This window comes from Acidobacterium capsulatum ATCC 51196 (assembly GCF_000022565.1).
Lineage (GTDB): Bacteria > Acidobacteriota > Terriglobia > Terriglobales > Acidobacteriaceae > Acidobacterium > Acidobacterium capsulatum.
In genome coordinates, this window is record NC_012483.1 from 2,016,694 (window position 1) to 2,247,379 (window position 230,686).

Below are 230,686 nucleotides of genomic sequence, written 5' to 3' on the forward strand. Positions count from 1 at the left end.
CGGCCTGAGGTCATCGTCATCTCCGGCCATGCCAACATCGCCACGGCCGTGAAGGCAACCAAGCTCGGCGCATTCGACTTTCTTGAGAAGCCGCTGCTGCTGGAGCGCACGCTCATCGTGGTGAAAAACGCGATGGAAGCCAAGCGCCTGCAGAGCGACAACCTGGAGTTCCGCCGCCAGCTCGCGCTCGAGCAGCACGTCTCCGGCGAAAGCGTCGCGGCCAAGGCGCTGCGGCAGCAGATCGCGCTCATGGCGCCCACCAACGGCCGCGTGCTCATCTATGGCGAGTCGGGCGCGGGCAAAGAGGTCATCGCGCGCGCCATTCACGCTGGCAGCCTGCGCCGCGAGCGCGTCTTTGTCGAGCTGAACTGCGCCGCCATCCCAGAGGACTTCATCGAGGCCGAGCTCTTCGGCTACCGCAACGCCGCCGTCGCCGGCGGCCCCAACGAGAAGCGCGGCACCTTTGAGCGCGCCAGCGGCGGCACGCTCTTTCTAGACGAAGTGGGCGACATGAGCCTCAAGACGCAGGCCAAGGTGCTGCGCGTGCTCGATGAGCAGAGCTTTGTGCCCATCGGCGCCACGCAGCCGCTGCAGGTGGACGTGCGCGTCATCGCCGCCACCAACAAGAACCTGGAAGACGAGATCGCCAAGGGCAACTTTCGCGAAGACCTCTTCTACCGGCTCAACGTGATTCCCTTCTTCGTGCCGCCGCTGCGCGACCGCCGCGAAGACATCCCCGTGCTGGTGTCGGAGTTTCTGCTGGGCTTTGGCCGCGAGTACGGCCGCACGCATGTCGAGATCAGCCGCGACGCCGTGGACGCGCTCATGCAATACCACTGGCCCGGCAACGTGCGCGAGCTGCGCAACATGGTCGAGCGCGTGCTCATCCTCAACCCGCAGGTGCGCCGCATTGAGAAGAAACACCTGCCCGTGCTCGCCCAGCGCACCGCCCACAAGCAGGAGGACTTCCAAAGCCTGCAACACGCCCGCGAAGCCTACGAGCGCGACTACATCCTGCGCAAAATTGAGGAGTGCAAAGGCAACATCAGCCGCGCCGCCGAGGTGCTCGGCCTGGAGCGGTCGCACCTCTACCGCAAGATGAAGACCCTGGGGATTGGGGTGCGGGAATGAATGAATCTCCATTGGGCTGAAATTACGCTTCCCTCCGCCAAGTGACTGCGCGGGATCTATTGTTCTGCGTCTCTGAAACATATAACCAAGCTCAGAGTACGTTTAAACTACGGCCATGTTTGAAACAGCCACATATGATGATCCGCTGGTGCTCGATCCTGCAATTCGAGCACGCTGGGCATTTCTCGAAACTAGTTCTGCCTCAGCAGTTCTTCGTTCTGTCTGTCCGGCAGAGTGGGCGGATATCGTTTCTTTCCTGGGTTCATTTCGCCTCGATCCGTCCCGCTGGCTGGTTGCAGGCGGAAATCGTGGCGACATCGCAAAGCAGATAGACGGTATGTTCAGTGAACGAGGCTGGCGTGAAATCCGGGTCGACCTCTCCACTAAGGCAATCCTGAAGAACAAATCAGAGGAGACGGTAGAGGAACTGCCTGCGGTGTATCAGGAAGGATATCTTGTTGACAACTTCAAGGGGCGAGTCGCGCTCGATGTTGAGTGGAATGCCAAGGATGGAAACCTAGACAGAGACCTGTCCGCCTATCGTGCGTGGCATGAGGCTGGTGTAATTTCCGCCGCAGTGCTTATCACTCAGGACAGGATCAAACTCAAAGAGCTTGCTGAACGGATATGGGGGGACTATCAGCAAACCCTTCCAGAAGATCAAAGGAATAGAAGACTACCCATTGACCTGGCAACATCCACAACAACTAACCTGGAAAAAGCTGCACTGCGCGTCCGTCGGGGAGTCATGGGTACATGCCCTCTTCTAATCGTCGCCGCAATACCCGCAACTTGGAACCAGCAGCCGTTTACGACAGGCTAGTCTCCAGCCACAGGAACTTCTGCGCGCGAGTGGTTAGCATAAGTTTTCCAGGTAGGCTCGTAGGAGTCGTCGGCTTGGTTTCCCCAAGATACCCATTTTTTGCGATCACCTCGGGCAAACAGCTCAAGGAAAGGTCCCGGGCTACAAGCCTCGATGATGTCGTATTGCTCGTCTGGCTTCCGGGAATGCTCTCTCTTGCGACTGCTCAAATAGTTCACTTGCGTACGTCCCGGTTGCAGCGTGCGCGCATTCTTTCCACGCACTCCGAATAAGATCAATTCAGTAACATTCCTGAAATAAAAGCCGACACCACGACCGTCTGACCCGCCATCTTTGCGGATCTTGTGCCATACCAGATTGCTTTTGTACTGGAATCCCCATGCCCGCATCACTTCCAGACCTTCAGGGAGCAAGGCGTTAGGTACCCAAAGATACAGATGCGCGGTATCCGCCGAAACTGGCGCAACAGGAAGTTCTTTTATCTCGTCGAGCGTCATCGTTCCGTAACGGCTGAGGCGCTTGTGTTCCGGCGCAACTTTGCCCGTCCGGTTCTGGAATTGCCACGGTGGGTCTGCAAGAATCGTCCCGAAGCGCCGTCCGGCCGCCGTGTTCAGCAAATCCTCGCCAGCCGGCGAAAACTGATAGATCGGAAGCACCTTGCTGCTCCTATTCATGACTCGCGCCCGCAAATAGTGGCCATTGTTCCGCAACGTATTTTTCTGCTGCGTCCCTAATCACCCAAGCGACGGTGACCTTCTTCTGTTTCGCAATGATCTCAAGTGACGAATACACCTGCACAGGCAGGGTTACCGAGGTTCGCGTAGAAGGCTCGTTGTTGAGTTTGCGCGCCACCATTCCCTTTCCAGTATACTGCACCACGTTACACCACATAGGTGCCAGCGCGAAGTGGAAATCGCAGCAATTTCTCTCTTGCAATTAGTGTGGGGAAATTCGACACGAATCGCGCGATTTACTGAGATTCCTCTAATCAGTAATTCGTTGCGGAGACGCATCCCTCCTAGGTTGGCTCCCATCTTGAATTCTGGGTAGCGCCACCAGACCAAGGTGCACATCCGAAGCCGCTTCAGAATGATGGGCGGTCGTCGACCGCTTCGGTCTGCACTTTCAATTTTGCTAAAGCATCGGCCCGCTGGACCCAGCCCCTCGTCCCGCCGACTGCCGGGAATTTGACCCATTTTCGCTACCATGGAAACAGGGGAATTTCCCGCTTCTCGCCCTTTCGGAGTGCCGGGCCGGACTGGTCCGCTGACTGGCTTGCGGGCCGGATTCGGGCAGCGGCGAAGTCTCTCTTACCCCGAAATTCTCGCCTCGAAAATGTGAATTTCAATTCACATTTTATTTCCCGCAAATTTACCCGCAACCATCGAAGAATCAACCAGATAGGTCATTTTCCACCCATCCGCCCTCTTGCACTCTGAAAAAATATCGGCAAAATGTGATTCCAGATTCACATTTTCACGCGAAACGCACTAACCCACTGAAAAATAAAGGCTTGCCAGGAGCCAACAGCGCCCTCCCAGCCCATTTTCCAGAAATAATGTGAATTCACATTCACATTTTCCCCGAAGGGCCGAAACCCACGTCTCAGAATCGAGACGTGGGGCACCTGTGATGTTTCAAGAGGTTGTCCATTCGAAATTTCGCGGAGAAGCTGTTTGTGGCGAACAAGCAGAGTCTTCGGAGAGATCGAATGGACATTCACCAGAATGCTCGTCTAACGCCTTACAGTCGAGAGCAGTTGGCGAGAAAAGTTATTTGTACCGGGTGCACGTTGAAGCTGGCCGCGGCCAGCTTCAACGTGAGCGCAAAGACGGCCGGCAAATGGGTGCGCCGGTATCGCGCCGAGGGTTCGGATGGCTTGCGGGACCGCAGCTCGCGTCCGCATCGCAGCCCGCGGCGCTTGCCGGAGGCGTTGCGGCTGAGTGTGATTGAGCTACGGCGGGGTTACATGCCGGGGTATCAGATCGCCCGGCGCAGCGCTGTGAGCGTGTCTTCGGTGAGCCGTATTTTGCGGCGCGCGCGGCTGAGCCGATGGCGCGATCTGAACCCGCCTCCGCCGGTGGTTCGCTATGAGCATGCCGCTCCAGGCGACTTGCTGCATCTGGACATCAAAGGCATGACGCGCTTCGGCGAGGTCTCGCTGCGCGGCGACGGCAGGCTGCGGGGCAAGAAGGAACACCCGGGCTTTTTGGCTCTGCATGTGGCCGTCGACGATCACTCGCGCATGGTCTTCGCCCAGATGCTGGCCGATCAGAAGGCGGAAACCACGATCGGTTTTCTGCACGCGGCGGTTGAGTTTTTCGCCAGCCATGGTATCGGCATCCGCGCGCTGCTGACCGACAACGGCAGCAGCTACCGCTCTCGCCAGTTCCGTCAGGCTTGCCAGCAGATGGCCATCAAACACAGCCGCACTCGGCCCTATACCCCCAGAACCAACGGCAAGGCCGAGCGCTTCATCCAGACAGCCATGCGCGAATGGGCTTACGCCAAACACTGGACCGACTCCAGCCAGAGAGATCAACACTTGCAGTCCTGGATCCACTACTACAACCACGAAAGACCTCATGGTAGCCTCAACTACAAACCGCCAAGCAGCCGATCCCAAGAAGGAACAACCTCTTGACCTTCTACAGCCACCCAAAATGCTTCGCTGACCCGCTGACTTGCTAACTCGCCGACCCGCTGACCCGCTGACCCGCTGACCGGCTGACCCGCTGACTCGCTGACGCCCCCCCTGGCTACTCTTCCTCGCCGCGCTGCTTGCGTTCGCGGTTGGCTTTGGCGGAGAGCTCTTCGAGCTGGCGGCGCCAGTCGAGCGACTCGATGAAGGGCTCGGACTCGCGCCAGCGATCCTTCACCTTGACGTGCAGTTCGAGGTAGACGCGCGTGCCGAGCAGCGACTCGATCTCCTTGCGGGCGCTGGCGCCGATTTCTTTGAGCTTCGAGCCGCCTTTGCCGATCAGGATCGCCTTCTGTCCCGGGCGCTCGCAGTAGATGGCCGCGGCAATGCGCGTGAGCGGATTGGTTTGCGAAACCGGCTCCTCATACTGCTCGATGATGACGGCCGAGGCGTAGGGCACCTCTTCGCCGGTCTCCATCAGGATGCGCTCGCGGATCAGCTCGGCGACCAGGAAGCGCTCCGGCTGGTCAGTGAACTGGCCCTCGGGGAAGTAGCGCTGGCCCTCAGGCAGGTAATCGACCAGCTTGGCCAGCAGCTCATCGAGACTGTTGCGCTTGCGGGCGGAGATGGGAAAGACCTCGGCAAAGTTGTGCAGGCGGCTCAGCTCGGCGATGAGCGGCGCGAGCGTTTCGCGGTCAACGAGATCGATCTTGTTGATGACGAGGAAGACCGGGCAGTCGAGCTTGCGGATGAGCTCAAAGACAAAGGCGTCTTCATTGCTCTCCAGCAGATCGCGCTGGGTCTTCGTCTCGCCCTCGGCGGCCGCGGCCTCGGCGAGCGCCACGCGGCGCGAGGCGTCGACCATCCAGATGACGATGTCGCGGGTCTCGAGCGCGGCATGCACCTCTTGCAGCATGCGGCGATCGAGCGTGTTGCCGGGCTTGTGCACGCCGGGCGTATCCACAAAGACGATCTGCGCGGCGGGGCGCTTGCCGGCCTTGGTGTTCTGGGCCGGCACCTCGACGATGCCGTGGATGCGGTTGCGCGTGGTCTGCGGCTTGCTGGTGACAATGGCCACCTTTTCGCCGGCGAGCGCGTTGAGCAGGGTAGACTTGCCGGCGTTGGGGCGGCCGACGATGGAGACGAATCCAGAGCGCATTTTCATTCCTGTGTGTCCTCGGGCAGGCGCGCGATGCGCATGCGCTCGATGCGGCGGTCAGTGGAGGCGAGAATCTCAAAGCGCATGCCGAGCTGCTCGACGACCTCGCCGGCCATGGGGATGCGCCCGGCCAGCTCGCTGACAAGCCCGGCGACGGTGGTGGCATCCATATCCTGCGGAATCTCGACCTCTTCATGCAGCAATTCTTCGAGCGTGGAAATTTCAAGCGTGCCCGGCACGATGAGCGAGCCCGAAGGCTCGCGAACCACCTGGGCGAGGTCGTGATCCTCATGCTCGTCGGTGATGGAGCCGACGATTTCTTCGAGCAGATCTTCAATGGTGACCAGGCCGGCGACGCCGCCGTACTCATCAATCACCAGGCGCATATGCTGCTTTTCCATCTGCATTTCGCGCAGCAGCGCATTCACTTTTTTTGACTCGGGCACAAAGCTGGCCGGCCGCTGCAGGCTGGCCACGGTGCGGGTGCGGGCGTCCTCATCGGTGATCTGCAGCAGGTCGTGCGCAAAAATAATGCCGGTGATGTGATCGACCGAGCCTTCGTAGACGGGCACGCGCGAATAGGGGTTCTCCCGCAGCATCTCGGTAAACTGCTCCAGGGTGAGGCTGCCGGGAACGGCGAAGAGCTGCGGCCGCGGAGTCATGACCTCGCGCACCACCTTGTCGCCAAATTCCACGGCCGAGCGGATGAGCTCGCGATCACTCTCCTCCAGAATGCCCTCTTCTTCACCGGCCTCGATGAGGGCTTCGACGGCTTCGGACTCGTCCTCAGCGCGGGCCTCGGTGTGCGGCTCAGCGAGGGCGGCAATCGAGAGGAAAAACTGCAGCAGCAGCGCGACCGGCACCACGATGTAAAACAGAACCGCGAGCAGCCAGCGCAGGCGCGCGAGCCACTGGCCGCGCGTGCGGTTAAAAAACAGAAACGGCAAAAGCTGGTTGCAGACCAGAATCACCAGCACGACCGAGAGCGCGGCCTGCGCCAGCATGGCCACGGCGCGGTCTGGCTCGGCGGTGGCGTGAATGGCCACCGGAAAGGTAAGCAGCATGAGCAGCGCGGCAAACGAAAGCTGCTCCAGCAGCACGGCGCTCAGTTGCAGCAAGGGGCGGTTGAGGCCGAGGCGCGGCTCGATGTGCTGCTCCCACGCATCAATATTTTCCTGGTATTCGCGGGCCAGAAAGCGGCCCATCTCCATATAAAGGCGCTCGATGTAAGAGGCGAGCGTATAGACCACCAGCAGAGCGCAGATGGCGAGCAGGCTCATCGCGACCTCTTCGCGGGCCGCGCCGGTAATCGCCGGCTGGAGGACTTTTTCGCAGGCATCTTCTTAGCCGGTTTGGATGCGGCTTTCTTCGCAGGCCGCGCTGGTGCCTGACTTGCGGAGGCGAGACGTTTTGGGTCGGCGGCCTGCGTGCGCTCAATCAGCGCGGACTTGAGTCCGAGCTTGATGCGCAGGCGCTGCTCGAGGCGCGCCATTTCGCCGTTGTCTGTCTCGTGATCGTAGCCGGCCAGATGCAGCGTGCCATGCAGCAGCAGCACTTTCAACTCTTCAATGAGAGTGTGGCGATGCTCCGCGGCCTGGCGATCGGCTGTCTCTACAGAAATGGCGAGGTCACCCGCAATGGGCGCAGGAATGGGTCCGTCAGGGCCGTCGAGCGGCGCGGCCGGAAACGAGAGCACGTCCGTGGGCTTATTTTTGCCACGGAATTCGCGGTTCCAGCGGCGAATCTGCTTGTCGCCGGTGAGCAGCACGGAGACGTCGCCGCGCAGTTTGACGGCGCGGATAGCCTGCTCCAGAAAAAGTTCGAGCTGCGGCACCCGCAGGCGGCGGGCGTAGGCGGGGCGTATGTCGGGGTCGGTCAGAATCATCTTGACGAGCGGAAAAACCTGGGGAGGAAGCGGTGGCTTCCTCCCTTTCATGGTATCGCATGTGGTTCCAGCTTCGTGTTTATTGGGGCTTGGGCGCGGACTTGGCCTTGGCCGCATCTTCATCAAGCGAGAGCGGCAGTTCCTGCTGGTTGCGACCGAAGCTGTCGTAGGCGCGGATGATGCGCTGCACGAGGTGATGGCGCACGACGTCACCGTCTTCAAAGTGAACGAAGCCGATGCCATCGACGCCCTGCAGAACGCTCATGGCCTCGATGAGTCCGGAGCGGCGCGGGTTAGGCAGATCAATCTGCGTAATGTCGCCGGTGATAACGGCCTTGGCGTTGTTGCCGAGGCGCGTCAGGAACATCTTCATCTGCTCGCTGGTGGTGTTCTGCGCTTCGTCCATGATGATGAAGGCGTCGTTAAGGGTGCGGCCGCGCATGAAGGCGAGGGGCGCAATCTCGATGATGTTGCGCTCCAGCATTTTGTCGACGCGCTCGGGTTCGAGCAGGTCATAGAGCGCGTCATAGAGCGGGCGCAGGTAGGGGTCTACCTTCTCTTGCAGGCTGCCGGGCAAAAAGCCGAGGCGCTCGCCGGCTTCGACCGCGGGGCGCACGAGAATGATGCGGCTCACTTTTTTTGCCAGCAGCGCCGAGGCGGCCATGGCGACGGCGAGATAGGTTTTGCCGGTGCCGGCGGGGCCGATGCCAAAGACCATGTCAGACTGCTCAATGGACTCGACGTAGCGGCGCTGGTTGAGCGAGCGGGGCTGCACCATGCGCTTGGCTCCGGCCGAGCGCTGCTTGCCCGCATCGACCAGGCTGCGCAGGGTGATGGAAGGGTCAGCGGTGACGAGGCGCAGCATGCCGTTGAGTTCGCCGTTGTGCAGGTTGACGCCGGCGCGGCGCAACGCTTCAAAGTCGGCAAAGATGCGCTCGACGCGCTCCACGCTTTCTTCAGGCCCTTGAACGACGAGCCCGTCTGACTGGAAGTCGATGCGCACATGGAGAACATCTTCCATGAGCCGGAGGTTTTCATCGCGGGTCCCGAATAGGGGCTCAAGGTTCGGCGTGATTTCCAGCGCTTTTTTCATCAAGCGGTGAGATGACCTCCCAGGTCAAAGGGTATGCACCCGGCCTGCGTTGTTTGTGGTTGGGGTGGGGCGGCATGGCGCTGGGTTCTGCAGCCGCGCGCCCGGTAAAGGCGCATCGGCGGAACCGCAGGGACCGGATTGGCATGGAATACCAATGCAAATGCCGTCGTTGGGCACAGAGTAGCCCGGTTGCGGTGCAAGGTCAATGGAGGAGAGATAAAAATTTGTTGCAAGGGTGAAGACCCGGCCATATTGAGGAAAGTGATGCGTTCGCGAAGCTATTCGACGCGCAGGACTTCCATGGGTTCTACGCGCGCGGCGCGGTGCGTAGGGATGGCGGCAGCCAAAAGAGCGATGGCCAGCAGCACGATGGCCACGGCCGCGTACGTGAGCGGATCGAGCGGCTTCACGCCGTAGAGAAACGAGCGGATTGCATGCCCGGCGATCCATGCTCCAGCCGCGCCGGGGACAATGCCAAAGAGCACCATGCGACTGGCCTGCGCGAGGATCATCCGCGACACTCTGGCGCGCGAGGAGCCGAGCGCCATGCGAATGCCGATTTCGCGGCGGCGCGCTGTCACGGCATAGGCAAGCATGCCGTAGATGCCGATGGCGGAGAGCAGAAGAGCTATGACTCCAAAGCTGGAGACCAGACGCAGCGCGAGACGCTGTTGGCCGAGCGAAGCAGCGATGTCCTGCTCCATGGGATGCAATTCCATTTCAACTTCGTCGGGAGCGGCTTGCTTCAATGCAGCGCGAACTTCCTTATCAAGCACGGCCTGCGGCAGATTGGAGCGGATCACAAATTCATCCACCAAAGCGAAGGTGCTCAGAAAACCAGCGTCTTGGTGAAGTTGACGGTAATCGAGATAGACGATGGGTTGAAGCTTTGCAGCCAGGTTGCCGCCCTGCATTTCATTCTGCACCTCGCCTACTATCGTGAACCCTCCGTGAGACTTACCGGCCGCATCCTTGGGCGCATCGAAGACCATGCCGACGGGATCTTTGCCGTGCAGATAATTATGTACAAAGGTCTCATTGACGAGAGCGACCTTGTCGGGGCTGGAATCGTCGCTGGGGGTGAACCCGCGCCCTCTCAGAACGGCGATACGGCTGGTGGGAAGAAAGCCGGAACTCGTCAGGACATACAGCGCGTTATTGTCTGCTGTTGACGGGAAACCGGCGATTGGAGTGGGTGAGGTCATCCACATGCTGTAGCTGGAAAACGGGACGGAGCTTTCGAGCGCCGCAGACTGCACCCCAGGGAGAGCACTGAGCCGTGCTAACACCTGAGTATCCTTCTCAGCTAGATTTGCCGGTGGGATATGTGAACTTTGCGGCATCAGTACGAGAGCGGTGACGTGATGTGGATCAAACCCCAGCTTGACCCCCTGCAATGCCTGAAATGTACGCACAAAGAGTCCTGTAACCACCAACAGCACACAGGTGAGCGCGACCTGCAGCAAAACGAGTAAGTGTGCTGCGCTGATACGTACTGTGACGCGAGGAGTGACAGAGCCGATCACGGCGTGCCGCCTCACCCGAACGAGGGGAATCAGCGAAGCCAGGATGCCAACGGCGATGGCTAGCAGCGCGAGGATCAAGAACACATCTGGATGCATCGCAACCTGATCGAAGTGAGCGTACCGCTTCTGGTAAGCCGTCCGAATCATTCCCGTGGCACCCCAGGCAAGGGCACCACCCAGAAGCGCCCCAAACAAAGAGAGTACAAGGCTCTCCACAACCAGTTGCTGGAAAAGCCGGCCGAGGCTTGCGCCAAGAGCCGAGCGCATGTGCATCTCTACCATTCGGCGCATCGCGTGCGCCATTTGCAGGTTGGCCGCATTGGCGCACGCGATCAACAGCAGAATGCCGACTCCGACCAGAAGAACAAGCAACGGCTTTTGCAGGTTCCCGGTCACGAATTGACCATAGGGCACGATGGTGAGCGTGCCTGAATTGATGTCGTTATCTGCAGGTACGCGCTTGAGGATACTGTTCGCCTCAGCCAGCGCCTGAGCACGTGAGACGCCAGGCTTCAACCGCGCCATCCCAGAGGCGGTAAAACTAAGGATGCCACTGCTCTTCTGATTCAGATTAATCAGGCTGTACACAGCGGGGGCGCTGATGCCCTGCGGAAAATCGAAGCCAGGTGGAAGGACGCCAATGATGGTCTGCAGTTTATTCGACATTCGGATAGAAGTGCCGACTACATGAGGCTTGCCGTGCAGTCGCTCGCGCCAGAAGGAGTTAGTGACTACGACGAAGGGCCGTTGCACGTCAGAGCCACGGAGCAGACGGCCGCGAAGCGCATGCACGCCAAGCATGTCAAAGAAGCCGGGTGTGACGGCAACCGTCATGGATGGGCGCATCATTTCATCAGGGCCACTCACTGGATGGAGCTCCGTGTAGTAGCCAGCAACCGACTGGAATAGATGAGCCTTTTTCTCCAGAGCCTCGATCTGCGGGTAGCTGAGGGTAAACCTGACTCCGTGCTGGTGATTTACTCCAGACATCACCACCAGTTGCTCTGGATGCGGGAAACCCACGGGTTGCAGCAGCACAGAATCGACAACTGCGAGGATGGTTGCGGTGGCTCCGAGTCCGAGGGCGAGCGTGAGGACGACTGTGAGCGTGTAGCCGGGAGATTTTTTGAGCGTGCGCAGGGCGTAGCGCAGGTCTTGCAATAGGTATTCGAGCCAGAGTAAGCCCCATGCTTCGCTGGAGCGATCAAGGACGAGCGGCACATTGCCGAATTTCTTCTGCGCCGCGATGCGAGCCTCTTCCGGCGGCATGCCGGCCTCGATGTTCTCTTCGATCTCGAGCGCAATGTGCTCGGCGATCTCGTCGTGCAGGCTGGTTCTGCGCCGGTTCCAGAAGAACATCGCGAGGCTCCTGAAGAGTTATTTGCCGGGTTCCGGCAAGGGTTTGAGAATGCGCGCCATCGCCTCAGAGAAGCGCTGCCACTTTGAGGTTTCCGCATGCAGCGCGCGTCGGCCCTGCGGGGTGAGGCGGTAGAAGCGGGCCTTGCGATTGTTCTCTGAGACTCCGTCTTCGGCGGCAATCAGCTTGAGCTTGAGCAGGCGCTGCAGCGCGGGGTAGAGCGAGCCGTGACCGACGCGCAGCACTTCTTCTGACTGCCGCTCAATGGAGCGCGCGATGGCGTGGCCATGCGCCCGGCCGAAGGCGAGCGTCTGCAGGATGAGCAGATCGAGCGTGCCCTGCAGGAGTTCGAGCGAAGGATCTTTATCTCTGGTCGTCATTCGACCTAAAGGTAGGCGCTCTCAGGTCGAATGTCAAGGGGAGAATTCCTATGACGGCGACAGGGTTTGGCTGAGAGGGACGAGGGAGATGGGGAAGGTTTCTAGCTTCGGCGCGCGACGATCTGCCGGGCGGCGTTGTGGACGACTCCTGCCTCGATGCGGCCTTCGGCGATGGCGGTCAGTTCCTGCTCCAACGATGCCAACTCGACCGGATCGAAATTCTGGATGGCGAAGCTGTTCTTTCCCCACGTTCGCAGGTTGGGAGCGTGCAACGACGCCATGCGGCAGGCTGGTTTCTCAAGAACGCGGCACTCGCTGTGAAGTATCTGCCAAGGAGTATCCGCCAGCGCGGCTTCGAGCATTGTGCCGACATTCAACTCCTGGCCGAAATGGCGTTGCATCTGTCCCACCATTTCGTAATAACGCGCAAGAGCAGGGTGCCCGGACTGCATGGATTCGGTCTCGTGCAGCACCAGCAAGGCTCCGGGCGCGGCGATTGTCTGCGCCCAGAGTTTGCAGGCTTCGTGCGGTGATGCCAGATGCGTCAGCAGAAAGCGGCAGAAGAGGAGGTCCGCGTTCTGTGCAGGAAAAGGGGCAACGAGCACGTCGTGCTGCAGGAATCGCAGATCCGGATGATGGCTGCGCGCCTCCATTACGTAACGCTCGGAAGACTCGAGTCCGATCGTTCGCGCCGGACGGAGCACGTCGGCGATCAGGCGTGTTGTCCAACCGGGACCGCAGCCGAAATCGATTGCCAGGGAGAAGCTCTGGCTGCCCGCGAACGAATGCGCGCGACCCAGCAGCTCACGTGTCTCTGCCTCGTATATTTCGGCCAGCCGCCTCAGGCGCAGGCTAGCCTCGTCGCTGTCGCCGAAGGTGTAGCTCACATCAGCACTATATCGCCTGGAGATCCGCAAGCAGTGACTCTTTGTAAATGGACTGGTGGAGAGAGTGGATTCCACGACTTCAACACAAAAAGCAAGCGAACGTGCTGGTGGCTCTCTCTTTCTGCATCCCACTGAAGGGATTTGGTTGTACGCCGGATCTGAAAAATTTTGCGCGTTCAGGAGGACTTATCGCATTGCTGCCTCATTTCACTCTGCCGACATCTGCTGAGATTTACCTTTTTGCCGGGCATCTGATCCGCATGCTGGTGATTCTGCTCGCCGCATGGATCGTGACGAGCCTGATTCACAAGTGGTTTCCGCATGTGCGCCGGCGCATGGTCGCCCACATGCTCACGCAGCGCGGCGGCTCAGACATTGAACTGGAAAAGCGCGCGACGACGATCAGCGCCATCATTCGCAAGGCATTGGCCGGGGTGATTTGGGTGCTGGCGATCATCATGGCGCTCAAGGAAGCGGGCTTTGACATCGGGCCGATTCTGGCGGGCGCTGGCATTCTGGGTTTGGCCGTGGGCTTTGGCGCGCAGAACCTGGTGCATGACATTATCTCGGGCATGTTTCTGCTGCTGGAGAACCAGATTCGCGTGAACGATGTGGCCATTTTGAATGGCACCGGCGGGCTGGTGGAGGCGATTCATCTGCGTACGACGGTGCTGCGCGGACAGGATGGCACGGTACACATCTTCCGCAATGGCTCGATCAACACGCTGTCGAACATGACCCATGGCTACTCCTACTATGTGTTTGACCTGGGCGTGGCCTACAAGGAAGACACCGATCACGTGATCGAGGTACTGAAGGGCATTGCCGATGAGCTGATGGAAGAGGAGAAGTTCAAGGCGATCATTCTGGAGCCGCTGGATGTGATTGGCGTGGACTCGTTTGGCGACTCGGCGGTGATGATCAAGGCGCGCTTCAAGACGGCGCCGATTCAGCAGTGGACGGTGGGCCGCGAGATGAACCGCCGCATCAAGAAGAAGTTTGATGAGGTGGGCATCGAGATTCCCTTCCCGCATACGAGCATCTACTTTGGCGAGGCAAGCAAGCCCTTCAAGCTGGAGATGCAGGGACCGGATCGCGAGCAGTTGAAGCAACTCATTCGCGAGATACAGGAAGAGACGAAGAACGCGGCGGCGCTGGAAGGTGGCGCAGAGGCGAAGGCATAGGCGTTCGCGAAAATGACTGGAAGCAGAGGGCCCCGGCCGCGAGAATGCGAGCCGGGGCCTTCTTTTTGCTTATGCCGAGCGGCGGCGGCGTCCGCTGAGCAGGTAGATGGCGGCGCGCAGCTCGAGCAGCGGGTCGGCGGAGGGTTCGATGCCGTCGAGGCGCGGAATGGGATCGAAGATGATCTGCTTCTGCTGCGCGAGGGAGTCGGGCAGAACGGCGGTCAACTCCAGCATGCCGAGGTCGAGGACTTCGCGGCTCTCGGGCCAGTGCAGGGTGGCGTCATCGACGGCGTCGCCGGGCTCGGCCAACTGCACGCGCAGGTGAAAGCGGATGGGCTGGCTGGCGACGCGCTGGGCCAGTTCGTCATAGTGATAGTTTTCACCGATGGCGGCGACTTGCTCGGGGGTGAGGTATTCATTGCCTTGCCCGGGCGTGATGATGTAGCGGCCGTAGCGGGTATGACCCTCGGCGTTGGTGAAGGCAAATGCGGTGACGGCGTAATAGGTTTCGCGGGCAAGGCTCGCGGGGAATGGCTTGGGAGCCTGAACGAAGGCCAGCGCGGCCGGGTGCGTGCCGAGGAACTGCTCGATGGGCTTGGGTGAAGGCACATCGGGTCCGCTGGCGGCGGCGGCGCGGAGAAAGTCGAGGAATTCGTAACCGTCGCGGGTGGGAAATCCATTCGTGGAATGGCTGACGATGTCGGTGTGGACGTGCTCGGCCAGGTGGAAGCGGATGGCGAGGCCGCGCGGGTTGGCGTCGCCAACGTTGTCCGGAATCTGCGGCAGCCCGGTGGAGTTGGAAAAGCGCACGGTGACGGGCGTGGAGTCCCGCTGGATATGAGCGGCGCGGGTGAGCGAGCGCGCCCGCGCCGAAGGCGTGAAGCTGCCTGTGAGCATGAGGCCCTTGGCGTGCGCGGCGCGAAAGCCGGGATGCAGGCCGAAGAGCTGGTCAAACATCTGGAGCAGATCGTTGGCGAGGGCGACGACTTTTTCGTCGTTGGGCAGCGGCATGGGGGATCTCCTCGGAGTGGTTCGGGATAGTGAGGAGACTAAGGTAACAGAGCGAGGCAGTGGATTGTGTGAAGGGACTGGCTGCCCAGCGGCCTGGTGGAAATAAGCAAGTCTCCCATGTGCCGCAGGCCGAACAGGCTCCGGCAAGTTCGCGAGGCATTAAATTTGCTGAATTGCGCGCACGATCTCGTGAATCAAAAAGCCTGGCAAGTTTGGCCGCTTAATCCAATTATGGTTTCTGCTTCGCACAAACATTCCGGGTCTCGGGATAATGCTCACCGAGGAGCGCGCTCCTCCAGACACTCCTGGCGTCATTGGATTCGCGTGCATGAGGCGCGGCTCTTTCTGGTGGCTCTGCTGCTGCTGACCCTGCTGAGCCCGTTAGCTGACCTGTGGAAGTATGGACGCCTGCTGCTGGGACCGCCGGTAGTACTCATTGTGCTAACCACGGTTCATTATGGCCAGGCGAGCCGGCGAACCTTCTGGATTGCCCTGGTCGCGGCGATGGGGTGGCTGGTCACGTTGCCGGGGGTGGGACCATTTCCGGCAAATCCGTGGTGGTCAAGTCTGCTGATGATTGTGCTGAGCCTTCTAATGCTTGCCATGATGGGGCGTCAGTTCATTGGGGCGCGGTCTGTCAATGTCGAGACCATGTTTGCGGCGCTGTCAGGATATCTGCTACTTGCGACGCTCTGGTCGCAGATCTATGCGCTGATCGCCGCAGTGCGGCCAGAAGCCTTTCATTTCGGAGGCTCTGGGCCGCCAAAGCTCTACTCGCTGATGTACTTCAGCCTGCAGACGCTCACCTCTCTAGGACTAGGCGATGTTCTGCCGGTGGACCCATTTGCCCGCATGCTGACGGTAGTGGAAACGGTACTCGGCCAGTTCTACCTGGCAGCGGTGATCGGACGCCTGGCTTCGCTGGCCAGACCCGAAGAGGAATCGACCGAGTAAGCGAGACCCGGTGAGAGGAGTCAGTCTGGGCCGGGGCCTCGCTCTGTTTCCATTGACCGGAAGGGCGGTTTGGGCTTAGACTTAGGGTTTGCAGGGGATGTGGCTGTATTGCGCCGTTTGCCTGCATCCCATTTCAGCAAAGATTGAAGGATTTTTAGACCATGGCGAACCATGTTTCTTCGCTCAAGCGCGCCCGTCAGACCGTACGCAAGACCGCAGTGAACCGTGCCAACAAGAGCCGCGTGCGTGGCTCGCTGCGCTCGCTGCGTGAGGCGATTCAGAAGGGCGACGTGAAGGCCGCTCAGGAGCAGTACAAGGCAACGGCTTCGGCGCTCGACAAGAGCGTGCAGAAGGGCATTCTGCATGCCAACACTGCCTCCCGCTACAAGAGCCGCCTGAATGCCCGCGTCAAGGCGCTGGCCACCCAAGCTGCCTAAAGCTTTCCGGCTCTCAGTCAAAAACTCCCGCCTTTGGGCGGGAGTTTTTGCGTTTTGGAGATCTGCCGCGAAAGCTCACAGAGCGCGGGGAAACTACCCCACTCAAACCAACGGCGGGTTTGAATGGGGCACCGCAGCGTGCGTTCTTGCTTTCGGAAAATCCTCTTTCATGGAAAGCATGCTTGACATTGCTCGTATTGTGCGGCAAAGTGGAAAGCATGCTTTACATCCGCGCAGATTGCGGAAAAGCAGAAGGAGGATTTTTATGTGTTGGCATGCGATTTCAGGGAATTCGGAAGCGCAGAAGTTGCGCCGGACGGCGGCGGTTTACTTTGCATTGTCCAGCTCAGTGAGCGGGACGGCGGTGGCGCTTGGGACGGGCACGCATCACTCGTTCTGGTTTGGAGCAGTGCTGGGTTTTGACATTGTGATGGTTTTGGCCGGGATCGTTTTTCTGAACAGGGCCGCGAAGATCGGGCGGGAGCAGCCGTAAGCGAGATGCGGCGGGGGCTGGCGAAGAGCTACCGCGAAGACGCAAAGAACGCCAAGGAAGCAGCTCGCGAAGATCCATTTCACCCAGACTTTGGACTGCGATGGGCACGTAGGCTTTGAGCGGGAGTGCTAGGCTGGGTGCCATGACGCGTTCGTTTTGCTGTGCCACTTTGCTGGCCTTTGCGATAGGTGGTGCTTTTGCCAGGGCGCAGAGCCCGGCTGTGGCCTGGGTGGGCTGTCCTGGAACGGAAGTGGGATGCCAGGTGCAGGCATGGCGGGCCATGTGGCCTCCGGACCAGCCGGTGGAGGTGCTGCTGGCCAACCACGCCGGCTGGGTAGGGCTGAACTTTATCACCATGACGCAGGAGCGGGTGCATGCGCGGCTGCGCACGGTGATTCCGACCATGGTGCCGGCGCTGGTGCAGGTGTTTCCACTGGCGCATGCCAGCCAGTCGCTGACGAACCGCCGGCCCACGCTGTATGTGCGCGTGAATGAGGGCTACACGGGCTACTACACTCCGCTGTCGGCGCACCTGGTGCGGCTGAAGGTGGACAAGAGCGAGCGCCGGATGCGGGTGACCTCGGGGGCAGATGTGGTGGTGATGCATGCGCGGTTTCCGGGCGCGGTGGCGGTGACGCGGCAGCGGCTGGATGGCGATGCGTTCTGGATAAGGCCGAAGAAGCCGCTGGAGCCGGGGGAGTATCTGGTGGTGTTTGGCTCGGCGGGCGGTAGCGGATTTGAGTTTGCGGTGAAGTGAGGGATGAGAATCCACCGCTTTGGCTCTCTGTCCCTTAAGGTCTGAAGCCCATCCTTGTTTCGACTTTGCGGCACGGCTAAAGCCGTGCCCTGATACAGAATCCCTGCGGAAGGATCAAGCGAGCGACTGCGGCGTTCGGTGTTTTTCCCGGGTCCGAACGGACGGACCCGGGGTATCCGGAGGGTGAGTGAAGCGCCTGGTGGATTGCCGCTCTAGTTGATTTCGAAGACGTCTTCGGCTTTGGCGGCCTGGACTTTGGCGTTTTCGGCCAGGGCGCGGGCGATGGCGTAGAAGGGCTTCGCCTGCGGAGAGTCTGGCCCGGCGAGAGCGATGGGCTGGCCCTGGTCGCCGCCCTCGCGGATGGCGGGCACCAGCTCGACTGAGCCGAGGAATGGAACGCCGAAGTCCCTGGCGGTGCGCTCGGCGCCGCCCTTGGAAAAGATGTCGATGATCTCCTGGCAGTGCGGGCAGGTGAAGTGGCTCATGTTCTCGACGACGCCGAGGATGGGCGCTTTGACCTCACGGAACATCTCGATGGCCTTGCGCGCGTCCTGCAGAGCCACGTCACTGGGCGTGGAGACGACGGCGGCGCCGGTGAGCGGCACGGTCTGCACGAGCGAGATGACTACGTCGCCGGTGCCCGGAGGCAGATCGACGATGAGGAAGTCGAGCTGGCCCCACTCCACCTGCTGCAGAAACTGGCGAATGATCTGGTGGAGCATGGGACCGCGCATGACGAGCGGCTTGTCGCCGGGCGAGAGAAAGCCAACCGAGATGACCTTGATGCCGTGCGCGGTGTTGGGCTCGATGCGGTTGTTGGGCAGCACCTTGGGCTGGTCAGTGGAGCCAAGCATGAGGGGCACGTTGGGGCCGTAGATATCCGCGTCAATGAGGCCCACCTGATAGCCGAGCTTGGCGAGGGCGAGAGCGGTGTTGACGGCGACGGTGGTCTTGCCGACTCCGCCCTTGCCGGAACCGATGGCGACAATGTGCGCGACGCCGGGCAGTGGCATGGGCGGCTGAGGAGTGTGTGCGTGAGCCATATTTATGAAATCCTTTCGTGGTTGCGAGGGGTTGGCCTCGATTTGCATTCCCTCAGCGGCTAAAGCCGCGCAACTTTCTGCGGGTTCTTTCGTATGGGCTAAAGCCCATACCCTTCAGGGAAGCTGACGACTGCGATGGTGCAGCCGGTGGTGACTTATTTGCTGCCGGGGCGCACGGTGCCCATCATGGGCGAATCAGAGGGGCGCGATTCGCGGCGGCGCTGCAGCTCCTGCTGGCGCAGCTCGCGGCGGCGGCCGGCGTCTTCATGGCGGCGCTTCTCTTCTTCACTCTCAGGCTCGAGCCGGGGCACGGGCACGCGGCGGCCTTGCGAGTCTACCGCTACAAAGGTGAGATAGGCCGAAGCCACATGGCGATGCATGCCGGCAATGGTGTTCTCGACCCAGATCTTCACGCCGACTTCCATGGAGGTGTTGAAAGCGCGGTTGACCGAGGACTTGAGGATGAGCAGGTCCCCGACATGCACGGGCGCGATGAAGTCGATGTGGTCCATCGAAGCGGTGACCACGTGCGTGCGCGAGTGGCGATAGGCGGCCATGGCGCCGACGAGATCAATGAAGTGCATGAGGCGGCCGCCGAGCAGGTTGCCGAGGGTGTTGGTGTCATTGGGCAGAATCAGCTCGGTCATTTCCGATTGCGATTCGGCGATGGTGCGCACGGGCAAAGAGTGTCCGGAGAATCCCATGGGTCTGGCTCTTTCTTATTGGTCAGTTGTGAAGCTGGCAATCCAGCGGTTGAACCGAAAAAAGCTCCACTTACCAGTGTGGAGAAAGGCGGACATTTGAGCAAATGGCAGGACACACCCGGGGAAGACGTTTACCATACGAAAAAAGCAAGCGCCGCCAGCAGGCCGCGGCGCATCTTTTGAGTGTGAGGCTCCTGAACGATGGACAAGATCGCAATGCTGACTGAAATTTTGACGCAGGACCCCAAAAACGCCTTTGCGCGCTATGGGCTGGCCATGGAGTATGCCGGCCAGGGGGATGCGGCGACGGCATTGACGGAGTTTGACCGGCTGCTCATGGACCATCCGGATTACACGGCTGGCTATTTTATGGCCGCGCAGACATTGGCGAAGAGTGAAGACAATGCTCGCGCCATCGTGTATCTGCGGCGCGGACTGGAATCTGCCCGGCGCACCGGCAACCAGCATGCCCACAGCGAGATGCAGGCCATGCTGGATGAACTGGAAGCGATGAGCCTTTAGCAGCAGCCTCGCAATGCCTGTGCATGCGCTCAGAAATCGCGCTGGAACAGAGCCTGGGGAATTTTCGTACCACCAACGACAGCACAGCACCACGCGCGAAGGACGCGCATAATAACGAAACCATGAAGATTCCTCTGTTTCCGCTGGACGTGGTGCTCTTTCCGGGCGCGCCGCTGCCGCTGCACATTTTTGAGGAACGATATCGCGAGATGTTCCGGCGATGCATGGCGGAGCAGATTGATTTTGGTGTGGTGCGCGCGCAGGAGGACGGTCTGGCCGTGGTGGGCTGCACGGCGTCGATTGGCCGCGTGATGCACCGCTATGAAGACGGCCGGTTTGATGTGATGTGCCAGGGCGAGCGGCGCTTTGAGATTGAGCTGCTCGACGACACGCACGCTTATCTGCAGGCAGAGGTGGACTTTTTGCCGGATGATGGTCCAGAGGCAACGCGCGCCGAGCGCGAACAATGCGCGGCGCTGCACTTTGAGGCGATTGAGCTGGCACGGCTCGAACTGCCCATGCCGCATCTTGATCTCGATAAGCCGATTGCTTTTTCGTTAGCGGCTGCACTGCCGGCGGATCTGGACTTTAAGCAGCAGTTGTTGGATATGCGCTCGGATGCCAGCCGCACACGCAAGTTGCAGGAGTTTTATGAGGTGCTGCTGCCGCAGTTGCGCACCAGCTCGCCGATTCGGAAGGTTCAGGGCAACGGGCGCGTGATGTAAGCACTACCAGCGGCAGATTGGATTTGGCGGCATGAAGTTGTCCGCAATTCCCGGCTACCGGCATGAGACTGCATCCTTCCTCATGGCTCACACATCTTTTCTGAGTGCAGTAGGGTAAGAAAATAAGGAGTTTTGAGGATGACCTCACGCCATCTGCCCCAGACCCTGGGGGAGCTTCGCTCAAGCAAAACATACTCGGAAGCACGTCTGGGAGCACGCTCAGTGAAAGACGAGCTGCGCGAAAACCTGATTGCACGGCTGCGCGCCAAGGAGACGATCTTCCCGGGCATTGTGGGCTATGAGGACACGGTGGTTCCGCAAATTGTGAATGCGGTGCTGTCGCGGCAGAACTTCATCCTGTTGGGACTGCGCGGGCAGGCCAAGAGCCGCATGCTGCGTGCGCTGACCGCGCTGCTGGATGAGCAGATGCCCTATGTAGCCGGATGCGAGATTCGCGACAACCCCTATCGCCCGCTGTGCAGCCGCTGCCGTGCACTGATTGCAGAGAAGGAAGAGGCGACCCCGATTGCATGGCTGCATCGCGATGAGCGCTACATTGAAAAGCTGGCGACACCCGATGTGACGGTGGCCGACCTGATTGGCGATCTGGACCCGATCAAGGCGGCGCGCGGAGGGCATGACCTGTCGAGCGATCTGGCGATGCACTACGGACTGCTGCCCCGCGCCAATCGCGGAATTTTTGCGGTGAATGAATTGCCGGACCTGGCAGGCAAGATTCAGGTGGCGCTCTTTAACATCATGCAGGAAGGCGATGTGCAGATTAAGGGCTTTCCGGTGAGGCTGGAACTGGATGTGGCGCTGGTCTTCAGCGCGAATCCTGAGGACTACACGGCGCGCGGCAAGATTGTGACGCCACTCAAGGACCGCATCGGGTCGGAGATTCGGACGCATTATCCGGAATCGCTCGAAGAGGGCATCTCGATCACGGCGCAGGAAGCATGGACCGAGCGCGGCCTGGGCCAGGTGGAAGTGCCGCAGTATCTGCGCGAGATTGTGGAGCAGATCGCCTTCAGCGCGCGCGAAGAAAAGAAAGTGGACAAGCGCAGCGGCGTGAGCCAGCGCTTGCCCATTTCCACCATGGAACTGGTGCTCTCAAACGCCGAACGCCGCGCGCTGACGCATGGCGAAGAACGCATTGTGCCGCGCGTGGGTGATGTGTATGCTGCGCTGCCCGGCATTACCGGCAAGGTGGAGCTGGAGTACGAAGGCGAGTTGAAGGGCGCCGATGCCGTGGTAAAGGAGATTGTGCGCACTGCCATTGGCAAGACCTTTGACCGCTACTTTGCCGACGTGAACACGCAGCAGATCGAGCAGTGGTTTAACCTGGGCGGCACCATCAAGATCAGCGATGGACAGGGGGCACAGGCCACGCATGAAGAGTTGAAGCAGATTCAGGGACTGACGGAGAAGCTGTCACCGCTCGGCATCAAAGCCTCGACCGATGCCGAGCATTATGTGGGCGCGGCCGAATTTCTGCTGGAAGGCATGTGCGCGCACCGCCGCCTGAGCCGCAATGAGGAACGCGGATTTGGGCTGCAGCGCAAAGAGAAAAATCGCGCGGAGCGGCAGGAGCAGGCCAGCGACGAGCAGGAGTATGAAGCGTGGCAGCAGCGGCGCAACCGCCGCGGCAGCTTTAACTAGAGCCGGTTTGGGTGACGAGTGAAACGCGTCCGCTATACGAAGTTTCAGGGCGAATGGATCAGCGACTCCAGCATGGAGAACCTGCTCAATGCCTTGTCCGATTACTTTCTTGACTCGGGGTTTCGCGACCCGCTGAGCCAGTTTCAGGATCTGGACCGCACGATGGCCGACCTGGAAGAGGCGCTGCAGCGCGTGCTCGAGTCTGGCGAGTTGTTTGATGAGGAATTGCAGCAGCAGTTTGACCGCATGCAGGAAGAGGGACGCACCGAGGAGTTTATTCAGCAGATCATTCAGCAGATGGAGCAGGACAATTTCATCTCAGTGGATCGCATGGAGGACCCCTCACAGCCAGCGCAAACACCCGGCAGCGCGACAGGCGAAGGCGAGATTGAAGCCCACTTTGAGGTGACGGACAAGAGCCTCGACTTTCTGGGCTACAAGACGCTGCGCGATCTGCTTGGCTCATTGGGCAAGTCAAATCTTGGCCGGCATGACACGCAGCATCTGGCGACGGGCATTGAGGCCAGCGGAGGCTCGCGGCCCTATGAGTTTGGCGATGTGCTCAATATAGACAGCACGGCCACGCTGACTTCGGCGATTGCACGTGAAGGACTGACGGTTCCACTGAATATTGAGTACAGCGATCTGCATGTGCATCAGTGTGACTTTCAGAGCAGTTGCGCCACGGTAGTCATGCTGGACTGCTCGCACTCGATGATTTTGTATGGCGAGGATCGCTTTACGCCGGCCAAGCGTGTGGCAATGGCGTTGTCGCACCTGATTCGCACACAATATCCGGGAGATTCGCTTTCGCTGGTGCTGTTTCACGATTCGGCGGAGGAGATGCCGGTCTCGCAACTGGCGCGCGTACAGGTCGGCCCCTATTACACCAACACACGCGAAGGTCTGCGCGTGGCACAGCGAATTTTGCGCAGCCAGCGCAAAGACATGAAGCAGATTGTGATGATCACCGATGGCAAGCCATCGGCACTGACGCTGCCCGACGGACGCATTTACAAGAATGCGTTTGGACTGGACCCGCTGGTGATCAGCGAGACGCTCGAAGAGGTGTCGCGCTGCAAGCGGCAGAACATCATGATCAACACTTTCATGCTGGCGTCAGATTACGGGCTGATGCAGTTTGTGCAGAAGGTGACGGCGATGTGCCGTGGCAAGGCCTACTTCACGACGCCTGACCGTCTGGGCGAGTATCTGCTGCTGGACTATATGCAGCGGCGCACGAAGACGATTCACTGATTCACTAACAACCGACTTTGCGTCGCAGAATGGGCGTGGACCATCCGGCAATGGGCTGCGCCTTGGGAACAGGCAGCGGCTGGCACTGCGGGCACCAGTAAGTAGAGCGCGCGGCGCTGCCCTGCTTGCGCATGAGGATGGTCGCTCCGCAGCGGCGGCAGGCCTGGCCGCGGCGTCCGTAGACCCAGAGACGCGCGCCCGCGTCGGAGACGTTGCGCGTGCGGCGAGCACCGGTGTAGGTGATGACGCCGCCGCTGGCGGCATCGCTGACGTTGATGTTCATCAGGCGCTCGGCGGCGGCGAGGAGCGCGGCGACCTGATCGGGGCTTAACTCATGCACGCGGGCAAAGGGGCTGAGTCCGCAAACAAAGCAGACCTCAGACTTGAAGACGTTGCCCAACCCGGCGATGACCTGCTGGTTGAGCAGCACGTTGGCGATTTCTTCCTGAGGGTGAGCAGCGATGCGGGCGGCTGCATCGCCGGCGGAGAAATCTGCTCGCAAGGGATCGGGGCCGAGGCGAGGAATAGCGCTGTTGCGAGCCAGAGTGCGGGATGTGTAGAAACGTGCCACCGGGACGTCAAAGGCGATCGCCTCGTAGGTCTCATTGGCGAGAAGCACGCGCATGTGGCTACGGCCACGCCGCCAGCGCTCACCGCGGCGGTAAATATGCCAACTGCCGCTCATGAGCATGTGCGTCACTAGAATCAGATCGCCTGAGAAATGAATGAGCAGCCATTTGCCGCGTGACTCCACTTGCTCAATGGTGCGACCAGTGACGGGCGTGTTGTCATGCACGGCGGCGAGCTGCGCAAATTCTGTCACAAATCCAGTTACGATTGTGCCGGCGAGTGCCTTATGCAAGGTGCGGGCCGAACGGAAGATGGTATCGCCCTCGGGCATGGCTACTGCACCTCAGCGGACGGCGGAATGACAGGCAGCACGCGTCGCATGTGAAAACCAAGCGGCGCGGGAGAAAAGCCGGCGTCGGATAGGAAGCGCGCCAAGGGATGCTGCTGCACGGGGACCCCATTGATAGTGGAGATGAGCAGGCCGCCGTGGCGGCGGGCCTCTTCGTCACGTAACTGCTGCTGCACCTGAGAGGCGAGAAATTGCGCGAGATCGCGCGCGACGTGAGTGCGATCTGGCTCTTGCGCAGGCAAAAACACCTGCACATTGGGATTGCTGCGGCGCAGGTAAGCAATGAGTTCGCCATTGCGCAGAATGACCGATGCGCCTAAGGTGCGAGTAAGCGTCCGAGGCGAAGAGTCGCTTCCCTGCTCCTCTGGAGCAGGCTGCGGCCAGCGTAGCACGCTACCGTAGAGATTGGCGGGATCTGTCGCCGCGATGGATACGATTTCGGCGCTTTCAGGTTCAGGCGCATTGCGCAGCGAGCGCAGGAGATCCACGGCGGCAGGCAATGCGAATTGCGCAGCCCCAAGGCCCGCAACGAAGTAGCCGCGACGGATGCGTCCGCTCTCTTCAAGCGCCTTGAGCACGTCATAGATTGCGGAAAATCCACCTGGGAGGTTTTCCTGCGCGACGGATTCGCGGGTCAGCACGCCGTAGCGGTGGAGCAACTGATGCGCGATGGCGTGACTCCACTCGGTTTGTTGCGCGGATGTGGTGCGTTCGGCCATGGGTACGAGCGACCAGCGCCCTTGCGCCGTGGGAGGAACGGTGCGGCGTGAGCGAAAGGACGGCACGTTGTGCTGGCGCTTTGCAGAGCGACTCGTGGAGGATTTCGTGACGTAGGCGCGCAGCGCATGCAGTGCGTCGTTGGTGACGAGGCCACGCCAGACAAGATTCCAGAGAGCATCCAGAGTTTCGCCGGGGAAGCCGCCCCCGACTGCCTCGTGGAGTTGCGCGAAGAATATGGCTCCGCCACTGGCGAGCTGATCGAGAATCAACTGCTCCCGAGCAGCGGTAGGAGAAGCGGCATCGATGGTGACGGCACGCGTGGGCAGGAGCTGCGGCATGCGGTCAGCGAGATAGAGCGCGATGCGCCCATCGTGCTCGCCGAGCGAGTCGAGACCGCACCAGGTGACTTCACCCGCGGCGATGAGCGTGTCGAGATCGGCGGGCGCGTAGCGGGCGAGGCGCGCGGGCAGGATGGAGCTTTCGAGCAGCGAAGCCGGGATGGGTGCGCCCTGCAGGCTCTCGATGGTGTCGAGCAGTGCGTCGAGGCCACGGCGGCGCTGCAGAATGCCCTGCCAATGCGTCTCAAGGCGCGCGAGCATCTGCTGCTCGACCGGCTCGATTTCTTTACGTAACCGTGACAGTGCCTTTCTGCGGATCAGGCGCAGTACTTCAGCATCGCACCACTCGCGATGCAAGCCTCCGGGGCGGAAGCCGCCTTCGAGAACGCGGCCTTCGAGCGCCAGGGTGCGCAGCACGGATTCGACGGCGCGGGCATCGAGGCCGAAGCGCTGGGCTGCTTCTGCCAGAGTGAAGGGGCCATGGGTGCGTGCGAAGCGGCGGATGAGTTCCAGCACAGGTTTTTCGACTGTAGCGAGCAAAGCTTTCGCAATGCCTGGCGGCAGCGGAATGCCAAGCGCATCGCGATAGCGGGCCGCGTCCTCCACGGCGATGAGGCGACGCTCGCTGGCGATTTTTACCTCAAGAATGCGGCGCGCTTTGAGCAGGCGGTCGAGCACTGCGAGCAGATCGGGCGTGGCAAGACGGCGGGCCAGCTCTTCGCGGGAGAGATCGCCAAGACGCAGCAGCAGATCATGGATGCCATCAGCGGAGCGCGCGCGGTGGCCCTCTTCGAGACACTGCAACTGCTCCTCGACTTGCTGAATGGCATCAGCATCGAGCAGCTCGCGCAGGTCAGAGTCGCCGAGCAGCTCACGGAGTTGATCCTGATCAATGGAGAGCGCCTGGGCGCGACGCTCAGCGAGCGGTGCGTCGCCATCGTAAATATAGTTGGCCACGTAACTGAAGAGCAGCGACGAGGCAAAGGGAGAGGGTGTACGCGTATCTACAACATGCACGCGTACGTCGCGCTTCTGGATGGCACGCAGCGTCTCAAGGAACGATGGCATGTCGAAAACGTCACGCATGCACTCGCGGTAGGCCTCAAGCAGCATGGGGAAGGCCGGATATTTTGAGGCCACCGAGAGCAGGTCATAGGCGCGCTTGCGCTGCTGCCACAGCGGCGCGCGGCCCTGGGCGCGGCGGCGCGGCAAGAGGAGTGCGCGCGCTGCAGACTCACGGAATTTTGCTGCGAAAAGCGCGGTGGAACCGAGCTGGCGCAGCACGAGATCGGCAGCTTCGGCTGGCTCCAGCAGGAGCAGATCTGCATCGGGCGGCGTATCGGTGTCTGGGAAGCGCAGCACGAATCCATCGTCACCCCACATGGTTTCGACATCGGGCCCTCCGGCCGCGCGGATGCGCCCGGCGACGGCCATGGCCCACGGCGCGTGCACGCTGCTGCCGAAGGGCGTGAGCACGCAGACGCGCCAGTCGCCGAGTTCGTCGCGGGTTCGCTCAATGACGAGGTTGCGGTCATCTGGAACCGTGACGGTTGCGATTTCCTGATCGGCGAGAAAGCGGAGCAGATTTTCAGCAGCGAGAGTATCAAGATCATGCTCGCGCACGAGGCGGCTGATGGCCGCGTTGCGGGGCAGAGCGCGCAGCTCGCGAATCAGTGCGCCGATGCGGCGGCCAAACTCCAGCGGACGGCCTGCGGCGTCGCCATGCCAGAAGGGCATTTTGCCCGGCTCGCCGGGCGCGGGGGAGACGAGCACACGATCGGGCAAAATCTCTTCGATGCGCCAAGTGGACGCGCCGAGCAGGAAAGTATCGCCGGTGCGACTCTCAAAAACCATCTCCTCATCGAGCTCGCCTACGCGAACCGGCTTGTCGCTGCGCGCAAGAAAGACTCCGTAGAGGCCACGGTCAGGGATGGTGCCCCCGTTGAGGATGGCGAGACTCTTGGCACCTTCGCGCGGGGTGAGAATGTTGCTGACGCGGTCCCAGGTGATGCGCGGGCGCAGCTCAGAGAATTCGTCAGAGGGATAGCGGCCTGCGAGCAGATCGAGTACGCCCTCAAACGCAGTGCGCGAGAGCGAAGCAAAGGGCGCGGCACGGCGCAGCAGCGTGAAGATGTCTTCCACCGCGATGTGGGGCTCAAACGGCGGCTGGCCTTTGGCGCGGGGACGGGCAGCGGCGGGCGGATGCGCCACCGTGGCGACGATTTGCTGCGCAAGCACATCGAGCGGATTACGCAGATAGCGGGTCGATTCCACCAGACGCTCATGCATGGCGCGCGTAACCGCGGCGCAGGCGATAAGGTCTGCGCGGTACTTGGGAAAGATGATGCCGTCACTCGGCAGCCCCACAGAGTGGCCAGCGCGGCCGATGCGCTGCATGCCGCTGGCAACGGAGGGCGGCGCTTCGATCTGGATAACCAGATCGATGGCGCCCATGTCGATGCCGAGTTCGAGCGACGAGGTGGCGACAAGCGCGCGCAGGCGGCCTGCTTTGAGTGCATCCTCAATCTCGGCGCGCTGCGCGGCGGCCAGCGAGCCGTGATGGGCGCGGGCCAGCGGCTCACCGGCAATCTCATTGAGCGCGGCGGCCAGGCGCTCGGCGAGACGGCGGCTGTTGACGAAGAGCAGCGTGGACTGGCGCTCGCGAATGATTTCGACGAGGCGCGGATGGATGGCGCTCCAGATAGAGGTACGCTTAGGGCCCTGCGAAGCCGCGCCGCTGGGCAACTCCTCGGGCTGGCCGAGGCGGGCCATGTCTTCGACGGGCACCTCGACGCGCAGGTTGAGCTGCTTGGGCTCGTTCGCCTGCACGATCGTAACGGGGCGAAAGAGGTGCGGGCGCTCGTCGTTGGTGGTCCACTCATGCGCGGGGGCCGTTTCGTCGGCAGCGGTGGATGGTTGCGATTCTGCTCCGGCAAGGAAATGCGCGACCTCTTCGAGCGGGCGCTGCGTGGCCGAAAGACCGATGCGCTGCAACGGCTTTTGCGTAATGGCTTCGAGGCGTTCGAGGCTGAGCGCCAGGTGAGCGCCGCGCTTGGTGGGCACGAGCGCGTGGATTTCATCGAGGATGACCGTTTCAACGGTGCGCAGCGATGCGGCGGCCTCGGAGGTGAGCAGCAGATAGAGCGACTCGGGCGTGGTGATGAGAATTTCAGCAGGATGGCGGCGGAAGCGGCTGCGCTCGCGCTGGGCGGTATCTCCAGTGCGGATGGCAATCTCAGGCATATGCACGGGCACGTTGCGGCGCGCGGCCGTGGCGGCGATGCCGGCGAGCGGCGACTGCAGGTTGCGCTCCACATCGACGGCGAGTGACTTGAGCGGACTGATGTAGAGGATGCGGCAACCCTCTTCCATGGGCGGCGCGTGCAGCATGAGGCGGTCCAGGCACCAGAGAAATGCGGTGAGCGTTTTGCCGGTGCCTGTGGGTGCGAAGATGAGCGTGCTTTCTCCCCGGGCAATGGCGGGCCAGCCCATGCGTTGCGGCGCGGTGGGGTGGTCAAAGACGGCGCGAAACCACTCGGCGGTGACTGGATGAAAGAGGGCGAGCGGGTCCTGCGCCGCGTCTGCAGCGGATGACGTGGAGCGGGATTTGCGCGGGGCAGCCACTTCTTTTGAGGATAGCTCCGGGACGGTTGTGCTCTTTGAGGAGATGCAAATTTGCGAGAAAGGATTTGGCGGGATCGGCGCATTTGGCCATGGTTTTGGGATTCGAAGGTTTACCGCAAAGACGCCAAGAGCACAGAGACCACCACTCGACTACGGCCAGCACTGGTTGGATAGGAGAACGCAATCATTAGTTGTATGTTGTATAGCGTTGCGCCAGCATGCGCGAAGGGATAGCCTCAGAATGCGATGAGAAGTCCTGAAGAAACACTGCCGTTGCTGCGCACGCTGGCGGAAGAAGCTGCGAAGCTGGCCTATGCGCCTTACTCCAGGTTTCAGGTAGGCGCGGCGCTGCTTCTCGATGATGGGCGCACGGTGACGGGTTGTAATGTGGAGAACCTGTCTTACGGCTTGACGAGCTGCGCGGAGCGGAATGCGGTCTTTCGCGCGATCAGCGAGCGCGGGCCGGCCGCGAAGATTGTCGCCATTGCGGTTACAAATATGCGCGGTACCATGTGCGCTCCGTGTGGGGCTTGCCGGCAGGTGCTGCATGAGTTCGCGGCGGAGGACGCCGTGATTACCTACAGCATGGACGAGGGGTGGGCAACGCGGCGGTTCCGCGAGTTGCTGCCGGATGCCTTTGTGATGACCGGCAAGGCCTAGAGACGCTTATGCACACCGTTGATCTGATTCGCAAAAAGCGTGACGGCGAGAGGCTGACCGCAGAAGAGATTTGCTGGCTGGTCGAGGGCGCGGCGCGGCAGTCGATTCCGGAAGAACAGCTTGCGGCGTGGCTGATGGCGGCGTGGTTGCGAGGGCTGGCTCTTGAAGAACTGGAAGCGCTGACGCTCGCGATGCGGGATTCCGGCGTGGTGCTGAACCACTCCGCGCTGGGGCGCGTGACGGTGGACAAGCATTCCACCGGAGGGGTGGGCGACAAGACGTCGTTTCTCGTGGCTCCGATTGTCGCGGCGGCGGGACTGGCTGACGCGATGATCAGTGGGCGCGCACTGGGGCATACGGGCGGCACGCTGGACAAGCTAGAGTCGATTCCGGGCTACCGCACGCGGTTGAGTCCGAACGAGATGCACGGCGTGCTGGCGCGCTGCGGCTGCTCGATTGTGGGACAGACGGAGGACCTGGCCCCGGCGGACCGCACGCTGTATGCGCTGCGCGACCGCACGGCGACGGTGGAAAGCCCTTACCTGATTTGCGCGTCGATCATGAGCAAAAAGCTTGCCGCCGGACTCGATGCCCTGGTGCTCGATGTGAAGACGGGCTCGGGCGCGTTTTTGCGGGATGAAACGCAAGCGGCCTTCCTGGCGGCGCTGATGGTGGCGACCGGCGAACGAGCGGGCACGCGCACGGCAGCCGTGTTGACGGACATGAGCCAGCCGCTGGGACGATTTGCGGGCAACTGGGTAGAGATTTGGGAATCCGTGGAACTGCTGCGCGGCGGCCGCCACGCCATGAGCGAAGACCTGCGCGAGGTTTCGCTGGTGCTGGCCGGGTGGATGCTGCACCTGGGCGGAAAGACCCCGAGCCCGGAAGCGGGCCATGCGCTGGCGGGCGAGAAGCTGGAAGATGGATCGGCGTGGAGGGCCTTCCGAGACATGGTGGCGGCGCAGGGCGGCGATGTGAAGGTGCTGGAGGAGCCGGAGAAGTTTCACAGGCCCGCATTCCGGCGCACGCTGCGGGCGGCGCGGAGCGGCTATCTGACAGCCATGGACTGCACGCAGGCCGGGTGGGCCGTGCAGCGGCTGGGCGCGGGACGGGAGCGGGCGGGCGAGCCGGTAGAGGCGCATGCGGGCCTGGAGATGCACGCGAAGCTGGGGATGCGCGTGGAGGCCGGGGAGCCGCTCTGCACTTTGTTTGCGCAGGAGGAGGCGCGCTTTGAAGAGCCGGAGCGGTTGCTAGCCGAGGCCATCACGATTGCAGAGCATGCCGCGAAGACGCCGCGACTGGTGAAGGAAATCATCACAGATGCGAACAAAAACAAATTTCTGGAATTCGCGAGGGAACGGTAGGATTAGATTTCCCGGAGCGTGAATGGCTGAAATGCAGATCCCTCGACTTCGCCGCGCATCGGCTCCGCTCAAGATGACAAGCTCTGGAGAATTGTGGGGATGGAGCACAAATCCACGTCCGGCGGGAAGCGATGCCCCAAAATAGTGGGAGAAACTTCGGGCGGCGTTGGCGCGCGAAGCATCGCCGGGATTCTTCGCTTCGCTCAGAATGACGCCCGAGGGGTTGAGGGCTTTGCGGGACTGGGCTTTGTGGATGGGAAGGTGCAGGTCCTCGGCTCGCTTCGCTCGGTCGGGATGACAATTTCAGAGATTGCGCTTCGCAGGCTGCGGTGCGGGCTATACGAGTTTCAGGAGTAAGAGTTTGGGTCGATTCACTGGCATTCTAGGTTTGCTCACCATGCTGCTGCTGGCATGGATTTTCTCTACCAACCGGAAGGCGATTCGCTGGCGCACGGTGGCCTGGGGGCTGGGCCTGCAGTGGATTTTTGCTTTTCTGGTACTCCGGGTGGCTTGGGGACAAGACGTGCTGGCGGCCGCCGGTAGCGCAGTGAATCACATGCTGGACTATGCCTTTGCCGGCTCCTCGTTTGTGTTTGGCGACCTGGGCAAGCAGCACTCGTCGATGGGTTCATTCTTTGCCTTTCAAGTGCTGCCCGCCATCATCTTTATCTCGGCCTTGTTTGCGGTGCTGTACCACATTGGCGTGATGCAGATCATTATCCGAGTCTTTGCGCGGGTGATGCAGTGGACGATGAAGATCTCGGGCGCGGAGAGCCTGAATGTGGCGGCAAGCATCTTCATGGGGCAGACTGAGGCTCCGCTGACGATACGGCCCTTTCTTACCGGGCTGACCAACTCTGAATTGATGACCATCATGACCAGCGGCATGGCGCATGTCTCGGGCGGCATCATGGCTGCGTACATTGTTTACGGCATCTCGGCGCAGCATCTGCTGGAAGCAGTGATCATGACTGCGCCGGGCACCATTCTGATTGCCAAAATGCTTGTGCCGGAGACGGAAAAGCCAGCCACCGAAGGCGTGGTGCACATGCCGAAACAGGAAGAGCACAAGGAAGAAAACCTGCTTGGGGCAATTGCGCGCGGCACCATTGACGGCGGCCGGCTGGCCATCAATGTGGGCATCATGCTGATCTCGTTCATCGCACTGATTGCGCTGGTGAATGGCGTCATGGGCGACGCAAGCGGATGGCTGGGCGCGCACCATATTCCCTTTCCGTCGAGCCTGAATGCGATTCTGGGCTTCTTCTTCGCGCCGATTGCATGGCTGATCGGCATTCCGTGGAAGGACGCTCATGTGGTGGGCAACCTGCTCGGAACGCGCATGGTGATCAATGAGTTGGTCGCTTATTCGTATCTCGGCGCGCAGAAGGCGATGATTGCTCCACGCTCGTTTACGATTGCGACGTTTGCGCTTTGCGGCTTCGCGAATTTAAGCTCCATTGGCATGCAGATTGGCGGCATTGGCGCGTTGGCCCCGAGCCGCCGCAATGACCTGGCGCGGCTGGGATTGCGCGCTATGCTGGCCGGCACCATGGCCAACCTGGTGTCAGCCTCAATTGTCAGCATTCTGTTGAAGTAAGAAGGAGAGTCCGGATGAGCAGCCTGTCGATTTTCTCTGAAACGATTGAAGCAACCGCGTGTATTCGCAAGCGCAGTCCGCTGCAACCCAAGGTCGCCGTTGTGCTTGGTTCGGGGCTGGGCGCTTTTGCCGGTTCGCTGACAAATTCAAAGTGCATGCGCTTTTCTGAGGCGCCGCACTTCCCTGTTTCGAATGTGCAAGGGCATAGCGGGCGCATTCATATTGGCCAGTGCGGGGATACACCGGTGCTGGTGATGCAGGGCCGCGTGCATGCGTATGAGGGCTACAAGCCATCGCAGGTAGCTTTTCCGGTGCGTGTGATGAAGCAGCTCGGCATCGAGCAGGTGATTGTGACCAACGCGGCGGGCGGCATTCGCGAGGGGCTGCAGCCGGGCGAGCTGGTTCTGATTGAGGATCACATCAATCTGACGGGCTACAACCCGCTGTGCGGCGTGAATGAGGAACGCTTCGGGCCGCGCTTTTTTGACATGACCAACGCGTACTCGCCGCGCCTGCGCAAGCTGGCGCACTCCGTGGCGGAGCAGCATGGCCACTCCCTCAAAGAGGGCGTCTACATTGGGGTACTGGGACCGAGCTTTGAGACGCCGGCCGAGATTCGCGCCTTTCGCTCGATGGGCGCTGACCTGGTAGGTATGTCCACGGTGCAGGAAGTGATAGCCGCACGGCACATGGGCCTGGAGGTGCTGGGGATCTCCTGCGTGACCAATCTTGCCGCAGGCCTGCAGAACGAGGAGCTGACGCACGAAGAGGTGCTGGAGACCGGCAAGCGCACCGAGGCGCAGTTGACGCAACTGCTGCAGGGCGTGATTCCTCAGATGGCCGGACTCGGCCGGGAAGACGCAGCGTGAAGCCTGCCCTGATTCTGGGGGTGGGAGGCTGTTCGGGCTCGGGCAAGACCACACTGGCACGGGAGCTGGCACGCGAGCTGAAGGGCGTGCCCTTCCTGCTGGACCACTATTACCGCGACCTCAGCCACCTGAGCTATGAGGAGCGGTGCGTGCAGAACTTTGACCATCCTGACGCCATCGAGACCTGCCTGCTGATCGAGCAACTGGAGCAACTGGCAGCCAGCCACACGATTGCGCAGCCGCGCTACGACTTTGCCACGCACACCCGGCGCGCCGGCGTCGAGGAGCGCATGGAGCCGGCAGCCTGCATTGTGGTGGACGGCATCTTTGCGCTGTATTATCCGGGGCTGCGGCGGCTTTATGATCTGAGCGTGTATGTGGATGCTCCGGACGCGGTGTGCTACGAGCGACGTCTGGCGCGCGACATTCGCGAGCGCGGGCGCACGCCGGAGTCGGTGGCCGGGCACTATGCCGCAACAGTGCGCCCCATGGCGGAACGCTACGTGCGACCCTCGTCGCAGTATGCCGATCTGATTGTGCAGGGCACCGAATCCCTGGACTGGTCAGTAGAGCGCGTGATGGCCGAGATTGGTGAGCGGGGACTGGTGTGAGCCAGTTGTCAGTTCCCAGTTGTCAGTGATCAGTCCCCAGTTTTCAGTTGCCAGTTGCCAGTGGTCAGTGATGATCGGGATCGATGCAGATTTCTGCATCATTGAGCCGAAGGCACACGGTTCATTCAGCAACATCTTTTCTTGCTTCCATCACGCGGCAGAGGGGATCGCGCCTGTGCTTCCGCCGGAGAAACAACCGATTGCTGAAGCTGACCACCAGGCACTGAGGATGAAGGCTGAAAACTGAAAACTGGGGACTGAAAACTGCTTTTAGATTCCCACCGGAAAGGGCTTGGGCGAGGACTCGTCGAGGTTGGTTCCGCCGCGCCGCCAGCGTTCAAACCGGCCCTGGAAGATCGAGAGCAGCCCGGTGTACCAGTAGCCGACTACGAAGATGAGCAGGAACGGGACGGTGAAGTAGCTCTGGTTAACGATGGCGTACCAGATGCACCACATGAACCATGCGCCGATGGCCAGCTCCAGCAGGGGCAGAATGCCGAGGCGCTTGCGGTATTTGGTGGCCTTGCTGCGTTCCCCCTTCGCCTGCACGCGGTATTTGGGCGTGCGCTTGAACGAACTCTTGATGCCGAGCAGCGCCTCGATGACCGCCTTGGAGTTGGTCAGAGTAAGGCCGATGCCAAGCGCCATGAGAAAAGGCAAATAGCAAAGCGTTCTGAACCAGCGATGCGGATACAGAATCTGCTGCGAAACCATGTAGAACGAGGCGATGGAGAAGGTAGACGCCGCAAAGAGCGGAAAGTCGATGAAGAGCATCTGAAACCATCCTTGATGGAACTGGATGATCTCAGTGGGCAGCAGCAGAATCGAGAGCACGATCATCAGCGGATAGCTGATGTTGGCCGTGAGGTGGTACCAGGCTTCGAGCTTCTCATGCCAGGAAAGGTCGGCGCGCAGCACCTGCGGCATGATCTTTTTTGAGGTCTGAATGAGGCCCTTGGCCCATCGCGCTTGTTGCGTTTTGAAAGCCGTCATCTCAATGGGCAGCTCGGCCGGGCACTCGACATCCTGAAGATACTTGAACTTCCAGCCGACGAGCTGCGCGCGGTAGCTGAGGTCTGTGTCTTCGGTGAGGGTGTCATGCTGCCAGCCACCGGCATCGGTGATGGCGGTGCGGCGCCACATGCCGGCTGTGCCATTGAAGTTGAAGAAGACGCCGGCGCGGGAGCGAGCGCCATGCTCGAGCACGAAATGGCCATCAAGCAGAATAGCCTCGACCTGCGTGAGAAAGCTGTAGTCGCGATTCAGGTGCGTCCAGCGAGTCTGCACCATGCCGATGGCTGGATCGCTGAAATGGTGGATGACCTTCATCAGCCAATCGGGCGAGGGAACAAAGTCAGCGTCAAAGATGGCGACGAATTCGCCTTTTGCGACCTTCAGGCCCTCATCGAGCGCGCCGGCCTTGTAGCCTTGCCGGTTGGTGCGGTGCAGGTAGACGATGGGCTGGCCTTGCTCCTGATACTTCTTGACCAGCGCGGCGGCCACGGCCTGCGTTTCGTCGGTCGAGTCGTCGAGGACCTGAATCTCCAGCCGGTCTCTCGGATAATCCATCGCGCAAATGGCCTCGATGAGGCGGTCAATCACAAACTGCTCATTGAAGATGGGTAACTGCACCGTGACACGAGGCAGTTCGGGAAACTCTTTGGGCGGCTCTTTGGTGGCGCGCTTGCGGAAGCGGTAATACTCCCACACCATGATGTAGCGATGCACCCCATAGAACGACAGGATGATCATCACGAGGAAGTAGGGCGTGAGCATCGCCGCATCAAAGAGGTTCCAGTGGTAGAGGTGCTGGAAGGTATTGTCGGCGTAATGGGTGTGCCAATAATGGGACAGCTTGTGCATGTTCAGGTCCGCAAGCGCCGAGAGCGCGTTGGCGGGTAGAGGTATCAGCGTGTCCATGACCGGCATGTCATGGTTATTGTACGGGTTAGAACCGCGGAAACAATACGGCGGGGTTATATGCCGGAGAACCCCCTTTCGGCGCAGGCCAAAAATAGCCCGGCAGGAAGAGAAACGAGGAGAAATCTCATGGCAAGACTGGCAGCTCTGGCATCGGGACGAGGCATTCCGGAGTTTCCGGCATTGGCGCTGACGGCGCTGCGCATCACGACGGGCGCGGCGCTGTTTCTGCACCACGGATGGGAGAAGCGGCCAACGCAGTGGGGCGTGTTCATGGCGCACTTCCCTAACCTGTTTCACCTGGGCTCGCCGCTCAGCTTTCTGATTGCGTTCTTCTCTGACTTTGTATGCTCGCTGCTGATTGTGCTGGGCCTCGGCACACGCTGGGCGGCGCTTTTCTGCTTCTGCAATCTCTGGGTGGCGTGGGAGTTTGTACACCACTTCGCGTTTCTGGGCCGCGGGCCCGAAGCCGATCATGGCGAGCTGATTGTGCTGTATCTCGGCGCGCTGGCCGCGATTGCGCTGGCGGGGCCGGGGCGCTTCAGCATCGACGGTGCGCGCGGGAATGGCTGAGCGGCGCGGCAATTTTTGACGCGCTGAAGGATTGTGCGAGATTCCTCATGACTGGATAAAACCGGCCTTGCGGCGGCATGGGCAGCGAGCCGTCTGGCGTATTTCAATGCCATTGAGGGATCTATGGCAAACAACTACGTAATTCTGGGCGCGTATGGCGGCATTGGCAGTGCGCTGACGCGGCGGCTGGCCGACGCGGGGCACCGGCTCTTTTTGGTGGGCCGCGATCAGGCCAGGCTGCAGCCGCTGGCTGCTGAGGTGGGCGCGGTGGGTTTTGCCCGCGCCGATGCCACCGCATCCGCCGAAGTGGAGAGCACCATTGCCGACGGAGCAGCGCAACTAGGCACCCTGGATGGCATCGCCAACTGCTTCGGCTCGCTGCTGCTCAAGCCGGCTCACCTGACCACAGATGAAGAGCTGGAAGCGACGCTGGCCATCAGCCTGAAGAGTGCTTTTGCCACCGTGCGGGCGGCGGCGCGCACTATGAAGCAGGGTGGCAGCGTGGTGCTGCTCTCGAGCGCGGCGGCGCGGCTGGGCATCGCCAGCCATGAGGCGATTGCCGCAGCCAAGGCCGGGGTGCAGGGATTGGCGCTGTCAGCGGCGGCCACCTATGCCAGCCGGAACCTGCGTGTCAACTGCGTCGCTCCCGGACTGACGAAGACTCCCCTGACTGAGCGCATTACAGGCAATGAAATGGCCGCCAAAGGCTCGCTCGCGATGCATGCGCTGGGGCGCTTTGGCGAGGCCAGCGAAGTGGCGTCGGCGATTGCCTGGTTGCTCGATCCAGAGCAGAGCTGGGTCACCGGGCAGGTGATCGGCGTCGATGGCGGACTCGCCACGGTGCGGACGAGGGGTTAGGGCGCTTCCGCTCCCGGGTCCGAACGGACGGACCCGGGGCGCCCGGCAAAGAAAAACCCCATGCAAGCCAGATTCCCGATCTGCATGGGGCATGTTTCCGTGGTCTTTTACGGCCTTATTTCTTGTCTTTTTTGTCGTAGTGATCGTGCCACTCGGGCACCGGCTCAGCGCTCTTGACCCACGCGGCGACGATCAGGTTGCGCAGCTCATCGGCGCCCGCCGCCAGCCGCTCGGCGGTAAACTTCCGCGATTCAGCCGTGCCCTTGCCCTCAAAGCCGTGCTCATTCCAGAGCTGATAGACCTCATCCACGTCGGCATGGGTGGTGTTGAGGTAGTCCCAGTACTGCGTCCACTCATCGCCGATGGGCTCGACCGGCTTCATGTATTGCCGCACTTCGGCATTGGTCATGTTGTCATGCACAAACTCGCTCTCAAACTGCGAGTGGATGTGATGGCTGGTGGTGTAGTGGTTGGGATTGGGGCCGACCCAGCCGTTGTATTCAATGGTGGTGTGCAGGGGCTGCGAGCCGTCGGCAACGTAATGACCGAGCCATCCGGCATAGAAAATGATGGCCTGCTGAACGGGCATGGTGTCTTTGCCCGCGGCCTTGAGCTGGCGATAGTCGCGCATGGCCGACTTCAGACGCTCCCAGACCTCTTCAGAGATATAGGGCTGAAAGCCGATGTGCGTGGGCTGCATCTCCCGGGCCTGATCAGGATGCGCCTCGATATAGGCGTAGAGCTTGGCGATGTACTGGTAGCGCTCGCGCGGCAGCGGTGCAATGCGATCGGCCAGCTCCATATCGATGTAGTGATCGGGAGCCTGCATGGCGTCGAGTTCCGGCTCGGCGGGTGAGCGCCAGCGATCCGGCTCGGGGCCAAGATAGGTGATCTCGTCCACGGCGGCCGGGGAGCGCAGAAAGGCCGGAATGCTGGGCGGCAGCGAGGTTACGGCCAGGTGGTTGATCATCTTATGGCCATCCTTGCCCCAGGCGTAGCAGGCGGGCACGGTCAGAACGGGCAGGAGGCATAAAGCAGCCAGGGAACGAAGCAAAGCAGAACGGTGGAGAGTCATAGGCGGCAAGTATAACTCCCGAAGATTGCAGGAAATGCAACAAAGGCGGGGCTTTCGGCGCAGCCCATGGGCAAAAAATTCATATTCCAAAAGAGGGAATTCCCCCCGTCCATTGATATTCTGGAGATGCTATGCCTACGAAACAGGAACTCCTCAACAACCCCATCCAGCACATCGACATCAAGCAGCACAATGTTGTCGCGCTCGTCGATGCGATGCAGCAGATGGCCTATAGCTCCCGTGACCTCGCCCGGGCGGCTTCGATTTATGAGCGCATGCTGCGCGACCAGGAATGCGGCGTGATTCTGTGCCTCGCCGGGTCGCTGATCAGCGCCGGACTCAAGCAGATCTTCATCGACCTGATCCGCAATCACATGGTGGACGCCATTGTCTCGACCGGCGCCAATATTGTGGACCAGGACTTCTTTGAAGCCCTCGGCTTCAAGCACTGGATTGCCGATGACCTGCTCAAGCAGGGCACCGAAGACGCCACGCTGCGCGAACTGATGATCGATCGGATCTATGACACGCTGATCGACGAAGAAGAACTGCGCATCTGCGACGAGACGACCGAGAAGATTGCCAACTCGCTCGATCCTCGCCCCCACAGCTCGCGCGAGTTCATCAAGGCGATGGGCGCTTACCTCGAAAAGGAAGGCAAGATTCCGGCCAAGGGCGGCGTGGACTCGATGGTCTATGCGGCGTACCAGAATGATGTGCCGATCTTCGTGCCGGCCTTCAGCGACTGCTCCGCCGGCTTTGGCCTGGTGGCGCACCAGCATGCCCGGCAGGACAAGCCCAAAGTCTCGATTGACTCGGCCAAGGACTTCTACGAGCTCACCCAACTCAAGATCGCTAACCCGACGACCGGCCTGCTGATGATTGGCGGCGGCGTACCGAAGAACTTCGCGCAGGATATCGTGGTGGCTGCCGACGTGCTCGGCATGGACGCCCCGATGCACAAGTATGCGGTGCAGATCACCGTGGCCGATGTGCGCGACGGCGCGCTCTCGTCGAGCACGCTCAAGGAAGCCAGCTCCTGGGGCAAGGTGGATACCACCTACGAGCAGATGGTCTACAGCGAAGCGACCATGGCCCTGCCGCTGGTGACCGGTTACGCCTACCACAAGCAGGCTCATGCTGCCCGCCAGGGGCGCCGCTGGGCTCGCCTGCTGGAGCCGGTTACCGCGTAAGCCAGATTGACTCAACCATTCAAAGAGGGGAGCCGCCATAGGCGGCTCCCCTCTTTGCTTTTGCAGAGCCAGACCATTCCGCAAGGGTGAATCGAATACCACAAAAGTGGTATTCGGTAACATTACCTAAGTTCTGGACGATTCTATTACTCGAGGCGTAGGATGCTGGTTGTTCGTTAACTCCGCAGCACAAAATTACGAGACGAACAGGATTCTTACGACATGCTTTTCTGGATCGTTCTGCTTGGTGCTCTCTACGTCGCCGCATTGATCGTTTTCTGGTCGCTTTGCCGCATGTCCGCCACCCGCCCGCGCCCCTGGACCTTGAGCCAGGAAGAGGACGAGCAGTTGGTGGCCTCTCTTCATTCCGTGCGGTCAGATGCACAGGTGGCCGTCCTTTCGATGGATGCTGGCCGGATTATGGGCGTCTGAACAGACCAGGCGGTTTCCTGCGTTTGCTTGCAGCGCGGATGTTTTCGTTAAACCGCCCCGGCCCTTGCCGATTTTCATCAATTTCCGGGTGGAAGCTCCTTTGAGTTGCCTATACTTGCCATGAGCTTTGCGCAGGCCGCGCTCCCTTCACGGCCTGGACCGCAAGGCCTCCGGGGCCCGTGATCCGATCGAAGAACACACCTTTGCTTTCGCTGGCTTTTCTGGCGGCGCTGATCTTTTCAGGATCGGGCCTTCTCCTTTTTGCGCGTACCGAGCACACGGCGATGCTGCAGAACCCCGGCTTGTTCTGGTTCATCGCATTGTGGATTCTGGCGCAGGTCCTGTTCATTTTGGTGAGCATCTTCAGCCTGCGGGCGGCAATGCGCCTGGCTCTGACCGAGCAGGAGCTGAGCGAGTCAGTGCAACTGCAGCGCTCCATTCTGGATTCGGCCGGAGCCATGATTCTGGCGGCGGATATTCGCGGACGCATCATCATCTTTAATCCGGCAGCGGAGCGCATGCTGGGATACCGGGCCGACGAAGTAGTCGGCCGCCTGCGGCCGGATGAGCTTTTTCCTGACGGCGAAATGGAGCGGATTGGCAGGCAGTTGACCGGCGCCATACAGCGGGCGCAGATGCTGCCGGGCGATGCTCCCGAGCCGGTACGCTCATTTCTGCAGTATGTGAGCAGCTTTCCGTCAACGCGCGTGCGCGGCTTTGAGATGAGCTACCGGCGCAAGGATGGGTCGGTTTTTCCGGCAACAGTTTATCTTTCGGCCATTCGTTCGCGAGAAGGCTCCATCACCGGGCTGGTGAGCGTGAGCACCGATCTGAGCGCAACCAAGCGGGCCGAGCAGGCGCTGCGCGAAAGTGAAGAGCGCTATCGCGACCTGTTTGAAAACTCCGCGGAGATGATTGCCACGCTCAGCCCGCGAGGGCGGTATCTCTATGTGAATCCTGCCTGGCAATCGCACTTTGGCATGACAGCCGACCAATTCGAGTCGCTGATGAGCTTTGAATCGGCATTTTCCCTGGAGGTGCAAGCTGAGGCAGCGGTGCTCTTCCGGCAGGCGCTGCTGGGCATGAAGGTAGAGGCGGCGCCCCTGCGCCTGCACACTCGCGATGGCGGCACGGTGGAAGTGGAAGCCAGCATGAGCTGCCGCCGGGAGAGTGGCAGCCCCGTCTCCGTGCGCTGCATTTTCCGTGATGTAACTGAGCGCAACCGGCGGGAGCGCCGCCTGCGCATGCAGTTGCAGGTGAGCCAGATTATCGGCGAGTCCAGCACGGCCCAGATGGCCGTGCCCCAGATTCTCGCAGCGCTCTGTTCCACGCTGGGCAGCGACGTGAGCAACTTCTGGGTGATCGACGAGGCCGCCAATTGGCTGAAGCTGCAGAGCAGTTGGGCTCCGCAGGGCCGCGCCAGCGAAGAGTTCCGGGCCGAGAGCGCGTCGCGGCGCTTTCACCGTGGCGAGGGCTTGCCGGGCATGGTGTGGGCGCGGGGAGAACCTCACTGGGTGAGCGATCTGCGAACCGATCCTCATTTTGTGCGCGGTCACTCGGCACGGCTGAACGGATTGATGAGCGGCTGGGCCGTGCCTATACGCGTGGGCAACCAGGTGATTGCGGTGATGGAGTTTTTCTCGCGTCACCGCATGCGCGAAGACGCCGAGATCACGGCAACGGTAGAGACCATTTGCGCCTCCATCGGGCAGTTCCTGGCGCGCTCCTCGCAGGAGTCGCGCGTCGTGGCGCTGAACCAGCAGAAGGAGTTCATCCTCAATTCGGTGGCCGATGCGATTTTTGGCGTCACCCCGGATGGAATGATCGACTTTGTGAACCCAGCCGCCTCGCGGCTGCTCGGCATTGAAACGCCGGTACTGATTGGCAAGCGGGCTCACGCGGTGCTGCATGGCGCGCTGGGCAGCGAAATTTGCGGCGAAGACTGCCGTACACGGCTGGCGCTGCAGACGCTCACGCCCACCATGGGGCAGGACATTTATTTGCAGCGCGACGGGCGCAGGCTGCCGGTTGAGTTTTCAGTGATGCCCATGCTGGAAGAAAATGCTGTCGTGGGTAGCGTGCTGAGCTTCCGCGACAACAGCCAGCGCTATGCGCTGGACCGCATGAAGGATGAATTCGTCTCGACGGTGAGCCATGAGCTGCGCACGCCGCTGACCTCGATTCGCGGTTCGCTGGGCCTGCTCTCAGCCGGACTGCTGGGCGAACTGAACGAGAAGGCCAGCAACCTGCTGCGCATCGCGGTGACGAACTCGGACCGGCTGATCCGGCTGATTAACGACATTCTCGACCTCGAACGCATGCAATCGGGCCGCGCCACGCTCAACCTGCGCAGACTGTCGATTCGTGAACTGGCGCAGCAGGCAATGGAGTCGATGCAGCCGCTGGCGGAAAACTCAGGCGTGACGCTGACGCTCGAGGCCGAGCAGGATGTATGGGTGGATGGCGACCCGGATCGCCTGCAGCAGGTGGTGACGAATCTGCTCAGCAACGCAATCAAATTTTCTCCGCCGCAGGCGCAGGTGCGGCTGCGCATTCATCGCCAGCCGGGGCACGCGCAGTTGTCAGTGGTGGATGAGGGACGCGGCATTCCAGCCGACAAGCTGGAGAGCATCTTTGACCGCTTTCAGCAGGTGGATGCCTCGGACTCCCGGCAGAAGGGCGGCACCGGCCTTGGGCTTGCCATCTGCCGCACCATTGTCGAGCAGCATGGAGGGCGTATCTGGGCCGAACAGAATGAACTGCACGGAGCCACATTGCATGTCCTGTTGCCCGTGACTCATGAAATGAAACCGACAGCCGGCTCTGCCAACGGATCAAGGAATGCAGAGCTGCCTGCAACACCCTCAGAGTCGCCTGCCGAAATCTGAATCACAAACGAAGAGAAACACCTGGAAGCATGAAGAAACGCAAAATCCTGATCATTGACGACGAAGAAGATATCCGCACCGTCACCGCACTCACTTTGGAAACTGTGGCCGAGTGGGATGTTGTGATAGCCACCAACGGAAAAGAAGGCATCCAACGAGCCAGACAGGAACATCCCGACGCGATCCTGCTGGATGTGATGATGCCGGAGATGGACGGGCCTACCACCTTTCGCAACCTGCAGGCCATTGCAGAGACCCGGCAGATTCCGGTTCTGCTGCTGACGGCCAAGGTCCAGGCGGTGGATCAGCAGCGGTTTGCCGACCTGGGCGTGGCCGGGGTGCTCTTCAAGCCGTTTGATCCCCTGACGCTGGCCAATCAGATCGCCGGAGTACTGGGGTGGATGGATTAAAACGGAGTAACGATGGCTCTCGATGACGAGAAACTGGCCACAATCCAAAGCAAGCTCGATGCCATCTGGAAGGCCAGCAAGCCAGCACTGTTGGAGCGGCTGGCGACGCTGGAAGCCAGTTGCGAAGCGTTGCGAGTAAATCCCGAAAGCCAGGATGCGCGCCATGCGGCCCACGACGCCGCACATAAACTGGCGGGCGTACTCGGCACCTTTGGCCTCGTTCGCGGGAGCCAGATTGCCTCGGAGCTGGAATGCATCGTGACCGGGCAAGACAATGAGCCGCTGCCTGCGATGCAACCACTGCTGGCGGAACTGCGGGAGATGATCGTGGCGAAGCAGTGATCGCGAGAAACGAGAACGCCCTCACGAAGTGGAATTTACAGGCTAGAAGATATGTTCCGGATCTTCAGCCGTGTGCCTGTGCGAGATACTGGCCGAGGTGCTGGCCTTTTCGCCGCCCTCTGCCTCGGCCTCGGCACGCACTTTAGCGACGGAGAGCCAGTTGTCGATCTTTGCCCGCTCGTCATAGAACGGCGGCAGCGGCATGCAGAGATAATCGCCCAGCGGGAAAGCATAGCCTTCGTAGAGCTTTCGCATCTTCTTAAGGCGCTTCTCGGTGTCGCCATCACGGCAGACGCGCACGCCTGAGGCACAGAGCAGATCGTGAATCTGCTGAAAGGTCTCAGCGGGAAGCCGGTCGGGAATCTGCTGCTGCGGATCAATGGAAAAAATCTGCGAGAGGTCAATCAGCGCATGGCGCGCCATGGTGAAGGTAAGCTGCGCCTGCCGCGCAGGCTGCTCCTGCACTCCGGCAATCAGCAGCGCGCAGGTGTCAAGCACCGCCACCAGCGCCGCCAGCCAGCTTTGCTTGGAGTGCTGTGAACGGAAGTAGCAGAGCAGTGGGTAAGAGATATGGCTCTCCAGCAACTCGGCAGACCAGCGCTCCCATTGCTCCAGCAATTGCAGTAGCGCCTCTTCGCCACCCTCAAAGGCATGGCGGCGAAGCAGCTCCACCGCTGTGGGCGGCGAGCCAGCGCGCGCATCCAGCATGGAGATATTCACTTCGCGCCGCGAAAACGCGCCATAAAGCACCGGGAAGTAGCCGATGACCAGCGCGACAAAGCCGAGGCCGACACCCGCCTCCAAAACGACGAAAGTACGCGCAAACCAAGAGAGTGGAATAACGTCGCCCAGCCCAAGTGTGAATAGCGTCGTGCCGCTCACGTAGAAGTCGGAATAGCCAGGCAGCATGAGTGGATCGTGAAAGGGCGAGCCGACGGCGTAGAAGAGCAGTCCAAAGCCGAAGACCAGCGTAACCGCCCAAACACCGATGAGCCCCACCAAAGAGAGCGGCCCGTAGATGCTGAGCGCTGTCTCACGCTTGCGCGGGTCGCGGATGCGCATGGCAAAGACCTTCCACGGCTGCCAGGTGAGCACGTAGAAAACGCGCGTGAGCCGGAAGGCTCCGCTGGGGCGGCGCGGCAAAATGACCGTCTGAAACGCGTCAAGAAGCGCGTAGAAGAGGCAAAGCACGCCGAGGATGAGACTGAATGTGCGCATGATCGTTCCCTGTGCGTAATGCAAGCTAACCAGTCTGCGGCGAGCGCGTCAACAGCCGGTCTACACTGGATTCAGGATGCAGGGCCTGGGTCGCATTTTGATCGGAATGGGATTGCTGCTGCTCGTCGCCGGCGGTGTGGCCATGCTGCTGGGCAAAACAGGCCTTCCGCTCGGTCGTCTGCCGGGCGACATTCGCTATGAGGGCAAGCACTTCAGCTTCTACTTCCCGCTGGCGACCTGCGTGCTGCTGAGCGTACTGGTTTCGGTAGTCCTTTACCTGTTGTCACACTGGAGACGCTAGAATCTGTCTCTGCATGGCGGCTGGGATTAAACTCAATAATTGGTGAGCAGCTCTTCCTCACAACGCGCGCGGCAGCATCCAGAACGCGATTCAGACAATGAATCGCAGATGGGCCTTTTCTTTGAGGCACCCGTTGCTCACGAAGACACACCTCGCATCTGGAAGATCGGTGAGCTGGTCACCGAGGCTCGCGCGCAGATTGAGCGCCGCTTTGCGGAACTGCGTGTCGAAGGTGAGATTTCAAATCTTCGCGCCGCACCTTCTGGCCACCTTTACTTCACGCTGAAAGATGGTGAAGCCCAACTGCCCGCGGTGTTCTTCCGGCGACAGGCATCGCTGTTGCGCTTTCGCCCGCAGGATGGCATGCAGGTACTGCTGCGTGGACGGCTCACCATCTATGAGCAGCGCGGCCAGATGCAAATGGTGGGCGAAACCATGGAGCCGCTAGGCGCGGGTTCGTTGCAAGTCGCTTTTGAACAACTCAAAGCAAAACTGAAAGCGCGCGGCCTCTTTGACGCCGAACGCAAACGGCCGATACCAGCCTATCCGCGCTGTGTAGGCATCGTCACCTCGCCAACGGGCGCGGTAATTCGCGATTTCTTGAACATTGTGCAGCGGCGTCATGCGGCGCTGCAGGTGCTGCTTTATCCCGCAACGGTGCAGGGCGAGGGTGCGGCGGCCGAAGTGGCTGCGGGCATCTCCTATTTCAACCGCACGCGTGAGGTAGACGCTATTGTGGTTGCGCGCGGGGGGGGATCGCTCGAAGATCTCGCGCCCTTCAATACCGAGCCGCTGGCTGAGGCCATCGCCGCATCGGAACTGCCGGTGGTTTCTGCGGTCGGCCATGAAACCGACTTTACGATTGCCGACTTTGTCGCCGATCTGCGCGCGCCCACTCCCTCAGCCGCAGCCGAATTGATCACTGCGGCACAGCATCGCGTAGAAGAAGACCTGTCAGCGCTTTCGCAACGGCTGGAGCGCGCGATGCGCTTTCGCGTGATGCAGGCCCGGCATGGCCTTGACCGCGTGCGTGTCGAGCAAATGACCGTGCGCATGATGGACGCGCTGCATCGCCGCCAGCAAAAAATTGATGAACTGAGCGCAAGCGGGGAGCTTGCCATGCGCGGCCGCCTGCAACAGAGCCGCGAACGGCTGGGACTGGCCCAGCACGCATTGGCACGGCAGGATGTCGTACATCGCCTGCATCCGATGCGCGAACGGCTGGATCGCCAACGCAGTGCGCTCGAACGCGCGGCCCGGCACTACCTGAGCCATCGCCGCGAACGCCTGCATGGGATAGAAGGAAAGCTGCGCGCGCTCTCGCCCATGGGCGTGCTGGAGCGCGGCTATGCACTCGTATTTGACTGCCAGGGACGCCTGGTAAAAAGCGTGGATTCACTGAAACCTGATGAGGAGATGACGACGCGGTTGGCCGATGGAAACGTGACCAGCACCGTGCGCCGCCTGAACAAAGCATGAGAAAACTATTTGGAACCGACGGTATTCGCGCTGTGGCCGGAGAGAGCCCGCTCGATGCCGCAACTATTTTTGCCGTGGGCCTCGCGCTGGCTCACCAGATTACGCGGAACGGCAGCCCCAGACGCGTACTGCTGGGCATGGACACGCGCGAGTCGAGCCCCTGGATTGCGGGCGTGCTCACGGCTGGCCTGCGCGAAGGCGGCATTGCGGTGGAAAATGCCGGAGCGATCACCACGCCAGCCGTCGCGCACCTCGCCAGAAAGCACGGATTTGCAGCCGGAGTGGTGATCTCGGCTTCCCATAATCCCTGGCAGGACAACGGCATCAAAATATTCGGCGATGATGGTTACAAATTGCCGGACACGGTCGAACTAGCCATGGAAGAGGAGATCTTCCGGCGGCTGGAATTGCAAAAGTATCCTGATCCGGCGCAATGCCCCGCTCCTGAGGTGAAGTCAGGCTATCGCGGCGAATACGAAGCATTTTTGCGTGAGGCGGTACCGGGCCTCTCACTTCAAGGACTGCATGTGGTGCTCGATTGCGCGAATGGCGCGGCTTCAGCGATTGCTCCCGAACTGTTTGCCGGGCTCGGTGGCAAGGTGGATTTGACGCATGCTCGCCCCGATGGACGCAACATCAATGCCGAGTGCGGCGCACTGCACCCCAAGGTCGTCGCGGCGGAAACCAAAGCAGCAGGGGCGGATATTGGCGTTACATTTGACGGCGACGCGGACCGCGTACTCTTTGCCGATGCGCATGGAAATGTTGTGAACGGCGATGCCATCCTGCTGTTGGCGGCGCGCGATCTCAAGGCCAGAAAGCAATTGCCGGGAGATGTTGTGGTGGCCACCACCATGTCAAACATGGGTCTTGAGGCAGCGCTGAAACGCAACGGCATTCGCATGGAGCGCGCGCCGGTGGGCGACAAATATGTGCTGGAACGCATGCGCTCCGAGAAAGCCGCGCTCGGCGGCGAGCAGTCCGGGCACATTCTCTTCCCTGCCCTCGCCACTACGGGAGACGGATTGCTCACGGCCCTGCTGGTGCTTGAGATGGTGCAGCGTTCAGGCAAACCGCTGCACGAACTGGTCGCCGACCTGAAGGTCTTTCCGCAGGTCATCGTCAATGTGAAGGTGCGCGAGAAAAAGCCGCTCGAAGAAATTGCTGCCGTAGCTGAGACGATTCGCGAGGCCGAGTCAGATCTGGATGGCCGCGGACGTGTGGTGGTGCGCTACTCCGGTACGGAAGCGCTGGCCCGCGTCATGATCGAAGCTGAAAGCGAAGCGCTGATGCAAAAGCATGCCGAGAGCATTGCGGGCGCAATTCGCGAGGCGATCGGCATATAGACGCCGCTCTGATCGACCGCTGCACAATTTCCCAGGTCCGAACCGGCGGACCTGGGCACCCCAATCCAAGTTGCCCCGACATACCGGCTACTTCAGATCGCGCCAGTTTTCGCCGATGCCGATGTCGGCTACGATGGGCACCTTCAGCTCAACGACGTGCTCCATCTCGTGCCGTACGAGATCTTCCACCACTTCTACTTCTGCTTCCGGCACATCGAAGAGCAATTCGTCATGCACCTGCAGCGTCATCAGCGTTTGCAGGTTTTTCTTCTTGATGCGGGCATCGATGCGAATCATGGCCAGCTTGATCAGGTCTGCCGCAGTGCCCTGCAACGGAGTATTGACGGCGGTACGCTCGGCAAAGCCACGCTGATTGGCATTGCGGCTCTGAATATCCGGGATGGGCCGCACACGCCCAAAGAGGGTGCGGACGCGCTGCTCGCGGCGCGTCTGCTCAAGCACGCGGTCAATGTAAGCACGCACGCCCTGGTAGCGCGCGAAGTACGTATCGATATACTGGCGCGCTTCATGTTGATCAATGCCAAGCTGCTGCGCAAGCCCGAAGGGCGAGATGCCATAGACGATGCCGAAATTCACGGCCTTGGCGCGATTGCGCGTCTCCTTGTCCATGGCCTCTGGTGCAACGCCAAAGACTTCCGATGCGGTAAGCGTGTGAATGTCCTGGCCGGTGCTGTAGGCATTGAGCAGCAGTGGATCCTCAGAAAAGTGCGCCATCAATCGCAGTTCGATTTGAGAATAGTCCGCAGAGAGCAGCTTGCGCCCCGGCGCGGCAATGAAGGCCGCGCGAATCTCACGGCCGAGCGCCGTGCGCACCGGAATGTTCTGCAGATTTGGATTCGTGGAGGAAAGCCGCCCGGTCGCGGTGCCCACCTGATGAAAGGTGGTATGCACGCGGCCCTGGCTGTCGGCCAGCAGCGGCAATGAGTCCACATAGTTGGACTTGAGCTTGGCGAGCTGGCGAAACTCCAGCACGAGACGCGGCACATCGTTGTGCGCGGCCAGCTCTTCGAGCACATCCTGGGCGGTCGAGATGACTTTGCCTTTGCCGTACTTGAGTGGGCGAGGCAGATTCATCTTGTTGAACAGCACGTCGCCGAGCTGTTTGGGCGAGTTGATGTTGAATCGATGCCCGGCCTGCTCATAAATCTGCTGGCTGACGCGATGCATGTCGGCCGCGAGCCGGTCTCCCAGCGCCCGCAGCATCTCTGAGTCGATGCGAACGCCGTGCTGCTCCATCGCCAGCAGCACCGGGGCCAGCGGCAGATCAATCTGCTCATAGACCTTCAGCGTGTCTTCGCGCTCCACCTCTTCGCGCAAGGTGGGCGCCAGCGTGAAGATGGCGTGCGCGGCCTCGGGTAGCTCGTTTTCCCCTGTCTCGCGCAGGGCATGGTTACGAAAACGCGCTGTCACATCAGAGAGGCGATGCGTGGTGTGCGTGGGGTTGAGCAGGTAGGAGTAAAGCATCACATCATCGACGGCTCCCCGCAGTGCAATGTCCTGCGTGGAAAGCGCGCGCAGTGTGGACTTGAGATCGTGAACACGCTTGGGAATCGTTGCGTCTTCCAGCAATGGCCGCAGGGTGGAGAGCGGCAGCACGAGCGCGGTTCCTGCCTCGACCGCAACACCCAATTGCCACTCTGCCGGGGCTACGGGAGTTGACTCAGGCGTCTCGACGGCGGACTGCTCAAACATGTCGAGCATTGATAAATTCTGCGCGACGGGCGTAGCATCTGCCTCCTCGACACTCTCAGCATCTGCTTCGCTGAGCTGCGCGGCTTGCGTCTCCTGCACGGGCAATGCAAAGGCAAATCCCTTCTGGAGCGCGGTCAGAAGAAATGTTTTCACCTGCTCCGGCGATGGATGCGTAAGGTACTCCACCGCTTCTGCTTCTTCGGCGGGCGCGAGTTCCTTGAGCAGCGATGTGAATTCAAGCTCGGTGAAAAGCGTGCGGCATGCGGCGGCATCGGGCGGCTGCGTGCGCATGGCATCGAGATCGAGAGGCAACGGCACCGCGCAGTCAATGGTGACCAGCTCTTTGCTCAGCAGAATGTTGTCGCGATTATTCTCAAGCGACTCGCGATACGTTTTGCGCTTCACCTCAGCGGCACGATCAAGCGCAGCTTCCACGCTGCCAAATTGCTGGATCAGGTCCACCGAGCCCTTCTCGCCAATGCCCGGGGCGCCCGGCACATTGTCAATAGCGTCTCCGCGCAGCGCCATTACATCAATGACGCGCTCGGGCGGTACGCCCAGAGTTTCGATGACCTTCTCCCGATCAAGCACCAGATTGTCTTTTGCCGGATTGAGGATCTTTACCTGCTCGTTGACCAGCTGCATCATGTCCTTGTCGTTGGAGACGACAAAGACCGGATGCCCTTGCGCAGCGGCCTCCCGTGCGAGCGTGCCAATCACATCGTCAGCCTCAAAGCCCTCGGCCTGCAGAATGGGGATGCGAAAGGCCTCCAGCGCACGGCGGATGTAAGGCAACTGCTGCGCAAGGTCTGCAGGCATTTCTTCGCGATTGGCTTTGTAGCCGGCGTATTCCACCTCGTCAAATTTCTGCGTCTTCGCATTCCACTTGCGAATGGTGGCCATGGCCTTGGCGCGCTCATCGCGAAAGACCGGCGCGCTCACGTCAAAGACTGCCGCAAAAAACTCTGGTGCGAAGTCGCGGCGCAGCTTGTTGATCATGTTCACAAAAACGTAGGTGGCCGCGGTGGGCACACCCGCGCGCGTGGACATAGGGCGCTGCCGCTGCATGGCGTGGTAAGCGCGAAAGATGAACGACATGGAGTCGAGCAGAAAGACGGGGGGCTTGCCGGATTGAGACGCAGTGGACACGGCTTGAGTCTAATGCAAATGAAGATTTTTCTCCCGCGTCAGCACGTGCCCCCCAGGGCGCTGAGTACAAAAGACTCATGCCAGAAACATGCAGTCTCCGTAGGAAAAAAAGCGGTAACGCTGCTCCACCGCGTGCCGGTAGGCAGCCAACACAGCCTCACGCCCCGCAAAGGCACTCACCAGCATCAGCAGAGTGGACTGCGGCAGGTGAAAGTTGGTGAGCAGCCCCTGCACGATACGGAATTTGTAACCGGGAGAGATAAAAATCTCCGTCTCACCCGCATGCGGCACGAGCGGCTTTCCATCAGCAACAGTGGCGCAGTGCTCCAACGTGCGCACGGTGGTGGTGCCCACGGCGATGACGCGGCGATTCTCATGCAATGCGGCATTCACAGCCGCGGCTGTCTCGGGCGAGAGCGTGTAGCGCTCGCGATGCAGGCGGATATCTTCCACCTTGTCGACGCGCACGGGCTGAAAGGTTCCCAGACCCACGTGCAGCGTGATGTAGGCGGTCTGCACGCCCAGCTCCTGCAGTTTTGCCAGCATCTGCGGGGTGAAGTGCAAGCCCGCTGTGGGCGCGGCCACGGAGCCCGGCTGCTGGTTGTAGACCGTCTGGTAGCGCTCGCGATCTTCCGGCCGGTCTTCGCGATGAATGTAAGGCGGCAGCGGAATGTGCCCCACGCGCTCGAGCACGTGGAAGAAGTCGGGGATGGGAGTGAAGCGCAGCGTGCGTTCGCCAAACTCGCCATGCGCGATGATCTCAGCCTGCAGGCCCTCATTGCCAAAATGAATGCTCTCGCCCACGGGCACCTTACGGCCCGGGCGCACCAGCGCGCGCCACTCCCACTCCGAGATTTGCTCGGTGAGCATCACCTCGACCTGGCCTGTGGCTTCGTGGCCGGGCTGCGTGCGCAAGCCGGCGCGGCGGCCAAAGAGGCGCGCGGGAATCACGCGCGTATTGTTGAGCACCAGCAGGTCGCCGGGCCGCAAAAATCCTGGCAGATCAGCAAACATGCGATCCTGCCATGCTCCGGTGGAGCGGTCGAGCGCGAGCATGCGCGAGGCCGCGCGGTCGGCCAGAGGCTCCTGCGCAATCAAATCTTCGGGCAGATGGAAGTCGAATTCAGAGACGAGCACGGTATTAATTTTAGCGAGGCGGACGTTGGCGCGCCCGTCCGGCAGAGGTTGCCTGCAGGTGCTCCTCCGCGCCGAGGCGGGCGCGCTCAAGCGCGTCATTCAACTGGCGGCGGTATTCTTCCAGCGCCGCAGTATCGGCTTCGGGCGGCACACCGGGGATGGATCGTGCCCAGCTCACCACCACGCGCGAGAAAGGCTTCGGCACAAAGAACCGGTCCCAGGAGCGCATGGTCCAGGCCTTCTCAGGCAGCAGATAAAAACTGCCGATGGGCGCGCCGGTCATCTGCGCCAGTTTTACCGGGCCGCTTTTGGTCTGGTAGATCGGACCACGGGGTCCATCGGCGGTGAAGACAACGGGCTGGCCTTTTGTGAGCACTGAGCCGAGCGCCAGCAGGCCTGCGGCTCCGCCTCGCGAGCTGGAGCCGCGCACGCTCTGGTAACCGAGATGACCCAGCGTGCGCGCAATCAACTCGCCGTCAAAGCTGCGACTGATCAAAATAGAGCAGCGGAATTTGCGGAAGTACCAGGCGCACAAGAGCGTGCACTGGTGCCAGAAGCAGAAGATGCCGCTCGCGGGCGGCGTGGCCGGGGTAGCTCCCTCTTCGGCGATGACCTCGAAGCGCAGCGTGACGCCCACCAGCGCGATGAGCAGCGCGGTGAGGCGCGGCACGATGGCGATGGCGATGCGCTGGCTAAAAGAAAAGCGGGTGTGGGTCACCCGCTTATTGTAGCGATCAGAGTCGACGATGTTGCCCGGTAAATCCTGCTAGCTATACCGCAGCCAGCGCAGAATCTCAGGAATGTTGGGCCGCTTGCCATACATGAGAATGCCGATGCGGTAGATGCGCGCCGCCAGCCACACCATGGCCCAGATGGAGGCCAGCATCAGCGCAATGGAAAGCGCCAGTTGCCACACCGGCGGCATCTGGGAACAGATGCGCAGGTACATGATGATAGGCGTGAAGGGCGGAATGAGCGACATGACGACCGAGAGCGGAGCGTTCGGGTTGGTGATCACGTACGACATCATGAAAACCGCAATCACCAGAGGCGCGATGATGATGAAGGCAAACTGCTGCACCTCCTGCGATGAGTTGGCCGTGGAACCGAGCGCCGCGCTGAGCGCCGAGTAGAAGAAGAATCCGAGCAGAAAAAAGACAAGGAAAAAGATCAGCTCCGTTGCGTTGATGCCCAGCGAGCTAAGCCCATGCATGCCGATCTGTGCCGCCAGCCCCGAACCACTGACGGCAATGGTCAAAAAGACCCATATCGCCACTTGCGTGAGCGCGGCAGCGCCCACTCCGAGCAGCTTGCCCATCATCAGACTGTCAGCGGGCGCGCTGGAGAGCAGCACCTCGATGATGCGCGTACCCTTTTCTTCGGTGACCGAGCGCGCCACGTCCGTGCCGTAAAACAGAACGGACACGTAGAGCACCATCACCAGCGCATAAATGCCGAAGTAGCTGCGCGTGGCATCCGTCTTGACCGCCACGCCATGTTTGACCTGCAGCATGGAGATATCAATCGGCTTAACAAGGTCTCGCGCTTCGTTTGCCGCCATCCCCTTCTGCACGAGTTGTTCGCGCACGGCTGCGCGGCCCAGCGCGCTCTCAAGCCGCGCCTCGGCCAGCACGTCTGACGAGCTGCGCGTGTAGTAGGTTGCGGTTGGTTTGGTCGCTCCCGAAGGGAGTGTCAGCCACAGCACGCCGTCCACCTGGTTGCTGCTGATCTCGGCCGTGAGCCGCGCGCGATCTGCTTCCGTAGCAGGCGCAACCACCTGGATGGAGGCGGGCGGATGCTCGCCATTCTTCAACTGGTCTTGCATGGTGGCGGCCAGCGCCGGGCTGTTGGACGCGATGACGATGTGGTTGAGCCCGGTCGCCTTCTTTGAGAGGAGAGCGATAGCGCCAATCATCACCAGCAGCCCGAGCGGCACCAGAATGGTGGTGATGCGGAAGACCTTGCTGCGCACCCGCTCGATGTACTCCCGTTTGGCAATCAACAGAATGCTATGCATCGACGCGGCCTCCCACGGTCTGAATAAAGATCTCTTCGAGCGATGGCTCGACCAGCTCAAATTTGTAGATGGTGGCGTTCGCGGCGGCAAGATGCAGCAGTTCCTGCGCGCTGGCGCCGTGCTTCAGTTCTATCTCGACCGAGCCGGGATAGCTTTTGGCCTTTGCAATGCCTTCGTAGCGCAGAAACGCATCGCTGCCCTCGTAGTGCAGCAGCACGCGGTTGCGCTCATAGCGCGACTTTACCTCGCGCATCGTGCCGGCCAGCACGGCCTCCCCGTTGTTCACCAGGCAGATGGAGTCGCACATCTTCTCCACCTGATCCATGCGGTGCGTGGAGAAGAGCACGGCCTTGCCCTGCTTCTTCAGGTCGATGAGCGTGTCCTGCAGCAGCGTGGCATTCACGGGGTCGAGGCCCGAGAAGGGCTCGTCCATGATGATCAGTTCGGGATCGTGCAGAAGCGTCGCGATGAACTGGATTTTCTGCTGCATGCCCTTTGACAACTCCTCGGTCTTTTTGTCGGCCGAGCTAAGGATGTCGAGCCGGTCGCACCATGACTTCGCACGCTGCGAGGCGGTCGCCGCCGAAAGCCCATGCAACTGCCCCAGAAAAAGGAGCTGATCCATGACCTTCATCTTTTTGTAGAGGCCACGCTCCTCTGGCAGATAGCCCACGCGCTTGAGGCTGTCGCGCGTGAAGAGGCTGCCAAAGAGATTCACCTGGCCTGTATCCGGCATGGTGATGCCGACCATCATGCGAATGCTGGAGGTTTTTCCGGCGCCGTTCGGCCCCAGCAGGCCAAACATGCTTCCAGGCTCAATCGCAAACGACAGATCGCGCACGGCGACCTTGGTGTCATAGGACTTGGAAATGCGGTCTAATGCAACAACTGGCGGCATAGGCTGCGGATTTTCTCCTTCCCGAATTTCGCGCACAGTGTATCAGGGTTGTACTCAGGGACTGGCCGTCCAGGCGGACGCGCCTTCGGCGCAATCACCGGGACGAAGGCATGCTGCGCAGCAAGGCTCACCCCTTGCACTCAGGCCCGTGCAGGAGATGAGCCGACTGCTCCTCTGGAGGGTGACCGCGATGCAGTGACGGTCACCGCGAGATACGCAGACGGCTTCGCCGCGGTTCCCTACGCCGTACGATTTCCCATCACGCGCAAGATGCCGTCGCTCTACAAAAACCATGCGCCGAAGGCGCGTCCGCCTGGACGGCCAGTCCCTGATAGCATCCACTTGTGCTGTCGCTTGATACCGAAGTCCAGTTTGTGAAAGGAGTAGGCCCGCGCATTGCCGCCGCGCTGGCCGAGAAGGGCATTCGCACGGTCGATGACCTGCTGCTGCACCTGCCCTTTCGCTATGAAGACCGGCTGCACCCGCGCGCGCTCATGGATCTGGTTCCGGGCGAGATGGCGAGCGTGATCGCCGAGGTGCGCGGCACTATTCTGCTGCGCACGCGCAACATGCCCATCTTTGAAATGACCGTCGGCCAGGGCACCACGGCCATGAAGTGCATCTGGTTCCATGGCACTTATCTGAAAGACCGCTTCCAGGCCGGGCAGACCGTCGCGCTCTTCGGCAAGGTGGAGCCCTCGCGATCGACGAAAAACTTCAAGATGATTCAGCCGCAGGTCGAGGTGCTGCGCGAGGGCAAAGACCAGGAAGACGAGATGCTCGAAGTGGGCCGCATCACGCCCGTCTACGAGTCGCTGGGCGGCAGCCAGCTCTCTACGCGCTGGATTCGCCGCGTCCTCTTCCACCTGCTGCGCGAGATTGAGGGCAATGTGCCTGAGACACTGCCGCGCTCGCTGCTCTTGCGTCTCGGGCTGCCCTCGCGCGAAGAGGCGCTCAAGCTTGTGCATTTTCCGGCAGCCGGAACGGCCGTGAGCACGCTGCAGGGCTGGGCCACGCCGGCACACAAGCGGCTGATCTTTGAGGAGCTTTTCTATCTGGAACTGGGCCTCGAACTCAAGCGGCGCAAGTTCCATGAGCGGCAGGGCCTTCCCTTTCGCGCCGATGACAAGGTGCGCGCGGCGCTGCGGGCCATTCTGCCGTTTCATCCCACGGCGGCGCAGAAGCGCGCGCTCGGCGAGATTGTGGCGGACATGCGCCAGCCGCGCCCTATGCGCCGCCTGCTGCAGGGCGATGTGGGCTCGGGCAAAACCATTGTGGCTGTTCAGGCGATGGTGATCGCGATGGAGAACGGCTACCAGGCCGCGCTGATGGCTCCCACCGAGATTCTGGCCACGCAGCATTACCTGGCCGCGCGGCGGCTGCTCGAGAAGTCGAAGCGCCCCTACCGCATTGTGCTGCTGACCGGCTCTCTGGATGAAGGCGTGAAGCGCGCCAACCGGGGCAAAATCTATCGCGGGGAGGCTGATCTGGTGATCGGCACCCATGCGCTGATTGAAGAGAAGGTGGAGTTCGCCAACCTGGGCCTGATCGTCGTGGATGAGCAGCACCGCTTCGGCGTACTGCAGCGCTTCCGGCTCATGAAGAAGCCCAACCAGGCCGAGCCAGACGTGCTGGCCATGACGGCGACTCCGATTCCGCGCACGCTGGCGCTCTCGCTTTATGGTGATCTCGACCTCAGCGTGATCGATGAACTGCCGCCGGGGCGCACGCCGATCGTGACCCGGCGCATCCCCGAGGAAAAGGCCGACGAGGTGTGGCAGTTTGTGCGCGCGCAGGTGGCCGAGGGGCGGCAGGCGTATGTGGTGTATCCGGTGATTGAGGGATCGAAGGACGACCAGCCGGAGCTGGACTTTGCCGCGGCCGAAGAGGACGAAGAAACGACAGCTCCCTCGACTTCGCTGCGCTCCGCTCGGGATGACAAGTCGCGGGGGAATACGCAACGGCAAGCCAGCGTGAAAACAGCGGCAAAGTCCGCGCCCAAAGCTGCAAAACCTGCCGCGAAATCTGCTTCGCGGGCAAAAAAGCCGTCGCTGTTCCCGAAGACTCCGCTGCGTTCAGCCACCGAGATGTATGACTCGCTGCGCACGGGCGCGCTGGCCGGGCTGCGGCTGGGCCTGCTGCATGGCCGCCTCAGCGCCGACGACAAAGACGTCACGATGAAGCGCTTCCAGCAGGGCGAGATCGACGTGCTCATCTCGACCACGGTGATTGAGGTAGGCGTGGACGTGCCGAACGCCTCCGTCATGGTGGTGGAGCACGCCGAGCGCTTCGGCCTGGCCCAGTTGCACCAGTTACGCGGACGCGTCGGCCGTGGCGCGGCTAAATCCTATTGCCTGCTGGTTGAGAGCGGCCGCGTTTCGCCGCAGGGCGAGCAGCGCCTGGCCGCCATGGAGCACACGCAGGATGGCTTTGAGCTGGCCGAGATGGACCTGCAACTGCGCGGCCCGGGGGAGTTTTTTGGCACGCGCCAGGCCGGGCTGCCTGATTTTCGCGTAGCCAACCTGCTGCGCGACCGCGAACTGCTCGAAGCCGCCAAGGCCGAGGCCGCCCAGTTTGTGAAGACGCCCGAGGGCACCGAACAGGAGCGGGCACTGGTACGCCGCCGCCTGCAGGACACCTGGCAGCGGCGGTACGGACTGAGCGAAGCCTAGGACTGGCCGTCCAGGCACACGCGCCTGCGGCGCAATTCCCCGCTCCCCTTGCCGGATTGCCCCACAGTTGCACCCTGAGAAGTGCAAATTTCTGCATCGTTCCGGCTCGTTCGCGTATCCGTCATAAAAGTGAGGTAAATTTCGCACGCAAGGCCCGTCCGGGCGGCGATTTGTGATACGTTCCAACTTGTGCGTCCATCTGCGGGCGCGCCTCGAGCATCTCCTCCGGAGGGATTAGAAATTGGGTAAAAACATGGTTCCGAAGCGCCTCTTTTTCACCAAGGGCGTCGGAAAGCACAAGGAACGTCTTACTTCCTTTGAGTTGGCACTTCGCGATGCGGGCATCGCCGCACAGAATCTGGTGCGCGTTTCGTCCATTTTTCCGCCGCAGGCGAAGCTGATCACCCGCAAAGAGGGCCTGACGTACCTTTCCCCCGGCGAAGTGGTCTTTGCCGTGGTGGCGGAGAACTCGACGCGTGAACCCCACCGCCTGGTTGCCTCCAGCATCGGCGTGGCCATCCCGACCGACCGCAACACCTACGGCTACCTGAGCGAGCACCACAGCTTTGGCGAGACCGAGGAGCAGGCCGGCGAGTACGCTGAAGAGCTGGCCGCCGAAATGCTGGCCACCACGCTCGACGTGGACTTTGACCCGGATAAGAGCTGGGACGAAAAGAAGGAAATCTACCGCATCTCCAACAAGATTGTGCGCACGGCCAACGTGACGCAGTCGGCAATCGGCGACAAGCGCGGTTTGTGGACGACGACCATCGCTGCCGCAATTCTGATCTTCGAGTAACGGACCCGCAGTGGCAAAAGGCGCGGGCACAATGCTCGCGCCTTTTGCTTTGATCACTCCAGCCACCCCACACCCGCTCGCCGGGTGCATGCATCCGGGCACCCTCTGGCTGGAGACAAGGAGTGGCGATGAAAAACCAGAACTTTCGCGTAGGGCTGATTCAAATGAGCTGCGGCCCTGATCCTGAAGCCAACCTGCAGAAGGCTGTCGAGCGCGTGCGCGAGGCCGCCCGGCTGGGCGCCGAGGTGATCTGCCTGCCCGAGCTCTTCCGCGCGCAGTACTTCTGCCAGCGTGAAGACATTGCCCTTTTTGACGAGGCCGAACCCATCCCCGGCCCCAGCACGGCGGCCATCGGCGAGGTAGCGCGCGAGGCCAGGGTCACGGTGATTGCGTCGCTCTTTGAGCGCCGCGCCCCGGGCCTCTATCACAATACGGCGGCCTACATTCAGCCCGACGGCTCGCTCGGTGGCATCTACCGCAAGATGCACATTCCTGACGATCCGCTTTATTACGAAAAGTTCTACTTCACGCCGGGCGACCTGGGCTACAAGGCTTATGACACACAGGTGGGCCGCGTGGGCACGCTCGTCTGCTGGGACCAGTGGTACCCCGAGGGCGCGCGCATCACCGCGCTTCAGGGCGCGAATGTGCTCTTCTACCCCACGGCGATTGGCTGGCATCCGGCAGAGAAGGACGAATTTGGCGTGGCGCAGTATGAGGCGTGGCAAACCATTCAGCGCGCGCATGCCATTGCCAATGGCGTATTTGTGGCCGCCGTCAATCGCGTAGGCCATGAGCATGGCGATGTGCGCGGCAACCGCGTCGAGGGCGCGGGGCTGGAGTTCTGGGGTGGCTCGTTCCTGGCCGACCCCTTCGGGCGCATCGTGGCCAAGGCCGCGCATGACAAGGAAGAGATTCTGATCGGCGAAATTGACCTGAAGCTGCTCGAAGAGACGCGCCGCAACTGGCCCTTTCTGCGCGACCGCCGCATCGACTCCTATGAGCCGATCGTGCATCGCTTTCTGGATGGAGGCAAGTAATGGCAGAAGCTGTCGAGCAGGCCACCACGCCGCAACGCCTCATGAGCGGCACGCCACGCGAGCAGGACTATCGCATGCCGGCCGAGTGGGAGCGCCACGCCGCCACCTGGATCGCCTGGCCCCGCAACCCCAATGACTGGCCGGGCAAATTTCAGCCCATTCCGTGGGTGTATGCCGACATTGTGCGCCATCTCTCCCGCGTGGAGATCGTTCACATCCTCGTGCATGACGCCGAGGCCGAGCGCCGGGCCTCCGGCATTCTGAAGCGCGCCGGAGCTAACCTGACCAACGTGCGGCTGCACCGCTGGCCCACCAATCGCGTGTGGACGCGTGACTCCGGACCGATCTTCGTCAAGAAAACCGGCAAGGCATCCGGAAAATCCCAGGCCAAGGCGCAGGAGAAGGAATCAAGCCTCGCGGTGACCAACTGGAAATTCAATGCCTGGGCGAAGTATCCGGACTGGCAGCTCGATGACCAGATTCCGGTGCGCGTCGCCAACCTGCTCGGCCTCCCCTGCTGGTCGCCGGCCATCAAGACCGGCGCGGGGATGCACGAGCTGGTGCTCGAGGGCGGCTCCATTGACGGGAACGGCGCGGGCATTCTGCTCACCACCGAGGAGTGCCTGCTCAGCGAAGTGCAGCAACGCAATCCCGGCGTGAGCAAATCGCAGTTGGAGAAGGCTTTTCACGACTATCTCGGCATTGAGCAGGTCGTCTGGCTGCATCGCGGCACCGCCGGCGATGACACGCACGGCCACGTGGACGACATCACGCGCTTTGTGAATACCAACACCATCGTGACGGCCGTGGAGCAAAACCTGAACGATGAAAATCACCTGCCGCTGGCTGAAAATCTTGACCGGCTGCGCGCCGCCCGCAATCTCGAGGGCAAGCCCTTTCAGATCGTCACCCTGCCCATGCCCTCACCCGTGGTCTTTGAGGGCCAGCGGCTGCCGGCCAGCTACGCGAACTTTTACATTGCCAACGGGCTGGTGCTGGTGCCAACCTTTAATGACCCCAATGACCGCAAGGCCCTCAACATTCTGGCCGAGGTCTTCCCGGAGCACAGCGTGACGGGTATTCACTGTGGGGATTTCATTTGGGGGCTGGGTGCGCTGCACTGCATGACGCAACAGCAACCGGAGTAGTCAGGCCCATGCCCATGCCAAACACCGATCATCTGGAATGGCTCGAAACCTGGTACCAGGAGCAGTGCAACGGCGAGTGGGAGCATAGCCACGGCGTGCATCTGGACACGCTCGACGAGAGCGGCTGGCAGTTGACCATCAATCTGACCGGCACCAGCGCCGAGCACATTGCGCCGCGGAAGCTGGCCTTTGACAGCCCTGCGGGCGACTGGATCACCTGCACCCTCGCGGGCGGCCGATTTGAAGGCTCGGGGGACCCGCGCAAGCTGGAGCAGATCATCGGCGTCTTTCGCCGGTGGGTGGACGCGCCGGCAGCAAGCCGGCCGTAAGCATCATGCACGATCCGCAGACTGAACTCTGGATGCAGGCCGCCCTCGCTGAAGCGCGCGCCGCCGAGGCGGCCGGGGAGGTTCCGGTCGGCGCAGTGGCTGTCGTGGAAGGAAGCATCCTTGCGCGGGGCCAGAATCGCGTGCTGCGTGATGTGGACCCCACGGCGCACGCCGAAATGGTCGTCCTGCGCGCCGCCGCCGAGGCCATCGGCAACTACCGGCTGACCGGTTGCGAGCTGTATGTGACGCTGGAGCCCTGCGCCATGTGCGCGGGCGCCATGGTACACGCGCGGCTGGCGCGGCTGGTGTATGGCGCCAGCGACCCCAAGGCGGGCGCGGCCGGCTCGGTGCTGGCCGTGGTGAATCACCCTCAGTTGAATCACCAGATGGAAATCACCGGCGGCGTCCTGGCCGAAGAGTGCGGCACTCTCCTGCGTGAATTCTTCCGCGCCCGCCGCTGACAGGGCGCAATAAAAGTCCGATTCATATCAGTCCTGTATCAGGGCACGGCTTTAGCCGTGCCGCAACAGCAACAAAACCCGCGGGCCTCCGCCCCTGCATCACGCCTTTCTGCGAAACTTCCCTTCTCTCCACGGCCCCCGAAACACAATCTTTCACCGGCCACCCGGTACACTGACGACATGGTTTCCCATCCCGCGCTGATTGCCATCGACATCGACGGAACCCTTCTGCCCTCGGACGCCGTCGACATCAGCGTGCGCAACCGCCGCGCGCTCGAAGCGGCCACAGCGGCCGGCATCGAGATTGCCATTGCCACCGGACGCCGGCACCGCTACGCCGCACCCATTCTGGAGCGCGCCCAACTGCCCGGCGAAATGATCGTCATCACCTCCAACGGCAGCGTCACGCGCACGCTGACCGGGGGGCGCATCGATCGCTTCACGCTGCCCATCGCTGCGGCGCGTGGCCTCAGCAGCGCCCTGCGCCAGTTTGGCGGCGCGACCGTCTTCACCTTCGACCATGAAGGCCCGGGCGAACTGGTGGTCGAGTCATTAGAGCAGTTGCACGAGCGCATTCAGCTCTGGGTGCAGGCCAACCGCGAATCCCTGCGCGAAATCAAGCCGCTGGAGCGGGCCTTTGACGCAGGCGAAGCGCCCATTCAGGGCATGATCTGCGGCCCGGTGCGTGCCATGCGCGAGGCCGAGGTCTGGCTGAGCGGCAGCGAATTCATGCGGCAGATCGAGGTGCAGCGAACCGAGTATCCGGAGCGCGACCTGACCATCCTCGACCTGCTGCCGCCGGGCTGCTCCAAAGGCGCGGCGCTGGCCAGGCTCTCGGAGACGCGCGGGCTGGCTTCGTCGCGGGTCATGGCCATTGGCGACAACTGGAATGACGAGAAAATGCTGGAGTGGGCCGGGCATCCGGTGGTAATGAGCAACGGAGCGCCCGATCTGGTGGAAATGGCGCAGAATCGCGGCTGGCGCATCGCCCCCAGCAATGATGAGGACGGCGTGGCGCAGGTCATCGAGCAGGTGATCGAACATATCAGCGCCGAGCGCCACGATAGTCAGGAACGTCCCGTAAGCAGGCAGGCAGGAGTGGTGGAGTGTTCTTGAATCAAAGCGCACACAAGGCAAAATGGCTGGCCGCCGCATGCGGCGTCACCGCCCTGTGTCTGGCCGCTCTGCCGGCTCACGCTGTCGAACAGGTGGTTCTGCGCAACGGCTTCACCCTAATCTGCAACCACGAGCAGGCCGAAGGACGTCAGGTCAGGCTTTATCTCGATGCCGGCGGCCAGAATTATCTCGAAGTCAGGGCCAGCGATATCGTCTCGCGAATGCCCGCACCCACCACCGCCACGACGCCGGATGCACGCACAGCAGCCCAGGCCACTGCAGCCAAACCGCGCAGCTTGCGCCAGATTGTGGCTGCGGCAGGCCGCGCTCATGACATTGACACCGATCTGCTCGCTAGCGTGATTGAGCAGGAGAGCGGTGGCCACACGCATGCCGTAAGCCGTGCCGGAGCGCGCGGCCTGATGCAGTTGATGCCCGCAACCGCGGCACGTCTGGGCGTGAAGAACAGCTTTGCTCCCGCGCAGAATGTGCAGGGCGGCACCGCTTATCTTGACCAGCTTTTGCGCCGCTACCACAACAACCTGCCGCTCGCCCTGGCCGCGTACAACGCTGGTCCTGCCGCAGTGGACCGCTGGCACGGAATTCCGCCCTATGCGGAGACACGCCATTATGTGGCGCGCGTGATTCACGACTACAACCGCCGTTATGAAGCGCGCCAGCGCACCGCGCGCAAGGCTTCGCGCACTGCGCCGCTCCCCGATAGTGGCGAGGTGCAGGTAGCCTCCGCCGCCGGGATTCGCTAGGCTGAAGGCAGCGCCCTCCGCACACCGGGCTCTTCCACCCACGGGAGCAATGATTGAATAAGAAGTCCTGGATAGCCGCGCTGGTCGTGCTGGCAGCCATCGCCGCCGTGGTGGTCTTTGGCCGCCATCGCATCCACTTCAACTGGCAGATTTTCGTGGAGCAGATTCAGCTCGCGACCTGGTGGCGCATCGGGCTCGCGATTGCCCTCATCTGGATCGCCTACGCCGTCCGCGCCATGCGTTGGGCGGTCTTTCTCTCGCCTTCCCGCAAAGTCTCGGGCTTCAAGGTGCTGGGGCCGCAGGTCATTGGCTACACCGGCGTCGCTCTGCTGGGCCGCCCGGCCGATCTCGCCCGGCCCTATCTGGTTGCGCGCAAGCTGCGCACCACGCTGAGCGAGCAGATTGCCGTCTACGTGGTCGAGCGCATGTTTGATCTCGGCGCGATGGCCCTGATTTTCTCAAGCGTGCTCTACTTCTCGCCCGACAAAAAGACGCTGCCCCACCCGGAACTGCTGCGCCACCTGGCGCTGACCGGGCTCGTCGGCACCGTCTGCATTGCGATTCTGGCGGTCTTTGTAAAATTGCGCGGAGCCATCATGGCCGATGGCACGCGCAGAGCCTTCGCAGGATTCGCGCCAAAGCTCGGCGAGGGCATCGCAGACAAATTGCTCGCCTTTCGCAATGGCCTGCATGTGCTCTCTTCGGCGCGCGAGGTGCTGCTGGCAGTGACCTATTCGCTGGCCATGTGGCTCATGATCAGCTACGCCTATCTTGAGACTGCCCATGCCTTTGTGGAGTCGCCCATTCTCAGCCAGCTCTCGCTGGCTCGCTGCATGGTGGTGATTGCCGCCGGCATGGTCGCCAGCGCCGCGCAACTGCCGGTGCTGGGCTGGTTCACGCAAATGGCCGCCCTGGCGGCTATTCTGCAGGGCTTCTTTGGCGTGGCGTGGGAGCCCGCTCTCGGCTGCGGCGCCATGCTGCTGATCGTCACGTTCCTCAGCGTCATTCCGCTCGGGCTGCTCTGGGCGCGCTTTGAGCATGTGTCCCTGCGCAAAATCGCGGCCGAAAGCGAACATGCCGGCGAAGCGCTCGAACATGCCCACAACTCTGCCGCGTCAGAGTGACGAGGCAGGCGGGCGCGTCTTCAACATCGGCGTCGAGCCGGACGTCTTCGGCTTGAGCGCCGGGGCCGGAGTTGCGGGCTGGGTCACCGAAGACGGCATCGCCATGCGATGACGCACCGGAGCGGTGACGACCTCGATGCGCGTTCCCTGCGGGAAGGTCACATTGCGGCCCACCTTTAGCCAGCGGTTATAGAACGCCAGCGCCGCCGCATACGAACCGATGCCCGCGGCGACCGGCCGCGAAGCGGCCACAATGCCGGTGATGCGGCCCACGATGCCAAAGCCATTCGAGGCCAGCGCGGAATCCCCATACACGCTGCCGTCACTGTCAAAGGCGTGAAACGCCAGCCCGGCAAAGATCACCGGAAGCATGATTTTGTCCTGCGCCTTGGGCGAAACGCCGCCCTCGGAGTCAATCTTCAGCTTGGCTCCCCGCGCGGCATCGGCGGCAGCCAGTGAACCTTCTACTTCGCTCTTGCGGCCGTCGGGCAACTGCAGTTCGCGAAAGTTGAAGCGCAGGTTTCCCCGGCGTCCGAAGCGGCGGGCAGGCTTGGCGCGCGTGATGGTGCCAATCAGAACCGACCCCTCCGGCACGGCCAGCGTGTGATCGGGACGAAAGACCGGCTGCGCCACATACGCGCGGAAGGTATCTCCCTGCTTGCTGGTCGCCGAACTGATGGTCGACTTGAGATACGCATCGATCAGCCAGGCGCCATTCTTCTGCGACTGCACCAGCGGCTCATTCAACGCCTGCGCCGCGCGGGTGGGCGATACTTTACCGGCAACGCCTGCCAGAGTGGGAGCAGCCGCCGCATGCCAGGGCGAAAGTTCAAGCGGCGACGCGAGATACACGCTCCACGCAGTCCCTTTTTCAATCCTCTGCGGATGATAGGGCAGTTGCTTGTACAGAAATTGCTTCAGCCTATCCATGCGTCCCGGCGACGTTACCAGTTGCGCCTCATCGCGCGCGCGCTGCTTGGCCTGGTCAAACTGTGCCCGCAAAAATGCACGCTTGCCATGCGGAGCCGCAGCATTCAAATGCACCACGGGCGCGCCCTCGGTCGCATCCTTGCTGGCAATCGCATGCATGGAGCCGTCAGGCAGCGTGAGCGTGTCAAAGTGAACCACCGGCGTGTCATAGGGGGTGAAGTCACCCTGCCAGCGCGCTGCCACACGCAGCTTTTTATTCGGCTTCAGCGCTACCACCTTGCCTGCCAGGGTGCTGCCAGCCGGAATCGCAAGCTGGTTCTCCACATAAATCGGATAAAGCAGCTTCGCCTGCACAGGAGCACCGGCTTTCATCGGCACTTTCTGCACGAGTTCGGCCGCCAGAGGCGTCGTCACAGGCACCGCAAGCTGCTGCGCGGCCAGCCACGCAGGAGATGCCAGCAAAAGGATCAGAGGCAAAGCGTGGCGAAGCGAGATCTTCATATTCAGAATTCCATTCATGGCCGGGTCAGCGGGATTGCCTGCTCCAGCGTAAGATTGCGCGGTACCGGCTGCAGGTTGGTGCGCACCGTCTGCTGCTGCCGCGAGAGGCTCTTGAAAAAGAGCAACTCGCCGCTGAAGTTGAGCTTGACGCGTGTTGTCTTCCAGTCCGCCGGTGTGACATGCTGGCGCTCGATCGAGAGCGAACCGCCCTGGTTCAGCTTGCCCAGCAGCCCATAGCCAAACTCAACCGTGTGCGTCAGGTGGGCCTGCATGCCGCAGAGCCGCATCATGGATTCGTCAATCCGCACCGTGCCAGCCATCGCATGAATGGCGCGGTCTTCAAACGAGTGTGGGCGATAAGCCGGGTCTGGCCGGAAGGCTATCCGCGTGCAGCCGCCCTCTTCGCCATCCGGCGTGAACAGGAATTCGTGCGGCAGGTCGGCCAGCAGCTTCAACGTCTGCGACTCGTCAGAGTTATGCGCCCGATTGAGACGCTGAAAGGCCGCCGGATTCCGCGCCAGCCATTCCAATCGTTCCTCGACCGCCGTGGCCTGCACATCTGGAATCGGCTTGCCGTCCACGGCCAGCAACCGGCGCATCAGCCCGCCATCTACCTGGACATCTTCTTCCTTCCACAGATGGCCGCCGGTGCGTGCCGAGCGCTCGTATTCCAGAAAGCGAAAAGCATCGCGGCCACTGTTCGGCTGGTGAGCGGCAATTTCGTTCTTGACCATCGCGGCCACCGCCTGCTCAGGAGAAACCTGTGCCAGGAGAGGACGGGCCGAAAGGGGCACGCAAACCAGCAAAAACAGCGCACACCGGCATGCCCGCGCGGCGTTTGGCCTCCATTCTGCAAAACGAATGGACGCGGCAAAGTTTTGAAACTTCACTTGAGAGAAATACCTGCGAAAAAGCATAACCACGTACGGTCAGAGTATCGCACCACCTCATGGCTGCCTTGTAAGGATTCGTAAGGCTCCCCAAGATGACAAGGCCTTCATCTTATCTTCAGCTTTCCCGCCCGGTGCCATGAAAGATAGCAAAGCATAACTTTGGTGCCGTAGGCGGTCCCGACTCCGCTCCGCCACAATGAGCGCCATGGCATCCGCGATAACTTTCTGGGAACGGCAGCGGCTCCGATGGATTGAGCGCGCGCTCACCTGCTCCGCCGCCAGCCCGGAAGAGCCTGCACACCTCACCACGGGGCGTCGCGGCGAACTGGCCGCCTACGGATTTCTGCGCCGCAACGGCTACACCATCGTCGCACGCGGATGGCGCTCACACATCTGCCCCGGCGACCTGGACCTGATTGCATGGGAGGGCGAGCACCTGTGCGTCATCGAGGTCAAAGCCCGCACCACGCGCGATGTCGCCACGGCTGAAGCCGCCGTTGACCACCAGAAGCGGCGCACGCTGCGCATGCTCGCGCGGCGCTATCTGCGCCTGGCTGGCATTCCGCAGTCGGCCGCGCGCTTCGATGTTGTGAGCGTGTACTTCGATTCCGGGCATGCGCCTGAATTCACGCTGTACCGCAATGCCTTCGGCTTCTTTTCTCAGCAGTGATCCCCACAAAAATTGGCGGACGCACGCGCGTCCGCCAGAGGGTGAAACGGGGGGGGGACCTGCTCAGAACCCTGGAACCTTCGTGCGTATCGAATAAAGCGCCGAGTGCGTCAGGATGTACAGCGTGCGCCGGTCCCTGCCTCCAAAGACCAGATCGATGGGCCGCTGCGGTACATCAATCGTCCCGATCTGCCGGCCGTCCGGGTTGTAGATATAGATCTGGCCCGCCGCCAGATACACATGCCCCGCACTGTCCTGCGCGATGCTGTCGCCACCCCCCTGCTCGGCAAAAAGCTGCATGTGCGTGAGCATGCCCGTGGAATCAACCTGCGCGCGCCAGGTCTTCTCATTCGATTGGTCCGTGAGATAGAACGGATGGTCCGGCATCGCCCTCGCCAGCCCGTAGCTATGTACCTCAGGAGCCATCTTGGTTCCCCAGGAAAGCGCTCCCTTCACAAAGCTCTCGCTGGCCGGTAGAAACAGGCTGCCATCCGGAGACATATACTGCCCCACGGGCGCGTTTGCTGTCTTGGCATCGATGCTCCAGTAGCCCGTCGCCAGCGCTGCAGTCATACCCGGTCGCGGCTTCGCGCTCTGCTTTCTCAGCAGGGTGATTTGGTTCTCAGGCGTGCCCGGCTGAAAAGCATACACCGTACCATCGCCCAGATATGAAGTCACCAACAGATCGCCCGCCTTATCAAAAATTAGATTGCGCGGCTCGAGCGGGGAATCTCGCACCACCACGGCTTCTTTCTGCGCGGCATTCCAGCGGTAAATGCGCTGCCAGCGCGTATCCACAAAATACAACCGCCCGTCCGGATCAACAGCCGCGCCGGAGGCCGTGAAAAATCCATGCGCCAGCTTATGCAACGCCGCCCCCTCGGCGAGCACCGTCGCGGCATGATTGGGCGGCTGAGGCACGGCATGCCCAGGAAGATCCAACACCGCCAGGTCTGGTGTGCGCACCTGCGCGTGCGAGGACTGCACCAGGATGCTGTTGTCAAAAGGCACGATGCTGTTACTGTCCACATGCAGATCGCGCACTGCAATGCCCGAGGAGTTCGTCACACGAATCGCCTCAGGGAAAGGCTGATAGCTGCTGATCACGCGATAGCTGTGATAGTTGGCAATCAGAATATTGTGTGAATTCTGAATCTCAAGCGGCAGCGCAAAGCCGCTCTCGCCGCGCTCTTCCTCCGTCTGCAGTGCCACAATCTTCCAGTTCGAGACGTGATCGAGCTTCACCTCGTTGCGCACATGGTGCTCGCTCGAGAGCTCATACACACGCCCCGGTGTGGACGTATACGAAACATAAAGCCCCGCCTGCGCAAACGTGCTCGGCGTCCAGATGTCGGCAAAAGTGCCGCCCCCGCCGTTCGTCACCCACAGGCTTGGATACTCCGAGTCCCAGCGGCGTCGAATATCCGGGTCAGCCGTGTGCGTGTTGTTGTAGGGATTGATGCGCGTGCCATCGGCCAGATCAGTGCCGTGGCCACCGAGAAACCGCACGTCATCCATGAGCGACTGCGCGCCCGACTGCCAGTAAGCCGCCGTGGCGCGAGGGTTGATGCCGTTCGTATACAGCCCCAGCCCCGACACAATGTTGTCGCCGCCCTTCGGCGTTTCGATCAGCGGCACAGGGCCGCCCACACCCTGGAAAGCTGGCGTGCCGTCAGGAATCACCAATTGCGTCGCGCTCGGGTGCAAACCGATCAGCACCGTATCGGACCTCAGATGCAACGTGTTCGTGATGAGGTAAAGCCCCATCGGGAAATACAACACGCGATGCGCATCGATGGCCTTCTGAATCGCCGCCGTATCGTCGGTGTGGTCGTCGCCCAGGATTCCGAGCGACCGCACGTTGGTCCATGCACTCACCGGCGGTAATGCACGAATCACTGGCTTGGTATCCGCAGCCAGATTTGTAACGGCTTCCGCATCAAAATACGTCTGGATGCTTCCCTGATCCGCGGCATTCGCCAGCGTAAGACCGTGCGTAAAGCTCTTCACCAGATAACTCGGGCCCTTGCCCGCGATGCTCCTGCCACTCTCCCGTAGCTTCACAAAGACCGGCACATGCACGCAGGCAATGCTGCGCAGTGTGGCCTCCATCCGCGGATTTTTGTCGTCGCTCAGAGTCAACGCTGGGCCGGTGATGTTCTCAAAGCGGGTGTGATCGATCCACATCTCATCGGGATATCCGGCATCGACCACAATACCCGCAGGCTCATTGCGAATCACGTCGTGGCTCATCGTGAGCGCCACTTCGTGCTCATCAATCGCCGCGATGCTCTGCCCTTCAAATGTGGAATCGAGCAGCGTGAACTGCCACCCCGGCGAGGTCTGCCCGCTCAGAATGCCATATTGGCCGCCGTAAAAGTGCAGGTCCTCGGCTTCATTGCCCGCCTGGTCAATGGCAGCGAGCCCGGAATCGATATGAAAGTCAATGTGCGAGAGATAGCAGTGCTGCGCCACATGAAAGCGAATCGCCACCGCGCCTTCATTGCCCTTGCCCATCTCGAAATCCACATTGCTCATCGCGGAGTAGAACGTTCCGGCATTCGCATCCGGCACCGTGTTGTTGGGCGGCACCGTGCCCGGTGTGGCCGGCCGCGACTTGTCCATATGAAACCAGGACGGCATGTGGCCCGGCCTTCCGCCTGCAAAATAGAACATGTAACCAAGACCATGCTGATATCCCGGCGCGTGATCGGGCAGCACAAAGACAGGCCGCGTGGGTCCGTAGCCGATGATGCGCACCGAGGGCCACACATAGATCGTGCGCGTGATGCGATAGCGCCCCGAAGGCACAAAAACGATCCCCTGATCGCCAGTCGCCTGCGCCTGGTCAATCGCTGCCTGCAGGGCCGCACTGTCGTCTGTCTTTCCATCGGTGCCGACGTGAAAGTTCTCCGGCGTCAGATAGACGCCGCGCGGGTCATTCACTCGCGATGTAAATACCGACTGCGCGTGCACGGGCACCATCCACGCGAGCATCCCCAGGCCGAGCAACAGATGACGCACCTTCAACACAGAACCTCCAGAAGACTGACGGCCAACACGATACCGAATAAAACAATCGATTGTCTATGAAAACGAGCAATGCCTGCCCCGCAAGTGCGATATGCCGCTAGTGCTTCACCGGAGCAGCAGGCCGAATCTCCCGGAAAGGAACAATGCCCGCTCCTTCCTTGATGGCATAAATGTGGTCCGCGGGAATCTTCGTAAGCGTCTCGGTATCGCCCGCAGGCCAGTGAATCTGCAGTTTGTCGAGATGGTCATGCATGCCCAGGCCAAAGTGCACGCGCAGGCTGTCCTGCGAAATGTAACTGCCGCCGCTGAGAATCTCCTGCTTCTGCACCAGCGTGCCGGCGGTCGCTGTCAGCACAGCGTTGAGAGCGAGCCGGTTTGACTTCACGCCTTCCAGCTCAAACTCGACCCAATGGTTATGGTTCGTGAACTCCGGACGCAAAATCATCGGCTGCCCCTGCAGATTTTCGACCACCAGATCTTCATGGCCATCGTTGAAGAGATCGGCCACTGCAAGCCCGCGACTCACCTGCGGAATCTGAATGGCCGGGCCCACCAGATTGCTCACGTCGCGAAAAGTGCCGTCGTGGTTATTCCAGAAAAGCTGCTTGGGCTCAAGAAAATGGGTGCCGATGGGCTGCGAGTCAACCTGCGGATAAACGTGCCCATTCACCTGGAAGAAATCGAGCCACCCGCTGTTGTCCAGGTCGACAAACGCGTCGCCCCACCCCACCATCTCACTGGTGGGCCGCGCAATGCCTGACTTGAATGACACGTCGTTGAAATCTAGGTGGCCATCGTTGCGATAAAGCGCCGTGTACTCCTCGCTGGAGTGCGTGATGGCAATCGAGAAGCGCCCTGTGTGCAAATAGTCGCCCAGTGCCACGCCCATGTTGGCCTGCTCAAAGCCATCGGCGTTGTAGGCTACGCCCGCAACCTCCGCCTCATCGGTGAAGTGGTTGTGCCCGTTGTTGATATAGAGGTAATTGGAGCCGCTGTCGTTGGCCACAAAAAGATCAAGATGCCCATCGCCATTGAAGTCATGCCAGAGCGAGGTCAGCCCAAAGAGCCCCTGCCGGTCACCCACTCCCGCCTGCGCCGTTACATCGGTAAAAGTGCCGTTGCGGTTGTTGTGATACAGATTATCGGGCGAGCCCTTCATGCCGCGCGGTCCGCACTGCACTGCGATGTTGTGATACATGCAGGTCCGCGCCGAACCTATCTCCGGCAGATTTTTCAGGCTGAAAGCAACATAATGCGGCACAAATAAATCGTCATAGCCATCGCCATCGTAGTCGGCAAACGATGCACCCGTCGCCCAGCCGTGGTCCTTGCCAAGGCCGGACTGCTTCGTGACGTCCGTGAAGGTGCCGTCGCCATTGTTGCGATAAAGCACCACACCATCGAGGCACGTCACCAGCAGATCAGGCCAGCCATCGTTGTTGTAGTCGCCCACAGCCACGCCCATCGCCCAGCACGGAGTGCCGACCCCGGCCTGCTGCGTCACGTCAGTGAAGGTTCCGTCGCCGTTGTTGCGGTAGAGCGCACCGCGCGCCTTCTCGCCCTTCAACTGCATGCTCACATCGGGCGCATTGGTGAAATAGATATCCGGCAGGCCATCGCGGTTGTAGTCAATGATCGCAACGCCACCGCTCATCGACTCCACAATGTATTTCTTCGCCGGCGACGAGAGATGGTCAAAGTGAATGCCCGTGGACTTGGTGATGTCCACAAGCCGCACATCCGGCACGCCAGCGGGTGCAGCCGCCTGCGCATACACCACGGCGAGCGGCAAAAACACCGCCAGCAGCGCGAGAACCGCACGGCTTGCGCCTCTCATGAAACTATTGGCCGCCCGCCATGCCGCCCTGGCTCTCATGGTGGTTCTCCTGGTGCACCGGCTGCATGCGCATCTGCTTGTACAGGTCAGAGAGCTTGTCTTTCAGCTTGCGCAGCCGCTGGAAAATCTGCAGTTGCTGGCGCGCATCCTGCTCGCGCCCTTCCTGCCGGTAGAGTGTCGCCAACCGGAAGTGTGCCGAGGCATTCGTGGGGTCCAGGCGAATCGACTTCTCCAGATAAGGCAGCGCCTGCTTCGATTCATTGTTGCCAATCAGCGCCTTCGCCAGACCAAAGTTGGCCTCCGCATCTTCTGGATCAATTTTGAGCGCACGCTCATAGTAGGTTTGAGCAATCTTGAAGTTGCCCTGTGTGAGATTCATATCTCCCAGCGCCAGCGCCGAGGGCTCATCGTAAGGATTCTCGCGCAGCGCCTGCTCATAAATCGACGCCGCTTCTTGCTGCTGCTTTACATCGTTTGCGTTCTGCAGGAGTTGCGCGAGTGAAAACTCCGCGCCCGGCAACTTCGGGTCGATCGCCAGCGCCTTGCGGTACTGCGCAATCGCGGCCTGGTTGTTGTTCTGCATCGAGTCTTCGTATGCCATCGCGGCATGCATCTGCGCGGAGTCCGGCGCGACCAGCGAAAGGCTCAGCAACTGCTCGCCCGCAAGGTCGGAGTAGAGCCGGTACGCCACATAAATCAATTGAGGATTCTTCGGCTGCAAGGCCTGCAACTGCCGCACAATGCCAGCCGCCTCGGCCAGTTGGTCATGCGCCTGATAGAGATGTATCAGCGACAGACCCGCTTCCATCTGAATCTTCTGGTCGTGAAGCTGCGGAAAGGCCGCCGCCAGATCCTTCACAGCATGTTGCGGGTCGCCGCTGCGCTCCTCACTCATGCCGAGCAGCGCCTGCAGCTTGGGAATATCCGGATGCAGCGCAAGCGCCTTGCCGAGCGCCTGATTGGCTCCGGCATAGTCGCCTTGAAAATACAGCAGCACGCCCAGATTGGCCTCGGCATCGAGATTGTTCGGGTCGAGACGCACCACGGCCTTCAACTCAGGAATCGCCAGCTTTGGCTGCTTCTCGCGCAGATACTGCTGCGCCTTCTGGCTGTGCAGGGCAATCTGTGCGGCCGTGCTGGTGGATGAGGTTTGCGCCAGCGCACACGAGGCAGCCAGGCACAGAGGAAAAACGAAATACTTCAGAGAACGCATGACGTTGTGATTTCACCACAGGGGAGAGAACCGGTTACAGAAAAAAATGAGAGACGGTGACGACATCACCGTCTCTCAAAGGATTGCTCTTCAGGAATTAGAAGGAGATACGTCCGTAGAGTTCCACCTGACGTCCGCCAATGGTTGTGCCCGTGATTTGAGCCGACTGGTCTTTGCCGATGGCATTGTTGCCCGGCTGGCCAAAGCTCGCATGGTTGAGCACGTTAGTAGCATCGCAGCGCAGTTCAAACTTCACATTGCGCGAAGGCCACAGGTCAAAGGTCTTGCCCAGAGAAGCATTCAGCTCGCTGAGGCCAGGGCCTGTGATGATATTCCTGCGGAAGTTGCCGTAAGTCCCATTTGCAGGCACCGCGAAGGCATTCAGGTTATACCACTCCTTCAGGCGTGACTTCGTGCTGCCCTGCAAGCGGTAGTTTCCAACCAGATTGGGAAACTGCGTGTAATCACCCGACTGGTTGTAGGACGAGTTGTTCTTACCGGTCGTGAGGCTGATCGGGTTGCCGCTCTGCACCACAAAGGTGAATGAGGTCTGCCATCCGCCCACCACTTCATCGAGCAAGGCACTCTTGTTCAGGAAGGCTCGGCCGCGGCCGAACGGCAACTGGTAGATGGCCTGCCCCTTGAACATATTGCGAATGTCAAAGTTCGAGTTGCTGTAGTTGGCGGAAGGATCAAACGCATTCTGATAGTTCTGGTAGCCACCGCGGCTGCCCCAGCCCGACGAGTCCTGATCGTCAAGGAAGTGCGACCACGTGTAGTTCACGTCGAACTCAAAACCATCCGTCATGCGCTTGCGCAGTTCCGCCTGCAGCGCGTTGTAGTTGGAGACAGCATTGTTGGTGCTGCCAGTGATCTGCTGATAGAGCGGATACGGCTGACCGTTCGGATAGTCGTTCGGGCCCAGCTTCGACTCCGGCACCTGGTTGATATCCACCGGGAAAGGCAGGTTCTCACCATGGTTGCCTACATAGGCCAGCGAGGCCGCGTAGTTCTGCCCGATTTGCCGCTGCAACTGTAACTGCCACTGATAATTGAGCGGAACCGGCGTGTGGTACATGTTATAGCTCACGCCCTGGCCGTTACGCGCATCGGCCGTCGTGGGCGATGAGAGGTACGTGGAAAGAATGCTCTTGTCGTTGTAGCTCATGCCGTTCGCCATGACGCCGCAACCAGGATCGGTCGTATCCGGCGACTGGCCGTTGGCATTGAGCTGCACCACCGGGCAGATGCCCGACGTGTTATCGCTGTAGCCGCCCGATTGCCCAAAGGCGTCACCCATGCCCCTGCCATAGGTATCTTCGCTCCAGGTGGAGGCGTAGACGCCGAAGCCGCCGCGTACCACGGTGTTTTCTTCCGGCTGCCAGCTGAAGCCAAAGCGGGGCAGGAAGGTGTTGTACTTCGGCGCAATCAACTGATTGCGGCCGTTGGCCTTGCTGAAGCCGTACCACATCGCGCCGGGCTGATTATTCGCCGGGTTGATGACATTCGGATCGAAGACCGTTTCATTGCCCTTGACCTCAGACCAGCCGGTGTTGCCCTGCCAGCGCAGGCCCAGGTTCAGCGTCAGATTCGGGCGAACCTTCCAGTCATCCTGAATGAACAACTGAGGCAGCTTTTGCCGCGCACCGTATTCAGGCTTATTGCTTGCGCCCCAGGAGTGCTCTTGACCAAGCAGGAAGTCCGCATACGCCGCGCCGTTCTCGCTCTGCGTCCCCTGGCCGCCCTCGGCCGTGTAGTAGCCGTTGAAGCCAAGGTCGCCCGCATCGATGTTGCCCCATGCCGTCGAGTCCGCGCGTTCAATCAGGAACTCACCGCCAAAGTGCAGCACGTGACGGCCAATGATCATCGTCACAACGTCAGAAGGATCAAAGACAAATTCCTTGTAGACGGCATTAGTGGCGCTGCCCAGCCCGTAGTAAGGGCTGGTGCTGACGTTCGGGAAGGTATCCGCAACCGCCTGGGTGAGGCCCAGCTTGCCGGGATAGCCCTTCGCATAGGTATCAGGGATGAAGAAGTTGAGCTGATCCGTAAAACCGAAGCGCGCTTCGTTGATCAGGTGATCGTTGACAGTCCACACATCGGAGATCTGCGCGTTGTCACGGCTCACATCTTCGCTGCCGCAATTGATCGGGCAGACCGGGCTGAAGCCGATCTGCGGATTGTCGCCGTCTGTCTCAGAGATGGTCAGACGATTCTTCGGCGAAATGTCCCAGTCCAACCGCCCGAAGTACTTGGTGAACGGGTTGTTCGAGGGCGAGACATACGCATAGTTGTTCTGCGGAACACCCGAGCTGACGTTGCCCGGCTGGTTCGGCTCCGGATAGTACTTCTCAATCGCCTGCGCCACGGGATCGATCATCTGCGCCGGAATCTTGTTGCTGCCGTATTCCGAGATGAAGGACTTGCGCTGCACGCACGGCGCCGGAATCGTAAGCACCCCGTTCTTATACTGCGAACCCGTGTAGGTGCAGTTGCCTGAGGTCATCACCACCTGGGTGGTCGGGTCATAGAGCGTCGGCAGACCAGCGGCGGTAAAGTCGCCGTTCCGCACCGCGTCCGTCGGCACCGTCGTGAAGTTGACGCTGCCGCCCTTGTTGATGGTCTTGTCGTAATCAAAATAGAAGAAGACCTTGTGAGGCACAATCGGACCACTCACGGAGAAGCCGAAATTGTTGTAGTGCAACGGCGGCTGCTTCACATTCTGCGCCCCAAATTCGTACGCGTAGGCATTCAGGGCATTGTTCTGGAAATACTCATAGCCCACGCCGTGGAACCGGCTGCCGCCGCCCTTGGTGATCTGGTTGTAGATCACGTTGCCGACGCCATACTGCGCTGAAAATGCCGTCGCGCTCACCTTCACTTCCGAGGTCGTCTCAAAGATCGTCACGTCGGAGTTCTGGCTCATCGGCAGCGTCGTCGTCGCGCCATCCTGCAGCACGGTCTCAAACGGCAGATTGCCGTTCACTGAGACCTGTCCCGCGCCCGGCGCGTTCGCAGTGCTCGAACTCTCCGGTGCACCCGCGGCGCCCGGCTGCAGCCAGATGAAGGCCTGCCAGTCCGGCGGCTGGCCTGTCTGCGGCAGCTTCTGCATCGTCTTCGCTTCGAGCGTGTCGCTCGAAGCGCCATCCGCCGTATCCAGCAGCGGAACATTCGTGGTCACCACCACCTTCTGCGCCGAGCTGCCCACATTCAGAGTGGCATTGAGCTGGGTGGTTCCTACCAGAACGGTGATGGGGCCGCGCACATACGTATGGAAACCTGTCTTCGTGAAGGTCACCAGGTAGTGGTCCGCCACAATGGAGTTGGTGTCGTAAACACCCGCTCCATTGGTCATGAAGGTATGCGTAACGTCCTTGTCAACGTCTTTGACGGTCACGGTCACGCCGGGAATCACTGCTCCGGTCGTGTCGGTGACCGTGCCCGTGATGTCACCGGAGTTTGTGCTTTGCGCAAAAGCGACAGCGCCACTCATGAGTGCGGCGACCGCCAGGCCTGCGCGGATATGTTTCCACATAAACTTTCCTCCTAAAACACTGCTGCTCAACACGGCTCGCGTTGTGATCTTTCCCTCACGCAAGCTCTTCGTTACGAGGGCAGACCCTCGCAAGGCTCCAGAACCCCGGTAAATCGATAAATCCGGGCAAAAGCTTAAATGAGCCGTTTTCTCTTCGTCAGCTTTTCCAGACAACCGATTGTCTTAACAGTCACAAAAGCACTTCTGGAGAGCCGCGTTAGATACCATCAAACCGCGAACAGCCTTGTCAAGCGAAAACAGGCCGGCAAATTTCCACAGGCAAAGCGTTTGTCTCTGTATTGCCATGGAGATACGTAGTAAATCGGTTTCGCTCGACTTTCAAATTTGGAGCACACCAAAAAGGCATCCGCCTTGCCAACAGCCGTCCGGCAGGTTCGGTAAAAAAAATGTAAAAGGAGAGAACGTCCGGCCAGCAAGACCGCTGGCCCGGAAACCAGACCTCTAATTCCCCATGGTTGGAAGCGCGTAGTAGCCCTGGCGGGCGTCGATCTTCACCCCAAGCAGCCGGCAGGCGATCTCCACCTTGCGAAATTTGCCGTCCATCGTCCTGTTCGCCGGGGTGTAGCTCACCGCGTACTGGGTGCGCAACTCGCGGGCAATCTCCTTAAAAGCGGCGGTGAGCTTCGCGCCGTTGTTGCCCACATTGATCATGCGCCCGCCGGTAGCTTCGGCCAGGCGGCGCATCTGGGCGTCGCCGGTGTAGCCGAAGGTGTAGCCGCCATAAAAACCTCGATCAGCGATCAGAATCACGTAGACGATGGTGTTGGCCTTCTGGGCATCGGCAATGGCCTGCAGCGGCTTGGTGGCGCTGCCCAGGTCTTCGCCATCCGTGAGCAGAATGAGGGCCTTGCGCCCGGTCTGCTCGCGCAGCTTGTCGTTGGCGGCCTGCGCCACGGCGTCATAGAGCACCGTGCCCTTGGGGTCGCCCACCGTCGGCACCGGTCCCTGCCCGAGTCCCGGAATGCCTCCCGAGCCGCCGCCGCCCGCCGTGTTGATCTGGGCCTGCTGCAGCGCATGATCGAGCAGTGGAATGTCGTTCGTAAAGTCCTGCGCCAGATTCACGTCTACATCAAAGGTCAGTACGAAGGCCTGGTCTTTGGGCCGCAGCACATCGCGCAGAAACTTCGAGGCCGACTGCTTCTCGAGCGGCAGCACATCCTGCTGGCTGCCGCTGGTGTCGAGCAGAATGCCCAGCGTGAGCGGCTGGTTGGCGTTGGCCGTCCAGCTCTTGATCTTCTGCGGCTGCTTGTTTTCATAGAGCGAGCAGTCTTCGCGGGTCAGATCGTCGATGAGCTGCCCATGCTTGCCGCGCGCAGTGAAGTAAAAATTCACCAGGTCCACGTTCACCTTGAGGGTCGTGACCGGCTTTTCGTTCGCTGTAGCCGGGGTGGGCGGCGCGGTGCTGACCGGCGGCGCGTCAGGCGAGTCGATGATCTGCCCCATGGCGCCCGGCCCAGAAAGCGCCCACGCGATCACGAATGCCGCCACGAAGGGCGCGGCAGCAGCCAGCAAGTGACGTGAAACAGACCTCATCCCGCCTAACCTGTTCTTTTCAGACGCGCTTCCCCTGGCAGCCGCCAACCCCCTGCGCGGCAGGGCTCATCTGTTAATCTGAGAATACGCCGAAGTACGTCTATGCGCGGCGATGCGGCGTGTACGGCGTAATGCACGTGAAAAGCCGCATGGGGGTTATTGGGTGACGCAAGGCGCCTTGGGTTTCGCTTTATCATTCCTCCTCTTAGGGGGAGCAGCTACCGCACAACAGCAGCAAACGGTTCCGAATGCGCCAGCTCCACAGGCTGCGTCGAGCCAGACGAACAATCTGCAGCAGCTTACCGATCAGATGGCTCCCGGCAAGGGCATTCCCGCACCGGCCGCGCAGAACTCCTCGCCAAACGCTCCAGCCCCTCAGGCTCAAGATCAGCAGGATCAGGCTCCCGCCCCGACCGGCGACGCCCAGCAGCAGACGCCGCCTGAGATTCCGCCCAAGCAGTCTGGCTATGTCCTGAGGGTTCCTGTCACCTATGTGAACGTTCCGGTCACCGTGCTCGACAAGCATGGGCACCCGGTCGCAGGTCTCACCTGGCGTCAGTTCCGTGTCTTTGAAGACGGCGTGCGTCAGCACATCAGCTATTTCACTCCAGACCCTTATGCCATGTCGGTAGTCTTCGTTGTCGATCAGACCTTGCCCAGCGACGTAATGCGCAAGATCAATCAGAGCATCGATACCGTCACGGCGGGCCTGGCTCCTTATGACTCTGCGGCCGTGGTCACCTACAGCGGCACCGGACCGAAGCTGGCCACCAACTTTACTGCGGCAACCAGCTCGCGCCTGATCGCAGCCATCAATGCCTCCAAGCGCTCCGGCGAGCGCATGGGCGTGCCTTCCATCGGCGGTCCCATGATGTCCGGCCCTACCATCAATGGCCAGCAGGTGGACCCCAACCTGGCGCCTCAGCGTGGCAACAGCGGCTTCCTCATGGTGCCCAAGCAGACGCACCCCCTCAATGACGCCATTCTTTACGCCGCCAATCTGCTGGCCAGCCAGCCGCGCGGCCGCAAGCGCGTCATCTATGTCATCAGCGACGGCAGGGAGTCGCGCAGCCAGGCATCCTACCGCGAGGTCGTCCGCTTCCTGCTCACCAACAACATCTCGGTGTACGGCACGCTGGTGGGCGACGCCTCCATCTGGGGCGTGGGCTTTCTCGACAAGGTTCACCTGCCGCTCGTGCCACCTGAGGACGTGCTGCCCAAGTACTGCGTAGCCACCGGCGGCGAAGTCGACAGCGAATTCACCGAGAACGGTATGCAGCAGAGCTTCTCGCGCATTCTCAGCACTGTGCGCGGTCAGTACACGCTCATGTACATCAGCCACAAATCCACACTCTCCGGCAAATACCGCTCCATCGATGTGCGTGTCGAGGGCATTCCCGGGCTGACCATTCTGGCCAAGCGCGGATACTATCCCTCGGCCAGCATGAACCAGTGAGCCTTTCCGCTGCCGCCCAGGCTAATCTGCTTGGCCTGGGCGCCGCGCTCACCTGGGGCATCTCTGACTTCTGCGGCGGCCTCGCCACCAAGCGCGCTTTTCCAGCCCTTGTCGTCGGCCTCAGTCACACCCTCAGCCTGCTCACCGTTCTTGCATTTCTGGCTGCGTCCGGCCCACTCTCTCCATCCGCTTCCACCATTCAATACGGATTGCTCAGCGGCGTTGCCGGCGGCATCGGACTGATGCTCTTCTACGCAGCGCTGGCGCTCGGCCCCATGGGGCTGAACTCCGCCCTCACAGGAGTAATCACCGCGGTTCTCCCGGTCGTCTACTCCTGGTTCCACGCCGCACACCCGTCCCCGGCAGAGTGGGCCGGCTTTGCCCTCGCCATCGTCGCCATCTGGATGATCGCCTACACGCCCGGCGGCCGCCCGCATCCGCGCGGTCTGGCGCTCGCCGTTGGCGCGGGCATTGGCTTCGGCTTCCTGCTCATCTTCCTCGAGAAGGCGGGCAGCCAGAGCGTGGGCTGGGCACTGGCCTGCTCGCGTATGGCCAGCGCCAGCATCGCAGGCACGCTTGCCATCTTCACGCTCGTTCGCCGCAAGGGGCGCGCCTTTTCGACCTTTGCCATTGATGAACACCCCGCTCCGCGCCGCCGCTGGCTCGTCTTTCTGCCGCTGGTGATCACGGCGAGTCTGCTCGAAGTCTCCGGCAACTTCTTCTACACTGTCGCCTCGGTGGTCGGCCGGCTGGACGTGGCCGCCGTACTCTCCTCGCTCTACCCCGGCTTCACGATTCTGTTGGCGGCGTGGCTGCTGCGCGAGCGCACCACGCGCACGCAGGCCCTCGGCATGGCGTTGGCGCTCGGCGCAGTGGTGCTGATTTCCGTCTAGCAAAGCAGAAGCCCCACGCCGCAAGAGCGGTCATGGGGCCAGCCTGTGCTAAGCCGCAACGCTTACTTGAGCGTCGCCATATCGATCACGAAGCGGTACTTCACATCTGCCTTCACCACCCGCTCAAAGGCCTCGTTGATCTTGTCGATGGAGGTCATCTCAATCTCCGACACGATGCCCTTCTCGGCACAATAGTCGAGCATTTCCTGCGTCTCGGCCATGCCGCCGATAATGGAGCCCGACATGTTGCGGCGCTTGAAGATCAGGTCGCCCATGAACAGCGTCGGAGGCGTATCCGGCAGGCCCACCTGCGCATAGGTGGCATCGCGCTTCAGCAACTGCAGCAGCGCATTGATGTCATGCGGAGCCGAAACCGTATCCAGGATGAAGTCAAAGCTGCTGGCCTGCTTCTTCATCGCGTTGGCGTCCTTTGAGATCACCACCTCATCGGCACCCAGGCGCTTGGCATCTTCAATCTTCGATTCCGAAGTGGTGAACTGTACGGTGTGCGCGCCAAAGGAGTGCGCAAACTTGAGCGCCATGTGCCCCAGTCCGCCCAGGCCGACGATGCCCACCTTCATGCCGGGGCCCACTTTCCAGTGGCGCAGCGGCGAATAGGTTGTGATGCCCGCGCACAGCAGAGGAGCCACCGCCGCCGGATTCAGCTTCTCTGACACCTTCAGCACAAAGTGCTCATCCACCACAATATTGTTGGAGTAGCCGCCGTAAGTAATGTCTCCATGGCGGTCAGTGACGCCATAGGTCAGCGTCGCGCCGTTGTCGCAATACTGCTCTTCCCCGGCCTTGCAGCTTGGGCAGCTCCGGCAGGAGTCCACAATCACGCCCACGCCCACCAGTTCCCCGACCTTGAAGCGAGTAACCTCGCTGCCCACGGCCGTCACGCGGCCAATGATCTCGTGCCCCGGAACCATCGGGTACACGGCATTCTTCCACTCGTTGCGGGCCGAGTGAATGTCGGAGTGGCACACTCCGCAATACATGATTTCCACCACCACGTCGCGGCCCTTCGGGTCGCGGCGCTGAAACTGATAAGGCGCAAGAGGAGTGGTTGCGCTCTGAGCGGCATAGCCACGGGACTGAGTCATGGATGCTCCTGAGAAATTTTAGGACTGAAATGTGGTCCAACCGAAGGATACACGTGCAGGCAGACGTTGGTAATGATGCGGCTCTTCCCCGCGAAGCTGTGCGCGGCAAAGCCACTTCCTTTTTCGATGGCTTGAAACGAAATCCCGCTCAAGTACAATCATCTCTCGGATAGCCCTATGCCAGACACCCGCTCCACCGACGCCCGTCAGCGAGAACTACTGCGCGCCCTGAACGCCAACTGGCAGGCCGAGATTGAGGGCCTGCGCACCTACCAGACCCTGGCCGAGCGCGAGCAGGACCCGCTGCGCAAGCGCACGCTTGAGCATCTGGCCGAGGCCGAAGGCATCCACGCCAGCCTGTGGGAAAAGCGCATTCAGGATCTCGGCGGCGACCCGCCCGTCTACAAGGGCAAGGCCACCGGCCGCGCCGACAGCCTCGCCAACCGCCTCGGCGGACCCAAGATGACGCTGCGGCGCCTTGAAATCGACGAGAGCCGCGACATCGCCCGCTACGCGCAGCAGCTCAAAGATCTGGGCGATGAGCCGAGCATCGCCATCCTCAAGCGCGTCATCGACGACGAAGAGGAGCACTACCGCGAGCTCAGCGATCTCATCCGCAACCGCTATCCCAGGCAGGCCACCGAAAGCACGCCTAAAGACGCGCGGCTGCAGCTCGATGAGCTGCTGGCCAAGCGCGCCAACTCCGGCCGCCGCACCGCCGGCTGGATCGGCGACGCCATCTACGGCGTCAATGACGGCCTCGGCGCGATTTTCGGCATCGTCTCCGGCGTCTCCGGCGCAACCCTCGGCAACAGCGAGGCCGTGCTGCTGGCCGGTATCGCCGGCATGATCGCCAGCGCGCTCTCCATGGGCTCAGGCGCTTATCTCGCCGCCAAGAGCGAGCGCGAAATCTACGAGGCCGAGGTCTCCCGCGAGCGAGACGCCATCCAGACCAACGGGCCCGAGGCCCGCGAGCTGCTCTCGCTCTACTACCAGGTCAAGGGCTTGCCGGAAGAAGACGCCGACCGCGTTGTCGATCACATTGCCAAAGACTCCGAGCAGTTTCTGCGCGCCATCGCCAGCGAGCGCCTCAACTCTACTGAAGACGCGCTGAGCAACCCGCTCACCTCCGCCGTCTCCGGCGCGCTCTCCACGGCCGTCGGCTCTATCATCCCGATCATCCCGTTCTTTTTCATGAGCGGATACCCGGCTGTGATTGCCTCCGCCATCATCTCGCTCGCCGCTCACTTCGCCGTGGGCGCGGCCAAATCACTCATCACCGTGCGCTCGTGGTGGAGCAGCGGCCTTGAGATGACGCTGGTCGGCGCGATCGAGGGCGCGGTCACCTACGCCATCGGCATCGGCCTCGGCCACATTCACGTTTAGAGATTGAAAATAGTTTGGTGACGGTTACTTTTTGGGCTGGGCCAGCCGGAAGCGGTTGGCCTGCTCAAACTCCGCGCGCAACTCGGGCGTCTTGAGATTTTCTCGCAGGTGGGCCAGCCGCTGCTCCAGTGCGAGCAGCGAATGGGCGATGGCATCGGTATTGGTCTGCGCAATGTCGCGCCACATGGAGAAGGGGCTCGCACCGAGCCGCGTCATCTCGCGCAGCGCGCGGCCGCCAATCGGCAGCAGATCGGCGTTGGTCTCAAACTGCTCCTCGAGCAGCGAACTCAGCGCGGTCGAGAGCATTTGCGGCAAATGGCTGATCCACGCACACAGCACGTCATGGCGCGTGGGGTCCATGTCGAGCACGCGGCAGCCGAATTTCGCAATCCAGCCGCGCCATTCCAGCGCCAGGGCCTGCGCCTGCGGGCTGCGTTCGGCCGCCTCGGCCGGATCGGTAAAGATCCACACCGCATCTTGAAACAGATGCCCGTCCGCATTCGCCGCGCCGCCCACTTCCTTGCCCGCCATGGGGTGCCCGGGCAAAAATCCAGGCTGTGCGGGGCCGTTGTAGTGGCCCGCTGCCTGGCGGCATAGCGCGCCCTTCACGCTGCCCACATCGGTCACCAGTTGATGGGGCCCCAGCACCGGAGCCAGCCTTTCCAGCCAGTCCAGCATCGTGAGCACTGGCCCGGCCAGCACCACCACATCGCTCGATTTCGCTAATGTCACCGCGTCGGTTGCAATTTCGCCGATTGCGCCCACGCGTTGCGCGGTGGCAGCCTCCTCGGGCCGGGGATCCCATCCAGTAATCGAACCTTGAAAGCCGTGCAAACGCAACGCCATTCCGGCGGAGGCTCCAATGAGCCCCGTTCCCAGAATGGCGATGCGTTCGATAGTCATCTACCCGATCTTACGCCCCACGGCAGGGGCGATCATGCGCAATTCTTCCATGAGCTTTTCAAACTGCTCAGGAAAGAGTGTCTGCGCACCATCGGAGACGGCCTTGTCCGGGTTGGGATGCACCTCGATCAGCAGGCCATCCGCGCCTGCGGCCACCGCGGCCCGGGCCATCGGTGGCACCTTGTCGCGCCGGCCCACGCCGTGCGAAGGGTCGCCCAGCATCGGCAGATGCGAGAGCGTCTTGATGACCGGAATCGCCGAGATGTCCATCGTGTTGCGCGTGTAAGTTTCAAAGGTGCGAATGCCGCGCTCGCACAGCATCACGTCATAGTTGCCGCCGGCCAGAATGTACTCGGCCGAGAGCAGCAGCTCCTCAATGGTCGCCGCGATGCCGCGCTTCAACAGCGTGGGCTTGCGCACCTGGCCAATCTCGCGCAGCAGATTGAAGTTCTGCATGTTGCGCGCGCCAATCTGAAAGACATCGACGTAGGGCATCATCAGCTCGATCTGCGAAATCTCCATGACCTCGCTGATAATCAGCAGCCCGGTCGCGTCGCCCACCTCGCGCAGCAGCTTCAGGCCTTCGAGGCCCATGCCCTGAAAGGAGTAGGGCGAGCTGCGCGGCTTGAACGCGCCTCCGCGCAGAAACTTCGCGCCCGAGGCCTTCACCTGCGCCGCCGCCGTGAAGATCTGCTCGCGGCTCTCGACCGAGCACGGGCCGGCCATCACCACGACTTCCTTGCCGCCCACCTCGACGCCGTTGGCAAAGCGAACCACCGTGCCCTCGGGCTTCCACATGCGCCCGGCCAGCTTGTAGGGTGAGGTGATGCGCACGGCCTCGGCCACGCCCTTCATCACTTCAAAGTCCTTCACGTCAAAGACAATCGGCGTGCCCACGCCAGCAAGTACCGTTTGCACAGTTCCGGTGGTGCGATGCACGTTGAACCCCAGGTCCATCATGCGGCTCATCACATATTGAATCTCTTCTTCGGTGGCAGTTTGCGCCATTGCAACTATCATGGTTACTTTTCCTCGCGCTTCGTGGCGCTGTTGGCCTGTGAGGCTAATTCGTTCCGCTGCAGCGCGCGCATCACGTCGATGATGCGCTCGTAAATATGCGTCAGCTCAATGTCGGGCAAAGGGCCGGGATTGTTCGCGCGGACGTTGTCAAAGATCACGCGCTCGCGATTCGGCTCATATACCGGCAGGTCTGTCACGCGCTTCAGCCGTCCAATGGCTTGTGCCGCCGCGGCGCGCTCTGAGATCAGCCGGACAATCTCCCGGTCGAGTTCGTCAATCCTGCGCCGCCAGTCTGCGATATCCATATAGCTCCTCCATTCCGTCGCGGCGCAAAGGCCGCCGGAAGGGTAAAAGGTTGATGTCAGAGGAAGAGTGCGGAAGGACTGGGCCGTGCGCCTTGTTGCTGCAGGTGCCGGGCCTCACGATCAGAGTGCTGTCACGCGGGAGACACGTACAGCGCGCAAAATCTCAGGCAGGCACGGAGGGGCGCAGGCCCTCGATAAATCGTGCGATCGAGCTGGGCGCTTCGGTGCGGCCCGCCTTTTCAATATTCGCCACAATGGCGCTGCCGATCACTGCGGCATCGGCAAAGCGGCCCACCTCGGCCACGTGATCCGCGTTGGAGACGCCAAAGCCCACAGCAATGGGCAGGCTTGTGTACTGGCGCAGCCGCTGGACCAGCGGCTCGGCTTCAGAGGCCAGCGAACTCTGCGTGCCCGTGATGCCGACGCGCGAAATCGCATAGATAAATCCGTCGGTGACGGCGGCAATCTTCTTCAGGCGCTCGTCGGGGCTGGTCGGCGCGACCAGAAAAATCGGCGCGAGATGATGCCGCCGCAGATGCTCCAGATATTCGGCCGACTCTTCCACGATCATGTCGGTGGCCAGCACGCCATCCACCCCGGCAGCCTCGGCCTCGGCGCAGAAGCGCTCCAGCCCAAAGCGCAGAATGGGATTCAGATACGAAAAGACAATCAGCCCGGTCTCGGGCCGCTCGCGGCGCAGATCGGCGGCCAGCGCCAGCACATCGCTCATCCGCGTGCCGTGCTTCAGCGCGCGTTCGCTCGCGGCCTGAATCACCGGCCCATCGGCCAGCGGATCGCTGAACGGAACGCCCAGCTCCAGCACTTCAGCGCCCGCGTCAATCGCGGCCAGCGCCACCCGGCGCGTGGTCTCCAGGTCAGGATCGCCAACCGTGAGATACACCACCAGTCCGGGTTTGTGTTGAAAGCGAATCGGCACGCTCGATCAGGCTCCCTTCAACTTCAGCTCGCGCGCGAGAATACCCATATCCTTATCGCCACGACCTGAGAGGTTGACCATTAGTATGTCATGACGACCGAGGGTCGGCGCAAGACGAATGCATTCCGCCACGGCATGCGCGCTCTCGAGCGCAGGCAAAATGCCCTCGGTGCGCGCGAGCGTGACGGTGGCCTCGAGCGCCTGCTCGTCTGAGGCTGCGGTGTACTCGGCGCGGCCGGAATCATGCAGCGCGGCATGCTCAGGGCCGATCGAGGCGTAGTCGAGTCCCGCGGAAACCGAGTGCGTCAGCGCCACCTGGCCGTCGTCGTCCTGCAGCACATACGAGTACGTGCCCTGCAGCACGCCCGGCGCACCGCCGCGAAAACGCGCCGCATGCGTGCCCAGCCGCTCGCCGCTGCCACCGGCCTCCACGCCGATCAGCCGCACATCCTTGTCCGGAATAAATTCATAAAACGCGCCAATCGCATTGGAGCCGCCGCCGACACAGGCAATCACGGCCGTGGGCAGGCGGTTTTCCTTTTCCAGAATCTGCCGCCGCGCCTCTTTGCTGATCACGCGATGAAAGTCACGCACCATCATCGGGTAAGGATGCGCGCCCAGCACTGAACCGAGCAGATAGTGTGTCGTGCGTACATTGGTGACCCAGTCGCGCATGGCCTCGTTGATGGCGTCCTTGAGCGTGCGCGAGCCTGACGTCACGCCCCTCACTTCGGCGCCCAGCAGCCGCATGCGGTAGACGTTCAGCTCCTGGCGGCGCATATCTTCCTCGCCCATGTAGACCACGCACTCCAGGCCCAGCAGCGCGCAAACGGTGGCCGTGGCCACGCCGTGCTGGCCCGCGCCGGTCTCGGCAATGATGCGCTGCTTGCCCATGCGCTGCGCCAGCAGCCCCTGCCCGATGCAGTTGTTGATCTTGTGCGCGCCGGTGTGCAGCAGGTCTTCGCGCTTGAGGTAAATGCGCGCCCCGCCCAGCTTCTCAGTGAGCCGCTCGGCAAAATACAGCGGCGTCGGGCGGCCGGCGTAGTCGGTCAGCAGCGCATCCAGGCGCGCATGAAACTCCGGATCGGCCTGCGCCTCGGCATAGGCATGCTCCAGTTCATCGAGTGCGGCCACCAGCGTTTCGGGCACATAGCGCCCGCCATACGCGCCAAAGCGGCCGGCCACGTTGCCGGATGCGGTCAAGTCTGGATTCACCACGGTGCTCATTCTGCCTGTCTCCTCACGCCTTCCCGGCGGGCTCAAGAGCCATCGCCGCCGCGCGTGCCGTTGCTATGAATTCTTTCACGCGCGCGGGATCCTTGCGTCCCGGCGCGGCTTCCACACCGCTGGCCACATCCACGCCCCAGGGGCGCAGTGTCTCGATGGCCTCGCGCACGTTCTGCGGCTTGAGGCCCCCGGCGGCAATCACGCGCAACTGCCCAGCCGCCGATAAGAAGCCCCGGCTCGCGGCCTGCCAGTCAAAGCAAATGCCTGTCCCGCCCCGCGCCACTGGAGTGCGCGAGTCCACCAGCACCGCGTCCAGGGCATCATTCTGCCCCAGCGCCGCGAGCTGCTCCTGCAGCGTATCGCCCTCTGAGCTGAAGTGCAGCACCTGCAGAATCGTCAGACGCTCCGAGTGCGGCGCGCCATGGGAGAATTCCTCGCGCAGGCGCATCGCCAAATCCGGCACCGACTCCACGTCGCTGTGCAACTGCACGCCGGTGAGTCCGCCTTCGCGAACCGCTGCGACGATCTCGTCAAAGTCCGCATCGGCAAAGACGCCGATCTTTTCTATAGACCCAGGTAATTCAATAGCCCTGGGCAGCGCGCGTGTGATCTCCGCCACCTGAGCCGCAGTCACCCGGCGCGGACTCGCCGCGAACACAAACCCCAGCGCATCGGCTCCGGCTTCCACCGCCAGTTGCGCGTCCGCGAGATTCGTTGTGCCGCAAATCTTGATCCACATGGCAGTTCCCGTCAGGCGCGGTCCTCTTGCAATTGGGGCTGCAGCAGCGCTGCCAGCGCCGCGCCCGGGTCCGGCTGGCGCATCAGCGACTCGCCAATCAGAAACGCGTGAAAGCCCGCCGCGCGCAGCTTCTGCAAATCCTCCGCGGTATGAATGCCGCTCTCGGCCACATGCACCGCGCCCTGCGGCAGCTCTGCCGCTAGTTGCAGTGAGACGTCGAGGCTCACGTGAAAGCTCACCAGGTCGCGATTGTTCACGCCATAGGCATCGCAGCCCAGATCGCGGGCGCGCGCCAGTTCCCCGGCGGTATGCACCTCGCAGAGCACGTCGAGATCCAGCTCGTGCGCGGCCTTGGTGAAGCGCGCCAGCTCTTCATCGGTGAGCGCGGCCACAATCAACAGAATCGCGTCGGCCCGGTGCGCCCGCGCCTCCACAATCTGGTACTCGTCCACAATGAAGTCCTTGCGCAGGCACGGCAGTTGGGTTGCGGCGCTGGCCAGTTCCAGATTGCGCAGGCTGCCCTGAAAGAACGGCTCGTCCGTCAGCACCGAGAGCACCGCCGCGCCATTCGCCTCCAGCGTGCGCGCCAGCCACTCGGGCGCGAAGCCTTCGCGAATCAGCCCTTTGGACGGAGACGCCTTCTTCAGCTCCGCAATGATGGCCGGCCCCTGCTGGGCCCGGCGGCGCAAGGCATCGGCAAAGCCGCGCGGCATGTGCTGGCTTGCGCGCGCTTCGAGCGCGGCCAGAGGTGTTTCGCGCCGGCGCACCGCCAGCTCGGCCCGGGTGCGCTCCAGAATGCGTTGCAGATGCAAAGGAATGCGGCTCCTCGAAGTTCGGTGTCTTCTCAGTATAGCCAGAGGGCGAGGCCCTGCCGCGCTTCGCACGGGGGCAAAAGCCGTGTCCCAGGGCCGATTTTTGGCGGCCTCGCATAAGTTCGCGGTCAAATTGATTGCAGGCACAAAAAAGCGCTGACCGCCTCGAAGGGCGGCCAGCGTGGGAGTCGTGGTGGCAGTGAGCTTACGGAATATGCGCCGCCAGCAGGTCGGCGGCCGGCAGGCGGTGGAGCGGCTTGCGGCGTCCGTAGTTGTCATAAACCGTGATGTGGAAGCAGGCCTGATGAAACTCCTCTTCGACGTCGATCTTGCCCGCCTCCTGCAGCAGCAGCAGGTAGCCGCGCATCCAGGCAATCTCTGACATTCTCATGCCCTTCTTGCCGATGTCGATGGTCGCGCCAAACTCATGCGGCGAGGCAATCGCCCCGGTGGCCGGTGCGGCATTGCCGTTGATCATGAGCAGATGCGCCTGATAGCGCTCCGGACGCACCGCCGAGGTGACCGTCAGCGCATCGTGAAAGCGCATCGCGTGCGCCCGGGAGAGGTCCATCAGGAAATGCGCCGTCCACGGACGCACATACTGCCGATCCGGCGCCAGTTGCACGTCGGCATGCAGCCAGGTGCTCAACGGCAGGTGAATCAGCTTGTGCTCCGACACCATCTCTTCCAGTTGCGCCTCGGTCTGAATGCGGTGCAACCCCTCGGCCTCATCGCGCTGATTCTGGCGCAGCAGCGAGGCATGCGTGCCGCGCAGGGGCGAGTAGTAGTACAGGTGAATGTGCTCAGGGATATCCGCCGGAATGTATTCGGCGTCCTCTTCCCGCGCGGTATCGAGCGCAGCCTTGGCGGGCGCTGCCGTGGGAGCATGATTCTCAGCAACCTGCGCAGGTGCGGCGGCAGGCGTCGCCTCTTCAGGAGCGGCATGACGTGCAGCCAGCTCAGTGCGCGCGGCCCGGCGGCGCGTCAGGCGAGTGTGCTCCCGGCGCGCCAGCGTGGAGTGAGACCCACGGCCATGGTGCAGCCGCTCGGCCCGCAGGCGCGCAGCCTCGACGTGCTCCTCCCGAATGCGGCGCACGGCGCGCAGATGCTCTTCATAGCGCAGATGCGCCTCGTAGCGCCGATGCAGGCGCACCCGCTCGGCGTAACTCAAATGGTGATGAACAGTGTGATGGACGACCCGGCGACGTGCTGTATGACGGACCACATGCCGATGCGTTGCGGCATGATGCACCTTTCTGGCAGGATGCACAGCGGCAAAGGCAGGAAATGCCAGCACGAACGCCAGCAAAGCGATGAGAGGGGACCTGAACATGGGGTACTTCGCAGAGAAAGAGTCGTCGAGCAAAGGCAGAATACCGAAGCCGGACACGCGGGGGAAGTACCCTTCGGGATTCTTGCACCTTTTGGGAACTTTTTCGGGAATGGTCCCGTAACTGCACAGAGTGCGCGGCGGCTCCACCAAAAGAGGGACTTTTTCCCTGACTTATCCCGTGAACCGCTGTCGGAATCACGATTTTCGATGTTTTCGAAGAAAGCCCTTAACTTCAGAGATACAATTCCCCCGTCTGTCCAAATACCACTTTCCGAGGCTCTTCATGTCCGATGCAACTATGGTTCCGAACGCTGAATCCCCCGCCGGACTCAGCCAGATCGAGCGCGTCATCGATACCTTTACCGCGCCCGGCAAGACCTTTGAGGATATTCGCCGCAGCGCAAGCTGGTGGCTGCCCTGGCTGCTGGCCGTGATTGTGGGCCTCGGCTTCAGCTTTTCGGTGCAGTCGAGGGTGGGCTGGGCGCAGGTCTACGACAACATCCTGCACCAGAGCCCCAAGCAGATGCAGCGCTTTGACCAGATGAAGCCCGAGCAGGAGGCGGCGGCCAAGAACATTGCGGTTAAATCCACGCAAATCAGCGCCTACGCTTTCCCAGTACTGGGCCTGCTCATCGCGGCCATCGTGGCCGGCGTGCTGATGGCCACCATCAACTTCGGCTTTGGCGGCAAGGCCACCTTCGGCCAGATGTTCGCGGTCTACTACTACGCGGGCCTGCCCCTGCTGCTCAAATACATCCTGGCCATCATCACACTCTATGCCGGGCTCGATCCCACGGCCTTCAATATGAAGAATCCCGTCGGCACCAATCTCGGCTATTATCTCGGCACAGGCACGCCGGCCTGGCTCACCTCGCTCGCCTCCTCGCTCGATATCTTCAGCCTCTGGACCGCCATCCTGCTGGTCATCGGCTGCGCCGCCGTGGGCCGCGTCAAGAAAAGCTCGGCCGCCGTGGCCATCTTCGGCTGGTGGTTCATTCTCATTGCCCTCAGTGCCGGTTCCGCGGCCATCTTCTAGAGCATCCCGGCTACAAACAACAACGGGAGCCTTCGCGGCTCCCGTTGTTGTTTGTAGCTTATGAATCCGGTCTCGACGATCTGAGCGGCTAGTGCCAGCGCTTGAAGACCAGCGAGGCGTTGATGCCGCCAAAGCCGAAGGAGTTCGACAGTGCCGCATCGATCTTGCCGCTCTGCGCGCGGTTGGCGAGGTAGTCCAGGCGGCAACCTTCGTCCACATTATCGAGGTTGATGGTGGGCGGCATCATCTGGTGGAGCAGCGCCTGCACCGTGATGCCGGCTTCCAGGCCGCCCGCGCCGCCCAGAAGGTGGCCGGTCATCGACTTGGTGGAGCTGACCTTCAGCTTGTGGCTCAGCGCATGCTCGCCAAACACCAGCTCGAGCGCGCGCGATTCATTGCCATCGCCCAGCGGCGTCGAGGTGGCATGCGCGTTCACATAGTCGATCTCGGAGGGCTGCATGCCTGCATCCTTGAGCGCGGCCCGCATGCTGCGCTGTGCGCCCTCACCCTCCGGCGCGATGCCGGTCATGTGGTAGGCATCGGCGCTCATGCCGTAGCCGCAAATCTCGGCCAGGATGTTGGCTCCGCGCGCCTTGGCGTGCTCCAGCTCTTCGAGAATCAGGATGCCCGCGCCCTCGCCCACCACGAAGCCGTCGCGATCCTTGTCAAAGGGGCGGCTGGCCCGGGTCGGCTCGTCATTGCGGGTGGAAAGCGCGCGCAATGCCGCAAATCCGCCAACGGACATCGGGGTGACCGCGGCCTCGGAGCCGCCGGCGATCATGATGTCGGCATCGCCGCGCTCCACCACGCGATAGGCATCGCCGATGGAGTTGGCGCTGGTGGAGCAGGCCGTCGCCGTGGCCGAAATGGGCCCCTTGGCGCCGAGGCGAATGCTCACCTGCCCGGCCGCCATGTTAATGATGGCGCCCGGAATGAAGAAGGGAGAGATCTTGCGCGGCCCGCCGTTCATCAGGTTGGTGTGCTCGCGCTCGATGATCTCAAACCCGCCAATGCCCGACCCGATGAAGACGCCGATGCGCTCCGCATTCGACGGCTCGATCTTCAGCCCGGCCGAGGCCACGGCCTCATCGCAGGCGGCGATGGCGAGGTGAATGAAGCGCGCCATCTTGCGCGCTTCTTTCTTGTCAATGAAGCTGAGCGCGTCGAAGCCCTTCACCTCAGCGGCAAAGGTGACCGGATAGCCGGTGGCGTCAAAGCCGGTGATGGGCGCCATCCCGCTCTTGCCGGCCACCAGATTTTTCCAGACTTCAGGCGCGGTGTTGCCTACTCCGCAAATCAGACCGAGCCCGGTTACCACGACACGCTTACGCTGCAAGGCTACTTGCCGCCTTTCCCGTTCTTTTCGATGTACTCGATCGCGTCCTTGACGGTCTTGATCTTCTCGGCGTCTTCGTCGGGAATCTCAAGGTCAAAGGCCTCTTCGAACTGCATCACCAGCTCGACGACGTCGAGCGAATCCGCGCCCAGATCTTCCTGGAACGACGCGCTGGGGGTCACCTCGGCCTCATCGACCTGAAGCTGCTCCACGATAATCTGCTTAACCTTCTCCTCAACACCTGCTGCCATGTGCTCTCCTCTGTTTCCTACAACTTAAGATTGCCTCGGGAGGAGTTAGGTTTTGCGGACACAACTTTCCCCCGGCTCGAAATTTCAAGTCTACCGGGCGCTCTTACCCATGTAAAGATGGATGCGCCCGGGCCGCGGGAAGTCTCACACTTTGCCGGGCCCCTGCCAAGCCACATCGTACCGCAGAGCTGTGGAAACCCGGCGAAAAAGCGGGTGCCGCTCCGGCCGCCGCCCGGCTGTATAGTCCTGCTATGCCTCTTGTTGCCATCGTCTTCGTAGTAGCCGCCCTGGGGGCGGGAATCGCCGTGGGAGCCTGGTTTGGCTCGCGCCTGGCCGCCAGCGAGCGGCGGGCGGAAAAAGCCCAGTCCGAGGCCGCCCTGCAGGCCGCGCAGGCACAGCTTGACCCCGCGCGCCAGCAGGCCGCCGAACTGGCCCTCCTGACCGAGGAGCTGCGCGCCCAGGTGGCCGAGGCCCGCGACAAGGCCGCCCGCGCCGAAACCGAAGCCGCACGCCTGCCCGACCTGCGCGCCGCGCTCGACGCCTCAGAAGAAGACAAAGCGCGCCTGCGGCAGGAACTCTCGGCCGCGCAGGCGGAGATGGCACGGCTCGGCACCCAGCTTCGCAATGAGCGCGACAACGCGCAGGAGAAGCTGCAGATGCTGATGGGCGCGCGCGAGGAGCTGACAAACCAGTTCAAGACGCTGGCCCAGAGCATTCTTGAGGAGAAATCAAAGGTCTTTACCGAGCAGAACCAGGCCAATCTCGGGCAATTGCTCACGCCGATTCGCGAGAAATTCACCGAATTTCAGCAGAAGGTCACCGAACTGCGCGACCAGGGCATCAAGAGCAGCGCCGAGCTGGGCCAGCAGATCAAGGGGCTGAGCGATCTCAACCAGCAACTCTCAAAAGAGGCCAACAGCCTGGTGGAGGCGCTCAAAGGCTCGTCGAAGACGCAGGGCGACTGGGGCGAGTTCATTCTGGAGCAGATTCTGGAGTCGGCCGGGCTGCAGAAGGACCGGCAATACCGCGTGCAGGAGAGCTTCACCCGCGAGGACGGCACGCGCGCGCAGCCGGACGTGATTGTCTCGCTGCCCGAGGGCAAGCACCTCATCGTGGACTCAAAGGTGTCTCTGCGCGACTACAGCGACTACTGCGCGGCCGAAGAGGACGCCGCCCATGAGGCCTCCCTTGCGCGTCACCTGGCCGCCATTCACGCGCACATCAAGGAGCTTTCGCGCCGCAACTATCACACGCTCTATGGGCTGCGCTCGATCGACTTTGTGGTGATGTTCGTGCCCATTGAGCCAGCCTATATGCTCGCGCTGGCGCATGACAGCAGCCTGTGGCAGAAGGCCTGGGAGCAGAATGTGCTGCTGGTGGGCCCGAGCACCTTGCTGTTTGTGGTGCGCACCGTCGCCCAGCTCTGGCGGCAGGAGGACCAGACGCGCAATGTACAGGAGATCGTCCGTCGCGGCGGCGAACTCTATGACAAGCTCTCGGCCTTTGCCAAAGACCTGACGGACGTGGGCAAGAATCTGGATGCGGCCCGCGCCTCCTATGATGAGGCCTATAAAAAGCTCGCGCAGGGGCGCGGCAACGCCATTCGCCAGGCCGAATTGCTGCGCCAGCTCGGCGTGAAAGCGACCAAAAAGCTGCCCGGCGAGCTGGTGGAAATGGCCCGCGGCGAGCACGGCGCAGCAGAGATGGAAGGCGGCCAGCTCTCGCTTGCCGCGGCAGCCGACGAAGAATCGAGCGAAGACGGCGAATAGCGCGAAGACGCTTTAATGCTTTATAAATCAATGGCTTATAGAGCAGACGCGTTATAATGTGAATCCGGATTCACATTATTCGGAAAAGGTGCGCGGAATTCGCATTTTATTGCGCTGTATTTCCCTGAAAATAAATGGCTTATGTGCGATTCGCGGAAAATGTGAATTCGGATTCACTTTCGGCTGTTTTTTCTCGCCGTACTAGGAGGCGAGCAGTGCAAGTGCAATGCCTGCCGGGCTAAACACTGAAAATAATACACTTGTGGCGGGCCGGGCGGCGCGGTGAATGTGAATCTGAATTCACATTTCCGCACGGCAGCGCTGCATGATTTTACTTCTCTTTCCATGGTAGCCGGAAAGGGGTATTTTCCCGGCGCGGAGCCGTCCGGACGCTAACCGGCGGATTTGCGGACTGGCTGGCTCGCTGACTTGCTGACCCGCTGACCTGCTAGCTTGCTGACTGGCTGACTCGCTCACTCCGCCCAGGCGGTGCGCAGCCGCTGCCAGGTCACTTTGAGGTCTTCGGGCAGGATGCGGGTCTCGGCGACGACGGTCATGAAGTTGGTGTCGCCGGTCCAACGCGGCATGGCGTGGAAGTGGAGGTGGGTATCGACGCCGGCCCCGGCGGCCTTGCCGAGGTTGAGGCCAAAGTTGAAGCCCTCGGGGTGGTAGACCCCGGCGAGCACCTGCTCGACCTTCTGGGCCATCGTCATCATCTCCTCGGCGGCCTCAGGGGCGAGGGCGGCGAGCGATGCCTGATGCACGTAGGGCACCACCATCACGTGACCGGCGGTGTAAGGAAAGCGATTGAGGCAGAGGTAATTGTGCCGGCCGCGGGCGACCAACAGGGCGGCCTGCTCGGCGTCGTCCGGGGGCATGCCGGCGGCGATGGCGGCATCGACCGAACCGAGCAGATTGCAGAAGACGCAGCGCGATTCCTGCCCGGCGGGATAGTAGGCGTCCAGTTCCGGAGCGATCCCGGGCCGCAGGGCTTTATCCGCCGAGGTGACGTACGCGTACCGCCAAGGGGTCCAGAGGTAGTCCATACAGGGGAGTTTAGCAAGGGGGGATGGCGGCATGTTTCAACTCAGGCGCCCAAAGATCTCCACTCATCCCCGGGCATGATGCGTTTCATGAATTCATCGAAGAGAGGCACTGTGAATGCTGTATCTCCATGCGTCGGACTCCAGACCATCCCCTTGCCTATCAGGCTGGCGCGTGTTGGCCCCAGCGACTGCACGGTCCGCCCTAATTCGTCTGCAATGTCTCCCGACCGATGGGGTCCCGGCCCAAGTTCCGCCATTGCCCGCAGGTATTTCTTCTCGGTTGGAGTCAACCGGTCAAAACGAACGCGGAAAAAGCTCTCATCCAGAGCCGCGATCGCTTCATCGGAGGCTTCGATAACATCGCTCTGGCGAATGGGACTCTTGGCGGCAAGGTCCCACGTATGCTTTCCCCACTCCTGCAAGAAGTAGGGATAGCCATGAGTTTTCTCGACGATGCTTTTCACCGCGAGATCCTCAATTTCCACCCCTTCCTGTCGCACAGGTTTCACGATGGCATCCGTAGCATCAGTGGAACTTAAAGGTCCGATTTCCGGGAAGTCGAATAACCGCTCGGCGTAGGATTTTGCCTCCCCCATGCGTCCACGCAACTGCGGTAAGCCGGCACCGATCACAGTCACAGGCAGCTTCTCCTGCGCGCAGCGGTGAAGCGCTGAAATCAGCGCGGCCAATTGGGGTTCTTCGACGTATTGCAGTTCGTCAATGAAGATAATGAGAGCAGTCCCAGCAGCTTTGGCAGCCATACCAGCCTGCTTCAACAATGTCGAAAGGTCTCCTTCCAGATCGCCGTTGTCGGCCAGTCCTGGTTCCGGATCGTAATCGAGTCCCACTTCGATATCGCTATAGGTCACCTTCAACTTTCCCGCAAAACCGGCCAGCGCCCGAAGCGCCCGGATGGCGTAGTCTTTCGCCGCTTCCTTCTTGCTCAAATTGAGCAGGGCCAGGCGCAAGGCTGGAGCAAGCAAAGCGGGGAGAGAGCGATGCTCTGGAGCCTCAATGCGAACAGTCTGCATGCCCATAGACTCTGCGTCGTGGCGAATCTGATCGAGTAGCACAGTCTTACCAACACCCCGGAGACCGACCAGCATCAGACTCTTCGCCGAGCGACCAAGGCGAAGCCGCTGCAGGCGCACGTTCGCGTCCTGCAGGATGGTGGTGCGACCCGCCAGAGCAGGCGGCGGGCTGCCAGCGCCAGGGGCATACGGGTTACGAACAGGATCCATATATATAAAGTTTAGCAAAGTTATCTAAAAAGCATAAACTCTCTAATTTCCGTATAGAGTGGCGTTAGGAATCCATTCACTTTGCGCGCTGGAGTCTCTTCCCTCAATGAGACAATCCCCCTATGCAGCCTATGTTTCGGACTCCCCTGTTGAGTCTTGCCGCTGTCTTTGGTCTCGGGCTTTCGAGCGCTCTTGCGGCGGGCTTGCCTGCCACCTCCGCGCAGGCGACCGCGCCCTCTGCTGCCACCACGCCTCATGCCGCCGCGGCGGCACATGTGGCCGGGCCGCTGGCGATGCCTACGTTCAAGCCGCTCAGGAAGCATCCTGTTGTGGCGCTGAGCTTTGACGATCTGCCGGCGGCGGGCGGGCTGCGGCCGGGCGAGTCGCGCGTCAGCATTCTCACGGCGCTCAGTCACGAGCTGCGGGCCGCGCACATGAAGGGCGTCTATGGCTATGTGAATGCCGTGGATCTGCCGGGCGACCCGGATTGCCAGCATGCGCTCGAAATCTGGATGCGGGCCGGCATGCGGCTCGGCAGCCATACCTGGTCGCATCCCGCGCTCGATGACGTGACGGCCAGCGCCTACGAGGCCAACATCGCGAAGAACGAGCCCTATGTGCAGCAGTACGCGGACGCGAACGGCAAGAAGACGGACTGGCACTGGTTCCGGTACCCGTATCTCGAAGAGGGCAACACGGCCGAAAAGCATGAGGACGTGCGCCGCTGGCTCCGCGCGCATGGCTACCGCGTGGCCGAGGTGACGCTGAATTTCAACGACGACGACTGGGGCGACGCCTATCTGCGCTGCAAAGAGAAGGGCGACACGGCCGGCATCGACTGGCTGGAGAAGAGCTACCTCGCCAGCGCCGCCGCCTACATCCCAGTGGAGCGCCAGCGCGAGCAGATCGCCTTCGGGCATGAGATTCCGAACGTGCTGCTGCTGCACGGCACCGAGTTCACGACGCTGATGCTGCCGCGCCTGATTACGCTGTTGCGGAGCGAGGGCTTCCGCTTCTCGACCGTACCCAAAGTGGAGCGCAACCGCGCCTACCGCACCGATCCGGTGGTGGGCATTCCGGGGGGAGCGAATTTCACCAACGAAGTGCTGGCGATGCGCGGCATCAAGGTGCCCTACCCGAAGGCGCTCAGCGAGCCGCATGCGAAGCTCGACAGCATTTGCGGTGGAGAGAGCGGCGAATAACCCGGGCGCGTCGCAAGCAAGGGGACCGCAAATATAGCAAAGTTAGCAAAGTTATGGGGAAAACATAAACTTCCTAATTTTCCTATAAATCTGCGCCGCGGCCATTGTTTGCAAGCAATGGGCAGAAGCAGAAAAAACGGCAGGCGCGCGGCCTGCCGTCTCAGACTGTTGACAGAATTGATTGGGGTAGAACAAGCATCGCGCAGGGGCTAAAAGCCCGCCAATTTTATTGGGCTTGATCGGCATGACTGAAGTCATGCCCTGTTACAAAACGATTGCGGCATAGGTATGTCACCAACATCAAACGGCAGGCCGATGGCCTGCCGTTTTTGTTTTGTCTCTGACGAAAGCAGTTACTTGGCAGCGACTGCTTCCTTGGCGCCGGCCTGCTCGCGCAGGGTGGCGGCCTTGTCGGTCTGCTCCCAGCCGAAGTCGCTCTCTACGCGGCCAAAGTGGCCGTATGCGGCGGTCTTCTGGTAGATGGGGCGGCGCAGCTTGAGGCTCTCGATGATGCCCTTGGGCGTCAACTGGAAGTTGGCGCGGACGAGCTTCACGAGTTCATCGTCACTGACGGTGCCGGTGCCGAAGGTATCGACGAGCACGCTGACCGGCTCGGCCACGCCGATGGCGTAGGCGAGCTGCACTTCGCAGCGCTCGGCCAGGCCGGCGGCCACGATGTTCTTGGCAATGTAGCGGGCCATGTACGCGGCCGAGCGGTCCACCTTTGTCGGGTCCTTGCCCGAGAAGGCGCCGCCGCCGTGACGGCCCATGCCACCGTAGGTATCCACGATGATCTTGCGGCCGGTGAGGCCGGTGTCGCCCATGGGTCCGCCGATGACGAAGCGGCCGGTCGGGTTGATGTGGTACTTGGTGTTCTCGTCGAGCAGCTCGGCGGGCAGGGTGGCCTGAATGACGTGCTTGAGAATGTCAGCGCGCAGGTCCTCGGTCGAGACCGACTCGGCATGCTGCGTCGAGATGACCACGGCGTCAATGCGGCGGGGCTTGTGGTCGGCGTCGTACTCCACGGTGACCTGGCTCTTGCCGTCGGGGCGCAGATAGGCGAGGCGGCCGTTTTTGCGCACCTCAGTGAGCTTGCGGGTCAGCTTGTGGGCCAGCGAGATGGGCGTGGGCATCAGCTCTTCCGACTCGTTGGAGGCATAGCCGAACATCATTCCCTGGTCGCCGGCTCCGCCCGTATCCACACCCATGGCGATGTCGCCGGACTGCTTGTTGATGGTGGAGATGACGGCGCAGGTGTTGGAGTCAAAGCCGTAAAGAGCGTTGTCATAGCCAATGGAGGCCACCACGCCGCGCACCAGCGCCTGAAAGTCCACGTAGGCCTTGGTGGTGATTTCACCGGCGATGACCACCAGACCGGTCGCGGTCAGCGTCTCGCAGGCCACACGGCTGTAGGGGTCCTGCTCAAGGCAGGCGTCGAGAATCGCGTCGGAGATCTGGTCGGCGATTTTGTCGGGATGACCCTCGGTCACCGATTCCGAGGTAAACAGAAATCTTTCGTTTGCGGGCAAAACTGCGTCCTCCATGGGGCACTCCCCGGCCGCGGGCGCGAAGAGCAGGCTGGGACATGGCATAGCCGGAAGCGATTCCGGTCATCCCAGTCCATCCTCGATGCTACCTGAGCGCCCCATGCAGGGCAAAACGCCGGGGGCTGGTTGGGGCGATTGGCCCGGTCACTGTGGCGAATTGGCAGTTGAACGGGGCGAGCGGGGCGTCAGGGCCGCGGCTGTGGGGACGGGGGTGGATTGGCAGGCTTCGGCGGCTGGCCTGTGTTCGGGAGTTGCTGGCCGTGGAAGAGCAGCTTCACGCTGGAGCCGAAGCGCTTGTAGTCCGAATAGGTAACCGTCTCGGCCATGGGCACGCTCTGCGCCAGGTAGCCGTCGCCGGCCGAGAAATGCAGCGTGCCGGCTCCGTGCGTCCAGACCGGGAACCAGTATTGGCCGTCCACCTGCTGGCGGAAGGTGATGTAGGGCAGCGAGAGATCCTGATGGCCCCGGCGCAGGTCGTCAGGCACGCTCTTGCCGTCGACCACGACAATCTGATGGTCTTTGGCATCGACCCAGATGCGGCCCTGAAAGTAGCGCTGGTGCTTCTCGATCTTCTTTGGCTTCACCTCAAAGACATAGGTCTGCACCTGATCGACCCGCTGCCGGCCTACATAGCTCACGTCATACCGCGGCAGCGCCTGGGTGGTGAGCACAAAGGGCAGGCGATGCTCAATGTCACTGAAGTCAGACTCTGACATGGAGACGCGCGTGAGCGTGCTGGGCGGCGCGTGGAGCACGGTCTCATAATGGCGCCCATGGGAGTCGATGCCGATGGAATCCACCTCGTAGTACTCGCCATCGGGCTTGCCGTCGCTGTTGAGGGTTTCCACCTTCACGGTGCGCTGGTAGGTGTAGTTTTCGAGCGCATGCTCAAACTGCGATTCGCGGGCGGCAAACTCCTCGATGAGCAGCGGCACCGGCTGGGAGGGCGATGCGGTGTGGAGCGGGCCAAAGCCGGAATCAAGCGGCATGAAGCTGCTGGAGGATTGCGCCCCGGCCACTGCCGTCAGCCCCGGCAGCAGCAGCAATATCCCAAGGCTCCATCTTCCGCGCATGCGCACCTCGCCCTCACAGAATAGACGCAGCCGGGAACCCGGCGGCAAGTGGGGGAATCCCGTGCGCCCCGGGAAATTCAGTGGCAAGCCGGGACGGCGTGTTCTCCATTTCGCCCAGGCGCGAGCGCGGATACACTAGCGCCATACCTTCGATGATGGATACCTACCGCATCCCGGTGCTGGCCCTGCTCTGCGTGCTCGCGGCGGTCTTTGGCATGCTTTATCTGCGGGTGCGCACGATCCGGTCGTTTCTCTGGTTGCTGGGCTGGACGGCCGCCGCGCTGCAGCTCGTGTTCCTGCAGGCCTCGCCCCATGCCTATGGGCTTTTTCCGGCCCTTGCCGAGTCCTGCATACAGGTCGCGGCGCTGATGTTTCTGGGCTCGCTTTCCCCCCTCAAGCTCAAGCATCATGACGTGCATTACGTCACCTTGTTTGCCCTCCCGCTCATCTTCTACTCATTTCTGGCGCTGTTCACGCCTCATCCAGACATGCTGATGCGAGCCGTCATGCTGCTCAGCGATCTGGCCGCCGTTGGCGTGGCTGTGGCCTGGAGCCTGCGCGAAAATCTTCTGCCGCCCTGGTTCACCACGACCTTTGCCCTGGTCGTCGGCGGACTCTGCATCTATGCCGGGTTTCACGGCGACGATCAGGTGGTGCTCAACGCCGCGCTGGCCGGCAACACATTCATCACCGCGCTGCTGGTGATTACCGATTACAACCGCCGGAGCCCCGGCGTCCTCTTCACCGTGGCGGGGCTTGTGCTGTGGTGCCTGCCCGCGTTCACCGGGCCGCATCCTTTCTCAGGCACGCACTCCTTTGCGGCCATCTGGCTGCTGCGCGTCTTCAATATGGCGAAAGTGGTGGCCGCCATCGGCATGATCGTGCTGGTGCTCGAGGATGAGTTGGCGGCGCATGATGAGGCCAAGCAGAATGAGCGCCGCGCCCATATGGAGCTGGAAGAGTATGCGCGGCTCGACTTTTTGCCTTCGGCCGCACAGGAGATCGCCGCGTCGTTTGAGCCGGTCTGCCGCGCCATTGCCCAGTACAGCCGTTTTGCGCGGGCCGCGTTGCTGCTGCGCGCCCCCGATGGCAGCTTTGCGGTAGCGGCCTATGCCGGGCTGGAGGCCGCAACCCTCAGCATGCTGCACACCCTCTCCGGCAACCTTGATGAGGATGGCCTGCGCCAGCTCGGGGCGTCCTCTGGCGTGCGCTTTGACCTCGGCCGCACGACGCAGGCCGACCTGGCTCCGCTACTGCCCGGCACCGCTTCAAGCAATGAAATGACGCGCCCGCATCTGCTGCGAATGAGAACCCGCGAAGGCGCTCTGGATGGACTGCTGTTGCTGTGGGGACTCAAAAATCCTGCCCGCGCCCTGGCGACCGAAGATATTCTGCCGATCGAGCTGCTGCTGAGCCGCCTGGCCTCGGCACGCGACCATCACCTGCTGGCGCGCCAGGTGGCACGCACCGAACGTCTCGCCAGCCTGGGCCAGTTGGCCGCCGGCGTGGCGCATGAGTTGAACAATCCGCTCACCGTGCTCATGGGCTACTCCGAAATCATGACCGAAGAGCCGGAACCGCGCGTGCAGAAATATGCAGGCATGATGCTTACCGAAGCACGCCGCATGAAGCAGATCATCGAGAGCCTGGTGCGCTTCTGGCGGCCCTCGGCAGAGCAGACGGAAGAGATTCAAGTGGAGCAACTGCTGCGCGACCTGGCGCGGCTGCACCGCGCGGAGCTCGCGGCCAAAGGCATTGAACTCATTCTTGAGGTGCAGCCCGGCCTGCCCCCGGTTCTCGGCAGCTATGAGCAGTTGCAGCAGGTGATGATGCAACTCATTCAGAATGCCGTTTCTTCGCTCGACCGCGAATCCGGCCTGCCGTGGAGGAGCGCGGAACCGCCACAATCCCGCCAGATCCGAATCGAAGCGCGGCCCACGGACGGCGGCGTGCAGATGCTCATCAGCGATAATGGCCCCGGCTTTACTGATCCGACTCGGGTCTTCGATCCCTTCTTCACCACCAAGGCCGTGGGCGAAGGCGTGGCGACCGGCATGGGCCTGAGCCTCTGCTACACGATTGTGCGCGAGCACTCCGGCGAAATCACGGCATGGAATCGCGAGCCGCATGGCGCGTGCGTTCGCATTGAGCTGCCGTCGGCGGCGGCGCGCGCTCTTCTCGACTTTGTGCCGCCTGCCCCGGCTGGCCGGCACATCCGGGCGGCGGAGCGGCAGAGCCGCTAGAGCATGTCCACTTCGAGTGAAAGCAGAGTGCGTGGTGCTCGCACGATCTTTCCCCAAAGGAAGGCCGCACCGGCTCGATGCCGGGCATCTACAGCAAAAGTGAAAACGCTCTAGAATCGGGCATCATGGCTTTTTCGCGCCCCTCCCGCAACAAAGAACCGCTCGACGAGAATGCGCTCTATGATTACGCCCTGCAGTCGCTGGGCCGCCGCATGCGCACCGTTGCCGAGCTGCGCAGGCTGATGCGCAACCGCGTCGAGGCCGGCGAAGCGGGCGAAGCCAAGATGCAGGCCGTGATCGCACGGCTCAAGGAGTACCGCTACCTGGACGACTCCGCCTATGCCGCCGACTACGCGCGGCTGCGGCAGGAGAACGCGCGCCTCGGCAAGCGCCGCGTGCGGCAGGACCTGCAGGTGAAAGGCGTGAACGCCGAGATCATCACGCAGACGCTCGACGCCGCCTACGAAAATGTGGACGAGGAAGCGCTGGCCCGCCGCCATCTCGAACGCAAGGGCATTCGCCAGCCTACGAATGACAAGGAATCGGCGCGGGTGATGCGCATGCTGGTGCGCGCCGGCTTCTCGACCGGAACCATCTACAAGGTGCTGCGCCACTGGAACGCGAGCGAAGACGCGCTGGCCGCGCTGGGAGAAGACGAAGCGGAAGAGCCGGGCGAATTCTGAGCGTTATTCCTTTGGGAAACATTCAGGCATCGCAAGCAGGCTCAAGGCTGCCGGGCGCGGAGTGCGCCTTCGCGGCAGCCCTGCGCTAGTGGCTCACCGTCACCGGCTTCGGCGCATTTTTTGGCGTGGAAAGATACCCGCTCACCACGTTGTGCCCGATTTTGTTGACCACCAGCTCAAAGAGCATGGGCTTGCTGCCGGAGTAAAACTGCACCGGCTCGTCAAGCGAGCGATTCTTCTTCTCAATGCGCTTGTCATTGGAGAAGACCCAGAGCGTATACCGGCTGTGCTTCGGGTCGGCCTTGCGCAGCTCAAGCGCAATGGTGCCGACCGCCTGCTTTTTCTTTTTGCGCAGCGTGAACTCGTAATAGTTGCGGTCGCCCTGATGCCGGAGCGCATCCAGCTCTTTGCTGTTGGTGGCAATCAGGCCGCTCTCGATGCCGAGGTCGCCCTGCATCTTTTTCATCTGCGCTTCGGTCTGCTGCAGCTCGGTCTGCGTCTGGCTCAGGCCAGTTTTGACGCCGCCCACATCGGTCTTTACACCGGCCACATCCGTCGAGACCGACGAGATCTGCTTCCGGTTGGCCTGCTGCTCGGTTTCAAGCCGCTTTGTGTCGGCATTCTGGCGGTTCAGCAGCTCGTTGGCGCGCCGTTCGAGTTGCTGCTGCGTCAGCCCCAGGGAGTGCCCGAGCGTCTCTGAGGTCACGCTGAGCCGCGCATTGGTCTCTGCCAGTGCATTGGCCAGCTTGCGATTCTGCTGCTGCGTGCTGGCCAGCTCGGCCTCGGCGTGGGTCAGCCGCCCGGCCAGCGAATAGCTCCACATCAGCCCGGCCAGCGCAGCCAGCACGGCGGCCACCAGCAACAGCGTGAATAGCGCGGAGGAGCGCTTTGGCTCCTCGTCAGAGAAAGAATTCGGTGTCATCCAAATCTTGCCTTTCTCGCTGGAGCCTATAGCCAAAATTCTCTTTGGGCAAGTGCCCGGGTCACGTGGCGCGGTCTGCGTGATTGCCTAAAATAACAACATGGCCGCAGGCAATCACACCGAATCCACCGGTAGCAGCTCTACCGCACTTTTTGATGTCGCCGTCATCGGCGCCGGACTGATCGGCCTCGCCACGGCGCTCGAGCTGGCCGGGGCCGGCCTGCGCGTGGTGGCCTTTGACCGCCAGCAGGCCATGCATGAGGCCTCGTGGGCCGCGGCCGGAATGCTCGCGGCCAATGATCCCGGCAATCCGCCCGCCATACTTGAGCTGTCCCGCTACAGCCTCGCGCTCTACCCCGAATTTCTCGCCCGCATCCACGCCCTTACGGGCCGCGAGATTCCGCTGCGCACGCGCCAGACGCTCGAAGGCATGCCCGCCGGCCACACGCTGCCGCCCGGCACGGCGGCCCGCCCGCTCACGGAGCCGGAACTGCAGCAGCTCGCCCCCGGACTGGTGCCCGGCGGCCTGCCCTTTGTCTCGCTCGATGAGCAGAGCCTCGACCCCTGCGACCTGACCGAGGCCGTGCCCGCCGCCGCCCGCGCGGCCGGCATCGACCTGCGCGAACACACGCCCGTGCAGCGCATGGCGCGGGAAGCCGGTCACTACCGCATCTTTTTTGCGTCGCCCGAGGGCGAGTCTTCGCTGCTGGCGCGCCACGTACTGCTGGCGACCGGAGCGTGGACGGCTCCGCTGCCGGACGGGTTGGCCCCGGCTTTGCCGCCGCCCGTCTCCCCGCGCAAGGGGCAGTTGGTCGCGCTGGAGCTGGAGGGCCCGGTGCAGAGCGAGTGCGTGCTCCGCGTCCCTGGGCTCTACATCGTGCCGCGCGGCAACGGTCAATATGTGGTGGGAGCCACGCTGGAAGACGCCGGATTTGATCAATCCACCAGCGAGGCGCTGCTGGCCGATCTGGAACGCCGCGCCGCCGCGCTGTGGCCGCCGCTGGCCCATGCCCGGCGCGCCGCCGCCTGGGCGGGGCTGCGCCCGCAGTCCGTGGACAGCCTGCCCGTCATTGGACATTTTGAAGGCCGCTTCGAGGGCCATTTTGAGAGCCCGCTGGGTGCGGGCCACGACTCCCCCGAGGCTGCGCACAATCTCTGGGTTGCGATGGGGCACTTCCGCAACGGCATTCTGCAGGCTCCCGGAACGGCGCGCATTCTGCGCGACCTGATTCTCGGGCGGACGCCCGCTGTCTCGCTTGAGCCCTTTCGCAGCGGACGTTTCGCCCTGGCTGCCGTCTAAAGTTTTTGGCGGAAGAGCCGAGAAGCGAATGAGGAGCGCCCGTTTTTCAATTCCTCAAAAAAAATGGCGGCGGAGCGTCCATGGCTTCTCCGCCGTCGTGTGACAAGCCTTTCGCGCGTAGGCTATAACATGGAGTTGCGCGTTTTGCACCGGCGATGCCTGTGGTCCCGCTCCTCTGGATGGGCCGTTTCACCGCATCCCATATTCGTGATGCACGCATCACCAGCCAGACCAAACATTTACCGGAGGATGAAAGGGAAGTATGTCGACTGCCGTAGCCACTAAAGGACTGGAAGGAATTGTTGCCGCCAATTCGGGCATTTGCTGGATCGATGGCGATGCCGGAGTATTGGCCTATCGCGGCATCGACATTCATGAGCTTGCCACTCACTCCAACTTTGAAGAGACCACCTACCTGCTGTGGCATGGCAAGCTGCCCACCCAGGCCGAGCTGGCCGACTTCAGCAAGAAGCTGGCTGCCGCCCGCCGCATTGATCCGAAAATCTACGATCTGCTGCGCAGCCTGCCCAAGACCGGCACGCCGATGGAAGCGCTGCGCACCGCCGTCTCCGCGCTGAGCTTCTTTGACCCGAACGAGCGCGCCGTCGATCACGACTCCAACGTGCGCAAGGCTTTTGACCTCACCGCGCAAATCGCGATGATCGTCGCCGCCTTTGACCGCATCCGCAAGGGCAAGGCCATTGTGGAGCCCGATCCCTCGCTCTCGCATGCCGGCAACTTCCTCTACATGCTCAACGGCGAAAAGCCCAGCGAGACGGCGACCAAGGCCTTTGACATTGCGCTCATCCTGCATGCGGACCACGAGCTGAACGCCTCCACCTTTGCCGCGCGCGTCATCGCCGCCACGCTCTCTGACATTCACTCGGCCATCACCGGCGCCATTGGCGCGCTCAAGGGCCCGCTGCACGGCGGCGCCAACGAGGCCGTGATGCGCATGCTGTTTGAGATTGAGAAGGCGGGCGCAGACCCGGTGGAGCACGTCAAGAAGATGCTGGCCGAGAAGAAGAAGGTCTCCGGCTTTGGCCATCGCGTGTATCACACCGAAGATCCGCGCGCGACGCACCTGCGCCGCATGTCTGAGGATCTTGGCCGCTCGGCCAACAATGCCAAGTGGTTTGAGATGTCGCGCAAGATCGAGCTTTATATCAATCAGGAGAAGAAGCTCAACGCCAATGTGGACTTCTACTCCGCCTCGACCTACACGACGCTCGGCATCGACATCGACCTCTTCACGCCGATCTTTGCCATCAGCCGCATCGCCGGCTGGAGCGCCCACGTGATCGAGCAGCTCGACGACAACCGCCTCATCCGCCCGCGCGCCGAGTACATCGGACCTGAGTACCCGTCCAAGTACATTCCGGTGGCTGAGCGCTAATCGACACTGTGTGTGTTACAGAAAAAGGCGTCCCCTGACGGGACGCCTTTTTTGCGCGTGATGCGCCTGCACGTCTGTGGGCTCACATTGCGCTCGTCAGAGACGTGGCCGGCGACTTCCCGTCACCGCGCAATCGCTGTGACGGCGGCCGGCACGTCAAAGGCATGCGGCGGCAGCGGCACGTTATAGGCCGCGCGCAGCAGATAGCGCTGCTCCACCATCTCGCCGTTGTGCAGATAGGTCAGCGTGAACGGCGTCTGAATGCCGTCAATGAGGTGGTAGTCGTTGAACTCGACCACATCGGTGTCTTTGTCGTGAAACTCGGGGTCGCGATAGGTGAAGCTCACCTGCATGGGCAGGTGTGTCTCCGTATCGGACTGCACCGTGATGGCGTCGTTCTGCTCGTTGAGCAGGGTTACCTGGTCGGCGAGCCGCCGCTCTGAGAGCACCTGCCCGTCATAGGTCACCAGCGTTTCAGGGTCGTTGCGCCACGCGCGCAGCGCGGCATCGAGCGAGTGATCGCGCAGCCGCCAGTATTCCTCGCAAATCCTTTTCTGCTGTGGACGCGCGCCGCGATAGGTCACCTCAGTGCAGGCGTGGTTCTGATAGATTTCGGCGACGTTCTTCTGCTTCGTCTCTTCCCTGCGCTCGGGGCCGAGCGGCACGCTCCAGTCAAAGAAGCGCAGCATGGAGCCATCGGGATTGCCGTGGAAGAAGCCCGCGATATTGCCGTCGGTATACACGTTGCGCACGGCGGTCCACTTTTGGCCGCCCAGCGCTTCCACCATCCTGGCGAGCACGGCGCGGCCCTTCTGCGCATTCGCATCGGGCGCGGCGGAGGAAGCCGCACTTTGCGCGAATGCACCCGCTGAAAACATAACTGACACGGTTGCAAATGCGCTGCACGCCCACGTCGCCAGCCGCTTCATCGCTAGCCCACCAGCACGGCGCCGCCGTTCACGTTGACGATTTCACCGGTCATGAAGCCCGCGTAGGGCGTGCATAAAAAGAGAATCGGCCCGGCAATCTCCACGGGGTCAGCCACGCGCCGCACAGGGATGACGGAGAAAATCTTCTCGCGCGTGGCGGGGTCGGCCAGCGCGGAGGCGGACATCTCGGTCATCACCCAGCCGGGCGCGACGCAGTTCACATAGATGCCCTGCGGAGCCAGCTCGGTCGAGAGGCCCTTCGTCATGCTGATGAGCGCGCCCTTGCTGGCGGCGTAGTCCGCATGAAAGGCCTCGCCGCGCTGCCCGGCGGTGGAGCTGACCAGCACAATGTGCCCGGCCGCCTGCCCATGCGGGCCGCGCCCCTGCTTCTGCATCTGGCCCGCGGCGGCCTGCACCAGCCCAAAGGCACTGTCGAGATTGATGGCGAGCGTTTTGCGCCACTGCTCATCGCTCATCGTGGCAATGGGCGCGTCATGCGCGGGCCAGATGCCGTGATTGACCACCAGCGCATCGAGCCGCCCAAAGGCCTCGACGGTGCGCTCAACCAGCGCGCGTCCATCGGCGGGGGTGGAAAGCTCCTGCTGCAAGGCCATGCACTGCGCGGGGCCTCCGCAGGCTGCAACTACTTCTTCGGCACGCTGCCGCGCATTCTGAAAATTGAACGCCACGCGCGCGCCCGCCTGATGAAACAGCGCCACCGTGGCCGCGCCAATGCCGCGCGAGCCGCCGGTAATGAGCGCCACCTTGCCTTCCAGAGACAGTCCCACACCACTCATGCTCTTGAAGCTACCGGGTTTTCCACGCGCGGTCCAGATCGCGCCGGGCATGCGGAGCGCATCCGGTTTTCGAGCGACTAAAATAGAGTCAGGGACCCCATCTTGCAGCAGCTACTCGACAAACTCAATCCGCAGCAGCGCGCCGGCGTGGAAAACGTCGATGGCCCTGTGCTGATCCTGGCCGGAGCGGGCTCGGGCAAAACGCGCGTCATCACGCACCGCATCGCTTATCTCATTCAGGAGCGCGGCGTCGCGCCCGACTCCATTCTGGCGGTGACCTTTACCAACAAGGCTGCCAAGGAGATGGCCGAGCGCGTCGATGCGCTCATCGGCCACAGCACGCTGGCCAAGCCGGTGCTGGCGACGTTTCACTCCTTTTGCGTGCGCATGCTGCGCCGCGACATTGAGGCGCTGCGCATCGGCAACGAAGGCCTGACGAAGACCTTTGCCATTTATGACGAGAGCGACCAGCAGTCGCTGGTGAAGCAGATCATGCGCCGCATGGGCCTCGATGACAAGCAGCTCACGCCGCGCGTGGTGCTCTCAAAAATTTCGTGGGCCAAAAACCACATGATCGATCCGCAGGAGTATTACCTGCAGTCCTCCGATCCGGTGGCCGAGCGGGTGGCGCACATTTTTGAGGCCTATCGCAAGGACCTGCGCAAAAACAACGCGCTCGACTTTGACGATCTGCTGCTGGAGGCCGTGCGCCTGCTCAAGTCCTCCGCCGAGGTGCGCGAGCGCTACAACCGCCGCTACCAGTACCTGCTGATCGACGAGTATCAGGACACGAACCGCCCGCAGTATGAGCTGATGAAGCTGCTGGCCGGCTCACGCCACAACGTCTGCGTGGTGGGCGATGAAGACCAGAGCATCTACTCCTGGCGCGGGGCCGATATTCGCAACATTCTCGAATTCGAGAAGGACTTTCCTAACGCGCAGACCATTCGCCTGGAACAGAACTACCGCTCGACGCAGGTGATTCTGGAGGCGGCCGGGGCGGTCGTCTCGCGCAATGAGCAGCGCAAGGGCAAAAGCCTGTGGACCTCGCGCGAGGGCGGCTCACTGATCGGCTTCTATGAAGCGCCCGACGGCGAGAATGAAGCGCTCTTCATCGCCGACTCCATTCAGAAATACCTGCGCAAGGCCGGCGAGAGCGCCGAGCAGCCGCGAGCGGCCGTGCTCTACCGCACCAACTCGCAATCGCGCCTGGTGGAGGAGGCGCTGCGCCGCTACGGCATTCGCTACACCATGGTGGGCGGCTTCTCGTTTTATGAGCGCGCCGAGATCAAAGACCTGCTCAGTTATCTGAAGCTGGTGCAGAACCCTAATGACTCCATCGCGCTGCAGCGCATCGTGAACACGCCGGCGCGCGGCATCGGCAAAACCACCATGGAGACGCTGGAGCGCATCGCTCTTGAGACCGGCACCAGCACCTGGAACGGGATCGTCCGCGCGCTGCGCGAAAAGCTGCTGCCCTCGCGCGCGCTGGTCGCGCTCGACACCTTCGTGCGCCTCATTGAAGACGCCCGCGCGCTGCTGGCGCCCGATTTCGCTGAGAAGCTGGCCGCCGATGTGGCCGCCGAATCCGGTGAGATGTCAGACGCCGCCGAGCCGGAGAGCGACACGGATTTCTCCTTTGCCGCCGCAGCGGACGAGACGACGAGCCCCGACGCCAGCGCCGACACCGGTTTTGACTTTGGCGACAACGCGCAAGGCATACTGGCGCTCACGCCGCATCCAGACGCGGAACCCGCCCTGGAAAGCAGCAGCCCAAACACAGAAGCAGGCACAGAGGCAGACACCGATTTCGACCCGGTCGCCTTCAATCCGTTTGCCGCCGCCTCGAAGCAGCCGCTGCGCCAGCGTACGCCGCCCGCCGCCGCCCCCCAGACGCCCGCGGAAGAAGACCCGCACGCTGCCGCCTTCCGCAAGCCCGGCGACCCGGCCACGCTGCCCGAGCTGATCAAGTTCCTCATTGACCGCTCCGGCTACATTCGCGCGCTTGAAGAAGAGGCGACGCCCGAGGCCTTCTCGCGCATTGAAAACCTCAAGGAACTGGCCAACGCCGCGCAGGACGCGCAGGAGCGCGGCGAGACGCTCAACGAGTTTCTGGACCACGCCGCGCTCGTGAGCGACACCGACCAGTTTGACGCCGATGCCCGCGTCACGCTCATGACGCTGCACGCCGCCAAGGGCCTGGAGTTCCCCATGGTCGTGCTGGCCGGCATGGAGGAAGGGCTTTTTCCGCACTCGCGCACGCTGACAGACCCCAACCAGATGGAAGAGGAGCGCCGCCTCTGCTATGTGGGGCTCACGCGCGCCATGGACTCGCTCATTCTTACCCGCGCGCGCTACCGCCGCCGCTACGGCAATGACATGCCCGAGGCCAGCACGCCCTCGCGCTTTCTTGAGGAGATTCCGGCGCACCTGCTTGAAAATCTCGGCGGCACGCCTGCCTGGGGCAGTGGCGGCTCCGGTTATGGCTCCGGCTACGGCAGCCGCGGCGGCTATGACGACATGAGCGGCCGCCATTACAGCTATGAGGATGAGGACCAGAGCGCCGGTGCGCGGCCCTCGGGTGGCGCAGGCCGCTACGGCAGCGCAGCCGGTAGCCGCTCCGGCAGCTATCCGGGCCGCTCCAGCGGCGGCGGCAGCGGATCGCTCGATAACATCGCGCAGTTCTTTGGCGGCAAGCGCGGCGCGGCCTCCGGCACGCCCGCGGGCAAGTCCGCGCGGCCCCGGCTCGACGTTCCCGCGCCTTCCGGCAACACGGGTCTGCGCAACGGCCAGCGCGTCCGGCACCCGAAATACGGCGAAGGCATCGTCTTTCAGCGGGATGGCGAAGGGGAAAACGCGAAGATTACGGTACAATTTGCAAAGTTTGGAGTGAAAAAGCTGGTGGAGAAATTTGCCCAGCTCGAGCGCCTTTAGACACCTGTTAAAACCGCGCCCGCTCCCGGACATTCGCCGGACCTCGCTCCGGACACACACTCGCATACGAAGGATTTTTGAGAATCATGGCAAACACCAGGACCGTTGAAAACAAGGAAGAGCGCAAGGCAATCAAGCGCACCGCCCGCAAGAAGGCTGCTCCCAAGGCCAAGCGCACCACCCCGCGCGGCGCCAACAAGAAGAAGATCAAGAAGCTCACGCGCACCCTCGGCAAGCGCTAAGCCTCTGAATCCATCTCGCCAGCCTTGCCTTTCCACTTTGCGCAAGGCTGGCGAACCCGGTACACTCCGGTTTTCACCTCTACATGCAGGAGTGCGCCCTGTCGCAGCTTTTCACCAGAAAGTCCATTGACAAGCTGATCGCCGAGTCAGAAGACCCGGAGCGGCGGCTTCGCAAGACCCTTGGCCCCATCTCGCTCATTGCTCTCGGCATTGGCGCGGTGGTGGGCTCGGGCATCTTCACGGTCATCGGCACGGCCATCAGCGGCCAGCAGTTCAGCACCTCTTCGGTGCTGAACACGCCGCTGCTCGACTTTCTGGTGCGGCATCACGCCATGGCGGGCCGCCCCGGCGCGGGCCCCGCGCTGGCCTTTTCGCTGGTGCTGGTCGCCATCGTCTGCGGATTCACCGGGCTCTGCTATGCCGAGCTCGCCTCCATGATCCCCATCGCCGGCTCGGCTTACACCTATACGTATGCCACTCTGGGCGAGCTGATTGCGTGGATCAACGGCTGGAGCCTGATCCTCGAGTACGCCTTCTCCAACATGGCCGTCTCCGTGGGCTTTGCCGGGCACATGGTGGACCTGATGGACTGGTTCGGCATCCATCCGCCGCTCAAATGGATCTCGCCCGCCTATCTGCCCAGCGGCCTGCAGGATTTCTCCGGCCATGTGCTCTACCAGCCGGGATGGCACTTCGGCTTCAACATTCCGGCCTTCATCGTCGTCATGGTCATCACCATGGTGCTGGTGCATGGCATTCGCGAGTCCGCGCGCACCAACAACATCATGGTGCTGCTCAAGATCGGCGCCATCCTGGTCTTCATTCTGGCCGGGGCGCAGTTCATTCACCCGAGCTATTACCATCCCTTTGCCCCCAACGGATGGTCGGGCATCCTGACCGGCGGCTCCATCATTTTCTTCACCTATATCGGCTTCGATTCGGTCTCGACCGCCGCCGAGGAGTGCAAGAATCCGCAGCGCGACCTGCCCATCGGCATCATCGCGACGCTCATCGTCTGCACCCTGCTCTACCTCGGCGTGGCCACCGTGCTGGTGGGCCTGCGCCACTGGAACACCATGGCCGACGACGCCGCGCCGGTGGTCAACACTCTGCGCCACCTCTCGCAGCAGAGCGGCGGACACCTGCTGCGCTACATTCATCTGGCCGTGCTGGTCGGGGCCATTCTGGGCATGGTCTCGTCAATTCTGGTCTTCCAGATCGGCCAGGCGCGCGTCTGGTTTGCCATGTCGCGCGACCGCCTGCTGCCCACCATCTTTTCGCGTGTGCATCCGCGCTACCGCACCCCGGCCGTCTCCACCTGGGTAGCAGGCATTGTTGTGGCCATTCCGGCAGGACTGCTCGACATCGGCACAGTAGCCGACCTCTCGAACATCGGCACGCTGTTTGCCTTTGTGCTGGTCTCAGCCGGCGTGCTTATTCTGCGCTATCAGGACCCCCACCGCCATCGCAGCTTCCGCGTGCCCTTCGGCCCGGTCTTCCCGGTGCTGAGCATCGTCTTCTGCGTGCTGCTCATGATGGGCCTTGAGGTCATGACCTGGGTGCGCTTCTTTGCCTGGCTCGCCATCGGCCTCGTGATTTATTTCTTCTACAGCCGCAAGCGCAGCGAGTTTTACGCCGGCAAGTAGCCACCGATTTGCGCCCACAAATCGGCGCCCCTGCATAGGACACCCGTCACTTCCCGCGCTTTGCCTGCGGGCGGACAATCAGCCTGTAATCCGCAGGCAGCGAATGCTCCCGGCTCGCGCAGGCTGTTCCTTCCCCCTCCCGCTCCCGAACAGCCGCCACCAGCACGCGGGGCCAACGAACCGCCGCTGCCGGAAAGGCAGGCGTCCCTATGTCCCGACGCTTTTGGCTCGCCATCCTCGCACTCCTCGCCCTCATCTTTTCCCTGGCCCCGGCCGCATTCCCACAGATGGGTTCCGGCATGGGCATGGGCATGGGCAGCCGGCTGTATGATCCCAACACCGAACTCACCGTCTCCGGAAAGGTGACTGCGGTCGAAACCATCCCCGGCAATCATGGCTGGGATGGACTTCACCTCACTCTGGAAGCTAACTCCGGAATCACCTATGACGTTCACCTCGGGCCCGCGGCCTACATCCACCGCAAAGACTTCGCCTTTGCCAAGGGCGACAAGATCAACGTGACCGGCTCCAGAATTCTGTATCACGGAGCCCAGATCATGGTGGCCCGCCAGGTGGTCAAAGGCGGCAAAACGCTCCTGCTGCGCGATGCGCAGGGCCGCCCCTACTGGGCTGGCCGATGGCAAGGCACGGACAATTAGCTAGTCCAGAATCGGCAGGTCTCCTCAGCGGACCTGCCGACTCGCTGACTTGCTACCCGGCTGACCCGCTGACTTGCTCACTCGCTGACCTGCTCACTTGCTGACTTGCTGACCTGCTACTCTCCATCCCATGGACGCCGAACGCCTTCGCAGCTATCTGCTCGCCCTGCCCCACGTCGAAGAAACCATGCAGTGGGGCGCGAACCTCGTCTTCTGGGTGGGCGACAAGCGCCTCGGCGGCAAGATGTTCGCGCTGGCCAACCTTGAGGGAGACGGCCGCGCCGTGCTCTCCTTTGCCGCCGGCCCGGAGCGCTTCGCCGAGTTGGTCGAGCGCGAAGGCATCTTTCCCGCGCCCTACCTGGCCCGCGCCCACTGGATCGCGCTCGAAGACTGGCAGGCCCTGCCCGCCCCGGAGTTGAAGGACCTGCTGCGCGAGGCCCGCGACCGGGTGGAAGCCAAAATGCCCAAACGCATCCGCGAGACGCTGGCCCTGCCCGCAAGCGAGCGCAAAAAACTCATCGCGGCCGGCAAGAAGCTGCCGAAGAAGAAGTAAACTCTTGTTTCATTTGATTCACTCTACGCGCGGATACAGGTGCAATTTTCTCAGGAAAGCCACTTCAGCAGACGGATCAGCCCCATCGAGGCCGGCTTCGAGTGCGCCGAGACATTCTCCCGCTCGTGAATCTCGCGGCTGCGTTCGGCGTAGTAGCGGTAGGCGCGTTCGAGCATCTGCCCGTTGGTGAGCGTGGGCTGCCAGCCCAATTCGCGCTTGATGGCGGAGGTGTCAAAGACAAAGTCCTCGGCAATCATGCGGTAGTGGTACGGCCCCAGCGGAGACAGATGCAGATGATGCGCCAGTTGCATGAGCGCCAGCGTAGGCCCCTTGGGCAGGCTGCGCACGCGCGACCGGCTGCCCGCCGCGCCAATCACCGCCTCGTAGGTCTGGCGCAGCGATGGCACGTTGTCTGAGCCCACATGGAAGAGATGGAAGCCCTTCGCCTTCAGCGCCAGCAGGCAGGCCTGGGCCAGGTCTTCGGCATAGATGAACTGGTAGTGGTTGCCGCCATCGCCCACCACCCATACCGTCTTGTTCTCGTGGATGAACTCGAAGAGAATCGCCAGCAGCCCGAGCCGTCCGCTGTCGATGATGGTCGGGCAGCGCAGCATCACGATGTCCATGCTGCCGCCGTTCTCCGCGATCCTGGCCAGCTCCTTCTCGCCGGCCCATTTGGACTCGCCGTAAATCTCCACCGGCTGCGGCGGCTCGTCTTCGGCCACCGGATGACCGAGGTTGCGCGCCCATAGGCAGTTGGTCGAGAGGAAGATAAACTTGGGCACGCCGTGCCGCTGCGCCGTCCCGGCCAGCAGGCGGGTGGCGTCCACGTTCGAGGTCCAGATGTCCTGCTTGTCGATGTGCAGCCCATGCGCCAGCGCCGCCGCGCAATGAAAGACCGCGTCGAAGCGATGCGCGGCAAAGACCTGCTCCACACGCGCGCCGTCGCGCAGGTCGGCCAGAATGCTGGTGAGCCGTTCGTGGCGGGCCGCGTCGGGCACGCGGTCATAGCTCACGACCTCCCAGCCGTCGGTAAGCAGGCGCTGCTTGAGCAGGCCGCCGAAAAATCCGGCTCCGCCGGTGACGAGTGCTTTAGGCATGACGTGAAAATCCTCTGACTCTCCAGCTCTTTTCCGCCGACTGGAAGAGGTACACCCCAAGAATATCGATGAGCGGCTCCAGCGGATGGCGGAAGCGCGCATGCACCGTGATGAGGTAATAGGTGACCGGCAGCAGGGCAAAGGCCCAGAAGAAGAGCCACCGGCCGGCAGCTTTGCGCCGCAGGGCCAGCGCCAGCCCAAAGAGCCCGGCCAGGCTCGTGAACTCAAAATTGAGACTGCGGCCAAGATCAGCCCACCACTTGGGGCTGGCAGCCGCCGGAACCCCGGCCCAGTACATGTAAATGCGCTTGGGCGTCAGCCGCCAGAAGTGGCCGGGATGCCTGGCCAGATAGGCTTTGGTCTCCTGCATGTGCCACTGCATCCAGGCAATCTCACCCATCTGGCGGTACTTGCGCATCTGCACGGGGTCTTGAAAAGGCTGGTCATACTCGCGAATCATGCCGGTCGAGCCGGGCCCGTTGCCGTCAAAAAACTCGAAACCAAAGTCAGACCGCACCGGGATGAAGTGATGGAAAACCACCCAGTTGCGATAGACCCACGGCGCGAGGCAGCCCAGAAAGATCACTGCCGCCATGGTGCCGTAAGCCAGTTGGCGCTTCCATCGGGGAGAGCCCCACAGAATCCAGAGGCCGCACGCCGGCAAAAAGAGCTGCAGCGAGGGATTGCTGAATGCAATCAGCGCCCACAGCACGGCAAACAGCGCCCACCGGCCGGGAGTGGCCCCCTCGGCGCGTGCCTCGCCCGGCTCGCCGATGCCGCGCATTCTGAGCGCCAGCGCCAGCACCCATGCGAAGAGCATGCAGGTCAGCGACATCTCCCAGACCCAGCGCTCGTCGTATTGCAGCGCGGCGGGATACAACGCCCAGATCCACGTGGCCCACACCGCCACTTTGCGGGAGAAGCAGCGGCGGGCAATCTGCCAGACGGCCGGCAGGGTGAACGCGCCGAAGACGCAGTTGAGAGCCAGCGTCACCCAGGCCGAGAGCGGCGAGTAGTCGCCAAACACCTTGAAAATGCCGGCCAGCAGCCACGGATAGAGCGGCGGCTCCCAGGCCGTGGGACCGCTCAAGCCCCAAAAAGGATTGCCGTAGCCATGCCCGGTCACCAGCGAATGCGCGATGCGGCCCATCTCGTAGCCGAACTCGAAATGGTTCCAGTGCGTGCGGATGTGCCAGGTGTGCGCAAAGGTCATGTAGCCCAGGCGCAGCACGAGGCCCACCCAGAAGATCACCCAGGGGAAGCGCGCGAGGGCGCCGCCGTTCGGGGCTTCGGCCGCGGCCGTGGGGCGGGGCAAAGATGAGGATCGAGGAGATTCAGCCATGCGGTATTGCCATTCTAATTTGCCCTCCGGCTCCGGCTGGGCTACACTTAGAGTTCGGCACCAGAGTGGGCATCAGTTTGTCTGCATGGGCGCCGGGAAGCAGGCCGGATCGCGCGGCAGTTTGTGAGCCGCAGCCCTCGGCCAGCCCGGGCGCAACTGGTCTGATATACCCAAGTTTTTCGGAGTGAGTCATGGCTCAGGTCTGCGAAATCTGCGGCAAAGGCCCGCAGTTCGGCAACAACATCTCGCACGCGCACAATGTGACGCGCCGCCGCTGGAACGTCAATCTGCGTCCGGTCAAGGTCAAGGTTGGCCCCACAGCCAACAAGCGGGTGCGCGTCTGCACCAGCTGCATCAAGTCCGGCAAGATCACCAAGGCGTAAGCCTGGCCTTGCGGCCTTTGCCCTCGCGGCTTGAATTCGATTGCGCCAAGTAAAAAGCTCCTCGCGTGAGGAGCTTTTTCATGGCTGTGAGCTTCGCCCGCGACGACGGCGCTCCCCCTGCGCCGGCCACCGTCTGCACATGCGGGCCGGGCGAAGACTGATTCGCGGGCACAGGGGCCGGGGTATATCCCCTGGGCGCGATGCGGCCCGTGGCCGGCATGGCGGTGATGGCTTTGCGAATCGACGCCTCGGGCGCGCTGCGGTCAAAGCGCACGCCGTCTCCCTCCCGCACCACGCCCAGCTTCTTCCATAGCGCCGTTAGATCCACCTTGACCGGATGATCGCCCATGCGGGCATAAAGGTCTTCGAGCACATGCGTGCCGGTGGCGGCATCGCCCACGGCCAGCGCCTTTGTGAGCGGCCAGTTCTGGCTGATGTTGCCGCCATGATTCACAATGCCGCGCAGCGCGTCCTCAAGCCCCATGCGATTGTGCGTCTGCTCGCGAATCTCCACGTCGGCCAGCAGGCAGAACTGCGCGCCGCCCCAGTAGGTGAGCCCCCAGGTTTGCGTGAGGTCGAGGCCTTTGTCGCCGGGCGGCGGATCGCCCTGCGGCATGTCGCGCATCATGTCCCACCAGATTTTGCGCGCGGGCAACAGCCCGTTATGCACGCGGGCGACCGGCTCAATATAGGTCGCGAGGCCTTCTTCGATCCAATGATGATCGTCCTGCTGGGTAGGAAAGGCCGTATGCACCATCTCGTGCGTCATCATCCAGTCGCGGTTCAGATCGTCCGCTGTGGTGTGCTGGCCGATGCGCATGCGCGTGAAGGCCGGATTGCCGCCCACATCGCCCCATGTGGTGCCCTGCAGCACCCCCTCGCGGCCCGGAGCGGGCACAATCAGAATGCGGTCGAGCGATACCGGAAAACGCCCGTAGTAGGTCGCGACAGAGCTGGCGGCATTCTTCACCCAGTCGAGCACCTGCGCCGTGGAAAGGTCGAGCGGCCCGGGGGCGAAATCCACCTGAATCACCGAACCGTCGATGCGAAATGTGGCGGAATGCGCTACAGGGGCGCGCCACGGCGGACCCCAGAAGCCATGATGCGGGGGCGGCCACTGCTGCGCCCGGCTGACCGCGGGCACGGCGAGCAGCGAAAGCAAAGCGAGAGCGAGCGGCAAAGACCGGCGGAGTTTCACTGCCCCGTTAGACGGGGAATATGGGCGGGAGTCCACACGGGGAGCAGATTTCTTTCCGCCTGGCAAAACGCGCCGGGCATGGCCGTCCTCAGCCCGCAAAAAAGATGCGGTACACAAACATGCTGCCGATCAGCAGCAACCAGATCCAGAGGGCGAAGCGCAGCGGACGCTTTGGCACCCGGGGCGCGAGCAATGTGCCCAGCACCGCGCCGATGGCGCCGCCCTCCACCATGTGCAGCAGCAGATGCGCGTTGAGCGTATGTGCAAACCAGTGCGCGCTGCCGCCCAGCAGGGAGAGCGTGAAGCCGAAGAGAATGTCAGTGCCGACCACCTGCGCGGGCGTGAGCTGGGTGAGCGTCAGCAGGGCGGCGCTGCCGAGGGCTCCGGCTCCGGCGGAGGAAAAGCCCACCTCCGCGCCGACAGGCAGCATCAGCAGCGGCAGCAGGCGCAGCTTGTTCTGATTCTCAGGGCGCGCCGTGACCGGGCGGAAGGAAAAGATAATTTGATAGACCGCCGTAAAGATGAGGATGAGGCCGAGCACGCCTTCCACCCCGCGCTCGGCGCCGGGACCGGCAAAGCGCCGCAGCAGCAGCGCGCCGATCAGCACGCCGGGCGCGCCGCCCGCCAGCATGAAGCCCAGCACCTTCCATGAGACGTTTTTGCGCCAGATCTGCGCGGGCACCAGAATCAGCTTCACGGCGGCCGAGTACATCAGGCCCACCGTGACCGCCACCACGGCGGGCACATGCAGAAACAGGATCAGCAGCGGCACCGTGATGGTGCCCGCTCCGACGCCGGTGAGCGCGATGAACGCGGCGATCAGACCGCCAAGAAGATATTGCATCCGATACGGTTACGATTGCGCCGGTGCGGCCTGAATGTGAATGCCGCACTCCACTTTGCGGCCGCCCCAGCGGCCCGAGCGCGGATCGTTGGGATCAGACGGCAGAAAGGTGCAGGGCTCGCAGCCGATGGAAGAGTAGCCCTTGTCATAAAGCGACAGCAGCGGAATGCCGTAGTGCTGGCAGGCGTACCAGACGTCTTTGGTGGTCCAGTCGGCGAGCGGGCTCACCTTGAGCACCTGCTGGCCGCCGGGCAGCGTGAAGGGTGCGGACTCCTCGAGCGCGGCGCGGCTCTTTGCCTGCTCGCGGCGCAGGCCCGTGAACCAGATTTTGTAACCGGCAACGGCACGAAAGAGCGGCTCAACTTTGCGCAGGCCGCAGCAGCGGTCAGGGCTCTGCTGATAGAGCAGGCCAAACTCGGCCTCCTGCTCGGCAACAGTTTTCGCGGGCAACAGATTGATGAGGTTCACCTTCCATGCCTCGGCGATCTGGTCGCGGTAGGCATAGGTCTCGGCAAAGTGATAGCCGGTATCGAGAAACAGCGTAGGAATCTCGGGACGAAGCTCAAGGGCGAGCTTCAGCAGCAGCACATCCTCAGCCTGAAAGCTGCACGTGATGCAGACATCTTCGTTGGCAGGCGCAGAGGCAAAGGCCTGCTGCAGGTGGCCGCGCACGCGCGCCAGCTTCTCGCTCAATTCAGGACTCAGAGTCCCGCTGCTGTTCTCGCTCATCGATTGCTCCTATTGCAGTACCTTGTGTTCGCGCAGATGCCGGATCAACGCGGCCACCGCGGCGTTCAGGTCATCGGTCTCCACGGTCAGCGACGCGCCGCCGTCAAAGCTCAGTTCAGCGGGGGCGGGGCCCTCCTGATGCACGAGCACCAGAACGCCGGCTGAGGTCAGCGCCGCATGCAGCCCTGGCGCACGCTGCAAGGCGCGCACGGTGACCGCGCCCAGATCAAAGAGCGCATGCTCCAGCACATCGGCAAGTTCGGCGGGACCGGTGAGCTCAACCACCATGCCCTCATGACCCCAGCGCTGTGCGCGCAACTCGGGCGTCACGGGACCACGGCGCATGGCGCTCAGCTCTTCGCGATGCAGCGCGCGCACCATGCCGGCCGCGACCGTCGCGTTGGTCTTGGCATCGATGAGCACAAAGGCTCCGGTCGAGCGCAGGTCCGCATAGCGATCGAGCGCCAGCGGCCGCCGCGTCTCAATCTCGACGACGCCGATCTCATTCATCGCGAGGCTGACGGCCGGGGATTGATCAAGCGTGCCGACATCGACACGATGCAGTACGCGCAGCGAACGCACCGGCACGCTGTGGCTGGTGTGCTTGAGCAGATAACGCCGCTCAGGATCGAGCGCTTCGGCGTCCATCCAGACGAGCGAGGCATCGAATCGCCGCGCCAGTTGCGCCTGCGAGTCGCTGTGCGTGATGAGGTCACCGCGGCTGATGTCGAGCTCGTCTTCGAGAGTGAGCGTGACGGAGAGCGGCGCCGGCGCCTCCGCGAGATCACCGTCAAAGGTGACGATGCGCTCGACGCGCGAACTGCGGCCCGAGGGCAGCACCGTGATGTCATCGCCCACGCGCACCGTTCCCGAGGCAATTTGCCCGGCGAAGCCGCGGAAGTTCTGATTCGGCCGCACGACGCGCTGCACCGGAAAGCGCAGGGCGGCCTCGCCCGCGCCTTCGACGCTCGGCAGCGATTCGAGCAGTTCCAACAGCGACGGCCCCGTGTACCAGGGCGTCTCTGGCGAGCGATGCACCACGTTGACGCCGAGCAGCGCGCTCACCGGCAAAAAGTAGAGATTGGCTTTGAGGTTGCCCGCGCTGGCGCTCTCAAGAAACGCGGCAAACTCGCGCTGAATCTCGTCAAAGACCTGCTGGCTGTAGTCCACCAGATCCATTTTGTTGACGGCTACCAGAATGTGGCGCACGCCCAGCAGCGAAGCAATATAGGCATGCCGGCGCGACTGGATGAGCACACCTTTGCGCGCATCGACCAGCACAATGGCCGCGTCGGCCGTGGATGCGCCGGTGGCCATGTTGCGTGTGTACTGCTCGTGGCCGGGTGTGTCGGCAATGATGAATTTGCGCCGCGCGGTTGCAAAGTAGCGATAGGCCACGTCAATGGTGATGCCCTGCTCGCGCTCGGCACGCAGGCCGTCGGTGAGCAGCGCAAAGTCAAGCTGGCCCGCGCCGGTGGTGCCTTTGCCCTCAATGGAGCGCACATGATCGTCATAGACGCTGCGCGTGTCATAGAGCAGGCGGCCAATCAGCGTGGACTTGCCGTCATCGACCGAGCCGGCGGTGGAGAAGCGGAAGAGGTCCTTGCCGCGCTCCTGAGCGAGAAACTCGTCGATGGAAAACGGGGCGGCCAGATCATTTTGTAACTGTTTTGATTCCAAACCCGGAGAAGACATTTTAGAAATACCCCTCCCGCTTCTTGATCTCCATGGAGCCTTCCTGATCGTGGTCAATCACGCGGTTGGCGCGCTCTGAGGAGCGGAACGACAACAGCTCGGCGATGATCTTCGGCAGCGTGTCCGCGTCAGAACGAATGGCGCCGGTGCAGGGGCTGCAGCCCAGCGAACGCAGCCGCGAGCGGACCATCTGCGGCTTCTCGCCGGGCCAGGCCACGAAGTCCTGCTCAATGGGCAGCAGGGTTTCTCCGCGCACATACATGGGCCGCTCTTTCGCGTAGTAGAGATCGACGATGGGGATGTTTTCTTCGTGGATGTATTGCCACACATCCATCTCGGTCCAGTTGGAGAGCGGGAAGACGCGAATGCTCTCGCCCGGATGGATGCGCGCGTTGTAGAGGTTCCACAACTCGGGGCGCTGATTCTTGGGGTCCCACTGGCCGCTGCCGTCGCGGAAGGAGTAGATGCGCTCCTTGGCGCGCGCCTTTTCCTCATCGCGGCGCGCACCGCCAAAGGCCGCGTCAAAGCCATAGTGGCGCAGCGCGTCGAGCAGCGCCTGCGTCTTGAGCAGCGCGCAGCAGCGCTTGGTGTCGAGCGCGATGGGGTTGGTTCCGGCGGCGATGGCGGGCTCATTGCGCCACACCAGCAGCTCCGCGCCAATGGATTTGGCCATGTTGTCGCGGAACTCAAGCATCTCGGCAAACTTGAAGCCGGTGTCAATGTGCAGCAGCGGAAACGGAATGGGCCCGGGATAGAAGGCTTTTTCCGCCAGCCGCAGCATCACCGAGGAGTCTTTGCCGATGGAGTACAGCATGACGGGCCGCTCGAACTCCGAGGCCACTTCCCTGAGGATGTGGATGCTCTCGGCTTCGAGCAGCCGCAGATGGCTGAGACGCGCCGCGCGGTCAGAGCCGTGAGAGAGAGTTTGAGAAGAGGCAGATTGCTCGGTGGCCAGCATAGAACCTCAAAATAGTCGCCGTGCGACGGTGCTGAGAGAAGAATCCGGGTAGGGCAGATTCTTCAGAAAAATGTGGTTCAGCAAACTTTGGGTGTGACAAGCAGGAAGGGCTGCGCGCAGTCAACAACAACAGCACATGCACGCACGGACGAAGCCGCGACACGCGCAACAGGCGTGGCAACAACAGCAGCGAAGGTGGGAAGTGCTCTTCATCCGTGATTGTTGATGAGGGTAACAGAGGCCGCCCGGCCGAACAACCCTATTTCTCTTTTTCAAAGCGCAGCGAGGCGGAATTGATGCAATAGCGCAGGCCCGTCGGGCGGGGTCCGTCAGGGAAAACGTGCCCCAGGTGGCCGCCGCAGCGCGCGCAGGTGACCTCAATGCGGCGCATGCCGTGGCTGTTGTCCTCATGCGCTTCGACGGCGGCATTTTCGGCCGGATTCCAGAAACTCGGCCATCCGCTGCCGGACTCAAACTTGGTGTCGCTCTTGAACAGCAGCGCTCCGCAGGCGGCGCAGTGATAGGCTCCGCTGTCGTGATTGCGGTAGAGCGCGCCGGTGAATGCAGGCTCCGTGCCCTTTTGCCGCAGGATGTAGTACTGCTCCGGGGTCAGCTCTTCGCGCCACTCGGCGTCGCTCTTCTGAATCTTGTCCATGATGTTCTCCTTCTCTCTTGAGATTTAGAATGCGCGCCAACGGTTACAGTTTTGCAATCACTTCGATTTCCACCAGCGCATCCTTGGGCAGCGCCGCCACGGCCACCGTGGACCGCGCCGGAGCCACCTCGCCCTCGGGCGCAAAATAGCGGGCATAGATCGCGTTCATGGCAGCGAAGTCGCTCATCTGCTTGAGGAAGACGGTGGTTTTCACCACCTGCTGCATGCCGGCGCCGGCCGCGGCCAGCACGGCCTTGAGGTTTTCGCAGACGCGCACGGTCTGCTCCTCGATGCCGCCCGAGGACATTGCGCCGGTCTGGGGATCGAGCGCCACCTGCCCGGATGTGTAGAGAAAATCGCCCACGCGCACGGCCTGCGAATAAGGCCCAATTGCCTCTGGAGCACCTTTGGTTGCCACTGCCTGCTTGCTCATGGGTTTGATTGTGCCGCGACCGCCCCGGGCAGAGCAAACCGGAGCCTGCGGCGGCCACGCCCAGAAATTGCGCCGGGAAGCCGGGCGGCCCTGCTCACCCCGGGCGGGCAGCAACGTCTTGCTAAGATAATGGCAGGCCAATGATTACCGTATTCCAGCGTTCTCATGCACGCACTGTTGCGGCACTCGCCTTCTCTGTTCTCCTTTCCGCCAGCGCATTGGCCCAGACGTCGCAAGCGCCCGCGCAGCAGCAGAAGCCAGAGCCGCAGCCTCTTCAGCCGGTCCAGCAGCAGCCGGGCTCGTCGCCTGCTCACCCCACCTTCACGCTGACCACCAACGTCAACGAAGTGGACCTGGTCTTCACCGTCACGGACAGCCACGGCAACTTTGTGAAGAACCTGAAGGAGAGCGACTTCGCGCTGCTCGATGACCACCGCGCACCGGCCGCCGTCTACAGCTTCACGCAGCAGACGCAGTTGCCGCTGCGGCTCGGCATTCTGGTGGATACCAGCACGTCGATTCGCGAACGCTTTCAGTTTGAGCAGCAGGCGGTGACCAACTTTCTGCTGCAGGTGCTGCGCCCCAAGACCGACGAGGCCTTTGTCGAGGGCTTTGATGAAGCGCCGAACTTCATCCTGAACTGGTCCAATAATCTCGACACGCTCTCCTCGGCCATTCAGGATCTGCACCCGGGCGGCGGCACCGCGCTCTATGACGCGGTGTACAGCGCCTGCCGCGACAAGCTGCTGAATGCGGCCAGCGGACCGATCTATGTGCGCCGCGCCATCATCCTGGTCTCAGACGGCGACGACAATCAGAGCCACGCCTACCTGACCGACGCCATCAAGGAATGCCAGCGCGCGCAGACTGCAATCTACGCCGTCAGCACCGACACTGATCCAACGCCGGACCCCGGCGACGACATTCTGCGCAAGATGGCCGAAGAGACCGGCGGACGCGCCTTCTTTCCGCGCGTGATCACCAACCTGCCCGCCAGCTTCAATTCTGTGGAAGACGAACTGCGCAGCCAGTATGCGCTGGTCTACAAACCGGCAGACTTCAAGGCGAATGGGCAGTTCCGCTCGATCTACCTCTATTGCCTGGAACACAAGTACAAGGTCCACGCGATGAAGGGCTACTTCACGCCCAAGCTGGAGTAGGCTTTCAAGCCTGCTCCGTCTCGAGCATCTTAATAAGCGCAGCCTCGTCGATCACCGGAACGCCGAGGCTGTTTGCTTTTTCGAGCTTCGATCCGGCATCGGCGCCGGCCACGACGTAGTTCGTCTTTTTGCTCACTGAGCCGGAGACGTGCCCGCCCGCATTTTCGATCTTTCCCTTGGCTTCATCGCGGCTCAAGCCCGGCAGCGTGCCGGTGAGCACAAAGGTCAGCCCTGCGAGCTGGCTGGTCTTTTTGCGCTTTTCGCCGGTGAAGCGCAGGCCCGCCTCGCGCAGCCGCTCCACCAGATCGCGGTTGCGCGGCTCATCAAAGAACTCGCGAATGGCCTCGGAGACGCGCGGGCCCACGTCATTCACGCGCTCCAGCTCTTCGCGCGAAGCCTGCATGAGCGCATCCATGGAGCCGTACTCCTCGGCCAGTGCCTGTGCCGTGCGCTCGCCCACAAAGCGAATGCCGAGGCCAAAGAGCACACGGTCGAGCGGAGCCTGACGCGACTTGTCAATCTCACCCAGCAGCGCGGTGGCGGACTTTTTGCCCATGCGCTCGAGGCTGACAAGCTGCTCCTCTGTGAGCGAGTAGATGTCTGAAACCGTCTTGACCAGGCCGCGCCCCAGCAACTGCATCACAATGGCCTCGCCCATGCCCTCAATGTTCATGACGCCGCGCGAGGCAAAGTGCAGCAGGCTCTCGCGCAGACGCGCCGGGCAATCGGTGTTGACGCAGCGGTAGTCCGCCTCGCCGGGCGTGCGCACCACTTCACTGCCGCAGGCCGGGCAGGCGTGCGGAAAGTGAAAGTGCTTTGTGCCGCGCGGATGTTCGGCGTCATCGACGACTTCGACGACTTTAGGAATCACGTCGCCACCGCGCTCGATGCGCACAAAATCGCCGATGCGGAGCCCCAGCCGCTCAATTTCATCGGCGTTGTGCAGCGTGGCGCGCGTGACGGTGGTGCCGCCCACCTGCACGGGAGCCAGCCAGGCCACGGGCGTGAGCTTGCCGGTGCGGCCCACCTGCACTTGAATGTCCTCAACCTGCGTGACCCCGGAGCGAGCGGCAAACTTGTAGGCCACGGCCCAGCGAGGCGCGCGGCCCGTATAGCCCAGCCGCCGCTGCAGCACCGCGGAGTTCACCTTGACCACCACGCCATCAATCTCATAGCCGAGGCGGCTGCGATGCTCCTCGGCGCGATTCACAAACTCGACCACCGTCTCAATGCTTTTGGCCGCGTGGCGGTGCTGGTTGACGCGAAAGCCCAGTGTGGCCAGCGCGTCGAGCGCCTCTTCCTGCTCACCGAAGGCGTCTTCGCCTTTCTCAGTGAGCGCAAAGTAGGCGTAGAAGTCGAGCCGCCGTTGCGCGACGATATTCGGCTCAAGCGTGCGAATGGTGCCGGCCGCCGCATTGCGCGGATTCGCGGCCGGCGCAAGCCCCTGCGCCTCGCGCTCTTCGTTCAGCTTTTCAAAGGCCGTAAAGGGCATGACCACTTCGCCGCGCACCTCAAAGTTTGCGGGCATTTTGGCCTGCTGCAACTTGCCGTCTGCAATCGAAAGCGGCACTGAGCGAATGGTGCGCACGTTGGTCGTGACGTCTTCGCCGATTTCTCCGTCGCCGCGCGTGAGCCCGCGCGCCAGTTGTCCGTCGCGGTAGTGCAGCGCCATCGAGAGGCCGTCGAGCTTGTATTCGCAGACGTACTCGATCTCCGCATTCTGCCCGGCCTGCTCGCGCACGCGGCGCTCCCAGTCGCGCAGTTCCTCTTCGCTGTTGACATTGTCGAGCGAGAGCATCGGGCGCGAGTGCGCCACCTTGGCAAAGCCCTCTTTGGGCTTGCCGCCGACGCGCTGCGTGGGCGAGTCGGGCGTGATCAGCTCAGGGTGCTCCGCCTCAAGGCGCTGCAGCTTGCGCATCAGCTCGTCGAAAGCGAGATCGTCGATCTCCGGCTGATCCTGCACGTAGTAGAGGTACTCGTGATGGCGAATGCTTTCGCGCAGCGACTCAATCTGTTGCGCGGCAGAGGCGTGGCTCATGCTCAAAATTGTACCGAGTCCCTGGAGCCTGTTCTAAGCCAGGATTTTCGCAATCGCCGTCCCCATGGGCGAACCCAGGCCGGTGCATGGGTCCCATCCGGGAGCCGCGGCATAGGCCCCGTTGCTGCCCTGCGTGATGTCATGAAATGCCGATGGATTCTGGTAAAGCGCCGCATTCACAAAGCCGGCCGCCTCGCCCTTCTGCTGATTCACGAGCGCAATCAGCGCGGCCCACAGCGGAGCCACCGCGCTGGTGCCGCCCACGACCTGCGGCTGGCCGTCCACGAGCACGTTATAGCCGGACTCGGGCGAGGCATCGCCGGCCACATCGGGCACGCCGCGCATGCTGCCGCCGGGCACATTCGCGCCCGTCTGCCAGGCGGGCAGGGGGAAAAGCGCACTCACTCCGCCGCCCGTTGCGCCGCCGCCGCTTGCGAGATCGTCCCACACCGACTCCTGCGGAACGCCGTTATTCACCGCCGCCAGATAGGTGCCGCCGCAGGCCAGCACGTAGGGGCTGGAGGCCGGAAAATCCACGTGGTTCTGGCCATCCTGCACGCCGTCGGTCGAGCCGTTATCGCCGGAGGCCACCGTGATGGTGACGCCGAGTGCCGCAGCCGACTCGCAGGCGTTGTTGAGCGATTGCGCGGCGGCCTGCGGCCATGAAGACTCCGGCCCTCCCCAACTGATGGAGAGCACCGAAGGCTTGTTGGCCGTGTCATGCACGGCGGTGGTGATGGCATCCACAAAGCCCTGCTCCGTGTTTGGCGCAAAGTAGACGGCCAGCTTCGCACCGGGAGCAATCGAGCCGGCCACCTGAATGTCGAGTGCCACTTCGCCATCGGCCCCGTTCGGATTGCCGGGAGCGTTCACCGCTCCATCGACAGAGACCGCGACCACGGTGGGCGGCTGGATGCCGAGGCCGCTGAAGTACTGCTGAATGTCGCTGGTCTCATAGCCGCCGCCCAGCTCCAGAATGCCGATGGTTTCGCCGGAGCCGTCAACGCCCGTGGGAAAGCTGTAAAGGCTCGCAACCTGCGGCGGATTAAAGCTCACTGCTCCGGTGGCGGCTGCGGATCGTTTGCGCACCCGAAAGTGAGGCTTCGCAATGGGCCGCGCGTCGAGCCCCAGCACCGACTCAATGATGCGCGCATGCGCGGCCGGCACGGTGATGGCCCCGGTGAAGGAGTGGTAGCGCTGCTGCGTCTCTGAGTCCTCATAGTCGTGCAGCGTCACGCCAAAGGCCTGCTGCATCTGCCGGGCTGTGCCGCGCAGCACGACGGTGCGGCGGGCCAGGCTCGAGGCGTGATGGTCCACCGCCAGGCCGTGCCCGGCGGCAAACTTCGCGATTGTGGCAAAGTCTTTTTCGCTGGCCCCGTAGCGGCGCTCAAACTCTCGGTGGGTGAGTTTTTTGCCTTCGAGATCGGCCAGCACCAGCGGCTTTTTGCGGCGCACCAGCACCGAGACGGTCATGGTCCGGTCCGGCTCCACGGCCGCAAGGGCGCGGGCATTTTCAGGCGCGGGGCGCTCACTCAACGGCAAGGCCGAACGGCGGGATGCGATGGGGGACATGGCAGCACCTCAGGATTTCTGTCCATAAGATGCGGCCATGCGGCCTGTCGTCATCGGGAGATGCGGAGGTTGAGCCTCAAGGCACGTTACAAAGGAATATTGCCGTGCTTCCTGGCCGGATTTTTCTCGCGCTTGCCGTCGAGCATTTCGAGCGCCGCAATCAGCCGCCGCCGTGTCTCGCGCGGAGGAATCACGGCATCCACATAGCCGCGCTCGGCAGCGACATAAGGATTGGCAAACTGCTCGCGAAACTCCTCGACCTTCTCCGAACGAATCGCGGCCAGCACCTCGGCCTTGCGCTCTTCGCTCAGCGAGCCGCCCTCGCGCTCCGCGGTCTCTTTAAGCACCTTTTCAAACTCGCGGCCATAGACCACGTTCACTGCGCCTTCGGGGCCCATGACGGCAATCTCCGCCGTGGGCCACGCCAGGTTGATGTCGGTGCGAAGGTGCTTCGAGCTCATGACGCAGTACGCGCCGCCATAAGCCTTGCGCGTGATGACGGTCATCTTGGGCACCGTCGCCTCGGCAAAGGCATAGAGCAGCTTTGCGCCGTGGCGAATGATGCCGCCGTACTCCTGATCGACGCCGGGCAAAAAGCCCGGCACATCTTCAAGCGTGAGCAGCGGAATGTTGAAGGCATCGCAGAAGCGTACGAAGCGCGCGCCCTTGACGCTGGCATTGATGTCAAGCACGCCGGCCAGCACCGCCGGCTGGTTGGCCACAATGCCGATGGAGCGCCCATTCAAGCGCGCAAAGCCCACCACGATGTTCGGCGCATAATGCTCCTGCACCTCAAAGAAGTAGCCGTCATCCACCAGCCGGTGGATCACGTCTTTGATGTCGTAGGGCTGCGTCGATTCCGACGGCACCAGCGTGTCGAGATCGCGGTCGGCGCGGTCAATGGGATCGCTGCACGGGCGGCGCGGCGGGTCATCGAGATTGTTCGACGGGATAAAGCTGAACAGCTCGCGCACCATGGCCAGGCACTCGCGGTCATCATGCGCCATGAAGTGCGCGACGCCCGAGACCTCGTTGTGCGTGGTGGCGCCGCCCAGCTTCTCTTTGGTGACCTCTTCGTGCGTGACCGTTTTGATGACGTCTGGCCCGGTCACAAACATGTAGCTGGTCTTGTCGACCATCAGCGTGAAGTCAGTGATGGCGGGCGAATACACCGCGCCACCCGCACAGGGGCCCAGAATGGCCGAGATTTGCGGCACCACGCCGCTGGCCAGCGTGTTGCGCAGAAAGATATCGGCATACCCGGCCAGCGAGACCACGCCTTCCTGAATGCGCGCGCCGCCTGAGTCATTGAGGCCGATCACCGGCGCGCCTACGCGCATGGCCATGTCCATCAGCTTGACGATCTTGGCGGCGTTCGACTCAGAGAGCGAGCCGCCGAAGACGGTGAAGTCCTGCGCAAAAACGAAGACCACGCGGCCATCGATGCGGCCATAGCCGGTGACGAAGCCATCGCCGGGGATGCGCTTCTCTCCCATGCCGAAGTCGGTGCAGCGGTGCTCCACCAGCTTGTCTGTCTCTTCAAAGGTGCCTTCATCCAGCAGCAGCTCGATGCGTTCCCGGGCCGAAAGCTTGCCCTCTTTGTGCTGCCGCTCGCGGCGTTCGGCTCCGCCGCCCTCTTCTGCCAGACGATTGCGGCGCTCCAGTTCGGCCACCGCGTGTTCATGCTTGTTCATCGCAACGGATTATAGAAGAGCGAGGCAGAGCTCTGCCGCGCGCCAGGTACCTGCACGGATGCGCGACGAAAACAAAAAAGGTCAGGCGAAAACGCGGAGCGGGTTCGCGGGGGAGGCGAACCGGATCGGGGGACGGGCAAAACCCTTATGAGGTATGGCGATGAAAGAGATCGTCCTTCTCTTTGCAAGGACCGCAGCTACAGCCCAGCGAGCAGCCGACGAGCAGTCCCACACCCACGGTGACCAGAATCGCCGGGATCAGACCCTCCCAGTGACTCAGCCGGTACAGCACTTCGTGCATATGCAGGAACCACATGTTGTGTTAACTCCACTCTGTTAGACACGCAATCGCTGTGCCAAGTTTTCCTTCCATGCAATAAATCGGCGGAAAATCTCACGGCCATGATCGCACTCGTGCATCCGGCATGCAATGCTTTTTCGTAAATAAAAATCTGGCCAAAATTTGAAAAAACCGGGAAAAACCGCCGATACTGCCGCGGCCGGCGTGACACAATAGGGAAGAAAAGGCGAATCATCGCCGCGATGCCGCTCCCACCCCTCCAATCCGGCGCTTCTCCCACGGCCACGGCCGCCGCCGAGCCGCGCCTGCAGTGGCTCTTTCTCGATCTCAACTCCTACTTCGCCTCGGTGGAGCAGCAATTGCGCCCGGAGCTGCGCAACCGGCCCATCGCCGTGGTGCCGGTGAAGGCTGAAACCACCTGTGCCATCGCCGCCAGTTATGAGGCCAAGGCCTACGGTGTGCGCACCGGCACACAGGTGGCCGAGGCGCGGCGGCTCTGCCCCGGCATTGTGTTTGTCGAGGCCCGCCATGAGGCTTATGTGGACTACCACAAGCGCATCGTCGAAGCCGTGGAACAGTGCGTGCCTGTGGCCGCCGTCTGCAGCATCGATGAGATGGCCTGCCGTCTGCTCGGCCGCGAACAGCCGCTGCGCCACGCGCTCGATCTCGCGCGCGAAGTGAAGGGCTCCATTCGCCGCCGCGTGGGCGAGACACTGCGCTGCTCGGTGGGGCTGGCACCGAACCGGTATCTCTCCAAGGTCGCCTCGGATATGGACAAGCCCGATGGCCTGGTGGCGCTGACCCCGGACATTCTCGACACCGCGCTGCGCCGCCTGGTACCGCGCGATCTGCCCGGCGTGGGCGCGCGCATGGAGAAGCGCCTGCACGAGGCCGGCATTCACACCATGGACGAGCTGCTGGCCCTGGACCGCGACGGCATGCGCCGCGCCTGGGGCAGCGTGAACGGCGAAAAGCTCTGGCACTGGCTGCGCGGCGAAGACTTCCATGACGCCGAGCTGGAGCACAACAAGTCCATCAGCCAGAGCCATGTGCTGCCGCCCGAGCTGCGCAGCGTGGAAGGCGCGTATGCCGTCGCGCACAAGCTGCTGCACAAGGCCGCCATGCGCCTGCGCACCGCCCGGCTCTGGACGACACACGTCTCGCTCACCCTGAAATTTGCCGTGCCCAAAAGCGAGGCGCACCGGAAGCATTACTCCGGCATTCCTCAGCTTGGCTGGGCGCAGGGCACCACGGTGATCGAGTGCCAGGATAACCAGACGCTCGTAGAGGCGCTGCGCAAACTGTGGGAGCTGCGCCCCACGGGACCGGCGCATCAGAAGCCCTTCTTTGTGGGCGTGTGGCTCGGCAACCTGGTGCCGGACCATCTGCACACGCTGAGCCTCTTCTCTTCGCTCGAAACCGAGGCGCGCCGCACCAGCCTGACCACCACCATCGACCGTGTGAATCTCAAATATGGTCTGGATACACTGGCCCCGGCGAGCATGCTGCTGGCCAAGGCGGCCGCGCCCACGCGCATTGCGTTCACCAATATTCCTGACCTGTTTTAGTCACTGCAGCGAAATAAGAATGCTACGGATGAGATAACTTCTTTCTGCTCAGACTTATGCTCATCGCCTTGCCCAAGGCAACCTTTTTCGCCAGTGTTTATCGGCCTTTCCGTAAACATCCTTTCCATCGAAACGTGCCATCGTACTGGCTACGACAATTCTCCCGGGTACCGATTCGCACGGTGCGAACGCACTCCCGGGAAGAAGGATGGGACCTATGAACAAAGATCAAGTCAGCGGCAAAATCGATCAGGTGACCGGCAAAGTGAAAGAGACCGCCGGAGAAGCCGTGGATAACCAACGCCTCGCCAACGAAGGCCGCGCCGATCAGGTGAAGGGCAACGTCAAGGAAGCCTGGGGCAACACCAAGGAAGCCGCGCGCAACATCACGGACGCCAACCGCAAGGTCTCCTGATTCCAGCCACATTGCAGGCAGGCCCGCCGCAACCGGCCTGCCTGCCCTGATGGCACAAAGCCCGGGCGGAGCCGATTTTCAGGCTCTGCGCGGGCTTTCGCATTTTCTCTCCACACTTCTCCCCTGCGGCCATCCCGTACACTGAGCGGGTGTCCTACCGCGGCCGCATTGCGCCATCGCCCACCGGCTACCTGCACGTAGGCCACGCGCGCACCTTTTACACCGCCTTTGAGCGCTGCCGTGCGCGCGGCGGTACGCTGGTGCTGCGCGATGAAGATCTCGACCCCGAGCGCTCGCGCGAAGAGTACAGCCGCGCCGCCATTCAGGATTTGCACTGGCTCGGCATTCGCTGGGACGAGGGCCCCGACGTCGGCGGCCCGCACGCACCCTACGCGCAGAGCGAGCGCCGCGAGCTTTACCTGGCGGCGTGGGAGCGTCTCTACGCCGCCGGGCTCATTTACCCCTGCACCTGCAGCCGCCGCGACCTGCTGCGCGCCGCGCAGGCTCCGCACGAGGGCGAAGGCGGCGGCGATGAGGGGCCCATGTATCCGGGAACCTGCCGCCCGCCGCGCACGCTGCGCTCGCGGCCCGGCATGGAGGAGGAACGCCGCTATCGCAGCCCCGCCGGAGCAAACTGGCGCTTTCAGGTGCCCGATGGCGAGGCCATCCCCTTCACCGACGGCTACTTTGGCCCGCAGCGGCTGGTGGCCGGGCAGGATTTTGGCGACTTTCTGGTGTGGCGGCGCGACGATGTACCGGCCTACCAGCTTGCCGTCGTGGTGGATGACCACGAGATGGAAATCACCGAGGTGGTGCGCGGGCGCGACCTGCTGGTCTCGACAGCGCGGCAGATTCTGCTCTACCGCGCCCTCGGCTACCCAGAGCCGGAGTGGTACCACTGCCCGCTGGTGCTCGACCGCGAAGGCCGCCGCCTCGCCAAGCGCCATGACGCGCTGGCCGTGCGCACGCTGCGCCAGCAAGGCGTCACGCCGGCCGAGGTGCTGGGGCGATGAAGATCAGGCTTTGCCCCCGCAAACCGGCACTGTACCAGATATGGTACAGTGAAGTGGGTCGTGCATGAATGTTTCCGGCGCTCCCGGGCAAAAGCGCATTGAGGTTATCTTTTTCCGGACTCAGGCCGGAGGCGAACCTGTGCGGGAATGGCTGAAGAGTCTGCAGCCGGTGGAAGACCGCAAGCAGATCGGCATCGACATCAAGACGGTGGAGTTTGGCTGGCCCATCGGAATGCCCGTTTGCCGGTCTCTGGGCAACGGACTTTATGAAGTACGCTCGAATTTAACCGGAAACCGCATCGCCCGCGTTCTGTTCTATGTGGACGCGGAGAACCGGATGGTACTGCTGCACGCCTTTATCAAGAAATCGCAAAAGACACCGCCAGCCGAAATTGAACTGGCGCGCAAAAATCAATCGCTTCATGAAGCCTCCCTTCGGCTTCGCAACAAGGATTCCCAATGAATCGCAAAGCGGCGGACATTCACAGCGGATCGAGCTTCGACAGCTTTCTCGAAGAAGAAGGCATGCAGGAAGAAGTCATCAGCGCGGCCACCAAGCGCGTGCTGGCATGGCAGTTTGAGCAGGAGATGGCGCGTCAGCAGATGACCAAGCGCGCCATGGCGGCAGAGCTCAAGACCAGCCGTTCCCAGTTAGACCGCCTGCTCGACCCCGACAACACGGCCGTCTCGCTGGAAGCGCTGGCCCGCGCCGCGCATGTGCTGGGCAAGCGGCTCGTCTTTGAAATGGCGGATCAGGAGCCCCACCGGCACACGCGCAAGAGCGGGAAACCGCGTCCAGCCATGCGCAAGCCCACAGCCCCGGCAGCAGCACCTGCCACAAAGCGCACCCGCACGCAGGCTCGATGAGCGACTTCGCCCAGAACGTCAAGCAGCAGGCCGATATCGTCCGCATCATCGGCGAGTACGTGCGCCTCAAAAAGGCCGGCGCGCAAAACTTCAGCGGCCTCTGCCCGTTTCATTCCGAGAAGACGCCGTCCTTCTCTGTGCATGCCGGGCGTCAGTTCTTTCACTGCTTTGGCTGCGGGCAGTCGGGCGACGTCTTCACCTTTGTGCAGAAGATTGAGAACGTCAGCTTTCCCGAGGCCGTGCGCACGGTCGCGCAAAAGTGCGGCATCGCGCTGCCCAAGCGCGAGTTCCACTCGCCAGAAGAGGCAGCCGAGCATCGCCAGCGCGCCAAACTCATTGACCTGCACGAGGCGGCGGCGCAGTGGTTTGAGGAGCAGTTGCGCTCGGGCGAGGGCGCGGCGGCCCGCGCCTACCTGGCCCAGCGCGGCCTCGATGAAAAGGGCATCGCGCGCTTCCGCATCGGCTACGCGCCCGACTCCTTTCACGCACTGCGCGAGCGGCTGCAGGGCATGGCCGACCTCGACACGCTGCGCCAGTCGGGCCTCTTCAGTTGGAAGGAGCAGGAGGATGGCCAGCCCGGGCCCATCTACTCGCGCTTTCGCAAGCGCATCACCTTTCCCATTGCCAACGAAGGCGGGCGCATCATCGCCTTCACGGCGCGCGCGCTCGAGTCCGGCGAAAAGGCCGGGCCCAAGTACATGAACTCGCCCGAGACGCCGCTCTACTCCAAGGGCCACGTGCTGTTTAACCTCGACAAGGCGCGGCAGGCGATTCGCGAGGCTGACTTTGCGGTGCTCGTCGAGGGGCAGATGGACTGCATCTCGGCCTATCTGGCCGGCATCACCAACGTGCTGGCCACCAGCGGCACGGCCTTTACCGAGATGCAGGCGCGGCTGCTCGCGCGCTACAGCAAGCGCGTCATCGTCAACTTTGACCCCGACACGGCCGGGGCCAATGCCGCGGAGAAATCCATTGGCCTGCTTACCGAAGAGGGCTTTGAGGTCAAGATTGTCACGCTCGACGGCGGCCTTGATCCTGACCGCTTCATTCGCGAGAACGGCGTGCGCGCCTACATGGACGCGCTACGCACGGCGCGCCGCTACCAGGAATACCTGATCGAGCGCGCCCGCGTGCAGTTTCCGCCGCGCTCGCCCGAGGCCAAGGTGAAGGCGCTGAACTTTCTGCTGCCGCACATTCGCCGCGTGCCCAACGCCATCGCGCGCAACGAGTTTGCGACTGACGCCGCGCAGTCGCTGGGAATTGACTCCTCGCTGATGCGCGAGGAGCTCAAGCAGGCCGTGGCCAAGCGCCGCGACTTTGTGGCCAGCGCGCAGGCCTATCCGCTGACGCGCGCCGAGCAGATTCTGCTCATGGCCTTTGCCGCCGCGCCCGGCAGCGAGGCCCGCCACACCGCCGAGGCCGCGCTCGCCCGCCACAGCGAAGACTTTGCCCGCATTCGCGAAGACGTGCAGCAGATGGTCCACCTGCTGCGCGCGCGCGAGGCCGGCATCGATCCTCTGGCCGCCATGCAGGAGCCGCAGCAGAAGCAGATGCTGGCCAGCCTTTTTGTCTCGGTACACGATGCCGAGCCCGCCTCCGCAGAGGTGGAGGCCGCCATGCTGACCGTTCGCCGCCTCGCGCTCGAGCAGCAGCAGCGCGAGCTGCGCGGCTCGATCCTCGAAGCCGAGCGCACCGGCCGCATGGAAGACGCCCTGCAGCTCACCCGCCACGCGCAGGAGATCACCCGCCGCCTTCGCGAGCTGGACTGACGCCGTAGACCCAGGCATGTGCCTCCGCACACAACTGCCCCGCATTTCCACCATCAACATCGCCCCGCCAAGCTGCGATACTAGAAGCGATGGCTGCCGCAACCACTCCGGTCTGTCCGCTCTGCGATGGCATGGGCATGCGCGTCATTGCGCAGCCCGATGGCCGCACCGCCGCCGAGCCCTGTGAGTGCCGGCAGACGCTGCGCCTCGCGCGGCTTTTTGAACGCGCGCGCATTCCGCGCCGCTATGAGCACTGCAACCTTGAGAGCTACGCCGTCACCCCCAGCATGGACCCCACCTTGCGCCAGGCGCACCTGATGGCCCAGCGCTTTGTAGACGGCTACCCGGTCACCACCGAGGGCCGCGGCCTGCTGCTGACCGGCCACATCGGCGTGGGCAAAACGCATCTGGCCGTGGGCATGCTGATGGCGCTCATTCGCGAAAAAAGCGTGCAGGGGCTCTTCTGCGATTACCGCGAGCTGCTCAAGGAGATTCAGCACTCCTACAACGCGCAGTCGAACACCACGGAGCTGCAGATTCTGCGCCCGGTCTTTGAGGCCGAGGTGCTGGTGCTCGACGAGCTGGGCGCGGCCAAGCCCACCGAATGGGCCTGGGATACGGTGGCGCTGATTCTCAACACGCGTTACAACGACAAACGCACCACCATCATCACCACCAACTATGCCGATCTGCCGCCCGGCGGCACGGCCAGCCGAGGCGCGCGCGAAGAGACGCTGGGCGACCGCATCGGCGAGCGCATGCGCTCACGGCTCTCAGAGATGTGCGTGGCCATCGAGATGCGCGGCAGCGACTTCCGCCAGGGCGTCGGCCGCGCACGCTTCAGCTAACTCCAGAGAGCTACTCATAGCAGCTCTTGTCATTATCTGAAAAGATACCTTCAGACACACTGAAAAGCATCTCTTTACGCTTAGAAGAGATACATTTGCGCCGTTTCCTCGCAAAATTCCGAATGATTCTATGATTTTGACGAAAGTTCAAAACAGCCCTCTCGTAACCGAGTGGTACACGACCGCAGCGGGACTCGTGAATCCTCCTAAATAAAAATAAATAAAGGGTATTGCGCGATTTCGGGGCCGGGCTGCCAGAGATGAACGGGAGGTCATCTCTGCGTCTTTTTTCCACAAAATAAATATCCTGCGTCACAGAAGACTTACATATCGCAGGGATACACTCACACAGCAGTTATCCTCTTGCCCCCGCGAGGAGTTCCTCCACCATGTGTGGGATTGCCGGACTTATTTCCTTTTCTACTGCCGAAGATGTTGTCGGCCTGTCGTCACGACCCGACACGCTTTCACAAGCATTGGCCTCTCGAGGCCCGGATGCTCACAACCGTTGGATTTCTCCCGGACGGCATGCCGCACTCGATCACCGGCGGCTCTCGATCATTGATCTTCACTCCCGCGCAGATCAGCCAATGATTTCAGACGATGGCCGCTACGCCATCGTTTTTAACGGAGAGATTTATAACTACGCAGAATTGCGCAGCGAGTTGACAGGCCGTGGCGTGCGCTTTCACACCACAGGCGACACCGAAGTGCTGTTGCAGATGTTTGCCCAGTATGGTCCGGCCATGTTGCCGAGGCTGCGCGGCATGTACGCGTTCGCCATCTGGGACGAGCCGGAGCAACGGGCGTTTCTTGCGCGCGACCCTCTCGGCATCAAGCCTCTTTACTATGCGAGGAGCCGCGAGCGGCTGTACTTTGCATCGCAGGTGAGGGCCCTGCTCACAGTGCCGGGCCTTGACCTCAGCGAACAACCTGCCGGGCATGTCGGCTTCTTTCTATGGGGATCGGTGCCGGAACCTTACACGCTCTATCGCGGCATTCATTGCCTGCCGGCCGGCCACTGGATGACCGTAGACAGAAGCGGTGAAACGACCGTAAGAAAGTTTGCCTCTCCCGTGGAGGAGTTTGGCCAATATCGACTGGAAGAAATGCCCGGTAGCGATGCGGAATGTAAATCGCGCCTGCACGCGGCATTGGCCGGGAGTGTGCGCGCGCATCAAACGGCCGATGTTCCGTGCGCTATCTTTCTCTCCGCGGGAATTGATTCCTCGGTCATAACGGCTTTGAGCGCGGAGCAGGGTCTGCCGGCCACCACGCTGACTCTGGGTTTTGACATGCTTCGTGGCTCTGAGAACGATGAGGTTCCACTCGCCCAGATCATCGCAAGGCATTACGACACGCCCAACCACCCGCAATACATCGGGCAGCCATTTTTTCTGGAGCATCGCGACCGCATCCTTGAGCAGATGGATCAGCCGACCATCGATGGAGTCAACACCTACCTGGTGAGTTGGCTGGCTCGGCAATTCGGGTTTAAGGTCGCGCTCAGCGGAATTGGCGGCGATGAGGTCTTTGGCGGCTATCCCAGTTTTCAGCAGATTCCTCAAACCGTGCATGCCCTGGCGCCTCTGGCCCATGCTCCGTTTCTAGGGCGCGGCTGGCGCATCCTCACGGCTGGCGTCATGCGCCGCTTTACCTCTGCAAAATACGCAGGCTTGTTTGAATATGGCGGCACATGGGGAGGAGCCTATCTGCTGCGCCGCGGCCTTTACATGCCCTGGGAGCTGCCCGCGTTTCTTGATGCGGATCTGGTGCGCGCCGGGTGGGAGCAGTTGCACTCCATTCCCGCCATGAATGCGCTCGTTCATCTCGTGGACAGACTGCCCTTCGCCGAAAGCGGCCAAGCTGACTTTCTGCGCATCTCCGCGCTGGAGATGACCTATTACATGCGCAGCCAACTACTGCGGGATGCCGACTGGGCTGGAATGGCGCATTCCGTGGAGATACGCGTGCCCTTTGTGGATATGTTTCTGCTTCGCCAACTGGCGCCGCTGCGCGCGAGCCGATTTTTTCCGCGCAAGCCCGCCTATGCCGAATGCCTCAGCAGGCCGCTGCCCGCCAGCATTCTCCATCGGCCGAAGACGGGCTTCCATGTGCCGGTGCGCGAGTGGATGCAACAGGAGACCGAACGCGGATTGAGGCCATGGTCCCGCTTTGTGTATCGCGCCAAATTTGCTTCGGCCGGCAGTGACTAAAGGACGCGAAGCGTGCTCAACACCAGCAGCAGGACGGCAATTGCCGTTCCCACCTGATAGGCATAATCCGCAGAAGTCCGCATAAGGACGCTTCCTTTTTCTGGCTTGCTGTGGAGGATCGTTGGCATTTTTGTTTTTGCCCTTCCCTGTTTCCTGTTCTGCCCTTGTTGACACCTAGGATGCGCGCAAGATGCGCGGTTGGCACAAAATTCATCGGCAAATCATACGCCGCCATCACCACAGTCGTTACCCCGGCGCGGGCGGCTCTCATGCAGATGTAAAATCGTTTCGATGCCCGACCCTACACCATCCCCGCAGTCCGCGTCCTCGATGTTCACGCCGCCGCCCCGGGAGAAGCCCTCGCGGCTGCCCTGGCTCATCGCCGCCGGAGCGGTGCTGGTGATTGTGGGTCTGATCGGGTTCTACAACTTCTCCCAAAAGGCGAAGATATTGCCCAACGGCGAGGCCGCGCTGGCCCCATATGCCTCGCACCTGACCATCTCCAATGTGCAGTTGAGCCAGGCCGGCAGCATGGTCGGCACGGCCACCTACATTGACGGCACCATCACCAACACCGGCCGCAAGACCGTCACCGGCGTGACCGTGCAGGCCGTCTTTCATGACTTTGACCACAAGACCACACAGGTCAGCAATCTCTCGCTCAATCTCATTCGCACGCGGGTGCCCTATGTGGATACCGAGCCGGTCAGCTCTGCGCCTATCCAGCCGGGCAAGAGCGCTGAGTTTCGTCTGATCGCGGATCAAATGAGCGATAGCTGGGATCAGAGTCCGCCCGAGCTGCGCATCGTGCAGGTCGATACGCAATAAGAATCTGCGCATCTCCGTCCCACACTTCCGCACGGTGCGCCGCGCGGAAATTTCTGCCCGCCCTCTCGCACGCCTGCGCAGAATTACACGCCGGCCTCGGCTGACTGTGTAATTTTTGCACGCTCGGCGGCGCTCTCAAGCCTATACTCCAGCCACGTCTCAGGCGCTTTGGCAACCTCCCCACGCAGGGAACGCCTGTAAGCGCCCCGTAAGTACTTGATGAGATGGAATAGCCACCTTTTTCCTCAGGATGCCTGTGAGTTTGGCACGACGAGTGCTTTCTATTGGTCGTCAGGGACGAACCAAACAGTGAAGAGATCTTTTCTTCTCAAAAGTTCGGGCCCTCTCACCTCAAGCGGTAAGAACCACGCATCCCACAGGGGAGCCGCGAGAGGCAGACAAAAGATTCGCGGGCAAGGAACACGCCGTCAGAAGAACGCGGTTCCCCACCGTCCGGGCCAGTGCCCGGCCACCGCAAACCAGCTCTCACACAACGAGAGAACCAAGGCAGATTGGCCCCTCACCCGAGGGGCCCTTTTTTTGTTTTATAAACAACTTCATGAACTCTTCGATGACCGCAGCCGAACTGATCGCCTGGAACGACGCTACCGCCCGGCAATGGCGAGATCTGTGCCTTGCCACTCCCGCCATCCTGGATGCTCCATGCGATGTAGCCGGGACCGGGACCTGCAGCGGCCTGCTGCGCCATCTGTCGATTACGGAACTGCGCTATGCGGAATTGCTGGCCGGGCTTCCTGCCGGCGATTACAACCAGGTACCGGCCAACACGAGCGAGCAGATCTTTGCCATCCATGACCACGCCGTTGCCGTGTTGCGCACTCTGGTAGAAGACCCCACCATCGACTGGGCGCAGAAGATCGAGTTCCCTACGATCACAGCCGGCCGGCGCCTTGCTTCGCGGCGGGCCATTCTTTTTCACGCCATGCTGCACAGCATTCGCCATTATGCGCAGCTCGGTACGGCCGTGCGCCGGGCAGGCTTTGAACATTCACTGAAAATGGATTATCTGCTGATGGATTCAGAGCCGGCCTGACCGCTTAGGGCTTAATTCCAGCGGCTGCGGTCGTTCGGGTCTTTATCCGGGTCCACGTAGCGGCCTTCGGAGTCGAAGTTCACGTCGCGGTTCTGCTTCTTCATGTAGACCTGAAACTTCTTCGCGGCCTGCTTGCGCTTCCAGCGATAGTAGCGGTTGCGCCAGTCAAAGTACTGCTTGCTGCCCGCGGTGGTGATGCCGCGCCGTGGCGCAAAGCGAATGTAGAAGTAGCCGAAGAGCGCGCCGCCGAGTTGCGAGAAGGCGAACACCTTGTCGGTAGAGAACAGCATCGCGAGCGCGATCAGCATGTACACCGCGACCAGATACTTCGCCTTGATGAGCATCGGCAGCGGAAACATCATGAACTCGGTGTCGGCATAGAGCACGCCAAAGGCAATCAGCAGCCCAAAGATCGCGCCCCAGCAGCCAATCACCGTCACCGGCGCGTGCAGGGCCAGCGCCATCAGAATGGCCGCGATGCCCGCACCCAGCGCGGAGACCGCGAAGATCTCCATGAGCCAGCGCGCGCCGTGGTTCGACTCAAGAAAGCTGCCCAGAAACCACAGCGACAGCAGCTCAAAGGCCGTGTTCAGAATGCCCGCGTGCAGAAACGGGTAGGTGGCAATCTGCCAGATCCAGCCATGCAGAAAGAGCCCCGGCGTGAGCGCCAGCGCGTCAAACACCACCGCATAGCCATGCGGCGAAGCCAGCCCCAGCAAGGCCAGCAGAAAATACGCGCCCAGATTCCAGAGCACCAGATCGCGAGTGAATCCGCGAAAGTCGCCAAAGTTCAAAATGCCGCCGGAGCGCGACCCAAAGCGTGCCATGCAGAGATTGTCTCACCAAGCGAGTTAGCAGGTCAGCGGGTCAGCGGGTCAGCAAATTAGCCGTGAATTTCGCAACCACTGAGGGCTGACTCGCTGACTCGCTCTTACCGCGTCGGCATCGGCACCACAGCCAGGCTGCGCTGCCCGTGCGGGCCAACGGACTCGACGCCGAAGATCACGTTGTCCTTTGAGATCGGGAGCGTCGCCGTGTAGCTGCCGTCCGCACTGGCCTGATAGGCTCCGTTCTTCACGCCGGCCAGCTTGGCTGCCGGAATCTCGCGGGTCCAGTTCGGCGAGGCCGTGGGCCGCCACACGATCCAGTAGTGCGTGGACGAAGGCGCTCCCGCGCCGGCCTTCCACTTCAACGTCGAGTTGTTGTCCAGTTCGCTGACCACAATCTTCACGTCAGCCGGCGGCGGCGGAGCCGTTGCCAGCGAGGCCATGGACGCGGCGTTGAGCCGGGCCACGTGCGCCACGTAGGGGTAGTTCACAAACTGCGGCAGATCGCCATACTGAATGCCGTTTTCCACGCGCACATTCTGGTGCTGGTGATGGAAGTTCTCGCGCCACTCGGTGAAGCGCACCGCCGCAAACCCTTCCTGATTGAAGGAGTAGTGGTCGCCGCCACGCAAAAAGCGGTCCAGGCGAAACTCCATCACCGGGCGCAGCGCGGCGGTTTGGGTTTCGTCATTTTTCAGGCCATCAGCCTCGGTGTAGCTGCGGGCCACGTTGACCACGGCGCGGGCCAGCTCGCGTGAGGGCGAGTCGCTGTCATAGCCGAGCATGAGCAGCTCGCGAATCTGCTGCGGCGTGGCATTGGCCGGCACCGGCTCTGAGAAGAGCCGCACCACGCTGTGATCCTGCAGAGCCGTGTGGCCGGGCGTGGTGTCGCCGCCCACAATGTCGTTGTTGAGCACGCCCTCGATCTGCCAGCCCCACTTTTTGGCCTGCTCGGCCATGTGCTTGCTGCCAAACAGCCCCTGCTCCTCGCCGTCTTCGACTACGAAGACCAGCGTGGCCGGAAATCGCATCTTCGAGAGCACACGCGCGCACTCAAGCGTTACCGCCGTGCCGCTGCCGTCGTCGTTGGCTCCGGGCGCGGCGCCGTGCGAATCAAAGTTGTCGCTGTCACGCGAGTCCAGATGCCCCGACACCAGGATGACCCGATTGGCCTGCGCCGGGTCCGTGCCCTTCAGAACCGCGTAGGTATCGGTGATCGTCGTCGGCCCTGGAATGCGCTTCAGATAGCCGGTTTTGCCCGGCATCTGGGTATAGCTGGTGTGCTTGACGACCAGGCATCCGCCGCATGCCCTGGAATAGGCGTCAAATTGCGCAGTCACCCAGTCGATGGCAGGTTTGATGCCCTGCCCCTGTGGCAGATCGGCATCCATCATCGAAAGCGTGCTGCGGGTATGGAACGAAACTAATTTGTGAATCGTATGACGAATCTTTGCGACGGAAACGTGCTGGAGTGCGTCTACGATAGCGACATCCGGTTGCATGGCGGGGATCGGCTGTCCTGCCTGGTTCAGGTCGCGGTGCTGGGCGTGGGCCGGAAGAGCTCCAGCACAGAACAGGAAAGCCGGAAGGAATCCGAAACCGAGACAGAAACGGCGAAAATGCGAACGGTACAACGCAAGAATCATGCGAAAATCTCCGGAGGCTGATGCGCTGGCAAGCCTGTTCCCCAGGCTGCTTGACGCAGCCCCGACTTTCTTTCAACACTAACGATGTTGCAGCCTGAAACCAGCGTTTTGCAGTTATAACCGCAAAACAGCCGGATGACAAAACCATACTCTGCACGGTCAGCAATAGCAGGAGGAATATATGCCGATTTGTTCGGAATGCGAAAACCCTCTCGACTTTGACGAAGAGGACGTAGACGAAGGCGACGTGGTGGTCTGCGACGAATGCGGCACCGAATTTGAGGTGGTCGCGGTTGACCCCATCGAACTGGCCAAGGTCGATGAGGACTACGATGAAGAAGACGAAGTCTTTTCAGAAGACGAAGAGGAGGAAGAATAATGCTCAGCCGCCGCGGCGCTCTGCGCAGCATTCTGTTTGGCCTGATCGCGATTCTGCTGGCCGCCGCCCCCGTGGCCCGCGCGCAGTCGAGCGGCACGTGGACGATTGAGGGCGTGGTCACCAATGGCAGCGGCCAACCGCTGCAGGGCGCCATCGTGTACCTCAAGAACACGCAGACGAGCAACATTCTCACCTACATCAGCGAGAAGAACGGCTCCTTCATTTTCAGCTATGCCCCGGCCGGTGTGGACTACTCCATCTGGGTCGCCTACAAGGGCAAAAAGGGCGACACCAAGTCGATCAGCTCTTTTGACAACCGCAAGACCATCCACATCGACCTGCGTGTGAAGTAGCTGCTTTCCGCAGGCAACTCACGGTATCCCGGCGCTCCGCATTCTCACGAATGCGGGCGCTTTGCTTTTCAGCCCTTTTGCTCGTCCAGCCCCTGTTCCGCGAGCCCCTGTTCCGCAAGGTAGATGCGGGTGTAGTCCAGGTAGTTTTTGGCGTAGGTCAGAATCAGCTCACGGTCGGTGTCTCCGAGCGAGCGGCGCACCTTGCCCGGCACGCCGGTGACCAGCGAGCGCGGCGGAATCACGACCCGCTCGGGAATCAGCGCCCCGGCCGCGATGATGCTGCCCTCGCCGATGCGCGCGCCATTCAGGATCGTGCAGCCCATGCCGATCAGGCAGGCGTCTTCAATCACGCAGCCATGCACGGTGGCGTTATGGCCAATCGTCACCCAGTCGCCCACATGCACGGGATAGGTGTAGCGCATGCCGTGCAGCACGGCGCAGTCCTGCACGTTGCTGTTGGCCCCGATGCGAATGGCATTCACGTCGCCGCGCACCACGGCATTCATCCACACGCTGGAGTTGGCGCCGAGCACCACGTCGCCAATCACCTGCGCGGAGAGGTCGATGTAGCAGCTATCGGGAACGACGGGCGTGCGCCCCTGGTAAGTACGGATCATGGCACTAGTTTAGACGGACGAGGGCCGGGAATCGTTTCGGCCGGCCCGTCCTGATTTATCCTCGACAATGACTATGTCCGACCAACCGATCCCATCCCTCACCGGGTGGACCGAAGCTGAACTGGATGCCGCCTTTGCCGCGCTCATGCGCGAGGTGGAAAGCTCTGCCGCCGCGCTCGACGCCACTTCCGCCGAAGCCGTCGAGGCCTTTCGCCTGCACTGGCTGGGCCGCAAGCAGGGCCGCCTCAAGGCCGTGAGCGATGCCTGGCTCAAGGCCGCGCCCGTGGAAGCCAAGAAGCTGCTGGGCCAACGCTTCAACGCGCTCAAGGCGCAGGTGGAAGCGCGCCTGGACGACGCCAGCAGCGCGTCCTCTGCCTCGGCGCTCGATGCCGAAGCCATTGACATCACGCTGCCCGGCCGCGCGCGCCGCCTCGGCGCCGAGCATCCGCTCATCAAGACGCTCAATGAGATCGTCTCGATTTTCCAGCGCATGGGCTATTCGGTCGGCGTCGGCCCTGAGGTCGAGACCGACTACTACAACTTTGAGTCGCTCAACTTTCCGCCAAACCACCCGGCCCGCGACACCCAGGACACGCTCGTCGTCGCCCAGCAGGAGCGCAAGCCCCTGCGCGACCGCCTGCTGATGCGCACCCACACCTCGCCCGTGCAGATTCGCACCATGGAGCAGCAGCCGCCGCCCGTGCGCATCGTCATCCCCGGCAAGGTGCATCGCAACGACGCGGCCGATGCCACGCACTCGCCCATCTTCCACCAGGTGGAGGGGCTCTGCGTGGACACCAACATCACCTTCTCTGACCTGAAGGGCACGCTTGACCACGCGATGAAGGAACTCTTCGGCACAAGCGTCAAAACGCGCTTCTTCCCGTCGTTCTTCCCCTTCACCGAGCCGAGCGCCGACGTGCAGATCAGTTGCCCCTTCTGCGGCGGCAAGGGCTGCCGCAAGTGCAAGCACTCCGGCTGGATTGAACTGCTCGGCTGCGGCATGGTGGACCCCGCGGTCTTCGGCTTTGTGCAGCAGAAGCAGCCCGGCTATGACCCGAAGAAGATCAGCGGGTTCGCCTTTGGCATGGGCGTCGACCGCATCGCCATGATGAAGTACGGCATCAGCGACATCGGCCTGCTCTACGGCGGCGATCAGCGATTTCTGGAGCAGTTTGGATGAAGCAGCCAGCCAGCGAAACAGCAGCGAGTCAGCAAGTCAGCCTGAAAGACAAGCCCCGGACTCGGCATTTTCGCGACTTGCTGGTCTGGCAAAAGGCAATGACGCTGACGCAAGAGCTCTATCGCGCCACTGAGGGCTTCCCCAAGAATGAAGTCTTTGGGTTGACAGCCCAAATGAGACGGTCAGCGGTGTCTGTTCCGAGCAACATTGCTGAAGGCCACGGGCGATTGACCGATGGCAACATGCGGCTGTTCCTCGGGCAGGCGCGTGGTTCTTTATACGAATTGGAAACGCAAATTGAACTTGCCCGTAGATTGGATTATCTGCAGGCCGAATCAGAAAGGGACTTGCTCGAAAGCTGTCAGGAAATTGGGAAAATGCTGAATGGATTACTCGCGGTCCTGGACCGCTGACCCGCTGACTGGCTGACCTGCTAACTTGCCAACTTGCTATGCGCATTCTGACTCAATGGCTCCGCGATTACGTAGCTCTGCCTTCCATTAGCGATGCTGAACTCGCAGATGCACTCACCCTGCGCGGCATCGCCGTCGATGGTGTCTTCGACCTCGGCGCTCATGGCTCTGTGTTCGAGATGGACGTCACCACCAACCGCGTCGACGCCATGAATCACTACGGCGTGGCCCGCGAAGCCAGCATCATTTTTGGCTGCGCGCTCAAGCCGCTGGACGGCTCTCTGCCCGCGCCAAAACCGGGCTCCGCATTCCCCGTCCGCATCGAAGAGCCCACGCTCTGCGGCCGCTTCACCGCGCGGGTGCTGCGCGGCGTCACCATCCAGCCCTCGCACGGCATCGTGGCCGAGCGCTTTGCCGCGCTCGAGCAGAAGCTCATCTCCAACGCCGTCGATGCCACCAACTTCGTCACGCTCGGCATGGGCCATCCCACGCATGCCTTTGATCTCGACAAGCTCGAAGGCGGCATCGTCGTGCGCCGCGCGCGCAAAGGCGAAAAGCTCGTCACCCTCGACGGCGTGGAGCGCACGCTCGACCCCGACGACCTCGTGGTGGCCGATGAAAAGAAGGCCGTCGGCCTCGCCGGAGTCATGGGCGGCCTCGACACGGCCATCTCCGCCAGCACCAAAAACATTCTCGTCGAGGCTGCGTGGTTTGATCAGAACACCGTGCGCCGCTCCTCGCGCCGTCATGGCATTCACACCGACGCCTCGCACCGCTTTGAGCGCGGAGCCGACTTCAACGCGCCGCCCTTAGCCAATGCGCTCGTCAGCCGCATCATTCTCGAAGCCGGTGGACACATCGAAGGCGAGCTGGTGGACGTGCTGATTCCTGAAGCCGAAGCCCGCACCGCGAAGCGCGCGGCTGTCTCCTTTGCCGTGCCCGAGATTGCACGCATCCTCGGCGCGACCGAGGACCCGCAAGGCATCACCGCCGCGGATGCCGAAGGCATTCTGACCGGCCTCGGCTGCACGCTTGAGAAATCGGGCGAGCAAAGCTACTCCGTCACGCTGCCCAGTTGGCGGCTCGACCTCGAACGCGAAATTGACCTGCTCGAAGAGATCGCGCGCGTCTACGGCTACAACCGATTCCAGAACACGCTGCCCACCTTCGCCGGTTCCGTGGTGGAGCTGCCCTGGGCCGCCAAAGAGGCCACTCTGCGCGGCAAGCTGCTCGGCCTCGGCTGGAATGAAGCCATCTCCTCGACCTTCTGCGCCGAGGCCGATGCGCTTGCGTTTTGCCGCGAGCCCAATTCGGCAGTGGCCGTCGGCAATCCGCTGAGTGAAGAGGCGGGCATGCTGCGCCCCTCGCTGCTGCCGGGCATGCTGACCATGCTGGCCAACAATCTCAGCCGCGATGTGGAGAGCGTCGCGCTCTTTGAGATCGGCACCGTCTTCACCGGCTCGACCGAGAAGGTGGACGAGCGCCCCGCGCTCGCCATTGGCGCGACGGGCCGGCCCTTTGGCGCGGGCGAGGTGGACTTCTACGACCTCAAGGGCACGCTCCAAGAGCTGCTGCACAGCTTCACGGCGCGCTCGCTTTACTTTGACCGCTTCCCTGCCGAATCCGGCCTGATGCCTGCCTGGTTGCACCCGGGCCGCAGCGCCCGCGCGGTGATCGACGGAGCCACGGTCGGCTACTTTGGCCAGTTGCACCCGGCCGAGGCCGAGCGCCGCAAGGTCAAGCAGACGGTGCTTGTGGGCGAGCTTTATCTGGACCGCCTCTACAAGCAATCCCTGCGCACGCCGGTCATCGAGGAGCTATCGCGCTACCAGGCCGTGCGGCGCGACTTCTCCTTCCTGGTGCCCGACGCCGTTTCCTGGGGCCAGCTTGCCGAGGCCATCGTCGCGCTGCCCATCCCCGAGTTGCGCAGCTTCGCTCCGCGCGAAATTCTGCGCGGCGAGCGCGTCGCCGCCGGCCATTATTCGCTGCTGCTCGGCACCGTCTTTCAGTCGCACGAGCGCACGCTGCGCGACGAAGATCTGCAGGCCTGGGCACAGCAGGTCATTGCAGCCATGCAGGATAGGGGCGCGCAACTGCGCTCCTAATCAACTCCCGTGGTAATTCACAGCGCAATTCCCGAAATCGGATGGCGAGGGGAACAAAGATGGTTCCCCCCTGCAATCCACCGCTTTTCCGCAGCTATCCGCGGCGGCAAGCGCTTTATACTGCGCAAAGAAGCAAAGAGAGGTACACCATGTCCACGCTTGCCCTGCAGGATGCCGAAGTTCCCGTCGTTGCCGACGATATGATTGCGCTTGAGCAGCGCGTGCTCCGCACCGTGGAGCTGCTGCGCAACGAACGCACCGCGCGCGCCAAGGCCGAGGAAGAGATGGCCGCGATGCGCCAGTTGATGGACGAGCAGTCGGTGCAGCTCACCGAGGTGCAGACGCAGCTTCGCACGCTTGAGAGCGAGCGCGAGGGCGTGCGCCAGCGTGTCGAGCGCCTGCTCCAGCAGTTGGACGAAATCAACGCGTAATTCCCCCACTATGGCTGATCAGAATCCCGAATCCGTGCAGTCCGTGACCGTCGCCATCTACGACCAGACCTACCATCTGCGTGGCGACGACGCGGCTTATATCCAGCGCCTCGCCGACATGGTCGATGACAAGATGCGCCTGGTGGCCTCGCACGGCAAAACCGTGGACTCGCTGCGCGTCGCCGTGCTGGCCGCGCTCAACATCGCCGATGAGCTGGCCACGCTCGAGCGCAGGTATCAGGCCCTCACCGGCTCAGTGCAGCAGACCAGCAGCAGCATTCGCGACCGCGCCCACACGCTCAGCGGCCTGCTCGATGCCGTGCTCGAAGACGAGCGCAAGCTCGGCTGAATCTCATCCCAAAGACGAGCGCAAACCAGGCTGATCTTTTTCCGACACCCCCGCTCGCTGGCCATTGCCCTCCGGCCTGTCTCCGCATACACTGCCCGCATGCTGCGATTCGCCGCCGTCGCTCTGCTCTGCTTCGGTCTTCCCTTTCTCACGCACGCACAGCCAAGGAGCGCGCCCGTCATGCACCATGCCCACGGCACCTTCACCGTCGAGATGAAACCCGCGGCCGCATCCCCCGCCGAAGGTCTCACCACCTTCACCATGCAAAAGAAATTTGAAGGCGACCTGACCGGCACCGGCCAGGGCGAGATGATCAGCGCCGGGGACTACAAGGCAGGCGCGGCCGGCTATGTGGCCATCGAAACGGTCACCGGCACGCTCGATGGCCGGCAGGGCAGCTTTGCGCTCGCGCAACTGGCCACCGTGGATGCAAGCGGCCCCAGGATGCAGGTCATCGTTGTTCCCGGCTCGGGAACCGGGGCGCTCAAAGGCATCGGCGGCACTTTCACCATCAGCATCGAACACGGCCAGCACTTTTATCAGCTCGACTACACGCTGCCCGAATAAGCCCTGCCGCTTGCTAATCCTCAGACCGACCCGATAGCATCCAAACAGAGACCGGCCTGCAAAGCAGGTGTGGTGGTCAACGCTGGTTGAACCTACATTCATTGAACAGGGAGCTCGACTCGTATTTTGGCTCGGTGTGCAGTGTCCGCCAGTCCGGAATGCCTAAAGAGCTACGGAGAGTTCCCACCGTCTTAGGACGGGTTCACCGGCGAACCCTGCACGGCCCCGCGGGCCGGTTTCTTTTTTCCTGACGCACGTGTATCCCCGCCTCTTCCAGTTCGGACCCTTCGCCGTGCCCACTTACGGCATGTTCTCCGCGCTGGCCATGGTGGCCATGCTGCTGCTCGTGGTGCATCTGGCGCGGCGTCTCGATCTGCCGCAGGAAAAGCTCTGGAACCTCACCATCCTCGCGCTCCTGACCGGCCTCATCGCCAGCAAGCTGCTACTGATTCCCACGCACTTCTGGATCTTCCGCGCGCACCCCTTCTGGGTGCTCGGCCTCTCGACGCGCTATGACCCGTGGATTCCCGGCGTCTCGGCCGCGCTCGGCATCGCCATGGCCTGGCTCTACGTCATGGCCGAGGGGTTGCCGCTGCGCCGCACCCTCGATGCCCTCGCGCCCGCCGTCACGCTGGCCCTCGGCCTGCAGGCTATCGGAGCCTTTCTGGCCGGGGCAAACTTCGGCACGCCCACCCGCGCGGCCTGGGCCGTCACCTACCACAGCACGCAGGCCTCGCTCTGGTATGGCACGCCGCTCGACCGCCCCCTGCAGCCCACGCAGCTCTACCACGCCGGGCTCTGTGCGCTGCTGCTCGTTGCCCTGCTCGTCTGGCTACCACGCCGCGCGCAGGATGGCGAGCTCGCCGGCCTTTGGCTCTTCGCCTACGGCATCGCACGCTTCTTTTTAGAGTTTTATCGCGGCGCGGCCTCGCCTGTGGGCATCTTCACGGCCACACAATGGCTCGCGCTGGCTATGGTGCTCACGAGCGCCGTGCTGCTCTGGAAGCACACACCCGCCACCCCCCAAGTTTCCGAAACCAGCCCTGAGATTCCGGCACACCTATGAGCAAGAAATCCCAAGCCGCCGAACACGCCCCGAACCAAAGCGAAGCCCCGGGCAAAGACCATGCCCCGCAGATCCAGCACTTCACCGTGCCCGCCGAGGCCGCCGGGCAGCGCCTCGACGCCTGGCTCACCACGCAGTTGCCCGACGTGAGCCGCTCGCGCGTCAAGCTGCTGCTCGACGATGGCCAGGTCACGGTGGATAGCCTGAAAGAGCGCGCCTCGCTCAAGCTGCGCGGCGGCGAGTCCGTGGAAGTGCGCGGCGAACCGGCCCCGCCTCCGCTGCGGGCCATGGCCGAAGACATTCCGCTCGACATCATCTACGAGGACAAGGACCTCATCGTCGTCAACAAGCCCGCGGGCATGATGGTGCATGCCGGTTCCGGCGCAACCGACAGCGCGCGCAACCGCGGCACGCTCGTCAATGCGCTGCTTGGCCGCCAGGAGAAGCTCTCAAAGACCGGTGGCGACTTGCGCCCCGGCATCGTACACCGGCTCGACAAAGAGACCAGCGGCCTCATCATCGTCGCCCGCAATGACGCCGCCCACCAGCGGCTGGCCGAGATGTTTTCGCAGCGTGAGATTCACAAGACCTACCTCGCGCTCGTACACGGCCACATTGCGGAGGATCGCGGCACCATCAACGCCGCCATCGCGCGCGACGTCATCCGCCGCACCCGCATGACCACGCGCCGCACCGAGGGCGCGCGCACGGCAATCTCGCACTATCGCGTGCAGCGCCGCATCGAGACGCGCTGGGGCAAGTTCACGCTCGTCTCCGTCAGAATTGAGACCGGCCGCACACACCAGATTCGCGTACACCTCTCGTCCATCGGTCACCCGGTGGTCGGCGACACCCACTACGGAGCGCCCACGACCATCGTGCTGCCGGTGGCCAACCGGGCACGGCGCAAGCAATTGCCCGCGCCCGAGGGTCTCTCACTGCCGCGCAACTTTCTGCATGCGGCCGAGCTTAAATTCCCACACCCGCGCAGCGAAAAGCCCCTGCACCTCGAAGCCCCGCTGCCGGCCGAACTGGTCGCATTTCTGGAGCAGCTGGAATCCTGAGAGCCGCCCGGGTCTTCCCTGCGGCCGTTCTTACCCGGGCCGGAAACCCGAGCACCCTTTTCCCAACTGAAGCCTGACAACTGACAACTGGGGACTGACAACTGTCCTCCCCGGTCTTCGATATGCTGTGGAGTCACCCATTTTCAGCACCCAGGAGAGCCTCCGCATGAAAGTCCTCTACACCTCTGACGTCACCGCTACCGGAGCACGCCACGGCCACGTGCGCAGCAGCGACGGCCTGCTTGACGCGCCTCTCGCGCTGCCCAAAGAGATGGGCGGCAACGGCGGCGCCACCAATCCCGAGCAGCTCTTTGCCGCCGGCTACGCCGCCTGCTTTGGCGGAGCGGTGGAATATCTTGCCGCCCAGCAGAAGCTGCGCACCGGCGAGGTCACCGTGCGCGCCCAGGTCGGCATTGGCCCCTATGACGAAGGCCAGGGCGAGGGATTCACCCTCTGCGTCGCGCTCGACATCACCCTGCCCGAGCTCACGCAGGCCGAGGCCGAAGCGCTGGTGGCCCACGCGCATCGCACCTGCCCCTATTCCAACGCCACGCGCGGCAACATCGACGTCACCCTCACCGCGCACGGCGGCAAGGCATAAGGCTCATTCTTACGGCTGATGGCAAAACCCGCAGTTTTGAAGGGGCAGGGCTTCAGCCCTGCCATAAACGCAACAAAGTCCATCGGCCTTTAGGCCCTGAGGGATGAATTCTTGATCCTTTCCGATCCTGGCCAGCGGCCTGCTTTCTTTCGGCCTGTTTTCCATTCCGGGCAAACCCGGCTTTCCCGGTTTTATCCGCCGAAAGCCGGGTTTACCGGAAATTCGCCGTCCGGCCACCCCCATCAGGTAGACTAGGGATAGCTCCAGACTTCCGTATGCCTGCATTCGCAGGCGCTCTGGAGAGTATCACCACAGCCGAGACGAGATCTGTTGCACGCCATCTGATCCACGTTCTTTGCTGGATCAGAGGAATATGTCCAAATCTTTCGTCGAAGAATCCCCCACAGTCAGCACGCAGCAGATGCAGGCGGATGCCCAGCATTTTGTTCAAAGCAAGTCGAAGGCACTCAACTTTTCCTTCGCCGCTGTTCTCACCCTCATGCACGTCGGCGCCATCGCCGCCCTGTTCTACTTCAAGTGGTCTGCCGTCGGCGCGTTCCTGGTCATGTGGGTCATCGCGCAAAACATCGGCATCGCCATGAGCTACCACAGGCTGCTCACGCACCGTGGTTATGTGGTGCCCAAATGGCTGGAATACACCATGGCCATCTGCTCCACCATGGCCATGCAGGGCGGCCCCATCTACTGGGTGGCCGTTCATCGCCTGCACCATCAGCTCACTGACAAGCCCGGCGACCCGCACTCCCCGCGCGACGGCGTGTGGTGGTCGCATGTGGGCTGGATTCTCTACGGCACGCTGCACAACGGCGATCCCGCGCTGGCACGCTACGCGCCTGACCTCATTCGCGACCGCTTCTACGTCTGGCTGAGCCGCTTCCACCTGGTTCCGCTGGCGCTGGCCGGCGGCGTGCTCTATTACTTTGGCGGATGGTCATGGCTGCTCTGGGGCATTCCCCTGCGCGTCGTGCTCGGCTGGCACACCACCTGGCTGGTCAACTCGGCCACGCACCTGTGGGGCTACCGCAACTTTGATACGCGCGATGACTCACGCAACAACGTCCTCGTGGCCATCATCTCGGGCGGCGAAGGCTGGCACAACAATCATCACGCGCACCCGGTCTCGGCCACCCACGGCATGGCCTGGTATGAGATTGACGTCAACTACTGGGGCATCCGCCTGCTCGGCTTCCTTGGCCTCGCCAAGAAGATCAAGGTGCAGGGCCTCAAGGGCGGACCCGCAAAGGTCCTCCACGGCTGATTCGCCACCATCGCAGTCACAGAAGCCCCGGCCTCGCGCCGGGGCTTCTGCGTTCCCGCTCATCCCTGCGGCTCATATCCACCCACTGCGGGGCGCATCGCAACCGCCACGCGATTCCATACGTTGATCGCGCCAATCGCCCAGGTCAGCTTCACCGTCTCCGCCTCGCTGAAATGCTCGCGAACCTCCGCATACACCGCATCCGACGCATGGCCCTGCTGAATATTCGTGATGGCCTCCGTCCACGCCAGCGCCGCGCACTCGCGCCCGGTAAAGAACGCCGTCTCGCGCCACGCACTCAACGCATAGATGCGCTGCTCCGTCTCGCCCTTATGCCGCGCATCCTTGGTGTGCATGTCAATGCAGAAGGCGCAGCCATTCAACTGCGACGCGCGAATCTTCACCAGTTCCAGCAACGCCGGCTCCAGTCCGCTGCGCCGCACCGCGCCCTCCAGGTGAATCATCGCCTGATAGCCTTCCGGGAAGGCCTTCGCATAATCAATCCGCTGCTCCATTACTCGCTCCTTTTCTGGTCGCGCTGTTTGCGCCCCACAGAGTAGCTGATGATGCCCGGCGTCAGACGACCCCAGGTTTTCTGTGGAAGAACGCAAATTCTCCTCCCGCTCCGGTAGATTCAAGAGGTGACTGCGAGTGTTTCTTCCTACGATGTGCTGGTGATCGGCGCTGGCGCTGCCGGGCTCATGTGCGCGATTGAAGCCGGCAAGCGCGGCCGCCGCGTGGCCGTGCTCGACCACGCCGAACGCGCCGGCAAAAAGATCCTCATCTCCGGCGGCGGGCGATGCAACTTCACCAACCTGCACTGCCGCGCCGAGAACTTCCTCTCAGAAAATCCGCACTTCGCCAAATCGGCGCTCGCCCGTTACACGCCGCGCGACTTTCTCTCACTCGTAGAAAAGCACGGCATCGCGTACCACGAGAAAAAGCTCGGCCAGCTCTTCTGCGACCACTCCGCGCAACAGATCGTCGATCTGCTGCTCCACGAGTGCGCTGAGGCCAACGTCACGCTCCACCTGCGCACACAAGTGAATCAGGTGCGGCACAGCGGCGGCTTCGAACTCGACACCATCACCCCGCAAGGCCCGGTCACCTTCCACGCGCCCGCGCTGGTCATCGCCACCGGCGGGCTCTCGATTCCCAGGATGGGCGCGACCGGCTTCGGCTATGACGTGGCACGGCAGTTTGGCCTGCGTGTCATTGAGCCGCGCCCCGCGCTCGTGCCCCTGGTGCTCGGCGAGGCCGGGCAGCGCGACTGGTGCCAACTCTCCGGCCTCTCCGCCGAAGTGATCGCCTCGACCAGCACGCCCGGCGCGCAACGGGCTCGCTTTCAGGAGAAGATGCTGCTCACCCATCGCGGCCTCAGCGGCCCGGCCGTCCTGCAGATTTCCTCCTACTGGCGGCCCGGCGCATCGCTCACCCTCGATCTCGCCCCCCGCGCAAACATCACCGCGCCCCTGCTCGCCCAGCCGCAGCGCGACATCAGCAAAGCGCGCGCCGCTCTGCGCGAGCATCTGCCGCAGCGCCTCGCCGACCGTCTGATCACGCTCGCGCCACCCTCCAGCTTCAGCAACCGCGCCCTCGAAGCCTGGGAGGAGCATCTGCACCACTACCGCTTCACGCCCACCGGCACTGAAGGCTACGAGAAGGCCGAGGTCACCGCCGGCGGCGTTGACACCGCCGAGCTCTCCGCCAAGACGATGGAAAGCCGCATCCCCGGCCTCTATTTCATTGGCGAAGTCGTCGATGTCACCGGCCACCTGGGCGGATTCAACTTTCAATGGGCCTGGGCCTCGGGCGCAGCCGCCGGCCGCGCCGTCTAACAATGCCTGGGTGCCCCGGGTCCGTCCATTCGGACCCGGGTTTAGTCACTCCCGCTTCGCGATTTCCTCTCTCCCCGATAAAATCAAAGTGCAAGCCATGACAACCACCCCACAAACAGCTCTGACGGCCATGTTGGGCAAAGCGGCAAACGATGCCGGACTGCTCGTGATCGCGACCGAAGCCGGTCTCGACTTCAACCAGAAGCCCACCACGCGCTTCCGCCTCGGCCTGCCCGATGACTCGGGCCGCACGCTGCTGCTCGAGCTCAGCGAGGCCTTTGACTTTGACAAGCCCGAGCTGCTGCCGGCCATGACCACGCACCTGCAGGAAGCCGCCAAGCGCCTGCGCAATCCGCACCCTGACGCCTACGTCACCGTTGCGGGCCTGCCCATCAGCCTGGGCAGCTTCGCCTGGCCCTTTCACCGCTCCACCTCGGGCGCGGACACCTTCATCGTGCACGGCACCGTGCATCTGGCCAACGGACAAGACTCCCCGCTGCACGCCAAGGTCTCCGCCAGCATGACGCTCACCTTTGCTGAGATTGTGCCCGCGGCCGAGCAGCCCTACGCCGAGACGTTCATCTACAACGCCATCCGCAAGACGCTCGACTACGGCCAGCTCGAGCTGCTCAAGAGCGGCAACCGCCAGCCCGTGCCCGTCACCACGCGCTACTACAGCCGCTGGCAGAAGAAGTTCTTCTTCACCGACACCGACGACGACACGCGCATGGAGTTCCTCGCGCTCAAGGCCTTCTGGCTCTCGGGCGTGCTCGGCAACAGCGCTCCGGTCTGGATCTCTGATCCACGCGACGCCCAGTACCTCAACACCACCGCCGAAGAGCTGCAGCGCATGGCCGGCGAACTTGAGAAGCAGGGCCTGCTCCAGCTTCACGCCGACTATGCCTCGGCCACGCCCGCGCTCATGGCCCGCGCTACTGAGTACGAAGCCAGGCTGATGAAGGCGCTCGAATACACCAAGCCCACCTTCAACGAAGAGATGCGCGCCGGCCACACCAATATGTAACAGACGTCGCAGCAAATAAGAAAAGGCACGGATTACTCCGTGCCTTTTTCATTTTCCTTTGCCACAATCCGGATACCAAGGTCTCGCATCAGGTGTCTCGCATCAGGCCCCCGGCCTTAGCCCCGCCGGGTGCCCCGGGTCCGTCTGTTCGGACCCGGGATCATCTCCCCTTCCCGCCCTTAAACCTGTGGCGGCCCATCCGGAGTCGAAGCCGTGCTGCTATTGTTCTTCGCAGGGGCGTTGCTGCTCTGCTTCTTCTGGCTCGCACCACTCGCGGGCTGCGCTGCCGCAGGAGAAGACGCGTTGTCTGTCGCCTGTGGCGCTGGAGCTTGCGCGGCGGGCGCGCCCGTCTGCCCCTGCCCCGTCTGCCCCTGCCCAGTCTGCCCCTGCGAGGATTGCCCCTGCGGCGCACTCTGCCCCGTAGCTTGCGGCTGTGTTTTCGTCGCAGGTTCCGCAGTCGAACTTGCCGCCGGGGACGCCGAAGATTGCGCCGCGCCGGAATTCGTAACCGTCTGCGGTCCATTTTCCGCCGCGGATGCCCCACTCTGCGAAGCCGGCTGCGCCGCACTGCTCGCAGGCGCGGCAGCACTGCCATTCGAGCTGCCTGCCCCGGTCGGAGCAGCCTCACCCGGCACATACGGAGCGCGCGCCGGCGCGGGCGGCGGCACCGCTGCCGGCCGCACTACCGGAGGCGGCGGAGCCGAGAGCGTGATCTGGTTCACCACCGTGGGGTCATCCCGCAGCTTCACATACAAATCGCCCGTGCCCGTCTGCGGGTCGGGGTGCGGCACCGGCAGCTCGTAGCCCGGGAAACCATCCGGCACCTGCACTGCATGCTGGAAGGCCGCATCGCTCGCCACCGCATCCACCAGGAACAACTCCGTGCCCGTCAACTGGCAGGGTTGCGAGCCCTGCGCCGGGCAGGTCAGCTTCTTCAGCGTGGGCAGGCGCACCAGCGTCACCAGCGGCTGCCATGAGCCCGGCACGCCATCGGCCACCACGCGAAACTGCAGCGGGCCAAACGCCGATCCGCCAAAGGCCTTCGCCGGATCGAGCGTGGCTAGCGCCGTATGCTCGTCCTGCAGCGTCAGGCCGCCATTCTGCATATTCAGCGTGGTCGTGAAAGCATGGCCGGCGGTTGAAACCTCAATGGCCTCGGTACGGCCAAAGCTCTGCGGCGTCACCGCATGCAGGCTAAAGGTCAGCGAGGAATTCTCCGGCAGCTCATCCTGATCTTCCAGATTGATGTTGCTCTGGTTGGCCGCGAGCGGCTGCACGCTCTTGCTCAGCAGCGCCACCTGCGGGCGCGGCTGCTCAATCACAGCCTGCACCGTCAACCGGCGTCCATCCTTCAGCCGGACCTCGGCCTGCGCGCTGCCCGGCTCAAACTGCGCGCACTTGGTCTTGTCTTTCGCCTGCATCTGCAACTGGTCCTGGCCATCGGCGGACTTCAACGGTCCCGGCGCAAACGTCACACCGTTGACGCGCATCTGCTGCACCTCATCGAGGCGCTTGCCCGTCAGCACGCCCTCGGTGTCGCCCGCATGCAGGCTGAAGCCGTTCAGGTGCGCGGCCTCGGCAAAGCTGTGCAGCGGAACCCTCTCCGGCTGCGCAAATCCAAACTGGTGCACCACCAGCATCACCTGCCCCGGATGCGCCTTCTTGAGCGGCAGCGTCACCTCGACCTCGGTCGGCTTCAGTTGCTTCCACTGCACCTTCAGCTCGCGCGCGCGGCCATCCTCGATCGCAATGTTCTCCACGCACGCGGCATTGCCCGCGTCCAGATGCACCACGTCGTCGCGGCCCACAATCAGCGCGTCGCTGTCGGCTGTGGCCAGCATCCACGGCTGCGGATGCGCATTCTCCAGCTCGAAGTTCGGCCCGTCGTAGCGGTCAAATCCCCAGTAGCCGTGCAGCGAGGCCGAGACTGTGTCGCCGAACTGCTTGGCCGAGAGATTGTCCGTATCAATTACAAATCCGCCCTTCAGCGCATTCGCTTCCGCATGCAGATCGACCGTCTTGCCATCCTTGGTCGTCAGCCGCAGCACCATGTTGTGCGCATAAGCGGTAGAGAACACCAGCGGAGCGCCTTCCACCGGCAGCACCAGATCCGAATTCTCCGCGCAGTACGTGCTCGTCGCATCCACGGCATGCAGCGGCGGAGGCTGCGGAGGCTCGACGGCCGGCATCGCCACCACAATCACCGACTTGGGATTGCTGAACGACGGCGGCGCATTGAGCCGCAGCGACAGCTTGTCATTGTGCGGCATGGCCAGCGCCGGAATGTACTGGTACTGCGCCGAATGAAAGGACTCCAGAATATGCGCTATGTCGAGCACCGACGCAAGATAAGGGCTGTAGTAGCCGTAGCGCGCCTGCGGAGTCGAGCTGACCTCCATCGCCAGATCGGCCGTTGGCCCCGAGGTCAGCTCCTCGGCAATGTTCGCCGTCTGCGTGTCGTTCAGCACGAGCGAATCCTCGTTCTGCATCAGGCACGGCGCTTCCTGCTCGGAGTAGCGGTCAAAGCACGTGTTGTCGAGCTTGATGGCGAGGCTGCGCGCCATCATCTGGGCCGCGTGCTTCAAATCTCCGGGATTGGTCGCATTCGTCTCGCGCACGCCCGCCAGGTACGTGTCCAGGCGCGAGCGGTCAAGCGTCGCGTGGTTCAGATCCTGCGTGGCGCGCACAAACGCGCCCGGCCGATGCTGCACCGCATTCACCAGCGCCTTGAAGTCACCGCCCGTCTCCGGAGCCAGAAACACCACCAACTGCTCGGCGCCCACCGGCACCGTCACATGCAGGCCGCGCGCTTCCTTCCGGTTCCAGGGCTCGTTGCGGTAAAACCACCGCTCGGGCGGCGGATTGGTCGCCCCCCGCAAAAACGCCGCCACCATCAGGTAATGCACCGATTGCGAATCCGGAAAATCCGCGCGAATCCACAGCTTGTCGCCCGGCTCCAGGTTCGGCGTCTCTGAAATGGGCAGGGTCACGCCCGCCCGCGTCACCGTCATCTCCACGGTGGGGCCGGTCAAGTCAAAGGGAGCCGGGTCTGCCACGGCGGGCACAGCCGCCGACAGACAACTCAGGCCCAACAGCGCGCTACACAGCAGGCGAAATCGAAATGCCATGGCTTATTTTAGGTTTCTCTTGGTTGAAATTATGTTGCCCAGCATCCAGCTATTCACGTTTTTTACCGGGCCTTTCAGAAGGCACTCGCCAGTCTCCACGCAGGCACACGTCCGCGCGTGCCCGTGCACCGGCTGATGAGGCAAACCCCAGCGGCAGCAAACAGTTGCGTCTCAATCGCTTGCCTCCGGGTTTCCCTTGCTCAAAAGCATCTCCGGCGCATCTTGAGACGCAGCCCGGCCTGTGGAAGTACGCACCGGGCGTCCAATCAGGTACTGCACCCGGGCCCTGCCCGAGCCGGCCTGCCCGGTCTCCCAGGCATAATCGGGCGCGCGCAGACCCTCCACCAGTTCCCGCATATCGGCCTCGGAGTACGACCGCAGGCACGACAGCACGCCATCCAGCCAAAGCGTAAACGGCACCACCGGCAGCAGATAGGTCCACAGCAGCCGCTGCCAGCCCAGGGGACGCATCCACGGCGTCAGCGCCCAGTTCAGCACCGGCATGCCAAAGCACAGCAGCACCGTCTTCGCGCGCGGCTGCGCCAGCTCAAAAACGCCGATCCCCACGCGCCGCCCAAAGGCATCGGCCAGCATGGCCCGCGCCTGCTCCGGCGTAAAGTGATGAAAAGACGAGAAAATCGTCCGGAAACCGCGCAGCTCCTCCGGGACCCGCGCCGCATCGACCGGCTCCGCGCAAAACCCAACGCGCCCGCCCGAGGCCGCCTCAGTGCGGGCAAATGCCGCCTGGTTAGGAAATTTATCGGTCAGCACCACCGAAACGCCTTCGCCCAGCGAGGAGGCCAGCTTCGGGGCCAGCGAAAGCCACGGCCCTCCGCCCCCCGAGCACAGGTCCACCACCTGCCGCGTCCCGCTCTCGTCCATCGCCCGGCTCAAAAGCGGAGCCACCGGGCCATAATTGCCCAGCGTATTCCACGTATGCTCCAGCGCATCCGTCACCAGGTCGCGCCACAGGCGCGGGTAGCGCGGATGATCGTGCATCTCAAACCACGGGCGGCGTCGCATCCTACTGCTGAGAGTACTGGATGCCGGGCAATTCCGCAGCCGCAACCGCCCGCACAGGAATTTTGAGCGAAAACGCTGTATCCTCCGTCCTTAGAGCAGGACGAGATTGCGATGAGTTATTCCCAGGCCCAGGCCGCCATCTGGCTCGCGCCCGCTCTTCAGCCGACGATGACCGACACTACTGAGGCGATCACCGCCCTGGTGGAGGAATACGCGACCACGCTCTACCGCGTCGCCTATTCCGTCACCCGCAACGTTGCCGAAGCCGAAGACGCCGTGCAGGAGACCTTCCTGCGCGTGCTGCGCCACCGCGAAAAGCTCTCCGAGATTCGCGACCGCCGCGTCTGGCTCGTGCGCATTGTGTGGAATGTGGTGCTCGACAAAAAGCGCCGCGCCAAAACGCGCCCCGAGACCGACGACATCACCGAGCACGCCCGCTCGCTGCGCGCCGCCGGATTCACCGCCGATCAGCACGCCATCTCCTCGCAGCAATACCAGCGCATCCTCGCCCTCATTGACCGCCTGCCGCCCAAAGAGCGCGATGCCATCCTGCTCTCGGCCGTCGAAGAACTCAGCACCGCGCAGGCCGCCGCCGTGCTCGGCACTACGGAATCCTCCATCCGCTCCCGCATCTTCCGTGCCCGCCGCGTGCTTGCTGAAATGCTCGCCCAGGAAGGAATCGAACGATGAAACTCCGTTCCTCGCCGCCTCCATCGGCTCCCGCGCACCCGGCGCTCGATGCCGCGCTGCGCCAGCTCGGCACGGCCACGCCCGATCCTCAAATGCAGGAGCGCCTGCTGCGCCGTCTTCGCACTGCGGCCCTCACCGATGCCGCGCCGCAGTCCGGCCTTCGCTGGCCGCGTTTTGCCGCCGCCGCGCTGGCCGGCAGTTTTGCCTGCGCGCTCATCGTCACCGGCAGCCTCGCTCACTCGCATACCGTGGCGGAGCGGCAGGCTGGCCCTCCCATGCTTGAAATCGTGCGCCCGCAAAGCGGAGTCAGCACCGCCTCGGCCGCGCACATCACGGCGCATCCCGTGCCCGCACCCGGCAAGGGCCGCGCCCATGAGCAAATGACGCCCGGAGTCCACACCCGGCAAGGTCTTGCCCTGCCGCAAAAAATCAGCAGCCAGTAGTCCGCAACCGCACACAGCCTGAACCGCAACGAATCACAGATCAGGACGAATCACGCGCCGTCAAGCGTCTCTGCCCGGACGATCCGCTACCCACTCCCCGCTCTTGCCGCCGCTCTTGCGCTCCAGCCGCACCCGCTCGATTCGAATACCCTTGTCGAGCGCCTTGCACATGTCATAGACCGTCAGCGCCGCCACAGAGGCGGCCGTCAGCGCCTCCATCTCCACGCCCGTGCCTGCGGTCGTAGCCGCCGTCGCGCGAATCTCCACGCCGCCGTCCGCCACCTGCGCCTGCACATCCACAAAGCTCAGCGGCAGCGGATGGCACATCGGAATCAGGTCCGCCGTCTTCTTCGCCGCCTGCATGCCTGCAAAGCGCGCCACCTCCAGCGGGTTCCCCTTGGGATTCTCCGGCAGCGCCGCCAGCACCTCTTCCGTCAGCGCCACAAAGGCCGAGGCCACCGCCTCGCGCCGCGTTGCGGACTTGCCGCTCACATCCACCATGCGGGCCTGCCCGCTCTCATCAAAGTGCGAAAGTTTGCTCATCTTCACCCCAGCAGCAGCGCAGTCACCTTCGCGCCTGCCTCCAGCCTTTCCGCTTCTTCCGGCACCACCACAAATCCCTCCGCGCGCGCCGTGCTCGCCAGGTCGCCCGAGCCCTGCCACATCACCGGCGTCACGCGCACGCCGTCGATCGACGACTCAATCTGCGCCGGCAAAAAGCGCGTCAGCCCCGGCTTCACGCTCACTTCGCGAGTGAGCGCGCCTCGCGTCCAGCGCGGCCAGCGTTCCGGTGTCTCGCCCATCAGCGCCGCCACCAGCGGAGCGCCAAAGAGCGCGAACGTCACCATCGTCGAGACAGGATTCCCCGGCAGGCCCAGAAAATATCGCGGCTCGCCCTCATGCCGTGCCCGCCCAAACACCACCGGCCTGCCGGGCTGCATCTTTACGCCGGTAAACAGAAACTCCGCGCCCACGCGCCCGAGCGCCTGCTCTACATAATCAAAGCGGCCCATCGAAACGCCGCCCGTCATCACCAGCAGATCGCACGCCAGCGCCGCGCGAATCGCCTCTTCCGTGGCCCGCGCATCATCCGGCACAATCGGCAGCCGCACCGGCTCCGCGCCCATCGCCAATAGCTGCGCGGACAATGAGTAACTGTTTGAGTTGCGAATCTGTGCCGGTGCGGGAGTCTCGGCCACCGGCACCAGTTCATCGCCCGTCGCAAGAATCGCCACTCGCGCCTTGGCCGCCACGGCAATCTCCGCATAGCCGCAGGCCGCCGCCGCCGCAATCTGCGCCGGGCCCAGCCGCGTGCCTGCCGGCGCCACCACATCGCAGGAGCGCGCCTCCGCGCCCACCGGCACAATGTTCTCACCTGCCTTGATCACGCGGCCTTCCTGCAAACGCACTTCGTCGCCGCTGCGCTCCACATGCTCCACCATCGCAACGGCATCGGCGCCCTCGGGCACCGCCGCGCCCGTCATGATCTCGACCGCCTCACCCGAGGCCAGCGGCGCGCCATTCCACATCTCGCCCGCGCGCACTGTGCCCAGCACGCGATGCGGCCCGGCCACGCTGCTCCCTGCACTCCACGCAAATCCATCGCGCGTGGCGCGCGGAAACGGCGGCTGATCCCGATCCGCATGCACCGCCTCGGCGAGTATGCGGCCCGCCGAAGAGGACAACGACACCCGCTGCGCCATCCGCTCGCACTCCAGCAGTTTGCGCGCCTCGGCCAGCACGACGCGCTCCGCCTCGCGGTACGCCAACACCTGCTCACTCATGGGGTCATTCTCTCCTTCTGCCGCAAAGAAAAAAAGAGCGCCGCAACTTGCGACGCTCTTTCTGTCCGGTTTTGCTCCAGCCTTACCGGTGACGGTAGACCTTCTGCTGCTTCTGTCCGATGCTGGCCAGAATACCCTTCACTTCGCCCGCGAACGGTCCGTTCGGCGCCAGTTCCAGGTACTTCTGGTAGGCCTCCACGCAGCCCGGAGGCGCAATGATCTTCTGCGTCTTCGGGTCCACGGTCGCCTTCTGAATCAGCGCCTGCCCCTTCAGGTAGTAAGGAATCGGAGCCTTCGGGTCAGCCGCAATCGCCTTATCCGCCGCCGCCACCGTGGCATCGCCCTGGTTGTTGCGGTTCATCACGATCGCTTCGTTCTGGTAGAACATGCTGGCGTTCGAGGGGTCCGCCGCCGCGGCTGCGTCATAGGCTGCCTGCGACTCGGCGACCTTGCCGGTATCGCCGTACACCTCACCCAGCGCATCCTCGGCAATGCCCATCACCTGCTGATTCGGCTTCTTCTCGGCCTTGTCGAGGGTGATGGCCTTGTTCAGTGAAGTGATGGCGTCGTCATACTTCTTCTCGCCCTTCTGCGCCACGCCCAGTTCCACCCACAGCAGATACGCATCCGGCATCTGCGCGGTGTCCTTGGTCATCAACGCATCGGCAGCGGCATAGTTCTTGGTCTGGTTATCCTGGCGCGCCTGCTTGAGGTCGGCATTCAGGTTCTTGATGACCGAGTTCTGCTTCAGAATCTTCGCGTTCTCTGCCTTCACCTTGGCGAGCTGCTTCTGCTGCTCGGGCGAGAGCTTCTTCACATAATCCGCACGCGAAAGATCAAAGTCCTGCGCCGTGTCCTGTCCGGCCACAACCTTCACGTTCTGGAACTCGTCCAGCACCTTGCCCTTGGGCGTGTTCGGCTCGCGCAGCGTCACCGTATAGGTGCCAGCCTTGATGTTCGCGCCCTTGTAGTCGCCGTTCGAATCCGTGTGAAAGGTGTACTCGCTGGTCTGGCCGCCATCGGTCGAGAGCCCGATGATGCCATCCGTGATCGCCGCCCCCGTCGGATCGTTCACATGCCCGTGAATGCTGCCCACCTTGGCCGCTGTCGTCGCCGTCGTGGCTGCCGGAGCCGCCGTCTGCTGGGCCATGCCGGGCAGCGCCACCATCACCGTCGCCGCCAGCGCGGCCGTCAACCAGAGTTTCGTCTTCATCATTTCCGTTCTCTCCCGGGCCGCGCGTGCTTGCTGACTGCGCGGCTCTTTACTGCTTGAACCCGTTTATTTTATCGATGGGCGTACGGAATCGGATCAACAGCATCCGCTTCCTCAAAGGCGCGCAGACGAAGCACGCAGCTTTCGCATTCGCCGCAAGCCTCTTCCGCGCCGGAGTAGCACGACCACGTTAAATCCAGCGGAGCACCCAGTTCAAGGCCGAGACGCACGATCTCCCGCTTCCGCAGTTGAATCAACGGCGTCTCCACCCGAATCGAACCCTCTTTCGTGCCTGTCTCTATCAGATGCTGAAAAGCCTCATAATAGGCGGGCCGGCAGTCCGGATACCCCGAACTATCCTGCTCCACCGCCCCAATCACAATCTTCGACGCGCCCAGCACCTCGGCCCAGCTCACCGCCGCCGCCAGAAAATGCGCATTCCTGAAAGGCACATACGTCACCGGAATCTCCGCGCCAATCGCGGCTTCTTCGGCCGGAGCCTTCGGCACGTCAATGCTCGTGTCCGTCAGCGCCGACCCGCCGATGCGACGGAAAAGATCGATCTTCAAGTGCAGAAGATCTTTGAAGCCCAGCCGCTCGGCCACGCTGCGCGCCGAGACCAGCTCGCGCGCCTCCGTCCGCTGCCCATAGCTGAAGTGGATGGCGTAAGGCTCATAATCCCGCGCCGCAATCGCCGCGCACACACACGAGTCCATCCCGCCGGAAAGACATACCACCGCTCGTTCACGCTTCGGGGTCATCTCTTTCAGGATACCGCGCCGCGCGCCCGGCCGCCCAGCACTATACGGCAGCGGCCTTCACGGCAAATTTGCGCTTGTAATACGCCGTCGTCACGATGATCGCAGGCACGCCAATCATGATCGGCACAATCCATACCCACCACGCCCCATGCAGCAGCGGCCCCACGGTCACCACGCAAAAGGCCGTCCACGCCGCGATGTAGCTGCCGATCATGCCCTGCAGGTGCGCATACCACCAGAACATCTTTTCCCTGGGAGGATGCAGAAAGCCCCACATCGTCCGGCCCGCGAACCGCATGCCGATCAGGCCAAAAATAATCGCCGGAATCCCTAGACCCTGCACCAGCTCCGGGCGAAACGCTCCGCAAACCGCCAGACCCGCGCTCGCCGCAAAGCTGAAGACAGCCACGCCCCAATCCACAAGGCCTGCGACCCGTTCGTCCTTCCACGCCGCCTTTTGCGCCAGCACTCGATAGCCGCTGAACGAAAGATAGAAGCTGAACACCGCCACCAGCGCCAGAAACAGCGTGGGCCGATACACCGCCATCGCCAGCGCCGTAGCCGCAACCACCGTCATCGCCCAGAAATAGAGCTTTCCCCAGCGCCGGTGCGCCTTGCCGCCCTTGGCAGTCACCAGCGCCAGCGGAGCCAGCACAAAGGCCATCCCTCCGGCCGTCACGTGAATCCCCAGCAGAACGTGCATCCACCACGGATCGCGCATCGCGCACCTCGTTACACTCGAAATACCTCGAAAGGTCTCAGCGGAGGATCATCTTGCAATACGCGCGCACATCCCCGCAGGTTCCTGCACTTTCGCGCAAAATTGCCCGCCTTCCCTCTCCTTTTCGCAGCCACCTTCGGTCAAACAGCGCCCGTCTAAGCTAAGGCATGCAGCCGGTCACCCCGCACGACTTCGCCACGCGCTCACAGGCCGCCGCGAGCCATTCCTCGCCGCCCGCCCACGGACTCTTCGGGCCTGCCTCCCTGAGCTGGCGCGTCAATCGCGAGTCGGCGCTCTTTCTCGCCGCCGGACGCGCCTCGCTGCTGCAGCTCGCCCATCCCTGGGTGGCCGTCGCGCTCGATCAGCACTCCTCCATTCGGCGCGACCCGCTGGCCCGCTTTCACAATACCTTCCGGCTCGTCTTTCCCATGGTCTTCGGCACAACGCAGCAGGCGCTCGCCGCCTCGCGCCATCTCTACGGTCTGCATACCCGCATTCAGGGCACGCTGCCTGAAACCGCCGGCAGCCACGCGCAGGGCTCGCCCTACATGGCCAATGAAGTCGAAGCGCTGCTCTGGGTCTTTGCCACGCTGGTCGAGAGCGCCCTGGTCGCCCACGATGCCGTGCTGGCGCCGCTCACCGCAGCCGAGCGTGAGCAATACTACGCCGACAGCCTGCGCCTGGCCGCACTCTTCGGCATCCCCGCCGCCGCGCTGCCTGCAAGCTGGAGCGCCTTCCAGCGCTACTTCGCCGTCATGATCTCATCCAGCCAACTCAGCGTCGCCCCGCTCGCCCTCGACCTCGCCCACGGCGTCCTGCACGGCACCGGAACCTGGCTGCCCGTCCCCGGCTGGTATCGTGCCCTCACCGCTTACTGGATGCCGGAACCGCTCCGGACCGCCTTCGCGCCAGCGTTTGGTCCGGCCTTCGGCCCGGCGGATTCCCGCGCGCACACCGACGCCACCGCCCGGCGCGCCCTCCGCTATCTCGCTGCCAGCTACCGCCACTGGCCCGCGCCCGTGCGCTTCGTCGGGCCTTATCGCGAAGCCCACGCCCGGCTGCACGGCCGCCGCCCCGGACCACTGACGCGCCTCAACAACCGCTTCTGGACCGGCGCACCCCGCATGCTCTTTGCGCCGCCAAAAGCATGAGGGCAGCGCGCTGCGCTGCCCTCATGCCTAAGCCCTTACCCCAGCCTCAACTGATCTGGTCAACTAATCTGGTCATCGGCCACATGATAGCGCGGGTCCTCCAGCACATTCACCTCGACCATCGACTGCGCGCGCCGCAGCAGCTCATAGCAGTCCGGACTCAGGTGGCGCAGATGCAGCCGCTTGCCAATCTGCTCATATTTGCCCGCGAGCCCGTCAATCGCCTCCAGCGCCGAGTGATCCATCACCTTCGCATGCCGAAACTCCACAATCACATCTTCCGGGTCATCCTGCGGAGTGAACAGCTCCTGAAAGCTCGCCGTCGAGGCAAAGAACACCGTGCCCGTCAGCTCATAAATCTTGCGCCCCTCTTCATCCATGCGCGTCTTTACGCCAATCTGCTTGGCATGCTCCCAGGCAAATACCAGCGCCGAAATCAGAATGCCCAGCACCACCGCGGTCGCGAGATTGGTAAACACGGTCACCAGTGTCACCGTGGCCACCACAAAAATATCCTGCCGGGGAACCTTGCCAATCGCACGGAAGGTGCCCCACTCGAAGGTCTTCTCTGAGACCACAAACATCACGCCCACCAGCGCCGCGATGGGAATGCGCTCGATCAGCGACGAAGTGAACAGGATGAAGCTCAGCAGGCACAGCCCCGCCACAATGCCGGAGAGCCGCCGCCGCGCGCCCGCATTGATGTTGATCATCGTCTGCCCGATCATTGCGCAGCCGCCCATCCCGCCAAAAAATCCGCACACAATGTTGGCCGCGCCCTGCGCCAGGCACTCACGATTCGGCCGCCCGCGCGTGCCCGTGATGTCGTCCACCAGGTTCAGCGTGAGCAACGTCTCAATCAATCCCACCCCGGCCAGAATGAACGCATACGGCACAATGATCTTCAGCGTCGCCAGATTCCACGGCACATCGGCGATGTGAAACTTCGGCAGCCCGCCATGAATCGACGCCATGTCGCCCACCGTCAGCGTGTGAATGCCCAGCATCGCGGAAAGCAGCGCCACCGTGATAATCGCCACCAGCGCCGCCGGCGCGGCCTTTGTCAGCTTCGGCAGCAGATAGATGATCACCATCGTCACAACGATCAGCCCGATCATCACCAGCAGCGGCCGCCCGGTCACCCAGTGCAGATGGCCCGCCGCGTCCTTCACCTTGAAGTGGCCCAGTTGCGCCAGCGCAATCACAATCGCCAGTCCATTCACAAAGCCCAGCATCACCGGGTGCGGCACCATGCGAATGAACTTGCCCAGACGCAGCAACCCGAACGCCAGTTGCAGCACGCCGGCCAGCACAATCGTGGCAAACAGATACTGCACGCCATGCTGCACCACCAGCGCCACCATCACCACGGCCATCGAGCCGGTCGCGCCGGAAATCATGCCCGGACGCCCGCCGAACGCCGCCGTAATCAGGCACATCATGAAGGCCGCATACAAACCCACCAGCGGATTCACATGCGCCACCAGCGCAAAGGCAAGCGCCTCCGGCACCAGAGCCAGGGCCACGGTCACACCAGAAAGAATGTCAACTTTAGCTTCGATGACCGAAGCAGTCATAGAGGAGAAAGACAATATAAGCTCCAAGCGCGATCCACCGAGGACACAGGCAGGGATCGCCGGAAAAGGGGAAGACTCAGCAAGAGCCCGCCTCAAGAAATCAAAGGAAAAGGAAGAAACGGATCAGAGACAGAAGGGCGCGCCACTCATACTGGAGTGGACTGCAGCCTGCGGAATGGGAGGTCCAGACGCAACATCTCTTGATTCAGCCTAACATGCGCGTCCTGCCCGGCCGGGCAGGACCTGCGGCGGCGAGACCCGCGGCGGCCTGGCCCATCACCGCGCCAGACCACTCCACCACGCATCAAACTTCGCGAGCGCCCGCTCGCAGACCATCCGGTGCCGCTCCTTCTTGTCGCGCACCTTGCGCCGCGTCTCTTCCTCGAGCGGCTCCAGCAGGTCAAAGGTGATATTCGCCGGCTGGAAGCGCTTCAGCTCCGCATGCGTGATGTAGTTCACCAGCGAGCCCAGCGCCGTGCCTCGCGGAATCTCCGCCACCTCGCGCCCCATCGCCGCGGCCGCCGCATAAATGCCCGCCAGCAGCCCCATGCCCATCGACTCCGTATAGCCCTCGACGCCCGAAAGCTGCCCCGCCACAAACACACGCGGATGCGCCTTGAAATGCAGCCGCCCGGCCAGCACCGCCGGAGCCTGAATGTACGTGTTGCGGTGAATCTGCCCGTAGCGCAGAAACTTCGCATTCTCCAGGCCCGGAATCATCCTGAGAATCCGCGCCTGCTCGCCATACTTCAGGTGATTCTGAAAACCCACCAGGTTGTACGAGTCCGCCCGCAGATTCTCGCACCGCAACTGCACCACCGCCCACGGCGTCTGCCCCGTGCGCGGATCGCGCAGCCCCACCGGCTTCATCGGCCCAAACCGCAGCGTGTCGCGCCCGCGCCGCGCCAGCTCCTCAATCGGCAGGCAGCCCTCAAAGTAATCGAGCTTCTCCCAGTCCTTCTCCTTGACCGTCTCGGCGCTCACCAGCGCGTCATAAAAGCGGTCGTACTCCTCGCGATTCATCGGGCAGTTGATGTAATCCGCCGTGCCCTTGTCCCATCGCGCCGCAAAATAGACCCGGTCCATGTCGATCGACTCGGCATCCACAATCGGGCTGATCGAGTCATAAAACGCCAGATGTTCCTGCCCGGTCAGCCGCGCAATCTCCTCTGACAGCGCCGAAGACGTCAGCGGACCGCTCGCCAGCACCGTGACCGGCCCCTCCGGGTCAAGCTCGGTCACCTCTTCGCGATGCACCGTGATGCGCGGCTCGGCCGCAATCGCCGCCGTAATGCGCCGCGAAAACTCCTCGCGGTCCACCGCCAGCGCATGCCCGGCCGGAACCGCCGCCGCATCCGCGCACTGAAGCAGCGGCGAGCCCGCCCGCCGCATCTCCTGCTTCAGCAGCCACGGGGCCGTATTTTCACTCTCTGATTTCAGCGAATTCGAGCACACCAGCTCGCCAAAGTCCGCCGTCTGGTGCGCCGGAGTCTGCCGCACCGGGCGCATCTCGTACAGGTCCACGTCCGCGCCCATCCGCGCTGCCATCAGCGCAGCCTCAGGCCCGGCCAGCCCGCCGCCAATCACACGCATCCGCTCAGCCACGCCGAGCCTCGCCGGTTTCAACCATTTCTTTCCTCACTCAATCCTGAAAACGACGGCAGAGATTCCTTCCGGCGTAGCCTGCGCCGGGTCATGATGCCTTCTCAAACCGGAATGCGGTCTTGGCGCCGAAGGCGCGTCCGCCTGGACGGCCAGTCCTATTCATACGCCAGCGCGTCGATCGGGTCCTTCCGCGCCGCCTTCCATGCCGGATACAGCGACCCCAGCAGCGCCCCCACCACGGCAATCGCCGCCGCAATGCCCCACCAGGCCCCCGGAATGCCGAACGAAAATGCCGGGTTGAAGTGCCAGATCGCAGCCCTCACCGCCAGCGTCATCAGCATGCCTGCAATCGTGCCCACGGCGGCAATCAACCCCGCCTCGCGCAAAATCGCATCCAGAATGTAGAGCTTCGACGCGCCCAGCGACTTCAGAATGCCGATCTCCCGCGTCCGCTCCATCACCGCCGTGTACATCGACTGGAAGATCACCAGGAAGCCCACGATCATCGCGATCCCGATCACGCTGTCCATCGCCGCCTGAAATCCCGGCAGGTGCGAGGGCGTCAGCAGCGACACCAGTTGCTCCATCGTCTGCACCTTGAAGGTCGCGAGCCCCGGCGTATTCTTGATCTCCTGCTCAATCAGTCCGTTGTTCTTCGTGTCGTCGCTCTTGATATAGAAGAGCGAGGCATGGTCCGGGTTCCCGATAATATTGTCCAGCGTCTTGATCGGGATAAACTTGCGCCCGCCCTTGCCATGCTGCACGATCCCACAAATCTTGAAGGCCCGGCCTTCGACGATCAACGTCTGCCCCACGTGGCGTCCGCCGCCCGTCCGGGCAAAAATGTCATCAATAATGACGTCATCCGGCCCCTGAAACGGCCCGCCCGCCAGGAACACAAACGGCTTCAGCGCGTTGTAGCTCTTGAAGTCGATGCCCCAGATGTTCTCCACCGACCCCACCGTGCTCAGGTTGGTCGTCACCGGAGCCACCACCGCCACGTGCGGCAGCTTCGCCAGCACCCCGGCCACGGCAATCGGCTCCGGAGCGCCGCCAATGCCCGTGATGAAGCTCGCGCTCGGCGGCTGCACAATCAGGTCCGCGCCAATGCCGTTGTGCTCGCTCTGCGAGTTCTGGAGCGTGCCGATCATGACGCCCACAATCGTGAGAATCATGACCACTTCAATGCCAACGGCCAGCGCCGTGATCACGGTGCGCAGAGGGCGATGCAGAATGTTGCCGACAACCAGCTTGTTCATGGGATTAAAGGGAGAAACACGCGTGCGGGACGCAAGGCTCAGTGTAACAAAGCAGCCCCTTCCACCTTGGATGCGGCATCGGACACCTCGGCCTCAACCCGAAAAATTCCCCAGACCCGACACCCTCCCATACGCTCCAGATCAAAAAATATTTGCTTACTCCGGCGCCTCATCCCTAAAGAAATTCCAGAATCCGCCGAAAGCACAACTAACGATGCATCGCCTGGATCTCCCAAGCGATATCCAAATTGGAAATGAAGGTTACCAAAATGGATTCGAATACCCGAAAAAGGCGATTCATTGAATATTCTTTTTGACGATAACCTTGTCATGTTCTACGGTGGAGAAAAGCTCGCGGTAACCCTTTTCTCCTCAGCGGATAAGAGGCTGTCCGGGATGTAAACGCATGATTCACTTCGGCGAAGAGCTACGGCAGGAGCGTGAACGGCGCGGTATCTCGCTCCAGATGATCGTCGAGACGACCAAGGTGGCCAGCCGCCACCTGCAATCGCTCGAAGAGGACCACTTTGACCTGCTGCCCGGGGGCGTTTTCAACAAAGGCATCGTCCGCGACTACGCGCGCGCCGTCGGCCTCGACGAAGCCACCTGGATCGACCGCTTCATGCAGGCCTACCGTGAAAGCGGACAGATGAAGGACGACGACGTTCACTGGGTCGAGTTTGCTGAAAACGTCGGCCGCAACCGTCCCCACAAAGACCGCAACTCCCTCTTCCGGCTCCGCTGGGCCGGCGTCGCCATGCTGGTCGCCATGCTCGCCGTCTCCGGCTGGTTCGTCTGGCAATACGTCAACAACCGCGTCAGCAGCTCCGCCTCCCAGCCCGCCGCGGCATCTTCCCCCTCGCAGACCACGCAAGCCTTCAACGGCGGCTCGTGAAAGTAGCTCTTAGCTGCTAGCTTTTAGCTTTTAGCTCCTGGACCTTCGGCTTTGGTCCCAGTTTTCAGTCCCCAGTCGTCAGTTTTCAGATAGCTTTTAGCTCTTAGCTTCTAGCTGCTAGCTTTTGGTCCCCAGCCTGCGCCTGTCAGACCCCGAGCCATCATGCACGCTCCTCACCCCAATCCGGGTGCCCCGGGTCCGTGTGTTCGGACCCGGGGGAGCAATGCAACCCGCGGCCAATGAGCTAAAAGCTAAAGGCTAAAAGCTAGGAGCTAAAAGCTAAGAACGAGGAGCTAAAAACCAGCCCCCCAGACTGAAAACTGAGAACTGACAACTGGCAACCGGGGACTGACAACCGACAACTGACAACTCCCCCCATTACCCCCGTGACCTTTCTCTCACCCCGTGCGCCTTCTAGGCTCGCGCCATGCCCCGCTCCGTTCGCACTTCGCTTCCCGGCGCTTTGCCGGCGCTGCTGCTCTGCCTTCTGCTGCCCATCCCTCTCGGCGCAGCGACGCATAAAGCAAAAGCAAAGGAGCACAAGGCTCGCGCCCCGCGCATCCATTCCGTCGGTCTGGGAGCATTCCGGCCGGTCCCCTACACCGCTGATCCCGACGCAGCCGCCCCGGCCCAGACACAGCTTCGCATCCGCCCGCTGATCGTCGATGGCCGCATCGCCCAATGGACCACCGGCGACGTCCACCTGGTCACCGCCACCACCTTTACCGTGCGCGAGGCCCTGCGTGTCAACGATTCGCTGCCCACAGACCCGCACCCCCGCTGGATCTGGCAGCTTGGCCCCTGGCTGCTCGTCCACCGCACCACCGGCCGCGTCGCCGAGCTGCATCTGCCCGATTTCGATCCGCTCGTCTCCAGTGTGACGTGGTTCCGCGATTACGCCGCCTACTGCGGCCTGCACACTGGCGGCAAGCTGGTCTACGCCATCGTTGCCGAGGTGGGCACCCGCAAGCCGCTCGTCTCGAAAAAGCTCTCGGCCTTTGATCCGGCCAACCATCCCACGCCGGTCTGCGCCCCGGCCAACTGGCAGCTCGACCCGCTGCGCGTCAGCTTTCTGCCCACCGACGCCACGCCCATCACCTACAGCATCGACAACGGCTTCGCCGCTCCCGTACCGAGCGCAGACAACACCACATCCTCAGTGCCTATTCCTTGAAGGTAGTTGCTGGATAGCTGTTAGCTCTTAGCTGCTAGCTTTTAGCTCCTGAGCATTAGGTTTCAGTCCCCAGTTGTCAGTCCCCAATTCTCAGTCCTGGCCCGCGTCTGCAGGGTCTCTCATTCAAATCCGGGCGCGCCCAAGCCTGCCCCCAGCGAGACGAACCGTTCCGTGTATCCGGGGCGACCGGCGGCCAATGCGCCAATGAGCTAGGAGCTAACAGCTAGCAGCTAAACTGAATCCATGGACTCCCTCGACGCGCTCCTCCGCGAAGCTGAAATCGCTCACGGCCATCTCTGCGCTGGCCAGATTCTCGGCGTGCGCATGGCCATGCTCGGCTGCGAGCGCCTCGGCATCGGCGATCCGCGCGGCCACGACCGCAAGCGCCTTGTCACCTATGTCGAGATCGACCGCTGCGCCACCGACGCCATCGGCGTCGTCACCGGCTGCCGCCTCGGCAAGCGCGCGCTCAAGTTCCGCGACTGGGGCAAGATGGCCGCGACCTTTGTCGATCTCTCCACCGGCCGCGCCCTCCGCATTGCCGCGCTCGAGTCCTCAAAGCAGCTCGCCCGCGAGCGCTACCCCGAAATTGAAAACAAAAATCAGCAGCAGATGCGCGCCTACCGCGAGCTCCCCGATGCCGACCTCTTCGCCGAAGCCTGGGTCTCCGTCACGGTAGAGCCGCGCGAGTTGCCCGGCTACAAAGGCGAGCGCGTCGCCTGCTCCCAATGCGGAGAAGGCATCAGCTACGACCGCTTCCTGCGCTCCGGCGATGCCGTTCTCTGCTACTCCTGCGCGCATCCTGACGAGCGCTACTACCAGCCGCTCACCGGCGATGCCGCACCCCAGTCGGCGAATTCCATTCCCGGCCCACGCTGTGAGTGCCCCTGACGGCCTTTCGAGCTGATTGTGACCTTCATCACAACGGGAAGCAGCCAGAATCTCTACTCTGGTTCCACATTCACTTTTATCTGCTGCACTTGGGGAACAGGGCGCACTGGAGTTCCGCGCTCTTTTTTTGCTGCCGGGGAGAAGCCATTGAACGCGCTGCTCGTCTATCCCTCCATTCCAGATACCTACTGGAGCTTTCGCTACGCGCTCTCATTTCAGGGCAAGCGCGCCGCCCAGCCGCCGCTCGGCCTCATGACCATTGCGCCGCTGCTGCCCGGCCACTGGCGCAAGCGCCTCGTAGATATGAATGTCGAGCGCCTCACCGAGGCGCATCTGGCATGGGCCGATGTGGTGCTCATCAGCGCCATGCTCGTGCAGCGCGGCGCGGTCGACGCGTTGCTTGCCCGCTGCCGCGAGCGCGGCTTGCGCACGGTGATCGGCGGCCCCATCACCTCGAGCCTCGCGCCCTCCATGCTGCCGGCCACCCACATCGTCATCGGCGAGGCCGAGGAGATCGTCTCCGATCTGGCCCGCGACATTGAAAACAACACCGCGCGCCCCGTGTATCAAGCCTGCGAGCGCCCGCTGCTGGACCGCTGCCCGCTGCCCGATCTCAGCCTCATCCGCATGAAGCGCTACAACACCATGACCATCCAGTGCTCGCGCGGGTGCCCCTTTCAGTGCGAGTTCTGCGACATCATTGAGATCTACGGGCGCAAGCCGCGCACCAAGCCCATTCCTCAGGTGCTCGCCGAGCTGGACCAGCTTTACGCCGCCGGCTGGCGCGACTCTGTCTTCCTGGTGGACGACAACTTCATCGGCCACAAGCCGCGCGCCAAAGCCCTGCTCGCCGCCCTCTCTGACTGGCAGGCCGATCATGGCTTTCCCTTCCGCTTCATCACCGAGGCCTCGCTCAATCTTGCCGACGATCTTGATCTTCTCCACGGCATGCAGGCCGCGCAGTTCACCTCCGTCTTTCTCGGCATTGAAACGCCCAATGAGTCCAGCCTGCTCGCCAGCGGCAAGCTCCAGAACACCCGCCGTGATCTCGTCGAGAGCATCCGCCGCATTCAGCGGCGAGGCATTGAGGTCATGGGCGGCTTCATTCTCGGCTTTGATACCGACCGCGAAGACATCTTTGACCGCCTCGTCGATTTCATCCAGACCAGCGCCATTCCTATCGCGATGGTGGGCCTGCTGCAGGCCATCCCCGGCACGCAGCTCTACCGCCGCCTGCACAGCGAGGGCCGCATCCTCGAATCCGGAACCGGCAACAACACCGGCGGCCAGCTCAACTTTCTGCCCCGCATGAACGCCGCCAGTCTCACCCGCGGATACCGCCAGGTGCTCGAACGCATCTACTCCTGCGATGCCTATTACGAGCGCGTGCTGCGCTTTCTTGCCCACTGCCCGCCGCCAGCCGCCACGCAGCTCTCGCTGAGCAAGCTGCGCGCGCTTCTCGCCTCGCTGCTGCGCCAGGGCATTCTCAGCCCTCATCGCCGCAGCTATTGGAAGTTCCTGCTCGCCGCCATCACGCGCTACCGCCATTCCTTCCGCACCGCGATGACGCTCGCCGTCATGGGCTATCACTTCCAGCGCATGACCGACCGCATCTGCCGGCAGGACGCCTGACCGGCCGCATCACCGGACCATTTCAACAGCTCGCAAGGCAACGATAACTCTGCCTCTGCGCGCGTCTTATCGGCGTGCGCATCCGTCTCCATCCGGTACGATGTTACCCGTGAGTTAACCCTGCCTATCCTGGAGACGCTTCCATGCCGCTGCGCCCTGCTCTCTCGATCGCTCTCGCACTCCTGCTGCCCGCCATCCCGGGCCACGCCCAGCAGCAGCCCGCGCATCCGCCCTTCACGCTCCACACGCAGGTCCGCGAAGTTCTCACCGACGTTACCGTCACTGACGCCAACGGCAATCCCGTCAAAGATCTCCGCCAGGCAGACTTCCATATCTACGATGACGACCATCCGCAGACCATCTCTTCCTTCACCGCGCATGCCGGACAGAACCTCGCCGTCGCCGCCAGCTCCACCACACCCGGAATCTACAGCAACCGCTATCTCACCCATCCCCCCGCGGCCTACAACATCGTGCTCATCGACAACAAGGACGCGGACCTCGTCGACCAGCTATATCTGTCCGAAGAGCTCATCCGCCTGATCAAAAATCTGCCCGCCTGCGAACCGCTCGCCATCTACTCCGCCAACGGCCCGCGTGTCGTGCTCATGCAGAACTTCACCACCAGCCATACCCTTCTGCTCGCCGCCGTGCGGCGCACCGTGCCGCGCTTCCGCGACAGTGACTGGTACTACGACACCGACGCCGCAACCTTTGCGCAGCTTGCTGGCGACCTCAGCCAGTATCCCGGCCGCAAAAATGTGCTCTGGTTCACTGCCGAAACCAACATGCACCTCTTTCCCGGCATCGGCTCCAGCCGCAACTACGGCTACCTGCATCCGCTCTACAACACGCTCGAGTCCGAACGCATCGCCATCTATCCCATTGACCTGCGCGGACTCACCGTGGCGCGCGGCCAGCCGGTCTCCGGCCTGCCATCAGGCCAGTCCGGCTCCCACGGCGTCACCAACGTGGATGCCGGAAAGGTACCGGCCGGAGGCCCCCTCACACAGGCGGCGAACGGCGGTGCGTACATCGATGACATTCACGTCCAGCACCAGCTCATGCTGCAGGCGGCTGAAGTCACCGGGGGCCACGCCTTCATCAACACCAACGGCCTCGTGCAGGCCGCCCGCCAGGTGCTCGACCACAGCGCCGATTACTACACGCTCGTCTACACGCCCAACGACATTCATCACCAGGACCGCTGGCATCACGTCCGCATCACCGTCACCAACGGCTATCACCTCAGCTACCGTCACGGCTATTACGTCGATGACTCCGGCTTCAGCCCCTCGCAAAAGGCGCTCCTGCTGGCGAAGAAAACCTCGCTCCCGCCGCCGGACGCCCACAGCCAGCCCATCATCTTCCAGGCGCACGTGCAGCCGGCCACGGCCGCCGAGGGCTCGGCCCTGAAGACCCGCATCCCCGGCTACGCCCGCGCCTACACCGTCCAATACATTCTGCCCGCGGCGGACTTCACTCCCTCCGGCGCCGCCAATTCCCGCGTCACCGTCGGCACCGCCGCCGTCGTCATGAACGATGCCGGTCTCGTCCTCGGCCACCAGATGCAAAAGCTGCAGCTACAACTCAACGCGGCCCAACTGCGCCAAAATCCCAACGGAGACTTCGCCGTCACCCAGACCCTCAGCCTGCCCAAAGGCCACGATCACCTCTACCTCGCCGTCTGGGACACCTCCACCGGCCGCATGGGCACCCTGAATGTTCCCCTCAAGGTCACGCGCCACTAACGCCGCCTCTCCAAAATAAAAGAAGGCTCGCGGTCCTCCGCGAGCCTTCCCGCTTGCACTTCCACGTCCTGCTCGAACTACCGCCCCTTTGGCCCAAAGCCAAGCTGGAAGCTGACCATGATGCTCCGGCCCGGCAGCAGTTGCAGTGTGTCCAGCGAGTCGGGCGTATAGAGCACGCCGTTGCCGCTCACCCCGTTCGCCGGGCTCAGGTCCACCAGGTTGTGCTGGTCAAACAGATTCCCAAAGCTCAGCTTGATCTTCGAGTTATCAAACCGCGAGCCGTTGCGAATCGTGTAGTTGAAGAACAGGTTGCTGATCCAGAAAGGGTCCAGCTTCACATTCTGGTGATAGGCCCCATCATCTTCCCAGCGGGTGCCTACGCGCTTGTTGAAAAAACCCACATTCCATCCACCGCGCTGATAGGTCGGCGCAATGGTCTCGGTGTCGTGAGGAGCCAGCGCCACCCATGCCGAAGGGCTGGCCGCCTGTGCCGGCGCAGTTGCGGTTGCCGCCGTCGCGGCGGCCGCCTCATACTTGGCTTCGCCCAGCGTGCCGTTGAGAAACAGGCTCACGCCACGGCCAAACGCGATGTTGGCTTCGCCTTCCAATCCGTTCGTGTTCGAGGGCGGCGTCGCGTAGTAATAGCTGATGTCGTAGTCCGGGCTATTCACGTCCTTGTTGGTGTAGCTCGAGTACTGGTTCACAAAGTGAATGTGATAAACATCCGCATCCATGCTCACGCGGTTCAGCTTCAGCACCGTGCCGCCCTGGTAGGTGGAGGCCACCGTCGGCGGCGGAGCCACCTGCACCTGCGCCCCCGTCACATCAAACACGCTGCTGAACGGGATAATGCTGCCCTTGCCATACTGCCCATACACCGACCAGTTGTTGTGAATCCGGTAGTTCACCTCCACCGAGGGCAGCACGTTGTTGTAGCCCTTCTCGTGAATCACATACGCCGGGCAGCTCACCGTCGTGTCGGTCGACTTGCACGTCAGCAGGCCCACCTTCTTCGACGAGGCATACTGCTTCACCGTCATGTTGTAATACGCATCCTTCACGCCGGCCGTCACCGTCAGGTGCGGAATCGCCACGAACTGATACTCCGCATACGGCTGCTCGCTGCGCGTGATGAACGACTCGTGAAACTTGATCTTCCCAATCAGGTTGGAGTCCTGCCACGTCAGCGGATTCGACGCAATCTGATACCGCTGCGTTCCCGTGTACTCATACCAGCCGCCCGCCCGGAAGACGCCATACTTCGACGCATCGCTCAGGTGGGCAATCGCGCCGCCCTTCACATACTGGTTCAGCTTGTCGAGTCCGCTCGTCGATGTGATCGGGTTGCCCGAGAGATTTCCGTTGTCGTCCCCGCTCTCGCTGTACTGGTTGCTGTTGAAGTGCTGATGATTCGAGTAGGCATAGGCATACGGCTTCAGTTCCAGTCTCCAGCCCTTGCCCCAGTCATGCGTGTAGGTCACAATCTCAAAATCCGTCGGCACGTGGTAGTTATAGAGCTTGTTATACAGGCCATTCAGGCTGCCATCCTTGTTGTAGCGGTTCGTCTCCAGCAGAAAGTTGTCCCCATGCTGGGCAATCTGGAAGCGGTATGCGTCGCCGTCCGGCGTATTCGAATCCACAATCACCACTGTGCTGATCGCCGCCAGGTGGCTGCGGTCTGAGAAGTCATAAGTGAACTTCGCCGTCGCCGCCGTGCGCTGCTGGTCGTTGCCCGTCTGGTAACCGTCTGACGTCATGTGGTGGCCTTCCAGCCAGAAGTTCGCCTTCTTCCCCGGCCCAAACAAGCCCGAGTAGTACTCGCCCAGAATCTGGTTAGTGTTGAACGAACCGTACGACTCCGAGATCCGGAACGACCGCTGGGGATGCAGCTCGGGCGAAAACATGTGAATCGATCCGCCATAGTTGGACGGACCCATGTCCGCCGCCGTGCCCGGGCTGCGGTCAAAGTCCACATAGCCGATCGCCGGCGCCGGCACATACGCCCAGGAGTGATGGCTCGGGTCATTCGAGTCGTTGAACGGCACCCCGTCCCACGTCATCGTGTAGTCGTCATCCACAAAGCCGCGAAAGTAAATCTTCGCCTGTCCCAGACCCACGCCATTCGTGCTCCAGCTCACCGTACCCGGCGCGGCCTGCACAATATCGGCAAAGTCGGTCACCGATTGCGTGAAGTTCTCCACATACTGGCTGGTGATCTCCGTGCGGGCCGATCCGGCGTCCAGAACCGACTTCACCGGCGAAAGGCGCGAGGCCAGCGAGTTATCCGCCTCCGCTTCCACCTTCACCTCTTGCGATACCGAGGCAATCGACATCTTGAAGCGCAGGCTCTCCGTCGCATCCGGCGTCACCTTGACGATGTTTCTCGTCTCGGTCGCAAATCCCGGAGCCGACACCTGCACCGTGTAAACACCGGCCGGCAGCCCCTCGAAAACGAAAGCGCCGCGGGCATCCGTCGCCACATTGCGCACATGGCCCGCGGCATCAATGGCTGCGGCGGCCGCGCCCTTGATGTTCTTGCCCGTCTGGTCCATCACCGAACCCTCAATGGTTCCGGTTCCCGTTTGCGCATGCAGATAGCTCGTGCCCGTCATCAGCAACAGCAGGCAAACAAGTAGGGTGGCGGCTCTCCGCCACGCGGAAAGTACGCTCAAACTCACTGGCAGTCTCCTCGAAAGTGTTCTTCTGAAAAAGGGTTGACCTGCGGCGAGAGCAGATACTCCGCGCCGCTTCGCTCCTGGCGAAGGGTCTTCAGGCTCCGGGCGCAGCGCCCGGTCAGATTTTTGTGGATGAATGGGCCGCGTCGAGCGGCAATCGGAGAGGAGCCGCCATCCCCATGCGCGCGCGGCCGGAACGGGGCCGCCTGCACAGCGGCCATTCGCGGCTCGGGCGTGGCGGGCCGCGCCTGCGGCACAGCATATGGCGCTGCGCCCGCTCGCTTCCGGGTATCGGTCAATGAAGTGCCCTCTCAAAAACAAACAGCAAAGTGAAGCAATGCGGTCACTCTAGCGAGGGCAGTTGAATGTTCTGTTACACGGTCATCGCGCTCCACCCGGCGCGCCAGCCAACCCACGGGCGGCCGCGCCTATGCGTTCGCAGAGCAGCGGCCCGGAGAAAGATTAAGTGATTGTCATGAAAAGGTTTACCAAAGCTGAAAAGTCGCTCCCATGCAGAGATTTCTTCGCTCCGCTGGAGCTCACGCGCGCCCGGCCCGGCATGCCGGTTCTGAAATCTTCTTCAAGAATCCTTCAGCTTTCCTTCAGCAATTCATCTTCCGTTCATCTTTGACCGCAAATCACTGTGCCAACTTGGAAGTCAGACCGGAGATTCTCCTCACAAACATCCACACGAAGACCCATGAAAACCATCTCGCGTCGATTTTCCTCTTTTTTCTGCCGCTCAGCCCGCCCGGCGGCCCGTTATCGCATCGCTGCCCGCTCTCTCGCCTGGCTCCTGCCCGTCCTTCTCTGGGCGCTGCCTCTGCACGCGCAAAATCATCTCGACAATGCCACCGTGCTCGTCATCCGCCATGCCGAAAAGCCAAAGCACGGCCGCAGCCTCACCCCGGCGGGCTTTGCGCGCGCGCAGGCCTATGCCCGCTACTTTGATCCCTTTCACTTTCAGGGCCACACCCTGCGCATCAACGCCCTCTACGCTGGAGCCGATCAGCCCGGCAGCATTCGCCCCCGCCTCACTCTGGAGCCGCTCAGCCACACCCTGCACCTGCCGCTCAACGCAACCTTCGGCACCAACAATCCCGAGCCGCTGGTCGAGGCCCTCCGCCACCAGCCGCACGGCAACCACATCCTCATCGCCTGGCGGCACAAGCACATCCCCGTCCTGCTCACTGCCCTCGGCGCCGACCCCGCCCGGCTGCTCCCAAACGGCGAATGGCCCGGCTCCGTCTACGACTGGGTCATCTATCTGCGCTATGACGACCACGGCCGTCTCGTCGAGCAGCGCCGCTTCCCCGAGCCGGAACCCCTCCCCTGAAAGCTCTTCCCCGGCCGCCCCGCACAGCCCTCCCGGCCGGCGGCCGGGGAGCGCAAAGGCTTCGCCCGCGCCCGGCTCCCGCCGGAAATTCACCCCAAATCCGCTATCCTGAATACAGGGATTCGATCACCCAGCAGGCGGCTTGCTTGTTCGTGCCCTCACAAATAATGTGAATACGTATTCACATTTTTACAGAATTGCCCCGGAAGCCGACAAGTCCCTTATATTCAAAGGCTTATCCGCCAACGCAGCCCGTGCCCGGCGCAGGACCGGGAGAAATCCTTCAGATGCGAGTGCGGATTCGCATATTGCGTGATTGCCGTAGATTCATGAAAATAAAAGACTTGCGAAACATTGAGCACCCCGGAGACGCCCCCTCCGGCATAATGTGAATCCGGATTCACTTTACAATAGCCGCCACAGCAACACATATTCCCCTTATTATCAATGACTTGTACAAACTAGCGCCCCAATTGCAGCCTCCAGCCGATACAAGCCATAAAAAACCGGGCAAATGTGAATCCTCATTCACATTTTAGGAATAACCCGGCTAACCAATTGAATCAAATAGGCTTACGAACAAAAAGCGCGCCCGAAAGGCGCGCTTTTTGCAAATTATGCGAATCCGGATTCACATTTTACTTTTGCAGGCTTTCCACCGCCTGGCCGACCCGCAAAACCGTCGCTTCATCGAAGTGCCGGCCCAGAATCTGAATCCCGATCGGCAGCCCCTCCCGCGAGGTTCCACACGGCACCGAGGCACCGCAGATGCCCGCCAGGTTGGCCGTCACCGTATAGATATCGGCCAGGTACATCGACAGCGGATCGTCCGACTTCTCCCCCAGCTTGAAGGCGGGCGTCGGGGCGGTGGGCGTCACAATGGCATCCACCTCTTCAAAGGCCCGCAGAAAGTCCTGCGCCAGCAGCCGGCGCACCTGCTGCGCCTTCTTGTAATAGGCGTCGTAGTAGCCCGCGCTCAGCACGTAGGTGCCCAGCAGAATGCGCCGCTTCACCTCGGCCCCAAAGCCAAGATCGCGCGTCTGCCGGTACATCGCTGCAAGCGTGTTCGCCTCCGGAGCGCGCAACCCGTAGCGCACGCCGTCAAAGCGTGCCAGGTTTGCACTCGCCTCGGCTGTGGCAATCACATAATAGGTAGGGATGGCATACGGCGTATGCGGCAGCGAGATCGGCTTCACCTCAGCGCCAGCCGCACGCAGTTGCTCAATCGTGCCCTCGACCGCGCGCTTCACCTCCGGGTCCAGCCCCTCGGCAAAGTACTCCGCCGGAACCCCCAGCCGCAGCCCCTTCACCCCGGCATCCAGCTTCTCGGTGTAATCCGGCACCGGAACCGATGACGAAGTGGCATCCATTGGGTCATGGCCCGCGATCACGCCCAGCACCTCGGCCGCATCCCGAACGGTATGCGCAAACGGCCCCACGCGATCGAGCGAAGAGGCAAACGCAATCAGCCCATAGCGCGAAACGCGCCCATAGGTCGGCAGCACGCCCACCACGCCGCAAAATGAAGCTGGCTGGCGAATCGACCCGCCCGTATCCGTGCCCAGCGTCGCGACGGCCATATTCGCCGCCACCGCTGCCGCCGAGCCGCCGCTCGAACCACCCGGCACCCGGTCCAGCGCCCTGGGATTCTTCACCGGCCCGTAAGCGGAATTCTCATTCGAGGAGCCCATTGCGAACTCATCGCAGTTCAGCTTGCCCACCAGCACCGCGCCCGCGTCGATCAGCCGCTGCACAGCCGTCGCCGTATAAGGAGGCCGGTAGCCTTCCAGAATCTTTGAGGAAGCCGTCGCCGGCATGCCCTCCACCGTCAGCACGTCCTTGATGCCGAACGGAACGCCCCCCATGGGCAGCTTGGCCCGCTCCTCGCGGCTCAACGCATCAATGTGCCGGGCACGCGCGCCAGCGCCGTCGCGATCGAGCGACAGGTAGGCATTCACCTCGCCATTGTGCGCGTCAATCGCGCCAAGGCACTCCTGCAACGCCGCTTCCGCGCGAACCTCGCCCGTGCGCACCGCGCGGATGCTGGGCAACGTCGTCTGGAACTCCAAAGAAGAATGGGCCATTCGAAAATCTCTACTCTTTCAGCAGGTTCAGCGCTCGATGACTTTCGGCACTTTGAAATAGGTGGAATCCGCGGACGGCGCACCCGCCAGCACCGGCTCCCGGTCAAGAGAAGGGCGAATCTCGTCTACCCGCAGGGCCGCTGCGCGGCCTTCCACGCCAGTCAATAGCTCGGCAATCTGCGCCAGCGGCTCGACCGCCGCCGTGTCCAGGGCATTCAACTGCTGCACGTGGCCCAGAATGGCGCCGAGATCCCGCAGCATGCGGCTCTCTTCGTCACTGGTCAGCTCCAGGTTGGCCAACTCCGCCACCCGCCGCACATCTTCTAGGGTTACCGCCTGATTTTCAGCCATAAATGCAAATACCAGAGCCGTAACAGGCTCTGGTATCAGTGTATAGCGTTCAGGCAGGATCACCGAGAGCCCCAACCGGAATTCCTCAATCCGCACCCTCGATCGAAAACGCCGGCAGCGTCACTTGAAACTCCGACTCCCGGTCACTGATGCATGCAACCGCGGTAAGCCACACCAGGCGCAGATCTGAGCGGAGTGTCGCCGTGCGCATATAGTCCCAGTCCAGTTCGGCCTTGCGAGGCTTTACATAGCGGCTGTAGTAGCTTTCCAGATGCTCCGAGGGAATTTCACGCAGCATCTCTTCCTCATACCGGAATGCCAGGGTCGCAGCTCCAGTGATCCCGGGGCGGAAGGGCATGTGCATGATCTCAAGATGAGGAATCTTAGGCCGCGGTCCAATAAGGCTCATGTCGCCGCGCACTATATTCCAGAACTGCGGCAACTCGTCGAGCTTGAACTTACGCAGGAACGTGCCGATCGGCGTGATTCGCTTATCCCCTGTTACCGTCAGAGGGCTGCCATCTCGATCAGCCACTCGCATGGAGCGGAACTTATAAAGCGTGAAAACCTGTCCATCTCTCCCCATACGATCCTGCGTAAAGAGAGCCGGCCCACGGGAAGTCAACTTCACCAGAACCCCGATGATCAGCATGAGAGGGAGAAAGCAGATCAAGCCGGCAAGCGCGCAGACAAAATCAATGGCACGCCGTCTGCGAGACATAGCCCATACGCTGGCACACTCTGGAAAAGCCATTGAGCCGGGCTCTTCACAAGAAATAGAGTGTATTGCGACAGATCCATGAGCAACCTGCTGCACTGGCTGACTACTAGCGTAATAGGCAGGATCTGGTATCAGTGGTGCATCCATATCGAGTGACTCATCAACATTGTTGAGCGGCTACACAAAGCCGAGTGGATAGATGCAGATTGGGAAATTAAGCCACACTTGCTCTGGCTTGGCGGGGTATCTTCACGTACCCTCGCTGGGATTCTACCAAACTCTCCTATATTTGCGAGAGCCGAGGAAATCGTAACACCAATGACTTCAGTTGCAAGGGCAAGTTTGGCCCCCCGTTCCGAAATGACACTCTAAAGCTTCAAATGTTGCGATATTCACACGAAAAAGTACCAAATTCACGTGAATACTTACGTAAGTCTTCTTCACGGCAAGGATCTGCGAAAGCGGTTCGATTCCGCTTTCGGCCGGTTGCACCCTTGCCCTAAATCGCGATTAGAACCGCCCTAGTTTTGATGCTTGAAAACGCCTCGGGCGACAGACGGAAGCACCGCTTCGCAGACCATCTTTTTTTTGATTGGCTAACTCAAGGGTGCTTGCAAGCGATTCTTCACGGTTGCAAATGCATCTTGCCACGCCGGGAGGCGAACATCCCAGGCATTGGACAGCATCTCATTGCTCATGACGGAATATGACGGACGCTTTGCCGGGGTCGGATAATCCTCGGCCTTGAGGGGACGCAAGCGCGGTTGACGGCCTTCCAGTTGATCGGCGCACTCTGAAAAGATGTGCCGGGCAAACTCGTACCAGTTGGTGCTGCCGGCGCAGGTCATGTGGTAGATGCCGGAGCGAGCTGCAGCCTCTGCGGAGGACAAGCCCTCCATCCGGTCCACAACGGTGCGCGTGGCCGCCGCGATGGCAATCGAAGAGGTCGGGCTACCCGTCTGGTCTGCGACAATGCTCAATTCTTCGCGCTCTTTGCCGAGTCGCAGCATGGTCAGAAAGAAGTTCTTGCCATGCGGGCCATACACCCAACTGGTGCGGAAGATCAGATGCCGTCCTCCCGCCTGCTGTACGCGCCGCTCCCCTTCCAGCTTGGAGCGTCCATACATATTCAGAGGACGGGGCTCGTCGGATTCCACCCACGGCTCCCGCTTGCTGCCGTCAAAGACGTAATCCGTGGAATAGGTGACGAACAAAATATCTGATTCCGCACAGGCCTGGGCCAGCAGGCCTGGCGCCTCTGCGTTGACGGCCATGGCAAGTTCCGGCTCGGACTCAGCCTTGTCGACGGCAGTATAGGCCGCCGCCAGCAGCACCACCGAGGGCTTCTGCTGACGGATGGTCTCAATGATCGCCCCGGGACGAGTGAGGTCGGCCTGGCTGCGGTCATACGCAAGCACTTCGCCATATCCGGCGAAGCTGCGTTGCAACTCGACACCCACCTGCCCTGTGGAACCAAGGATCATGGCCTTGCGCGAGGCCATCAGGCGAAGACCTCGGCATCGGCCAGACGCTTGCCGTCTGCATCCTTCGCGGAAACGATAGCTTCATCTGCCCGAACCGGCCAATCGATGCCGATCTGCGGGTCATTCCACAGGATGGTGCGCTCTCCCGCCGGAGAGTAGTAGTCCGTCACTTTATAGGCGACCCGGGCATCGTCCGTAAGGGCCACAAAGGCATGCCCGAAGCCGACTGGAATCCACAGCATGGCGCTGTCATCACCCGAGAGTTCCACGGCGATATGTTTTCCAAAGTTCGGCGAACTCCGCCGCAGATCGACAGCGACATCGAGAATGCGGCCCGCAGCGGCACGCACCAGCTTCCCTTGCGGCTGAAGAATCTGGTAATGAATGCCACGCACCACATTCTTTTTGGAAACTGAAGTATTGTCCTGCTTCCACTCTGCAGGCAGACCGGCCTCGGCGATTGTTCGCTCGTTCCAGGTCTCCCAAAAGGAGCCACGATCATCGCGGAAAATACGGGGGCGAATCACCAAAACTTCCGGCAATGCGGTCGGTGTAATCTCCATGCTCACAGGCTCTCCGAAAAGTTGGGCTCATCGAGCAGCGATAACAAATAGTGGCCATAGCCGCTCTTGCGAACCGGCTCGGCAAGAGCTTGTAATGCCGCCTTGTCGATATAGCCCATGCGAAACGCGATCTCTTCCGGGCAAGCGACCTTCAGCCCCTGGCGATGTTCCAGGGTCTGAATGAAAAGGCCGGCTTCAAAAAGCGAATCGTGGGTCCCCGTATCGAGCCACGCTGTTCCGCGGCTCATGACCTGGACATTGAGCAAGCCCTGCTCGAGGTAGAGGCGGTTCAGGTCAGTAATCTCAAGTTCGCCACGCACGGAGGGGCGCAGCGACGCGGCCAGCTCTGTGACCTGCGAGTCATAGTAGTAAAGCCCCGTAACCGCATAGCGAGATTTGGGCTGCTTGGGCTTCTCTTCGAGGCTCACGGCATTGCCTTGCGCATCAAACTCGACGACGCCATAGCGCTCCGGATCATGCACCGGATAAGCGAAGACTGTCGCGCCTTTTTCCAGGCGCGCCGCCTGCTGCAACTGCCGGGAGAGACCATGCCCGTAGAAAATATTGTCGCCGAGCACGAGTGAGGCCGCGCTGCCTGCGAGAAACTCGCGCCCGATCAGGAATGCCTGGGCCAGACCATCAGGGCTGGGCTGCACGGCGTAGGAAAACTGCATGCCCCACTGCGAGCCGTCCCCCAGCAGATCGCTAAAACGGCCTGTATCCTGCGGGGTAGAGATAATCAGGACTTCACGAATGCCCGACAGCATGAGCGTGCTGAGCGGGTAATAGATCATGGGCTTGTCGTAGACAGGCAGCAGTTGCTTTGAGGTCACATGCGTGACTGGATACAACCGCGTACCCGACCCGCCTGCAAGAATAATGCCCTTCATCCAATGCTCCGGTTTCCGTAGTTCTGCTCGATCCATTCGCGATAGCTGCCGGTGCGAACACTCTCCACCCAGTCCATGTGTGCCAGGTACCATTCCACGGTGCGGCGCAGTCCCTGTTCGACCTGAATGGTGGGCGACCAGCCTAGTTCGCGCCGCAGCTTGCTGGCGTTGATGGCATAGCGCCGGTCGTGGCCCGGGCGATCAGTGACGTAGCGAATCAGTTCCCGGCGAGACGTGGCCGCTGGCCGCAGTTCGTCGAGCAGATCACAGATTTGATGCACAATATCGAGGTTCTTGCGTTCGCTGTTGCCGCCTACGTTGTAGGTTTCTCCCAGCTTGCCACGCTCCAGCACCACGCGAATGGCATCGCAGTGGTCGGTCACGTACAGCCAATCGCGCACGTTCTGGCCATCACCGTAGACCGGGAGCGGCTTGCCTTCGAGCGCATTGAGGATCATGAGCGGAATCAGCTTCTCAGGGAATTGGTAAGGCCCATAGTTATTGGAGCAATTGGTGGTGAGCACCGGCATGCCGTAGGTGTGAAACCAGGCGCGCGCCAGGTGGTCAGAACCGGCCTTGGAAGCCGCATAAGGGCTATTGGGCGCGTAAGGAGTCTCCTCACTGAAAGCCGGATCGTCCGGGCCGAGAGAGCCATACACCTCGTCCGTGGAGACATGCAAGAAACGGAACTGCTGCTTATCCTCTGCATTCAGGCCGTCCCAGTATGCCCGAGCCTGCTCCAGCAACTGGAAAGTGCCCTCAATATTGGTGCGAATGAAGGCTGAAGGGCCGGTGATGGAACGATCCACATGGCTTTCGGCTGCAAAATGCAGAATCGCGCGGGGGCGATGGGTCTGCAGCAACTCGCGGAGCAGATCTCCGTCGCACAGGTCGCCGCGCACAAGCGTGTAGCGGTCATCGCCCTCGAGCGAAACAAGGTTTTGCGCATTGCCTGCGTAGGTCAACAGGTCAAAGTTCAGCACTTTCTCTGATGAAGTGCTCAGCCAATTCAAAATAAAGTTGGAGCCGATAAAACCGGCGCCGCCGGTCACGAAAATGCAAGGATTCATAAGAAATCAGGGTTTAGCTGGTCTGCGTCGAAAGGCTTGCCGTACAGCCTCAATCTGCTGGCGGCCGTGCGGATCCTGGTTCAGGTGGTCCCAACCCTCCGCGAGTAAGGCCAGCATAACACCAAGGAAAATCCCCGCGAATAAGCATCCGGCTAAAATCAGCAGCCGCTTTGGAGCAGATTTGTGGTCGGGAGGAATGGCAGGATCGACGACCTGAATCAAAGCGCCTTCTTTTGCTTCGTCGATCTTGGCTAATTCATACTGCTGCGCCAGAACATTGAAAATTGTTTGATAGTAAGTAACGTCGCGATATTTGCGCAGATAGTCCAGCCCCGCCACGGGCAGCTTGCCCTGGGGAACGATGAGCTGATCCTTAGTGTTTCCGCCACTCCCCGCGAGCTTGGCCAATTGAGCCCTGAGCCCCGCCAATTCCTGCTGGGCCTGCAAGAGATTGGGATTGCCGGGAGCAGCAAAGGCTTGGAGCCCCTGGATCTCAACCTCCTTCGCCGCAATCTGCGCGCGAAGCTGAGCGCCCGATTGAATCAGAGCTTCGGCCTGGCTGCCGACCTGAATCATTCCGCTTTTTTCCTCGGTCTTCACCAACGCCTCTTCAGCATTTGTCAGATTGCTTTTCGCCTCTGCCATCTGCTGCTGGTAGAAGAGACGGCGCTGCGAGGCTTCAGAGATGGCCAGATGCTCCGAGAGCTTACGGAACTGTTCCACGTATCCATTGGCCAGCTCCGCGGCGCGGGCCGGGCTGCGATCCGTCACCGAGATGTGAATCAAGCCGTCCTTGGTGGTACCGTCCAGCTTGACGTGACCCTCAAATGCCTTGCGGGCGGCAGACATGAGCTTGGCATGATACTCGGCCATGAGCCCGTACTTGCGAATCATGGCGTCTTCGACCGTCTGGCTCTTGAACATCGCAATGTAGCGGTCATTCGGATTTTTGAGCCCGAGACCGCCACCAGCCAGAGAAGCTACAGCTCCGAGACCTCCGAGTTGCGAAGAGAGCATGGAACTGAGCGATGACTGCTGCTGCGGGGGAAGCAGCGTAACTTCAGCGGTAAATTTCTTTGGCAGCAGGAACGCCAAAAGAATCCCGATGACGAGCATTACAGCGATGGTGCGGATGGCAATATGCTTTTTGCGTCCAAGCGCCGCGAGCAGATCCAGCAGAGAGATTTCGTCTTCCTGCTGAGGCTTCTCCGTAACGTGTGTGGCGTTTGTGGACTCTTCCATACTCTCGATCGATTCTGCCATGTCGCCTACCGGATCACGTTGAGGGACGCCGCACCCAGCGCCAGATTAGAGAACAACTGCGTGTACTGAAGCAGGCCCTCTAAAGCTGAAGGTTTGAAGGTCTTTTCAGGAACCACAATCGTATCTCCCGCATGCATGGGCAAGGACATGAAATCGTTCCCGAATATTCCCGAGGTCATCTGGCGGCTGACAACGGAACCATCCGCACGAATGATGAAGACGTGCCTGCGATCCGCATCCCGGCTTTCCCCGCCTGCCAAATGGAGATAATCGCCTGCCCTGCGTCCCCGAGCATAGAGGAATGAATTCTGGTCGTAGACCGCACCCACCACATTGATAGTCGAGGGCTCCGACGGAACGATGAAGGCGTCCCCATCCTGAAGGGGAATATCGGGCAAAGCATCAATACCGTGACTGCCCGGCTTCAGATTGAGCACAATGCGCCCGGTGGCCTTGATCTTCTGCAGATCTGCGATCAGGTTCTGCTCATTCTGCGTCGCGGCAGTGGCGGTTGACGCGAGGCTTCCACTGGCGGCCGCGGCGCTGCTGGCCGCCGCCAATGTGCCGCGCTGAATCTCCAGCCCTAACTGCTGCACATATTGATTGATGCGCTCCTGTTGCAGCACGCGGGTGGAAACCCGGGTGAATTCCGATCCATACAGATAAGCATCGGGCGTAAAGCCCCCGGCCTGGCGCACCAACTCCTGCAAGGTTTCGTCCGGCTTGACGCTGTAAACACCCGCGTGGACAAACTCGCCTTCCAGTCGCACGAACTTGGTTTGCTGGGCTTGAGGGACGTGAATGTCACCTTGAGAGAAGATCGTGACTACGTCCCCCGGCTCAAGCGCGAGATTCTGACTGGGATCGTGATCCATCACCAGCTTTCCGAGATCAAACGGAATCAAGGTCGTCTTGAGCGTTTTTGGATTCAGCCGCTCGATGACCGCGTAAGACCAGTCGATGTCCGGCGCAGGCAGAGCTACCTTGAGAGGCTTCGTGGCCCCCATGGTATTTTCTGTGCGAACCTCAGCCTGAGATGCCACGCTGGAGGCGGTATTGTTGGTCTGCTCTTCGTTTTGATTCAGTTGCTGCAGCCGCTGCTGGGTCTGCAGGTAGGAGCCGCTGCCGGAGTTGTACGGCTCCTGCTGCATCGAAGGAGACATGGAAGGGTACCCGGATGAGCCGCCCCCTTGCTGGGCCTGCTGATATTCCTGCTGCAATCGTGCCTGCCGCTGCTTCTCCAACTGAAGATCAAAGGGATGGTTAGGCTGGGTGAGAGACGGATAATTCTGCAACGGCTCGAAGTCAGGCGTGGGAATGCCGAGCTGAGCGCGACGCCACCAGTAATTACGGGTGATGAGCGATTCGCGGTCTGGAATCAGGTCAGAGAGCCGCATGCCCGGATGCCATGCGAAGCGCCCCGGATTGGCCGTGTTGCCGCGCAGCGTGACCGTGTTCTTGTAAAGCGGAACGATGGGAAGAACGCGGACCAGATCTCCATCGCGCACCGGAGTATCAAGACCAGCGTGATTGAAGTTCACGCTCATGGCGGCGCGGTCCTGATGATCATCGATGCGCTCTACAGAGATGCTCGTGTGTGCCGCAATGGCCGAGGTGCCCCCGGCATCCTGAATAAGCTGGCCGATGGTTTCGCCGGGACGCATTTCATAGATAGCCGGCGTATTCACGCTGCCCAGAATGGCCGCCTGAGGTCCCACGGGAGGGATGAAGATGACGTCGCCCGAGAGCAGCGGAACATCATGAGAGCGATCGCCATGCACGAGCAGATCATAAAGATCGAAGGTGGAGATCACCTTGCCATTGCGGCGTACCTCAATGCGGCGCATGGAGCCCTGCGGGGACGGCCCGCCGCTGGCAAAAAGGGCATCCACCAGCGTGCTGAGCGAACTGATGGTGTAAACGCCCGGACGGCGCGCATTGCCGACCACGTAAACCTGGATGGAGCGGATCTGGCCTACACTCGCCGTCAACTGAAAATTGCGAAAGACGTGGCCGACAGCCTGACGAAGGACAGCCTCAAGCGATGCTGCCGGAACTCCAGCGAGATGAACTTCTCCGACCTGGGGAAGATAGATGCCTCCCGTGCGGTCGATGGGAAGGGTGGTCGCAAAATTGACCTGCCCCCAGACCTGCACGTGGATTTGATCGCCGGGCCCGAGCACGTAAGTCTCCGGAACCGGCCCCTGATCGAGCGGAGCAAAGGTCGAGGGAACGCTTTGAAAGAGCGATGCTCCGTAGATAGGAAGTATCTGTTGCGTGGTAGAGGCGACGAACTTCTGAAAGTCAGTCAGCGGCTCGGGCGGCAACGGAATCATGTTGAGCTGCTGCGAGTTGCCATAGCGGGAGCGGTTGCTATTTTGCGAACTGCTTGAAAGCTGCTGCTGTGCACTGTTCTGCTGGAGCTGGCTGGAGAGGCTCTGCCCATAGGGGCTGCTGAGCGGATTGATGTAGCCGGGGATCTGCCCTTGCCCGCTTGACTGCCCGCCGGCAGAAGGGGCCAGAAGATTCTGATCAAGAGTCTGCGTCTGACCAGAGCACAGGCCATCGGCCTGCATGCCCGCGGTGCAGCCATTGTTTCCCGTGGAGGTAGCATCGGGCATCTGCGAGGTCTGCGACATCTGCGCCGCGGCCATGGCGGCAGTCATGATCAGAACAACAGAGAGGAGAGAAAAACGGCTTTTCATGCTGCGGGCAGTATCTCACTGATAGATGAAATTAGTGGCTCGGCGAGGAGCGGTAACTTGCAGGAAATCTTGATCATCCGTTGCCAGACTAAACCGTACTCAGTTTACGGGGGAAAGCCTGGTCCGCAAAATCAGGAACACCGGCAGCAAAGATCGAACGGGCGGGAGCATTCTTCTCTATTCCACGACGAGCTGCACCTGCTGTGTCTTGGTCAGGGATGGATTTGAGGCAGAGGGCATCGAGGCCGTGATGGTCAACGGGTATGTGCCGGAGGGGGTGATTTGCCCTCCGCCGCCGGAGCCGGAGCCTGAACCTGAGCCCGTCGTTCCTCCGCTGGCGTGCACACCGCAGCCGATAAGGCCGAAGCCGGCAGCCAATGCGCCCGCCCCTAAGAGGCAGGCCAGCAATATGTGGGCCCGGGAGGCGCGGGTGAACCGCCGTCTGGAGCGCCACAAGCCAAGCCCGCCCAGAGGTATCAGGCAGAAAAAAGTCGCCCCCCATCCGGAATGGAAAAGGCGAATCGAGCTGGTGGAGGTCAATCCTGTCGCTACAGTAACGGTAAAACTAACCGGGGACTGGCCATTGAACGTGGCGCTTGTGGGATTGAGCGTGCAGGTGGAGCCGGCCGGCGCGCCCGCACACGTGAAGTCCACATTTCCTGTGGTTCCGCTGGCTGGGGTGGCGGAAAAGGTGTAGCTTGCGGTCGCGCCGCTGGTGATGGTCTGGGTGGTTGAGCCCACGACAGCAAGCGTGAAGTCGTCCTGCTGTCCTTTCAGAGGAATGCCATAAGACTGGCCGCTGCTGGCAATATGAACGCTCAGCGTGCCGGACACCGCTCCACCTGCCGTCGCGGTGAAGGTGAGTCCAAAGGTGCAGGCGCTGCCGACCTGGAGCGTCCCCGTGCATTGATTCGCCGTGACAGAAAACCCGGAACTGACGCTGACGGCAATCCCGGAGAGCGGAACTCCTCCGTTGTTGGCCAGAGTCATGGTTTGCACCGGGCTTGTGGCAGATCCGCCGACGTACCCGACAAAAACCGGAGGCGGATTGGGGGTCAAAGAGATGCCGGGACCGGCCTGGCCTGTGCCGGTGAGAGCGACGGACTGGGACTTGAGCGCATCGGTGATGGTCAACTGGCCGGATTCTGCCCCGACCTGGGTGGGCAGAAAGCTCACGTCAATCGTGCAGGAGGCATGCCCTGAGAGAGACGCTCCGCAGTTGTTCACGAATTGGAAGTCGCCTGCCACCCGCACCCCAATGCTCTCCAGGGTGGTGTCTCCGGTATTGGTGAGGGTCACCGACTGCGGAAGAGATCTTGTGCCCACCGGTTGCGGGCTCAGAAAGGACAAGCTTTGAGGCGCGAGGTTGTCGGTCGCGGGGCTCTGCCCTGTTCCGGAAAGAATCGCGGTTTGCGTGCCTGCGCTATCGGTGACGGTGAGCGCTCCGGCGCGGCTCCCTGAAGCGGCGGGAGAAAAGGTGACTCCAACTGTACAGCTCGAATCCGCCGCGATGGAAGTGCCGCAGGTGTTGGTACTGGCGGGGATGGAAAAGTCTCCGCTAACAGCGATCTGCGTCAGGCTTGCGGGGACCGAACCGCTGTTGGCGATGACGACGTTCTGGGCCTGGGCCGTCTGGCCGATGAGTTCATCGCCAAAAGCGAGCGAAGCGGGCGTCAGGGTTACCGCAGCCGGGGTAGTTCCAGTACCGGTCAGATCCACGGTGTATTCACCGCCTGGCACGTTCGCAAGAATGGACAATGTACCCGTTCTGGAGCCGGTCGCGGTGGGGGAGAAAGAAACGCTGATGGTGCAATAGGACTGCGGCGCAACGGAGGCGGTGCATGCGTTGGTCGTCACGATGAAATCGCCCGTGGTGAGAACACTGGCGACACTAAGATTCTGGTTGCCGGTCGCCTTGACCGTCACGGTCTGGGGAGCGCTTGTCGTTTCTACTTGCTGATTACCGAAGTTCAGCGATGAGGGCGTCACCTCGGCGGCGGTAGTTGACGTTCCCGAGGTGAGCAGCGGAATTTGCCAGATACCCCGGCCGTAAGTGGCCGCAAAAAGAGAGGAACTGCTGCCAAAGTTATAGGCGGCCAGCTTCGTCACCGGGGCATCCGGCAGCCCGGAGCCCATGGCATTCCAGCAGTTCTGCCCGGGGATAGCGCATTCATTCACGTCCGGCGTGTACCAGACTCCGGCATCGGTGGCGAGGTAGACAATCAGCGGGTTGTTCGGGTCAACAAGGATGCTGTTGGCCGGTACCAGCGGCAGATTTGAGGTCAGGTTGAGCCAGCTCAGACCACCATCGGTGGACTGATAGACCCGATCTTCGCCGGGGAGAGTCCCAGGAAATCCTTCGATGGTGGCATAGATGGTCTGGCCGGTCGCATCATGAGGATCAGCGTAGAGGCTGGAAACGTCATAGCCGCCCGGGTTGAAGCGGATGTTGCCGCTCTGGTTGGTCACGGGGCTCTCCGTGAGATCCGTCCATGTGACCGGGCCCCCGGAATCGGCAGGGATGGTTTGCGTATAGATATGACCGGGAGCAAGTGCGCCCGGGTATTCGGTGCCGGTCATGCCGGCGTAAATCTGCTCCGCGCCGCCCGTACCGCTGGCGGTTGCGCTCAAGCTGCGTATCCATTGATTGCCGTTGCAATAGCTTTGCTGATCTCCATCCAGCATGGTGCTGAGCAGGTTAGCGGAGTTGGCGCCGGAACTCCACCCGGAGCCATCGGCCGAGCCACGCCAGACGCGGCAGGTGCCAAGCAACATTTGAGACGAATCCGAAGGATCGAGCATCCACGCGGCCGGATCTGATGCCTCAGCCTCTCCTGTACCCACCTGCGACGCTCCCACGGCCGGCTGAAAATCGGTCGGGGTGCAGGTTGCCCCCTGCGTGCATTCATCAATGGCAACGCCGGGACCTGTGGTGGCAAACCAGTTCTGCGGCGACACGGGATCAATGGCGACGTGATCGCCCTCCCCATCCAGCACCTGGGGCCAGACCGCGCTGTTGGTTGCCGTGCCCGCAGTTCCCAGTTCGCCCAGAGCTGCCAGCAACTCGGTGGACGAGGATGGACTGACCGCAAAGTCAGAGACTTCGGCCAGAGAACCAAGCCCAGCATTCAAATTCTGGAAGTGGGTGGCATCATCACTGCCGCACACAGCCTGCGTTTGATTGACCACGTCAGTGGTGCGCCAGAGGCCGCCGTCATTGCCGAAATAGACGAGGCCCTGCGCCCCCAGTGTCGCGTCGATGGCATGCTGCGAGGGAGCGACCTGCGCGGCGGCACATCCGTCTGTGTTGGTGGTATTGCGCCACGCGCATCCGTTCGCCAGCGAACAACGGTAGAGGTCGCGCGTGCCCACCAACAGAATGGTGTCCTGCTCCCAGGGGACAGCGGCCAGGGAAAGATCATACGCAGCCTGGGGAATGATGCCTGATCCATCGCTCGCCTCAAGAGGAGCGTCCGCGATTTGCTGGCTGAATTGCACCACAGGATTGGCACAGTTGGAACTCGTCTGGTTGCACACGTCGCGCCATAAGCCCTGGTCGTGGCCATATTGATCGACGGTGATGGCAAAGATGTCCCCGGTCAAGGGCTGGACGGCGAGCGTGCCACGGTAAATAGGGCAGGCGGGGGAGCCAGGGTTATTGATATTGGCTGGGCAGAGCGTATTGCCCTGCGAATCCGGATTCAGACTTGTCCCCGGCTGGTTGGTGAGCCGCGTCCAGTTTTCACCATCGCTCGACTGGTAGTAGCCGTGATAGCGCACGGCGGCATAGAACATCTTTCTCACCGGGTTCCAGACGATGCTGGTGACCGCATTGCCGGACGCGGTGCTGGAACCGGAGCCTCCTTCAAAGACGGTGGCGCCGTCCGCGAGCGTGGCCAGCGTCCAGGTAGCGCCCGCATCCGTGGAATAGTAAATGCCCATTGGATTGGCGGAGTTTGCATTCTCTATCCCTTGCTGCTGACCGAGAGGCGCGTCGGTTACGGCGGCGACCACAAGCTCAGGGTTAACCGTGCTCCAGGCAAAGCCCGCGAAAGCGTTGCCGTAAAACTTGACAGCAGATTGTCCGGCTCCGATCTGGGCCGCAGAAATAAGAGTCCAACTCTGCCCTTGATTGGTGGAACGCAGGAGGCCTACTCCAAAGTAGGAGTCTGAAGCGTCATTGGGGTCGCCCGTACCCGCCAGAACCACGCCGGTGCCGCCGGGCTGCACGCTGACCGCGCCGATGCTCAAGGAACTCGGGGTAGGCGGAGCAAAATCCCCAATATTGTCTGTCAGAGGTGTAAATGTAACGCTGGCTGCCTGATTGGAATCTGCATTGGTGGAGTACCAGACGCCTCCGCCGGTGGTCCCGACATAAACGGTATTTCCGCTGGGGTCAGACGGATCCACGGCAACGCTTGTGACGCGACCGGTGACGAGCCCATAGCGCTGATGAAAGGTGCTGACCTGCGCGGGGCCGAGAGCGCTCCAGACGCCGCTGCCAGCGGCGCTTTGCTGTTGGGCCAGCGCCCACTGTTTCAATGCGTCTGCGTAATTTGCCGCGCGGGTGCCGCGGGGAGCACGGTCAATGCCGCGCCGGACAAGAAATTGCTGCGCATGCTGCCGGGCCATGACGGCGGAGAAGCTTTGGGGTGCTGCCACCGGAGAACTCTGCCCATGCGCGACGGCCAGCAGAGCCAGGGGCAATAAAGCCCTGCGCATCCGGGAAGACCATCGATGCCCGCACGTCAACAAACAGTCCCTCGCAATCTCTGACCGGCAGACAGAGACAGGGTGAAACAAAAAGCTGCGCGGGCTGGCAAATCAAAAGCCAGCACACGGACTCACTGCATGCTCTTCCAGATTGCGAGCACAGCAAAGATGATTTCCACGGATGTGGTGGCTTGATTATCAGAGGAACTCAGAAGAGCGAAAACATTACTTCGGTGCCGCGATTACTCAGCCTGCGCGGACTCGGCTAACTCTTCCATCTGCCGGATATAGCGCGTCGCGTCAAACTTCTTCGCCGCCGCATTGCCTGACATATAGCGAATGGTGCCGAAGATATCCCGTTCAAACCATGGGCGGTCATGCACGCCGCCGATGGCCCAGGCGATGCCCGCATATCCATTAGGATCGCGGCCATCAAGGAAGTAGCGGTCGTTCAGATAGACACAGGTTTCCCATGCCTGCACCGGAGAAGGCGACCACTCAAGAATCTTCTTGGCCCAGTACATGCGCATGTAGTTGTGCATCCAGCCGGCGTGGAGCATCTGGCGCTGAGCGGCATTCCACAGCTCGTCGCATGTTTCAGCGCGCTCCAGCTCTTCGAGCGTATAAATGGGATCGCGGGTATCTCTTGCGTGCTCGCGCAGCGTCTTTTGCGCCCACTCGGGAGCGGCCTCAAAGGAATCGTAACCCGGCACGAACTTTACGAAGTTGACCGCCATGTCGCGCCACGCAATCAGCTCATTGAGATAACTGTCGCAAGCCTCGCGCGATGCGTGCTTGTTCTTGTGCGCATCCTCGACGGCGAGGGCAATCGTCAACGGGCTGATGTGGCCAAAATGCAGATAGGGCGAGAGGCGGCTGGTGCCATCCAGTTCGGGATGGTTTCGCTCTTTGGGGTAATTTGCCAATTTATTGGTTACGAAATCCTTGAGCAGTCTCTGCGCTTCGTGAGTGCCTCCATGAAAGGAGTCCACCGGCTTCACGCTGCGGTCGAATTTGCTCCAGCCTTCAGTGACATCGTGCCGGACGTCGAAGGCTTCGAAGCCTTTGGGATGCGGCCAGGATTTTTCGGCTTGGATGACAGGCTGCGGAACAAGATACTGCGGCAGCAGAGGCTCAAAGCGTTTGCGGAAGATATGCACCATGTACTGGTGCTTTGGAAAGAGATTCGACGGTACGACGACATCGGCATCAATGGTCCAGTAAGGCATGTTCAGGCGTTTGGCGATCACCTGACGCCAGCGCTCTGGTTCGCGGCAGGGGTTTTCATCGCCGATGAGCATGGCGGCCTGCACTTCTTCCAATAGCTGCTCCAACGAATTGCCCGGAGGGCGGCGCACGATGAAGGTTACGTTGCGCTCGGCCATGTCCTCTTCAATGTCGGCCAGCCCCTGATTCAGAAACACGTAATGACGCAGATTCGCGTGAGGGAAATTAGAGATTGCGGAAAAGTAAGCCACGACGGGAAGGCCCAGTTCGTTGCCGATGCGAATGGCCATGTCGAGCGCGGGATTGTCGAGGGCCCGCTGCGCGCGCTGCATCCAGTAGACGACGCACTTGCCCTGAGGAAGCGGAGCGCCGTTGCGGCGCACTGTCACCCGCGCATCCTGGCTGAATTGCTGCAGTGCCCGAGGCACTTCCGGGGTGGATGCGTCACTCTCGATCTTCGACATGGATTTCATCCTACCGGTAGATGCGGCTTCCCCTGGCCGGCGGACGCTGCGCGTTGATGAGACGAAAACCCGCCAGAGGCAGATTCTGCAACGCGCATCCGGGACGCTAGAGCGCCATAACAAGCAGGCGCGGCTCGGTCATCTCTTCGATGGCATAGCGGATGCCTTCGCGACCGAGACCGGACTCTTTGACGCCACCGTAAGGCATGGGGTCCATGCGCCAGGTGGGGGTATCGCCAACGATGAGGGCGCCGACTTCGAGCTCAGCGTAGGCTTTGAATATCTGCTGCGCGTCGCGCGTGAACAGGCCCGCCTGCAGGCCATAGCGCGAGTTGTTGACACGGGCCAGTGCATCGTCGAATCCATCAAAGCGCTCGATGACCATCACGGGGCCGAAAACTTCCTCATCGAGCACCTTCATGCCCGGCCTGGTTCCGGTCAGGATGACAGGACTCACCAGAGAATCCTTGCGCCCGGCGCCAACGAGCAGCGTCGCGCCGCTATCCTCGGCCTCCTGTACCCAGGCAGTGACTCGCTCGGCGTCGCTGGGTCGAATGAGTGGCCCGACATCGGTGCGCTCCTCGTCCGGGTCGCCACAGACCAGAGATTGCGCCTCCTCGACCGCAGCAGCAATGAAGCGATGAAAGAGTGAGCGATCCACATAGACGCGCTGCACCGCGATGCAGCTTTGACCGGCATAGCCCATGGAGGCGCGGACGGCCTTCTTTGCGGCTCCAGCGATATCTGGCCAGTCTGCGCAGACGATCATGGCTGCGTTGCCGCCCAGTTCGAGCAGAACAGTCTTTTTGCCGGCCTTTCGCTTGAGTTCCCAACCCACGCGCGCACTGCCGGTGAAGCTGACCTGGCGCAGGGACTCGTCGGACTCGACCAGCGCCTGCACGGATTCATTCTCAAGATGCAGCACGCTGAGCGCGGCGGCGGGAAAACCCGCGGCTTCTCCGGCGGCGTAGATCAGTTCCGCCAGCCGCAGCGCAGTGAAGGGCGTCTGTGGAGCAGGCTTGAGAATCACGGGGCAGCCCGCTGCAATTGCCGGAGCCAATTTATGTGCTACCAGATTCAGGGGAAAATTGAAGGGCGTGATGGCCAGTACAGGGCCGCGCGGGAAGCGCCGCACTAGGCTCCAGCGGCCTTCGCTGCCGGGCGTAAAGTCGAGCGGCAGCACCTGGCCTTCGAGGCGCAGCGCTTCTTCGGCGGCAGTGCGGAAGGTGAGCACAGCGCGCTCCACCTCAACGCGGGCGGCCTTGAGCGGCTTGCCCGCCTCAGCCACGATGCCCGCGGCGAGTGACTCCTTTTCCGCCTCGATGGCCCGCGCCACAGCTTGTAGCATTTCGCTGCGCCGATAGGCTGGCATGGCGCGCAGCACGGACATGGATTCTGCAGCCAGGCGGGCTGCGTCTTTGGCCTGATCCAGACTGGCGATGGCCACGGTGCCCAAAAGCCGCTGGTCCCAGGGAGCGTACACGGCCAGACGCTGCTCGCTCATGTGCTCTTTGCCCGCGAGGAAAAATCCGCGATCTGCCTTGTTGATCATTGGGTGCCAGCTCCTGTTTTGCGGACGCTCGTATGATGCGGCCTCTGCGCAAGAATAACCCCAGAATCTGTTTTTCTTCTTCGTGCTTGGCTCCAGGCACAGGTAGGCCTAAACTCCGGTCATGACCGCCGGACTACGCCCCGTTCGATACGATGCCGATCTTGCCTGCCGCGAGCTTGCCGAGGCAGACCCCAAGCTGGGAAAACTGATCGAGTGCGCGGGGCCATTTACATTGCGGCTTCAGTCGCAGCATTCACCGTTTGAATCCTTGCTGGAGTCCATCATTTACCAGCAGTTGCATGGCAAGGCGGCAGCAGCCATTCTGAAGCGGCTGCTGGAAAGCTTTGGCGAGTATCACCCCGCGCCCGAGCATCTGCTGGCCGCGCCGGACGATCAACTGCGGGCAGCGGGGGTTTCGCAAAGCAAGGTTCTCGCCCTGCGGGATCTGGCGGCGAAGACGATGGACGGGACTGTCCCGAGCCTGCAGCGCATCCGGCGCATGCCCGATGATGAAATTGTGGCGCGACTGAGCGCAGTGCGCGGCATTGGCAAATGGACAGCCGAGATGATGCTCATCTTCCGGCTTGGACGGCCCGATGTATTTCCTGTGACCGACTATGGAATTCGCAAAGGGTTTGCTCTGACGTTTGACCGATTGCCGAAGTCGAAGCCTTTTGATGCGAGCATGCTCGCCGATATGAAGAAGATGGCGCGCCGCGCGGAAAAATGGCGGCCCTGGCGCTCGGTAGCTACCTGGTACCTGTGGCGAGCCTGTGATCTCGCGGGAAAATCAAGCACACCGTTCGAGTAGCCGGCGGAGGGGAGTGGGATTCCGCAGCCGCAGTCTTCTAATCTGAAGCAAGCCACTCGATTGCGCGAAGGAGAAGTCTCAAGATGTCGTCGCCGGACCGTTATATCTGTATTCACGGCCATTTCTACCAGCCGCCACGGGAGAATCCGTGGCTCGAAACGGTAGAGACCCAGCCCTCGGCCGCGCCGTATCACGACTGGAACGACCGCGTCACCGCCGAGTGCTACGCGCCAAACGGGGCGGCGCGCATTGTGAATCCGGAAAACGAGATTATCCGGATCATGAACAACTACAGCCGCATCAGCTTCAACTTTGGCCCAACACTGCTGTCATGGCTGCAGTCAGATGCGCCGCGCGTGTACCGCGCCATTCTGGAAGCAGACCATGCGAGCCAGAAGCGCTTCAGCGGACATGGCTCGGCCATGGCACAGGCCTACAATCACATGATTTTGCCGCTGGCGAGCCGGCGCGACAAGATCACACAGATCCTGTGGGGCATTGCTGATTTTGAGTCGCGCTTTGGACGGCGACCGGAAGGCATGTGGCTGCCCGAAACAGCCGTGGACACCGAATCGCTCGACCTGATGGCTGAGCAGGGACTCAAATTTGTGGTTCTTGCTCCCAACCAGTGCAAGCGCGTTCGCCCCATACCCAGTGGAGAGAAGCCCGCAAGCGCAGACACGGGCTGGAAAGACACACCCCACGACAGCGTAACCACGACGCGAGCCTATGACGTGAAGCTGCCCAGCGGGCGCTCCATCGCAGCGTTTTTCTACAACGGGAGCTGCTCGCGAGCCATTGCCTTTGAAGGACTGCTCAACAGAGGTGAAGTGTTTTACGACAGGCTGATGGACGCCTTTGACGCGAAGAGCGAAGCCCCGCAGCTTGTGCATGTCGCGACGGATGGCGAAAGCTATGGGCACCACCATCGCTATGGGGATATGGCTCTGGCCTGGATGCTGGAGCATGTGGAACAAACCGGCGGGGCCCGTCTCACCAACTACGGAGAGTTTCTGGAGAAATTTCCTCCGCAGTGGGAGGCGATGATTGAAGAGAACACCTCATGGAGTTGCGCGCACGGCGTGGAGCGGTGGCGCTCAAATTGCGGCTGCAACACGCATCCAGGTTGGTCACAGCAATGGCGCGCGCCTCTGCGCGAGGCACTGGACTGGCTGCGCGACAGCGTTGCGGCCTATGCGCAGCGGGCATCGCTCTCGATGGGCTTTGACCTGGACCGCGCACGCAACGGCTACATCCGGGTGATTCTTGATCGCAACCATCAGGCTGCCGGAGAAACCTCGAGCGCCGCTACGGATTTTATTACGGAGTTCATCTCTCAGGCGCGCACGCCAGAACTGCGGCAGGCTGCGCTCAAGCTGATGGAACTGGAGCGCCACGCGCTGCTGATGTATACGAGCTGCGGATGGTTCTTTGATGAGATCAGCGGCATCGAGACGATACAAATCATCGCCTATGCGAGCCGCGTGCTGCAGTTGGCCGCCGAACTCTTTGGCCCAAGCGCTGCAGAGCTCGAAGAGGAGTTCGTTCAGAAGCTGACCACGGCGCAGAGCAATCTGCCCAAAGAAGCCGATGGTGGGCAGGTTTATCGCAAATATATTTTGCCGATGAAGGTAGGCCTGGAACAGGTAGCGGCGCATTATGCCATCAGCTCCATCTTCACGAGCTATCCGGACGATGCCGCGATCTTCTGCTACCTTGTGCGCCGCGAAGCCTATGAGATGTACAGCTCAGGGCGGGCGCGGCTGATCATTGGGCGCGGGTTTGTGACTTCAAAGATTACCGAAGAGTCGGAGATGGTCGTGTTTGCGGTGCTCCACCTGGGCGACCACAATCTAACCGCGGCCGTAAAGCGATGGAACACGGCGCTTGAACCGACCTATGCACCACTGTGCGATGCCTTGCAATCGGCGATGACGAGAGCCGATATTGCAGAAGTGATACGGGTCGTGGACCGGCAATTTGCCGAAGCGAGTGCGGGCGGCGAGCTGCAGCCGGCGCACACCTACTCCCTGACTTCGCTTTTTCAGGATGAGCAGCGGCGCATTCTTGGGCTCATTCTTACATCCACGCTGAGCGAGGTGGAGGCGAGCATCGCAGCGATTTATGAGACGCAGGCTTCGCTGCTTCACTTCCTGAGCCAGAGCCAGCTCCCCAAGCCGCAGGCGCTACTGCTGGCCGCGAATTTTGCCGTGAATGCCGGACTGCGGCACGCACTTGACAGCGAGCCAGTCGACGCCGTGGAGGTGCGGGCTTTGCTTGAAGTGGCCGAGGCCGACAAGATTGAACTCGATCGCCAGGAACTGAGCTATCTTGCCGGCACGCGCATGAAGCAAGCCATGATGGCCGTGCTCGGCAACATGGGCAACACCGAACACCTGGAGAATGCCTTGACGCTTGCGCGAACGCTGGCGCTCTTCCCGTTTGAGACGCGCATCTGGCACGCGCAGAATATCTGGAACGAAACCATGCAGCAGACGCGAGTCAAAAAGCAGACAACGGACTGGATGAAGCAATTCATGGAGTTGGGGCAGCAACTGCACATCTGCGCGGAATGCCTGTGGAGCGACGAGAATTCGGTTGCGATTTGAGATGCCTCGTTGAGCTTCCTGCCCCGTGCTTCAGCTTCGCCAGTGCAGCGTTACGGGGCCATCCATGGGATGCCGGGGTGGCTCGCCGGTCCGGGCTGAATCCAGGCGCGCCTGTTTGAGCGCAAAGTACCATTTGGCGGGCCGGTCTGCATCGTCGATCAGCATCAACGTGGGATCATAGCGCAGCCCCTCGGCCTGCTGGATCATGGTGACCTGGTCCTGCTCGACAAAGCGCTTGCCAAAAAACATGGCGATGGCTTTCACGAAGGGCACGGAATAGAAAATGTTCCACGCAGCGGCCACATCGATGCGGCAGGCATTGGGCGCGGTCGGCGTGACAGTGGTAAGGCTGGCAAACCACTTTTCTCCGCACCGGATGGTCTCATAGCGGCGATTGGGCAGCACAAAATCGATGGTGGTGGTGATGGGCTCGCCATAGACTCCCAGCAGCTTATAGGGCGCGCTGTTGCCTGAGGGCTTGTGCGAGGCCATGCGAAAGCCCTGCGGGATCGGCTCGAAGTGCTTCTCTTTCTCATGTATGCTCGCGCGGCTGCGCCACCACCAAGACTGATGCACGAAAGGGCCGTGCGCGGGGTCCATGAGGCCGATGATGCCGTGGTCTACATTGCAGGGCAGTTCGGCAGTCAGGTGCGCAGAGCGGAAGCGGCCGCCGAACTTGGGAACCTCTGGCACAGCCGGCAGAGAGGTGCGGTCCATGACACGGCCGCTACCCGGCTCAGGAAAATAGACCCACGCATAGCCGTCACGCTCTTCACAAGGAAAGGCGGTTGCGAAGATGCGCGAGCAGTCCAGGGTGTCGTGCCCGGTGAGCGAGGGGATGGCGGAGCATTGTCCGGTGACTGGTTCAAATCCCCATCCGTGGTACTTGCAGGTGACATCCTTGCCGTCAAACCAGCCGCACGAGAGCGGAATACCGCGGTGCGGGCAGGCATCGCGCATGGCAAAGAGCTTGCCGTCGGCGCGCCGGCCGAGCACCAGCGGGATGCCCATGATCTGCTGCTTTGCCAGCGTTTTGCCGCGCAGAGCTTCACTGCGCATGGCCGGATACCAATCGTTGAAGAGGAGCGTGGTTGCCGGACCCATTGCCTCCGGCACGACCAATCGTTGCGCCATGTGTGCCTTTACCTGCGGGTATCTTAAATGCGAGGGCCAAAAGGTGCTCGTGCTGCAAATCACCTGCATCCTGAGGACGGCTTCTACCATCTGCTGGAAAAGGACCGTGCGGGAGCCGGGAACGATGTGGCATGCTGGAGGCCACGGCATTTTTCGGGAGATTTCCCCACCGGAGGGAAGATGAACTGGATTCGCAAGACCATGCTCGCTGCAATGATGGGTGGCCTTATGGCCTCGCTCGCACTGACACCCACCGCTGGCGCCCAGATGAGCGGCCTCTACTCCGCAGAAGTGCACAAGGTGATTTACCCTGCCCCCTCGGCCGCCCCGGCGGAGATTGAGCATGCACTGATGGTGGCGCGGCGCGAGCATAAGCGCGTGATTCTGGACTTTGGCGGCAACTGGTGCCCGGACTGCAAGGTGCTGGACTACTACTTTCATCAAGCGCCCAACGCGACCCTGCTCGCCCGCAACTTTGTGCTGGTGGATGTGAATATCGGACGCTTCGACAAGAACGTAAACCTGGCGAAGAAGTATGGGGTGCCCCTGCACAAGGGCGTGCCTGCCCTCGCGGTGTTGAATGCGCATGGCCGCGTAATTTACAGCCAGAAGAACGGCGAGTTTGAAAACATGCGGCACATGAGCCCGGAGTCGGTCACAGCATTTCTGACCGCATGGAAGCCGGCACGATAGATCCGCGATGACGAAACGTCTCCCATTCCAGCGCCCGCTGCACCGCTTGCAACTGCATCTGCAGCGGGCAGGCTGGAATGCCTTTCGTCATAGCGCGTTTCAAAACTCCAAGGCCGCAGCCTATTCCGCGATTCTGAGTCTTTTCCCTACATTGCTCGCAGCCACAACCATTCTGGCGCTCGCGCCGGAGGGCGACACGTTTCTGGGTGAGCTGCGTTATGGCTTCAGCCAGATTCTTCCGCCGGATACCATGCTTCTGGTGCAAGCCTATTTTCAGCCAGGCAAAGGCCGCTCGGCGCACCTGGTTCTGATCGCCTTTGGCATTTCGTTTTTTGCGGCCATGGGCCTGATGCTGGCCCTGATGGAAGGGCTTCGCCGCGCCGAACGCCTGCCCCGCAGCGCGTGGAACTTCTGGTGGCAGCGCGTGGTCGCGGTGCTGCTGGTGGCGGGCACTCTGGTGCCGATGTTTTTCGCCACCCTACTGATCACATTCGGGCACTTCATCGAGCACTGGATCGTCGACTCTGCCGGGCATGAGCTGCGTTTCTACGTTTTGCTCTTTTGGCGGGTGATTCGCTGGGGCATCGCCGTGGTGACCAGCGTGGTGATGCTCGCAATGATTTACCACTTTGGCGTGCCGCGCCGCCGCCACTGGAAGCACGCATTGCCGGGAGCCATGATGGCGACGGTGACATGGTTTGTTTCCACGCTGCTCTTTGGCTGGTATGTAACGCGCTTCTCGCATTACCAGGTCGTCTATGGGTCGCTGGGGGCGGGCATGGCCACGATGGTGTGGCTGTATATCGTGTCGCTGAGCATACTTTTCGGTGCGGAGTTTAATGCCGAGGTGTATGGAGTTTGCGGGGACGAACCGCCGGAACTGGATACGATGCCGGACGCAGCAACACACTCTGGCCGGGAAGTTGTGGGCGGCGGAGCCGAGAGCGGCGAGAACTGCTTCCAGGAACCGGGAGAGGACCTGCCGCGCTTTCGCTGAGCGCGTTTGCTGGCCAGAACCTGTGAAAATCCGGGCGTCTGCGCGCCGTTGACTATTCCCCGGCACAACTTCCGCTAAAATAGGTCGCGGATGCCGCAAAGGTTTCCGCATAAGTTTGGGGGATGGATGAATTTCACGTATGCCGGCAATGAGCCGGCTCACGAGCCGCGCCGCGCCAAGATTGTAGGCACGCTGGGACCCGCTTCTTCGCACGCTGATGTTTTCCGCGAACTGGTTCGTGCCGGACTCGATGTGGCCCGGTTAAATTTTTCTCACGGTACGCATCCTGAGAAGCTGAAGCTGATCGAGATGGTTCGCACCGTCGCCGCCGAAGAGAAGAAGACCATCTGCATTCTTGCCGACCTGCAGGGTCCGAAGATTCGCACCGGAAGACTGCAGGACCGCATACCGGTGCAGTTGAAGGCCGGGCAGACTCTGACGATTACTCCGAAGGATATTGCCGGCACCGCCACAGTGATCGCCACCACCTTCCCGACGCTGGCCGAAAATCTGACGGAGGGAGATCGCATCCTGCTCTCGGACGGCTTGATCGAGCTGCGCGTGAAGAGCATTCAGGGAGAAGACGTCGAATGCACCGTGATGAACGGCGGCACGCTCGGTGAGCACAAGGGCATTAATCTGCCCGGCATTCCGGTCAAGGTGCCTTCGCTCACGGAGAAGGACGATATTGATCTGGTCTTTGCCGTTCAGAACAATGTAGATGCCATTGCGCTCTCGTTTGTCCGCACGGCCGAAGACGTAAAGCTGGTGAAGGATCGCATTGCGGCTCTGGGCTCAAGCACATGGGTGATTGCAAAGCTTGAAAAACCGCAGGCGATCGACAATCTGGAAGAGATTCTGGAAGCGGCTGATGGCATCATGGTGGCTCGCGGCGACCTTGGCGTGGAAGTTCCACCCGAGAAAGTTCCGGCCATCCAGAAGCACATGATTCGCCGCGCGCGCGCCTGGCGCAAGCCGGTGATCACGGCAACGCAAATGCTGGAGTCGATGATTGAGAATCCGCGCCCCACGCGCGCCGAGGCGAGCGACGTCGCCAATGCCGTCTATGACGGCACCGATGCGGTGATGCTCTCGGCTGAGACGGCCGCCGGCAAGTACCCGATTGAGGCCGTACACATGATGGCTCGGATTGCGTCCGAGACCGAGAGCAACCTGGAGCACAGCGCGCAGGAAGCCCGGCCTCCGCATCAGCGGCTTTCGATTCCAGAGACAATCTGCGAATCGATGGCGCACGCGTGCGAGGATCTCGATGTGGCCGCCATTGCCGTCTTCACCGAGACCGGAACGACGGCACGCCAGCTCTCGAAGTACCGGCCGAAACCCCCGATTTATGCGCTTTCGAGCGTGCCGGAGGTGATCAACCGCATGGCCATGCTCTGGGGCGTAAAGCCGATCCTCTGCGAGAAGGCCTACACCACTGAAGATATGGTGGACACCGCCGAACGCCTCATGCAGGAGGGCGGCTATGCCAAGAAGCAGGACATTCTTGGCATTGTGGCCGGCACCCGCACCCGCAGCGGCTCGACCAACTTTCTGCGTCTGCACATTATTGGCGACCGTGCTCCCGAAGTTACGGACGCAGCCAAGACCGCCGAACAGAAGCCGGAAACGGCGAAGGCTTAACCCGCTTATTTCGTCCCCCGCTTTGCACAGGTGTACGCAAAGCGGGGGATTTTGCGTCTTGTAAGCTTCTTTCATGGGCCGCATCCGCGTTTTGTCCGATCAGGTGGCGAATCAGATTGCCGCTGGCGAAGTGGTGGATCGCCCTGCCTCTGTCGTCAAGGAACTGCTCGAAAACGCGATCGATGCGGAAGCCACGCGCATTCGCGTCGAAGTGGAAGCCGGAGGCCGCAAGCTGATCCGGGTAACCGACAACGGCATCGGCATGATGCGCGATGACGCCATGCTGGCCTTTGAGCGGCACGCGACGTCAAAGATTCGCAGCAGCGACGATCTGCTCACCATTGCCACGCTGGGCTTTCGTGGCGAAGCGCTACCCTCGATTGCCTCCATCTCGCGGCTCGAGATGATCACGCGCGCGCAGGGCGAAGAAACCGGCACGTGCATTGAGATTGCGGGCGGCAAGATGCTGCGCGTCGAGGATGCGGGCGCGCCGCCGGGCACCAGCTTCACGATCCGGGACCTCTTTTACAACACGCCTGCGCGCCGTAAATTTCTCAAGGCCGAGAGCACGGAGCTTTCGCATGTCTCCGCGCTGGTGACGCATTATGCGCTCGCGCATCCTGACAAGCATTTTGAGCTGCACTCGGCCACGCATGCACTGCTCAATGCGCCGCCGGTAAATGAGCCCTCAGAACGCGTCTTTCAGATTTTCGGGGCGGAGACGCTGAATCAATTGATTCCCATGGCTGCCGAGCGGCCGTTTGACCGCGCCGGGCTGCCGGAGCCTCCGCCGTGGCGCCGCGACCAGGATTACGAACCACCTGATCCTGGCTTTTTGCGCGTGAAGGGCTTTATCTCAAAACCGGCCCTGCAGAAGCTCAACCGCAACTCGATCTATATCTTCATCAACCGGCGGCTTGTGCGCGACCGGCTGATTCTGCATGCCATTACCGAGGGATACCGGAATATCATTCCGCCGACTTCGTTTCCCGTAGCCCTGCTGTTTCTGGAGATGCCGCCTCACGAAGTGGATGTGAATGTGCATCCGGCAAAGACAGAGGTGCGTTTCCGGCAGTCTTCGGTGCTGCACGATTTTCTACGGGACAGCATACGTAACGCACTGATGAAGGCACGTCCGGCCGCCGATTTTCTGGCTGCACTCTCCGCTTCGGAGCCGGTTTCGTCGGTATTGCCGACAGCGACTCCGGTGCAGGACTCCGAAGTGATTCCGGCAGGCTCTGAAGCCGCCGGCGAAGTGGCCGCTTTTGCTCTGACGGAGCCCGTGCTACCTTCTGTGGAGCAGCCACTGCCCTTCGCGAGGGCGGAAATGACTGTGCCGCAGGTTCAGGGCGCGGCGGGGTCTGCGCCAGCGCCGCCGGCATATCCTGCCGTGGCCGGAGCGGCCGCGCGCGTGCCAGGAGGAAACTGCGGCCATGATGCCGGGCCGGAAGAGATTCCGCCACCGGGAGGAGAAGCTGGGACGCTGGCGTCGCTAGCCTCCCTGAAGCCGCTTGGGCAGCTTCGGGAGTCCTTCATACTGGCGGTGAACGATGAGGGCTTCTGGATTATTGACCAGCATGTGGCCCACGAGCGCGTGCTGTTTGAGAAGATTCTGCGGGAGCGTGAGGTGGAGCGCGTGCACCGCCAACGCCTGCTGATGCCTTTGCTGCTCGATCTGCTGCCACACCAGATGGTGCGCTTCGCCGAGATTGCCCAGGAGCTGGAACGCAATGGCTTTGAAGCGGAACCCTTTGGCCCGCATACCATTGCGATTAAAGCATCTCCAGTAGGGCTGGAGGGCGCGCGGCTGGAGCGGATGCTGGTGGAGGTGCTGGAGCAGACCGGCACGGGCACGCAGTCAGAAAATCTGGAAACGGTGCGGACACGGATCGCCGCCTCCATTGCCTGCCACTCGGCCATCAAAATCAATACACCGCTCGATCCCCAGCGCATGGAATGGCTGCTGGCCGAGCTGGCGCGCACGGCGCACCCCACGAGTTGCCCCCATGGACGCCCGATTGCTTTACGATATTCATGGAAGGACATTCAGCGGGCGTTTGAACGGATCTAGTTCCGAAGAACCTCGTGTTTTGGCCGGGCGATAAACGCCGCGGGCCTGTTGCTTCCCTAAAGGACATTCTTTGACATCGCAGCAGCTTCTCGAGGCGCGCGCCACTCTGTGGCGCCACAACGCCGATCCTATTCTTACGCATGAAGACGCGACGGCCTGGGTAGAGACTCACGGCTTTCAGCTCTTTCTTCCCCGGAAGCAACAACTTCCCGCCCCTGCCCCGTCTTTTGTAGAGGCATGCCTGGGCAAACTGGAACACACCCCGAGCCGCTCTGCGATTGAAGACGCACTCGATCTTGCCCGCCGCCTTTTTACCACCGGCGATGTGGTTCCGTTAAATCTTTTTGGTGCGCTCAGCGAAGAGCCGGACTTTCTGATCTCGCGCGAAGAGCTGCCCTGGCTGCTTTCACTGCGCGCCGACCGTACCTGGAAGACTGCACCAGCCGGACGCACGTCGCCGCTGCATATCAACATCTGGAAGCTGCTCGACGAGCAGGGCGCGCTTACGGTAGAGGAAATTCGCTCGGGCGTGGGCCGCGAAGTGACCGAAGCCGCTGTACGCCGCGCTCTGGTGGAACTGTGGGGCACATTGCGTGTGGTGCCGCGCTACCTCGAGAACCGCACCGAATGGGCACTGGTCAAGTCTGCTTACCCTAAGGAGTCGGCCAAAGGCTCCACGACCGCGCAGGGCACCGCGCTCTCGCTCTTTCTTGCCGGCTATCTGCGCTCGGTGATTGCCGCCAGCGAGGATGAAGTCTCCATCTTTCTGTCGCCGCTGGCTTCCCGCTCCAAGGTGCGCGAGGCGCTGCATGCACTGCTGACCACGCGCCAGCTAGAGACGGTGGCTTTGGGACCGAATACGCTTTACCACGTCGCCGGAGAGCTGCCGGAGTTTCCGGAAGTGCTGCCGCCAGCGACCGTGGAACCGGCAACGGAAGCGGGCACGGAGATGCCCGAGGGAACTGCGTTCTCCTCGGAGCCAGGACCAGGCACCGATCGCATCCGCAAGTACACGCCTCGCGATAGCCGCCCGGAACGCCCAGCCCGTGAAGGCGGGTTCCAGCGCGGAGATCGCCGCCCTCGGCCTTATGGTGAGCGGCCAGCGGCCGGATCGCGGGAACGCGGGGGATTCTCCTCTGAGAACCGGAGCCGCGAGGGATTCCGGCGGGACGATCGAGGCCGCGCAGGCTTTGGCCGGGATGACCGCAAGCGGGAAGGTTTTGGTTCCGACCGGCGCGAGGATCGTCCCCGCAGAGATGGTGGCGCCTTTGGCGACAATCGTCGCGAGCGCACACCTTATAGCGGAGAGAGAAAGCCTTTTGGACAGCGCGATCGCTCCGATCGGCCCGCTGGAGGATTCCGTCCGCCGTTCCGCAAGCCGCAGGAGGAAGGCGGTGCCTTCGCCGACAACCGCCGCAGCCGCGAGGGCAGCGAACCGGGACGCCCGGACTTCCGGCGGCGCGAAGAAGGCGGCCGGCGGGACGGAGATCGCCCGCGTCCCAGCTTCCGCAATCGCGAAGAAGGCGACCGCCGTTCCTTTGGCAAGAAGCCCTTCGGGAAGCCCTTTGAGAAGCGCAAGCCTTTCGGAGACCGCGCGCGCGAAGGCCGGGAAGACTCGCGCCCGCCCCGCGGAGACAGCGACCGGCCGGCCCGCAAGTCGTTTGGTGGACCTCGGCGCGAGTTTGGGGATCGTAAGCCTTTCTCGCCCCGTGAAGGCGGAGGCGAGCGCGAGCAAAGGCCCTATGGCAACCGCCCCCAGGGCCGCAAGCCCTTTGGGGATCGCAAGCCGTTCGCGCCGCGCGAGGGGGACGGTGAGCGTGAGCAACGGCCATATGGCAATCGCTCAGAGGGACGCAAGTCCTTTGGTGATCGCAAACCGGGATTCCCGAAGCGCGAAGGCGGCAAGAGCTTTGGCAAGGGTCCTCAAAAAGGACCGGGCAAGTCTTTTGGAAAGTCTTTCGGCAAAGGCCCCGGCAAACCGGGCGGCTTTGGCAAGGGACCCAATAAGGGCTTTGGCAAAGGGCCGGGAAAGAGCTTCGGCAAGGGGCCGAATCGCGGTCCCGGCAACGGCTTTGGCAAGCCGCAGCGCCGGCCTGAAGAATAACTTCCACATAAGGATGACCGCTGCACGATGACTGCCCGTAAACTCATCATCGCGATCGACGGCCCAGCTGGAGCCGGCAAAAGCACCGTGGCCAGACACCTGGCCACGCGCTTTGGCCTGCTGAATCTCGAGACCGGAGCGATGTACCGCGCCTTTGCTCGCAAGGCTATCGAGCAGGGCGTGAACCCTGACGATGCCGAAGCACTCACCGCATTGGCCAGCAGCACCGCTATCGAGTTGGAGCCCACCTCCGCCGGCAACCGGGTGCTGCTCGACGGGCAGGATGTCACGGCTACGCTGCGCGACAAAGAGGTCACACAGGCGGCTTCGCGCGTGAGCGTGCATCCGCCGATTCGCAACTGGATGGTCAGCCTGCAACGCGCCATGGGGCAGCACGGCGGCGTGGTGATGGAAGGCCGCGACATTGGAACCGTGGTTTTTCCGGACGCGGATCTCAAGTTTTTTCTGGATGCATCGCCGGAGGCGCGAAGCCACCGGCGCTATCTTGAGACGCCGCAGGCGGCCACTCATGCGGCCCTGCATGAGGAGTTACGCAAACGCGACGAGCGGGACCGCAACCGGGCGGAATCCCCGCTGCGCCCCGCTCCCGATGCGATCGTGATTGACTCGACCGAAATGACTCTGGACGAGATGCTGCGCGCGATTGAAGAGACCGTAGCGGCTCGCGTCTAAGGCTCGACGACGCCGGGCCAGCCTATTCCAGCGTGCTTTGAACGTGTCCCTTACTCTTGAAGTGGGGAGCCTTGCTGTGGCTGGCCGCTCCAGGGGCCATCGGCACCGCCGCATCCCCCTTATTCAACTCCAGGCTGCCGTGCGTGGTCGAGATATCGACGGTGGCGCCTCCGCTTCCTACCTTGCCCTGGGCCGTCTGCTGGCCGTTCTGCGTAACGACAGGCAAGGAGAAGTTGGTGTGCAGACTTTCGTCCTGGCTGGTGGTTCCGCTGAAGTTGAAATTTGCGTTCGATGGCACGGTGAGCGTCACATCTCCGGTGTGGTTTGCAATCCGGATATCGCCCAGCGGCAGCCCCGTGGTTACGCTGATGTCGCCATCGTTATCCTGAATATTCAGGCCTCCGGTGATGCCCGTCAGGTCCATGTCCTTGGCATGCGCGGCGATGGTAATGGGACCGCTCGCCTGCTGAATGCCGAGGTCACCGGAATCGAGCGTCAGTGAGCCGAGCAGGTGAGGCACGGTAATCTGGGTGCGGCTGGAGCGGAACTGCACCTGGCCACCAATCTGCTCCAGATGGGTGTCGCCAAAGAACTCGCCGTTGATACTCGCTCCCCCTTGCACCTTCGAAAGGGTCACATCTCCGCCTCGACCGCTCATACTGACGCTGCCCTGCACATTCTGCGCAGAGAAGTCTCCATGCTGCATCTGCACATGCACATCCGAGCCGATATCCTGCACCCGGACGTCGCCGTGATTCGCAGTGATGTCGGCATTGGACTTGAGACCCTCCACGGTCACGTCGCCATGGTCGCCGCGAATAATGGCTGAGGATTGCGGTGGCAGCTCGACCGTGAGGTCATCGCTGAGGTTGTCGCGCGAAGGAACCACGATATTCGCACCCGTAGCGGTGGGCTCGATCTGAGGCTTGGTATCTGCAAAGAGCTGATTGGCGCTGGCTTGCGATCCGATATGGGCGACCTGATGGCCGGACAGATGTATCTGCCCATCGGTAGATGCCGTCACGATGACATCTCCGTTGGGGTTCTCGATATTCACGACAGGCGTCATACCGGCGCCCACTGTCAGCGGATGCGAGAGCTGCAGATCGTTGCTGTATTCCGGCCCGAGAGAGCCCCAGAAGTTATTCCAGTTGCCCTGTTGCCAGCCCCAGTGATTGAAGCCATTCGATCCCCATCCGATCAGGGCCAGCAGAACAACCAGGCCCACAACGCCGCCCAGTCCGCGACTGCCTGCGCAGGGGTTGTTGCGATCCACGAAATACTCGATCAGCAGCAACACGCCGATGGCAATCAGCAGCACCGGCCACCAATGTCCCCACCAGTTCCAGAACATGTCGGCGGGCAGCTTGCCCGTCTCGATCAGCAGAGCGATGACACCCACGCCAACCAGCACCAACGGGCGCACGATGGAGGAACTGCATCCGCGTGTCTGGTAGCGCCAGTAAGCACGCTGCGCCTTGGCCTGGGCACGAGCCTGGCGATAAGCCGATTTCGGGTCGTAGGGAGGTGTGGTTGCCATGGCTTACCGGCTCCTGTCTTCCGGACCGATGCCCGGAATTACGGGTGTGATCGCGGTTCCCGGCGATGCCGGAGGCGCGGGAGGCACACCTCCGACGGGGGGATAGTAGCCGCCCATCGGGGGCGCTTGCATCCGCGACAGCGCTGCGCGCTCTGCCAATTGGAAGATGCCAATCACGATCAGATAGAGCGGCCAGCTTTTGCCGAAAGAAAGCACATGGTACTGGTCCAGAAGAGCCGTGATGCCAAAGGTGATCAGAAGCGCGGGCCCCTTCAAGCGCCGCAACAGCAGATACTGATTCATTGGCCGCCTCCCGTCCTGCGGGCAACGCCGCGTGAGCGGCTGATCAGCATCCAGATGCCGACACCGATGATCAGCAGCGGCCAGCCCCGCCCAATCCAGTCAAACTGCAACAGTCCCAGCGTATTAAAGAGGAAAAGCATGCCCAGCCCGATGAGAACAATGGCCCCGATCGGCTCACGGCGCGCGCGCTGCAGGTCCGGCGGAGGCACAGGAACACCGGCATTTATCGAAGGATCGACGGGAACTCCCGGATCCACTGGAGTGTACGGCGGTGCATAGGGCGGATAGGCTCCGTAAGGGGGAACGGCTTCCTCCGCTGCGGCCGCTGGTGGCGGAGGTGGCGCATAAAAGGGATCGTATGGCACCGCGCCGGGAGGCACGGAACCGGGGGCTGGCTGGCCCGTCGCCGGATTCACCGGCACATAAGGCACAGCATTGTGCAGCCCAAGACGATTGCCCAGGTCGTTCAGCCCGAATGGGTCAGGAACCGGCAGCCCGAAGCGGCGCGCGCGTGCCGTATGGTAGGCGTCAAACACCTGGTAAAAGAACCACGCAGCGATGAAGATGCCAAAGATGTCATGAGAGTTCGCCAGGCCGACCAGCACGACAAAGACCAGTACATGCACAATGGCTTTGACATACTGGCCGTTGTACATGGCTCCCACACCGGGAATGATTCCGAGCAGGGCTGCCAGTCCTGGATTGGGCGCACCCGGCATCTGAGGGATAGCGGGCCCCGTGGCGGCTGCGCCTGGAGCCGCACTTACGCCCAGCTTTTCCGCCAGGCACTGTTCGCAATAAACGTTGCTGGAGACTGGCCGGACACAGGCGGCGCAGAGTGCCTTGCCGCAGTTCTGGCAGTAGGCAGCAACAGGTTGATCCGGGTGATTCGTGCAGTTCATGCCCAGTTCCTTTCTGCCTCTTGTTGGCTTGCCATGAGTCCTGTACCGGACTTCTTCTCGTTCTCCACGCGGCTGGTCTGATCAGACGAAGCCGCCGTTGAAGCCTTCTCCTGCGCCCACTGGCGAGCATTGGGCTGTGCCGGAACATCGTTTTTCGCACCGCCGCCCTTGCCCTTCTTCGCGCCGCCCTGCCGCGCCGCATTGCGCTGCAGGTCGCGAAGCTGCGAATCCATTTCATAAATAAACCGCAGATTCTCGTATGTATGTACCACTTTTTGTTTGGTGCCGTAGAAGCTGCTCACCACGGTGCGCTGCATGTTTGAGAAAGACAGATCGCGCAGGCGCATGCTGCCGGGATGCACTCCGAGCAGGTTGAGGGTGAGCGTGATGGAGAAGAAGGCCATCGCCAGCGTCATCAGCAGACGCGTCTCCTGAAAGCCGCGCCGCATCGAGAGATGCCACACCGCCACCGCACCTGTCGCTGGAACCGGAACGGCACCTGCCGGATGCGCGCCGAGCCCAGCAGGACTCTTGGTCTGATCCAGAATTTTACCCAGCAGCCCGGGCGGCACAAACGGATCTTCATGCAGGAACTGGAGCCACTCGCGTCCCTGGCTGGCGCGCGCCAGCAACTCCCCACAAGCAGGGCATTGGGCGGCATGGGCGACAAACGGGGCCTCGAGCTCAGGAGCCAGCGTTCCGTCCAAACGCTCCGTCAGCCAGGCTTCCCAGTCCTCGCAGCGGACTTCGCCTGCCTTCCGCGTCTCGAATGGATTATGTTCCGCCATGACTAAACCACCTGTCCTTTACTACGTTCCAGCACGCGGGCCAGTTCCGCGCGGCCGCGGCTGATCCGGCTCTTCACGGTACCTTCGGGCACCCGCAGAATCTGCGCGATCTCCTTGTAATCCAGATCCTGCAGATCCCGCAGAATAACCGCTTCCCTCAACTCGGGAGAAATCTTGACCAGTGCCTCCTGTACCAGCTTTTCCAACTGTCTTTGCACCGCGCGGTCGTGAGGATCGGGTCCGGGCTGGGCCAGCCGCTGCGTCAACGGCAGATCGTCGGCTTCATCCCACCCCTCATCCATAGATGACGTAGCACGCTGCTGTTTGGACCGCCGGAAGTGATCCACCAGCAGATTCCTCGTCAGCGTTGTGATCCAGGTCTGAAAACTGCCCCGCTCCGTATCAAACGAGCGCAGATTGCCGTAGACCTTCAGAAACACGTCCTGCGTGAGATCTTCAGCGTCGCTCGATGAGCCCGTAAAGCGGTAGCAGAGCGCATACACGCGCCGGTGATGCGTCTGCACCAGTTCGGTCCAGGCACCGGAGTCACCATCCATGCACCGTTGCACGACCAGATGCATGGAGGCGTCAGTCGATTTTGCATCTGGGGCTGGTTGGGGCATGGCCTCGGACGCTCGCTCCGGATGTCCAGCCTCGCGGCCCGGACGGCTGTGAGACTGCGCGGCTCTGGACCCGTCCGGCCCAAAGCTCATGCTCCGCAAATCCCAGGTCAACGCGCTCATGGAGCCATATACGCGCATGGCTCTCAATTCGTTCCACGAGCCGGATTCGCGCTGACCCGGCCCGAAGTCTGCCTGTCATTTTCGCAGGACGGGGCTTTTGATGAAAAGAAAAAGCGCTTCCCCCTAAGGAAAAAGCGCCATCGTGGAATCAACAAGATACAGAGTTTGCAGGAGTCTCCTAATTCTGCTCCGGCATGAAGTCCGGCGCGACGGGGTTTTCATATAGCGAATAATCGCGCGTCACCACTGTCAGGCCGCTGGGAGTCACAAAATGATTTTTGCGATCCTCTTCCGGGTCAAAGCCGATCACTGTGCCCTCAGGCAAATGCACATCGCGATCAATGATCGCCCGGCGGATGCGGCAATGCCGCCCGATATTCACATGCGAAAAGATGATGCTGGAGTCCACCTCAGAATAGGAATTCACACGCACGTCCTGCGAAAGCACACTGTTGCGCATGGCCGCGCCGGAGATGATGCATCCGGCCGAAACAATTGAGTTCACTGCCGAACCCGTTCGCCCAGGCTCGCCAAAGACGAATTTGGCCGGAGGGTACTGGCGCACGCGCGTACGAATCGGCCAACTCTTGTCATAGAGGTTGAAGATGGGCGAGACGGAGGCTACATCCATATTCGCATCGTAAAAAGCATCGAGCGTGCCCACGTCGCGCCAATAGAGCGCCTCCTGCTTGTTCTCATCGACGAAGTTGTAGGCGTAGATCTTGTAGCGCTCAAGGATGTTGGGCAGGATGTTGTGCCCAAAATCATGCTTGGAGTGCGGGTCTTCCGCGTCGCGCATCAAGGCAGGCAACAGCACGTCGGTATTGAAGAGATAAATGCCCATGGAGGCGTCGACCATCGACGGGTTCCAGGGGGAACGCAGATGCGTGGACTTGGGTTTCTCCACAAAGCCCTGCACCTCGCCGCTGCGAGCCACATCGACGACTCCGAAGCGCGATACCTCATCGGGGCGAATCTGCAGCGTCGCCAGCGTCACGTCTGCGCCTGAGGCGTTGTGCTGCTCGAGCATCTTGCCGTAATCCATCTTGTAAATGTGATCGCCCGACAGGATGAGCACATGCTTCGGCTGCTCGGAACCGATGGAATAGATGTTCTGGTAAACAGCGTCAGCGGTGCCCATGTACCAGTTGGCGCTCACGCGCTGCATGGGCGGCAAAATCTCAATGAACTCCCCGAGTTCCTGAGCAACCACGGTCGACCAGCCCTCGCGAATATGCCGGTTGAGTGAAAGAGCCTTGTATTGAGTGAGGATGTAGACCCGGTGCAGGCCCGAGTTGATGCAGTTGGAAAGCGTGATATCGATGATGCGATACTGGCCGCCGAACGGCACTGCCGGCTTTGCGCGATCCCGCGTGAGTGGAAACAAACGTTCGCCCGCGCCGCCCGCCAGCAGGACTCCCAAAGTGTCTTTCATAACCGCGCGCCATCCTCTCGTCTTATGGAATCGCTTCGGCCTTCCCGGGGATGGACCGCGCAAAGACGATTGCCAAAACTCCACAACTCAAACCCGCCGAATGCTACCACAGGCACATCACAGCCAAATGCTACGCCGGGAGCAAGCACTACGTCTCGCCGTTCTCTCCCTCGACAGCGATTCGCAGCGATTTGAGGAAGTGAACATCCTGCGCGGTGAACGCGCCCTTCTGCTCGCCGTCTTCTTCGTCCTGCTCGCCTGCTGTTTCTTCAGATGCAAGTTCATTCAGCCCGATGGTTGCCTCCAGCATGAGCAGCACATCAAAGCCGTGATTGCGAATCTCCTGCACAACTCCGGCAATCAGCTCGGACTCTGCGACGCTTTCGTGAATAGCCTCTCCCAGGCGCTCGATGAGCTTGCGTATGGTTTGATCCAAGTGAAACCTCTCCTTCAGCCGCCGCTCTTCCGGGCAGTTCCAGAATCCGATGGCCCTAACATACTCCTACTTGGGATGACGCAGTTACGCAAACGGCTTCGATTACACTGCTAAACTTTTGGCATGGAACCGAAGCGGGTCGGACGCACGGTCGGAATAGGCACGCGCGTCGCAGCCCGGCTGCTGCGCGAGAAAGCCGCCCGGGCGGCGACCGACTCCGCCGCCCGGGCCGAGAAAAATATCCCGGTCTATGCCGATCGCGGCCGGCGGCTGGGGGAAGGCTCCCGGCGGTTCGGACGATCCGTCTGGAAGCCATTCGCAACAGCCTCCCGCGTGCTATGGCTGGAGGTAACAGGCCTCTTCTTTGCAATTTTTACGGTCTTCTTCGGTTCGAATACCTGGCGCTTCCGCGCCGGCTGGGAGCCGGGGCCCCAGCATCGGGAGTTTGTGCTCTATGCGATCTGCACGGCGATCTTTCTGTACTTTACGGTGAGTTCATTTGTGCGGGCTGGCCGCCATAAAAAGGGCTGACAGCGCACTCGCCTCCCTTATCCGTGTGCGACCACTGCTCGCCTTGCTACACTGCTCAGTTCCCCATGACCGATCAGAATAAGCAGGATAAAGCCGTCTACACCCCCGCCGATCTGGAGGCGCTGGGATTTGATCCCGAAACCGATCTGGGATTTCCCGGCGAATACCCCTTCACGCGCGGCATTCAGCCCACCATGTATCGCGGCCGCCTGTGGACCATGCGCCAGTACGCCGGCATGGGGGATGCCGAGGAGAGCAATCGCCGCTACAAGTTTCTGCTGGCGAATGGCACGGCTGGGCTCTCGGTTGCCTTCGACCTGCCGACACAAATCGGCTACGACTCCGACGACCCAATGTCGATGGGTGAGGTCGGCAAAGTCGGCGTGGCCATCGATTCCCTGGAAGACATGGAGCGGCTCTTCGACGGCATTCCGCTCGACAAAATCTCCACCTCTATGACGATCAATGCGACGGCCAGCATCCTGCTGGCGCTCTATGTCGCGGCCGCCAGGCGCGCCGGCGCCGACACGCGCAAGCTCTCGGGCACTGTGCAGAATGATGTGCTGAAGGAATACATCGCGCGCGGCACTTACATCTACCCCGTGCGCCACGCCCTGCGCATCATCACCGACATGTTCGCATGGGCGAACGAGCATGTACCCGACTGGAACACCATCTCTATCTCTGGCTACCACATGCGCGAGGCCGGCTCGACCGCCGCGCAGGAGGTCGCCTTCACCCTTGCCAACGGGGCCACCTATGTCGAGGCCGCAATCGCCGCGAGCCTCGATGTGGATCGCATCGCGCCAAGGCTTTCCTTCTTCTTCAACGCGCATAACAACTTTCTCGAAGAGGTCGCGAAGTTCCGTTGTGCCCGCCGTGTCTGGGCACAGATGATGCGTGAGCATTTCGGCGCGAAAAATCCCCGCTCATGGATGCTGCGCTTCCACACGCAAACCGCCGGCTCCACGCTGACCGCGCAGCAGCCTGAGAACAACATTGTCCGCACCGCACTGCAGGCACTCGCCGCCGTGCTGGGGGGCACGCAATCGCTGCATACCAACGGATTTGACGAAGCCTTGGCACTGCCCACCGAAGAAGCGGCGCGCACGGCATTGCGTACCCAGCAGATCATTGCGTATGAGTCCGGCGCGGCGCAGACGATCGACCCCTTCGCGGGCTCGTACTACATCGAATCCCTCACCGCAAAGCTCGAACGCGACGTCCTGGCTCTGCAGGAACAAATCGCACAGCAGGGCGGCATGCTCGCTGCCATTGAAAAAGGCTGGGTGCAATCTGAAATTCAAAACGCCGCTTATGAATACCAGCGATCTGTGGATTCCGGCGAGGCGACAGTCGTTGGAGTGAACCGGTTCACGCGCGACAACGAGCCGGGCGTGCCCATTCAACGTATCGACGAAGAGTTGGAGCGCAAGCAGATCGAGCGCGTGCGTGCCCTGCGCATGCGCCGTGACGCTGCCCGCTGGCAGGTTTCCCTAGACAGGGTGCGCGACCATGCGCGCAACGGAGCCAATCTAATGCCAGCCATTCTTGAGGCGGTAGAGAGTTACGCGACCGTAGGCGAGATTGCCTCGGCCATGCGTGAAGTCTTCGGAGAATATGAAGAAAGCGTCGTAATCTGATTCCGGCCTGCACAAGCAGACGCAATCCATTGCCTTCAATATCGATGGCAGCGCGATGCTTTCTCGCGAGCCTATACTTCTCCTGCTTTGAAATTCACCTCAGGAGAACTCATGAACCGATTCTGCTCGCTCCTGCTCCTCGCAACTTTCGCAGCCTCGGCCGCACTCGCACAACAGGCCACCACAGCGGCCACGGCTCCCAGGAAAGACTCCAGTTACATCGGCCCCAACGGCACGGCTTACGTCACGCGCGTGGTGCCGGTGCCCACTGACATCAGCCCGCAGGCGCAGGCCTTTCTGGCGCGCCACGAGACCGACGCCAAATCGCATCAGAGCATCGCACAGCAACGTGCGGGCACCGATACCTGGCAGGAGGGCGCAGGCAAAGTTTCGCTGAAACTTTATCCCGCCAAGCTTTCCCGAAGCACCATTGCGGGGGTGCCCGTGCGTATCATCACGCCGCTCACGATACCGCCCAGTCATCGCGACTATGTGCTCATGAACGTGCATGGCGGGGGCTTTATCGTCGATTCGGGTTCGCTGACAGAGACCATCCCCATGGCCAACCTTACGCAGACCAAGGTGGTCTCGGTGCTCTATCCGCTTTCTCCCGAGCATCCCTTCCCTGCTGCCGTGAATGCCTCAGTGGCCGTCTATAAGCAGCTTCTCAAAACCTACCCGGCGAAGCACATCATCATTTACGGCACCTCGGCCGGCGCGATTCTCACCGGTGAAATCGCCGTGGACCTCAAGAAACTCGGACTGCCGGAGCCCTGCGCGCTTGGCATCTTCTCCGGCTTTGGAGACTTCTCTAAGCCCGGCGACTCCCAGTCTCTCTTTGCGTTGGATGGCCTCTCCGGCTATCTCGCCCCGCCGAACCCGGGCAAGCTCATGCTTCCCGAATATGAAGGCAAGACAAATCCTCGCGATCCTGTTCTGTCGCCGGTTTATGCCAATCTCAGCGGATTGCCGCCCACGCTCTTTCTCACCAGTACTCGCGACCTGCTGCTGAGCGGCACCACCATTCTCGACCGGAAATTTTTCGATGCCGGCGACAAGACACAGCTCATCGTCTTTGAAGCACTGCCGCATGCTTTCTGGAACAATCCGCGCATGCCCGAGGCCAAACAAGCTGACCACGACATGGCGAATTTCTTCAGTGAGCACCTCTATGCCACGCAGCACTGATTCCATTTTTCTTTCTGGCATCGGGCAAGGCTACGGCCTTGCCCGCATCCTATCTGCATCACATTTGGCCGCGTTTCCATCTCATACAAGTACTCTGATAAGGCATGGCTTTCGATTCCGCTGTCTCTCATAGCCGCCGCTGGCGCATCGCAGTACTGCTGGGCATTGGCGTACTCATTGACTTCTTTGACCGGGTAAACATCTCGGTTTCGCACGACTCACTGGTGCACGCCTTTCATATCTCTGACGTCACCTTTGGCATACTCGCCAGTGCTTATGCCTGGACCTACGCGATCATGCAGATTCCGGTCGGGGTCATGCTCGACCGCATCGGCGTGAAGCTGATTGGCCGCGTCTCCACGCTGCTCTGGAGCCTCTCTTCGTTTCTTGCCGCCGTAGCGCCTGGTATCGGCTCCTTCTTTGCGGCGCGACTTCTGCTTGGCGTGGGCGAAGCGCCGGTCTTTCCCTCCAATGCCAAAGCGACTGGCTACTGGTTCCCAGAGAATGAGCGCAGCTTCGCCACGTCGTTCTTCGATGCGGCGGCCAAGCTCGCCTCGGCGATTGGAGTGCCCATTCTCGGTCTGCTGCTGATTCACTTCGGCTGGCGCTGGATGTTCGGCGTCTCCGGCTTCATCAGTCTCGCCTATTGCGCCGTATTCTGGGTTGTCTATCGCAATCCCAGCCAGGACCGCAAACTCTCTGAGCAAGAAAGGCGCATTCTGCGCGAAGGCAATGCGCAGCCCGAGGGTGTGGCCAAAACTACGCACGGAGCGCCACTGCTCTATCTCATGCGCAATCGCGAAGTCATCGGCGCATCCATCGGCTTTGCAGCCTACAACTGGACCTTTTATCTGCTGCTCACCTGGCTGCCGGATTACCTTTCGAAGACCCTGCACATCAACTTGCTGCATTCGGTGCTCTACACCAGCGTGCCGTGGGCTATTGCAACCGTGACCGACCTTGTCATTGGCGGCTGGCTCGTCGATCACCTGGTGCGCCGGGGCTTTTCCGCGTGGAAGGTGCGCCAGACGGTGCTCTGCGTGGGCATGGCTTGCGGCGCGGGCATCTTTGGCGCGGGTTTTGCTCACACTCCCATGCAGGCGCTCTTCTGGATCAGCCTTTCTATCGGCGGCCTCGGCGCCATGGCTCCTGTGGGATGGTCGATTCCTTCGCTCATCGCGCCTAAGGAGAGCGTGGGCCGTATTGGCGGCATCATGAACTTCCTAACTCAACTTGCGGCGATTGGAGCGCCCATCGTCACGGGATTCTTCGCCAGGGAGCACAACTTCAAGGGAGCCTTTCTGGTCGCCGCGCTGTTGCTTGCCATCGGCATCGCCGCCTATCTTTTTCTGCTGGGCAAGATGCACGTCATCCCTGAGCCGGAAGAGGCATAGAGCAGGCTGCGAGCCACGACATGCGCTGCCGGAGCATCCCCGGGATGACGGCAAAGCATCCTCTAAGGGATGATGGATTCCATGGCACTGAATCGTCGTGAATTCCTGCGTTCGGCCGCTGTCGCTCCGGTAGCGGCCAAGCATCTCTGGTCACATCCTCACGAGAAGGCCAAACGCCGTCTGCTCTTTGTGGGCACTCGTACCGACAAAACCAGCAAGGGCATCTATGCCTACCGCTGGGACCCGGAGCAGGGCGAACTCACCTCGCTGGGCCTCGCCGTCGAGAGCCAGGAGCCAACCTTTCTCACTGTTCATCCCAATGGCGAGTTTCTTTATGCAGCCAACGAGCTGGATGAATTTGAAGGAGCCAAGAGCGGAGCCGTCAGCGCATTTCGCATTGACCGGGAGCAGGCGCGGCTGCATCCGATCAATCAGATTGCCTCAGAGGGAACCGAAACCTGTAACGTGAATGTCAGCCACACGGGTTATGCTGCCTTCTGCGCCAACTATGCCAGCGGCAGCATGTCGTCGTTCTTTCTCAATCCCTCGGGAGCGCTCAGCGCGCCGGTCTCGCACTTCCAGTACCATGGCCACGGACCGAATCCAGAGCGTCAGGCTGGCCCGCACGCGCACCGCGTCACACCATCCCCTGACGACCGTTTCCTGCTGGTGAACGACCTCGGCCTGGATCGGATTCACATCTATCGTCTCGACGCCGCCAATGCGAAGCTCACGCCCAATGACCCTCCACATTGGGAGGCCTTTGCTGGCTCAGGACCGCGCGCGCTGCATTTTCACCCAAATGGGCATGTAGCGTATGTCGTCTTTGAAATGGGATCGGCCGTGCAGGCTCTGCACTGGGACAAGGAAAAGGGTACGCTCCACGCCTTGCAGGATCCGATTCACCTCACACCCCCCACCTATCACGAAATCAGCACCGGCTGCGACATGGTTCTGGACCACAAGGCGCGCTTCGCCTACGTGATCAATCGTTTCTACAACCGCATCATTACCTTTTCCGTAGACCATGACGGCAAGCTGACGCTGCTGCACCGCAGTTCCTGCGGCGGCGAGGTTCCGCGCCATCTTGCGCTGGACCCCACCGGACGCTGGCTACTCCTCGCCAATCAAAAATCGGACAACATTGCCGTCTTTGAGATTCATCCTGAAACAGGCGTGGTCTCGGACAAACCGGCCAAGAGTTATCCGATCTCGATTCCGCAGTGCTTGTTGTTTGTGTAGAGGATAGGAAGAATTTGCGGTCCCGGCTCCCATCCTGAGCGCGCATGGTGCGTAAAGGGTGGGATTACACCGTCACCAGACGCCGCGCGGGAACTGCTTCCTTCGCGGCTTTCTTTTCTGCGAGTGTCACCAGTTCCCATGCAGACTTGTCTTTCAACAGCCGTGAGACCAGGGCCGTGTGCATGGCGTGGCCGGCGCGCTCGGCCTTTACGTGGCCAAGAATCTGGTGTCCCACCAGGGCGAGGTCTCCAATCAGATCCAGCACCTTGTGGCGCACAAACTCGTCGTCAAAGCGCAGCGGCCCGTTGACCACGGCCTGGCGCGTGAGGATAATCGCGTTCTCCTCTGAAGCGCCGCGAATCAGACCCATGTCACGCAACTTGCTCTCGTCTTCCTTGTAGCCAAAGGTGCGCGCGGGAGCGATCTCTTTGCCGTAATTGCGCGATGCCAGATCCACCACGAAGCCCTGACGCCCAATCGGTGAAGGAAAGTCAATCTGGTAGGAGACGCGATAGCCCTCGCCCGGATATACGCCGATGAACTTGTCCCCGTCGCGCACTTCCACACTCTTCAGCACGCGCAGGTACTGCCGCTTGCGGCGCTGCATGCGCAGGCCCACCCGGCGAAATGCCTCCACGTAAGGCATCGCGCTGCCATCCAGAATCGGCAGCTCCAGGTTATTCAACTCCACGATTACGTTGTCCACGCCCATGCCGACCAGCGCGGAAAGCAGATGCTCGGTGGTCGAGATGAGCACGCTCTGGCGCATGAGGCTTGTGGCATAACTCACCTTGGCTACATTGCGCCCGGTCGCGGCAATCTCGAAGCCCTCGAGGTCGGTGCGCCGAAAGACAACACCCATGCCCGCCGTAGCCGGCAGCAAGCGCATGCACACGGGTGCCCCGCTATGCAGGCCGGTACCATGAAACTCAAGGGGAGCGCTGACAGTGTGCTCGTAGTGAACGGCGTCGAACAAAGACATGACCTCAGTGAAGCAATAGACTATCCTTTGCAATACAAAGTTTAGCTGTTGCTTTTTTGCCACAGTAAGGGCTGGCAATGGCACAGCCGTCCATGATCTGCAGGAGATCGCTCATGCCCAGCCGCCGACGAGCTTCGAACTCTGCCCCTTTTGACCCTCAAGCTCTACTTCTGCTCGCACGGAATGCCGAGGATGCCCAACTCCGTCTGCTGCAGCAACTTGTTGAAATGGAATCACCTAGCATGGATCGTGAGGCCGTCAACCGTTGCGTGCAGGTGGTTGCGGAAGCGGGCGTTCGCCTGGGAGGGAAACCAAAACGGTACAGCAATTCCCAATTTGGCGACACGCTGGAACTGCGCTTTGCCAGCCGCAAACGGGGACGTCCCCTGTTACTTCTTGGGCACCTCGACACGGTCTGGCCGCTCGGGACACTCCGCCGCATGCCGTTCCGCATCGCGCTTGAGCCGGGCGGCGAGCGCATTGCCGGGCCCGGCATCTATGACATGAAAGCTGGCGTGACCATGGCGCTAACGGCGATTGAGATTCTGCAGAAGACCGATCAACTCTCGCGACCGGTCACGCTGCTGCTGGTCAGCGACGAGGAAGTAGGCAGCCTCTTCTCACGGCCGATCACCGAGAAGCTGGCACGTGAATCAGCAGCCGTTTTTGTGCTTGAGCCTGCGCAAGGACGCACCGGGGCCTATAAGACCGCGCGCAAGGGAGTCGGAGACTACACGCTGCGCGTGCGCGGCGTGGCCGCACACAGCGGGGTGGATTTCACCAGTGGCCACTCGGCCATCGAAGAGCTGGCCCGGCAGATCGAGCAGATTCGCGGCTTCACTGAACTGGAGAGGGGCCTCACGCTCAATGTGGGCGTGATTCGCGGGGGCAGCGCCCGCAACGTGATTGCCGCACACGCCGAGGCGGATATCGACGTGCGCATTGCCCGGGCGGGCGATGCGGCACGCATTGATAAAAAACTCAAGAAATTGCGCCCCCGCGACCCGCGCTGCGTCTTATCCATAGAAGGTGGCGTCAACCGGCCGCCCATGGAGCGCTCGCGCGCCACGGTAGCACTCTTCCGTCAGGCACAAACGCTAGCCCGGCAGATGGGCTTTGCGCTCGATGAGGCTTCGACGGGCGGCGGATCGGACGGCAACTTCACGGCGGCACTTGGCGTCCCAACACTAGACGGCATGGGAGCCGTCGGTGAGGGTGCGCACGCGACGCACGAGTCCATCTTCCGTAAGGATCTGGCTCCGCGCACTGCATTGCTCGCAGCCATGATAGGGAGTGCAGAGAGGTAAGGGTCGAAATGATCAAGTGGATCGAGTTTGCGTTTCTCGGCGCGTCGTTGGCGGTCATTCTTGGCCTGGTCATGGCCGGCCCAAAATTCAAGACGCCGCCGAGCACGGACGAGGTGCCGCTCGGCGCGGCCGATCCGCCCGCCTCCAGCTCTGACAGCGAAGAGCAACCGCAAACGACGTAATCCTGTTACCGCGTCCTCTTGGCCTGAATTCCTTCGAGCATTGCCGTCACGAGCGCCAGCGGTAAGCCCACTACATTGAAATAGCAGCCGTGTATGCGCGGAATCCATCGCGCGGCATACCCCTGAATGGCATACGCCCCAGCTTTGTCCCGCGGTTCGCCCGTCTGAATGTACGAGGCAATTTCAGCATCGCTGAGCGTGCGCATGGTCACGTAAGTGACCTCGGCAGCAGTCTCCGCATGGCTGCCCTGCAGCAGCGCCACACCGGTG

General features: G+C 61.9%; 200 protein-coding genes and 1 other RNA gene (2 of these 201 running past the window's edge). 104 read left to right on the plus strand and 97 right to left on the minus strand.

From position 1 onward, the window contains the following. Positions 1-1,131, plus strand: partial view of a sigma-54-dependent transcriptional regulator gene (locus ACP_RS08120; protein ID WP_015896817.1) — the 3' portion only. It extends 222 nt beyond the left edge of the window; only the last 1,131 of its 1,353 coding nucleotides appear in the window; its start codon lies beyond the left edge, outside the window; its stop codon occupies positions 1,129-1,131. A gap of 115 nt (positions 1,132-1,246) precedes the next feature. Further along, positions 1,247-1,954, plus strand: a complete 708-nt coding sequence (locus tag ACP_RS08125; RefSeq protein WP_041839419.1) for a BglII/BstYI family type II restriction endonuclease — start codon at positions 1,247-1,249, stop codon at positions 1,952-1,954. Here ACP_RS08125 and ACP_RS08130 read toward each other — a convergent pair. Both ACP_RS08130 and ACP_RS08135 read right to left on the minus strand, forming a co-directional pair. Further along, a complete protein-coding gene (locus ACP_RS08130) occupies positions 1,951-2,610 on the minus strand; it encodes an MT-A70 family methyltransferase (RefSeq protein ID WP_202944502.1) in 660 nt (219 codons plus the stop codon). The two genes, ACP_RS08125 and ACP_RS08130, sit on opposite strands and share 4 nt — an antisense overlap. 10 nt (positions 2,611-2,620) lie before the next feature. Continuing rightward, a complete protein-coding gene (locus ACP_RS08135) occupies positions 2,621-2,809 on the minus strand; it encodes a ribbon-helix-helix domain-containing protein (protein ID WP_052294747.1) in 189 nt (62 codons plus the stop codon). A gap of 856 nt (positions 2,810-3,665) precedes the next feature. Between ACP_RS08135 and ACP_RS08140 the strand changes: the two genes are divergently transcribed. Next, entirely contained in the window at positions 3,666-4,598 is a 933-nt protein-coding gene (locus tag ACP_RS08140; protein WP_012680514.1) for an IS481-like element ISAcp2 family transposase, read from the plus strand. A 115-nt stretch (positions 4,599-4,713) separates the two neighbouring features. On the opposite strand, the gene era is transcribed toward ACP_RS08140, so the two are convergent. The 7 genes from era to ACP_RS08175 all read right to left on the minus strand — a co-directional run bounded on the left by era (position 4,714) and on the right by ACP_RS08175 (position 12,882). After that, a complete protein-coding gene (gene era / locus ACP_RS08145) occupies positions 4,714-5,760 on the minus strand; it encodes a GTPase Era (protein ID WP_041839420.1) in 1,047 nt (348 codons plus the stop codon). Then, positions 5,757-7,034 carry a hemolysin family protein gene (locus ACP_RS08150; RefSeq protein ID WP_015896821.1) on the minus strand — a complete coding sequence of 426 codons (1,278 nt, stop codon included), beginning with the start codon at positions 7,032-7,034 and terminating at the stop codon, positions 5,757-5,759. The genes era and ACP_RS08150 overlap by 4 nt, the downstream gene beginning before the upstream one ends. Continuing rightward, positions 7,031-7,639 (minus strand): rRNA maturation RNase YbeY, encoded by a 609-nt coding sequence (gene ybeY, locus ACP_RS08155; RefSeq protein ID WP_015896822.1) that lies wholly within the window; start codon positions 7,637-7,639, stop codon positions 7,031-7,033. Before ybeY ends, ACP_RS08150 begins: the two co-directional genes overlap by 4 nt. Before the next feature lie 79 nt (positions 7,640-7,718). Further along, on the minus strand, positions 7,719-8,735 hold the full coding sequence (locus ACP_RS08160) for a PhoH family protein (protein ID WP_041839421.1): 1,017 nt from the start codon (positions 8,733-8,735) through the stop codon (positions 7,719-7,721). Positions 8,736-9,010: 275 nt separating this feature from the next. Continuing rightward, positions 9,011-11,617 carry an ADOP family duplicated permease gene (locus ACP_RS08165; protein ID WP_015896824.1) on the minus strand — a complete coding sequence of 869 codons (2,607 nt, stop codon included), beginning with the start codon at positions 11,615-11,617 and terminating at the stop codon, positions 9,011-9,013. 18 nt (positions 11,618-11,635) lie between these two features. Continuing rightward, positions 11,636-11,995, minus strand: a complete 360-nt coding sequence (locus tag ACP_RS08170) for a PadR family transcriptional regulator (RefSeq protein ID WP_015896825.1) — start codon at positions 11,993-11,995, stop codon at positions 11,636-11,638. Between the two features lie 101 nt (positions 11,996-12,096). Then, positions 12,097-12,882 carry a class I SAM-dependent methyltransferase gene (locus ACP_RS08175; protein WP_041839422.1) on the minus strand — a complete coding sequence of 262 codons (786 nt, stop codon included), beginning with the start codon at positions 12,880-12,882 and terminating at the stop codon, positions 12,097-12,099. Between the two features lie 194 nt (positions 12,883-13,076). On the opposite strand from ACP_RS08175, the gene ACP_RS08180 reads away from it, so the two are divergent. Continuing rightward, on the plus strand, positions 13,077-14,066 hold the full coding sequence (locus ACP_RS08180) for a mechanosensitive ion channel family protein (protein ID WP_202944503.1): 990 nt from the start codon (positions 13,077-13,079) through the stop codon (positions 14,064-14,066). Positions 14,067-14,135: 69 nt separating this feature from the next. Here the strand turns inward: ACP_RS08180 and ACP_RS08185 are convergent, their stop codons facing one another. Next, positions 14,136-15,077: a catalase family peroxidase gene (locus tag ACP_RS08185; RefSeq protein WP_015896828.1), complete on the minus strand. Its 942-nt coding sequence runs from the start codon at positions 15,075-15,077 to the stop codon at positions 14,136-14,138. A 324-nt stretch (positions 15,078-15,401) separates the two neighbouring features. Between ACP_RS08185 and ACP_RS17340 the strand changes: the two genes are divergently transcribed. The 4 genes from ACP_RS17340 to ACP_RS08205 all read left to right on the plus strand — a co-directional run bounded on the left by ACP_RS17340 (position 15,402) and on the right by ACP_RS08205 (position 17,718). Further along, on the plus strand, positions 15,402-16,031 hold the full coding sequence (locus ACP_RS17340; RefSeq protein ID WP_052294748.1) for an ion channel: 630 nt from the start codon (positions 15,402-15,404) through the stop codon (positions 16,029-16,031). Positions 16,032-16,192: 161 nt separating this feature from the next. Then, the gene (rpsT, locus tag ACP_RS08195; RefSeq protein WP_015896830.1) at positions 16,193-16,468 is read left to right on the plus strand and encodes a 30S ribosomal protein S20; all 276 of its coding nucleotides are present in this window, start codon (positions 16,193-16,195) and stop codon (positions 16,466-16,468) included. Between the two features lie 169 nt (positions 16,469-16,637). Beyond that, positions 16,638-16,961 (plus strand): hypothetical protein, encoded by a 324-nt coding sequence (locus ACP_RS08200; protein ID WP_148215091.1) that lies wholly within the window; start codon positions 16,638-16,640, stop codon positions 16,959-16,961. Positions 16,962-17,103: 142 nt separating this feature from the next. Then, the gene (locus ACP_RS08205; protein ID WP_148215092.1) at positions 17,104-17,718 is read left to right on the plus strand and encodes a hypothetical protein; all 615 of its coding nucleotides are present in this window, start codon (positions 17,104-17,106) and stop codon (positions 17,716-17,718) included. Positions 17,719-17,930: 212 nt separating this feature from the next. On the opposite strand, the gene ACP_RS08210 is transcribed toward ACP_RS08205, so the two are convergent. After that, a complete protein-coding gene (locus ACP_RS08210) occupies positions 17,931-18,761 on the minus strand; it encodes an Mrp/NBP35 family ATP-binding protein (protein WP_148215093.1) in 831 nt (276 codons plus the stop codon). A 155-nt stretch (positions 18,762-18,916) separates the two neighbouring features. Then, a complete protein-coding gene (locus ACP_RS08215; protein ID WP_015896834.1) occupies positions 18,917-19,465 on the minus strand; it encodes an acyl-CoA thioesterase in 549 nt (182 codons plus the stop codon). Between the two features lie 201 nt (positions 19,466-19,666). On the opposite strand from ACP_RS08215, the gene ACP_RS08220 reads away from it, so the two are divergent. From ACP_RS08220 to ACP_RS08235, 4 genes are all read left to right on the plus strand, one after another. Beyond that, entirely contained in the window at positions 19,667-19,987 is a 321-nt protein-coding gene (locus ACP_RS08220) for a tetratricopeptide repeat protein (protein WP_015896835.1), read from the plus strand. 23 nt (positions 19,988-20,010) lie between these two features. Then, a complete protein-coding gene (locus ACP_RS08225) occupies positions 20,011-20,712 on the plus strand; it encodes an LON peptidase substrate-binding domain-containing protein (protein ID WP_238525684.1) in 702 nt (233 codons plus the stop codon). A 138-nt stretch (positions 20,713-20,850) separates the two neighbouring features. Next, entirely contained in the window at positions 20,851-22,374 is a 1,524-nt protein-coding gene (locus tag ACP_RS08230) for a magnesium chelatase ATPase subunit I (protein ID WP_015896837.1), read from the plus strand. Positions 22,375-22,392: 18 nt separating this feature from the next. After that, entirely contained in the window at positions 22,393-23,631 is a 1,239-nt protein-coding gene (locus ACP_RS08235) for a vWA domain-containing protein (protein WP_015896838.1), read from the plus strand. Positions 23,632-23,635: 4 nt separating this feature from the next. Here ACP_RS08235 and ACP_RS08240 read toward each other — a convergent pair whose 3' ends face one another. Both ACP_RS08240 and ACP_RS08245 read right to left on the minus strand, forming a co-directional pair. Continuing rightward, positions 23,636-24,532, minus strand: a complete 897-nt coding sequence (locus ACP_RS08240; RefSeq protein ID WP_015896839.1) for a DNA-formamidopyrimidine glycosylase family protein — start codon at positions 24,530-24,532, stop codon at positions 23,636-23,638. Between the two features lie 2 nt (positions 24,533-24,534). Further along, on the minus strand, positions 24,535-29,232 hold the full coding sequence (locus ACP_RS08245) for an Lhr family helicase (RefSeq protein WP_015896840.1): 4,698 nt from the start codon (positions 29,230-29,232) through the stop codon (positions 24,535-24,537). Positions 29,233-29,478: 246 nt separating this feature from the next. On the opposite strand from ACP_RS08245, the gene ACP_RS08250 reads away from it, so the two are divergent. The 6 genes from ACP_RS08250 to ACP_RS18300 all read left to right on the plus strand — a co-directional run bounded on the left by ACP_RS08250 (position 29,479) and on the right by ACP_RS18300 (position 34,583). Next, the gene (locus tag ACP_RS08250) at positions 29,479-29,892 is read left to right on the plus strand and encodes a cytidine deaminase (RefSeq protein WP_015896841.1); all 414 of its coding nucleotides are present in this window, start codon (positions 29,479-29,481) and stop codon (positions 29,890-29,892) included. A gap of 8 nt (positions 29,893-29,900) precedes the next feature. Then, positions 29,901-31,256, plus strand: a complete 1,356-nt coding sequence (locus tag ACP_RS08255) for a thymidine phosphorylase (RefSeq protein ID WP_015896842.1) — start codon at positions 29,901-29,903, stop codon at positions 31,254-31,256. Between the two features lie 361 nt (positions 31,257-31,617). Beyond that, a complete protein-coding gene (locus tag ACP_RS08265) occupies positions 31,618-32,856 on the plus strand; it encodes a NupC/NupG family nucleoside CNT transporter (RefSeq protein WP_015896843.1) in 1,239 nt (412 codons plus the stop codon). Positions 32,857-32,870: 14 nt separating this feature from the next. Then, positions 32,871-33,725, plus strand: coding sequence for a purine-nucleoside phosphorylase (locus ACP_RS08270; protein ID WP_015896844.1), 855 nt, complete (start codon positions 32,871-32,873; stop codon positions 33,723-33,725). Then, entirely contained in the window at positions 33,722-34,336 is a 615-nt protein-coding gene (gene udk / locus ACP_RS08275) for a uridine kinase (RefSeq protein WP_015896845.1), read from the plus strand. The genes ACP_RS08270 and udk overlap by 4 nt, the downstream gene beginning before the upstream one ends. 70 nt (positions 34,337-34,406) lie before the next feature. Beyond that, positions 34,407-34,583 (plus strand): hypothetical protein, encoded by a 177-nt coding sequence (locus tag ACP_RS18300; RefSeq protein ID WP_169305951.1) that lies wholly within the window; start codon positions 34,407-34,409, stop codon positions 34,581-34,583. A 23-nt stretch (positions 34,584-34,606) separates the two neighbouring features. Here ACP_RS18300 and ACP_RS08280 read toward each other — a convergent pair whose 3' ends face one another. Next, positions 34,607-36,256, minus strand: a complete 1,650-nt coding sequence (locus ACP_RS08280; RefSeq protein ID WP_052294888.1) for a cellulose synthase family protein — start codon at positions 36,254-36,256, stop codon at positions 34,607-34,609. A 129-nt stretch (positions 36,257-36,385) separates the two neighbouring features. On the opposite strand from ACP_RS08280, the gene ACP_RS18095 reads away from it, so the two are divergent. Together ACP_RS18095 and ACP_RS08290 are read left to right on the plus strand one after the other, a co-directional pair. After that, complete coding sequence (locus tag ACP_RS18095) at positions 36,386-36,829, plus strand: DoxX family protein (protein ID WP_015896849.1); 444 nt, start codon at positions 36,386-36,388, stop codon at positions 36,827-36,829. Positions 36,830-36,952: 123 nt separating this feature from the next. After that, a complete protein-coding gene (locus ACP_RS08290) occupies positions 36,953-37,687 on the plus strand; it encodes an SDR family NAD(P)-dependent oxidoreductase (RefSeq protein ID WP_015896850.1) in 735 nt (244 codons plus the stop codon). 115 nt (positions 37,688-37,802) lie between these two features. Here the strand turns inward: ACP_RS08290 and ACP_RS08295 are convergent, their stop codons facing one another. Continuing rightward, a complete protein-coding gene (locus ACP_RS08295) occupies positions 37,803-38,762 on the minus strand; it encodes a S1/P1 nuclease (protein WP_015896851.1) in 960 nt (319 codons plus the stop codon). Positions 38,763-38,893: 131 nt separating this feature from the next. On the opposite strand from ACP_RS08295, the gene ACP_RS08300 reads away from it, so the two are divergent. The 5 genes from ACP_RS08300 (at position 38,894) to ACP_RS08320 (ending at position 44,027) form a co-directional block, all read left to right on the plus strand. Next, the gene (locus ACP_RS08300; protein WP_015896852.1) at positions 38,894-39,955 is read left to right on the plus strand and encodes a 1,9-bis(guanidino)-5-aza-nonane synthase; all 1,062 of its coding nucleotides are present in this window, start codon (positions 38,894-38,896) and stop codon (positions 39,953-39,955) included. A 222-nt stretch (positions 39,956-40,177) separates the two neighbouring features. Further along, a complete protein-coding gene (locus tag ACP_RS08305; protein ID WP_015896853.1) occupies positions 40,178-40,387 on the plus strand; it encodes a hypothetical protein in 210 nt (69 codons plus the stop codon). A 203-nt stretch (positions 40,388-40,590) separates the two neighbouring features. Further along, a complete protein-coding gene (locus ACP_RS17345) occupies positions 40,591-43,275 on the plus strand; it encodes a PAS domain S-box protein (RefSeq protein ID WP_052294750.1) in 2,685 nt (894 codons plus the stop codon). Between the two features lie 29 nt (positions 43,276-43,304). Beyond that, positions 43,305-43,685: a response regulator gene (locus ACP_RS08315; protein ID WP_015896854.1), complete on the plus strand. Its 381-nt coding sequence runs from the start codon at positions 43,305-43,307 to the stop codon at positions 43,683-43,685. A gap of 12 nt (positions 43,686-43,697) precedes the next feature. Next, complete coding sequence (locus tag ACP_RS08320; protein WP_041839426.1) at positions 43,698-44,027, plus strand: Hpt domain-containing protein; 330 nt, start codon at positions 43,698-43,700, stop codon at positions 44,025-44,027. A gap of 42 nt (positions 44,028-44,069) precedes the next feature. Here the strand turns inward: ACP_RS08320 and ACP_RS08325 are convergent, their stop codons facing one another. Next, positions 44,070-45,245, minus strand: a complete 1,176-nt coding sequence (locus ACP_RS08325; protein WP_015896855.1) for a potassium channel family protein — start codon at positions 45,243-45,245, stop codon at positions 44,070-44,072. A gap of 97 nt (positions 45,246-45,342) precedes the next feature. On the opposite strand from ACP_RS08325, the gene ACP_RS08330 reads away from it, so the two are divergent. The 3 genes from ACP_RS08330 (at position 45,343) to glmM (ending at position 48,371) form a co-directional block, all read left to right on the plus strand. After that, a complete protein-coding gene (locus tag ACP_RS08330; RefSeq protein WP_274426278.1) occupies positions 45,343-45,546 on the plus strand; it encodes a DUF2905 domain-containing protein in 204 nt (67 codons plus the stop codon). Positions 45,547-45,654: 108 nt separating this feature from the next. After that, positions 45,655-47,025, plus strand: a complete 1,371-nt coding sequence (gene xseA, locus ACP_RS08335; RefSeq protein ID WP_015896857.1) for an exodeoxyribonuclease VII large subunit — start codon at positions 45,655-45,657, stop codon at positions 47,023-47,025. Further along, positions 47,022-48,371: a phosphoglucosamine mutase gene (glmM, locus tag ACP_RS08340; protein ID WP_015896858.1), complete on the plus strand. Its 1,350-nt coding sequence runs from the start codon at positions 47,022-47,024 to the stop codon at positions 48,369-48,371. Before xseA ends, glmM begins: the two co-directional genes overlap by 4 nt. An 87-nt stretch (positions 48,372-48,458) precedes the next feature. Here glmM and polA read toward each other — a convergent pair whose 3' ends face one another. The 5 genes from polA to ACP_RS08365 all read right to left on the minus strand — a co-directional run bounded on the left by polA (position 48,459) and on the right by ACP_RS08365 (position 55,285). After that, positions 48,459-51,233, minus strand: coding sequence for a DNA polymerase I (gene polA / locus ACP_RS08345; protein ID WP_015896859.1), 2,775 nt, complete (start codon positions 51,231-51,233; stop codon positions 48,459-48,461). A gap of 75 nt (positions 51,234-51,308) precedes the next feature. Next, positions 51,309-52,370 (minus strand): tRNA preQ1(34) S-adenosylmethionine ribosyltransferase-isomerase QueA, encoded by a 1,062-nt coding sequence (gene queA, locus ACP_RS08350; RefSeq protein ID WP_015896860.1) that lies wholly within the window; start codon positions 52,368-52,370, stop codon positions 51,309-51,311. A gap of 10 nt (positions 52,371-52,380) precedes the next feature. Next, the gene (locus tag ACP_RS08355) at positions 52,381-53,088 is read right to left on the minus strand and encodes a lysophospholipid acyltransferase family protein (RefSeq protein WP_015896861.1); all 708 of its coding nucleotides are present in this window, start codon (positions 53,086-53,088) and stop codon (positions 52,381-52,383) included. A 48-nt stretch (positions 53,089-53,136) separates the two neighbouring features. Continuing rightward, positions 53,137-54,387, minus strand: coding sequence for an ABC transporter permease (locus ACP_RS08360; protein WP_015896862.1), 1,251 nt, complete (start codon positions 54,385-54,387; stop codon positions 53,137-53,139). Next, positions 54,380-55,285: an ABC transporter ATP-binding protein gene (locus ACP_RS08365; protein WP_015896863.1), complete on the minus strand. Its 906-nt coding sequence runs from the start codon at positions 55,283-55,285 to the stop codon at positions 54,380-54,382. The genes ACP_RS08360 and ACP_RS08365 overlap by 8 nt, the downstream gene beginning before the upstream one ends. A gap of 344 nt (positions 55,286-55,629) precedes the next feature. Here ACP_RS08365 and recG point away from each other — a divergent pair, with 344 nt between their 5' ends. The 9 genes from recG to ACP_RS08410 all read left to right on the plus strand — a co-directional run bounded on the left by recG (position 55,630) and on the right by ACP_RS08410 (position 64,738). Continuing rightward, the gene (recG, locus tag ACP_RS08370; RefSeq protein ID WP_015896864.1) at positions 55,630-57,957 is read left to right on the plus strand and encodes an ATP-dependent DNA helicase RecG; all 2,328 of its coding nucleotides are present in this window, start codon (positions 55,630-55,632) and stop codon (positions 57,955-57,957) included. A gap of 253 nt (positions 57,958-58,210) precedes the next feature. Then, on the plus strand, positions 58,211-58,756 hold the full coding sequence (locus ACP_RS08375; protein WP_015896865.1) for a pyruvoyl-dependent arginine decarboxylase: 546 nt from the start codon (positions 58,211-58,213) through the stop codon (positions 58,754-58,756). Positions 58,757-58,884: 128 nt separating this feature from the next. Beyond that, entirely contained in the window at positions 58,885-59,796 is a 912-nt protein-coding gene (locus ACP_RS08380; protein WP_015896866.1) for a carbon-nitrogen hydrolase, read from the plus strand. 41 nt (positions 59,797-59,837) lie between these two features. Further along, positions 59,838-60,944, plus strand: coding sequence for an agmatine deiminase family protein (locus ACP_RS08385; protein WP_015896867.1), 1,107 nt, complete (start codon positions 59,838-59,840; stop codon positions 60,942-60,944). An 8-nt stretch (positions 60,945-60,952) separates the two neighbouring features. Beyond that, positions 60,953-61,273, plus strand: a complete 321-nt coding sequence (locus ACP_RS08390; RefSeq protein ID WP_015896868.1) for an immunity 53 family protein — start codon at positions 60,953-60,955, stop codon at positions 61,271-61,273. Between the two features lie 5 nt (positions 61,274-61,278). Beyond that, a complete protein-coding gene (gene tadA / locus ACP_RS08395) occupies positions 61,279-61,734 on the plus strand; it encodes a tRNA adenosine(34) deaminase TadA (RefSeq protein WP_041840107.1) in 456 nt (151 codons plus the stop codon). A gap of 180 nt (positions 61,735-61,914) precedes the next feature. Then, positions 61,915-62,850: an HAD-IIB family hydrolase gene (locus ACP_RS08400; protein ID WP_015896870.1), complete on the plus strand. Its 936-nt coding sequence runs from the start codon at positions 61,915-61,917 to the stop codon at positions 62,848-62,850. Continuing rightward, the gene (locus ACP_RS08405; protein ID WP_015896871.1) at positions 62,841-63,614 is read left to right on the plus strand and encodes a lytic transglycosylase domain-containing protein; all 774 of its coding nucleotides are present in this window, start codon (positions 62,841-62,843) and stop codon (positions 63,612-63,614) included. Before ACP_RS08400 ends, ACP_RS08405 begins: the two co-directional genes overlap by 10 nt. A 53-nt stretch (positions 63,615-63,667) precedes the next feature. Beyond that, positions 63,668-64,738, plus strand: coding sequence for a lysylphosphatidylglycerol synthase transmembrane domain-containing protein (locus ACP_RS08410; protein WP_041839428.1), 1,071 nt, complete (start codon positions 63,668-63,670; stop codon positions 64,736-64,738). Here ACP_RS08410 and ACP_RS08415 read toward each other — a convergent pair. Both ACP_RS08415 and ACP_RS08420 read right to left on the minus strand, forming a co-directional pair. Then, entirely contained in the window at positions 64,730-66,169 is a 1,440-nt protein-coding gene (locus tag ACP_RS08415; RefSeq protein ID WP_169305952.1) for a hypothetical protein, read from the minus strand. The two genes, ACP_RS08410 and ACP_RS08415, sit on opposite strands and share 9 nt — an antisense overlap. Before the next feature lie 14 nt (positions 66,170-66,183). Then, the gene (locus ACP_RS08420; protein WP_169305953.1) at positions 66,184-66,963 is read right to left on the minus strand and encodes a hypothetical protein; all 780 of its coding nucleotides are present in this window, start codon (positions 66,961-66,963) and stop codon (positions 66,184-66,186) included. Positions 66,964-67,267: 304 nt separating this feature from the next. Here ACP_RS08420 and ACP_RS08425 point away from each other — a divergent pair, with 304 nt between their 5' ends. Beyond that, positions 67,268-67,732 (plus strand): YraN family protein, encoded by a 465-nt coding sequence (locus tag ACP_RS08425; protein ID WP_052294889.1) that lies wholly within the window; start codon positions 67,268-67,270, stop codon positions 67,730-67,732. Positions 67,733-67,795: 63 nt separating this feature from the next. On the opposite strand, the gene ACP_RS08430 is transcribed toward ACP_RS08425, so the two are convergent. From ACP_RS08430 to ACP_RS08450, 5 genes are all read right to left on the minus strand, one after another. Next, positions 67,796-70,765 carry a glycosyl hydrolase family 28-related protein gene (locus ACP_RS08430; RefSeq protein ID WP_238525513.1) on the minus strand — a complete coding sequence of 990 codons (2,970 nt, stop codon included), beginning with the start codon at positions 70,763-70,765 and terminating at the stop codon, positions 67,796-67,798. Between the two features lie 97 nt (positions 70,766-70,862). Next, positions 70,863-72,641 (minus strand): CRTAC1 family protein, encoded by a 1,779-nt coding sequence (locus tag ACP_RS08435; RefSeq protein WP_238525514.1) that lies wholly within the window; start codon positions 72,639-72,641, stop codon positions 70,863-70,865. Then, entirely contained in the window at positions 72,607-73,815 is a 1,209-nt protein-coding gene (locus ACP_RS08440) for a tetratricopeptide repeat protein (protein ID WP_015896879.1), read from the minus strand. Before ACP_RS08440 ends, ACP_RS08435 begins: the two co-directional genes overlap by 35 nt. A gap of 97 nt (positions 73,816-73,912) precedes the next feature. Further along, positions 73,913-77,350, minus strand: a complete 3,438-nt coding sequence (locus ACP_RS08445; RefSeq protein WP_015896880.1) for a TonB-dependent receptor — start codon at positions 77,348-77,350, stop codon at positions 73,913-73,915. Between the two features lie 462 nt (positions 77,351-77,812). Further along, on the minus strand, positions 77,813-78,904 hold the full coding sequence (locus ACP_RS08450) for a VWA domain-containing protein (RefSeq protein WP_015896881.1): 1,092 nt from the start codon (positions 78,902-78,904) through the stop codon (positions 77,813-77,815). Positions 78,905-79,082: 178 nt separating this feature from the next. Between ACP_RS08450 and ACP_RS08455 the strand changes: the two genes are divergently transcribed. Further along, positions 79,083-80,360, plus strand: a complete 1,278-nt coding sequence (locus ACP_RS08455) for a VWA domain-containing protein (RefSeq protein ID WP_169305954.1) — start codon at positions 79,083-79,085, stop codon at positions 80,358-80,360. Beyond that, complete coding sequence (locus tag ACP_RS08460) at positions 80,357-81,253, plus strand: DMT family transporter (RefSeq protein WP_015896883.1); 897 nt, start codon at positions 80,357-80,359, stop codon at positions 81,251-81,253. The genes ACP_RS08455 and ACP_RS08460 overlap by 4 nt, the downstream gene beginning before the upstream one ends. A 62-nt stretch (positions 81,254-81,315) precedes the next feature. Here the strand turns inward: ACP_RS08460 and ACP_RS08465 are convergent, their stop codons facing one another. Then, positions 81,316-82,359, minus strand: a complete 1,044-nt coding sequence (locus ACP_RS08465; RefSeq protein WP_015896884.1) for an NAD(P)-dependent alcohol dehydrogenase — start codon at positions 82,357-82,359, stop codon at positions 81,316-81,318. Positions 82,360-82,536: 177 nt separating this feature from the next. Between ACP_RS08465 and ACP_RS17350 the strand changes: the two genes are divergently transcribed. Next, positions 82,537-83,745: a VIT1/CCC1 transporter family protein gene (locus ACP_RS17350; RefSeq protein ID WP_015896885.1), complete on the plus strand. Its 1,209-nt coding sequence runs from the start codon at positions 82,537-82,539 to the stop codon at positions 83,743-83,745. A 24-nt stretch (positions 83,746-83,769) separates the two neighbouring features. Here the strand turns inward: ACP_RS17350 and ACP_RS08475 are convergent, their stop codons facing one another. The 8 genes from ACP_RS08475 to ACP_RS08510 form a co-directional block, all read right to left on the minus strand. After that, on the minus strand, positions 83,770-84,648 hold the full coding sequence (locus ACP_RS08475) for a prephenate dehydrogenase (protein WP_015896886.1): 879 nt from the start codon (positions 84,646-84,648) through the stop codon (positions 83,770-83,772). Then, positions 84,649-85,668, minus strand: a complete 1,020-nt coding sequence (aroF, locus tag ACP_RS08480) for a 3-deoxy-7-phosphoheptulonate synthase (RefSeq protein WP_015896887.1) — start codon at positions 85,666-85,668, stop codon at positions 84,649-84,651. 2 nt (positions 85,669-85,670) lie between these two features. Continuing rightward, positions 85,671-85,973, minus strand: coding sequence for a chorismate mutase (locus ACP_RS08485; RefSeq protein WP_015896888.1), 303 nt, complete (start codon positions 85,971-85,973; stop codon positions 85,671-85,673). Positions 85,974-86,136: 163 nt separating this feature from the next. Then, a complete protein-coding gene (trpA, locus tag ACP_RS08490; protein ID WP_015896889.1) occupies positions 86,137-86,910 on the minus strand; it encodes a tryptophan synthase subunit alpha in 774 nt (257 codons plus the stop codon). A gap of 6 nt (positions 86,911-86,916) precedes the next feature. Next, positions 86,917-88,137 (minus strand): tryptophan synthase subunit beta, encoded by a 1,221-nt coding sequence (gene trpB, locus ACP_RS08495; RefSeq protein WP_015896890.1) that lies wholly within the window; start codon positions 88,135-88,137, stop codon positions 86,917-86,919. Between the two features lie 13 nt (positions 88,138-88,150). Beyond that, positions 88,151-88,876, minus strand: a complete 726-nt coding sequence (locus tag ACP_RS08500; RefSeq protein ID WP_015896891.1) for a phosphoribosylanthranilate isomerase — start codon at positions 88,874-88,876, stop codon at positions 88,151-88,153. Between the two features lie 11 nt (positions 88,877-88,887). Then, positions 88,888-89,694 carry an indole-3-glycerol phosphate synthase TrpC gene (gene trpC / locus ACP_RS08505; protein WP_041840114.1) on the minus strand — a complete coding sequence of 269 codons (807 nt, stop codon included), beginning with the start codon at positions 89,692-89,694 and terminating at the stop codon, positions 88,888-88,890. A gap of 199 nt (positions 89,695-89,893) precedes the next feature. Continuing rightward, positions 89,894-91,021 (minus strand): DUF5715 family protein, encoded by a 1,128-nt coding sequence (locus tag ACP_RS08510; protein ID WP_148215096.1) that lies wholly within the window; start codon positions 91,019-91,021, stop codon positions 89,894-89,896. 283 nt (positions 91,022-91,304) lie between these two features. Here ACP_RS08510 and ACP_RS08515 point away from each other — a divergent pair, with 283 nt between their 5' ends. After that, a complete protein-coding gene (locus ACP_RS08515) occupies positions 91,305-92,057 on the plus strand; it encodes a YIP1 family protein (RefSeq protein WP_041839431.1) in 753 nt (250 codons plus the stop codon). A gap of 88 nt (positions 92,058-92,145) precedes the next feature. On the opposite strand, the gene fabF is transcribed toward ACP_RS08515, so the two are convergent. Together fabF and ACP_RS08525 are read right to left on the minus strand one after the other, a co-directional pair. After that, positions 92,146-93,393: a beta-ketoacyl-ACP synthase II gene (gene fabF / locus ACP_RS08520; RefSeq protein ID WP_015896896.1), complete on the minus strand. Its 1,248-nt coding sequence runs from the start codon at positions 93,391-93,393 to the stop codon at positions 92,146-92,148. Positions 93,394-93,395: 2 nt separating this feature from the next. Beyond that, the gene (locus ACP_RS08525; RefSeq protein ID WP_015896897.1) at positions 93,396-93,644 is read right to left on the minus strand and encodes an acyl carrier protein; all 249 of its coding nucleotides are present in this window, start codon (positions 93,642-93,644) and stop codon (positions 93,396-93,398) included. Positions 93,645-93,895: 251 nt separating this feature from the next. Between ACP_RS08525 and ACP_RS08530 the strand changes: the two genes are divergently transcribed. Continuing rightward, on the plus strand, positions 93,896-95,413 hold the full coding sequence (locus tag ACP_RS08530; protein WP_015896898.1) for a DNA recombination protein RmuC: 1,518 nt from the start codon (positions 93,896-93,898) through the stop codon (positions 95,411-95,413). Between the two features lie 473 nt (positions 95,414-95,886). Here ACP_RS08530 and ACP_RS08535 read toward each other — a convergent pair whose 3' ends face one another. Together ACP_RS08535 and ACP_RS08540 are read right to left on the minus strand one after the other, a co-directional pair. Beyond that, positions 95,887-96,459, minus strand: coding sequence for an HIT family protein (locus ACP_RS08535; protein ID WP_015896900.1), 573 nt, complete (start codon positions 96,457-96,459; stop codon positions 95,887-95,889). A 41-nt stretch (positions 96,460-96,500) separates the two neighbouring features. After that, on the minus strand, positions 96,501-97,700 hold the full coding sequence (locus tag ACP_RS08540) for an ATP-binding protein (RefSeq protein WP_015896901.1): 1,200 nt from the start codon (positions 97,698-97,700) through the stop codon (positions 96,501-96,503). Between the two features lie 131 nt (positions 97,701-97,831). On the opposite strand from ACP_RS08540, the gene ACP_RS08545 reads away from it, so the two are divergent. After that, positions 97,832-98,902, plus strand: coding sequence for a polysaccharide deacetylase family protein (locus ACP_RS08545; RefSeq protein ID WP_052294755.1), 1,071 nt, complete (start codon positions 97,832-97,834; stop codon positions 98,900-98,902). A gap of 353 nt (positions 98,903-99,255) precedes the next feature. On the opposite strand, the gene metK is transcribed toward ACP_RS08545, so the two are convergent. Beyond that, complete coding sequence (gene metK, locus ACP_RS08550; protein WP_015896903.1) at positions 99,256-100,446, minus strand: methionine adenosyltransferase; 1,191 nt, start codon at positions 100,444-100,446, stop codon at positions 99,256-99,258. Between the two features lie 188 nt (positions 100,447-100,634). Further along, positions 100,635-101,522 (minus strand): LolA-like protein, encoded by an 888-nt coding sequence (locus ACP_RS08555; protein WP_015896904.1) that lies wholly within the window; start codon positions 101,520-101,522, stop codon positions 100,635-100,637. An 80-nt stretch (positions 101,523-101,602) separates the two neighbouring features. Between ACP_RS08555 and ACP_RS08560 the strand changes: the two genes are divergently transcribed. Both ACP_RS08560 and ACP_RS08565 read left to right on the plus strand, forming a co-directional pair. Continuing rightward, positions 101,603-103,765, plus strand: a complete 2,163-nt coding sequence (locus ACP_RS08560; RefSeq protein WP_148215097.1) for a sensor histidine kinase — start codon at positions 101,603-101,605, stop codon at positions 103,763-103,765. Between the two features lie 125 nt (positions 103,766-103,890). Beyond that, positions 103,891-104,448, plus strand: a complete 558-nt coding sequence (locus tag ACP_RS08565) for a regulatory protein RecX (RefSeq protein WP_041840116.1) — start codon at positions 103,891-103,893, stop codon at positions 104,446-104,448. A gap of 85 nt (positions 104,449-104,533) precedes the next feature. On the opposite strand, the gene ACP_RS08570 is transcribed toward ACP_RS08565, so the two are convergent. Beyond that, positions 104,534-105,370, minus strand: coding sequence for a hypothetical protein (locus tag ACP_RS08570; RefSeq protein ID WP_015896907.1), 837 nt, complete (start codon positions 105,368-105,370; stop codon positions 104,534-104,536). A gap of 100 nt (positions 105,371-105,470) precedes the next feature. On the opposite strand from ACP_RS08570, the gene ACP_RS08575 reads away from it, so the two are divergent. Together ACP_RS08575 and ACP_RS08580 are read left to right on the plus strand one after the other, a co-directional pair. Next, positions 105,471-106,670 (plus strand): NAD(P)/FAD-dependent oxidoreductase, encoded by a 1,200-nt coding sequence (locus tag ACP_RS08575; RefSeq protein ID WP_015896908.1) that lies wholly within the window; start codon positions 105,471-105,473, stop codon positions 106,668-106,670. A gap of 262 nt (positions 106,671-106,932) precedes the next feature. Next, entirely contained in the window at positions 106,933-108,066 is a 1,134-nt protein-coding gene (locus ACP_RS08580; RefSeq protein WP_015896909.1) for a citrate synthase, read from the plus strand. Between the two features lie 122 nt (positions 108,067-108,188). Here ACP_RS08580 and ACP_RS08585 read toward each other — a convergent pair whose 3' ends face one another. Both ACP_RS08585 and ACP_RS08590 read right to left on the minus strand, forming a co-directional pair. Continuing rightward, entirely contained in the window at positions 108,189-108,995 is an 807-nt protein-coding gene (locus ACP_RS08585; RefSeq protein ID WP_148215098.1) for a hypothetical protein, read from the minus strand. A gap of 2 nt (positions 108,996-108,997) precedes the next feature. Beyond that, the gene (locus tag ACP_RS08590) at positions 108,998-109,792 is read right to left on the minus strand and encodes an SDR family NAD(P)-dependent oxidoreductase (protein ID WP_015896912.1); all 795 of its coding nucleotides are present in this window, start codon (positions 109,790-109,792) and stop codon (positions 108,998-109,000) included. A gap of 102 nt (positions 109,793-109,894) precedes the next feature. Between ACP_RS08590 and ACP_RS08595 the strand changes: the two genes are divergently transcribed. The 5 genes from ACP_RS08595 (at position 109,895) to ACP_RS08610 (ending at position 115,826) form a co-directional block, all read left to right on the plus strand. Then, on the plus strand, positions 109,895-112,726 hold the full coding sequence (locus tag ACP_RS08595; protein WP_015896913.1) for an ATP-dependent helicase: 2,832 nt from the start codon (positions 109,895-109,897) through the stop codon (positions 112,724-112,726). Positions 112,727-112,812: 86 nt separating this feature from the next. Next, positions 112,813-112,968 carry a hypothetical protein gene (locus ACP_RS18305; RefSeq protein WP_169305955.1) on the plus strand — a complete coding sequence of 52 codons (156 nt, stop codon included), beginning with the start codon at positions 112,813-112,815 and terminating at the stop codon, positions 112,966-112,968. A gap of 83 nt (positions 112,969-113,051) precedes the next feature. Continuing rightward, a complete protein-coding gene (locus ACP_RS08600; protein ID WP_015896915.1) occupies positions 113,052-114,614 on the plus strand; it encodes an amino acid permease in 1,563 nt (520 codons plus the stop codon). Between the two features lie 209 nt (positions 114,615-114,823). Beyond that, a complete protein-coding gene (locus ACP_RS08605; protein WP_015896916.1) occupies positions 114,824-115,273 on the plus strand; it encodes a MamS/MamX family magnetosome protein in 450 nt (149 codons plus the stop codon). 130 nt (positions 115,274-115,403) lie between these two features. Then, positions 115,404-115,826 (plus strand): MmcQ/YjbR family DNA-binding protein, encoded by a 423-nt coding sequence (locus ACP_RS08610; RefSeq protein ID WP_015896917.1) that lies wholly within the window; start codon positions 115,404-115,406, stop codon positions 115,824-115,826. A gap of 50 nt (positions 115,827-115,876) precedes the next feature. Here ACP_RS08610 and ACP_RS08615 read toward each other — a convergent pair whose 3' ends face one another. Together ACP_RS08615 and ACP_RS08620 are read right to left on the minus strand one after the other, a co-directional pair. Continuing rightward, positions 115,877-116,926, minus strand: a complete 1,050-nt coding sequence (locus ACP_RS08615) for an NAD-dependent epimerase/dehydratase family protein (RefSeq protein ID WP_015896918.1) — start codon at positions 116,924-116,926, stop codon at positions 115,877-115,879. Then, positions 116,919-118,268: an ArnT family glycosyltransferase gene (locus ACP_RS08620; protein WP_015896919.1), complete on the minus strand. Its 1,350-nt coding sequence runs from the start codon at positions 118,266-118,268 to the stop codon at positions 116,919-116,921. Before ACP_RS08620 ends, ACP_RS08615 begins: the two co-directional genes overlap by 8 nt. Before the next feature lie 191 nt (positions 118,269-118,459). Between ACP_RS08620 and rpmB the strand changes: the two genes are divergently transcribed. Beyond that, entirely contained in the window at positions 118,460-118,651 is a 192-nt protein-coding gene (gene rpmB / locus ACP_RS08625; protein WP_015896920.1) for a 50S ribosomal protein L28, read from the plus strand. Here the strand turns inward: rpmB and ACP_RS08630 are convergent. The 7 genes from ACP_RS08630 to ACP_RS08660 form a co-directional block, all read right to left on the minus strand. After that, on the minus strand, positions 118,638-119,831 hold the full coding sequence (locus ACP_RS08630; RefSeq protein WP_052294757.1) for a hypothetical protein: 1,194 nt from the start codon (positions 119,829-119,831) through the stop codon (positions 118,638-118,640). The two genes, rpmB and ACP_RS08630, sit on opposite strands and share 14 nt — an antisense overlap. A gap of 106 nt (positions 119,832-119,937) precedes the next feature. After that, the gene (locus tag ACP_RS08635; RefSeq protein WP_015896922.1) at positions 119,938-120,693 is read right to left on the minus strand and encodes a sulfite exporter TauE/SafE family protein; all 756 of its coding nucleotides are present in this window, start codon (positions 120,691-120,693) and stop codon (positions 119,938-119,940) included. A 9-nt stretch (positions 120,694-120,702) separates the two neighbouring features. Continuing rightward, positions 120,703-121,422, minus strand: coding sequence for a phosphoadenylyl-sulfate reductase (locus ACP_RS08640; protein WP_052294758.1), 720 nt, complete (start codon positions 121,420-121,422; stop codon positions 120,703-120,705). 9 nt (positions 121,423-121,431) lie between these two features. Then, positions 121,432-123,117: a sulfate adenylyltransferase subunit CysN gene (gene cysN / locus ACP_RS08645; protein ID WP_015896924.1), complete on the minus strand. Its 1,686-nt coding sequence runs from the start codon at positions 123,115-123,117 to the stop codon at positions 121,432-121,434. Between the two features lies 1 nt (position 123,118). Further along, a complete protein-coding gene (cysD, locus tag ACP_RS08650; protein ID WP_015896925.1) occupies positions 123,119-124,075 on the minus strand; it encodes a sulfate adenylyltransferase subunit CysD in 957 nt (318 codons plus the stop codon). A gap of 259 nt (positions 124,076-124,334) precedes the next feature. Further along, positions 124,335-124,730, minus strand: coding sequence for a peptide-methionine (R)-S-oxide reductase MsrB (gene msrB, locus ACP_RS08655; protein ID WP_015896926.1), 396 nt, complete (start codon positions 124,728-124,730; stop codon positions 124,335-124,337). Positions 124,731-124,773: 43 nt separating this feature from the next. Beyond that, a complete protein-coding gene (locus tag ACP_RS08660) occupies positions 124,774-125,163 on the minus strand; it encodes a RidA family protein (RefSeq protein ID WP_015896927.1) in 390 nt (129 codons plus the stop codon). A gap of 140 nt (positions 125,164-125,303) precedes the next feature. Between ACP_RS08660 and ACP_RS08665 the strand changes: the two genes are divergently transcribed. Further along, positions 125,304-126,323 (plus strand): VWA domain-containing protein, encoded by a 1,020-nt coding sequence (locus ACP_RS08665; RefSeq protein ID WP_015896928.1) that lies wholly within the window; start codon positions 125,304-125,306, stop codon positions 126,321-126,323. A gap of 4 nt (positions 126,324-126,327) precedes the next feature. Here ACP_RS08665 and ligA read toward each other — a convergent pair whose 3' ends face one another. From ligA to ACP_RS18310, 4 genes are all read right to left on the minus strand, one after another. Then, positions 126,328-128,361, minus strand: a complete 2,034-nt coding sequence (gene ligA, locus ACP_RS08670; protein WP_015896929.1) for an NAD-dependent DNA ligase LigA — start codon at positions 128,359-128,361, stop codon at positions 126,328-126,330. A 33-nt stretch (positions 128,362-128,394) separates the two neighbouring features. Continuing rightward, the gene (locus tag ACP_RS08675) at positions 128,395-129,933 is read right to left on the minus strand and encodes a S53 family peptidase (RefSeq protein ID WP_015896930.1); all 1,539 of its coding nucleotides are present in this window, start codon (positions 129,931-129,933) and stop codon (positions 128,395-128,397) included. Positions 129,934-130,019: 86 nt separating this feature from the next. After that, a complete protein-coding gene (locus ACP_RS08680) occupies positions 130,020-131,627 on the minus strand; it encodes an acyl-CoA carboxylase subunit beta (protein WP_015896931.1) in 1,608 nt (535 codons plus the stop codon). Positions 131,628-131,772: 145 nt separating this feature from the next. Further along, on the minus strand, positions 131,773-131,943 hold the full coding sequence (locus tag ACP_RS18310; protein WP_015896932.1) for a hypothetical protein: 171 nt from the start codon (positions 131,941-131,943) through the stop codon (positions 131,773-131,775). A gap of 227 nt (positions 131,944-132,170) precedes the next feature. Between ACP_RS18310 and ACP_RS08685 the strand changes: the two genes are divergently transcribed. From ACP_RS08685 to ACP_RS08730, 10 genes are all read left to right on the plus strand, one after another. Continuing rightward, a complete protein-coding gene (locus ACP_RS08685; protein ID WP_015896933.1) occupies positions 132,171-133,496 on the plus strand; it encodes a Y-family DNA polymerase in 1,326 nt (441 codons plus the stop codon). 217 nt (positions 133,497-133,713) lie between these two features. Continuing rightward, positions 133,714-133,911 carry a CsbD family protein gene (locus ACP_RS08690; protein ID WP_015896934.1) on the plus strand — a complete coding sequence of 66 codons (198 nt, stop codon included), beginning with the start codon at positions 133,714-133,716 and terminating at the stop codon, positions 133,909-133,911. 149 nt (positions 133,912-134,060) lie between these two features. Then, entirely contained in the window at positions 134,061-134,924 is an 864-nt protein-coding gene (gene gluQRS / locus ACP_RS08695) for a tRNA glutamyl-Q(34) synthetase GluQRS (protein ID WP_015896935.1), read from the plus strand. 64 nt (positions 134,925-134,988) lie between these two features. After that, entirely contained in the window at positions 134,989-135,387 is a 399-nt protein-coding gene (locus tag ACP_RS08700; protein ID WP_015896936.1) for a type II toxin-antitoxin system RelE/ParE family toxin, read from the plus strand. Beyond that, a complete protein-coding gene (locus ACP_RS08705; protein WP_015896937.1) occupies positions 135,384-135,791 on the plus strand; it encodes an XRE family transcriptional regulator in 408 nt (135 codons plus the stop codon). The genes ACP_RS08700 and ACP_RS08705 overlap by 4 nt, the downstream gene beginning before the upstream one ends. After that, complete coding sequence (gene dnaG / locus ACP_RS08710; protein WP_015896938.1) at positions 135,788-137,560, plus strand: DNA primase; 1,773 nt, start codon at positions 135,788-135,790, stop codon at positions 137,558-137,560. The genes ACP_RS08705 and dnaG overlap by 4 nt, the downstream gene beginning before the upstream one ends. A gap of 89 nt (positions 137,561-137,649) precedes the next feature. Then, entirely contained in the window at positions 137,650-138,408 is a 759-nt protein-coding gene (locus ACP_RS08715) for an ATP-binding protein (protein WP_015896939.1), read from the plus strand. A gap of 389 nt (positions 138,409-138,797) precedes the next feature. Then, positions 138,798-140,624, plus strand: coding sequence for an asparagine synthase (glutamine-hydrolyzing) (gene asnB, locus ACP_RS08720; RefSeq protein WP_015896940.1), 1,827 nt, complete (start codon positions 138,798-138,800; stop codon positions 140,622-140,624). 291 nt (positions 140,625-140,915) lie between these two features. Beyond that, positions 140,916-141,452 (plus strand): DUF2393 domain-containing protein, encoded by a 537-nt coding sequence (locus tag ACP_RS08725; protein ID WP_041839433.1) that lies wholly within the window; start codon positions 140,916-140,918, stop codon positions 141,450-141,452. Between the two features lie 559 nt (positions 141,453-142,011). After that, positions 142,012-142,506 (plus strand): DinB family protein, encoded by a 495-nt coding sequence (locus ACP_RS08730; protein ID WP_148215100.1) that lies wholly within the window; start codon positions 142,012-142,014, stop codon positions 142,504-142,506. Between the two features lie 11 nt (positions 142,507-142,517). Here ACP_RS08730 and ACP_RS08735 read toward each other — a convergent pair whose 3' ends face one another. Continuing rightward, complete coding sequence (locus ACP_RS08735; protein WP_015896943.1) at positions 142,518-143,333, minus strand: rhomboid family intramembrane serine protease; 816 nt, start codon at positions 143,331-143,333, stop codon at positions 142,518-142,520. 104 nt (positions 143,334-143,437) lie between these two features. Next, the gene (locus tag ACP_RS08740; RefSeq protein ID WP_015896944.1) at positions 143,438-144,979 is read right to left on the minus strand and encodes a M28 family metallopeptidase; all 1,542 of its coding nucleotides are present in this window, start codon (positions 144,977-144,979) and stop codon (positions 143,438-143,440) included. Between the two features lie 181 nt (positions 144,980-145,160). On the opposite strand from ACP_RS08740, the gene ACP_RS08745 reads away from it, so the two are divergent. Both ACP_RS08745 and ACP_RS08750 read left to right on the plus strand, forming a co-directional pair. Continuing rightward, a complete protein-coding gene (locus tag ACP_RS08745; protein WP_015896945.1) occupies positions 145,161-145,358 on the plus strand; it encodes a hypothetical protein in 198 nt (65 codons plus the stop codon). Then, the gene (locus tag ACP_RS08750; RefSeq protein ID WP_015896946.1) at positions 145,358-145,711 is read left to right on the plus strand and encodes a carboxypeptidase-like regulatory domain-containing protein; all 354 of its coding nucleotides are present in this window, start codon (positions 145,358-145,360) and stop codon (positions 145,709-145,711) included. The genes ACP_RS08745 and ACP_RS08750 overlap by 1 nt, the downstream gene beginning before the upstream one ends. A 68-nt stretch (positions 145,712-145,779) precedes the next feature. Here the strand turns inward: ACP_RS08750 and ACP_RS08755 are convergent, their stop codons facing one another. Continuing rightward, positions 145,780-146,328 carry a gamma carbonic anhydrase family protein gene (locus ACP_RS08755; RefSeq protein ID WP_015896947.1) on the minus strand — a complete coding sequence of 183 codons (549 nt, stop codon included), beginning with the start codon at positions 146,326-146,328 and terminating at the stop codon, positions 145,780-145,782. A 67-nt stretch (positions 146,329-146,395) separates the two neighbouring features. On the opposite strand from ACP_RS08755, the gene pheS reads away from it, so the two are divergent. From pheS to ACP_RS08805, 11 genes are all read left to right on the plus strand, one after another. Beyond that, positions 146,396-147,511, plus strand: a complete 1,116-nt coding sequence (pheS, locus tag ACP_RS08760) for a phenylalanine--tRNA ligase subunit alpha (RefSeq protein WP_015896948.1) — start codon at positions 146,396-146,398, stop codon at positions 147,509-147,511. Then, positions 147,508-147,924 carry a four helix bundle protein gene (locus tag ACP_RS08765; RefSeq protein ID WP_015896949.1) on the plus strand — a complete coding sequence of 139 codons (417 nt, stop codon included), beginning with the start codon at positions 147,508-147,510 and terminating at the stop codon, positions 147,922-147,924. The genes pheS and ACP_RS08765 overlap by 4 nt, the downstream gene beginning before the upstream one ends. Positions 147,925-147,962: 38 nt before the next feature. Next, entirely contained in the window at positions 147,963-150,029 is a 2,067-nt protein-coding gene (gene pheT / locus ACP_RS08770; protein WP_015896950.1) for a phenylalanine--tRNA ligase subunit beta, read from the plus strand. Between the two features lie 149 nt (positions 150,030-150,178). Next, entirely contained in the window at positions 150,179-150,460 is a 282-nt protein-coding gene (locus tag ACP_RS08775) for a hypothetical protein (RefSeq protein ID WP_041839436.1), read from the plus strand. 10 nt (positions 150,461-150,470) lie between these two features. Beyond that, a complete protein-coding gene (locus tag ACP_RS08780) occupies positions 150,471-150,809 on the plus strand; it encodes a cell division protein ZapA (protein WP_015896952.1) in 339 nt (112 codons plus the stop codon). 99 nt (positions 150,810-150,908) lie between these two features. Further along, the gene (locus tag ACP_RS08785; RefSeq protein ID WP_202944459.1) at positions 150,909-151,376 is read left to right on the plus strand and encodes a DUF3224 domain-containing protein; all 468 of its coding nucleotides are present in this window, start codon (positions 150,909-150,911) and stop codon (positions 151,374-151,376) included. Between the two features lie 50 nt (positions 151,377-151,426). Beyond that, positions 151,427-151,614: non-coding RNA, 6S RNA (ssrS, locus tag ACP_RS17740), on the plus strand. 18 nt (positions 151,615-151,632) lie between these two features. After that, a complete protein-coding gene (locus ACP_RS08790; RefSeq protein ID WP_015896954.1) occupies positions 151,633-152,442 on the plus strand; it encodes a prolipoprotein diacylglyceryl transferase in 810 nt (269 codons plus the stop codon). Continuing rightward, positions 152,439-153,506 carry an RluA family pseudouridine synthase gene (locus ACP_RS08795; RefSeq protein WP_015896955.1) on the plus strand — a complete coding sequence of 356 codons (1,068 nt, stop codon included), beginning with the start codon at positions 152,439-152,441 and terminating at the stop codon, positions 153,504-153,506. The genes ACP_RS08790 and ACP_RS08795 overlap by 4 nt, the downstream gene beginning before the upstream one ends. 166 nt (positions 153,507-153,672) lie before the next feature. Continuing rightward, complete coding sequence (locus tag ACP_RS08800; protein ID WP_015896956.1) at positions 153,673-154,107, plus strand: organic hydroperoxide resistance protein; 435 nt, start codon at positions 153,673-153,675, stop codon at positions 154,105-154,107. Between the two features lie 373 nt (positions 154,108-154,480). Next, complete coding sequence (locus ACP_RS08805) at positions 154,481-155,386, plus strand: acyl-CoA desaturase (RefSeq protein ID WP_202944460.1); 906 nt, start codon at positions 154,481-154,483, stop codon at positions 155,384-155,386. A gap of 59 nt (positions 155,387-155,445) precedes the next feature. Here the strand turns inward: ACP_RS08805 and ACP_RS08810 are convergent, their stop codons facing one another. Continuing rightward, positions 155,446-155,901 carry a carboxymuconolactone decarboxylase family protein gene (locus ACP_RS08810; protein ID WP_015896958.1) on the minus strand — a complete coding sequence of 152 codons (456 nt, stop codon included), beginning with the start codon at positions 155,899-155,901 and terminating at the stop codon, positions 155,446-155,448. A gap of 126 nt (positions 155,902-156,027) precedes the next feature. Here ACP_RS08810 and ACP_RS08815 point away from each other — a divergent pair, with 126 nt between their 5' ends. Then, positions 156,028-157,224 carry a BaiN/RdsA family NAD(P)/FAD-dependent oxidoreductase gene (locus tag ACP_RS08815; RefSeq protein ID WP_015896959.1) on the plus strand — a complete coding sequence of 399 codons (1,197 nt, stop codon included), beginning with the start codon at positions 156,028-156,030 and terminating at the stop codon, positions 157,222-157,224. A gap of 97 nt (positions 157,225-157,321) precedes the next feature. Beyond that, positions 157,322-158,248 carry a hypothetical protein gene (locus tag ACP_RS08820; RefSeq protein ID WP_041839437.1) on the plus strand — a complete coding sequence of 309 codons (927 nt, stop codon included), beginning with the start codon at positions 157,322-157,324 and terminating at the stop codon, positions 158,246-158,248. A 179-nt stretch (positions 158,249-158,427) separates the two neighbouring features. Here ACP_RS08820 and ACP_RS08825 read toward each other — a convergent pair whose 3' ends face one another. Beyond that, positions 158,428-161,376, minus strand: a complete 2,949-nt coding sequence (locus ACP_RS08825) for a hypothetical protein (RefSeq protein WP_015896961.1) — start codon at positions 161,374-161,376, stop codon at positions 158,428-158,430. 171 nt (positions 161,377-161,547) lie between these two features. After that, entirely contained in the window at positions 161,548-162,399 is an 852-nt protein-coding gene (locus tag ACP_RS08830) for a class I SAM-dependent methyltransferase (RefSeq protein WP_052294761.1), read from the minus strand. Between the two features lie 111 nt (positions 162,400-162,510). On the opposite strand from ACP_RS08830, the gene ACP_RS08835 reads away from it, so the two are divergent. Next, positions 162,511-163,089, plus strand: a complete 579-nt coding sequence (locus ACP_RS08835; RefSeq protein WP_052294762.1) for an RNA polymerase sigma factor — start codon at positions 162,511-162,513, stop codon at positions 163,087-163,089. Next, positions 163,086-163,532 (plus strand): hypothetical protein, encoded by a 447-nt coding sequence (locus tag ACP_RS08840; RefSeq protein ID WP_041839438.1) that lies wholly within the window; start codon positions 163,086-163,088, stop codon positions 163,530-163,532. The genes ACP_RS08835 and ACP_RS08840 overlap by 4 nt, the downstream gene beginning before the upstream one ends. 60 nt (positions 163,533-163,592) lie before the next feature. Here ACP_RS08840 and moaC read toward each other — a convergent pair whose 3' ends face one another. From moaC to ACP_RS08865, 5 genes are all read right to left on the minus strand, one after another. Beyond that, positions 163,593-164,075, minus strand: a complete 483-nt coding sequence (gene moaC / locus ACP_RS08845; protein WP_015896963.1) for a cyclic pyranopterin monophosphate synthase MoaC — start codon at positions 164,073-164,075, stop codon at positions 163,593-163,595. Positions 164,076-164,077: 2 nt separating this feature from the next. After that, positions 164,078-165,316, minus strand: a complete 1,239-nt coding sequence (locus ACP_RS08850; protein WP_015896964.1) for a molybdopterin molybdotransferase MoeA — start codon at positions 165,314-165,316, stop codon at positions 164,078-164,080. Positions 165,317-165,398: 82 nt separating this feature from the next. Beyond that, complete coding sequence (locus ACP_RS08855) at positions 165,399-166,532, minus strand: carboxypeptidase-like regulatory domain-containing protein (RefSeq protein ID WP_015896965.1); 1,134 nt, start codon at positions 166,530-166,532, stop codon at positions 165,399-165,401. A 68-nt stretch (positions 166,533-166,600) separates the two neighbouring features. Continuing rightward, a complete protein-coding gene (gene queC, locus ACP_RS08860; protein WP_015896966.1) occupies positions 166,601-167,290 on the minus strand; it encodes a 7-cyano-7-deazaguanine synthase QueC in 690 nt (229 codons plus the stop codon). A 40-nt stretch (positions 167,291-167,330) separates the two neighbouring features. Next, on the minus strand, positions 167,331-168,011 hold the full coding sequence (locus ACP_RS08865) for a DUF2306 domain-containing protein (RefSeq protein ID WP_015896967.1): 681 nt from the start codon (positions 168,009-168,011) through the stop codon (positions 167,331-167,333). 167 nt (positions 168,012-168,178) lie between these two features. Between ACP_RS08865 and ACP_RS08870 the strand changes: the two genes are divergently transcribed. Further along, positions 168,179-169,162 (plus strand): oxygenase MpaB family protein, encoded by a 984-nt coding sequence (locus ACP_RS08870; protein ID WP_015896968.1) that lies wholly within the window; start codon positions 168,179-168,181, stop codon positions 169,160-169,162. A 59-nt stretch (positions 169,163-169,221) separates the two neighbouring features. Here the strand turns inward: ACP_RS08870 and ACP_RS08875 are convergent, their stop codons facing one another. The 3 genes from ACP_RS08875 to ACP_RS08885 form a co-directional block, all read right to left on the minus strand. Beyond that, positions 169,222-170,754 (minus strand): SulP family inorganic anion transporter, encoded by a 1,533-nt coding sequence (locus tag ACP_RS08875; RefSeq protein WP_015896969.1) that lies wholly within the window; start codon positions 170,752-170,754, stop codon positions 169,222-169,224. Between the two features lie 261 nt (positions 170,755-171,015). Further along, complete coding sequence (gene trmFO, locus ACP_RS08880; protein WP_041840129.1) at positions 171,016-172,332, minus strand: methylenetetrahydrofolate--tRNA-(uracil(54)-C(5))-methyltransferase (FADH(2)-oxidizing) TrmFO; 1,317 nt, start codon at positions 172,330-172,332, stop codon at positions 171,016-171,018. A 167-nt stretch (positions 172,333-172,499) separates the two neighbouring features. Beyond that, on the minus strand, positions 172,500-173,603 hold the full coding sequence (locus ACP_RS08885) for an ABC transporter permease (RefSeq protein ID WP_015896971.1): 1,104 nt from the start codon (positions 173,601-173,603) through the stop codon (positions 172,500-172,502). 406 nt (positions 173,604-174,009) lie between these two features. On the opposite strand from ACP_RS08885, the gene ACP_RS17355 reads away from it, so the two are divergent. The 5 genes from ACP_RS17355 (at position 174,010) to ACP_RS08910 (ending at position 179,946) form a co-directional block, all read left to right on the plus strand. Beyond that, a complete protein-coding gene (locus tag ACP_RS17355) occupies positions 174,010-174,498 on the plus strand; it encodes a helix-turn-helix domain-containing protein (RefSeq protein WP_052294763.1) in 489 nt (162 codons plus the stop codon). 427 nt (positions 174,499-174,925) lie between these two features. Next, positions 174,926-175,672, plus strand: a complete 747-nt coding sequence (locus tag ACP_RS08895) for a hypothetical protein (RefSeq protein WP_015896972.1) — start codon at positions 174,926-174,928, stop codon at positions 175,670-175,672. 243 nt (positions 175,673-175,915) lie between these two features. Next, positions 175,916-176,563 (plus strand): FmdE family protein, encoded by a 648-nt coding sequence (locus ACP_RS08900; protein WP_015896973.1) that lies wholly within the window; start codon positions 175,916-175,918, stop codon positions 176,561-176,563. A gap of 147 nt (positions 176,564-176,710) precedes the next feature. Beyond that, positions 176,711-178,195, plus strand: coding sequence for a B12-binding domain-containing radical SAM protein (locus ACP_RS08905; protein ID WP_015896974.1), 1,485 nt, complete (start codon positions 176,711-176,713; stop codon positions 178,193-178,195). Between the two features lie 143 nt (positions 178,196-178,338). Beyond that, complete coding sequence (locus ACP_RS08910) at positions 178,339-179,946, plus strand: VWA domain-containing protein (RefSeq protein WP_015896975.1); 1,608 nt, start codon at positions 178,339-178,341, stop codon at positions 179,944-179,946. A gap of 77 nt (positions 179,947-180,023) precedes the next feature. Here ACP_RS08910 and ACP_RS08915 read toward each other — a convergent pair whose 3' ends face one another. Next, complete coding sequence (locus tag ACP_RS08915; RefSeq protein ID WP_148215101.1) at positions 180,024-182,618, minus strand: TonB-dependent receptor; 2,595 nt, start codon at positions 182,616-182,618, stop codon at positions 180,024-180,026. Positions 182,619-183,321: 703 nt separating this feature from the next. Between ACP_RS08915 and ACP_RS08925 the strand changes: the two genes are divergently transcribed. Further along, positions 183,322-183,957, plus strand: coding sequence for a hypothetical protein (locus tag ACP_RS08925; protein ID WP_202944461.1), 636 nt, complete (start codon positions 183,322-183,324; stop codon positions 183,955-183,957). Between the two features lie 638 nt (positions 183,958-184,595). Here the strand turns inward: ACP_RS08925 and gatA are convergent. The 12 genes from gatA to ACP_RS08985 form a co-directional block, all read right to left on the minus strand. After that, complete coding sequence (gene gatA, locus ACP_RS08930; RefSeq protein WP_052294765.1) at positions 184,596-186,041, minus strand: Asp-tRNA(Asn)/Glu-tRNA(Gln) amidotransferase subunit GatA; 1,446 nt, start codon at positions 186,039-186,041, stop codon at positions 184,596-184,598. A 27-nt stretch (positions 186,042-186,068) separates the two neighbouring features. Further along, the gene (gatC, locus tag ACP_RS08935) at positions 186,069-186,392 is read right to left on the minus strand and encodes an Asp-tRNA(Asn)/Glu-tRNA(Gln) amidotransferase subunit GatC (protein ID WP_015896980.1); all 324 of its coding nucleotides are present in this window, start codon (positions 186,390-186,392) and stop codon (positions 186,069-186,071) included. A gap of 85 nt (positions 186,393-186,477) precedes the next feature. Continuing rightward, positions 186,478-187,260, minus strand: a complete 783-nt coding sequence (locus ACP_RS08940) for a sugar transferase (RefSeq protein WP_083770565.1) — start codon at positions 187,258-187,260, stop codon at positions 186,478-186,480. A 449-nt stretch (positions 187,261-187,709) separates the two neighbouring features. Next, entirely contained in the window at positions 187,710-188,615 is a 906-nt protein-coding gene (rfbD, locus tag ACP_RS08945) for a dTDP-4-dehydrorhamnose reductase (RefSeq protein ID WP_015896982.1), read from the minus strand. Continuing rightward, entirely contained in the window at positions 188,615-189,160 is a 546-nt protein-coding gene (gene rfbC, locus ACP_RS08950) for a dTDP-4-dehydrorhamnose 3,5-epimerase (protein WP_015896983.1), read from the minus strand. The genes rfbD and rfbC overlap by 1 nt, the downstream gene beginning before the upstream one ends. 2 nt (positions 189,161-189,162) lie before the next feature. Further along, entirely contained in the window at positions 189,163-190,050 is an 888-nt protein-coding gene (rfbA, locus tag ACP_RS08955) for a glucose-1-phosphate thymidylyltransferase RfbA (protein WP_015896984.1), read from the minus strand. Next, positions 190,047-191,120, minus strand: coding sequence for a dTDP-glucose 4,6-dehydratase (gene rfbB, locus ACP_RS08960; protein ID WP_015896985.1), 1,074 nt, complete (start codon positions 191,118-191,120; stop codon positions 190,047-190,049). Before rfbB ends, rfbA begins: the two co-directional genes overlap by 4 nt. Positions 191,121-191,126: 6 nt before the next feature. After that, entirely contained in the window at positions 191,127-192,383 is a 1,257-nt protein-coding gene (locus ACP_RS08965) for a GumC family protein (protein WP_148215102.1), read from the minus strand. A gap of 5 nt (positions 192,384-192,388) precedes the next feature. Continuing rightward, positions 192,389-195,088 carry an SLBB domain-containing protein gene (locus tag ACP_RS08970; protein WP_041839442.1) on the minus strand — a complete coding sequence of 900 codons (2,700 nt, stop codon included), beginning with the start codon at positions 195,086-195,088 and terminating at the stop codon, positions 192,389-192,391. Between the two features lie 177 nt (positions 195,089-195,265). Next, positions 195,266-199,795 (minus strand): choice-of-anchor D domain-containing protein, encoded by a 4,530-nt coding sequence (locus ACP_RS08975; protein WP_052294767.1) that lies wholly within the window; start codon positions 199,793-199,795, stop codon positions 195,266-195,268. A gap of 248 nt (positions 199,796-200,043) precedes the next feature. Further along, on the minus strand, positions 200,044-201,492 hold the full coding sequence (locus ACP_RS08980; protein ID WP_052294768.1) for a deoxyribodipyrimidine photo-lyase: 1,449 nt from the start codon (positions 201,490-201,492) through the stop codon (positions 200,044-200,046). 106 nt (positions 201,493-201,598) lie between these two features. Next, entirely contained in the window at positions 201,599-203,044 is a 1,446-nt protein-coding gene (locus ACP_RS08985; protein WP_015896991.1) for an aldehyde dehydrogenase family protein, read from the minus strand. 121 nt (positions 203,045-203,165) lie between these two features. Between ACP_RS08985 and ACP_RS08990 the strand changes: the two genes are divergently transcribed. Together ACP_RS08990 and ACP_RS08995 are read left to right on the plus strand one after the other, a co-directional pair. Then, a complete protein-coding gene (locus tag ACP_RS08990; RefSeq protein ID WP_015896992.1) occupies positions 203,166-203,855 on the plus strand; it encodes a DNA-3-methyladenine glycosylase family protein in 690 nt (229 codons plus the stop codon). An 83-nt stretch (positions 203,856-203,938) separates the two neighbouring features. Continuing rightward, a complete protein-coding gene (locus ACP_RS08995; RefSeq protein WP_015896993.1) occupies positions 203,939-206,464 on the plus strand; it encodes a DUF3536 domain-containing protein in 2,526 nt (841 codons plus the stop codon). A gap of 30 nt (positions 206,465-206,494) precedes the next feature. Here the strand turns inward: ACP_RS08995 and ACP_RS09000 are convergent, their stop codons facing one another. After that, the gene (locus ACP_RS09000; RefSeq protein WP_015896994.1) at positions 206,495-207,598 is read right to left on the minus strand and encodes a Rieske 2Fe-2S domain-containing protein; all 1,104 of its coding nucleotides are present in this window, start codon (positions 207,596-207,598) and stop codon (positions 206,495-206,497) included. A gap of 180 nt (positions 207,599-207,778) precedes the next feature. Here ACP_RS09000 and ACP_RS09005 point away from each other — a divergent pair, with 180 nt between their 5' ends. From ACP_RS09005 to cmk, 6 genes are all read left to right on the plus strand, one after another. Beyond that, on the plus strand, positions 207,779-208,291 hold the full coding sequence (locus ACP_RS09005; RefSeq protein ID WP_148215103.1) for a thioredoxin family protein: 513 nt from the start codon (positions 207,779-207,781) through the stop codon (positions 208,289-208,291). A gap of 7 nt (positions 208,292-208,298) precedes the next feature. Further along, positions 208,299-209,288, plus strand: a complete 990-nt coding sequence (locus tag ACP_RS09010) for a YihY/virulence factor BrkB family protein (RefSeq protein WP_052294769.1) — start codon at positions 208,299-208,301, stop codon at positions 209,286-209,288. 126 nt (positions 209,289-209,414) lie between these two features. Beyond that, positions 209,415-210,932 carry a pyruvate kinase gene (pyk, locus tag ACP_RS09015; RefSeq protein WP_015896997.1) on the plus strand — a complete coding sequence of 506 codons (1,518 nt, stop codon included), beginning with the start codon at positions 209,415-209,417 and terminating at the stop codon, positions 210,930-210,932. 73 nt (positions 210,933-211,005) lie between these two features. Next, positions 211,006-213,003 (plus strand): DNA mismatch repair endonuclease MutL, encoded by a 1,998-nt coding sequence (gene mutL, locus ACP_RS09020; protein ID WP_015896998.1) that lies wholly within the window; start codon positions 211,006-211,008, stop codon positions 213,001-213,003. Between the two features lie 70 nt (positions 213,004-213,073). Then, positions 213,074-215,107, plus strand: coding sequence for a hypothetical protein (locus ACP_RS17360; RefSeq protein WP_015896999.1), 2,034 nt, complete (start codon positions 213,074-213,076; stop codon positions 215,105-215,107). 27 nt (positions 215,108-215,134) lie between these two features. Then, positions 215,135-215,800: a (d)CMP kinase gene (gene cmk / locus ACP_RS09030; protein WP_015897002.1), complete on the plus strand. Its 666-nt coding sequence runs from the start codon at positions 215,135-215,137 to the stop codon at positions 215,798-215,800. Positions 215,801-215,822: 22 nt separating this feature from the next. Here the strand turns inward: cmk and ACP_RS09035 are convergent, their stop codons facing one another. The 7 genes from ACP_RS09035 to ACP_RS09065 all read right to left on the minus strand — a co-directional run bounded on the left by ACP_RS09035 (position 215,823) and on the right by ACP_RS09065 (position 221,947). Further along, positions 215,823-217,340, minus strand: a complete 1,518-nt coding sequence (locus ACP_RS09035; RefSeq protein WP_015897003.1) for a DUF4097 family beta strand repeat-containing protein — start codon at positions 217,338-217,340, stop codon at positions 215,823-215,825. A gap of 3 nt (positions 217,341-217,343) precedes the next feature. After that, positions 217,344-217,643 carry a LiaI-LiaF-like domain-containing protein gene (locus ACP_RS09040; protein ID WP_015897004.1) on the minus strand — a complete coding sequence of 100 codons (300 nt, stop codon included), beginning with the start codon at positions 217,641-217,643 and terminating at the stop codon, positions 217,344-217,346. Continuing rightward, on the minus strand, positions 217,640-218,545 hold the full coding sequence (locus ACP_RS09045) for a B-box zinc finger protein (protein WP_015897005.1): 906 nt from the start codon (positions 218,543-218,545) through the stop codon (positions 217,640-217,642). The genes ACP_RS09040 and ACP_RS09045 overlap by 4 nt, the downstream gene beginning before the upstream one ends. Next, positions 218,542-219,333, minus strand: coding sequence for an anti-sigma factor family protein (locus ACP_RS09050; RefSeq protein WP_015897006.1), 792 nt, complete (start codon positions 219,331-219,333; stop codon positions 218,542-218,544). The genes ACP_RS09045 and ACP_RS09050 overlap by 4 nt, the downstream gene beginning before the upstream one ends. Before the next feature lie 2 nt (positions 219,334-219,335). After that, positions 219,336-219,956 (minus strand): RNA polymerase sigma factor, encoded by a 621-nt coding sequence (locus tag ACP_RS09055; RefSeq protein ID WP_041840139.1) that lies wholly within the window; start codon positions 219,954-219,956, stop codon positions 219,336-219,338. A 298-nt stretch (positions 219,957-220,254) separates the two neighbouring features. Continuing rightward, positions 220,255-221,595 (minus strand): glucose-1-phosphate adenylyltransferase, encoded by a 1,341-nt coding sequence (gene glgC / locus ACP_RS09060; RefSeq protein ID WP_476499097.1) that lies wholly within the window; start codon positions 221,593-221,595, stop codon positions 220,255-220,257. Positions 221,596-221,659: 64 nt separating this feature from the next. After that, positions 221,660-221,947, minus strand: a complete 288-nt coding sequence (locus ACP_RS09065; RefSeq protein ID WP_015897010.1) for a hypothetical protein — start codon at positions 221,945-221,947, stop codon at positions 221,660-221,662. A 123-nt stretch (positions 221,948-222,070) separates the two neighbouring features. On the opposite strand from ACP_RS09065, the gene ACP_RS09070 reads away from it, so the two are divergent. From ACP_RS09070 to ACP_RS09090, 5 genes are all read left to right on the plus strand, one after another. Further along, the gene (locus ACP_RS09070; protein WP_015897011.1) at positions 222,071-222,478 is read left to right on the plus strand and encodes a hypothetical protein; all 408 of its coding nucleotides are present in this window, start codon (positions 222,071-222,073) and stop codon (positions 222,476-222,478) included. 65 nt (positions 222,479-222,543) lie between these two features. Next, positions 222,544-224,121, plus strand: a complete 1,578-nt coding sequence (locus ACP_RS09075; protein ID WP_052294770.1) for an acyl-CoA mutase large subunit family protein — start codon at positions 222,544-222,546, stop codon at positions 224,119-224,121. A gap of 111 nt (positions 224,122-224,232) precedes the next feature. After that, entirely contained in the window at positions 224,233-225,309 is a 1,077-nt protein-coding gene (locus ACP_RS09080) for an alpha/beta hydrolase fold domain-containing protein (protein WP_015897013.1), read from the plus strand. A gap of 104 nt (positions 225,310-225,413) precedes the next feature. Then, entirely contained in the window at positions 225,414-226,703 is a 1,290-nt protein-coding gene (locus tag ACP_RS09085; protein ID WP_015897014.1) for an MFS transporter, read from the plus strand. An 81-nt stretch (positions 226,704-226,784) separates the two neighbouring features. Next, a complete protein-coding gene (locus ACP_RS09090) occupies positions 226,785-227,945 on the plus strand; it encodes a lactonase family protein (protein ID WP_169305956.1) in 1,161 nt (386 codons plus the stop codon). 64 nt (positions 227,946-228,009) lie between these two features. On the opposite strand, the gene lpxC is transcribed toward ACP_RS09090, so the two are convergent. Further along, the gene (lpxC, locus tag ACP_RS09095; RefSeq protein ID WP_015897016.1) at positions 228,010-228,927 is read right to left on the minus strand and encodes a UDP-3-O-acyl-N-acetylglucosamine deacetylase; all 918 of its coding nucleotides are present in this window, start codon (positions 228,925-228,927) and stop codon (positions 228,010-228,012) included. Between the two features lie 227 nt (positions 228,928-229,154). On the opposite strand from lpxC, the gene ACP_RS09100 reads away from it, so the two are divergent. Together ACP_RS09100 and ACP_RS18315 are read left to right on the plus strand one after the other, a co-directional pair. Beyond that, positions 229,155-230,234, plus strand: a complete 1,080-nt coding sequence (locus ACP_RS09100) for a M20 family metallopeptidase (RefSeq protein ID WP_238525516.1) — start codon at positions 229,155-229,157, stop codon at positions 230,232-230,234. An 8-nt stretch (positions 230,235-230,242) separates the two neighbouring features. After that, positions 230,243-230,416 carry a hypothetical protein gene (locus ACP_RS18315; RefSeq protein WP_015897018.1) on the plus strand — a complete coding sequence of 58 codons (174 nt, stop codon included), beginning with the start codon at positions 230,243-230,245 and terminating at the stop codon, positions 230,414-230,416. A 5-nt stretch (positions 230,417-230,421) separates the two neighbouring features. Here the strand turns inward: ACP_RS18315 and ACP_RS09105 are convergent, their stop codons facing one another. Beyond that, positions 230,422-230,686 carry the end of a Maf family protein gene (locus ACP_RS09105; RefSeq protein ID WP_015897019.1) on the minus strand. 308 nt of this gene lie beyond the right edge of the window, so the window shows 265 of its 573 coding nt (coding positions 309-573); its start codon lies off the right edge, out of view — the gene reads right to left on this strand; it ends in the stop codon at positions 230,422-230,424.

Bases quoted from the DNA above. Each gene is read 5' to 3' on its own strand.
- ACP_RS08125 (WP_041839419.1), top strand. From the start codon at position 1,247: ATGTTTGAAACAGCCACATATGATGATCCGCTGGTGCTCGATCCTGCA.
- ACP_RS08135 (WP_052294747.1), bottom strand. From the start codon at position 2,809: ATGGTGGCGCGCAAACTCAACAACGAGCCTTCTACGCGAACCTCGGTA.
- ACP_RS08140 (WP_012680514.1), top strand. From the start codon at position 3,666: ATGGACATTCACCAGAATGCTCGTCTAACGCCTTACAGTCGAGAGCAG.
- era (WP_041839420.1), bottom strand. From the start codon at position 5,760: ATGAAAATGCGCTCTGGATTCGTCTCCATCGTCGGCCGCCCCAACGCC.
- ACP_RS08150 (WP_015896821.1), bottom strand. From the start codon at position 7,034: ATGAGCCTGCTCGCCATCTGCGCTCTGCTGGTGGTCTATACGCTCGCC.
- ybeY (WP_015896822.1), bottom strand. From the start codon at position 7,639: ATGATTCTGACCGACCCCGACATACGCCCCGCCTACGCCCGCCGCCTG.
- ACP_RS08165 (WP_015896824.1), bottom strand. From the start codon at position 11,617: ATGTTCTTCTGGAACCGGCGCAGAACCAGCCTGCACGACGAGATCGCC.
- ACP_RS08170 (WP_015896825.1), bottom strand. From the start codon at position 11,995: ATGACGACCAGAGATAAAGATCCTTCGCTCGAACTCCTGCAGGGCACG.
- ACP_RS08185 (WP_015896828.1), bottom strand. From the start codon at position 15,077: ATGCCGCTGCCCAACGACGAAAAAGTCGTCGCCCTCGCCAACGATCTG.
- rpsT (WP_015896830.1), top strand. From the start codon at position 16,193: ATGGCGAACCATGTTTCTTCGCTCAAGCGCGCCCGTCAGACCGTACGC.
- ACP_RS08200 (WP_148215091.1), top strand. From the start codon at position 16,638: ATGGAAAGCATGCTTGACATTGCTCGTATTGTGCGGCAAAGTGGAAAG.
- ACP_RS08205 (WP_148215092.1), top strand. From the start codon at position 17,104: ATGACGCGTTCGTTTTGCTGTGCCACTTTGCTGGCCTTTGCGATAGGT.
- ACP_RS08210 (WP_148215093.1), bottom strand. From the start codon at position 18,761: ATGGCTCACGCACACACTCCTCAGCCGCCCATGCCACTGCCCGGCGTC.
- ACP_RS08215 (WP_015896834.1), bottom strand. From the start codon at position 19,465: ATGGGATTCTCCGGACACTCTTTGCCCGTGCGCACCATCGCCGAATCG.
- ACP_RS08220 (WP_015896835.1), top strand. From the start codon at position 19,667: ATGGACAAGATCGCAATGCTGACTGAAATTTTGACGCAGGACCCCAAA.
- ACP_RS08225 (WP_238525684.1), top strand. From the start codon at position 20,011: ATGCGCTCAGAAATCGCGCTGGAACAGAGCCTGGGGAATTTTCGTACC.
- ACP_RS08230 (WP_015896837.1), top strand. From the start codon at position 20,851: ATGACCTCACGCCATCTGCCCCAGACCCTGGGGGAGCTTCGCTCAAGC.
- ACP_RS08240 (WP_015896839.1), bottom strand. From the start codon at position 24,532: ATGCCCGAGGGCGATACCATCTTCCGTTCGGCCCGCACCTTGCATAAG.
- ACP_RS08250 (WP_015896841.1), top strand. From the start codon at position 29,479: ATGAGAAGTCCTGAAGAAACACTGCCGTTGCTGCGCACGCTGGCGGAA.
- ACP_RS08255 (WP_015896842.1), top strand. From the start codon at position 29,901: ATGCACACCGTTGATCTGATTCGCAAAAAGCGTGACGGCGAGAGGCTG.
- ACP_RS08270 (WP_015896844.1), top strand. From the start codon at position 32,871: ATGAGCAGCCTGTCGATTTTCTCTGAAACGATTGAAGCAACCGCGTGT.
- ACP_RS18300 (WP_169305951.1), top strand. From the start codon at position 34,407: ATGATCGGGATCGATGCAGATTTCTGCATCATTGAGCCGAAGGCACAC.
- ACP_RS08280 (WP_052294888.1), bottom strand. From the start codon at position 36,256: ATGGACACGCTGATACCTCTACCCGCCAACGCGCTCTCGGCGCTTGCG.
- ACP_RS18095 (WP_015896849.1), top strand. From the start codon at position 36,386: ATGGCAAGACTGGCAGCTCTGGCATCGGGACGAGGCATTCCGGAGTTT.
- ACP_RS08290 (WP_015896850.1), top strand. From the start codon at position 36,953: ATGGCAAACAACTACGTAATTCTGGGCGCGTATGGCGGCATTGGCAGT.
- ACP_RS08295 (WP_015896851.1), bottom strand. From the start codon at position 38,762: ATGACTCTCCACCGTTCTGCTTTGCTTCGTTCCCTGGCTGCTTTATGC.
- ACP_RS08300 (WP_015896852.1), top strand. From the start codon at position 38,894: ATGCCTACGAAACAGGAACTCCTCAACAACCCCATCCAGCACATCGAC.
- ACP_RS08305 (WP_015896853.1), top strand. From the start codon at position 40,178: ATGCTTTTCTGGATCGTTCTGCTTGGTGCTCTCTACGTCGCCGCATTG.
- ACP_RS08315 (WP_015896854.1), top strand. From the start codon at position 43,305: ATGAAGAAACGCAAAATCCTGATCATTGACGACGAAGAAGATATCCGC.
- ACP_RS08320 (WP_041839426.1), top strand. From the start codon at position 43,698: ATGGCTCTCGATGACGAGAAACTGGCCACAATCCAAAGCAAGCTCGAT.
- ACP_RS08325 (WP_015896855.1), bottom strand. From the start codon at position 45,245: ATGCGCACATTCAGTCTCATCCTCGGCGTGCTTTGCCTCTTCTACGCG.
- xseA (WP_015896857.1), top strand. From the start codon at position 45,655: ATGGGCCTTTTCTTTGAGGCACCCGTTGCTCACGAAGACACACCTCGC.
- glmM (WP_015896858.1), top strand. From the start codon at position 47,022: ATGAGAAAACTATTTGGAACCGACGGTATTCGCGCTGTGGCCGGAGAG.
- ACP_RS08360 (WP_015896862.1), bottom strand. From the start codon at position 54,387: ATGCATAGCATTCTGTTGATTGCCAAACGGGAGTACATCGAGCGGGTG.
- ACP_RS08365 (WP_015896863.1), bottom strand. From the start codon at position 55,285: ATGCCGCCAGTTGTTGCATTAGACCGCATTTCCAAGTCCTATGACACC.
- ACP_RS08375 (WP_015896865.1), top strand. From the start codon at position 58,211: ATGGTTCCGAAGCGCCTCTTTTTCACCAAGGGCGTCGGAAAGCACAAG.
- ACP_RS08380 (WP_015896866.1), top strand. From the start codon at position 58,885: ATGAAAAACCAGAACTTTCGCGTAGGGCTGATTCAAATGAGCTGCGGC.
- ACP_RS08385 (WP_015896867.1), top strand. From the start codon at position 59,838: ATGAGCGGCACGCCACGCGAGCAGGACTATCGCATGCCGGCCGAGTGG.
- ACP_RS08390 (WP_015896868.1), top strand. From the start codon at position 60,953: ATGCCCATGCCAAACACCGATCATCTGGAATGGCTCGAAACCTGGTAC.
- tadA (WP_041840107.1), top strand. From the start codon at position 61,279: ATGCACGATCCGCAGACTGAACTCTGGATGCAGGCCGCCCTCGCTGAA.
- ACP_RS08400 (WP_015896870.1), top strand. From the start codon at position 61,915: ATGGTTTCCCATCCCGCGCTGATTGCCATCGACATCGACGGAACCCTT.
- ACP_RS08415 (WP_169305952.1), bottom strand. From the start codon at position 66,169: ATGAAGATCTCGCTTCGCCACGCTTTGCCTCTGATCCTTTTGCTGGCA.
- ACP_RS08425 (WP_052294889.1), top strand. From the start codon at position 67,268: ATGGCATCCGCGATAACTTTCTGGGAACGGCAGCGGCTCCGATGGATT.
- ACP_RS08435 (WP_238525514.1), bottom strand. From the start codon at position 72,641: ATGAGAGCCAGGGCGGCATGGCGGGCGGCCAATAGTTTCATGAGAGGC.
- ACP_RS08440 (WP_015896879.1), bottom strand. From the start codon at position 73,815: ATGCGTTCTCTGAAGTATTTCGTTTTTCCTCTGTGCCTGGCTGCCTCG.
- ACP_RS08445 (WP_015896880.1), bottom strand. From the start codon at position 77,350: ATGTGGAAACATATCCGCGCAGGCCTGGCGGTCGCCGCACTCATGAGT.
- ACP_RS08450 (WP_015896881.1), bottom strand. From the start codon at position 78,904: ATGAGGTCTGTTTCACGTCACTTGCTGGCTGCTGCCGCGCCCTTCGTG.
- ACP_RS08465 (WP_015896884.1), bottom strand. From the start codon at position 82,359: ATGACTCAGTCCCGTGGCTATGCCGCTCAGAGCGCAACCACTCCTCTT.
- ACP_RS17350 (WP_015896885.1), top strand. From the start codon at position 82,537: ATGCCAGACACCCGCTCCACCGACGCCCGTCAGCGAGAACTACTGCGC.
- ACP_RS08475 (WP_015896886.1), bottom strand. From the start codon at position 84,648: ATGACTATCGAACGCATCGCCATTCTGGGAACGGGGCTCATTGGAGCC.
- aroF (WP_015896887.1), bottom strand. From the start codon at position 85,668: ATGATAGTTGCAATGGCGCAAACTGCCACCGAAGAAGAGATTCAATAT.
- ACP_RS08485 (WP_015896888.1), bottom strand. From the start codon at position 85,973: ATGGATATCGCAGACTGGCGGCGCAGGATTGACGAACTCGACCGGGAG.
- trpB (WP_015896890.1), bottom strand. From the start codon at position 88,137: ATGAGCACCGTGGTGAATCCAGACTTGACCGCATCCGGCAACGTGGCC.
- ACP_RS08500 (WP_015896891.1), bottom strand. From the start codon at position 88,876: ATGTGGATCAAGATTTGCGGCACAACGAATCTCGCGGACGCGCAACTG.
- ACP_RS08510 (WP_148215096.1), bottom strand. From the start codon at position 91,021: ATGTTCAGGTCCCCTCTCATCGCTTTGCTGGCGTTCGTGCTGGCATTT.
- ACP_RS08515 (WP_041839431.1), top strand. From the start codon at position 91,305: ATGTCCGATGCAACTATGGTTCCGAACGCTGAATCCCCCGCCGGACTC.
- ACP_RS08525 (WP_015896897.1), bottom strand. From the start codon at position 93,644: ATGGCAGCAGGTGTTGAGGAGAAGGTTAAGCAGATTATCGTGGAGCAG.
- ACP_RS08530 (WP_015896898.1), top strand. From the start codon at position 93,896: ATGCCTCTTGTTGCCATCGTCTTCGTAGTAGCCGCCCTGGGGGCGGGA.
- ACP_RS08535 (WP_015896900.1), bottom strand. From the start codon at position 96,459: ATGGACTACCTCTGGACCCCTTGGCGGTACGCGTACGTCACCTCGGCG.
- ACP_RS08540 (WP_015896901.1), bottom strand. From the start codon at position 97,700: ATGGATCCTGTTCGTAACCCGTATGCCCCTGGCGCTGGCAGCCCGCCG.
- ACP_RS08545 (WP_052294755.1), top strand. From the start codon at position 97,832: ATGTTTCGGACTCCCCTGTTGAGTCTTGCCGCTGTCTTTGGTCTCGGG.
- metK (WP_015896903.1), bottom strand. From the start codon at position 100,446: ATGGAGGACGCAGTTTTGCCCGCAAACGAAAGATTTCTGTTTACCTCG.
- ACP_RS08555 (WP_015896904.1), bottom strand. From the start codon at position 101,522: ATGCGCGGAAGATGGAGCCTTGGGATATTGCTGCTGCTGCCGGGGCTG.
- ACP_RS08565 (WP_041840116.1), top strand. From the start codon at position 103,891: ATGGCTTTTTCGCGCCCCTCCCGCAACAAAGAACCGCTCGACGAGAAT.
- ACP_RS08570 (WP_015896907.1), bottom strand. From the start codon at position 105,370: ATGACACCGAATTCTTTCTCTGACGAGGAGCCAAAGCGCTCCTCCGCG.
- ACP_RS08575 (WP_015896908.1), top strand. From the start codon at position 105,471: ATGGCCGCAGGCAATCACACCGAATCCACCGGTAGCAGCTCTACCGCA.
- ACP_RS08580 (WP_015896909.1), top strand. From the start codon at position 106,933: ATGTCGACTGCCGTAGCCACTAAAGGACTGGAAGGAATTGTTGCCGCC.
- ACP_RS08585 (WP_148215098.1), bottom strand. From the start codon at position 108,995: ATGAAGCGGCTGGCGACGTGGGCGTGCAGCGCATTTGCAACCGTGTCA.
- ACP_RS08590 (WP_015896912.1), bottom strand. From the start codon at position 109,792: ATGAGTGGTGTGGGACTGTCTCTGGAAGGCAAGGTGGCGCTCATTACC.
- ACP_RS18305 (WP_169305955.1), top strand. From the start codon at position 112,813: ATGGCAAACACCAGGACCGTTGAAAACAAGGAAGAGCGCAAGGCAATC.
- ACP_RS08600 (WP_015896915.1), top strand. From the start codon at position 113,052: ATGCAGGAGTGCGCCCTGTCGCAGCTTTTCACCAGAAAGTCCATTGAC.
- ACP_RS08605 (WP_015896916.1), top strand. From the start codon at position 114,824: ATGTCCCGACGCTTTTGGCTCGCCATCCTCGCACTCCTCGCCCTCATC.
- ACP_RS08610 (WP_015896917.1), top strand. From the start codon at position 115,404: ATGGACGCCGAACGCCTTCGCAGCTATCTGCTCGCCCTGCCCCACGTC.
- ACP_RS08615 (WP_015896918.1), bottom strand. From the start codon at position 116,926: ATGCCTAAAGCACTCGTCACCGGCGGAGCCGGATTTTTCGGCGGCCTG.
- ACP_RS08620 (WP_015896919.1), bottom strand. From the start codon at position 118,268: ATGGCTGAATCTCCTCGATCCTCATCTTTGCCCCGCCCCACGGCCGCG.
- rpmB (WP_015896920.1), top strand. From the start codon at position 118,460: ATGGCTCAGGTCTGCGAAATCTGCGGCAAAGGCCCGCAGTTCGGCAAC.
- ACP_RS08635 (WP_015896922.1), bottom strand. From the start codon at position 120,693: ATGCAATATCTTCTTGGCGGTCTGATCGCCGCGTTCATCGCGCTCACC.
- ACP_RS08640 (WP_052294758.1), bottom strand. From the start codon at position 121,422: ATGAGCGAGAACAGCAGCGGGACTCTGAGTCCTGAATTGAGCGAGAAG.
- cysN (WP_015896924.1), bottom strand. From the start codon at position 123,117: ATGTCTTCTCCGGGTTTGGAATCAAAACAGTTACAAAATGATCTGGCC.
- cysD (WP_015896925.1), bottom strand. From the start codon at position 124,075: ATGCTGGCCACCGAGCAATCTGCCTCTTCTCAAACTCTCTCTCACGGC.
- msrB (WP_015896926.1), bottom strand. From the start codon at position 124,730: ATGGACAAGATTCAGAAGAGCGACGCCGAGTGGCGCGAAGAGCTGACC.
- ACP_RS08660 (WP_015896927.1), bottom strand. From the start codon at position 125,163: ATGAGCAAGCAGGCAGTGGCAACCAAAGGTGCTCCAGAGGCAATTGGG.
- ACP_RS08665 (WP_015896928.1), top strand. From the start codon at position 125,304: ATGATTACCGTATTCCAGCGTTCTCATGCACGCACTGTTGCGGCACTC.
- ligA (WP_015896929.1), bottom strand. From the start codon at position 128,361: ATGAGCCACGCCTCTGCCGCGCAACAGATTGAGTCGCTGCGCGAAAGC.
- ACP_RS08675 (WP_015896930.1), bottom strand. From the start codon at position 129,933: ATGTCCCCCATCGCATCCCGCCGTTCGGCCTTGCCGTTGAGTGAGCGC.
- ACP_RS08680 (WP_015896931.1), bottom strand. From the start codon at position 131,627: ATGAACAAGCATGAACACGCGGTGGCCGAACTGGAGCGCCGCAATCGT.
- ACP_RS18310 (WP_015896932.1), bottom strand. From the start codon at position 131,943: ATGTGGTTCCTGCATATGCACGAAGTGCTGTACCGGCTGAGTCACTGG.
- ACP_RS08685 (WP_015896933.1), top strand. From the start codon at position 132,171: ATGCCGCTCCCACCCCTCCAATCCGGCGCTTCTCCCACGGCCACGGCC.
- ACP_RS08690 (WP_015896934.1), top strand. From the start codon at position 133,714: ATGAACAAAGATCAAGTCAGCGGCAAAATCGATCAGGTGACCGGCAAA.
- ACP_RS08700 (WP_015896936.1), top strand. From the start codon at position 134,989: ATGAATGTTTCCGGCGCTCCCGGGCAAAAGCGCATTGAGGTTATCTTT.
- ACP_RS08705 (WP_015896937.1), top strand. From the start codon at position 135,384: ATGAATCGCAAAGCGGCGGACATTCACAGCGGATCGAGCTTCGACAGC.
- dnaG (WP_015896938.1), top strand. From the start codon at position 135,788: ATGAGCGACTTCGCCCAGAACGTCAAGCAGCAGGCCGATATCGTCCGC.
- ACP_RS08715 (WP_015896939.1), top strand. From the start codon at position 137,650: ATGGCTGCCGCAACCACTCCGGTCTGTCCGCTCTGCGATGGCATGGGC.
- asnB (WP_015896940.1), top strand. From the start codon at position 138,798: ATGTGTGGGATTGCCGGACTTATTTCCTTTTCTACTGCCGAAGATGTT.
- ACP_RS08725 (WP_041839433.1), top strand. From the start codon at position 140,916: ATGCCCGACCCTACACCATCCCCGCAGTCCGCGTCCTCGATGTTCACG.
- ACP_RS08730 (WP_148215100.1), top strand. From the start codon at position 142,012: ATGAACTCTTCGATGACCGCAGCCGAACTGATCGCCTGGAACGACGCT.
- ACP_RS08735 (WP_015896943.1), bottom strand. From the start codon at position 143,333: ATGGCACGCTTTGGGTCGCGCTCCGGCGGCATTTTGAACTTTGGCGAC.
- ACP_RS08740 (WP_015896944.1), bottom strand. From the start codon at position 144,979: ATGATTCTTGCGTTGTACCGTTCGCATTTTCGCCGTTTCTGTCTCGGT.
- ACP_RS08745 (WP_015896945.1), top strand. From the start codon at position 145,161: ATGCCGATTTGTTCGGAATGCGAAAACCCTCTCGACTTTGACGAAGAG.
- ACP_RS08750 (WP_015896946.1), top strand. From the start codon at position 145,358: ATGCTCAGCCGCCGCGGCGCTCTGCGCAGCATTCTGTTTGGCCTGATC.
- ACP_RS08755 (WP_015896947.1), bottom strand. From the start codon at position 146,328: ATGATCCGTACTTACCAGGGGCGCACGCCCGTCGTTCCCGATAGCTGC.
- pheS (WP_015896948.1), top strand. From the start codon at position 146,396: ATGACTATGTCCGACCAACCGATCCCATCCCTCACCGGGTGGACCGAA.
- ACP_RS08765 (WP_015896949.1), top strand. From the start codon at position 147,508: ATGAAGCAGCCAGCCAGCGAAACAGCAGCGAGTCAGCAAGTCAGCCTG.
- pheT (WP_015896950.1), top strand. From the start codon at position 147,963: ATGCGCATTCTGACTCAATGGCTCCGCGATTACGTAGCTCTGCCTTCC.
- ACP_RS08775 (WP_041839436.1), top strand. From the start codon at position 150,179: ATGTCCACGCTTGCCCTGCAGGATGCCGAAGTTCCCGTCGTTGCCGAC.
- ACP_RS08780 (WP_015896952.1), top strand. From the start codon at position 150,471: ATGGCTGATCAGAATCCCGAATCCGTGCAGTCCGTGACCGTCGCCATC.
- ACP_RS08785 (WP_202944459.1), top strand. From the start codon at position 150,909: ATGCTGCGATTCGCCGCCGTCGCTCTGCTCTGCTTCGGTCTTCCCTTT.
- ACP_RS08795 (WP_015896955.1), top strand. From the start codon at position 152,439: ATGAGCAAGAAATCCCAAGCCGCCGAACACGCCCCGAACCAAAGCGAA.
- ACP_RS08800 (WP_015896956.1), top strand. From the start codon at position 153,673: ATGAAAGTCCTCTACACCTCTGACGTCACCGCTACCGGAGCACGCCAC.
- ACP_RS08805 (WP_202944460.1), top strand. From the start codon at position 154,481: ATGTCCAAATCTTTCGTCGAAGAATCCCCCACAGTCAGCACGCAGCAG.
- ACP_RS08810 (WP_015896958.1), bottom strand. From the start codon at position 155,901: ATGGAGCAGCGGATTGATTATGCGAAGGCCTTCCCGGAAGGCTATCAG.
- ACP_RS08820 (WP_041839437.1), top strand. From the start codon at position 157,322: ATGACAACCACCCCACAAACAGCTCTGACGGCCATGTTGGGCAAAGCG.
- ACP_RS08825 (WP_015896961.1), bottom strand. From the start codon at position 161,376: ATGGCATTTCGATTTCGCCTGCTGTGTAGCGCGCTGTTGGGCCTGAGT.
- ACP_RS08830 (WP_052294761.1), bottom strand. From the start codon at position 162,399: ATGCGACGCCGCCCGTGGTTTGAGATGCACGATCATCCGCGCTACCCG.
- ACP_RS08835 (WP_052294762.1), top strand. From the start codon at position 162,511: ATGAGTTATTCCCAGGCCCAGGCCGCCATCTGGCTCGCGCCCGCTCTT.
- ACP_RS08840 (WP_041839438.1), top strand. From the start codon at position 163,086: ATGAAACTCCGTTCCTCGCCGCCTCCATCGGCTCCCGCGCACCCGGCG.
- moaC (WP_015896963.1), bottom strand. From the start codon at position 164,075: ATGAGCAAACTTTCGCACTTTGATGAGAGCGGGCAGGCCCGCATGGTG.
- ACP_RS08850 (WP_015896964.1), bottom strand. From the start codon at position 165,316: ATGAGTGAGCAGGTGTTGGCGTACCGCGAGGCGGAGCGCGTCGTGCTG.
- ACP_RS08855 (WP_015896965.1), bottom strand. From the start codon at position 166,532: ATGATGAAGACGAAACTCTGGTTGACGGCCGCGCTGGCGGCGACGGTG.
- queC (WP_015896966.1), bottom strand. From the start codon at position 167,290: ATGACCCCGAAGCGTGAACGAGCGGTGGTATGTCTTTCCGGCGGGATG.
- ACP_RS08865 (WP_015896967.1), bottom strand. From the start codon at position 168,011: ATGCGCGATCCGTGGTGGATGCACGTTCTGCTGGGGATTCACGTGACG.
- ACP_RS08870 (WP_015896968.1), top strand. From the start codon at position 168,179: ATGCAGCCGGTCACCCCGCACGACTTCGCCACGCGCTCACAGGCCGCC.
- trmFO (WP_041840129.1), bottom strand. From the start codon at position 172,332: ATGCGTGTGATTGGCGGCGGGCTGGCCGGGCCTGAGGCTGCGCTGATG.
- ACP_RS08885 (WP_015896971.1), bottom strand. From the start codon at position 173,603: ATGAACAAGCTGGTTGTCGGCAACATTCTGCATCGCCCTCTGCGCACC.
- ACP_RS17355 (WP_052294763.1), top strand. From the start codon at position 174,010: ATGATTCACTTCGGCGAAGAGCTACGGCAGGAGCGTGAACGGCGCGGT.
- ACP_RS08895 (WP_015896972.1), top strand. From the start codon at position 174,926: ATGCCCCGCTCCGTTCGCACTTCGCTTCCCGGCGCTTTGCCGGCGCTG.
- ACP_RS08900 (WP_015896973.1), top strand. From the start codon at position 175,916: ATGGACTCCCTCGACGCGCTCCTCCGCGAAGCTGAAATCGCTCACGGC.
- ACP_RS08910 (WP_015896975.1), top strand. From the start codon at position 178,339: ATGCCGCTGCGCCCTGCTCTCTCGATCGCTCTCGCACTCCTGCTGCCC.
- ACP_RS08925 (WP_202944461.1), top strand. From the start codon at position 183,322: ATGAAAACCATCTCGCGTCGATTTTCCTCTTTTTTCTGCCGCTCAGCC.
- gatA (WP_052294765.1), bottom strand. From the start codon at position 186,041: ATGGCCCATTCTTCTTTGGAGTTCCAGACGACGTTGCCCAGCATCCGC.
- gatC (WP_015896980.1), bottom strand. From the start codon at position 186,392: ATGGCTGAAAATCAGGCGGTAACCCTAGAAGATGTGCGGCGGGTGGCG.
- ACP_RS08940 (WP_083770565.1), bottom strand. From the start codon at position 187,260: ATGGATGCACCACTGATACCAGATCCTGCCTATTACGCTAGTAGTCAG.
- rfbD (WP_015896982.1), bottom strand. From the start codon at position 188,615: ATGGCCTCGCGCAAGGCCATGATCCTTGGTTCCACAGGGCAGGTGGGT.
- rfbC (WP_015896983.1), bottom strand. From the start codon at position 189,160: ATGGAGATTACACCGACCGCATTGCCGGAAGTTTTGGTGATTCGCCCC.
- rfbA (WP_015896984.1), bottom strand. From the start codon at position 190,050: ATGAAGGGCATTATTCTTGCAGGCGGGTCGGGTACGCGGTTGTATCCA.
- rfbB (WP_015896985.1), bottom strand. From the start codon at position 191,120: ATGAATCCTTGCATTTTCGTGACCGGCGGCGCCGGTTTTATCGGCTCC.
- ACP_RS08965 (WP_148215102.1), bottom strand. From the start codon at position 192,383: ATGGCAGAATCGATCGAGAGTATGGAAGAGTCCACAAACGCCACACAC.
- ACP_RS08970 (WP_041839442.1), bottom strand. From the start codon at position 195,088: ATGAAAAGCCGTTTTTCTCTCCTCTCTGTTGTTCTGATCATGACTGCC.
- ACP_RS08980 (WP_052294768.1), bottom strand. From the start codon at position 201,492: ATGTCGAAGATCGAGAGTGACGCATCCACCCCGGAAGTGCCTCGGGCA.
- ACP_RS08985 (WP_015896991.1), bottom strand. From the start codon at position 203,044: ATGATCAACAAGGCAGATCGCGGATTTTTCCTCGCGGGCAAAGAGCAC.
- ACP_RS08990 (WP_015896992.1), top strand. From the start codon at position 203,166: ATGACCGCCGGACTACGCCCCGTTCGATACGATGCCGATCTTGCCTGC.
- ACP_RS08995 (WP_015896993.1), top strand. From the start codon at position 203,939: ATGTCGTCGCCGGACCGTTATATCTGTATTCACGGCCATTTCTACCAG.
- ACP_RS09000 (WP_015896994.1), bottom strand. From the start codon at position 207,598: ATGGCGCAACGATTGGTCGTGCCGGAGGCAATGGGTCCGGCAACCACG.
- ACP_RS09005 (WP_148215103.1), top strand. From the start codon at position 207,779: ATGAACTGGATTCGCAAGACCATGCTCGCTGCAATGATGGGTGGCCTT.
- ACP_RS09010 (WP_052294769.1), top strand. From the start codon at position 208,299: ATGACGAAACGTCTCCCATTCCAGCGCCCGCTGCACCGCTTGCAACTG.
- pyk (WP_015896997.1), top strand. From the start codon at position 209,415: ATGAATTTCACGTATGCCGGCAATGAGCCGGCTCACGAGCCGCGCCGC.
- mutL (WP_015896998.1), top strand. From the start codon at position 211,006: ATGGGCCGCATCCGCGTTTTGTCCGATCAGGTGGCGAATCAGATTGCC.
- cmk (WP_015897002.1), top strand. From the start codon at position 215,135: ATGACTGCCCGTAAACTCATCATCGCGATCGACGGCCCAGCTGGAGCC.
- ACP_RS09035 (WP_015897003.1), bottom strand. From the start codon at position 217,340: ATGGCAACCACACCTCCCTACGACCCGAAATCGGCTTATCGCCAGGCT.
- ACP_RS09040 (WP_015897004.1), bottom strand. From the start codon at position 217,643: ATGAATCAGTATCTGCTGTTGCGGCGCTTGAAGGGGCCCGCGCTTCTG.
- ACP_RS09045 (WP_015897005.1), bottom strand. From the start codon at position 218,545: ATGAACTGCACGAATCACCCGGATCAACCTGTTGCTGCCTACTGCCAG.
- ACP_RS09050 (WP_015897006.1), bottom strand. From the start codon at position 219,333: ATGGCGGAACATAATCCATTCGAGACGCGGAAGGCAGGCGAAGTCCGC.
- ACP_RS09055 (WP_041840139.1), bottom strand. From the start codon at position 219,956: ATGCCCCAACCAGCCCCAGATGCAAAATCGACTGACGCCTCCATGCAT.
- ACP_RS09070 (WP_015897011.1), top strand. From the start codon at position 222,071: ATGGAACCGAAGCGGGTCGGACGCACGGTCGGAATAGGCACGCGCGTC.
- ACP_RS09075 (WP_052294770.1), top strand. From the start codon at position 222,544: ATGACCGATCAGAATAAGCAGGATAAAGCCGTCTACACCCCCGCCGAT.
- ACP_RS09080 (WP_015897013.1), top strand. From the start codon at position 224,233: ATGAACCGATTCTGCTCGCTCCTGCTCCTCGCAACTTTCGCAGCCTCG.
- ACP_RS09085 (WP_015897014.1), top strand. From the start codon at position 225,414: ATGGCTTTCGATTCCGCTGTCTCTCATAGCCGCCGCTGGCGCATCGCA.
- ACP_RS09090 (WP_169305956.1), top strand. From the start codon at position 226,785: ATGGCACTGAATCGTCGTGAATTCCTGCGTTCGGCCGCTGTCGCTCCG.
- lpxC (WP_015897016.1), bottom strand. From the start codon at position 228,927: ATGTCTTTGTTCGACGCCGTTCACTACGAGCACACTGTCAGCGCTCCC.
- ACP_RS09100 (WP_238525516.1), top strand. From the start codon at position 229,155: ATGGAATCACCTAGCATGGATCGTGAGGCCGTCAACCGTTGCGTGCAG.
- ACP_RS18315 (WP_015897018.1), top strand. From the start codon at position 230,243: ATGATCAAGTGGATCGAGTTTGCGTTTCTCGGCGCGTCGTTGGCGGTC.